This is a genomic window from Stenotrophomonas genospecies 5 (genome assembly GCF_054473825.1).
Genome location: NZ_JBTMUW010000001.1, coordinates 1,560,245 through 1,779,660, shown reverse-complemented (window position 1 = coordinate 1,779,660; position 219,416 = coordinate 1,560,245). Strand labels below are relative to the sequence as shown.

Annotated in this window: 232 protein-coding genes, 1 tRNA gene and 3 pseudogenes (2 of these 236 running past the window's edge); 168 read left to right on the top strand and 68 right to left on the bottom strand. The window is 63.7% G+C overall.

What is annotated here, in order from left to right; genetic code table 11:
• Both smc and zipA read left to right on the top strand, forming a co-directional pair.
• Nucleotides 1–2,214 carry the 3' portion of a chromosome segregation protein SMC gene (gene smc, locus ACX9OW_RS08270; protein ID WP_459062171.1) on the top strand. Its footprint begins 1,290 nt before the window's first position, so 2,214 of the gene's 3,504 nt are visible here — the last part of the coding sequence; its start codon lies beyond the left edge, outside the window; the stop codon is at nt 2,212–2,214.
• 46 nt (nt 2,215–2,260) lie between these two features.
• The gene (zipA, locus tag ACX9OW_RS08265) at nt 2,261–3,001 is read left to right on the top strand and encodes a cell division protein ZipA (RefSeq protein WP_459062170.1); all 741 of its coding nucleotides are present in this window, start codon (nt 2,261–2,263) and stop codon (nt 2,999–3,001) included.
• 76 nt (nt 3,002–3,077) lie between these two features.
• Here the strand turns inward: zipA and ACX9OW_RS08260 are convergent, their stop codons facing one another.
• Nucleotides 3,078–4,208, bottom strand: a complete 1,131-nt coding sequence (locus ACX9OW_RS08260) for a pyridoxal phosphate-dependent aminotransferase (protein ID WP_065182900.1) — start codon at nt 4,206–4,208, stop codon at nt 3,078–3,080.
• A 158-nt stretch (nt 4,209–4,366) separates the two neighbouring features.
• On the opposite strand from ACX9OW_RS08260, the gene ligA reads away from it, so the two are divergent.
• From ligA to ACX9OW_RS08220, 8 genes are all read left to right on the top strand, one after another.
• A complete protein-coding gene (ligA, locus tag ACX9OW_RS08255; protein ID WP_459062470.1) occupies nt 4,367–6,838 on the top strand; it encodes an NAD-dependent DNA ligase LigA in 2,472 nt (823 codons plus the stop codon).
• A gap of 52 nt (nt 6,839–6,890) precedes the next feature.
• A complete protein-coding gene (locus ACX9OW_RS08250; protein WP_053515463.1) occupies nt 6,891–7,376 on the top strand; it encodes a GNAT family N-acetyltransferase in 486 nt (161 codons plus the stop codon).
• A complete protein-coding gene (epmA, locus tag ACX9OW_RS08245; RefSeq protein ID WP_459062169.1) occupies nt 7,373–8,329 on the top strand; it encodes an EF-P lysine aminoacylase EpmA in 957 nt (318 codons plus the stop codon). The genes ACX9OW_RS08250 and epmA overlap by 4 nt, the downstream gene beginning before the upstream one ends.
• Nucleotides 8,330–8,468: 139 nt before the next feature.
• Nucleotides 8,469–9,197 carry a DUF3011 domain-containing protein gene (locus ACX9OW_RS08240; protein ID WP_080375199.1) on the top strand — a complete coding sequence of 243 codons (729 nt, stop codon included), beginning with the start codon at nt 8,469–8,471 and terminating at the stop codon, nt 9,195–9,197.
• A 47-nt stretch (nt 9,198–9,244) separates the two neighbouring features.
• Nucleotides 9,245–10,309: an S-methyl-5-thioribose-1-phosphate isomerase gene (gene mtnA, locus ACX9OW_RS08235; protein WP_065176042.1), complete on the top strand. Its 1,065-nt coding sequence runs from the start codon at nt 9,245–9,247 to the stop codon at nt 10,307–10,309.
• 247 nt (nt 10,310–10,556) lie between these two features.
• Nucleotides 10,557–13,271: a DNA gyrase subunit A gene (gyrA, locus tag ACX9OW_RS08230; protein ID WP_065182897.1), complete on the top strand. Its 2,715-nt coding sequence runs from the start codon at nt 10,557–10,559 to the stop codon at nt 13,269–13,271.
• Between the two features lie 132 nt (nt 13,272–13,403).
• A complete protein-coding gene (locus tag ACX9OW_RS08225; RefSeq protein ID WP_459062168.1) occupies nt 13,404–15,929 on the top strand; it encodes a membrane-bound PQQ-dependent dehydrogenase, glucose/quinate/shikimate family in 2,526 nt (841 codons plus the stop codon).
• A gap of 112 nt (nt 15,930–16,041) precedes the next feature.
• Entirely contained in the window at nt 16,042–16,512 is a 471-nt protein-coding gene (locus ACX9OW_RS08220; RefSeq protein WP_459062167.1) for an REP-associated tyrosine transposase, read from the top strand.
• A gap of 15 nt (nt 16,513–16,527) precedes the next feature.
• On the opposite strand, the gene ACX9OW_RS08215 is transcribed toward ACX9OW_RS08220, so the two are convergent.
• Together ACX9OW_RS08215 and ACX9OW_RS08210 are read right to left on the bottom strand one after the other, a co-directional pair.
• Complete coding sequence (locus tag ACX9OW_RS08215; RefSeq protein WP_053515475.1) at nt 16,528–16,920, bottom strand: DUF3037 domain-containing protein; 393 nt, start codon at nt 16,918–16,920, stop codon at nt 16,528–16,530.
• Nucleotides 16,898–17,674, bottom strand: coding sequence for a HipA family kinase (locus tag ACX9OW_RS08210; protein ID WP_053515477.1), 777 nt, complete (start codon nt 17,672–17,674; stop codon nt 16,898–16,900). Before ACX9OW_RS08210 ends, ACX9OW_RS08215 begins: the two co-directional genes overlap by 23 nt.
• A gap of 221 nt (nt 17,675–17,895) precedes the next feature.
• Between ACX9OW_RS08210 and ACX9OW_RS08205 the strand changes: the two genes are divergently transcribed.
• From ACX9OW_RS08205 to ACX9OW_RS08195, 3 genes are all read left to right on the top strand, one after another.
• Nucleotides 17,896–18,225: a hypothetical protein gene (locus tag ACX9OW_RS08205; RefSeq protein WP_053515479.1), complete on the top strand. Its 330-nt coding sequence runs from the start codon at nt 17,896–17,898 to the stop codon at nt 18,223–18,225.
• A 125-nt stretch (nt 18,226–18,350) separates the two neighbouring features.
• On the top strand, nt 18,351–20,813 hold the full coding sequence (locus ACX9OW_RS08200) for a S9 family peptidase (protein WP_459062166.1): 2,463 nt from the start codon (nt 18,351–18,353) through the stop codon (nt 20,811–20,813).
• A gap of 102 nt (nt 20,814–20,915) precedes the next feature.
• A complete protein-coding gene (locus ACX9OW_RS08195) occupies nt 20,916–21,671 on the top strand; it encodes a hypothetical protein (protein WP_459062165.1) in 756 nt (251 codons plus the stop codon).
• Nucleotides 21,672–21,794: 123 nt separating this feature from the next.
• On the opposite strand, the gene ACX9OW_RS08190 is transcribed toward ACX9OW_RS08195, so the two are convergent.
• On the bottom strand, nt 21,795–22,778 hold the full coding sequence (locus ACX9OW_RS08190; protein ID WP_459062164.1) for a hypothetical protein: 984 nt from the start codon (nt 22,776–22,778) through the stop codon (nt 21,795–21,797).
• A gap of 138 nt (nt 22,779–22,916) precedes the next feature.
• Between ACX9OW_RS08190 and ACX9OW_RS08185 the strand changes: the two genes are divergently transcribed.
• A complete protein-coding gene (locus tag ACX9OW_RS08185; protein ID WP_459062163.1) occupies nt 22,917–23,879 on the top strand; it encodes a DUF2268 domain-containing putative Zn-dependent protease in 963 nt (320 codons plus the stop codon).
• A gap of 30 nt (nt 23,880–23,909) precedes the next feature.
• Nucleotides 23,910–24,701 (top strand): SGNH/GDSL hydrolase family protein, encoded by a 792-nt coding sequence (locus ACX9OW_RS08180; protein ID WP_459062162.1) that lies wholly within the window; start codon nt 23,910–23,912, stop codon nt 24,699–24,701.
• Nucleotides 24,702–24,746: 45 nt separating this feature from the next.
• Here ACX9OW_RS08180 and ACX9OW_RS08175 read toward each other — a convergent pair whose 3' ends face one another.
• Nucleotides 24,747–25,292 (bottom strand): thioesterase family protein, encoded by a 546-nt coding sequence (locus tag ACX9OW_RS08175; RefSeq protein WP_065176034.1) that lies wholly within the window; start codon nt 25,290–25,292, stop codon nt 24,747–24,749.
• A 68-nt stretch (nt 25,293–25,360) separates the two neighbouring features.
• Between ACX9OW_RS08175 and ACX9OW_RS08170 the strand changes: the two genes are divergently transcribed.
• Entirely contained in the window at nt 25,361–25,942 is a 582-nt protein-coding gene (locus ACX9OW_RS08170; RefSeq protein ID WP_128987783.1) for a TetR/AcrR family transcriptional regulator, read from the top strand.
• A gap of 44 nt (nt 25,943–25,986) precedes the next feature.
• On the top strand, nt 25,987–26,367 hold the full coding sequence (locus ACX9OW_RS08165) for a VOC family protein (RefSeq protein WP_065182888.1): 381 nt from the start codon (nt 25,987–25,989) through the stop codon (nt 26,365–26,367).
• Nucleotides 26,368–26,521: 154 nt separating this feature from the next.
• Here ACX9OW_RS08165 and ACX9OW_RS08160 read toward each other — a convergent pair whose 3' ends face one another.
• The 6 genes from ACX9OW_RS08160 to hutI form a co-directional block, all read right to left on the bottom strand.
• The gene (locus ACX9OW_RS08160; RefSeq protein ID WP_459062161.1) at nt 26,522–28,630 is read right to left on the bottom strand and encodes a TonB-dependent receptor family protein; all 2,109 of its coding nucleotides are present in this window, start codon (nt 28,628–28,630) and stop codon (nt 26,522–26,524) included.
• Nucleotides 28,631–28,779: 149 nt separating this feature from the next.
• Nucleotides 28,780–30,213 (bottom strand): serine hydrolase domain-containing protein, encoded by a 1,434-nt coding sequence (locus ACX9OW_RS08155; protein WP_459062160.1) that lies wholly within the window; start codon nt 30,211–30,213, stop codon nt 28,780–28,782.
• Nucleotides 30,214–30,352: 139 nt separating this feature from the next.
• Nucleotides 30,353–32,020, bottom strand: coding sequence for a urocanate hydratase (gene hutU / locus ACX9OW_RS08150; RefSeq protein WP_065176029.1), 1,668 nt, complete (start codon nt 32,018–32,020; stop codon nt 30,353–30,355).
• A complete protein-coding gene (gene hutG, locus ACX9OW_RS08145) occupies nt 32,017–32,871 on the bottom strand; it encodes an N-formylglutamate deformylase (protein WP_459062159.1) in 855 nt (284 codons plus the stop codon). Before hutG ends, hutU begins: the two co-directional genes overlap by 4 nt.
• The gene (gene hutH, locus ACX9OW_RS08140) at nt 32,868–34,409 is read right to left on the bottom strand and encodes a histidine ammonia-lyase (protein WP_053515500.1); all 1,542 of its coding nucleotides are present in this window, start codon (nt 34,407–34,409) and stop codon (nt 32,868–32,870) included. Before hutH ends, hutG begins: the two co-directional genes overlap by 4 nt.
• Entirely contained in the window at nt 34,406–35,629 is a 1,224-nt protein-coding gene (gene hutI, locus ACX9OW_RS08135; protein ID WP_065176027.1) for an imidazolonepropionase, read from the bottom strand. Before hutI ends, hutH begins: the two co-directional genes overlap by 4 nt.
• Nucleotides 35,630–35,696: 67 nt before the next feature.
• Here hutI and ACX9OW_RS08130 point away from each other — a divergent pair, with 67 nt between their 5' ends.
• Nucleotides 35,697–37,067, top strand: coding sequence for a formimidoylglutamate deiminase (locus ACX9OW_RS08130; RefSeq protein WP_459062158.1), 1,371 nt, complete (start codon nt 35,697–35,699; stop codon nt 37,065–37,067).
• A gap of 27 nt (nt 37,068–37,094) precedes the next feature.
• Entirely contained in the window at nt 37,095–37,823 is a 729-nt protein-coding gene (gene hutC, locus ACX9OW_RS08125) for a histidine utilization repressor (RefSeq protein WP_053515504.1), read from the top strand.
• A 24-nt stretch (nt 37,824–37,847) separates the two neighbouring features.
• Here the strand turns inward: hutC and ACX9OW_RS08120 are convergent, their stop codons facing one another.
• The 3 genes from ACX9OW_RS08120 to ACX9OW_RS08110 all read right to left on the bottom strand — a co-directional run bounded on the left by ACX9OW_RS08120 (nt 37,848) and on the right by ACX9OW_RS08110 (nt 39,937).
• Nucleotides 37,848–38,852 carry a restriction endonuclease gene (locus ACX9OW_RS08120; protein ID WP_053515506.1) on the bottom strand — a complete coding sequence of 335 codons (1,005 nt, stop codon included), beginning with the start codon at nt 38,850–38,852 and terminating at the stop codon, nt 37,848–37,850.
• A gap of 237 nt (nt 38,853–39,089) precedes the next feature.
• Nucleotides 39,090–39,581 carry a phasin family protein gene (locus ACX9OW_RS08115; RefSeq protein ID WP_180876863.1) on the bottom strand — a complete coding sequence of 164 codons (492 nt, stop codon included), beginning with the start codon at nt 39,579–39,581 and terminating at the stop codon, nt 39,090–39,092.
• Nucleotides 39,582–39,661: 80 nt separating this feature from the next.
• On the bottom strand, nt 39,662–39,937 hold the full coding sequence (locus ACX9OW_RS08110) for a polyhydroxyalkanoic acid system family protein (protein ID WP_053515509.1): 276 nt from the start codon (nt 39,935–39,937) through the stop codon (nt 39,662–39,664).
• Between the two features lie 124 nt (nt 39,938–40,061).
• On the opposite strand from ACX9OW_RS08110, the gene ACX9OW_RS08105 reads away from it, so the two are divergent.
• The 4 genes from ACX9OW_RS08105 to aroA all read left to right on the top strand — a co-directional run bounded on the left by ACX9OW_RS08105 (nt 40,062) and on the right by aroA (nt 44,745).
• On the top strand, nt 40,062–40,865 hold the full coding sequence (locus ACX9OW_RS08105; protein ID WP_065176024.1) for an FHA domain-containing protein: 804 nt from the start codon (nt 40,062–40,064) through the stop codon (nt 40,863–40,865).
• 162 nt (nt 40,866–41,027) lie between these two features.
• Nucleotides 41,028–42,113 carry a 3-phosphoserine/phosphohydroxythreonine transaminase gene (gene serC, locus ACX9OW_RS08100; RefSeq protein ID WP_065176023.1) on the top strand — a complete coding sequence of 362 codons (1,086 nt, stop codon included), beginning with the start codon at nt 41,028–41,030 and terminating at the stop codon, nt 42,111–42,113.
• Nucleotides 42,114–42,165: 52 nt separating this feature from the next.
• Complete coding sequence (gene pheA / locus ACX9OW_RS08095; RefSeq protein WP_053515513.1) at nt 42,166–43,362, top strand: prephenate dehydratase; 1,197 nt, start codon at nt 42,166–42,168, stop codon at nt 43,360–43,362.
• Between the two features lie 75 nt (nt 43,363–43,437).
• Nucleotides 43,438–44,745, top strand: a complete 1,308-nt coding sequence (aroA, locus tag ACX9OW_RS08090; RefSeq protein ID WP_459062157.1) for a 3-phosphoshikimate 1-carboxyvinyltransferase — start codon at nt 43,438–43,440, stop codon at nt 44,743–44,745.
• Nucleotides 44,746–44,880: 135 nt separating this feature from the next.
• Here aroA and ACX9OW_RS08085 read toward each other — a convergent pair whose 3' ends face one another.
• Nucleotides 44,881–45,450, bottom strand: a complete 570-nt coding sequence (locus ACX9OW_RS08085) for an energy transducer TonB (protein WP_197571562.1) — start codon at nt 45,448–45,450, stop codon at nt 44,881–44,883.
• A gap of 119 nt (nt 45,451–45,569) precedes the next feature.
• Entirely contained in the window at nt 45,570–46,208 is a 639-nt protein-coding gene (locus ACX9OW_RS08080) for an energy transducer TonB (RefSeq protein ID WP_180876858.1), read from the bottom strand.
• 113 nt (nt 46,209–46,321) lie between these two features.
• Here ACX9OW_RS08080 and serS point away from each other — a divergent pair, with 113 nt between their 5' ends.
• Nucleotides 46,322–47,602: a serine--tRNA ligase gene (serS, locus tag ACX9OW_RS08075; protein WP_346475633.1), complete on the top strand. Its 1,281-nt coding sequence runs from the start codon at nt 46,322–46,324 to the stop codon at nt 47,600–47,602.
• Nucleotides 47,603–47,705: 103 nt separating this feature from the next.
• On the opposite strand, the pseudogene ACX9OW_RS08070 reads toward serS, so the two are convergent.
• A pseudogene (locus ACX9OW_RS08070) lies at nt 47,706–48,056 on the bottom strand (ligand-binding protein SH3).
• Nucleotides 48,057–48,264: 208 nt separating this feature from the next.
• Nucleotides 48,265–48,852 carry an FMN-dependent NADH-azoreductase gene (locus tag ACX9OW_RS08065; protein ID WP_074899233.1) on the bottom strand — a complete coding sequence of 196 codons (588 nt, stop codon included), beginning with the start codon at nt 48,850–48,852 and terminating at the stop codon, nt 48,265–48,267.
• Nucleotides 48,853–48,978: 126 nt separating this feature from the next.
• On the opposite strand from ACX9OW_RS08065, the gene ACX9OW_RS08060 reads away from it, so the two are divergent.
• The 3 genes from ACX9OW_RS08060 (at nt 48,979) to ACX9OW_RS08050 (ending at nt 51,265) form a co-directional block, all read left to right on the top strand.
• A complete protein-coding gene (locus tag ACX9OW_RS08060) occupies nt 48,979–49,971 on the top strand; it encodes a LysR family transcriptional regulator (protein WP_053520355.1) in 993 nt (330 codons plus the stop codon).
• 105 nt (nt 49,972–50,076) lie between these two features.
• Nucleotides 50,077–50,166 (top strand) — tRNA-Ser (locus ACX9OW_RS08055).
• A 565-nt stretch (nt 50,167–50,731) separates the two neighbouring features.
• A complete protein-coding gene (locus ACX9OW_RS08050; RefSeq protein ID WP_459062156.1) occupies nt 50,732–51,265 on the top strand; it encodes a hypothetical protein in 534 nt (177 codons plus the stop codon).
• A gap of 132 nt (nt 51,266–51,397) precedes the next feature.
• Here the strand turns inward: ACX9OW_RS08050 and ACX9OW_RS08045 are convergent, their stop codons facing one another.
• Both ACX9OW_RS08045 and ACX9OW_RS08040 read right to left on the bottom strand, forming a co-directional pair.
• Nucleotides 51,398–52,252 (bottom strand): DUF4435 domain-containing protein, encoded by an 855-nt coding sequence (locus ACX9OW_RS08045; RefSeq protein ID WP_329859301.1) that lies wholly within the window; start codon nt 52,250–52,252, stop codon nt 51,398–51,400.
• Nucleotides 52,249–53,583 (bottom strand): AAA family ATPase, encoded by a 1,335-nt coding sequence (locus tag ACX9OW_RS08040; protein ID WP_329859302.1) that lies wholly within the window; start codon nt 53,581–53,583, stop codon nt 52,249–52,251. Before ACX9OW_RS08040 ends, ACX9OW_RS08045 begins: the two co-directional genes overlap by 4 nt.
• Before the next feature lie 144 nt (nt 53,584–53,727).
• On the opposite strand from ACX9OW_RS08040, the gene ACX9OW_RS08035 reads away from it, so the two are divergent.
• Nucleotides 53,728–54,282: a recombinase family protein gene (locus tag ACX9OW_RS08035; RefSeq protein WP_329859303.1), complete on the top strand. Its 555-nt coding sequence runs from the start codon at nt 53,728–53,730 to the stop codon at nt 54,280–54,282.
• Here the strand turns inward: ACX9OW_RS08035 and ACX9OW_RS08030 are convergent.
• Both ACX9OW_RS08030 and ACX9OW_RS08025 read right to left on the bottom strand, forming a co-directional pair.
• Nucleotides 54,279–54,848, bottom strand: coding sequence for a hypothetical protein (locus ACX9OW_RS08030; protein WP_459062155.1), 570 nt, complete (start codon nt 54,846–54,848; stop codon nt 54,279–54,281). The genes ACX9OW_RS08035 and ACX9OW_RS08030 overlap by 4 nt on opposite strands.
• A 3-nt stretch (nt 54,849–54,851) precedes the next feature.
• A complete protein-coding gene (locus ACX9OW_RS08025) occupies nt 54,852–55,175 on the bottom strand; it encodes a helix-turn-helix domain-containing protein (protein WP_050563267.1) in 324 nt (107 codons plus the stop codon).
• A 272-nt stretch (nt 55,176–55,447) separates the two neighbouring features.
• Here ACX9OW_RS08025 and ACX9OW_RS08020 point away from each other — a divergent pair, with 272 nt between their 5' ends.
• The 4 genes from ACX9OW_RS08020 to ACX9OW_RS08005 are packed head-to-tail and all read left to right on the top strand — an operon-like array spanning nt 55,448 to nt 57,325.
• Nucleotides 55,448–55,798, top strand: coding sequence for a hypothetical protein (locus tag ACX9OW_RS08020; RefSeq protein WP_329859305.1), 351 nt, complete (start codon nt 55,448–55,450; stop codon nt 55,796–55,798).
• A gap of 50 nt (nt 55,799–55,848) precedes the next feature.
• Entirely contained in the window at nt 55,849–56,283 is a 435-nt protein-coding gene (locus tag ACX9OW_RS08015; protein WP_329859306.1) for a hypothetical protein, read from the top strand.
• Between the two features lie 30 nt (nt 56,284–56,313).
• A complete protein-coding gene (locus ACX9OW_RS08010) occupies nt 56,314–56,475 on the top strand; it encodes a hypothetical protein (RefSeq protein ID WP_019660311.1) in 162 nt (53 codons plus the stop codon).
• A gap of 19 nt (nt 56,476–56,494) precedes the next feature.
• The gene (locus ACX9OW_RS08005; protein ID WP_329859307.1) at nt 56,495–57,325 is read left to right on the top strand and encodes a hypothetical protein; all 831 of its coding nucleotides are present in this window, start codon (nt 56,495–56,497) and stop codon (nt 57,323–57,325) included.
• 77 nt (nt 57,326–57,402) lie between these two features.
• Here the strand turns inward: ACX9OW_RS08005 and ACX9OW_RS08000 are convergent, their stop codons facing one another.
• Nucleotides 57,403–58,587 carry a tyrosine-type recombinase/integrase gene (locus tag ACX9OW_RS08000; protein WP_329859308.1) on the bottom strand — a complete coding sequence of 395 codons (1,185 nt, stop codon included), beginning with the start codon at nt 58,585–58,587 and terminating at the stop codon, nt 57,403–57,405.
• Nucleotides 58,588–58,839: 252 nt separating this feature from the next.
• Here ACX9OW_RS08000 and ACX9OW_RS07995 point away from each other — a divergent pair, with 252 nt between their 5' ends.
• The 10 genes from ACX9OW_RS07995 (at nt 58,840) to ACX9OW_RS07950 (ending at nt 66,948) form a co-directional block, all read left to right on the top strand.
• Complete coding sequence (locus tag ACX9OW_RS07995; RefSeq protein WP_012480713.1) at nt 58,840–60,363, top strand: site-specific integrase; 1,524 nt, start codon at nt 58,840–58,842, stop codon at nt 60,361–60,363.
• Entirely contained in the window at nt 60,363–61,094 is a 732-nt protein-coding gene (locus tag ACX9OW_RS07990; protein WP_006375976.1) for a hypothetical protein, read from the top strand. The genes ACX9OW_RS07995 and ACX9OW_RS07990 overlap by 1 nt, the downstream gene beginning before the upstream one ends.
• Before the next feature lie 105 nt (nt 61,095–61,199).
• The gene (locus ACX9OW_RS07985) at nt 61,200–61,553 is read left to right on the top strand and encodes a hypothetical protein (protein ID WP_459062154.1); all 354 of its coding nucleotides are present in this window, start codon (nt 61,200–61,202) and stop codon (nt 61,551–61,553) included.
• Between the two features lie 107 nt (nt 61,554–61,660).
• Nucleotides 61,661–62,317 carry a DNA N-6-adenine-methyltransferase gene (locus tag ACX9OW_RS07980; protein ID WP_049400621.1) on the top strand — a complete coding sequence of 219 codons (657 nt, stop codon included), beginning with the start codon at nt 61,661–61,663 and terminating at the stop codon, nt 62,315–62,317.
• Nucleotides 62,310–62,561, top strand: a complete 252-nt coding sequence (locus ACX9OW_RS07975) for a hypothetical protein (protein ID WP_006375905.1) — start codon at nt 62,310–62,312, stop codon at nt 62,559–62,561. The genes ACX9OW_RS07980 and ACX9OW_RS07975 overlap by 8 nt, the downstream gene beginning before the upstream one ends.
• A gap of 9 nt (nt 62,562–62,570) precedes the next feature.
• A complete protein-coding gene (locus tag ACX9OW_RS07970) occupies nt 62,571–62,834 on the top strand; it encodes a hypothetical protein (protein ID WP_006375902.1) in 264 nt (87 codons plus the stop codon).
• A gap of 502 nt (nt 62,835–63,336) precedes the next feature.
• A complete protein-coding gene (locus tag ACX9OW_RS07965) occupies nt 63,337–63,519 on the top strand; it encodes a ribbon-helix-helix protein, CopG family (RefSeq protein WP_141098938.1) in 183 nt (60 codons plus the stop codon).
• A 69-nt stretch (nt 63,520–63,588) separates the two neighbouring features.
• Entirely contained in the window at nt 63,589–65,520 is a 1,932-nt protein-coding gene (locus tag ACX9OW_RS07960; RefSeq protein WP_061478955.1) for a DNA primase family protein, read from the top strand.
• 118 nt (nt 65,521–65,638) lie between these two features.
• The gene (locus tag ACX9OW_RS07955) at nt 65,639–65,854 is read left to right on the top strand and encodes a hypothetical protein (protein WP_024956732.1); all 216 of its coding nucleotides are present in this window, start codon (nt 65,639–65,641) and stop codon (nt 65,852–65,854) included.
• A gap of 68 nt (nt 65,855–65,922) precedes the next feature.
• A complete protein-coding gene (locus tag ACX9OW_RS07950; protein ID WP_006375900.1) occupies nt 65,923–66,948 on the top strand; it encodes an ArdC family protein in 1,026 nt (341 codons plus the stop codon).
• 77 nt (nt 66,949–67,025) lie between these two features.
• Here the strand turns inward: ACX9OW_RS07950 and ACX9OW_RS07945 are convergent, their stop codons facing one another.
• Both ACX9OW_RS07945 and ACX9OW_RS07940 read right to left on the bottom strand, forming a co-directional pair.
• Nucleotides 67,026–67,745, bottom strand: a complete 720-nt coding sequence (locus tag ACX9OW_RS07945) for a hypothetical protein (protein WP_024956731.1) — start codon at nt 67,743–67,745, stop codon at nt 67,026–67,028.
• A gap of 419 nt (nt 67,746–68,164) precedes the next feature.
• Nucleotides 68,165–68,443 (bottom strand): hypothetical protein, encoded by a 279-nt coding sequence (locus ACX9OW_RS07940; RefSeq protein ID WP_006375898.1) that lies wholly within the window; start codon nt 68,441–68,443, stop codon nt 68,165–68,167.
• 203 nt (nt 68,444–68,646) lie between these two features.
• On the opposite strand from ACX9OW_RS07940, the gene ACX9OW_RS07935 reads away from it, so the two are divergent.
• From ACX9OW_RS07935 to ACX9OW_RS07920, 4 genes are all read left to right on the top strand, one after another.
• A complete protein-coding gene (locus ACX9OW_RS07935; RefSeq protein WP_061478954.1) occupies nt 68,647–69,219 on the top strand; it encodes an outer membrane lipoprotein in 573 nt (190 codons plus the stop codon).
• A gap of 379 nt (nt 69,220–69,598) precedes the next feature.
• Complete coding sequence (locus ACX9OW_RS07930) at nt 69,599–69,937, top strand: hypothetical protein (RefSeq protein WP_032971199.1); 339 nt, start codon at nt 69,599–69,601, stop codon at nt 69,935–69,937.
• Entirely contained in the window at nt 69,934–70,413 is a 480-nt protein-coding gene (locus tag ACX9OW_RS07925) for a hypothetical protein (protein ID WP_459062153.1), read from the top strand. The genes ACX9OW_RS07930 and ACX9OW_RS07925 overlap by 4 nt, the downstream gene beginning before the upstream one ends.
• A 119-nt stretch (nt 70,414–70,532) precedes the next feature.
• Nucleotides 70,533–70,889, top strand: coding sequence for a hypothetical protein (locus tag ACX9OW_RS07920; protein WP_006375896.1), 357 nt, complete (start codon nt 70,533–70,535; stop codon nt 70,887–70,889).
• Nucleotides 70,890–71,099: 210 nt separating this feature from the next.
• Here ACX9OW_RS07920 and ACX9OW_RS07915 read toward each other — a convergent pair whose 3' ends face one another.
• Complete coding sequence (locus ACX9OW_RS07915; protein WP_006375894.1) at nt 71,100–72,074, bottom strand: hypothetical protein; 975 nt, start codon at nt 72,072–72,074, stop codon at nt 71,100–71,102.
• A gap of 84 nt (nt 72,075–72,158) precedes the next feature.
• Between ACX9OW_RS07915 and ACX9OW_RS07910 the strand changes: the two are divergent.
• The 9 genes and pseudogenes from ACX9OW_RS07910 to ACX9OW_RS07870 form a co-directional block, all read left to right on the top strand.
• Nucleotides 72,159–72,380, top strand: a pseudogene (locus tag ACX9OW_RS07910) (transposase); the annotation flags it as partial.
• Nucleotides 72,381–72,608: 228 nt separating this feature from the next.
• Nucleotides 72,609–73,040 carry a hypothetical protein gene (locus tag ACX9OW_RS07905; protein ID WP_125892011.1) on the top strand — a complete coding sequence of 144 codons (432 nt, stop codon included), beginning with the start codon at nt 72,609–72,611 and terminating at the stop codon, nt 73,038–73,040.
• A 66-nt stretch (nt 73,041–73,106) separates the two neighbouring features.
• On the top strand, nt 73,107–74,309 hold the full coding sequence (locus ACX9OW_RS07900; protein ID WP_075677511.1) for an ankyrin repeat domain-containing protein: 1,203 nt from the start codon (nt 73,107–73,109) through the stop codon (nt 74,307–74,309).
• A gap of 216 nt (nt 74,310–74,525) precedes the next feature.
• Nucleotides 74,526–75,005 (top strand): JAB domain-containing protein, encoded by a 480-nt coding sequence (locus ACX9OW_RS07895; protein ID WP_061478952.1) that lies wholly within the window; start codon nt 74,526–74,528, stop codon nt 75,003–75,005.
• Between the two features lie 259 nt (nt 75,006–75,264).
• Nucleotides 75,265–75,561 carry a hypothetical protein gene (locus ACX9OW_RS07890; RefSeq protein WP_049403041.1) on the top strand — a complete coding sequence of 99 codons (297 nt, stop codon included), beginning with the start codon at nt 75,265–75,267 and terminating at the stop codon, nt 75,559–75,561.
• Nucleotides 75,554–76,009, top strand: a complete 456-nt coding sequence (locus ACX9OW_RS07885) for a hypothetical protein (RefSeq protein WP_125892007.1) — start codon at nt 75,554–75,556, stop codon at nt 76,007–76,009. Before ACX9OW_RS07890 ends, ACX9OW_RS07885 begins: the two co-directional genes overlap by 8 nt.
• 113 nt (nt 76,010–76,122) lie before the next feature.
• The gene (locus tag ACX9OW_RS07880; RefSeq protein ID WP_061478951.1) at nt 76,123–76,623 is read left to right on the top strand and encodes a Csu type fimbrial protein; all 501 of its coding nucleotides are present in this window, start codon (nt 76,123–76,125) and stop codon (nt 76,621–76,623) included.
• Nucleotides 76,624–76,753: 130 nt separating this feature from the next.
• The gene (locus ACX9OW_RS07875; RefSeq protein WP_061478950.1) at nt 76,754–77,413 is read left to right on the top strand and encodes a fimbrial biogenesis chaperone; all 660 of its coding nucleotides are present in this window, start codon (nt 76,754–76,756) and stop codon (nt 77,411–77,413) included.
• A gap of 3 nt (nt 77,414–77,416) precedes the next feature.
• Complete coding sequence (locus tag ACX9OW_RS07870) at nt 77,417–79,612, top strand: fimbria/pilus outer membrane usher protein (protein ID WP_061478949.1); 2,196 nt, start codon at nt 77,417–77,419, stop codon at nt 79,610–79,612.
• Between the two features lie 7 nt (nt 79,613–79,619).
• On the opposite strand, the gene ACX9OW_RS07865 is transcribed toward ACX9OW_RS07870, so the two are convergent.
• Nucleotides 79,620–80,339 carry a hypothetical protein gene (locus tag ACX9OW_RS07865; protein WP_049430732.1) on the bottom strand — a complete coding sequence of 240 codons (720 nt, stop codon included), beginning with the start codon at nt 80,337–80,339 and terminating at the stop codon, nt 79,620–79,622.
• A gap of 663 nt (nt 80,340–81,002) precedes the next feature.
• On the opposite strand from ACX9OW_RS07865, the gene ACX9OW_RS07860 reads away from it, so the two are divergent.
• Both ACX9OW_RS07860 and ACX9OW_RS07855 read left to right on the top strand, forming a co-directional pair.
• On the top strand, nt 81,003–82,772 hold the full coding sequence (locus tag ACX9OW_RS07860) for an ATP-dependent nuclease (RefSeq protein ID WP_082783310.1): 1,770 nt from the start codon (nt 81,003–81,005) through the stop codon (nt 82,770–82,772).
• Nucleotides 82,769–83,560: a hypothetical protein gene (locus ACX9OW_RS07855; RefSeq protein WP_046272134.1), complete on the top strand. Its 792-nt coding sequence runs from the start codon at nt 82,769–82,771 to the stop codon at nt 83,558–83,560. Before ACX9OW_RS07860 ends, ACX9OW_RS07855 begins: the two co-directional genes overlap by 4 nt.
• Nucleotides 83,561–83,698: 138 nt before the next feature.
• On the opposite strand, the gene ACX9OW_RS07850 is transcribed toward ACX9OW_RS07855, so the two are convergent.
• On the bottom strand, nt 83,699–84,037 hold the full coding sequence (locus tag ACX9OW_RS07850) for a nucleotidyltransferase domain-containing protein (RefSeq protein WP_046272133.1): 339 nt from the start codon (nt 84,035–84,037) through the stop codon (nt 83,699–83,701).
• A 93-nt stretch (nt 84,038–84,130) separates the two neighbouring features.
• The gene (locus tag ACX9OW_RS07845) at nt 84,131–84,679 is read right to left on the bottom strand and encodes a hypothetical protein (RefSeq protein ID WP_061478947.1); all 549 of its coding nucleotides are present in this window, start codon (nt 84,677–84,679) and stop codon (nt 84,131–84,133) included.
• A gap of 156 nt (nt 84,680–84,835) precedes the next feature.
• Here ACX9OW_RS07845 and ACX9OW_RS07840 point away from each other — a divergent pair, with 156 nt between their 5' ends.
• From ACX9OW_RS07840 to ACX9OW_RS07820, 5 genes are all read left to right on the top strand, one after another.
• On the top strand, nt 84,836–85,378 hold the full coding sequence (locus ACX9OW_RS07840) for a hypothetical protein (protein ID WP_061478946.1): 543 nt from the start codon (nt 84,836–84,838) through the stop codon (nt 85,376–85,378).
• Nucleotides 85,375–85,935 (top strand): hypothetical protein, encoded by a 561-nt coding sequence (locus tag ACX9OW_RS07835; protein ID WP_061478945.1) that lies wholly within the window; start codon nt 85,375–85,377, stop codon nt 85,933–85,935. Before ACX9OW_RS07840 ends, ACX9OW_RS07835 begins: the two co-directional genes overlap by 4 nt.
• Nucleotides 85,936–86,133: 198 nt before the next feature.
• The gene (locus tag ACX9OW_RS07830) at nt 86,134–86,832 is read left to right on the top strand and encodes an ankyrin repeat domain-containing protein (protein ID WP_157805965.1); all 699 of its coding nucleotides are present in this window, start codon (nt 86,134–86,136) and stop codon (nt 86,830–86,832) included.
• Between the two features lie 10 nt (nt 86,833–86,842).
• On the top strand, nt 86,843–87,457 hold the full coding sequence (locus ACX9OW_RS07825) for a relaxase domain-containing protein (RefSeq protein WP_157805966.1): 615 nt from the start codon (nt 86,843–86,845) through the stop codon (nt 87,455–87,457).
• 97 nt (nt 87,458–87,554) lie between these two features.
• On the top strand, nt 87,555–87,767 hold the full coding sequence (locus tag ACX9OW_RS07820; RefSeq protein WP_049462733.1) for a ribbon-helix-helix protein, CopG family: 213 nt from the start codon (nt 87,555–87,557) through the stop codon (nt 87,765–87,767).
• On the opposite strand, the gene ACX9OW_RS07815 is transcribed toward ACX9OW_RS07820, so the two are convergent.
• Entirely contained in the window at nt 87,733–88,107 is a 375-nt protein-coding gene (locus tag ACX9OW_RS07815; RefSeq protein ID WP_082783308.1) for an HNH endonuclease, read from the bottom strand. The genes ACX9OW_RS07820 and ACX9OW_RS07815 overlap by 35 nt on opposite strands.
• Nucleotides 88,108–88,850: 743 nt before the next feature.
• Between ACX9OW_RS07815 and ACX9OW_RS07810 the strand changes: the two genes are divergently transcribed.
• The 7 genes and pseudogenes from ACX9OW_RS07810 to ACX9OW_RS07780 all read left to right on the top strand — a co-directional run bounded on the left by ACX9OW_RS07810 (nt 88,851) and on the right by ACX9OW_RS07780 (nt 95,515).
• A complete protein-coding gene (locus tag ACX9OW_RS07810) occupies nt 88,851–89,258 on the top strand; it encodes a hypothetical protein (RefSeq protein ID WP_061478942.1) in 408 nt (135 codons plus the stop codon).
• Nucleotides 89,259–91,094: 1,836 nt separating this feature from the next.
• The gene (locus ACX9OW_RS07805; RefSeq protein ID WP_006375649.1) at nt 91,095–91,529 is read left to right on the top strand and encodes a BLUF domain-containing protein; all 435 of its coding nucleotides are present in this window, start codon (nt 91,095–91,097) and stop codon (nt 91,527–91,529) included.
• A gap of 93 nt (nt 91,530–91,622) precedes the next feature.
• Nucleotides 91,623–91,898, top strand: coding sequence for a hypothetical protein (locus ACX9OW_RS07800; protein ID WP_049452609.1), 276 nt, complete (start codon nt 91,623–91,625; stop codon nt 91,896–91,898).
• A gap of 61 nt (nt 91,899–91,959) precedes the next feature.
• Complete coding sequence (locus ACX9OW_RS07795) at nt 91,960–92,388, top strand: BLUF domain-containing protein (RefSeq protein WP_061478940.1); 429 nt, start codon at nt 91,960–91,962, stop codon at nt 92,386–92,388.
• Between the two features lie 60 nt (nt 92,389–92,448).
• Entirely contained in the window at nt 92,449–92,832 is a 384-nt protein-coding gene (locus ACX9OW_RS07790; RefSeq protein WP_046429004.1) for a response regulator, read from the top strand.
• A gap of 114 nt (nt 92,833–92,946) precedes the next feature.
• Complete coding sequence (locus ACX9OW_RS07785) at nt 92,947–93,288, top strand: hypothetical protein (RefSeq protein ID WP_125892003.1); 342 nt, start codon at nt 92,947–92,949, stop codon at nt 93,286–93,288.
• Nucleotides 93,288–95,515 (top strand): annotated as a pseudogene (locus tag ACX9OW_RS07780) (methyl-accepting chemotaxis protein). Before ACX9OW_RS07785 ends, ACX9OW_RS07780 begins: the two are co-directional and overlap by 1 nt.
• Before the next feature lie 212 nt (nt 95,516–95,727).
• Here ACX9OW_RS07780 and ACX9OW_RS07775 read toward each other — a convergent pair.
• From ACX9OW_RS07775 to ACX9OW_RS07760, 4 genes are all read right to left on the bottom strand, one after another.
• A complete protein-coding gene (locus ACX9OW_RS07775) occupies nt 95,728–96,006 on the bottom strand; it encodes a hypothetical protein (protein ID WP_125892001.1) in 279 nt (92 codons plus the stop codon).
• 39 nt (nt 96,007–96,045) lie between these two features.
• A complete protein-coding gene (locus tag ACX9OW_RS07770; protein WP_125892000.1) occupies nt 96,046–96,279 on the bottom strand; it encodes a hypothetical protein in 234 nt (77 codons plus the stop codon).
• A gap of 117 nt (nt 96,280–96,396) precedes the next feature.
• Complete coding sequence (locus ACX9OW_RS07765) at nt 96,397–96,873, bottom strand: chemotaxis protein CheW (RefSeq protein WP_046272126.1); 477 nt, start codon at nt 96,871–96,873, stop codon at nt 96,397–96,399.
• 567 nt (nt 96,874–97,440) lie between these two features.
• Nucleotides 97,441–97,935: an EAL domain-containing protein gene (locus ACX9OW_RS07760; RefSeq protein ID WP_459062152.1), complete on the bottom strand. Its 495-nt coding sequence runs from the start codon at nt 97,933–97,935 to the stop codon at nt 97,441–97,443.
• Between the two features lie 74 nt (nt 97,936–98,009).
• Between ACX9OW_RS07760 and ACX9OW_RS07755 the strand changes: the two genes are divergently transcribed.
• Both ACX9OW_RS07755 and ACX9OW_RS07750 read left to right on the top strand, forming a co-directional pair.
• Nucleotides 98,010–99,020, top strand: coding sequence for a sensor histidine kinase (locus ACX9OW_RS07755; RefSeq protein ID WP_082783306.1), 1,011 nt, complete (start codon nt 98,010–98,012; stop codon nt 99,018–99,020).
• A gap of 15 nt (nt 99,021–99,035) precedes the next feature.
• On the top strand, nt 99,036–99,464 hold the full coding sequence (locus ACX9OW_RS07750; protein ID WP_065427813.1) for a response regulator: 429 nt from the start codon (nt 99,036–99,038) through the stop codon (nt 99,462–99,464).
• Here the strand turns inward: ACX9OW_RS07750 and ACX9OW_RS07745 are convergent.
• A complete protein-coding gene (locus tag ACX9OW_RS07745; RefSeq protein WP_061478936.1) occupies nt 99,428–99,949 on the bottom strand; it encodes a response regulator in 522 nt (173 codons plus the stop codon). The genes ACX9OW_RS07750 and ACX9OW_RS07745 overlap by 37 nt on opposite strands.
• 1,050 nt (nt 99,950–100,999) lie before the next feature.
• Here ACX9OW_RS07745 and ACX9OW_RS07740 point away from each other — a divergent pair.
• The 3 genes from ACX9OW_RS07740 to ACX9OW_RS07730 all read left to right on the top strand — a co-directional run bounded on the left by ACX9OW_RS07740 (nt 101,000) and on the right by ACX9OW_RS07730 (nt 102,667).
• Complete coding sequence (locus ACX9OW_RS07740) at nt 101,000–101,233, top strand: hypothetical protein (protein ID WP_106468504.1); 234 nt, start codon at nt 101,000–101,002, stop codon at nt 101,231–101,233.
• A gap of 48 nt (nt 101,234–101,281) precedes the next feature.
• Nucleotides 101,282–101,896, top strand: coding sequence for a hypothetical protein (locus tag ACX9OW_RS07735; protein WP_032971128.1), 615 nt, complete (start codon nt 101,282–101,284; stop codon nt 101,894–101,896).
• Nucleotides 101,897–102,460: 564 nt separating this feature from the next.
• Nucleotides 102,461–102,667, top strand: a complete 207-nt coding sequence (locus ACX9OW_RS07730; protein ID WP_153643642.1) for a hypothetical protein — start codon at nt 102,461–102,463, stop codon at nt 102,665–102,667.
• Nucleotides 102,668–103,144: 477 nt separating this feature from the next.
• Here ACX9OW_RS07730 and ACX9OW_RS07725 read toward each other — a convergent pair whose 3' ends face one another.
• Both ACX9OW_RS07725 and ACX9OW_RS07720 read right to left on the bottom strand, forming a co-directional pair.
• The gene (locus ACX9OW_RS07725) at nt 103,145–104,590 is read right to left on the bottom strand and encodes an EAL domain-containing protein (protein ID WP_235650041.1); all 1,446 of its coding nucleotides are present in this window, start codon (nt 104,588–104,590) and stop codon (nt 103,145–103,147) included.
• A 389-nt stretch (nt 104,591–104,979) separates the two neighbouring features.
• Nucleotides 104,980–105,423, bottom strand: coding sequence for a hypothetical protein (locus tag ACX9OW_RS07720; RefSeq protein WP_061478934.1), 444 nt, complete (start codon nt 105,421–105,423; stop codon nt 104,980–104,982).
• A 347-nt stretch (nt 105,424–105,770) separates the two neighbouring features.
• Here ACX9OW_RS07720 and ACX9OW_RS07715 point away from each other — a divergent pair, with 347 nt between their 5' ends.
• Both ACX9OW_RS07715 and ACX9OW_RS07710 read left to right on the top strand, forming a co-directional pair.
• Nucleotides 105,771–105,965, top strand: coding sequence for a hypothetical protein (locus tag ACX9OW_RS07715; protein WP_061478933.1), 195 nt, complete (start codon nt 105,771–105,773; stop codon nt 105,963–105,965).
• 126 nt (nt 105,966–106,091) lie between these two features.
• Nucleotides 106,092–106,625 carry a hypothetical protein gene (locus ACX9OW_RS07710; protein ID WP_061478932.1) on the top strand — a complete coding sequence of 178 codons (534 nt, stop codon included), beginning with the start codon at nt 106,092–106,094 and terminating at the stop codon, nt 106,623–106,625.
• An 88-nt stretch (nt 106,626–106,713) separates the two neighbouring features.
• Here the strand turns inward: ACX9OW_RS07710 and ACX9OW_RS07705 are convergent, their stop codons facing one another.
• Entirely contained in the window at nt 106,714–107,013 is a 300-nt protein-coding gene (locus ACX9OW_RS07705) for a hypothetical protein (RefSeq protein WP_100443809.1), read from the bottom strand.
• 62 nt (nt 107,014–107,075) lie between these two features.
• Here ACX9OW_RS07705 and ACX9OW_RS07700 point away from each other — a divergent pair, with 62 nt between their 5' ends.
• From ACX9OW_RS07700 to ACX9OW_RS07685, 4 genes are all read left to right on the top strand, one after another.
• Complete coding sequence (locus tag ACX9OW_RS07700) at nt 107,076–107,690, top strand: apurinic/apyrimidinic endonuclease family protein (protein WP_111008259.1); 615 nt, start codon at nt 107,076–107,078, stop codon at nt 107,688–107,690.
• Between the two features lie 222 nt (nt 107,691–107,912).
• Nucleotides 107,913–108,281 (top strand): hypothetical protein, encoded by a 369-nt coding sequence (locus ACX9OW_RS07695; RefSeq protein WP_061478930.1) that lies wholly within the window; start codon nt 107,913–107,915, stop codon nt 108,279–108,281.
• Nucleotides 108,271–108,450 (top strand): hypothetical protein, encoded by a 180-nt coding sequence (locus ACX9OW_RS07690; protein ID WP_046272123.1) that lies wholly within the window; start codon nt 108,271–108,273, stop codon nt 108,448–108,450. Before ACX9OW_RS07695 ends, ACX9OW_RS07690 begins: the two co-directional genes overlap by 11 nt.
• Nucleotides 108,447–108,644 carry a hypothetical protein gene (locus ACX9OW_RS07685; RefSeq protein ID WP_046272122.1) on the top strand — a complete coding sequence of 66 codons (198 nt, stop codon included), beginning with the start codon at nt 108,447–108,449 and terminating at the stop codon, nt 108,642–108,644. The genes ACX9OW_RS07690 and ACX9OW_RS07685 overlap by 4 nt, the downstream gene beginning before the upstream one ends.
• A gap of 144 nt (nt 108,645–108,788) precedes the next feature.
• Here ACX9OW_RS07685 and ACX9OW_RS07680 read toward each other — a convergent pair whose 3' ends face one another.
• The gene (locus ACX9OW_RS07680) at nt 108,789–109,877 is read right to left on the bottom strand and encodes a hypothetical protein (protein ID WP_143568382.1); all 1,089 of its coding nucleotides are present in this window, start codon (nt 109,875–109,877) and stop codon (nt 108,789–108,791) included.
• 175 nt (nt 109,878–110,052) lie between these two features.
• On the opposite strand from ACX9OW_RS07680, the gene ACX9OW_RS07675 reads away from it, so the two are divergent.
• Both ACX9OW_RS07675 and ACX9OW_RS07670 read left to right on the top strand, forming a co-directional pair.
• Nucleotides 110,053–110,739, top strand: a complete 687-nt coding sequence (locus ACX9OW_RS07675; RefSeq protein WP_235649996.1) for a uracil-DNA glycosylase family protein — start codon at nt 110,053–110,055, stop codon at nt 110,737–110,739.
• 12 nt (nt 110,740–110,751) lie between these two features.
• Nucleotides 110,752–111,540 (top strand): DUF6988 family protein, encoded by a 789-nt coding sequence (locus ACX9OW_RS07670; protein ID WP_054172066.1) that lies wholly within the window; start codon nt 110,752–110,754, stop codon nt 111,538–111,540.
• Here the strand turns inward: ACX9OW_RS07670 and ACX9OW_RS07665 are convergent.
• Both ACX9OW_RS07665 and ACX9OW_RS07660 read right to left on the bottom strand, forming a co-directional pair.
• Nucleotides 111,537–111,833, bottom strand: coding sequence for a hypothetical protein (locus ACX9OW_RS07665; RefSeq protein WP_143568383.1), 297 nt, complete (start codon nt 111,831–111,833; stop codon nt 111,537–111,539). The two genes, ACX9OW_RS07670 and ACX9OW_RS07665, sit on opposite strands and share 4 nt — an antisense overlap.
• Before the next feature lie 96 nt (nt 111,834–111,929).
• Entirely contained in the window at nt 111,930–112,283 is a 354-nt protein-coding gene (locus ACX9OW_RS07660) for a helix-turn-helix domain-containing protein (RefSeq protein ID WP_082783312.1), read from the bottom strand.
• Nucleotides 112,284–112,711: 428 nt separating this feature from the next.
• Between ACX9OW_RS07660 and ACX9OW_RS07655 the strand changes: the two genes are divergently transcribed.
• The 12 genes from ACX9OW_RS07655 to ACX9OW_RS07600 all read left to right on the top strand — a co-directional run bounded on the left by ACX9OW_RS07655 (nt 112,712) and on the right by ACX9OW_RS07600 (nt 120,172).
• Entirely contained in the window at nt 112,712–113,311 is a 600-nt protein-coding gene (locus tag ACX9OW_RS07655) for a hypothetical protein (RefSeq protein WP_235649997.1), read from the top strand.
• Nucleotides 113,308–113,670, top strand: a complete 363-nt coding sequence (locus ACX9OW_RS07650) for a hypothetical protein (protein WP_061478925.1) — start codon at nt 113,308–113,310, stop codon at nt 113,668–113,670. The genes ACX9OW_RS07655 and ACX9OW_RS07650 overlap by 4 nt, the downstream gene beginning before the upstream one ends.
• A 58-nt stretch (nt 113,671–113,728) precedes the next feature.
• Nucleotides 113,729–114,211, top strand: coding sequence for a hypothetical protein (locus ACX9OW_RS07645; protein WP_061478924.1), 483 nt, complete (start codon nt 113,729–113,731; stop codon nt 114,209–114,211).
• A 291-nt stretch (nt 114,212–114,502) separates the two neighbouring features.
• Nucleotides 114,503–114,901 (top strand): hypothetical protein, encoded by a 399-nt coding sequence (locus tag ACX9OW_RS07640; RefSeq protein ID WP_111008242.1) that lies wholly within the window; start codon nt 114,503–114,505, stop codon nt 114,899–114,901.
• A 3-nt stretch (nt 114,902–114,904) separates the two neighbouring features.
• The gene (locus ACX9OW_RS07635; RefSeq protein ID WP_125895663.1) at nt 114,905–115,729 is read left to right on the top strand and encodes a hypothetical protein; all 825 of its coding nucleotides are present in this window, start codon (nt 114,905–114,907) and stop codon (nt 115,727–115,729) included.
• A 21-nt stretch (nt 115,730–115,750) separates the two neighbouring features.
• Nucleotides 115,751–116,110: a hypothetical protein gene (locus ACX9OW_RS07630; RefSeq protein ID WP_111008241.1), complete on the top strand. Its 360-nt coding sequence runs from the start codon at nt 115,751–115,753 to the stop codon at nt 116,108–116,110.
• Nucleotides 116,103–116,591 carry a hypothetical protein gene (locus ACX9OW_RS07625; RefSeq protein WP_125895662.1) on the top strand — a complete coding sequence of 163 codons (489 nt, stop codon included), beginning with the start codon at nt 116,103–116,105 and terminating at the stop codon, nt 116,589–116,591. The genes ACX9OW_RS07630 and ACX9OW_RS07625 overlap by 8 nt, the downstream gene beginning before the upstream one ends.
• A 359-nt stretch (nt 116,592–116,950) precedes the next feature.
• The gene (locus ACX9OW_RS07620; protein WP_061478920.1) at nt 116,951–117,205 is read left to right on the top strand and encodes a hypothetical protein; all 255 of its coding nucleotides are present in this window, start codon (nt 116,951–116,953) and stop codon (nt 117,203–117,205) included.
• A gap of 25 nt (nt 117,206–117,230) precedes the next feature.
• Nucleotides 117,231–117,704: a hypothetical protein gene (locus ACX9OW_RS07615; protein ID WP_061478919.1), complete on the top strand. Its 474-nt coding sequence runs from the start codon at nt 117,231–117,233 to the stop codon at nt 117,702–117,704.
• Nucleotides 117,705–117,967: 263 nt separating this feature from the next.
• Nucleotides 117,968–118,408, top strand: a complete 441-nt coding sequence (locus ACX9OW_RS07610; RefSeq protein WP_044570520.1) for a DUF6573 family protein — start codon at nt 117,968–117,970, stop codon at nt 118,406–118,408.
• An 88-nt stretch (nt 118,409–118,496) separates the two neighbouring features.
• A complete protein-coding gene (locus ACX9OW_RS07605) occupies nt 118,497–119,414 on the top strand; it encodes a hypothetical protein (protein WP_061478918.1) in 918 nt (305 codons plus the stop codon).
• Entirely contained in the window at nt 119,411–120,172 is a 762-nt protein-coding gene (locus ACX9OW_RS07600; protein WP_024956683.1) for an AbiU2 domain-containing protein, read from the top strand. Before ACX9OW_RS07605 ends, ACX9OW_RS07600 begins: the two co-directional genes overlap by 4 nt.
• A gap of 162 nt (nt 120,173–120,334) precedes the next feature.
• Here ACX9OW_RS07600 and ACX9OW_RS07595 read toward each other — a convergent pair whose 3' ends face one another.
• Nucleotides 120,335–122,074: a type 4 pilus major pilin gene (locus ACX9OW_RS07595; RefSeq protein ID WP_459062151.1), complete on the bottom strand. Its 1,740-nt coding sequence runs from the start codon at nt 122,072–122,074 to the stop codon at nt 120,335–120,337.
• Nucleotides 122,075–122,296: 222 nt separating this feature from the next.
• Here ACX9OW_RS07595 and ACX9OW_RS07590 point away from each other — a divergent pair, with 222 nt between their 5' ends.
• The 4 genes from ACX9OW_RS07590 to ACX9OW_RS07575 all read left to right on the top strand — a co-directional run bounded on the left by ACX9OW_RS07590 (nt 122,297) and on the right by ACX9OW_RS07575 (nt 124,241).
• The gene (locus tag ACX9OW_RS07590; RefSeq protein WP_156476632.1) at nt 122,297–122,470 is read left to right on the top strand and encodes a hypothetical protein; all 174 of its coding nucleotides are present in this window, start codon (nt 122,297–122,299) and stop codon (nt 122,468–122,470) included.
• Nucleotides 122,461–122,925 carry a hypothetical protein gene (locus ACX9OW_RS07585; RefSeq protein WP_049430686.1) on the top strand — a complete coding sequence of 155 codons (465 nt, stop codon included), beginning with the start codon at nt 122,461–122,463 and terminating at the stop codon, nt 122,923–122,925. The genes ACX9OW_RS07590 and ACX9OW_RS07585 overlap by 10 nt, the downstream gene beginning before the upstream one ends.
• Nucleotides 122,926–123,039: 114 nt before the next feature.
• Nucleotides 123,040–123,636, top strand: coding sequence for a ParA family protein (locus ACX9OW_RS07580; protein WP_061478917.1), 597 nt, complete (start codon nt 123,040–123,042; stop codon nt 123,634–123,636).
• 35 nt (nt 123,637–123,671) lie between these two features.
• Entirely contained in the window at nt 123,672–124,241 is a 570-nt protein-coding gene (locus ACX9OW_RS07575) for a hypothetical protein (RefSeq protein ID WP_235650000.1), read from the top strand.
• Nucleotides 124,242–124,465: 224 nt separating this feature from the next.
• Here ACX9OW_RS07575 and ACX9OW_RS07570 read toward each other — a convergent pair whose 3' ends face one another.
• Nucleotides 124,466–125,350, bottom strand: a complete 885-nt coding sequence (locus ACX9OW_RS07570; RefSeq protein ID WP_061478915.1) for an HNH endonuclease — start codon at nt 125,348–125,350, stop codon at nt 124,466–124,468.
• Nucleotides 125,351–125,392: 42 nt separating this feature from the next.
• Nucleotides 125,393–126,448: a hypothetical protein gene (locus ACX9OW_RS07565; RefSeq protein WP_235650001.1), complete on the bottom strand. Its 1,056-nt coding sequence runs from the start codon at nt 126,446–126,448 to the stop codon at nt 125,393–125,395.
• A 767-nt stretch (nt 126,449–127,215) separates the two neighbouring features.
• On the opposite strand from ACX9OW_RS07565, the gene ACX9OW_RS07560 reads away from it, so the two are divergent.
• The 12 genes from ACX9OW_RS07560 to mobF all read left to right on the top strand — a co-directional run bounded on the left by ACX9OW_RS07560 (nt 127,216) and on the right by mobF (nt 140,572).
• On the top strand, nt 127,216–127,617 hold the full coding sequence (locus tag ACX9OW_RS07560) for a hypothetical protein (RefSeq protein WP_012480692.1): 402 nt from the start codon (nt 127,216–127,218) through the stop codon (nt 127,615–127,617).
• A 28-nt stretch (nt 127,618–127,645) separates the two neighbouring features.
• A complete protein-coding gene (locus tag ACX9OW_RS07555) occupies nt 127,646–128,281 on the top strand; it encodes a hypothetical protein (protein ID WP_012480691.1) in 636 nt (211 codons plus the stop codon).
• 59 nt (nt 128,282–128,340) lie between these two features.
• A complete protein-coding gene (locus ACX9OW_RS07550; protein ID WP_232503858.1) occupies nt 128,341–129,405 on the top strand; it encodes a hypothetical protein in 1,065 nt (354 codons plus the stop codon).
• 65 nt (nt 129,406–129,470) lie between these two features.
• A complete protein-coding gene (locus ACX9OW_RS07545) occupies nt 129,471–129,803 on the top strand; it encodes a hypothetical protein (RefSeq protein ID WP_061478914.1) in 333 nt (110 codons plus the stop codon).
• A 23-nt stretch (nt 129,804–129,826) separates the two neighbouring features.
• A complete protein-coding gene (locus ACX9OW_RS07540) occupies nt 129,827–132,808 on the top strand; it encodes a TraM recognition domain-containing protein (protein ID WP_012480688.1) in 2,982 nt (993 codons plus the stop codon).
• Nucleotides 132,809–132,894: 86 nt separating this feature from the next.
• On the top strand, nt 132,895–133,419 hold the full coding sequence (locus ACX9OW_RS07535; protein ID WP_061478969.1) for a hypothetical protein: 525 nt from the start codon (nt 132,895–132,897) through the stop codon (nt 133,417–133,419).
• 137 nt (nt 133,420–133,556) lie between these two features.
• Nucleotides 133,557–133,760: a hypothetical protein gene (locus tag ACX9OW_RS07530; RefSeq protein ID WP_012480686.1), complete on the top strand. Its 204-nt coding sequence runs from the start codon at nt 133,557–133,559 to the stop codon at nt 133,758–133,760.
• 227 nt (nt 133,761–133,987) lie between these two features.
• Complete coding sequence (locus ACX9OW_RS07525; RefSeq protein ID WP_099475959.1) at nt 133,988–134,215, top strand: hypothetical protein; 228 nt, start codon at nt 133,988–133,990, stop codon at nt 134,213–134,215.
• A gap of 416 nt (nt 134,216–134,631) precedes the next feature.
• Nucleotides 134,632–135,078 carry an ankyrin repeat domain-containing protein gene (locus ACX9OW_RS07520; RefSeq protein WP_230548553.1) on the top strand — a complete coding sequence of 149 codons (447 nt, stop codon included), beginning with the start codon at nt 134,632–134,634 and terminating at the stop codon, nt 135,076–135,078.
• Nucleotides 135,056–136,930, top strand: a complete 1,875-nt coding sequence (locus ACX9OW_RS07515; protein ID WP_061478913.1) for a helicase HerA-like domain-containing protein — start codon at nt 135,056–135,058, stop codon at nt 136,928–136,930. The genes ACX9OW_RS07520 and ACX9OW_RS07515 overlap by 23 nt, the downstream gene beginning before the upstream one ends.
• Nucleotides 136,931–136,951: 21 nt before the next feature.
• The gene (locus ACX9OW_RS07510) at nt 136,952–137,674 is read left to right on the top strand and encodes an HIRAN domain-containing protein (protein WP_012480682.1); all 723 of its coding nucleotides are present in this window, start codon (nt 136,952–136,954) and stop codon (nt 137,672–137,674) included.
• A 63-nt stretch (nt 137,675–137,737) separates the two neighbouring features.
• Complete coding sequence (gene mobF, locus ACX9OW_RS07505; protein ID WP_257471191.1) at nt 137,738–140,572, top strand: MobF family relaxase; 2,835 nt, start codon at nt 137,738–137,740, stop codon at nt 140,570–140,572.
• Here mobF and ACX9OW_RS07500 read toward each other — a convergent pair.
• Entirely contained in the window at nt 140,562–141,017 is a 456-nt protein-coding gene (locus ACX9OW_RS07500; protein WP_257471192.1) for a GIY-YIG nuclease family protein, read from the bottom strand. The genes mobF and ACX9OW_RS07500 overlap by 11 nt on opposite strands.
• Before the next feature lie 139 nt (nt 141,018–141,156).
• Here ACX9OW_RS07500 and ACX9OW_RS07495 point away from each other — a divergent pair, with 139 nt between their 5' ends.
• Nucleotides 141,157–141,939, top strand: coding sequence for a hypothetical protein (locus tag ACX9OW_RS07495; protein WP_125893882.1), 783 nt, complete (start codon nt 141,157–141,159; stop codon nt 141,937–141,939).
• A gap of 589 nt (nt 141,940–142,528) precedes the next feature.
• Here ACX9OW_RS07495 and ACX9OW_RS07490 read toward each other — a convergent pair.
• Nucleotides 142,529–144,289 carry an adhesin gene (locus tag ACX9OW_RS07490; RefSeq protein ID WP_061478911.1) on the bottom strand — a complete coding sequence of 587 codons (1,761 nt, stop codon included), beginning with the start codon at nt 144,287–144,289 and terminating at the stop codon, nt 142,529–142,531.
• A 256-nt stretch (nt 144,290–144,545) separates the two neighbouring features.
• Here ACX9OW_RS07490 and ACX9OW_RS07485 point away from each other — a divergent pair, with 256 nt between their 5' ends.
• Both ACX9OW_RS07485 and ACX9OW_RS07480 read left to right on the top strand, forming a co-directional pair.
• Nucleotides 144,546–145,340 (top strand): M15 family metallopeptidase, encoded by a 795-nt coding sequence (locus ACX9OW_RS07485; protein ID WP_061478910.1) that lies wholly within the window; start codon nt 144,546–144,548, stop codon nt 145,338–145,340.
• Between the two features lie 333 nt (nt 145,341–145,673).
• Nucleotides 145,674–145,868, top strand: coding sequence for a DUF6538 domain-containing protein (locus ACX9OW_RS07480; RefSeq protein WP_429000975.1), 195 nt, complete (start codon nt 145,674–145,676; stop codon nt 145,866–145,868).
• Between the two features lie 356 nt (nt 145,869–146,224).
• On the opposite strand, the gene ACX9OW_RS07475 is transcribed toward ACX9OW_RS07480, so the two are convergent.
• Nucleotides 146,225–146,974 carry an abortive infection family protein gene (locus ACX9OW_RS07475; protein WP_317233204.1) on the bottom strand — a complete coding sequence of 250 codons (750 nt, stop codon included), beginning with the start codon at nt 146,972–146,974 and terminating at the stop codon, nt 146,225–146,227.
• Between the two features lie 119 nt (nt 146,975–147,093).
• Here ACX9OW_RS07475 and ACX9OW_RS07470 point away from each other — a divergent pair, with 119 nt between their 5' ends.
• On the top strand, nt 147,094–152,694 hold the full coding sequence (locus tag ACX9OW_RS07470) for a DUF3320 domain-containing protein (protein WP_459062150.1): 5,601 nt from the start codon (nt 147,094–147,096) through the stop codon (nt 152,692–152,694).
• A gap of 147 nt (nt 152,695–152,841) precedes the next feature.
• Here the strand turns inward: ACX9OW_RS07470 and ACX9OW_RS07465 are convergent, their stop codons facing one another.
• The 3 genes from ACX9OW_RS07465 to ACX9OW_RS07455 are packed head-to-tail and all read right to left on the bottom strand — an operon-like array spanning nt 152,842 to nt 155,091.
• A complete protein-coding gene (locus tag ACX9OW_RS07465) occupies nt 152,842–153,363 on the bottom strand; it encodes a hypothetical protein (RefSeq protein ID WP_459062149.1) in 522 nt (173 codons plus the stop codon).
• Between the two features lie 13 nt (nt 153,364–153,376).
• Nucleotides 153,377–153,904 (bottom strand): hypothetical protein, encoded by a 528-nt coding sequence (locus tag ACX9OW_RS07460; protein ID WP_445394330.1) that lies wholly within the window; start codon nt 153,902–153,904, stop codon nt 153,377–153,379.
• Nucleotides 153,901–155,091, bottom strand: a complete 1,191-nt coding sequence (locus ACX9OW_RS07455; RefSeq protein ID WP_322523150.1) for a PAAR domain-containing protein — start codon at nt 155,089–155,091, stop codon at nt 153,901–153,903. The genes ACX9OW_RS07460 and ACX9OW_RS07455 overlap by 4 nt, the downstream gene beginning before the upstream one ends.
• A gap of 515 nt (nt 155,092–155,606) precedes the next feature.
• Between ACX9OW_RS07455 and ACX9OW_RS07450 the strand changes: the two genes are divergently transcribed.
• Nucleotides 155,607–156,014, top strand: coding sequence for a hypothetical protein (locus tag ACX9OW_RS07450; RefSeq protein WP_053517843.1), 408 nt, complete (start codon nt 155,607–155,609; stop codon nt 156,012–156,014).
• A 109-nt stretch (nt 156,015–156,123) separates the two neighbouring features.
• Entirely contained in the window at nt 156,124–156,555 is a 432-nt protein-coding gene (locus ACX9OW_RS07445; protein ID WP_193396701.1) for a hypothetical protein, read from the top strand.
• Here ACX9OW_RS07445 and ACX9OW_RS07440 read toward each other — a convergent pair.
• Nucleotides 156,552–157,196 carry a hypothetical protein gene (locus ACX9OW_RS07440; protein ID WP_065183049.1) on the bottom strand — a complete coding sequence of 215 codons (645 nt, stop codon included), beginning with the start codon at nt 157,194–157,196 and terminating at the stop codon, nt 156,552–156,554. The two genes, ACX9OW_RS07445 and ACX9OW_RS07440, sit on opposite strands and share 4 nt — an antisense overlap.
• A gap of 169 nt (nt 157,197–157,365) precedes the next feature.
• On the opposite strand from ACX9OW_RS07440, the gene ACX9OW_RS07435 reads away from it, so the two are divergent.
• The 3 genes from ACX9OW_RS07435 to ACX9OW_RS07425 are packed head-to-tail and all read left to right on the top strand — an operon-like array spanning nt 157,366 to nt 161,446.
• Nucleotides 157,366–158,418 carry a DUF6932 family protein gene (locus ACX9OW_RS07435; RefSeq protein ID WP_197601017.1) on the top strand — a complete coding sequence of 351 codons (1,053 nt, stop codon included), beginning with the start codon at nt 157,366–157,368 and terminating at the stop codon, nt 158,416–158,418.
• Nucleotides 158,418–159,242 carry a Fic family protein gene (locus ACX9OW_RS07430; protein WP_459062148.1) on the top strand — a complete coding sequence of 275 codons (825 nt, stop codon included), beginning with the start codon at nt 158,418–158,420 and terminating at the stop codon, nt 159,240–159,242. Before ACX9OW_RS07435 ends, ACX9OW_RS07430 begins: the two co-directional genes overlap by 1 nt.
• Nucleotides 159,242–161,446 carry a peptidase domain-containing ABC transporter gene (locus ACX9OW_RS07425; RefSeq protein WP_065176244.1) on the top strand — a complete coding sequence of 735 codons (2,205 nt, stop codon included), beginning with the start codon at nt 159,242–159,244 and terminating at the stop codon, nt 161,444–161,446. The genes ACX9OW_RS07430 and ACX9OW_RS07425 overlap by 1 nt, the downstream gene beginning before the upstream one ends.
• 111 nt (nt 161,447–161,557) lie before the next feature.
• Here the strand turns inward: ACX9OW_RS07425 and ACX9OW_RS07420 are convergent, their stop codons facing one another.
• The 6 genes from ACX9OW_RS07420 to ACX9OW_RS07395 all read right to left on the bottom strand — a co-directional run bounded on the left by ACX9OW_RS07420 (nt 161,558) and on the right by ACX9OW_RS07395 (nt 168,081).
• Nucleotides 161,558–162,115 carry a hypothetical protein gene (locus tag ACX9OW_RS07420; RefSeq protein ID WP_445394334.1) on the bottom strand — a complete coding sequence of 186 codons (558 nt, stop codon included), beginning with the start codon at nt 162,113–162,115 and terminating at the stop codon, nt 161,558–161,560.
• Between the two features lie 107 nt (nt 162,116–162,222).
• Nucleotides 162,223–163,500 (bottom strand): HlyD family secretion protein, encoded by a 1,278-nt coding sequence (locus tag ACX9OW_RS07415; RefSeq protein WP_080375280.1) that lies wholly within the window; start codon nt 163,498–163,500, stop codon nt 162,223–162,225.
• Between the two features lie 48 nt (nt 163,501–163,548).
• Nucleotides 163,549–164,838 (bottom strand): retropepsin-like aspartic protease, encoded by a 1,290-nt coding sequence (locus tag ACX9OW_RS07410; RefSeq protein ID WP_459062147.1) that lies wholly within the window; start codon nt 164,836–164,838, stop codon nt 163,549–163,551.
• Nucleotides 164,839–164,906: 68 nt separating this feature from the next.
• Nucleotides 164,907–165,461, bottom strand: coding sequence for a hypothetical protein (locus ACX9OW_RS07405; protein ID WP_164972387.1), 555 nt, complete (start codon nt 165,459–165,461; stop codon nt 164,907–164,909).
• A 636-nt stretch (nt 165,462–166,097) separates the two neighbouring features.
• Entirely contained in the window at nt 166,098–167,417 is a 1,320-nt protein-coding gene (locus ACX9OW_RS07400) for a retropepsin-like aspartic protease (protein ID WP_459062146.1), read from the bottom strand.
• Nucleotides 167,418–167,466: 49 nt separating this feature from the next.
• On the bottom strand, nt 167,467–168,081 hold the full coding sequence (locus ACX9OW_RS07395) for a hypothetical protein (RefSeq protein WP_197601012.1): 615 nt from the start codon (nt 168,079–168,081) through the stop codon (nt 167,467–167,469).
• 268 nt (nt 168,082–168,349) lie between these two features.
• Between ACX9OW_RS07395 and ACX9OW_RS07390 the strand changes: the two genes are divergently transcribed.
• Both ACX9OW_RS07390 and ACX9OW_RS07385 read left to right on the top strand, forming a co-directional pair.
• On the top strand, nt 168,350–169,036 hold the full coding sequence (locus ACX9OW_RS07390) for a hypothetical protein (protein ID WP_053517858.1): 687 nt from the start codon (nt 168,350–168,352) through the stop codon (nt 169,034–169,036).
• On the top strand, nt 169,033–169,455 hold the full coding sequence (locus ACX9OW_RS07385) for a hypothetical protein (RefSeq protein ID WP_053517859.1): 423 nt from the start codon (nt 169,033–169,035) through the stop codon (nt 169,453–169,455). Before ACX9OW_RS07390 ends, ACX9OW_RS07385 begins: the two co-directional genes overlap by 4 nt.
• Nucleotides 169,456–169,509: 54 nt before the next feature.
• On the opposite strand, the gene ACX9OW_RS07380 is transcribed toward ACX9OW_RS07385, so the two are convergent.
• The 3 genes from ACX9OW_RS07380 to ACX9OW_RS07370 form a co-directional block, all read right to left on the bottom strand.
• Nucleotides 169,510–171,669 carry a TonB-dependent siderophore receptor gene (locus ACX9OW_RS07380; RefSeq protein WP_459062469.1) on the bottom strand — a complete coding sequence of 720 codons (2,160 nt, stop codon included), beginning with the start codon at nt 171,667–171,669 and terminating at the stop codon, nt 169,510–169,512.
• Between the two features lie 176 nt (nt 171,670–171,845).
• Nucleotides 171,846–172,070 carry a hypothetical protein gene (locus tag ACX9OW_RS07375; RefSeq protein ID WP_159054949.1) on the bottom strand — a complete coding sequence of 75 codons (225 nt, stop codon included), beginning with the start codon at nt 172,068–172,070 and terminating at the stop codon, nt 171,846–171,848.
• A 73-nt stretch (nt 172,071–172,143) separates the two neighbouring features.
• Nucleotides 172,144–172,566: a hypothetical protein gene (locus ACX9OW_RS07370; protein ID WP_311069171.1), complete on the bottom strand. Its 423-nt coding sequence runs from the start codon at nt 172,564–172,566 to the stop codon at nt 172,144–172,146.
• 275 nt (nt 172,567–172,841) lie between these two features.
• On the opposite strand from ACX9OW_RS07370, the gene ACX9OW_RS07365 reads away from it, so the two are divergent.
• The 42 genes from ACX9OW_RS07365 (at nt 172,842) to ACX9OW_RS07160 (ending at nt 209,484) form a co-directional block, all read left to right on the top strand.
• The gene (locus ACX9OW_RS07365; RefSeq protein WP_154263167.1) at nt 172,842–173,192 is read left to right on the top strand and encodes a helix-turn-helix domain-containing protein; all 351 of its coding nucleotides are present in this window, start codon (nt 172,842–172,844) and stop codon (nt 173,190–173,192) included.
• 65 nt (nt 173,193–173,257) lie between these two features.
• The gene (locus ACX9OW_RS07360; RefSeq protein ID WP_049436648.1) at nt 173,258–173,701 is read left to right on the top strand and encodes a hypothetical protein; all 444 of its coding nucleotides are present in this window, start codon (nt 173,258–173,260) and stop codon (nt 173,699–173,701) included.
• 14 nt (nt 173,702–173,715) lie between these two features.
• Entirely contained in the window at nt 173,716–175,692 is a 1,977-nt protein-coding gene (locus ACX9OW_RS07355) for a transposase domain-containing protein (RefSeq protein ID WP_459062145.1), read from the top strand.
• Nucleotides 175,692–176,918, top strand: a complete 1,227-nt coding sequence (locus tag ACX9OW_RS07350; protein ID WP_459062144.1) for an AAA family ATPase — start codon at nt 175,692–175,694, stop codon at nt 176,916–176,918. The genes ACX9OW_RS07355 and ACX9OW_RS07350 overlap by 1 nt, the downstream gene beginning before the upstream one ends.
• Complete coding sequence (locus tag ACX9OW_RS07345) at nt 176,915–177,148, top strand: hypothetical protein (protein ID WP_189719785.1); 234 nt, start codon at nt 176,915–176,917, stop codon at nt 177,146–177,148. The genes ACX9OW_RS07350 and ACX9OW_RS07345 overlap by 4 nt, the downstream gene beginning before the upstream one ends.
• Nucleotides 177,145–177,435: a hypothetical protein gene (locus ACX9OW_RS07340; protein ID WP_189719786.1), complete on the top strand. Its 291-nt coding sequence runs from the start codon at nt 177,145–177,147 to the stop codon at nt 177,433–177,435. The genes ACX9OW_RS07345 and ACX9OW_RS07340 overlap by 4 nt, the downstream gene beginning before the upstream one ends.
• Nucleotides 177,436–177,445: 10 nt before the next feature.
• Nucleotides 177,446–177,898 (top strand): hypothetical protein, encoded by a 453-nt coding sequence (locus ACX9OW_RS07335; RefSeq protein WP_189719787.1) that lies wholly within the window; start codon nt 177,446–177,448, stop codon nt 177,896–177,898.
• Nucleotides 177,898–178,539, top strand: a complete 642-nt coding sequence (locus ACX9OW_RS07330; protein ID WP_459062143.1) for a DUF3164 family protein — start codon at nt 177,898–177,900, stop codon at nt 178,537–178,539. Before ACX9OW_RS07335 ends, ACX9OW_RS07330 begins: the two co-directional genes overlap by 1 nt.
• Entirely contained in the window at nt 178,536–178,829 is a 294-nt protein-coding gene (locus ACX9OW_RS07325; protein WP_459062142.1) for a hypothetical protein, read from the top strand. The genes ACX9OW_RS07330 and ACX9OW_RS07325 overlap by 4 nt, the downstream gene beginning before the upstream one ends.
• Nucleotides 178,816–179,268: a hypothetical protein gene (locus tag ACX9OW_RS07320; protein WP_459062141.1), complete on the top strand. Its 453-nt coding sequence runs from the start codon at nt 178,816–178,818 to the stop codon at nt 179,266–179,268. Before ACX9OW_RS07325 ends, ACX9OW_RS07320 begins: the two co-directional genes overlap by 14 nt.
• Nucleotides 179,265–179,681 carry a gp16 family protein gene (locus ACX9OW_RS07315; RefSeq protein ID WP_459062140.1) on the top strand — a complete coding sequence of 139 codons (417 nt, stop codon included), beginning with the start codon at nt 179,265–179,267 and terminating at the stop codon, nt 179,679–179,681. The genes ACX9OW_RS07320 and ACX9OW_RS07315 overlap by 4 nt, the downstream gene beginning before the upstream one ends.
• Nucleotides 179,678–179,944, top strand: a complete 267-nt coding sequence (locus ACX9OW_RS07310; protein WP_459062139.1) for a hypothetical protein — start codon at nt 179,678–179,680, stop codon at nt 179,942–179,944. The genes ACX9OW_RS07315 and ACX9OW_RS07310 overlap by 4 nt, the downstream gene beginning before the upstream one ends.
• Before the next feature lie 92 nt (nt 179,945–180,036).
• A complete protein-coding gene (locus ACX9OW_RS07305; protein ID WP_459062138.1) occupies nt 180,037–180,531 on the top strand; it encodes a hypothetical protein in 495 nt (164 codons plus the stop codon).
• Complete coding sequence (locus ACX9OW_RS07300) at nt 180,531–180,947, top strand: Mor transcription activator family protein (RefSeq protein ID WP_459062137.1); 417 nt, start codon at nt 180,531–180,533, stop codon at nt 180,945–180,947. Before ACX9OW_RS07305 ends, ACX9OW_RS07300 begins: the two co-directional genes overlap by 1 nt.
• Before the next feature lie 9 nt (nt 180,948–180,956).
• Entirely contained in the window at nt 180,957–181,304 is a 348-nt protein-coding gene (locus ACX9OW_RS07295; protein WP_459062136.1) for a hypothetical protein, read from the top strand.
• A gap of 160 nt (nt 181,305–181,464) precedes the next feature.
• Nucleotides 181,465–181,785: a hypothetical protein gene (locus ACX9OW_RS07290; RefSeq protein WP_459062135.1), complete on the top strand. Its 321-nt coding sequence runs from the start codon at nt 181,465–181,467 to the stop codon at nt 181,783–181,785.
• Complete coding sequence (locus ACX9OW_RS07285; protein WP_459062134.1) at nt 181,782–182,471, top strand: transglycosylase SLT domain-containing protein; 690 nt, start codon at nt 181,782–181,784, stop codon at nt 182,469–182,471. The genes ACX9OW_RS07290 and ACX9OW_RS07285 overlap by 4 nt, the downstream gene beginning before the upstream one ends.
• Nucleotides 182,462–183,127: a hypothetical protein gene (locus ACX9OW_RS07280; protein ID WP_459062133.1), complete on the top strand. Its 666-nt coding sequence runs from the start codon at nt 182,462–182,464 to the stop codon at nt 183,125–183,127. The genes ACX9OW_RS07285 and ACX9OW_RS07280 overlap by 10 nt, the downstream gene beginning before the upstream one ends.
• A complete protein-coding gene (locus ACX9OW_RS07275) occupies nt 183,124–183,333 on the top strand; it encodes a hypothetical protein (protein ID WP_459062132.1) in 210 nt (69 codons plus the stop codon). Before ACX9OW_RS07280 ends, ACX9OW_RS07275 begins: the two co-directional genes overlap by 4 nt.
• A gap of 85 nt (nt 183,334–183,418) precedes the next feature.
• On the top strand, nt 183,419–183,532 hold the full coding sequence (locus tag ACX9OW_RS07270; RefSeq protein WP_133120080.1) for a TraR/DksA C4-type zinc finger protein: 114 nt from the start codon (nt 183,419–183,421) through the stop codon (nt 183,530–183,532).
• A complete protein-coding gene (locus ACX9OW_RS07265; RefSeq protein WP_459062131.1) occupies nt 183,529–183,807 on the top strand; it encodes a hypothetical protein in 279 nt (92 codons plus the stop codon). The genes ACX9OW_RS07270 and ACX9OW_RS07265 overlap by 4 nt, the downstream gene beginning before the upstream one ends.
• Nucleotides 183,807–184,112 (top strand): VpaChn25_0724 family phage protein, encoded by a 306-nt coding sequence (locus tag ACX9OW_RS07260; RefSeq protein WP_049436663.1) that lies wholly within the window; start codon nt 183,807–183,809, stop codon nt 184,110–184,112. The genes ACX9OW_RS07265 and ACX9OW_RS07260 overlap by 1 nt, the downstream gene beginning before the upstream one ends.
• A gap of 5 nt (nt 184,113–184,117) precedes the next feature.
• On the top strand, nt 184,118–184,696 hold the full coding sequence (locus ACX9OW_RS07255) for a phage protein Gp27 family protein (RefSeq protein WP_100552825.1): 579 nt from the start codon (nt 184,118–184,120) through the stop codon (nt 184,694–184,696).
• On the top strand, nt 184,693–186,261 hold the full coding sequence (locus ACX9OW_RS07250; RefSeq protein WP_459062130.1) for a hypothetical protein: 1,569 nt from the start codon (nt 184,693–184,695) through the stop codon (nt 186,259–186,261). The genes ACX9OW_RS07255 and ACX9OW_RS07250 overlap by 4 nt, the downstream gene beginning before the upstream one ends.
• Nucleotides 186,255–187,838 carry a DUF935 domain-containing protein gene (locus ACX9OW_RS07245; RefSeq protein ID WP_459062129.1) on the top strand — a complete coding sequence of 528 codons (1,584 nt, stop codon included), beginning with the start codon at nt 186,255–186,257 and terminating at the stop codon, nt 187,836–187,838. Before ACX9OW_RS07250 ends, ACX9OW_RS07245 begins: the two co-directional genes overlap by 7 nt.
• Nucleotides 187,839–187,926: 88 nt before the next feature.
• Nucleotides 187,927–189,030: a PBECR2 nuclease fold domain-containing protein gene (locus tag ACX9OW_RS07240; protein ID WP_459062128.1), complete on the top strand. Its 1,104-nt coding sequence runs from the start codon at nt 187,927–187,929 to the stop codon at nt 189,028–189,030.
• A 138-nt stretch (nt 189,031–189,168) separates the two neighbouring features.
• On the top strand, nt 189,169–189,720 hold the full coding sequence (locus ACX9OW_RS07235) for a phage virion morphogenesis protein (protein WP_459062127.1): 552 nt from the start codon (nt 189,169–189,171) through the stop codon (nt 189,718–189,720).
• A gap of 258 nt (nt 189,721–189,978) precedes the next feature.
• Complete coding sequence (locus ACX9OW_RS07230) at nt 189,979–191,106, top strand: phage protease (protein WP_459062126.1); 1,128 nt, start codon at nt 189,979–189,981, stop codon at nt 191,104–191,106.
• A gap of 32 nt (nt 191,107–191,138) precedes the next feature.
• Nucleotides 191,139–191,546: a hypothetical protein gene (locus ACX9OW_RS07225; protein WP_128987842.1), complete on the top strand. Its 408-nt coding sequence runs from the start codon at nt 191,139–191,141 to the stop codon at nt 191,544–191,546.
• Nucleotides 191,547–191,583: 37 nt separating this feature from the next.
• Nucleotides 191,584–192,477, top strand: coding sequence for a Mu-like prophage major head subunit gpT family protein (locus tag ACX9OW_RS07220; RefSeq protein ID WP_459062125.1), 894 nt, complete (start codon nt 191,584–191,586; stop codon nt 192,475–192,477).
• A 67-nt stretch (nt 192,478–192,544) separates the two neighbouring features.
• Nucleotides 192,545–192,901 carry a hypothetical protein gene (locus ACX9OW_RS07215; RefSeq protein ID WP_459062124.1) on the top strand — a complete coding sequence of 119 codons (357 nt, stop codon included), beginning with the start codon at nt 192,545–192,547 and terminating at the stop codon, nt 192,899–192,901.
• Complete coding sequence (locus ACX9OW_RS07210; RefSeq protein ID WP_128987839.1) at nt 192,901–193,407, top strand: gp436 family protein; 507 nt, start codon at nt 192,901–192,903, stop codon at nt 193,405–193,407. The genes ACX9OW_RS07215 and ACX9OW_RS07210 overlap by 1 nt, the downstream gene beginning before the upstream one ends.
• Entirely contained in the window at nt 193,404–193,856 is a 453-nt protein-coding gene (locus ACX9OW_RS07205; RefSeq protein ID WP_459062123.1) for a phage tail terminator protein, read from the top strand. Before ACX9OW_RS07210 ends, ACX9OW_RS07205 begins: the two co-directional genes overlap by 4 nt.
• Nucleotides 193,853–194,026 (top strand): hypothetical protein, encoded by a 174-nt coding sequence (locus tag ACX9OW_RS07200; protein ID WP_459062122.1) that lies wholly within the window; start codon nt 193,853–193,855, stop codon nt 194,024–194,026. The genes ACX9OW_RS07205 and ACX9OW_RS07200 overlap by 4 nt, the downstream gene beginning before the upstream one ends.
• Before the next feature lie 2 nt (nt 194,027–194,028).
• The gene (locus tag ACX9OW_RS07195) at nt 194,029–195,009 is read left to right on the top strand and encodes a hypothetical protein (protein ID WP_459062121.1); all 981 of its coding nucleotides are present in this window, start codon (nt 194,029–194,031) and stop codon (nt 195,007–195,009) included.
• Between the two features lie 156 nt (nt 195,010–195,165).
• Entirely contained in the window at nt 195,166–195,525 is a 360-nt protein-coding gene (locus ACX9OW_RS07190) for a hypothetical protein (RefSeq protein WP_459062120.1), read from the top strand.
• Between the two features lie 185 nt (nt 195,526–195,710).
• Nucleotides 195,711–195,872, top strand: a complete 162-nt coding sequence (locus ACX9OW_RS07185) for a hypothetical protein (RefSeq protein WP_311069193.1) — start codon at nt 195,711–195,713, stop codon at nt 195,870–195,872.
• Complete coding sequence (locus tag ACX9OW_RS07180) at nt 195,869–200,839, top strand: tape measure protein (RefSeq protein ID WP_459062119.1); 4,971 nt, start codon at nt 195,869–195,871, stop codon at nt 200,837–200,839. Before ACX9OW_RS07185 ends, ACX9OW_RS07180 begins: the two co-directional genes overlap by 4 nt.
• Nucleotides 200,836–206,460 carry a hypothetical protein gene (locus tag ACX9OW_RS07175; protein WP_459062118.1) on the top strand — a complete coding sequence of 1,875 codons (5,625 nt, stop codon included), beginning with the start codon at nt 200,836–200,838 and terminating at the stop codon, nt 206,458–206,460. The genes ACX9OW_RS07180 and ACX9OW_RS07175 overlap by 4 nt, the downstream gene beginning before the upstream one ends.
• 50 nt (nt 206,461–206,510) lie before the next feature.
• Nucleotides 206,511–206,702, top strand: coding sequence for a hypothetical protein (locus ACX9OW_RS07170; protein WP_459062117.1), 192 nt, complete (start codon nt 206,511–206,513; stop codon nt 206,700–206,702).
• A 6-nt stretch (nt 206,703–206,708) separates the two neighbouring features.
• Complete coding sequence (locus tag ACX9OW_RS07165) at nt 206,709–208,676, top strand: hypothetical protein (protein ID WP_459062116.1); 1,968 nt, start codon at nt 206,709–206,711, stop codon at nt 208,674–208,676.
• Nucleotides 208,677–208,686: 10 nt separating this feature from the next.
• Nucleotides 208,687–209,484, top strand: a complete 798-nt coding sequence (locus ACX9OW_RS07160) for a hypothetical protein (protein WP_459062115.1) — start codon at nt 208,687–208,689, stop codon at nt 209,482–209,484.
• A gap of 282 nt (nt 209,485–209,766) precedes the next feature.
• On the opposite strand, the gene ACX9OW_RS07155 is transcribed toward ACX9OW_RS07160, so the two are convergent.
• The 6 genes from ACX9OW_RS07155 to ACX9OW_RS07130 form a co-directional block, all read right to left on the bottom strand.
• Nucleotides 209,767–211,470 (bottom strand): ATP-binding protein, encoded by a 1,704-nt coding sequence (locus ACX9OW_RS07155; RefSeq protein ID WP_459062114.1) that lies wholly within the window; start codon nt 211,468–211,470, stop codon nt 209,767–209,769.
• A gap of 89 nt (nt 211,471–211,559) precedes the next feature.
• Entirely contained in the window at nt 211,560–211,745 is a 186-nt protein-coding gene (locus tag ACX9OW_RS07150) for a hypothetical protein (protein ID WP_111187042.1), read from the bottom strand.
• Nucleotides 211,746–211,749: 4 nt separating this feature from the next.
• Nucleotides 211,750–211,989 carry a hypothetical protein gene (locus ACX9OW_RS07145; RefSeq protein WP_053517863.1) on the bottom strand — a complete coding sequence of 80 codons (240 nt, stop codon included), beginning with the start codon at nt 211,987–211,989 and terminating at the stop codon, nt 211,750–211,752.
• A gap of 106 nt (nt 211,990–212,095) precedes the next feature.
• Nucleotides 212,096–212,350, bottom strand: a complete 255-nt coding sequence (locus ACX9OW_RS07140; RefSeq protein ID WP_053517864.1) for a hypothetical protein — start codon at nt 212,348–212,350, stop codon at nt 212,096–212,098.
• Nucleotides 212,351–212,479: 129 nt separating this feature from the next.
• Nucleotides 212,480–212,749, bottom strand: a complete 270-nt coding sequence (locus ACX9OW_RS07135) for a hypothetical protein (protein ID WP_053517866.1) — start codon at nt 212,747–212,749, stop codon at nt 212,480–212,482.
• Nucleotides 212,750–212,885: 136 nt separating this feature from the next.
• Nucleotides 212,886–214,097 (bottom strand): MFS transporter, encoded by a 1,212-nt coding sequence (locus ACX9OW_RS07130; protein WP_277380827.1) that lies wholly within the window; start codon nt 214,095–214,097, stop codon nt 212,886–212,888.
• 307 nt (nt 214,098–214,404) lie between these two features.
• On the opposite strand from ACX9OW_RS07130, the gene ACX9OW_RS07125 reads away from it, so the two are divergent.
• The gene (locus tag ACX9OW_RS07125; RefSeq protein ID WP_065175327.1) at nt 214,405–214,911 is read left to right on the top strand and encodes a GNAT family N-acetyltransferase; all 507 of its coding nucleotides are present in this window, start codon (nt 214,405–214,407) and stop codon (nt 214,909–214,911) included.
• Nucleotides 214,912–214,921: 10 nt separating this feature from the next.
• On the opposite strand, the gene ACX9OW_RS07120 is transcribed toward ACX9OW_RS07125, so the two are convergent.
• Nucleotides 214,922–215,359, bottom strand: a complete 438-nt coding sequence (locus ACX9OW_RS07120) for an acetyltransferase (RefSeq protein ID WP_253119950.1) — start codon at nt 215,357–215,359, stop codon at nt 214,922–214,924.
• Nucleotides 215,360–215,470: 111 nt separating this feature from the next.
• On the opposite strand from ACX9OW_RS07120, the gene tadA reads away from it, so the two are divergent.
• The 4 genes from tadA (at nt 215,471) to ACX9OW_RS07100 (ending at nt 218,866) form a co-directional block, all read left to right on the top strand.
• Nucleotides 215,471–215,995, top strand: a complete 525-nt coding sequence (tadA, locus tag ACX9OW_RS07115) for a tRNA adenosine(34) deaminase TadA (RefSeq protein ID WP_053517868.1) — start codon at nt 215,471–215,473, stop codon at nt 215,993–215,995.
• A 75-nt stretch (nt 215,996–216,070) separates the two neighbouring features.
• Complete coding sequence (gene orn / locus ACX9OW_RS07110; RefSeq protein ID WP_053517870.1) at nt 216,071–216,643, top strand: oligoribonuclease; 573 nt, start codon at nt 216,071–216,073, stop codon at nt 216,641–216,643.
• Between the two features lie 64 nt (nt 216,644–216,707).
• Complete coding sequence (locus tag ACX9OW_RS07105) at nt 216,708–217,580, top strand: EcsC family protein (protein ID WP_053517871.1); 873 nt, start codon at nt 216,708–216,710, stop codon at nt 217,578–217,580.
• 170 nt (nt 217,581–217,750) lie between these two features.
• Nucleotides 217,751–218,866, top strand: a complete 1,116-nt coding sequence (locus tag ACX9OW_RS07100) for an alkene reductase (protein ID WP_459062113.1) — start codon at nt 217,751–217,753, stop codon at nt 218,864–218,866.
• Nucleotides 218,867–218,971: 105 nt separating this feature from the next.
• Here ACX9OW_RS07100 and ACX9OW_RS07095 read toward each other — a convergent pair whose 3' ends face one another.
• Nucleotides 218,972–219,416, bottom strand: the end of a protein-coding gene (locus tag ACX9OW_RS07095; RefSeq protein ID WP_193396694.1) for a mechanosensitive ion channel family protein. The gene runs 449 nt beyond the window's last position; only the last 445 of its 894 coding nucleotides appear in the window; the start codon falls outside the window, past its right edge; it ends in the stop codon at nt 218,972–218,974.

Below are 219,416 nucleotides of genomic sequence, written 5' to 3'. Positions count from 1 at the left end.
GTGGACGCGCTGGAAGAAGCCTTCGAGCAACTGCACCTGCAGCACGACACGCAGAAGACTGCGCTGGACGAGCTGAGCGAACAGGTCGAGCAGCGCAAGCAGGGCGTGGCCAACGTGCAGGAACAGCAGCGCAACGGCCAGAACGAACTGGCCGAACTGCGCAAGCAGGTCAATGGCCTGCGCGGTCGCCTGGCATCGCTGGAAACCCTGCAGCAGGCCGCACTCGGCCAGGAGCAGGGCGCCGCGGTTGCCTGGTTGAAGGCGCGCGGGCTGGATTCGGCCGCGCGCGTGGGCGAGCGCCTGGATGTCGATGCCGGTTGGGAAAACGCGGTGGAAAGCGCCCTCGGCCAGCTGATCGAAGGCGTGCTGGTGGACGACCCGGCAGCTCTGGTCGATGCGCTGGGCGAACTGGGCGAAGGGCGCATCGCACTGGTGTCAGACGATGCCAGCGATCTGGACGTCGCCGCGACATCGCTGGCCGCGCGCGTGCGCGGACCGACGGCGATCCGACGCCTGCTGGCGCATCTGCATGGCGCGCGGGATCTGGACGAGGCCCGTGCCCTGCAGGCCCGGCTGCCCGCCGGTGATTCGATCATCACCCAGCGCGGCGAGCGTCTCGGCCAGGGCTGGGTGCGCGTGTCGCGCTCCGGTGCGGCCAAGCAGGGTGCGCTGCTGCGCGAGCGCGAGATCAATGAGCTGCGCGAGCAGATCGAACAGCTGCAGAACCGTGAGGTCGAGCTGGAAGATCAGCTGTCCGGCTTCCGCGAGCAGCTGCTGGCCGCCGAACAGCAACGCGAAGATGCGCAACGGGCGCTGTACCTCGCGCATCGTGCGGTATCCGAGCTGGCGGGTCAGCTTCAGGGCCAGCAGGGAAAGGTGGAGGCCGCACGCACGCGCATCGATCGCATCGAAGGCGAGCTGAGCCAACTGCTGGAGACCCTCGAGGTCAACCGCGAGCAGGCGCGCGAGGCACGTTCGCGGCTGGAGAGTGCCGTCAGCAGCATGGGCGACCTGGAATCGACCCGGCAGGCCCTGGAAAGCGAACGCCGGCAGCTGGCCGAAGCACGCGACCTCGCCCGCGAAGCCGCACGGGCGGTGCGCGAACGCGCGCATTCGCTGGCACTGACCCTGGAATCGCAGCGCGCACAGGTGGCATCGCTGAGCCAGGCGCTGGAGCGCATGAGCACCCAGCGCGGGCAGCTGGATTCGCGCCTGGGCGAACTGCATTCGCAGCTGGACGAGGGTGATTCGCCGGTCGAATCGCTGCAGGCCGAGCACCAGAATGCGCTGGAAGAGCGCGTGCGTGCCGACCGTGTCCTGGCCGAAGCGCGTACTCTGCTTGATGGCATCGACGCCGAGCTGCGCAATTTCGAACAGACCCGCCACCAGCGTGATGAGCAGGCGCTGGCGCAGCGCGAGCGTATTTCCCAGCGGAAGCTGGACCAGCAGGCCCTGGTGCTCAGTGCTGACACCCTGCAGGCTGCGGTGGAGAAGGCTGGCTTCGTGATGGCCGACCTGCTCAACGCATTGCCCGAGGACGCCCGCCTGGGGGACTGGGAGCAGGCCGTGCACCAGATCGACGGTCGCATGCGCCGGCTGGAGCCGGTCAACCTGGCGGCGATCCACGAGTATGGCGAGGCATCGCAGCGGTCGGAGTATCTCGATTCGCAGCATGTGGACCTGACCACGGCGCTGGAGACCCTGGAAGACGCCATCCGCAAGATCGACCGCGAAACCCGCGGCCGATTCAAGGATACGTTCGACCGGGTCAACGCCGGTGTGCAGGCCCTCTATCCGCGCCTGTTCGGCGGTGGCCATGCCTATCTGGAACTGACCGGTGAAGATCTGCTCGACACCGGCGTGACCATCATGGCGCGTCCGCCGGGCAAGCGCGTATCCAGCATCTCGCTGCTGTCCGGCGGCGAGAAGGCGATGACCGCGGTGGCGCTGGTGTTCGCGATCTTCCAGCTCAATCCGGCGCCGTTCTGCCTGCTGGACGAAGTGGACGCACCGCTCGACGAGGCCAACGTGGGCCGCCTGGCCAACATGGTCAAGGAAATGAGCGAGAAGGTGCAGTTCCTGTTCGTCAGCCACAACAAGGCGACGATGGAAGCTGCGCAGCAGCTGTCGGGCGTGACCATGCGCGAGCCGGGCGTCAGCCGCCTGGTCAGCGTGGACCTGGAAGAGGCCGCGCGATTGGCGGGCGCGGCCTGACGTGCCATCCTAGTTACCTGAATGAACTAGCCGGAGAACCTATCGAATGTCCGACACGGCACTGTTGCGCATCGGCATCCTGGCCGCCGGCCTGCTGTTGATCGCCGCGATCTTCCTGTTTGGCCGTCCGAAGAAGAAGCCCCAGGGCCGCCGCGTGGAAGGCACCGAACCGACCAGCAGCGAGCGCCGCGAACCGGTCCTGGGCGAGGACGGCGTACCGTTGGCCGATACCCGCCTCGATCCGGCACTGGGCGAAGAGGGTCAACAGGCCGAACTGGGCCTGGCCGACACCGACGCCGGCGCGGCCAGCGACCTGGGCAAGCGCGCCACCCAGGATTTCGACAAGATCGTCTCGCTGTTCGTGGCCGCACGGGCCGGCGAGCAGCTGCGGGGCGAGGACATCGTCGTGGCGGCCGAGAAAACCGGTCTGGTGTTCGGCCACATGAACGTGTTCCATCGTCTGGTGGAGGGCCATCCGGAACGGGGGCCGATCTTCTCGATGGCCAGCATCATGAAGCCGGGCAGTTTCGACATGGCCAACATCCGTGCCATGGGGACACCGGCCATCGCCTTCTTCCTGACCCTGCCGGCGCCGCTGACCGCGCTCGATGCCTGGGAGAAGATGCTGCCGACCGTGCAGCGCATGGCCGAGCTGCTCGATGGCGTGGTGCTGGACGACAGCCGCAACGCGCTCGGCCGCCAGCGCATCGCCCACATCCGTGACGAGCTGCGTGCCTATGACCGCCAGCACCAGGCGCCGCCCCTGACCAAGACCCCGCGCTGGTAAGCGCGGTCATCCCGGGTATGCCGACCCACGGTCGGCACCCACCACCACGGCAGATCCATCGCCTGCGTGGATGAAGTCAGGAAGGCACCCCGGCGACCTGGGCGAACGCGGCGCGGAACGCTGCCATCTCCTCCTCGGTGCCAACGGTCACACGGACGCGCTGCGGCCAGATCGGCCAGCTGCGACCGATCACCACACCCTGTGCGGCCATCGCCCTGGCAAAGGCAGCACCGTCGCGCTGGACGTCCACCACGAAACAGTTCGCTTCCGACGGCAGGCAGCTGAAGCCACGCTTGCCCAGCCAGGCGATGGTCGCCTGCCGGATCTTCGCGTTCTGCAGACGGCGCTGCGGAACCAACTGCGGATCGTGCAGGCTGGCCAGAGCGGCGGCCAGCGCCGGCACCGGCAGCGGGTTGTCGCCGAGGCTGCCCAGCTCGCGCAGGCGATCGGGATGGGCCGCTGCCGCGCCCAGGCGCAGTCCGGCCATGCCATACAGCTTGGAGAAGGTCCGCAGCACGATCAGGTCATCGCGCTCGGCCACCTGCGCGATCAGGCTCGGCTGGTCGCTGTACTGCAGGTACGCTTCGTCCACCAGCACCCGGGTTCCGGCGGGCTTGCTGGCCAGCAGCCAGGCGAGCTCGGCGGGCGGGCTGATCGAACCCGTGGGGTTGTTGGGGTTGCACACATACATAAGCCCGGTCGGGCGCGCGTGCGCGGCAGCCACCATCGCGCGCACATCGTGCGCGCCGTCGCTGCGCAGAGGCACTCGGCTGACGTGTGCGCCCCGCGCGGCGGCCACGTCGCCAATCGCCTCGAAGGTCGGATCAGCCACGACCAGGCCCTGCTGCGGGCCGGTCCAGATTGCGGCGGCGCGGTTCAGGGGCTCGCTGGAGCCCGGGTACAGGCGCAGGTGATCGGCACTGACGCCGCTGTGTTCGACGAATGCATCACGGACCTGTGCCGCCAGCTCGAAGCGGTAGCGGCCGCAGCGCGCGATGCTGTCGCGAGCGGCCGATTGCGCAGCGGCGGAAGGCCCATACGGGCATTCATTGAAGTTCAGCAGCACCGGCCCATCGGCGCGCGGCGACGCGGGAGCCGCAGCCGGGGCGGTTTGCGCGTATCCCAGGCCCGGCAGGCCACTGCCGGCGACGGCGAGGCCGGCACCGGCCAGCTGCAGGAAGCGACGACGGGAGGCAGGCAGGGTCATGGGCAGGTTTCCGGAGGGCGGCCGACGCACGCTAGCGCTGCCGGTGGAGGGCGGCAAGCCCGTCTTTCGCGGAGCGGGGCCCGGCACTGCCGGGGCGGGGACGTTACAGGGCATGACGGCCGGGCGCGGTAGAATCCCCAGCCGCCCCAGAATCACCGATCACGATGAGCCCCAGCCCCGCCGAACGCGTCGATGAACTCCGCCGGCAGATCGCCCAGGCCAACCGCGCCTATCACGAGCTGGATGCGCCGGAGATCCCCGACGTCGATTACGACCGGCTGGTGCGCGAGCTGGAAGCACTGGAACGTGCGCACCCCGAACTGGCCCGCGCGGACAGCCCGACCCAGCAGGTCGGCGCGCGTCCCTCCGGGCGTTTCGCTGAAGTCCGCCACGCGGTGCCGATGCTGTCGTTGTCCAATGCCTTCAGCGATGAGGAGGTGACCGACTTCGTGCGCCGCATCGACGAACGCCTGCGACGCGGTGCCGCGCGCTTTTCGGCGGAGCCGAAGATGGACGGGCTGGCGATCAGCCTGCGCTACGAGGATGGACATTTCGTTCTGGGTGCGACCCGCGGCGATGGCACGACCGGCGAAGACGTCACGGCCAACCTGCGCGAGATCGGCGACATCCCCCGGCGTCTGCACGGCAAGGGCTGGCCGGACGTGCTGGAAGTGCGCGGTGAGGTCTACATGGCCCGTGCCGACTTTGAAGCCTACAACGATCGCGCGCGGCTGCATGGCGGCAAGGTACTGGCCAACCCGCGCAATGCGGCGGCCGGGTCGCTGCGGCAGCTCGACCCGAAGATCAGCGCACAGCGCAAGCTCAGCTTCTTCGCCTACGGCACCGGAGAAGTGCAGGGCGGCGAACTGCCCGATACCCATTCGGGCACGCTCGCGCAGCTGGGTGCCTGGGGCTTCCCGGTCAGCGATCTGTGCAGGGTGGTGGAAGGCGCCGATGGATTGCTGGCCTACTACCGCGATATCGGCGCACGCCGCGATGGCCTGCCCTTCGACATCGATGGCGTGGTCTACAAGCTGGACGACCGCGCTGGCCAGCAGGCGATGGGTTTCGTCTCGCGCGCACCGCGCTGGGCCATCGCGCACAAGTTCCCGGCGCAGGAACAGAGCACCACGCTGGAAGCGATCGAGATCCAGATCGGCCGCACCGGCGCTGCCACTCCGGTCGCGCGCCTGGCGCCGGTCGCCGTGGCCGGCGTGATCGTCTCCAACGCAACCCTGCACAATGCGGACCAGATCGAGCGCCTGGACGTGCGGGTGGGTGACAGCGTGATCGTGCGCCGTGCCGGCGACGTGATTCCCGAAGTGGTCAGCGTCATCCTCGACCGCCGGCCGCCGGGCACCACGCCGTGGCAGATGCCCACGCGCTGCCCGGTCTGTGGCTCGGAGATCGTGCGCGAAGAGGGCGCGGCCGCGTGGCGCTGCTCCGGTGAGTTGTCGTGCCCGGCGCAGCGCAAGGAGGCCATCGCCCATTTCGCTTCACGTCGCGCGATGGATATCGATGGCCTGGGTGACAAGTACATCGAAACCCTGGTGGATGCCGGCATCGTCAAGGGCGTGGCGGACCTGTACCGGCTCACCCGCGACCAGCTGCTGCACCTGAAGCTGGTGCTCGACGCGGAAGATCCGTCCGCGCTGGCCGCCAGCCTGGCGCCGCACCTGCCGGCCGAAGGCAGCGGCACGGTGCTCAATGCCGTGCTCAGGCTCGATGGCAACGATGTGGCCTGGCGCGCGAAGGCACTGGCGCAGCCGGCCAGCTTCGAGTGGAACACGAAGAAGATCGCGACCCGCTGGGCCGACAACCTGATCGCCGCGATCGACACCAGTCGTGCCACCACGCTGGAACGGCTGTTGTTCGCGCTGGGCATCGAACATGTCGGCGAAAGCACGGCCAAGGCGTTGGCGCAGTGGTTCGGTGATCTGGCCTTGATCCGACGTCTGCCCTGGCCACTGTTCAAGCGCGTGCCGGACATCGGTGGCGAAGTGGCACGTTCGCTCGGTCACTTCTTCGAGCAGCAGGGTAACCAGCACGCCATCGACGATCTGCTGCAGGTCGGCCAGGTGCGCATCAGCGACGTGCATCCGCCCAGTGCGAAGCTGCGTGAGGGGCTGGACCTGGCTCAGCTGCTGGTGGAATCGGAGATCCCCGGCATCACCCGCCTGCGCGCGGAAAAGCTGGTGGCGGTGCTGCCCAGCGCGCAGGCCGTGCTCGATGCCGAGCATGGCCAGTTCGTCAATGCCGGATTGCCCGAGGACACCGCGCGCGGCCTTGCCCAGTGGCTGGAAGCGGACAGCCATGGCGTGATGCTGCTGGCTGCCGAGGAGGCGATGCAGCAGATCCTGGCCAAGGCGCCCGCGCTGACCGAAATCGTCGCCGGTCCGCTCGACGGGCAGACCGTGGTCCTGACCGGCACCTTGGCCCAGCTCACCCGCGATGTGGCCAAGGAGCGACTGGAGGCGCTGGGAGCCAAGGTGTCCGGCAGCGTGTCGAAGAAGACCCACTTCGTGGTGGCGGGTACCGAAGCCGGCTCCAAGCTGGACAAGGCGCTGGCCCTGGGAGTGCCGGTGTGGGACGAAGCGCGTCTGCTGGCCTTCCTCGCCGACCACGAATGATCACCCTGCCGGGCGTGACATGCGCCCGGCCCGAAACAGCAAAGGATTCCCGATGCAGACTGCCCCGCTGGACTTCCGCCTGGCCACCCGCGCCGACGAGGAACTGCTGATCTCGCTGATGCGCGCGTTCTACGCCGAGGACAGGATCGAGTTCGACGACGTGCGCGTGCGCCGCGGTGTCGATGCACTGCTGGCCGATCCGCGCAACGGCGAAGTACTGCTGTGGCTGGACGAAGCCGGTCAGGTGGTCGGCTATGCGGTGATCGCGATGGGCTTCAGCCTGGAGCAGGGCGGGCATTTCATGCTGCTTGACGAGCTCTATCTGGGGCCGCGGGCACGCGGCCGTGGCCGGGGCAAGCAGGCGCTGGCCATCTGCGAACAGCGTGCGCGCGGACGCGGGGTCAGCCGCCTGCGCCTGGAGGTGAACCACCACAACGAACTGGCGCGTCGGCTGTACCTGGCCAGTGGCTACATCGATGACACCCGCGACCTGCTGACCCTGCCGCTGGATCACCCGCGCCCGGAGGGCATCCTGTGAGCGACGCCCTGCGGCGCAAACTGCAGCAGCGTGCCGCGCTGAACGCGCTGGTGCGCCGCTTCTTCGCAGAGCGTGACGTGCTGGAGGTGGAGACACCGATCCTGTCGGTGGCCGGTAATACCGAGCCCAACATCGACAGCTTCCATACCGACTTCAGCGGCCATGTCGACGCCGGCGGCCGCCGTCGCTGGCTGCGCACCTCGCCGGAGTACCCGCTCAAGCGGCTGCTCGCTGCCGGTGTCGGCGACTGCTACGAACTGGGGCGGGTGTTCCGCAACGGCGAGGCCGGCGGGCGCCATAACCCGGAGTTCACCCTGCTGGAGTGGTACCGGGTTGGCTGGGACCATCACCGGCTGGTGCAGGAAACCGCGGAGCTGGTCCGCCTGGCTCTGGGCCTGGTCGGACGCAGCGCCAGCCTGCGTGTGCTGAGCTACCGCGAGCTGTTCCAGCAGCAGGTGGGCGTGGATCCGTTCCAGACCGATGAGGCCGGGCTGCGCGCTGCGCTGGGTGACGTGCATATCGACCCGGTCGGGCTGACCCGCGACGACTGGCTGGATCTGCTGATGACCCATCGCATCCAACCGCATTTCGATGACGCGGTCATGACCGTTGTCCACGACTGGCCGGCGAGCCAGGCAGCACTGGCCCGCATCCGCCCTGGTACGCCGCCGCTGGCCGAGCGGTTCGAGCTGTACCTGGGGGCCGTGGAGCTGGCCAACGGCTATCACGAACTGAACGATGCCGACGAACAACGGGCGCGTTTCCAGCGCGACCTGCAGCGCCGCCATGCGCGCGGGCAGGTGCAGCCGGCGCTGGACGAGGCACTGCTGGCGGCGCTGCCCGCGATGCCTGCGTGTGCGGGAGTTGCGGTCGGCATCGATCGCCTGTTGATGGCGATGAACCGCACGCCCCGCATCGCCGACGTGCTGGCCTTCGATTTCGCCGACGCCTGAGCGCACGCGGCTTTCTGAACCAGACAGACTGAACGGATTGCCGCGTCCGCGCGCTTGATTCAGCAAGCACGATGATGCTCTCATCACTCCCGATGCCAGACACTGGCATGGCAGTTCGTCCAGTCCTATGGGGAAGGCTTTGGTCAAGTGGTTTGCGGTTGTGGCGGCACCGGTCTACTCCATTGCGATGTGGGGAGTGCTGACGCCGTTGCCGGCATCGGCGCAGCAGGCCGGCTATGACGGCGAAGTCGTCACCTGCGAGTCACGCGACATGGCCTGGGTGCACTGCGATATCGATGTCAGCAACGGCGTCGATCTGGTCCGCCAGTTGTCCAGCAACAGCTGTATCCGTGGCAGCGAATGGGGCACCGACCGCAGCGGCGTGTGGGTCACGCTCGGCTGCCGTGCCGAGTTCCGGGCGCGCCCGGCGCAGGGAGTGGCTGCGGCCGAGCCAGGCAGCAAGCGCAAGGTGCGCCGCGTGGTCCGCTGTGAATCCAATGGCCGTCCGCAGAGTTGTCCGGTGCGTCTGGACGGCGCACCGGTGCGCCTGCTGCGGCAGCTGTCGGTGCTGCCATGCCGGGAAGGGCAGGGCTGGGGTTACAAGCGCAACGAGGTGTGGACCAGCCGAGGCTGCCAGGGTGATTTCGAGGTGGCCGATGAGGATGGCCGTTTCGTCGACGTGCCGCGCCGGTTGACCTGCGAATCCAAATCGAAGAAGCGCCGTTTCTGCGGCGCCAGCATCTCCGTCGGTGCCGCGGTGCGACAGCAGCTGTCCAGCACCGAGTGCGTGGAGGGCAGCACCTGGGGCTGGAGCCGCAACGGCATCTGGGTGGACGGCGGTTGCCGCGCCGAATTCTCGGTGAATTGAATCCGGCCGGGTGCCTGCGCGAGGGGGCGTGGCCCTACAATGGGCCCATGAACACTGCCACCGACCTCGATTACGCCCGCTACGACCACATCCGCCCGATCCTGTGGACCGGCGATGCCCTGCAACTGCTGGACCAGCGCAAGCTGCCGTTCGTGGTCGAGCATGTGGTATGCCGGGACAGCGATGAAGTCGCCGCGGCCATCCATGCCCTGACCGTACGTGGCGCCCCGGCCATCGGCATCGCGGCGGCCTGGGGCGTCGTGCTGGCAGCGCGTGAGGTGCAGGCGGCCGATGGCCCGCTCGCCCTGCAGCAGCTTGAGCCGGCGCTGCAGCGGCTGAACGCCTCACGCCCGACCGCCGTCAACCTGGCCTGGGCACTGGCGCGGATGCGTCGTTGCCTGGGCAGCGCCGGTGCGGACTGGAAGACGCTGCTTGAAGCGGAAGCGCGGGCCATCGCCGAGGAAGACCTGGCCGCCAACCGCCACATGGGGGCGCTCGGCGCCGGCCTGATCGATGCCGGCAGCGGCGTGCTGACCCACTGCAATACCGGCTCGCTGGCCACCGCCGGCTTCGGCACCGCGCTGGGCGTGATCCGCGCCGGCATGGCCCAGCACCGGATCGCCCGCGTGTTCGCCGGCGAGACCCGTCCGTGGCTGCAGGGCGCGCGCCTGACCGTCTGGGAACTGCAGCAGGATGGCATCGACGCCACCCTGATCGCCGATTCGGCCGCCTCGCACCTGATGAAGACCGGGGCCGTGCAGTGGGTGATCGTCGGCGCCGACCGCATCTGCGCCAATGGCGATACCGCCAACAAGATCGGCACCTACCAGCTGGCCATCGCCGCGCGCCACCATGGCGTGAAATTCATGGTCGTGGCGCCGTCCTCGACGGTCGACATGGAGACCGTCGACGGCAGCCAGATCGAGATCGAACAGCGCGATCCGGGCGAGCTGTACGGCGTGGGCGGGACGCGCACGGTGGCCGAAGGCATCGCCGCCTGGAACCCGGTGTTCGACGTCACCCCGGGCGAGCTGATCGACGCCATCGTGACCGAGCGCGGCGTGATCCTGAACCCGACCGTGGAGAACATGCGCGCCGCCTTCGGCGGTTGAGACGCACAGGCGGTCTGCGCCGCGGGAGCCGGGCGCATCTTCCGGGTTCGCCGCGGCCAGCCCCGGGCGTGGCCCGATGGGCCACGTCCTGCCCCTAAGTTCCTGATTTGTGCCGGTAAAACCCCTGTAAACACAGGCGGGGAATGGTCCGATGTGGTAGTATCCACAGGTTGAATCGAGGTTCCGGCATGGTCACCCCCGCAGGTGTCCGCGCCGGACTGGACCGCTACCAGACAACGGAACCCGAATGGCAGAAACCGCCAAGGAAATCATCCAGGTCAACCTGGAAGACGAGATGCGCAAGAGCTACCTCGATTACGCCATGAGCGTGATCGTGGGCCGCGCGCTCCCGGATGCGCGCGATGGCCTCAAGCCGGTGCATCGCCGCGTGCTGTACGCGATGAACGAGCTCAACGCGCACAGCAACAAGCCCTACTTCAAGTCGGCGCGTATCGTCGGTGACGTCATCGGTAAGTACCATCCGCATGGCGATCAGTCGGTGTACGACACGCTGGTGCGCCTGGCCCAGCCGTTCTCGCTGCGTTACATGCTGGTCGACGGCCAGGGTAACTTCGGTTCGATCGACGGTGACTCCGCCGCGGCGATGCGATACACCGAAGCGCGCATGTCGCGCCTCGCGCATGAGCTGATGGCCGACATCGACAAGGAAACCGTCGATTTCCAGCCCAACTACGACGAGAAGGAACTGGAGCCGACGGTCATGCCGACCCGGTTCCCGAACCTGCTGGTCAACGGTTCGGCCGGTATCGCGGTGGGCATGGCGACCAACATCCCGCCGCACAACCTGAGCGAATCGATCAATGCTTGCATCGCGCTGATCGACAACCCGGAAATCGACGTCGACGGCCTGATGGAGTACATCCCGGGCCCGGATTTCCCGACTGCGGGCATCATCAACGGCACCGCCGGCATCGTCGCCGGCTACCGTACCGGCCGTGGCCGCGTGCGCATCCGCGCCAAGGCGGATATCGAAGTGGCCGACAACGGCCGCGAATCGATCATCGTCACTGAAATTCCTTACCAGGTGAACAAGGCGCGTCTGATCGAGAAGATCGCCGAGCTGGTCAAGGAAAAGAAGATCGAAGGCATCAGCGAGCTGCGCGATGAGTCCGACAAGGACGGCATGCGCATCTACATCGAGATCAAGCGCGGTGAATCTGCCGAGGTTGTGCTGAACAACCTGTACCAGCAGACGCAGATGGAATCGGTGTTCGGCATCAACATGGTGGCGCTGGTCGACGGCCGCCCGCAGTTGATGAACCTCAAGCAGATGCTGGAGGCATTCGTCCGCCACCGTCGCGAGGTGGTCACCCGCCGCACCGTGTTCGAGCTGCGCAAGGCGCGTGCCCGTGCCCACGTGCTGGAAGGCCTGACCGTCGCGCTGGCCAACATCGACGAGATGATCGAGCTGATCAAGACCTCGCCCAATCCCAACGAGGCGCGCGAACGCATGCTCGCCCGCCTGTGGGAGCCGGGCCTGGTCGGGGCCATGCTGGGTGCTGCCGGTGCCGAGGCCTCGCGCCCGGAGGACCTGCCCAAGGGCGTGGGCCTGATCGAGGGCGGCTACCAGCTGACCGAGATCCAGGCCACCCAGATCCTGGAAATGCGCCTGCACCGCCTGACCGGGCTGGAGCAGGATCGCCTGACCGACGAGTACAAGCAGCTGCTGGAAGTGATCGCCGGTCTGATCCACATCCTGGAAGATCCCGATCGCCTGCTGCAGGTGATCCGCGAGGAGCTGGTCAGCGTCAAGGCCGAGTTCGGCGACGAGCGTCGCACCGAGATCCGCCACAGCGAAGAAGACCTGGACATCCTCGACCTGATCGCCCCGGAAGACGTGGTGGTCACCCTGTCGCACGCCGGCTACGTCAAGCGCCAGCCGGTCAGCGCCTACCGCGCCCAGCGTCGTGGCGGCCGTGGCCGCAGCGCGGCGGCGACCAAGGAAGAGGATTTCATTGAACAGCTGTGGCTGGTCAACACGCACGACACCCTGTTGACCTTCACCAGTTCAGGCAAGGTGTTCTGGCTGCCGGTGTACCAGCTGCCCGAAGCGGGCTCCAACGCACGCGGCCGGCCGATCATCAACTGGATTCCGCTGGAACCGGGTGAGCGCGTACAGGCCGTGTTGCCGGTGCGCGAATACGCCGATGGCCAGTTCGTGTTCTTCGCCACGAAGAACGGCACGGTCAAGAAGACCCCGCTGGGCGAATTCGCCTTCCGTCTGGCCCGCGGCAAGATCGCGATCAACCTTGACGAGGGCGATGCGCTGGTTGGCGTCGGCCTGACCGATGGCGAGCGTGACATCCTGCTGTTCGCCTCCAACGGCAAGACCGTGCGTTTCGGCGAGGACAAGGTCCGCTCGATGGGCCGTACCGCCACCGGCGTGCGCGGCATCAGGATGCCGCCCGGCGAGGAAGTGGTCAGCCTGATCGTGGCCGAGAGTGCCGGTGGTGCCGAGGACGAGAACGAGGACGACAACGGTATCGAGGAAGCGGTCGCCAATGGCGATGCGGTGATCGACGGTGCCGACGACGCCAACCTGCAGTACATCCTCACCGCCACCGAGAATGGTTACGGCAAGCGCACCCCGCTGCCGGACTATCCGCGCAAGGGGCGTGGTACCCAGGGCGTGATCGGCATCCAGACCACCGAGCGCAACGGCAAGCTGGTCGCCGCGGTGCTGATGGGCTCCAGCGATGAAGTGCTGCTGATCTCCGATGGCGGCACGCTGGTGCGCACGCGCGGTTCGGAGATCAGCCGCGTGGGCCGCAACACCCAGGGCGTCACCCTGATCCGCCTGTCCAAGGACGAGAAGCTGCAGGCGGTGGAGCGCATGGATGCCTCGATCGACGAGGACGAGGACGAGGTGGCCGCGGTCGCCCCGGCCACGGCCGAAGGCGCCCCGGCTGCCACCGGCAGCGAGGATGCCGCGCAGGAGTGATCCGGTCGCGCTGACGAGGTACCCGACGACGCCGGCCCCGTGCCGGCGTCGTCGTATGCGGGAGCATGGAATACGCACGCGCTTCACAGCGGCGGTGGGATAAGGGCAGCATGCTGCTCCCGGAGATCGCCGATGTCCGCCACGCCGCAGTCCGTGCCGGCGCCTGTGCGCCGCCACCCCCTGGTCACGGTCCTGTCGCTGCTGCTGGTCATCCTGGGTCTGGTGATTGGGGGGCTGGGCGCATGGCTGCTCCAGCTCGGTGGCTCGGCCTATTACCTCATCGCCGGCTGTGGCCTGCTGGCCAGCGGCATTCTGCTGTGGCTCAACCGGCGCAGCGGTGCGCTGCTGTACGCGCTGGTGTTCGTCGGCACGCTGCTGTGGACGGGGTGGGAATCGGGCGGCGATTACTGGCGCTGGGTGCCACGGCTGGGGCTGGTCACCGCGCTGGGCATCGTTCTGGCGCTGCTGACGCCGACGTTGCGCGCGCCGCTGTCCAAACGGCTGTCGTGCAGCATCGCCGCCGTGTTGCTGCTGGTGTTCGTCGGCGCGTTTGCCCTGGCGTTCAGTCCGCACGGCAGCGTGGACGGCCATGCGCCGTTCCCGGAAGCAGCCTTCAGCGCGGGCCTGGAGCCGACCCGCGACACCACCGGCCTGCAGCCGGCCGACCAGCCCGCCGAGGGTGACTGGCCCGCCTGGGGCCGCAGCAACGCCGCCACCCGCTTCTCGCCGCTGCAGCAGATCACGCCCGCCAACGTGGCTACCCTGCAACTGGCCTGGCAGTTCCGCACCGGCGACCTGCCGAAGAAGCGCTGGGGGGCCGAGACCACGCCGTTGAAGATCGGCGACCGGCTGTACCTGTGCACGGCACGCAACCGCCTGATCGCCCTCGATGCCAGCACTGGCAAGGCGCTTTGGCGGTTCGATCCAAAGGTGAAGGACGCCTCCATTCCGTACACCGCCGCCTGCCGTGGGGTGTCCTACTACGAGCAGCCCGCCGTGCCGGTATTCGCCGATGCGGCATTGGCGGATGTGGCTGCCGATCTTGCCTTGCCCCTGCCACCTCCCAGCGTTCGACCGGGCGCGGCGGCGGGCGCGCGGCCTGCCTGCTGGGCGCGCGTCATCGAAGGCACGCTGGACGGACGCATCATCGCAGTGGATGCCGACAGCGGTCGGCCGTGCGTCAATTTCGGCAACAACGGCCAGATCGACATCACCCTCGACATGGGCGAGGTGCCGCCGGGCTATGTCTCGATCACCTCGCCGCCGGCCATCGTGCGCGGCGTGATCGTCACCGGCCACCAGGTGCTGGACCGGCAGCGCCGTGACGCGCCTTCCGGCGTGATCCAGGCCTATGACGCGATCACCGGCAAGCTGCGCTGGGCGTGGGACATGGAGCGGCCCGAGCGCACCGGTCCGCCGCCCCGCGAGCAGGTCTATACCCGGGGTACGCCGAACATGTGGACCACCGCCACCGGCGATGAACAACTGGGCCTGGTCTACCTGCCGTTGGGCAATGCCGCCGGCGACTACTGGAGCGGCTCGCGCAGCGAGCAACAGAACCGCTATGCCACCTCGCTGGTGGCACTCGACGTGGCCACCGGCAAGCCGGTCTGGCATTTCCAGGCCGTACGCAAGGATGTCTGGGACTACGACCTCGGTTCGCAGGCCAGCCTGATCGATTTTCCGACTGCGGCAGGCAAGGTGCCCGCGATCCTGCTGCCGACCAAGCAGGGTGACCTGTACATCCTCGACCGGCGCAACGGCCGGCTGCTGACACCCGCGGAAGAGCGCAGGGTTCCCCAGGGCGGCGTGGAACCGGAGCAGCGCTCGCCAACGCAGCTGTTCTCGCTCTATCACACCCTGCGGCGCGAGCAGCCGCTGACCGAGCGTGACATGTGGGGCATCACGCCGATCGATCAGCTGGTCTGCCGCATCCAGTTCCGCAGGGCGCACTACCAGGGCTTCTACACGCCGCCCACCAGTGATCGCCATTCCATCGAGTATCCCGGTTACAACGGTGGCTCGGACTGGGGTGGCGTGGCCATCGATACCCGCCGGGGTGTGATCGTGGCCAACTACAACGACATGCCCAACTACAACCGGCTGGTACCGCGTGCCGAGGCCGACCGACGGGGATGGCTGCCGCGTGAGCAGATCCGCGCCGACCGCGGCGCTGGCGAAGGGGCAGGCGACCCGCAGGTGGGTACGCCGTATGCCATCGACGTCAATGCAGGATGGCGGCTGCCATTGACCGGCCTGTCGTGCAAACAGCCGCCGTATGGCGGCATCCGCGCGATCGATCTGCGCACGGGCACGCTGCTGTGGGACCGGCCGTTCGGAAGCGCGCGCGGCAACGGCCCGTTCGGCATCCGCTCCGGCCTGCCGATCGAGATCGGAACGCCCAACAATGGCGGTGCGGTGATCACTGCCAGCGGCCTGGTGTTCATCGCCGCCGCGACCGACGATCTGCTGCGCGCCATCGATCTGAAGACGGGCCGGGAACTGTGGCATGCCAGGCTGCCTGCCGGGGGCCAGGCCACCCCGATGATCTACGAGCAGGGGGGACGCCAGTACGTGGTGATCGTCGCGGCAGGCCATCACTTCATGGAAACGCGTCCCGGCGATTACGTGATGGCGTTTGCCCTGCCCGAACATTGAGCATCGTTCGCGGCGGGGCCTGTCCGCCGATTCCCGGAAGCGGCGATTTCCCACCCGATGACGTGGTGTCCACCGATGCAGTAGCAGTGTGCCGGCGGGCACGCTGTTGCGCATGCCCAGCCTGTCGAACCCTGTCAGCCGCGAGCCCATCATGGGCAATGTCCATCTGCTTACCTTGACCTGCTGCAATCGGCAGCGCCTGTTCGAGAACGCGGCGCATGCGGATGTCGCGATGCAGCTGTTGGCTGCGATGGACCGCGAGGGGCTGACCACCTCGCTGGCCTGGCTTGTCATGCCCGACCACGTGCGATGGCTGGCGCAGCTGCGTGGCTATCCACCCGGATACTGCGTACAGCGCTTCAAGGCGCGCAGCAGCTTCCTGATCAACCGCCATCGCGGCCGCAACGGAGCGGTCTGGCAGGCCGGCTATTTCGATCAGGTGATCGACAATGATGCTTCGTTGCCTGTGCGGGCCCGGCAGGTGCTCGCTCACCCGGTTAGTGCGGGGCTGGCCAGGCAGGTGGGCGAGTATCCCCATGGCTGGTGTCGCTGGCCGCTGCAGGACGCCGCGATTGCGCGGTAGTGGCGGGCTGCCGTGTTACTGCGGCACCCGTACCATCTTCGTCATCAAGTGTTCGACCACACCCGCCGGGTTGGCTGTGCGGCCCACATGCGTGCTGGACATCTGCACGATCGAGCTGCGTTTGGCGGTGAGGAAATGGAAGCGTGCGCGTGCCGGAAGCTGCGCGATGGGGCCGGCGGTGGCATCGCCGCGGCAGATGGCCACGATGGCATCCAGCCACGGTTGCAGCGCCTGCTGGTCCAGCGCCGGTGCGAACGCCTGCAGGCGTGCCGGGTCGATCTCGATGGCCGCTTCCAGATGACGCGCGCCGGGACAGGACACGATCACCCCGACGTTGATGAATTCCTCGCGCTCCACCCGCGGTACAACGCGGATGACCGCATAGTCATACGTGTGCAGCGTGGGCACGGATGGCCTCCTGCACGAATACCGCACGCACCTTCAGGCGATGCTTGAGATAGTCGATGTAGCCCTGGCGGTAGGCCTGCGGGCTGTCGAACGCCGGCTCGTTGACCAGCCAGCTGTCTGGCACGAGGCCGACGATCCGCTCGATCTCGGCATCGGTCAAGCGAGCCGCCAGCTCGGCATCCACCTCGGCGATGCGGCTGGCGAACGACAGCAGCACGTGGTCGCGGATCAGCACGAACGGCCTTTCGCACGCATCGCCGGCGTTGGCCCAGTCGTGGTGGAAATACATCGCTGCACCGTGGTCGATCAGGTACAGCTGGCGGTGCCACACCATCAGGTTCGGGTTGCGCGTGGTGCGATCGACATTGCTGGTGAATGCATCGAACCAGACGATGCGCGACGCCAGGTCGGCGTCCACCGGCATGGCCGCCGGGTCGTAGTTGATCGCGCCGGGCAGGTAATCCAGGCCCAGGTTCAGGCCCTCGCTGGCGCGGATCAGTTCCTGGATCTCCGGATCCGGTTCGGTACGCGCGAACTCGCTGTCCAGTTCGACGAACAGCAGTTCGGGAATCGGCAGGCCCAGGGTACGGGCCATTTCACCTGCGATCAGTTCGGCGATCAGGGCCTTGGGCCCCTGGCCCGCACCCCGGAACTTGAGTACGGCCATGCCGTCGTCGTCGGTCTCGACCACGGCCGGCAGGGAGCCGCCCTCCCGCAGGGGCGTAATGTAACGAAGAGCATTCACGGTGCGCATGCACGCATTCTAGCGTGGCACGCGGTGCTGCATTGCATGCGCCGCAGAGCACACGCCGCGCATGCCGACGCAACGCAGGCAATGCTGAATGCACGCTGCGCAATGTGCCGCGCTTCACACGATCCTCCGGACGGCGCGGGCAACATGCTGTCCATGGCGTTCGCGGAAACGCCGCGCGGATCCTGCTCCACGATGTCTCCACCAGATGCGGAGGTACAGGGATGAGCGACCAACTGAATGCGGCACTGCCGCCTCTGGATGATGCCAAGGCCGAAGAAATGATCGGCAAGGTGGTGCTGGTGGGCGTCACCCGTTACGGCGGTGACGGGCAGGTTCAAGGGCTGGAGCAGTATGCCGGCACGGTGCTGCGCATCAGCGCGTTCGAAGGCGTGGTGCTTGCCGACGAAAACGATGGGCACGAGCGCTACCTGCCGCCCATGCTCGACCAGTACCTGCCAGCCCAGCCGGGCGAGTACTGCATGCGCTCCACCGGGATGATCGTGGTGGACCCGGACTATCTGGCCACCTGGGACCTGCACGCCCGGCAGTAGTGACCCGGCCTGCGCTTTGCCTTATCCGGTGACTAGCCCATCCGGCCCATTGAACGCGGGCCGGGCGGTGCTAGATTCGGCGCATGCCCGCTTCGCGGGCAGCCCGACACTACCAGGGGATAAGGATGCTCATCCGTCGTACCTCTCTGGCGGCTGCCATTGCCGTCGTTGCCGTCACGCTGTTGTCTGCAGGCCCGGCATGGGCCGACTATGCCAAGCCGCCGGAGCATCTGCTGAAGGTGCTGAAGGCACCGCCGCCGCCAATGCCGAACGTGGACCCCAGTGGCCAGCGTCTGTTGCTGACCACCGCGCAGACCTATCCGTCGATCAGCCGGGTGGCGCAGCCCTACCTGAAACTGGCCGGCGTGCGCCTGGAGCCGACGAACCGCAGCCGTCATGACACGCCCGGAGGCTATGGCATACCGGCCTGCGTGGCCGACTTCACCCTGGTCGAGATCGGCAGCGGCAAGGAGACCAAGGTCAACCTGCCGCAGGGCTGCGCCGGTGGCGCGCTGTGGTCGGCCGACGGCAGCCACTTCGCGTTCCAGAATGCAGTCGAGACCAGCGTGCAGCTGTGGGTGGGCGATGCCGCCACCGGTCGGGTCAAGCAGGTACCGAACGTCCAGCTGAACCCGATTTTCGGCAGCACCGTGCAGTGGCTGGGTGGCAGCCAGGCACTGCTGGTGAAGCTGGTACCGGCCAACCAGGGGCCGGCGCCGTCCAATGGCGGCGTGCCGACCGGACCCGATGCACAGGAGTCGCTCGGCAGCAGTGGCGAGAGCAGCACCTACGAGGCACGCGACACGCTGACCAGCGTGCATGATGAAGCGTTGTTCGCCTACTACGGGGCCTCGCAGCTGGCGGTGGTGGATACCGCGGCGGGCACCGTGCGAACGGTCGGCCAGCCGGCCATCTACAACGATGTCAGTGCGGCGCCAGACGGCGTGCATGTGCTGACCGAGTCGATCAAGCCACCGTTCTCGCATGCGGTTACCTACCAGCGTTTCGCCAACGACGTCGCGGTACTGGATGTCAGCAGTGGGCGCACGACCACCATCGCCCGCCTACCGTTGGCCGACCGCGTGCCGGTGCACGGCGTGCCGGAGGGGCCGCGCGGTTTCGACTGGCGCTCCACCGATCCGGCGACGCTGGTGTATGCCGAAGCACTGGACAAGGGCGACTGGAAAGTGAGTGTGCCGCACCGTGACCGCGTGCTCATGCTCAAGGCGCCGTTCACCGGCAAGCCGGTGGAGATCGCGCGTACCGCGCAGCGCTTCGAAGGCATTGCCTGGACGGCGGACCCGGCCGTGTCGTTCCAGTTCGAGAATGACGAGAACCGGCACTGGGTGCAGACCCGCATCGTCGATGTGGACAAGCCCCGGCAGGAGGGCCGCCTGTTGTGGGACATGTCCAGCGACGAGCTGTACGGCGATCCGGGCAACCTGGTGTTCAAGCGCCTGCCCAATGGCGCACCGGTGGTGCGGCAGGAAGGGACGTACGTGTTCCTGCGCGGGCAGGGCGCTTCGCCGCAGGGGGATCGCCCGTTCCTGGACCGTCTGGACCTGGCCACACTGAAGAGTGAGCGCCTGTTCCGCAGCGATGCCGATGCCTACGAGCAGTTCCTGGGCTTCAGCAATACGCCCGGCCGCTACCTGACGTGGCACCAGTCGGTGATGGACCCGCCGAACGCCTTCCTGCGCCAGCAGGGCGATGCTGTGGCGGACGCCAAGCAGGGCGAGGCGCAGTACACCTCCACCGCGACGGCCCTGACGAAGCTGGTCGACCCCACGCCTGAAGTGCGGCAGATCAAGAAGCAGCTGGTGACCTACAAGCGCGCCGACGGCGTGGACCTGTCGTTCACCCTGTACACGCCGCCCGGCTACCGGGAAGGCCAGCGCCTGCCGGCCATCCTCTACGCCTATCCGGCAGACTTCGCCAATGCCGCGCAGGCCGGGCAGGTCTCCGGTTCGCAGCAGACGTTCACCCGCCTGCAGCCGTACCGCCTGATGCTGCTGGCCGGCTACGCGATCATCGACAATGCCTCGTTCCCGATTGTCGGTGATCCCAGGAACGCCTACGACACCTACCTGGAGCAGTTGGAAGCCGATGCCAAGGCGGCCGTGGACAAGGCCGTCGACATGGGCGTGGTGGATCGCAACCGGATCGGCGTGACCGGCCACAGCCACGGCGGCCTGATGACCGCGAACCTGATCGCGCATACCACCCTGTTCAAGGCGGGCGTGGCGACCAGCGGCTCCTACAACAAGACCTTCACTCCGTTCGGATTCCAGAACGAGCGGCGTTCGGTCTGGCAGGCACAGGGTGTCTACCTGAAGGCATCGCCGTTCTTCTACGCCGACAAGATCAAGCTGCCGCTGCTGCTGGTGCATGGCGAGGACGATGCCAATCCGGGTACCGAGCCGTTCCAGTCGCGCAAGCTGTACCAGGCGATCCGTGGCAACGGCGGCACCACCCGCCTGGTGATGCTGCCGAACGAGCCGCACTGGTATACGGCGCTGGAGTCGAACGAGCAGCTGGTGGCGGAGATGCTCAACTGGTTCGACACCTACGTGAAGAACGCCAAGTGAGGAATGGAAAGGCCGCCCTCGGGCGGCCTTCCTGCATCCTGTGGAGCCGAGCCATGGTCGGCTGCTGTGGTACAGAGCCGGGGAAGTCACATGAAGGCATGGATGTTGGCGCTCGCTCCGCTGTTGGTTTCTCCTGTGGCCATGGCGGTCCAGCGGCCGATGAGCGTGCACGTCACGTACGACTGGTCTGGCTGGGGTTCCGTATCTGAGCGCTGGGTCATCCGGCGCGATGCCTACGGCGTGACCACCCGTGTACAGGTGGTTGACGCGCCCGACGTGCAACTGCGGGTGCCGGAGCTGCTGCCGTTCGGCGCGATGTCAGCGTTCGAGGCTGCGCTGCAGGCAGCGCCGTTGACCCGCGACGCCACGGTGGATCTGATCGCTTCGCGGCTGGACCGGTCCACCATGCTGACGCTGGATCCACAGCTGCGCAGCACGCCGCCGGCCAGATGCTCGTTCGCCCAGCAGCAGGCCTGGGCACGCCGGGCGGTGGCCGGGCAAGGTCTGCAGGAGCGCGTTGCAGCGCATTTCCGCGGCCTCTGGACTGACGACCATCCCAGCATGACCGTGGTCGTAAGCCGTCCGGGCCGCCCGGAAACCGTGCTGGTGTCCACATCCCAGTACGCGATGATGCTGCCATGGAAGCGCGTGTCATCGACGAACTTCGACCAGCACGTTCTGGCAGGCGCGCAGGAGCAGTGGCGTCCGGCGTTGAGCGATGCACTGATGGCGCTGCTGCCTGCGGGGGAACCCAGCCGCGAACGTTTCAGGATCAGCTGGTTGCAGAACAGATTACGAGACGACATTGCCCAGGAGGCGCTGCGTTGCGGGGCGCTGCGCAAGGAAACCGCAGATTGATCATCCACGGATGCTCTGCGATCAGCGGTGCAGACTCGACAGCGACAGGTCGATCGCGGTGCGGCCGGACAGGCGCCCCAGCAGGGAAGTTGTCCGTGGAGAGCGCTGCCTGGGCATCCGCGCTCACGCCAGTGGCAGGCGGTCCTGCGCGTGCGAAAGGCGATCATGCAGGTCGCGCACATGCTCGGCCCTGGCATGTACCCGGGTGGTGTCACCGAAGCTGCGCAGATAGGCGCAGGCAGCGAAGCCGTCACTCTTGCTTTCATACTCCGTAATCCAGGCCAGTCGGTCCGGATTGTCGGCCTGCTCGGCCGACCACGCGGCGGTGGGCGGGCGGATGCGGTACTTCAGGCCGACACGCCATGGTTTCGGTGTCAGCCGGGCCCGGAAGCAGTGCTGCAGCCGGCACATGCGCGCGTACAGCGTGTCGGCGCCCAGTGCGTTGAAGAACGCCTGCAGCGCCTCGTCGCCGGGGGAGAACGTGGCATGCATGGCCAGTATCCGCAGCCCGGCCGGCGTCCGGTACGCGCGCAGATGCCAGTCCGGGTGCTGCCTGCTGAAGTCCGCAACCCGCTGCAGGGCCACGCCCTCGGCGCCACCGGCAGCGGCCAGGCGACGCCTGCGTTGCATCAGCATCGCGGTATTCACCAGAGCCACGGCTGCCACGCCCAGTACCAGCCCCACCAGCCAGTGCCAGAGCAGGGTGCCGATGAGGGCAACGGCGGGCAGCAGGGCCGCCGCGATGATGGCGGGCATCACACATCCTGCCGGTGGTTGCGGGTGGTCAATGTCGGCGAACAGGACGTCCGGAGTGTTCAGGCACAGAGCACCGTAGCTGTTGCGGGTGATCACCACGCCGCCATCGCGCTGCACGATCTGCTCGCGGATCGGCACGCCTTCCACGCCGTAGTTGCTGCGGACCTCGCGGCGCGGCAGTGCCTGCCCGGCGAGGATGGCATTGAGCGCTTCGTTGGCCCGGCGCTCGGCGTGTGCCTGAGCGTCGGCAGGGCTTGTGTCGGACCATCCGAAGCGACGCACGACCACCGGCCGGCCGCGGAAACGGGCGTGCAGGCGGGCTTCGGCCCAGTACGCGGGAACGATCATCATCGTGCGGTGCGCCATCATCCATGGCAGATGCCGAGGTGAGTCTGGCACAGGGGCGTAACGGCCGCACCCGCCTGCTGCGGCGAAGGGGGCGCAGTGATAGATTGCCTGCCTGGCATTGTCTCCACCAAGGACGGATCGATGTTCGTTTCCCTGCGTGGCCTGCTTGCCCTGGCGCTGGCCGGGACGGCCGGCGTGGCCCATGGTGCAGCGCCCGGGCCCGAGATCCTGATTTCCGACGCCAGCCGCTTCTATGCCCTTTACGACACAACCGATGGCCAGCCCAGCGTCGCCCAGTTGGCGCAGTACCTGGCCGAAGGGACGCCCAGCCTGGGCGAGTTCGCGAGCCGGCGACGGGTCACCGCCGAGCGCATCGCCGACGCCATGCGTCGCGACCCGGCGATGTACGCCAACGGCCGGACCTGCCTGGTTGAACTGCCTGCGGTACGCCAGCGGCTGGTGCAGGTGTTTGCCAATCTGCAGGCGATCTATCCGCAGGCGAGGTTTCCACCGGTCGCGATCATGGTCGGGCGCGGCCGCCCGGTCGGCCTGACCCATCCAGGGGGCGTGCTGATCGGGCTGGAAGCCCTTTGCGCGGCTGACTTCATGAACCCCAATGTGCAGGACCGCTTCGTGCATGTGATCGCGCACGAGTACGTGCACATCCAGCAGACCGGTGCGATCGATTTCGAGCAGGGCGATCCGCGTGCGACGGTGCTGCGCCTGTCACTGGCCGAAGGCGTGGCCGAGTTCATCACCGAACTGGTTTCCGGCAACGTCGGCAACGGACGCCAGGCGGCATGGACGCGGGGCAGGGAAGTGCATATCGAAAGTGCATTCGCGCTGGACCTGGACAGTACCGATCTGTCGCCCTGGCTGTACAACTACACGCCCGGTTCCGACGCGCCCTACGATCTGGGCTACTGGGTGGGCTACCGCATCGCCAAGGCGTACTACCTGCAGGCCAGGGACAAGCGCGAAGCGGTACGCGCCCTGATCGAACAGGACGATCCGAAGGCGATCTTGGCGGCCAGTGGCTGGACGCCGGGCATGTGGATGCCGGCGAAGGTGACTGGCGTGGCCGCGCGCGCTGCGGCACGCTGAGTGCGGAACAGAACGCTACGGGAGATCGGCATGCGCATTCCTGCTTTGACGGCCGGCGCCATCGCGCTGGCATTGGCGATGACCGGCGGCGTGAACGCGGCCGAGGCACCCGCCATCAACCCGCTGCTGACACGGCCAGTGGAGCAGCTGCGGCCGGACGAAGTCCGTTTCATGCAGCAGCGTCTGGCGGATTGGCCACAGCTGCAGCGCTATCGTGACGCCAACGCAGCACTGCCTGCTGCCCGGCCCGGAAAGCCACGCGTGGTGTTCTACGGCGACTCGATCACCGAGGGCTGGGGGGCTGAGGGCAGTGCCGCCTTCTTCCCCGGCAAGGGGTATCTCAATCGTGGCATCGGGGGCCAGACCACGGCGCAGATGCTGGTTCGCTTCCCGCAGGATGTGCTTGCGCTGCATCCCCAGGTGGTGGTGATCCTGGCCGGCACCAACGATATCGCCGGCAATACCGGCCAGGCCACGCAGGCGATGATTGAGGACAACGTGCAGGCGATGGTGGCGCTGGCGAAAGCGCAGGGCATCAGCGTGGTGCTGGCCTCGGTGCTGCCGGTCAGCGAGTACCCCTGGATGCCTGGTATCGAGCCCGCCGCGAAGGTGCGTGCATTGAACCGTGCACTGAAACGCCATGCCGACGAACAACAGCTGGTCTACCTGGACTACCACACGCCGTTGGCCAACGCGCAGGGCGGTCTGGATGCCGACCTGGCCGGCGACGGCGTGCATCCCACCACGAAAGGCTACGCGGTGATGGCACCGCTGGCCGAGGCTGCGATCAACCAGGCACTGGCGAGGCGCGCCGCCCGGTGATGGTCGGCAGGACCATGCCGCAGGTCGGGCTGTGCTGGTGGGAACTCAGTCGTCGTCGCGCTTCAGCGCAGCGTCGGCAGCCAGCAGAGCTTCGGCGGCGGCGCTGAGTGCGGGGGAGGGTGGCAGCGGCGAACCGATGGCGTCCATCATCTGCTGCATGCCCACGAATGCACGCGCGCGGCGATCATAGATGCCGGTGACCAGCAGGGCGCGCGTGGCGATCTTCTGGCCGTCGCCGACCAGCACGCGCTGCTCCATGATCACGCGCGTGCCGACCCAGCCGGCCAGGCGTGTTTCCAGGGTGAAGCGCTGGAATGGCCGGAGCTCGCGGCGGAACTGGATGGTGCCGGCGCCGACGATCGGCGCCCATTTCTCGCGCAGCGCCACCTTGCCCAGGCCCATGCGCAGGATCAGGTCCAACCGGCCCAGATCGAAGATGTTCCAGTAGCGGCCGTTGGTCATGTGCAGGTTGCTGTCCAGATCGTTGGGCAGCACCCGGAACTGCAGCCGCGACACGCCGAAAGGCGCCTCCAGCCTGGGCCGGAACAGACTGCACAGCAGCAGATGGAGCAGGCGGAACCAGAGATTCATGATTATTACGGGTGTTATAGAATCGACGGTACGCTAGTCTATGACGACTGTCTTAGCAAGGCGCAGCCATGAGTCCGCGAACGTCCGACGCTCCCCAGCGCGTGATCGATGCCGCCGCGCAGATGCTGGCTCGGGTCGGGCTGAACGCAACCAGCATCCGTGAAGTGACCAAGCTGGCCGACGCGCCGCTGGGTTCCACCTACCATCACTTTCCCGGCGGCAAGCAGGAGCTGCTGGCGCGCGCCACGCTTATGGCCGGCGACAAGGTGGAAGCGCTGCTGGTGGCGCTGCTGAAGGGCGGCGCAGTGCAGGGCCTGCAGCAGTTCCTGGCGATGTGGCGCGAGCGCCTGCTGCGCTCCGGGTTCCGCGCGGGTTGCCCGGTGCTGGCCGCTGCCGTTGAGGAGCCGATGGACGCAGTGCCGAGCCAGCCCCGCGCGGCAGCTGCCGAGGTGTTCGTGCGCTGGCACGATCATCTCGCCACGGCGCTCGTCGCCGAAGGACATGCGCCAGCCGCTGCGGGTGAGCTGGCCAGCCTGGTGATTGCCAGCGTGGAAGGCGCGGTGGCGATGTGCCGCGCGCTGCAGGATATCGCTCCGTTTGACCAGGTCGCCGCGCAGCTGCTCAGGGCTGTCGCGCCACCTGCGCGCTAGAATCAACGCGAACGCGCTGCTGCGTGCCCGGCAAGGACGTCCCCATGTTGCACCACCTCTCCCTCGGCGTCCGTGACCTCGATGCCGCAGGCCGCTTTTACGATGCCGCACTCGCCACGCTTGGGTTTCGTCGGGTCTTCGAGGACGAGACCGCGATCGGTTATGGGGTGGTCGATGATGAGGATGCGCTGTGCCTGAAGCTGCGTGATGACGCCGCAGCGCCGGGTCCCGGTTTCCACGTAGCGTTTGCCGCGGACTCGGCAGCGGCCGTGGATGCCTTCCACGCAGCCGCCGTGGCCAACGGGGGCGCTGACAACGGTGCGCCCGGGCCGCGCCCCGATTACGGAGACTTCTACTACGCGGCGTTCGTGGTCGACCCCGATGGCCATCGCATCGAAGCGGTGACCAAGGCGCGGCCGGAGTGACGCAGCCAGGTCTTTCGGCGCCCGCACGCTGACAAGCACAAGCGCACGCAGCAGCTCACGCCAGCGATGGTTCGCGCGGTGGGACGCTGCCGGGTACGTCGTCGAAGTGGCTGAAACGACGACGCCGGATCACACCCGGCGCCGCCCGGGGCGATCAATCGAAACGCCAGCGCACGCCTGCATAGATGCCCCGGCCTTCGCCAGGCGTGGAGCGGGCGACATCCTTGCCGGCGTCGTCGTAGCCCGGCGTGACCGTGGCCGCGTAGTGGCGGTTACCGAGGTTGCGCATCTCCGCCCACGCCTGCCAGCGCCCACCGGGTGCGTCGTAGCCGATGCGGCTGCCGAAGATCACGTGGCTGTCGGCCCAGTAGCTGTTGGCGTAGTCCACCGCGATGCGCGAGGCGTATTCGGTGTTCAGCGCGGCGTACAGGCCGGAGGCATGATCGAAGCGCAGCTCGGCCTGGTAGCTGTGGCGCGGCAGGCCCGGCAGGCGGTTGCTGCCGAAGCGCGCGTCGTGGCGGTAACGGAAATCACTGAAGGTGTACGCTTGGCGCAACGACAGACGCCCCGGCGCGGCCTGCCACAGCGTGCTGTCCAAACCGGCTTCGATGCCGCGGTGAACGGTGGGGCTGGCGTTGTTTTCTGCGATGAACAGGTTCGGCACCGGTTGCAACTCCACGCTCAGCAGCTCGTGGTTCACGTGCGCGTAGTAGCCGGTCAGTTCCCAGCGACCCAGCGCCGCGTTACCGCGCGCGCCCAGTTCCAGCGTGGTGGCGGTCTGGTTCTGCATCGGCACCGGCGCGCGCTGGCGCCCGCTGGACGGTCCGTTGCCCGGCCCGAAGTATTGGTTCGAGCCCCAGATCATCGACCATGGATGCGGCGCTTCCACCGAGCGGCTGAGGTTGCCGAACCACTGGGTCTGCGCGCTGTGCTGCCAGGTCAAGCCCAGTCGCGGTGCGTAGTCCCAGTCGTGGTCGCGCAGGCGGCCGCCACTGCTCGGCCAGGTCACCTGCACATCGCGGCGGGTGTTGATCAACGCCAGCCCGGTCTGCATGCGCAGGCGGTCATTGAAGGCGAGGGTATTGCTGACGTGCAGTGTGCTGTCGGTGCCGTGGTGGCGGAAGTCACGCGTGCGCGTACCGGCGGCATAGCCGTTGCTGGCAAAGCGCAGCGACTCGCGCACATCGGCGTCCAGATCGTGGGTGACGCGCAGACCGATCGTGGTTTGGCTGTCCAGGCCGAACAGCCGGTGGCGGTGGTGGTAGTCCAGCGTGGCGTTGAGGTTGGCGTAATCCAGCTGCTGGCGGTACAGGCTCTCGTTCAAGTCCATCGGATACGTGTGATAGACCAGCCCGGCCTGCAGCGAAGAATCCTCGTCGATCTGCAGCGTGGTGACATTACCGACCCAGGTACTGCCCGGCTGCGGGCGGCGCGCACCGATGGCCAGGTTGGCCCCGTTCGCCGCATGCGGATCGTTGCGGATCTGATCGCGGGTCAAGCGACCGGGCGTTTCGTGATTGGTTTCGCGGTAGCGAACGAAGAAACGCGTCTGCAGGTCGGGCGTGATCTGCCAGCCGAGGTTGGCCATCGCGCCCTTGCCGTCACCGCGCGCATGGCGCTGATAACCATCGAACTCGGTATCGGTGTAGGCCAGGAAGTAATCGAGATCTCCGTTGACACCGCCCCAGCTGATGCCGCGTTTCTGGTAGCCACGGCTGCCCGCTTCGTAGTGCAGCTGCACGCCGGCCGAATCACGGCCGCTGCGGCTTACATAGTCGATGGCACCGCCCAGCGCCAGCGCGCCGCGCTCGAAGCCGTTGGCGCCGCGCAGGACTTCCACGCGCGACAGCCAGAGGGGTTCCAGCAGTTCGTAAGGCGTGCCACCCGGGCCGGTCAGTGGCAGGCCGTCGATCGACACCGCAATGCCTGAGGCATGCGCGCCGGGGCCCCGGTTGATGCCCGAGCCCCGGATCGAGATCTTGGTGCCCTCATTGCCCGGCGACTGCGCGCTGATGCCCGGTTGGTAGGCCAGCACATCGGCATTGCTGGACAGCCGGCTGTCGGCCTTGGCCACGTCGATGACGTTGCCGGCGCCGGGTACGCGCTTCAGCGCTTCGCGTGCCTGTGCGCTGGCATCGGCCGCAGTGACCTGCACGGCATCAAGGGTGGTGGCCTGCGGGGCGGCCTGGGCGGTCGAGGCCAGGCCAAACGAGACGGCCAGGAACAGCAGCGACGGGGTAGGGCAGTAAGGCGCGAGCGACATGCGGAAATGCTGTAAACCACGAAAGTGGCGCGCAAGTTAACAGGTCGACGGCGCCACGTCACCCATCACCGGCGTATGGGGCTGGTGCACCTGTAGAGCCGAGCCCATGCTCGGCTGCTTTTTTTACGGAGCCGAGCATCGGCTCGGCTCTACAAAGACGGTTTCGCCAGCGCCTTCGACTTCGCATACAGCCGCTCTGCGACATCCTTCTCACCCAATGCCGCATGACACTCGGCCAGGCTGTCCCACACATTGGCCGAATCCGGATACAGCTCGGTGTTGAGGGCGAATACCTTCAACGCGCTGCGCGCACCGAGGTTCGCGAAGATGGCGTAGCCATCGCTGTTGATCGCACGTTCCAGCTCGCTGCCAGTGACGCCGTGGTCGTCGCGCAGCCAGGCCCGCATTGCCTGTGCAGCCCCTGCGTCATCGTCCAACGCATAGGCAATCAGGCGTTCGGACAGCGCAGCGTGCGGAAACACCTTGGGTGCGGCGACGGCCATCGTGCTCTCCACCAGGGTGCTCGACCAGACGTTGCGGGCGCTGCCGTTGGTGAGATACACGAACAGCCAGTAGCCGCTGGCCAGGGTGCCCTTGTACGCCAGCCGCGCGCGCACGCGGGTGCCACCATCATGACCGACCTGGGTGTAGCCATCGCTGCGCGTGGTATCCCAGCCGGTGGAGAAGAAATTGCTGCGGCCCTCGGTCAGCCTCTGCGGCTGCCAGAGCTTTTCCAGTGTTGCCGTACGCAGCAGCTTGCCGGTGGCCAGCGCCTGCAGGAAACGGTTCATGTCGCCCACGCTGGTCTGCAGGTCGGCATGGCCCCAGCCGTAGTCCGGCCACGGATCTTCGTTGGCCGGCTGCAGCTGCCCATCCTTGCCGATGTACGGCACGGCCGCGCGCAGGGCTGGCACGCTGGCGACACCCCACGAGGTGCTGGCCATCTTCAACGGCTGCAGGATGCGTTCGCGGGCGATCGCCGGGTAGGGCCTGCCGTAATGCGTTTGCAGCAATGCGGTCAGCACCAGATAGTTGGCCTGCGTGTACTGCACGCGGCTTCCGGTGGCGAACTGCATCGGTGCCGCGCCGGCCACCTTCAGTGCAGCGGCAAGATCTGGCGCCACACCGGTGTAGCCCTTGCTCACCCAGCGGTTGTCCACCCGCTCGTAGTACTCGCCGATACCAGAGCTGTGGTTGAGGAAATCACGCACACGGATCGCCTGCCATGCTGCGGGCAAGTCCGGCACGTAGCGGCTGGCGGGTGCATCCAGATCCACCTTGCCCTCATCGACCAGCTGCATCACCAGCGTGCTGGTCAGCAGCTTGGCCATAGACTGCGCGGCGAAGATGGTATCGACGGTGGCCGGTGAATGGGTAGCGGGATCACGTTCACCGCTGGCGCCCTGGTACAGCACCTGGCCGTTGTGTGCGACCAGTACCGCCTGGCCGGCGATGCCATAGCGTTCGCGGTTGGCCTGCAACTGCGCATCCATCCGGGTCGGCAGATCGTTGCGAACATCCCCCGCCAGAGCAGGCAGGGCAACGGTCAAGGCACAGAAGAGCGCGGCAAGGGCGCGGTACATCGCGATGATCCGTCAGTGGCGATGGCGCATCTTGGTCAGCGGCGGGGGCGGGGTCAAGCGCATGGCGCCGGACCATGCCCGGCGTCGCAGGTACCGTGCAGGTAGCGCCGGGCCATGCCCGGCGACACCCGGGTCACGATCAGCTCAGAATGCCCGGCAGGTCCAGCCCCTTTTCCTTCGCGCACTCCAGGGCAATCTCATAGCCGGCATCGGCGTGGCGCATCACGCCGGTGGCCGGGTCGTTCCACAGCACACGACCGATGCGCTTGGCGGCCGCCTCGGTGCCATCGCAGACGATGACCATGCCGGCGTGCTGCGAGAAGCCCATGCCGACGCCGCCGCCGTGGTGCAGCGATACCCAGGTCGCACCGCTCGCGGTGTTGAGCAGCGCGTTCAGCAGCGGCCAGTCGGAGACTGCGTCGGAGCCGTCGGCCATGGCTTCGGTTTCGCGGTTCGGCGAAGCGACGCTGCCGCTGTCCAGGTGGTCGCGGCCGATCACCACCGGCGCCTTCAGCTCACCGTTGGCGACCATTTCGTTGAAGGCCAGCCCCAGCCGATCGCGGTCACCCAGGCCCACCCAGCAGATGCGCGCCGGCAGACCCTGGAACTTGATCTTCTCGGCGGCCATGTCCAGCCAGCGGTGCAGGTGCGGGTTGTCCGGAATCAGCTCCTTCACCTTGGCATCGGTCTTGGCGATGTCTTCCGGATCGCCACTCAGCGCGGCCCAGCGGAACGGGCCGATGCCGCGGCAGAACAGCGGACGGATGTAGGCCGGGACGAAGCCGGGGAAATCGAAGGCATTGGCCACGCCTTCTTCCAGCGCCATCTGCCGCAGGTTATTGCCGTAATCGACGGTCGGCACGCCCAGTGCGTGGAAGCCGAGCATGGCGCGGATATGGTTGGCCATCGAGGCGCGCGCGGCCTTTTCCACTTCCTTCGGTGCGGAAACCCGCTTCTCGTCCCATTGTTCGACGGTCCAGCCCTGCGGCAGGTAGCCGTTCACCGGGTCGTGCGCGGAGGTCTGGTCGGTCAGCAGGTCCGGCTTCACGCCGCGCTTGAGCAGTTCGGCCAGCACATCGGCAACGTTGCCGAGCAGGCCCACCGATTTCGGCGTGCCCGCCTTGCAGGCTTCATCGATCAGGCGCAGGGCTTCGTCCAGGTTGTCGGTCCAGGTGTCCAGGTAGCCGGTGCGCAGGCGCATGTCGATGCTGCTCCTGCGGCACTCGACCGCCAGGCAGGAGGCACCCGCCATCACTGCCGCCAGCGGCTGCGCGCCGCCCATGCCGCCCAGGCCGCCGGTGAACAACCACTTGCCGGTGAGATCGCCGCCGAAGTGCTGGCGGCCCATTTCCACGAACGTCTCGTAGGTGCCCTGCACGATGCCCTGGGCGCCGATGTAGATCCAGCTGCCGGCGGTCATCTGGCCGTACATGGCCAGGCCCTTCTTATCCAGCTCGTTGAAGTGGTCCCAGTTGGCCCAGCGCGGCACCAGGTTGGAGTTGGCGATCAGCACGCGCGGCGCATCGGCATGCGTGCGGAACACGCCCACCGGCTTGCCCGACTGCACCAGCAGGGTCTGGTCATCGTCCAGGCGCTTGAGCGTTTCGACGATGGCATCGAAGCTCTCCCAGTCGCGCGCGGCGCGGCCGATGCCGCCGTACACCACCAGTTCCTGCGGCCGTTCGGCCACGTCCGGATGCAGGTTGTTCATCAGCATGCGCAGCGGTGCTTCGGTCAGCCAGCTCTTGGCGTTGAGCGTGGTGCCGGTCGGTGCGGCAAGGGTGCGGGACGGGTCGTTGCGGGTCATGCGGCGCTCCGGTTCGTAGCAAATTCAAGGCAGGCATTGAGCACCTGCGCCAGGGTGTGGCGCAGCGGTGCGGCGTGGTCGGGATCGAGCGGGGTGGGCCAGCTGTGCTCGTCCACCTGGTCCGGCAGGGGTTCGTGCATGTAGCCGCGGCAGGCCAGCTCCATCTGCAGGCTGTGCACGCCGCCGGCCACGTTGCTGTAGTGGCGGGTGATCCAGCCGCCCTTGAAGCGGCCGTTGCGCACCTGGCTCATGCCGCTGATCTTCAGCAGGTTCTCCACCACGTCGCTCAGTGCGTTGTCGCAGGAGGTATCCGGTGCGCCGGACGGACCGGCGGTGCCGAGATTGAACTGCGGCAGTTCACCGTCGAACAGGTGTGGAATGTGCGAGCGGATCGAGTGCGCGTCATACACCACCACGGTGCCGTGACGTGCGCGCAGCCGCGCGATCTGCGCGGCCAGCGCGTCATGGTAAGGCGCGAAATAGGTGTCCCGACGGCGCGCGATCTCCGCTTCGTCCGGCTCGCGCCCGGCCTGGTACAGCGGCTGGTTGTCGAAGGTGGTCAGCGGGCACAGGCCGGTGGTGTTCTGGCCCGGGTACAGCGATACCCCGCTGGGATCGCGGTTGAGATCGATCACCGAACGCGAGATCGCCGACCGCACGGTGGTCGCGCCCATGCCGCGTGCGAAGTCGTACAGTTCGTGCACCCACCAGTCGGCGTCGCGACGCGCCAGCCACGGCGAGTGATAGTCGCCGATCAGATCGTGCGGCAGCTCGCTGCCGGTATGCGGGAAGCTGACGATCAGCGGGGCATCGCCCTCGTGCACCGTCAGCCATTCGGGGTGGGCATTCATGCCTGCGGCTCCACGGTCGGAAGGACAGCTTCCAGGCCCCGTGCCAGCGCGCCGCTGCGCACGAGCGAGGTGGCAACCACCATGTCCGGGTGGAAGTAGCGGTCGTCCTGCAGGGTCGGCACCTGCGCGCGCAGGGTGGCGCGTACGTTCTCCAGTGCAGCGCTGGAGCGCAGCGGCGCATGGAAGTCACAGCCCTGTGCGGCGGCGAGCAGTTCGATGCCGATCACATTGGCCGCGTTCTCGGCCATCTGCATCAGCCGGCGCGCACCGTGCGCGGCCATGGACACGTGGTCTTCCTGGTTGGCCGAGGTCGGGATCGAATCCACACTGGCCGGATAGGCCCGCTGCTTGTTCTCGGACACCAGCGCGGCGGCGGTCACCTGCGGAATCATGAAGCCGGAATTCAGGCCGGGGCGCGGGGTCAGGAAAGCCGGCAGGCCGGACAGTGCCGGATCCACCAGCATGGCCAGGCGGCGTTCGCTGATCGAACCGATCTCGCACACCGCCATCGCCAGCATGTCGGCCGCGAAGGCCACCGGCTCGGCGTGGAAGTTGCCGCCGGACAGCGCCTCGCCGGTGTCGGTGAACACCAGCGGATTGTCGGACACGCCGTTGGCTTCGATTTCCAGCGTGGTGGCGGCCTGGCGCAGGATGTCCAGTGCCGCACCCATCACCTGCGGCTGGCAGCGCAGGCAATACGGATCCTGCACCCGCACGTCGTTGTCGCGATGCGATTCACGGATGCCCGAGTCCTGCATCAGCGTGCGCAGCGTGGCGGCCGTGGCGATCTGTCCGCGCTGGCCACGAATGGCATGGATGCGCGGATCGAACGGTGTATCCGATCCCTTTGCCGCTTCCACCGACAGTGCGCCGGTGACCAGCGCGGCCTGGAACACGGTCTCGATTTCGAACAGGCCGGCCAGTGCATAGGCGGTGGAGAACTGGGTGCCATTGAGCAGGGCCAGGCCTTCCTTTGCGCCCAGTTCAACCGGCTGCAGGCCGGCCCGCGCCAGTGCGTCCCGGGCCGGCAGCCGCTCATCGCCGATGAAGGCTTCGCCCACGCCCAGCATCACGCTGGCCAGGTGCGAAAGCGGTGCGAGGTCACCCGATGCGCCGACCGAGCCCTGCGCCGGCACCACCGGCAACACGCCCTTGACCAGCATCGCCTCCAGCAGCAGCAGCGTCTCCTCGCGCACACCGGAAGCCCCCTGGGCCAGGCTGACCAGCTTCAGCGCCATCATCAGCCGCACCACGCTGGCGGGCATCGGCTCACCCACGCCTGCGGCGTGCGAAAGAACAATGTTCCGCTGCAGCGTGGCCAGGTCTTCGCGCTCGATGCGCACGCTGGCCAGCTTGCCGAAGCCGGTATTGATGCCGTACACCGGCGCACCCTTGGCGACGATGGCCGCCACGGCGGCGGCACTGGCGCGTACCACCGGCAGCGCCGCCGGATCCAGCGCAAGCGGCGCACCGCGATAGACCTGTCGCCACTGGGCGAGGGTGACATGGCCGGGGCGAAGAACCAGGGTGTTGCTCATGTGTTGCTCCAGGAGGCAGGCAGGTCGGGCTGACCGCGCACCACGCGCGCGTGCAGCGGGTTGAATCCAATGCGGTAGACCAGGTCGGCGGGCGCGTCGATGTCCCAGATCGCCAGGTCGCAGTCCATGCCCACGGCCAGGCGCCCGATGCGGTCGCCATGGCCCAGCGCACGCGCTGCTTCGCGGGTGAAGCCGGCGATGCACTCGTCCACCGTCAGGCGGAACAGGGTCGCGCCCATGTTCATCGCCAGCAGCGGGCTGGTCAGCGGCGAGGTGCCCGGGTTGCTGTCGGTGGCCAGTGCCAGCGGCACACCCGCTGCACGCAGCGCGGCAATCGGCGGCGGGGTGGTATCGCGGGTGAAATAGAACGCGCCCGGCAGCAGCACGGCAACGGTGCCGGCCGCCGCCATCGCGGCGATGCCGGCGTCATCCAGATGTTCGATGTGATCGGCCGACAGCGCGCCGAAGCCGGCGGCAAGCTCTGCGCCGTGCTGGTTGCTCAACTGCTCGGCATGGATCTTCACCGCCAGTCCGTTCGCGCGTGCGGCGTCGAACACCTGCCGCGCCTGCGCAGGGGAGAATGCGATGTTCTCGCAGAACACGTCCACGGCTTCGGCCAGGCTCTCGGCCGCGATGGCCGGAATCATCACGTCGCAGACCTCGTCGATGTACTCCTGCGCCTGGCGGCCCGGGGGAACCGCATGGGCGCCCAGGAAGGTCGGCACCACATTCACCCGGCATTCCTCGCCCAGCGCGCGTGCGACCTGCAGCTGCTTGCGCTCGTCGTCCAGGGTCAGGCCGTAGCCGGACTTGATCTCGATCGTGGTCACGCCCTCGGCGCGCATCGCCAGCAGGCGAGGACGGCTCTCGGCGGCAAGCTGGGCTGGCGTTGCGGCGCGGGTGGCGCGCACGGTGGAGACAATGCCGCCGCCCGCGCGGGCGATGTCGGCATAGCTCACACCCTGCAGGCGCTGCTCGAATTCGTTGGCGCGGTTGCCGGCGTAGACCAGGTGGGTGTGGCAGTCGATCAGGCCGGGCGAGACCCAGCGGCCTTCGCCGTCGATGCGGGTGGTCGGCTGCAGATGGGCATCGCTGCCGGCTGGGCCGACGTGGACGATGCGGCCGCCCGCGCAGGCCAGCACGCCGTCACGGAGGACACCCAGGCCCTCACCGTCGAGGGTGATCAGATGGACGTTGGACCAGAGGATATCGACATGCATGGCATCCACACTGCGGCTGTGCTTATATGTCTATACAATATAGGTGTCCATTTCGGGTTGTCCAGCCATGTCCGATTCGCGTTCCCCGTCCTGTTTCCATGCCGCGCACGCGCTGCTCGCCGATGGCTGGGCCCGCGATGTCCGCCTGCAGGTGCAGGCGGGGCGCATCGCCGCGATCGACGTGGGGCAGCCCGCGCAGGATGGGGATGCCCGGGTCGGCATCCTGGTGCCGGGCCTGCCGAACCTGCACAGCCATGCGTTCCAGCGCGGCATGGCCGGCCTGACCGAGATCGGGGGCGGCGACGGCGACAGCTTCTGGAGCTGGCGCGAACTGATGTACCGCTTCCTTGCCCGCCTGCGCCCGGACGCAGTGCAGGCCATCGCTGCCCAGGCATACATGGAGATGCTGGAAAGCGGCTTCACCCGTGTCGGCGAGTTCCATTACCTGCACCACGATGCGGAGGGGCGGCCCTACGCCGACCGGGCCGAGATGAGTGCACGTATTGCCGCAGCCGCGGCACAGACCGGCATCGGCCTGACCCTGCTGCCGGTGTTCTATGCCCACGCCGATTTCGGTGGTGCAGCGCCGAACCCGGCCCAGCGTCGGCTGATTCACGACGTGGACGGTTTTGCGCGGCTGCTGGAGGGTGCCCGTGCTGCGCTGGCTGCGTTGCCCGATGCGGTGCTGGGCATCGCCCCGCACAGTCTGCGGGCCGTCACCGGCGATGAACTGGCAGCACTGCTGCCGTTGAGCGAGGGCCCGGTGCACATCCACATCGCCGAGCAGGTGCGCGAAGTCGACGCCTGCCTGGCGTGGAGTGGACAGCGTCCCGTGCAGTGGCTGTACGCGCACGCCGAGGTGGACGCGCGCTGGTGCCTGGTGCACGCCACCCACATATCCGATGACGAGCGCGCCTCCATCGTCGCCAGCCGGGCCGTCGCCGGCCTGTGCCCGATCACCGAAGCCAATCTGGGCGATGGCCTGTTCCCGATGCAGGCGTTCGCACGCGAAGGCGGGCGCTTCGGCGTGGGGTCCGATTCCAACGTGCTGATCGATGCGGCCGAGGAACTGCGCCTGCTCGAATACGGCCAACGCCTGGCGCTGCGCGGGCGCAACGTGCTGGCTGCCGATGCCAGCCGCAGCAGCGGCAGATTCCTGTTCGAGGGCGCGCTGCACGGCGGCGCACAGGCGTTGGGCGTGGCCGCAGGTCTGCAGGTCGGGGCCAGTGCCGACCTGCTCGAACTGGACGCCGCACACCCCGCGCTGCAGGCGCGACGGGATGACGCATGGCTTGACAGCTGGGTGTTCGCCGCACGTAATGGCGCGCTGCGATCGGTCTGGCGCAATGGCCGCCAATGCGTGGCCGAAGGCCGCCACCTCCAGCGCGAGGCGATCACCACCGCCTTCGCTACCGCCCTGCGCGGCGTGCTGGGCTGATCGCTTCCCGCCATCGAGACCTGTCACGTGAAGGCCAGCAAGTCCGCCACGCTCAACCAGCGCATCCGCAGCGACCTGGAAAGCCGCATTCTCAGCGGAGAGTGGGCGCCGGGTTTCCGCATCCCCTATGAGCACGAACTGATGGAGCAGTACGGCTGCTCGCGGATGACCGTCAACAAGGTGCTGACCGCGCTGGCCGAGAGCGGCATGATCGAGCGTCGCCGCCGGGCCGGTTCGTTCGTCGCCCGGCAGCCACCGCATCTGGAACAGGTGGCGCTGGAGATTCCGGACATCGCGATGGAGGTCGGCTCGCGTGGCCACCAGTACGGGTACCGGCTGCTGCAGCGCGAGCTGCGCCTGGCCGACGCCGGCAATGCCGGTGAAGTGGAGCTGGCCGGCAGTGAAATGCTGCTGGCGATGCGCTGCCTGCATCTTGCCGACGGCCGCCCGCTGGCGCTGGAGCACCGGTTGATCAGCCCGGTGGGTGTACCGGAGGTGCTGGAGGTGGACTTCAGCACCACCGCGCCGGGCAGCTGGCTGCTGCAGAACGTGTCCTGGACCCGGGCGCAGCACCGCATCAGCGCGTGGGGTGCGGACACGGCGTCTGCCCGCCTGCTGGACGTGAAGCCGGGCACCGCCTGCCTGGTGATCGAACGCCTGACCTGGCGGGGCGAACAGCCCATCACCCGCGTGCGCCAGGTGTTCCTCGGCGATGCCTGGGATCTGGTGGCCCGCTTCGCGCCCGGCGCGCGCTAGCGCGCACGCTTCCGCGCGTTCAGATCAATACGTCGCGCACTGCCGCCAGCGCACCGGCTCATCCACGCCGGGGCGGGCATTGAGCTGCACGCGCACCGTGCGCAGCGCGGGGTAGCGCAGGACCTGTGTGCAGACGCGCGGCCACACATCGTCAAGTTCGCCGGTGCGGTTGATCGCCAGGGTCTGCCGGGTCAGCCAGACGCCGCTGGCAATGCCGGGCTGGCCAGCCAGCGCCCGGGCCAGATCCGCCTGGTAACGGTCAAGGGTCGCCATATCCGGGTTGGGGTCGCTGTGGCCATCGTCTGCCGGCGTGGAAACGGCAGCAGCAGGCGCTGCCGCTGCCGGTGCGGGCGCCTGGGAGACAGCGGCAGGCGCCGCGGCGGCGATGTCGGCGGAGGCAGGGGCGGTCACCGCCTGCGGCGCCGGTGACGCCAGGTGCAGGCCCTGCAGGCCGAGGCCGACCAGCAGGCCGACGGTTACCGAGGCCAACGCGGCAATGGCGATGCGACGCAGGGCCTCGTGGCGTGCAGTGGCGCGCACGCGCGCATCGATGTCGGCCGGCAGATAGGGCTGCAGCAATGGCCACAGGCGCGGGCCGTCCAGCACCTCCACGGCCTGCAGCTCGGCGGCACTACGGCCATCGCGCTGGATCCGGCCTTCGGTGATCAGCACGCCGCCCTTGGCCCCGGCCAGCCGCGCTGCCGCGCCCAGTTCGTTCACCGCAGCGGTACCGATGCGATAGGCCAGGCCATGCTTGCAGGACACCCGCCAGGTATTGGGGCCATCGCTGAGCAGGAAATCGCTGCTGGGCTCGCGGGCATCCTCGGCAGGAACCTCCAGTTCGCGCAGGCCGCGCTGCTCGCGCAGCATCCGCTTGACCAGCGCGGAGAACTCCCGCCAGTGCATGCCGGCCAAGGCCTGCAGGCCCAGTTGCATCTCCTTCTGCCGCCGCTTGATCCACCACAGGTGAACGACGGCCAGGGAACAGATAAGCAGGGCCGACAGCAGGGCCAGAATCCAGGGAAGCATGCAGGGAGAGCGCGGAAGGGGCGAAAACGGAAGCAGACAGTGTAAAGCGCGCACTGCCTGGCAGGGTCAGGACGTTCCCCACAGCAAGCGTGATGGAACGCTCAGATCGGCGTTCCGCAGGCACGAAAAACCCGCCAATCCTGAAGCCGTGAGGGGAGGGAACAAACGGCAGGCGAAGCGATTGGCGGGTTGCTCGCGATTGTCAGGCAAATTTTATTGCATTGCAACAATCCATCGTCAGGGCACGCTGCCCGGCGACTGGTGGCTGCCCGGGGCCGGCGCATCGCTGCCCGAGGCCGCCCGCGTCTCCAGCTTGGCCAGGCGCGCATGCAGGGCGTCCAGGCGTGCCTCCAGCGCGGTGAGCTCGTCGGCGGTGGGCACATGCAGGCGCCTGAGCACGCCCTGCACCTGGTCGTCGAAGGCCTTTTCGACCTTGTTCCAGGTGCCCGAGGCCTTCTCGCGCGCCTCATCCAGCGAGGACTCGACGTTGTCGCGCCATCCCGGGCCCTGCTCGCTGGCGCGCTCACGGCGGCGGGCCTCCCAGGCCTCGCCTTCCTTCACCAGTCCATCGAAGAAACGGCTGCCTTCGGCCTGTGCCCGGCCCAGCGCCCCCAGTCCGGCCAGCCAGACCTGCTGGGCCGAATCGCTCAGCTTGCGTGAGAAGCGTCCGGCCTGTTCACCAAAGGTGGCGTCGTCGTCGCGGCGGTCGTCGTTTTCGTAGCGGTTCATCGCACTTCCCGTGGGAGTTGGACCTGCCCCGAGAGTAGCGCGCGCCGCCGTTGCAGGGCCGTGACGGCCGCTGTCGTGGTTCAGCCCAGCTTTTCCTTCAGCACGCGCTGGATTTCGCTTTCGACCATGCCTTTCATTGCCGACAGCAGGAAGCCGAGCTTGGCGGTCACCCGCACGGCGCCCGGTTGCAGCTCGATCGCGCCGTCCACGCCGCTGCCGGAGAAATTCAGCACATCGGCGCTCCACGAGGACTTCAGGCCAAAGCGCTCGGCCAGCTTGGCGGCAACCTGTTCGATCGCCTCGCGCGCCTGTGCGTCGGGCAGGGCGTGGGCGTGGCGGACATCGATGGTGGACATGCAGGCTCCTGGCGCAGGGCGGGGTGATCAGAGAGGGCGAGCATTGTGCGCATCGATCGCGTCCGCGCCAAGCGCTCATCCGGGGTTCTTCTTCGATGCCGGCCAACCTGCTAGGCTGCGCCGCGTGCAGAACCTGCTTGTTCACTTCAGTCAACAACAACAGCCCGACCAGCCGCTGCGGCCCGGGGTGCAACGCATCGTGCGCCATGCCAACGGCAGCGTGCGGCTGGGCGAAGCAGGCAACGGCGCGTTGCTGCTGGCGCAGTTCTGCATGGATGATCGCGGCCTCTGGCTCCAGGTCGGCAACGGCATCCGCGGCATCCATGTCAACGGCCGTCCGGTACGGCGCATGGCGCTGCTGCGCGCCGGCGATGCGGTGTATGTCGATGGCGTGGAAATGGTCCTGCGGGGCGAAGCCGAGAGCCTGCTGCAGGCGCCGTCACCGGACGGCGAAGATGCCGGCGACGAGCAGCGCCTGCTGCGGGGCGTCGGTGGCCTGCACCATGGCCGCAGTTTCACCTTGTCGCGCGCCCGCGTGATCGGCCGCGGCACCGAGGCCGACATCGCCATCGACGATCCGGCGTTCGCCGAACAGCACGCGCGCGTGGAAGTGCACGGCGATCGCGTCCTGCTGCGTGACCTGGGCAGCGCCGATGGCACCTGCGTCAACGGCGTGGCCGTGCGCCACTGCTGGCTGCAGCCGGGCGACCAGGTGGTATTCGATGGCCAGCACCGTTTCGTGCTGGAAGTGCCGCGTGATCCGCGCCGGCGGCCGCTGGCGGCCGAGGATGAGTCCAGCCACGAGGCCGAACGGGCGCCCGCCGAGCCCCTTCCTCCGCGCCGGGTCCGCCGCTGGCCGTGGCTGCTGGTCAGCGCACTGCTGCTGGCTGCGCTGCTCAGCCTGCTGCTCTGGTTCGGCGCGCGCTGAGCCTGTCGTCTCCGTGCTTCGGGCAGGCGCCGGCCCAGGTCGGCGACTGCCGGTGCAGTGCCGCGGGCGATGGATTCCGATGAAACCAAATTTCCCTTGCCGCGCAAGGCCGCAAGGCTGGTGCACTGCGGCATACTAGGGATCTTGCCCCACAGGTGTGACATGACGCGCGCGTTCAACTTCAGTGCCGGCCCTGCAACCTTGCCGGAATCGGTCCTGCGCCAGGCGCAGGCGGAAATGCTGGACTGGCACGGTACCGGCGCCTCGATCGTGGAAATGAGCCATCGCGGTGCGGAATTCATGTCCGTCGCCGCCGAGGCCGAGGCGGACCTGCGCCGCCTGCTCGACATTCCCGAGGACTACGCCGTGCTGTTCCTGTCCGGCGGCGCCACCACCCAGCAGGCGTTGATCCCGCTGAATTTCGCAAGCCCCGGCCAGCGTGCCGACTACGTGGTCAGCGGCCACTGGGGCAGGACGGCGGTCAAGCAGGCCGGCCCCTATGTGGACGTCAACATCGCTGCCAGCAGCGAGGACGGGGGCTACCGCGAGCTGCCCGCGCGCAGCAGCTGGCAGCTTTCGCCCGATGCGGCCTATGTGCACATCACCGCCAACGAGACCATCCACGGCGTCGAGTTCCGTGACGTGCCCGATACCGGCGATGTGCCGCTGGTGGCCGATTTCAGTTCGTCCATCGCCAGCGAACCGCTGGATGTGCGCCGCTACGGCGTCATCTACGCGGGCGCGCAGAAGAACCTGGGCCCGGTCGGCATCGCGGTGATGATCATCCGTCGCGACCTGCTGGAGCGCAGTGGCCAGCCGCGCGCGGACATCTTCGACTACCGCTCGCACGTGGCGCGCGACTCGATGCTCAACACCCCGCCCACCTGGAACTGGTACCTGGCGGGGCTGGTGTTCAAGTGGATGCTGGCTGAAGGCGGCGTGGCCGAGTTCGCCCGGCGCAATGCGGCCAAGGCCGCGCTGGTGTACGGCGCCATCGATGCGTCCGGCGGCTTCTACCGCAATGAAGTCGCGCACGCGGCGCGCTCGCGGATGAACATTCCGTTCTTCCTGCCCAACGCCGACCTCGATGCGCGTTTCGTCGCCGAGGCCAAGGCCGCCGGCCTGCTGGCGCTGAAGGGTCACAAGGTGGTCGGCGGCATCCGTGCTTCGCTGTACAACGCCATGCCGCTGGCGGGTGCGGAGGCGCTGGTCGCCTTCATGGCCGACTTCCAGCAGCGCTACGGCTGAGCAATGAACGGCGCGCACCGTCGGGTGCGTGCCCACGCAACAGGGAATTCCGATGGCAAGCAAATCCAGCAAGAAGGCGCCGAAGCAGGCTGCACCGGCCAAGGACAGCGCTGCGTCCAAGGGCACGTCCAAGGCCAGGGCTGCATCGACGCCGGCACCCACCCAGGCGCCGCTGGCACTGGCCGACGTGCGTTCGAAGATCGACCAGATCGACCGCGACATCCAGCGCCTGATCGCCGAGCGCGCGCAGTTCGCCCACCAGGTCGGCAAGGCCAAGGGCAAGCTTGCCGCCGCCGTCGATTACTACCGCCCCGAGCGTGAAGCACAGGTGCTGCGCATGGTGGTGGACCGCAACGAAGGCCCGCTCAGCGATGAAGTGCTGGTGCACGTCTATCGCGAGATCATGTCGGCCTGCCTGGCCCAGCAGGAGCCATTGAAGATCGGCTACCTCGGCCCGGAAGGCACCTTCAGCCAGCAGGCCGTGCTCAAGCATTTCGGTCGCTCGGCGCTGGGCCTGCCGTTGGCCAGCATCGAAGAAGTCTTCCAGGAAGTGGAAGCGGGCAACGCCGATTTCGGCGTGGTGCCGGTGGAGAACTCGGGGCAGGGCACCATCCAGATCACCCTGGACATGTTCCTGACCTCCAACCTGAAGATCTGCGGCGAAGTGGAACTGCGCGTGCAGCAGTACCTGATGTCGCGCAGCGGCCGCATCGAGGACATCGAACGCGTCTACGGCCACCCGCAGTCGTTCATGCAGACCTCGGCGTGGATGCGCGCCAATCTGCCCAAGGCCGAGAAGATTCCGGTCTCCAGCAACGCCGAAGGCGCACGCCGCGCGCGCAACGCCGACGATGCGGCGGCCATCGGTGGCGAAAGTGCCGGCCACGTGTACGGCCTGAAGAAGGTGGTGACCAAGCCGATCCAGAACGATGCCGACAACACCACCCGTTTCCTGGTGGTGGGCCGCAACATCTTCCCGACCTCCGGCCATGACCGCACCTCGGTGCTGGTCTTCATCCATGACAAGCCGGGTGCGCTGTTCGACGTGCTCAGTCCGTTCGCACGCCACGGCATCAGCATGAACCGCATCGAGTCGCGGCCTTCGCACCACGGCAAGTGGGAGTACGGCTTCTTCATCGACCTGGCCGGCCACATCGACGACGCGCCGATGCAGGCCGCGCTGGCCGAGCTGGAAGCACACTCGGCGCAGATCAAGGTCCTCGGCTCCTATCCGGTGGCCGTGCCCTGATGCCTGCCGCGGTGGCCGCGGCCACCGCCCCTTGATGCACCGCCGGCCCACCGGCGTCTACGGAATGATCGAACGATGAGCAACGCGCAACACTGGATCGCCCGCAAGGGCCAGCCGCTGCAGGGCAGCCTCACCATTCCCGGCGACAAGTCGGTTTCGCACCGTTCGGTGATGTTTGCCGCGCTGGCTGACGGCACCTCTCACATCGAGGGTTTCCTGGAAGGCGAAGACACCCGCGCCACCGCGCGCATCTTCAGCCAGCTGGGCGTGCGCATCGAAACCCCCAGCCCGTCGCAGCGCATCGTCCACGGCGTCGGCATCGATGGCCTGCAGGCGCCCAGCGCAGCGCTGGACTGCGGCAACGCCGGCACCGGCATGCGCCTGCTGGCGGGCCTGCTGGCCGGGCAGTCGTTCGACTGCACCCTGATCGGCGACGAATCGCTGTCCGGCCGGCCGATGCGCCGTGTCACCGGCCCGCTGTCGCAGATGGGGGCGAAGATCGATACCCAGGACGATGGCACGCCGCCGCTGCACGTGCATGGTGGCCAGGCACTGCACGGCATCGCGTTCACCTCGCCGGTGGCCAGCGCGCAGATCAAGTCGGCCGTGCTGCTGGCAGGCCTGTACGCACAGGGCGAAACCAGCGTCGTCGAACCGCACCCCACCCGCGACTACACCGAGCGCATGCTGTCCGCGTTCGGCGTGCAGATCGAGTTCTCGCCGGGCAAGGCGCGCCTGCACGGTGGCCAGCGCCTGCGTGCCACCAACATCGCGGTGCCTGCCGATTTTTCCTCGGCAGCGTTCTTCCTGGTGGCCGCCAGCATCATTCCCGGCTCCGAGCTGCGCCTGAAGCAGGTGGGCCTGAACCCGCGTCGCACCGGCCTGCTGCATGCACTGCGGCTGATGGGGGCGGACATCACCGAAGAAAATCCAGCCGAGCAGGGCGGCGAGCCGGTCGCTGACCTGGTGGTGCGCTACGCGCCGCTGAAGGGCGCGCGCATTCCCGAAGCGCTGGTGCCGGACATGATCGATGAATTTCCGGCCCTGTTCGTCGCCGCCGCCGCTGCCGAAGGCAAGACCGTGGTGAGCGGCGCAGCAGAGCTGCGGGTGAAGGAGTCGGATCGCCTGGCAGCGATGGCCACCGGCCTGCGCGCGCTGGGCATGCAGGTGGATGAAACCGAAGACGGCGCGACCCTGCATGGCGGCACGCGTCTGGGCAGCGGCACCATCGAAAGCCACGGCGACCATCGCATCGCCATGGCCTTTGCCATTGCCGGCCAGATCAGCGACGGCGAAGTGCGGATCAACGACATCGCCAACGTGGCCACCTCGTTCCCCGACTTCGACGGCCTGGCACGCAGCGCCGGACTCAACCTGGCCTGACCTGCACCGCAACCGCCGGGCCACGCCCGGCGGATCGCATTGCGCGGTAGGTGCCAACCTTGGTTGGCACGCTTTTCCGCATAAAATGACGGAGGCCGAAGCCTCCGTCGAACATCACGAACCCCTCGTCCGCGATCAACGCTGCTCGGTACGGAAATCCACTGGGACCCGCACCACACTGGCCACGGCACGGCCATCCTGCATGGCCGGCTGGAACTTCCAGTTCTGGACCGTGCGCAGGACCGCACGATCCAGGTCACGGCTGCGTTCGCCACTGCGCGACACGATCGCGGCATTGGTGACGTTGCCGCGGGTATCCACATCAAGGCTGGCGATCACGCTGCCCTGCACACCGTTACGAAGCGCTGCTGCCGGATAGTCCGGCTTGCTGTTGCTGGCGAGCGGGCGCGCCTCGCGGTTGCGCACCGCCGGCACTGTCTTGCGCTCGCTCGTGGCCGGCGTGGCCTGTCGTGCGGCAGGCGGTGCCGTTTCGGCAACAGGCGTCTGTTCGGTGGCTGGCAGCATGCGCTCGCCGACCGGTGCAGGCGCCACCTCATCCGGTCCGGAATAGCGCAGCCAGAGCAGCGCGGCCGCGAACATCGCCACGATCAGCGCGACCCACAGCCAGGGCGATGTGGCCCGGCGCGGCGTACCGTCCTGCTGCATCTGCGGCGAATGAAGGTCTTCATGGGTGGTGACAGTCATCGCAAACTCCTTACGTCGGTTGACGACGTGCCGAGTGTTGCCCGAGGCCACGAAGAAAAGTGTCAGTGTTGCGTCAACGCAACCGGGAGGGTTCAGTTTGCCTTCCGGTATGCGTTCAGTTACTGCGTCTTGAAGTCGAACGGCACTTCAATGGTGCCCGGCACCGCCTGCCCGTTGCTCTGCGCCGGGGTGAAGCGCCAGCGGCGCACCGCGTCGGTCGCTGCGCGGTCCAGGTCACGCGAGCCGCTGCGCTGGATGACGGTGACGTTGTTCGGATAGCCCGTAGCGTCCACCTCTACCCGCACCACCACACTGCCGGTTTCGCCGGCACGCAGTGCGGCGGCTGGATAGGCCGGCGGCGGCGATTGGCCCGCGATCGGCATGGGCTGGCTGCCGCCACCGGCGGCCGGCACGGTGCCGGGCGCAGCGGGTGCCGGTTCAGCCATTGCAGGCGGCGGGGGCGGAGCGGTTTCCACCAGCTTCGGGGCGTCTTCCGGTGCCGGCGCCGGCTTGGCGTCGGGCATGTCGCTGGACCCGGCTGCCGCCGGCAGGGGTTCCGGCAGAGGCTCCACCTGGGCGGTTTCCTGCGGCGTCTGTGCCGCAGGGTCGGCGCGGAAGAATTCCTTGTCGCGGCCGGTCAGCCAGACCACCACGAACAGCAGCACTCCCACGCCGAAAGCGATGCCGGCGATCTTCAGGGCGTTGCGCGGAATATGCACAGTGAACGACTTGGCAGACGACGAGCGGGGTGCAGACATGGACCGGACCAGTACGGAATAGCCCGATTCTGCCACGGCCCGAATGAACCGGGCGGCAGAAATCCGCATAACAGGCGATAATCCCGGTCCTGACACCCACCACGACACCTGCCATGCTTGATCCAGCCCTGCTCCGCCACCAGCCCGCCGACCTCGCCGAACGCCTGCGCACCAGCCGCGGCTTCGAGCTCGACGTGTCTGCCCTGGAGTCCCTGGAGGCCGATCGCAAGCGCATCCAGGTGCGGACCCAGGAGCTGCAGAGCCTGCGCAACAGCCGCTCCAAGGCCATCGGCCAGGCCAAGGCCAAGGGCGAGGACGTCTCGGCCATCATGGCCGAGGTCGCCGCCTTCGCCGACGAACTGAAGGCCTCGGAAGTGGCGCTGGACGAGCTGCGCGAGAAGATCGAAGCAATCTCCCTGGGTATTCCGAACCTTCCGGCCGACGACGTACCGGCCGGTGCCGACGAGAACGACAACGTCGAGCAGGCGCGCTGGGGTACCCCGCGCCAGTTCGATTTCAAGGTGCTGGACCACGTCGAACTGGGCGCCCGCAACGGCTGGCTGGATGGCGAAACCGCCGCCAAGCTGTCCGGTTCGCGCTTCACCGTGCTGCGCGGCCCGATCGCGCGCCTGCACCGTGCGCTGGCCCAGTTCATGGTCGATCTGCACACGGGCGAACACGGCTACGAGGAAACCAACGTACCGCTGCTGGTCAACGCCGAATCGCTGCGCGGCACCAGCCAGCTGCCGAAGTTCGAGGATGACCTGTTCAAGACGGCCGTCGGCGAGTCCACGCGCTACCTGATCCCCACCTCGGAAGTGCCGCTGACCAACATCGTGCGCGACGAGATCATCGACGCCGAGCGCCTGCCGCTGCGCATGACCGCGCATTCGATGTGCTTCCGTGCCGAGGCGGGCAGCGGCGGCCGCGACGTGCGCGGCATGATCCGCCAGCATCAGTTCGAGAAGGTCGAGCTGGTCTCGATCTGCCAGCCGGAAGACAGCGAGGCCGAGCACCAGCGCATGACCCGCTGTGCGGAAGTCGTGCTGGAAAAGCTGGGCCTGCCGTACCGCAAGGTGCTGCTGTGCACCGGCGACATGGGCTTCGCGGCGGTGAAAACCTACGATCTGGAAGTCTGGCTGCCGTCGCAGGAAACCTACCGCGAGATCTCTTCGTGCTCGAACTGTGGTGACTTCCAGGCCCGCCGCATGCAGGCGCGCTGGCGCAATCCGGCCACCGGCAAGCCCGAGCTGGTGCACACCCTGAACGGCTCGGGCGTAGCGGTCGGCCGCGCGATGATCGCGGTGATGGAGAACTACCAGAACGCCGACGGCAGCATCACCGTGCCGGAAGCGCTGCGCCCGTACATGGGTGGGCTGGAAACCATCGCCTGACAACCGGCTCAGGTGGGTGCCATGCTTGCATGGCACCGAATCCACGCATGGCGTGGATCTGCAATGCGGCTACATCCACGCCCTGCGTGGATGAACCCCGCGATCACTCCACAACCCGCACCTTCTCCAACGGCACCCATCCCGCTTCGCCCGCCTCGGGCATGCACCACGCCCAACCATTCAGTGTGCGCAGCCCGCGCAGCCTCTGCCCCGGATTCACATCCAGCTCCCGCGCGCAGTAATCCGCGGTGGCAAACGCGTCACCCTGCGTATCGCGACCGATCACCGGTGCCGGCACGAATCCAGGCTGCTGCCCCTCGGCCTGGCACAGGAACCCGTCCTCTCAGCCCTCCGGGCCTTCATAGCGCTCGCCTACCACCAGCGCCTGGCCGCGGAGCAGGGTGATCGGGTGTGGGAATTCGCTGCGGTGCGTGGTCGTCACGATGTAGTTCATGGCCCACTGTACCGTCTCCGCCGGGCATGGCCCGGCGCTACCCGATCGGTGTGGTAGCGCCGGGCCATGCCCGGCGGGCGGGAACCGGGCCACAAAAAAACGGCCCCGCATTGCGGGGCCGTCGGGGTGGGCCGGGAGGGGGGAGGGGAATCCCGGCCCGCGTTCAACGCCCAGACGAGGAGAGAGGGGCGCTGAACGCTGGAACGCGTCACGCCGCTGCCGCTTCCGCCGCCTCATGCGAGGGCAGTGCAGCCAGTGCACCGGCAATGGCGTCTTCGCGGTGCTGCGGCGAGTAGGCGATGCCCTCGGCACGCACGAACTCGACCTCATTGATGCCCATGAAGGCGAACACCTGGCGCAGGAACGGCTCCTGGAAGTCGGCCGGCGAATCGGTGTAGATGCCGCCACGGCTGCTGGCGATGATCACCCGCTTGCCACCGGCCAGACCCACCGGGCCATTCTCGGTGTACTTGAAGGTGCGGCCGGCCACGGCCACGCGGTCGATCCAGGCCTTCAGGGTGGAGGGGATGCTGAAGTTGTACATCGGCGCGCCGATCACCACCACGTCGGCATCGAGGAACTGCTGCATCACCTGTTCAGCGTCGGTCGCCTCGGCCGCATCGGTCTTGGCCAGCGAGCTGCTGCGCAGATGCGGTACCGGATTGGCGTCAAGATCGCGATAATCGACCTGCAGGCCGTCGATCTGGTCCTTGAACCGGGCCACCACCGCCGCCGACAGCTGGCGGGAGACGGAGTTGTCGCCAAGCACGCTGGCGTCGAGATGCAGAAGCTTCATGGCAGTCACCTATGTTCTGGAGGGAGGGGCGGGTAGTCCCCGCCGACGGAGAGAACGATAGGTTGTTGCAAAGGCGGAATAAAGGTGGTTGAATGCCACGTATTGTTCTAGATATGGAACTCGGGTATGCATGACCTGAATGATCTGTACTACTTCGCGATGGTGGTCGACCACGGCGGGTTCGCCGCGGCCGAGCGCGCCCTGGGCATCCCCAAGTCACGCCTGAGCCGCCGCATCAGCCAGCTGGAGACCGACCTGGGCGTGCGCCTGCTGCAGCGCTCCACGCGCCGCTTCGCGGTCACCGATGTCGGCACCAGCGTGCACCGTCACGCCCAGACCATGCTGGCCGAAGCACAGGCCGCACGCGAAGTGGTGGACCGCCTCAGTGCGGAGCCGCGCGGCGTGGTCCGCGCCAGCGTGCCGGTGTCGTTGGCGCAGATGCAGCTGCCCAAGCTGCTGCCCAAGTTCCTCGAGCAGTACCCGAAGGTGCGGCTGCAGCTGAACATCAGCAACCGCCGCGTGGACATCATCAACGAAGGCTACGACGTGGCCCTGCGCGTGCGTTCGCGCCTGGACGACGACGGCAGCCTGGTGATGCGCAGCTTCGGCCAGGTGCAGGAACTGCTGGTAGCCAGCCCGAAGTACCTGGACCGCGCCGGCCGCCCGAAGGAGCCCGAAGAGCTGACCCAGCACGTCACCCTCAGCATCAGCGAGGACGAAGCGCGCCAGCGCTGGGAACTGCATGGCCCGGAAGGCGAAGTGCGGCGGGTGGACCTGCAGCCGCGCGTGGCCGGCTTCGACTTCCCGCTGCTGCAGAGCATGGTCAAGGACGGTTTCGGCATCACCATGCTGCCGGAAACCGTGTGCGCCGATGCCGTACGCAATGGCGAGCTGGAAGTGGTGCTGCCGGACTGGTCGCTGCCACAGGGCGTGTGCCACGCCGTGTTTGCCTCGCGTCGCGGCCTGCTGCCGGCGGTGCGCGTGTTCATCGATTTCCTGGCCGAGCACCTGCCGCCGCAGCTGGAGGCCTCGCGCCTGCATTGCGATGGCGCCTGCGAGAAGGCCAAGGAGCGCATCAAGGCCAGCGCGCTGGGTGCGCTGGCGGTGGATGCGGGCTGAGCCTGGAGCGGTAACGCCGGGCCAGACCCGGCCGCGACGACGGTCTTGGGCAAATCGCCCGGCCGTGCGAGAATGCGTGGCCGGCCAGCAGTGCCGGGCCGATACGGAGAGATGGCCGAGCGGTTTAAGGCACCGGTCTTGAAAACCGGCGAAGGGTTAAACCTTCCGTGGGTTCGAATCCCACTCTCTCCGCCAGCATCGTGCGCAACTATTTGATACTTATAAGGTTGCGATTGCACGAGATAGTTGTTCCCTTCTTTGTTCCCCGCGTGCTGGAACGCAACCCATTTGTTGGCTTGGCGTGGAGTTTGGCTGCCGCAGACAAAGTCCTGTTGGGACGTCGTGCGGCCTTAGCCGCTTGTCTGGAGGACTTACAGGCCCTCCGCTACGGGCGCTTCTTGGCGTGAGTGGGGGTGTTCAGTCCCAGGTGGCGAAACACCCGACGAACTTGGGTTGCGGTCCAGAGAGAGCCCCGTCGCGTTGGCCACCCTTCAGCGTTGAGCCATTCAGCGTACTGCGTATCGGTCATCTGTGACTGCTGATTTGATGCCTCCCAGAGCTTCTGAGCGGTACTCATGGCGTATTCACGGGCTAGCGTTCTCCGCTTCGTATTGGCCCGCCTCGTGTCTGCGTTGCGGACTGTCTTCAAATTTGGGTTGCCGCCGGGTCTTGCCATACGCACTCCTAATTGCGAAATGTAAAAGCCAAAGTACAAATACCTCACGAGAGCACAGAAACGCAATGCTCCGCGAGGAACGCAATGGAAGATACGGAATACGAAGGGCGACAAACTGAGCTGCAGAAGGGACTCGCGGGACATTTCCTGCAAGACGACTACAACGCATTCATCACCTTGACCTTCAGGTCTGAAGGCTCGGTCGCCTATGACTACGCCGAGAAGGCCTTCGGCCGTTTCCTCCATGCGCTCCGGTGCACCCTGTTCAAGGAAAAATGCACGTACAGGATGCCCTTGGTTCCGGTCGTTGAAAGTTATCCGGGGAGGCCGTTGTGCAGCGGCGTTCCTAATGACTCTACCGAGCGGACTCATATCCATTGCTGCATCAAGCTTCCTGGAAATCCCCTGAGCCACAAGGAATTGGTTCGGGAGAAGTGGCTTGCTGCGGGCGGAGTATGCGGTGACCCGCTTGTCCACGACCGTGATGGCGACAAGTGGTTCATCGAAATCGCGACTCCTGCCCAAATGAGGAAGTACGTCAACTACTCATTGAAGCAATGCTGCACCGATACCCAGCCTGTGCTCTGGAACTTTGCGCGCAAAATTCGGACTGCTTGATTAGCGGCTAGACCGCTTCCCTGCAGGGCGTCCAAGGACTAGCTGTAAAACTGGAACCTAGCGGAGTCAGGGCCGAAGGCCTCGGCCCTTGACTCATTATTGCTAATTTACGGCGTGAGGCACCCAGGTTGACTAGTCGACTGCAAAGTTAACGGCCAAAGCGATTTCGTCAATCGGCGCATATCGAGATAGACGCATCGTTATCGACTTGTCAGACGTTCTACTCTTGGTAACCCATTTCAGCCGCCGAATCAGTAGGGGTAGGCCATATCCCTTTCCTGATGGTATCGACAAGTGGGGGTACTGCAGCATGCCTGCTCTTGTTTCGAGTTCTTGCATTTTGGCATCGAATTGGCCTATCCCCAATCTCGCATCTGCGACGGCGCGTATCTCGGAAATCACTGCATCAATGGCCGCGTCATTGAGACGGCCATCACCGCCTTGGTAGAACCGCTCAATTGGGCGAGAGCAGGTTTTAACGCCAAGCTCAAAGTGTTCGCTGCAAGCGTATGCCAATGAAAGGCGGAGCAACTGGGAAGACGAATCCAGAAGCCACTGGTCAAACTCAGCTTGCCTGAGCAGTTCAGTTGGACTGCGCAGTCCATCTTCGTCATGAGCGACCTCTGAAAAGGCCGTTTTGTCGAGGAGATAGTTCTCGATGCAATATCGGGATAGTCTGAATATCCCTGGAGGAACGTCATGATGGCAAAGCTCCCCAATAAGGCAGGAAAAGTCACCGTCTATGACATAGAGCCTCTTCCGGCCATTGTTCGTATCACGATTGAATCGCTTGATGACCTCGTGACGTCCTCCTAGTCCAAACACTGTGTCAATGCGGAGGTGCTCTAGCGCCCGTTGGAACAGGGTTGTGAAGATTCGAACAGTAGTCGCATCTGTGTCCTCAACATAGATGTCTATGTCGTTGAACTCTTCAAAGAAAATGGAGCGTGCATGCAAGGCGCTCGAACTCCACTCAAGCTCCGTCATACGCTTGCTCTCACAGTGATGCACTTTTCCCGATACTCACCCACAATCTCCGGTGAGTGGGTCGCAAGGATGAGCTGATTGTTCTTCTGCGCTTCCATAGCCTTGTCAACGAAAATCTTCTGCCACCTGATATGGAGTGAAAGTTCGGGCTCATCGATGATGAACACCTTTCTGTCGCGCCTGAAAAACAACTGTCCCAGCATCAGTATTACTTGGCGCTCACCGGAGGAGAGTGCTGATACAGGAACAACTTGTTTGTCGATGCCTTCAACGCTCAATTGACCCACTTCATCAATAACAACTCGTTTTCTAGAGTCTGCATAGAAGGAGTTCACGGATGCCAAGAAGCGCGTCGTGCTTGAGAAGAGACGGTCGACGGAGGCACGATGACCGTCAATGACCTCGAGAAGCGTCGTGATTCGTTCAATCTGCGCCTTATTCATTAGCCACTCGATGTTGAAGGTAGGCTCGCTAGCCTTGTGGCTCCTCTCCATCTGGTCATAGAGTGTGTTGATCTTTCGAAAGAAGTTATCAACCTCCCTTAGGACGTCTGCACTCTCAGCATCAACGCTTTGCAAGGCGTTCCGAATTTCTGACTGGCGGGCAAGCAGCTGCTGGTGCTGCGTCTGAAGGGACTCTCTCCCCATTGCATGGATGTCTCGCTCGGACAACTCCGAGTACTTGAATGCGGAAAGAATCACGGCCTTTCTCAGACTTCTAGCGTGACCTTCCTGGATGGCCCGTAGACGCCGATACTCGTTCGATAGCAGCGATTGAACTTCGGTCATGCCATCCCTAGGTGGATTCGCTGCATGCCGCAGTCGTCCATCTTCGCCCCGATAGTGGCGAAGCATACTCACTTCCTCGTCCACAAGTCCGCCGCGCCTGTCGATTCCAAGGAAGAGTGGAGACCCCAGCTCCTTTAGGTAGCGCCAAGTGGCGTTGTTCGCACAATGGGGTGCCAGGAAGCTCTCCAGCGAAGAGTCGCCGCTTGATTTGCGAATTAATCGCCGCATGTCGGGGCTATCCATCATCGGCAAAATGAGCGCCTCGCTCACCTTGTCGACGGAGATTCTGAGGCTCTCTCTGTCTCGGAAGGCCTCGATGTGCGCTGTTCCGCGTTTGGGAAGCTCGATGCTTAGCTGAAGCATCTCGAAGGGGATTTGATACAGCTCCTCGATTGAGGCGCTCACCAATCCATGAATTAGCCGAAGAGCGGTCGTTTTGCCACTACCGTTCGCGCCGACGAGTATGTTGAGGTCTGGATTGAACCGAAGGTTCAGAGAGAACTGGCCGTATATTCCTTTCGCTCGAAAAGCAAGTAGCTTCATCAATCGTCCCCTGAGTGCCTAGCAAGTTTGCCACAGGCGTCTAACGTTCGAAATGTATACATCTTGGGATGCCTGTCAGCATGTTCCAAATCTCATTTCAAAATGGTATTCTCAAAACATCTAGAGCTTTGGAGACTCATTGAAATGGAAATCATTGGCTACGCACGTGTCAGCTCGGCTGGTCAATCTCTGGATGTCCAACTGAACAAGCTCACCAAAGCGGGCTGCGGGAAGGTCTACCAAGAGAAGCGCTCTGGCCGTCAGGCAGAGAATCGTCCTGAGCTTCAAGCAGCTCTTGAGTACGTGCGGGATGGCGACGTGCTTGTGGTCTCCCGTCTAGACCGTATCGCTAGGTCCGTCCTGGACTTGGCCAAGATTGCAGACAGGCTTAAGCGCAAGAACGTCAGTCTTCGCGTCTTGGACCAGGGTTTGGACACCACGACATCAGAGGGGAAGCTGATGTTCAACCTACTGGGGGCTTTCGCTGAGTTCGAGGCGGATATTCGGGCTGAGCGCCAGCGTGATGGGATTGCGCTTGCTCAGCAGAAGGGAACCAAATTTGGCCGGAAAAAGGCTTTGACAGAGGTGCAGGAGGAGCGTATCCGCAGGATGCGCGCTGAAGACGGCTTTAGCATCGAGCAGCTGGCCGAACGCTTCTCCATAAGTCGCAGTAGCGTATATCGCGCACTGCAGACCTAGCGGATGATTTTGGCCTCACGCACGAACTCAGCCATCTCCACCATCTGCCTGAACTCATCATCTATCCCGCAGTCCACCTCTCCGGTGAGCTCCCCGCTTAACATCTCAACCAGATGCTGCACCTCGGCAACCGCTGCTTCCCGCCATCGGGTGTTGGCCACGGTGTTGTCATATCGCGCGACTTGTTCTTCGCCCCCCAAGCCAGGGAAGAACGTCTCCCACATGTCGAGGGAATACCTGAGATTGACAGATAGCTGGTCAAAGCGAGCGGAGAGGGCATTGTAGGGCTCTCTATTGTCCGAGTAGTCAGCCCTGTCGGCGAGGGAGCGAATGCCGTGGCGGAGTCCTCGGACCTCTCGATACAGCGCCAGCGGCTCGGTCTGACTCTTTCCTAGGAAGATGTGCGCCTTGAGAACGCACTCAGCAGCTAACAGCACGTCCACGAAATTCTTCACCCGGCCGGATTTGGTGAAATCCTCTGGCCGCAGTAGTCCATAGCGGCGAAGGAACTCCCGAGCATCATTGTGGTAGTGCCATGCCAAGCTCTGTCTAATGTGGTGGACCACTGGTCACTCGCGTTTAGGTCTAATGGGACTGCGCACGGCGTCGGCAGACAGCTCTGACGCTAGTTTTCGCTGCTCGGATGGTGATAGGGAGGCTGCGCTCAGAATAATCTGGGCCATTGCGTCATTGTCAGCCACCAGATAGGCCAACGGAACGCCAAGCTCCTTGGCGAGCCTATCTGCCGTGGCGAAGTCGGGTTCCGAAGTTCCCAACTCGTACCTAGTCACCCTGCTGGACACGACTTCCTCCGAGAGGCCAATTCGCCTTCCAAGCTCTCGTTGAGAGATGCCCATAGCCAAGCGCGCCTCTTTCAGGCGCTTGGTGAACATGCTGCGGAGTTTGGGAAGCGCCATGAGCCGTGAAAGAAACAGTCCTGTAGCGTCCTACAGGATGGCTTTCCCGACACCCTTCGTATGCTACATTATTTGTAGCGTGGTGCTCTCGCGGTCTTATTTGTTTCCGTGAGAACGGGTGGTGCCGCTTCGTCCGAAACCATTGCCTAGCAATGGTTTGAGGGTGATGGTCGGCTCCTAAGGTGCAAGTGATTTAGTCAACTACGCCTACAGCGCGCTGCATGGAATTGCCAACCACAGGGGGATAGATGAGTCAGCATATGGGACCCGGCGGAACTCCCGCTCAGCAGGGAGTCCTGCCCGAGCACATCCGGCAGAACCTCAAGAAGTATCGTCAGCACGCCGAGCGCATCACATGCCTCGAATGCGGCTATGTAGGTCCGATGGGCATCAAGGCGCGCATCAAGCCTTGGTATGCCACGTGGTGGGGCAGCATTCTGCTGGCCGCGATAGCGGCGAGCATTGCCTCTGTTCTGTTTGGTGGTATCGGGACGATGGTCGCTGTCATCGTGGGCGGCCTGGCAAGCGCTCTGGGGCTCTCGGGCGGCCGGGACATTCACTCCTGCCCCAACTGCGAAGCCGACCTGCACCGGCGCTGAGTGGTGCTGGCGACGGCAATTTTCCTAACCAATCTTCAATGAGGAGTCTTATGAGCGCTTTCCGCTCGCTTTGCATTGCCATCGTTCTGTTCTTGCCAGCTGGATGCGACAAGCTCGCGTCTAAGGCCGGTCCCGGCGAGCTGGTTTCATTCGGCTATGTTCGGCCGGTGTCATGCGAGCGGCGCGGCCCCATCAGCTACAACTGCGTAATGAGGAATCACCTTAACGGGTTGCGTGAAGTGAACATGGAGTGTGCTGGCTTTGATGCAGAGGGCCGAATGGTGGGCCGCTCCAAGAGCGTACACGCGCTGACGCACGTCACGATGCAACCGCACGAAGAGCGAGTAGCAACGTTCTTCTATGAAAAGGGTGTGGCAACGATAGTCTGCGCCGATGTGGGAGATAGCATCCCGCCGTACGACCGCATGCGTGAACTGCTTTCCGACTCGAGGGCAAAGGACATCACGTCCGTTCTGCCCCTTTGACAACTCCAACAAGGATGAAGGCGAACCACAATGGCAGCATATGAAGTGAAGATGGGCCGCCCTGGAGGCGGCAGTGGCACGTTCGTGGTGACAGTCCACGCCAGCACCCCGGACCAAGCGCGACGTACCGCCGAAGCCCAGAATCCCGGTTACAAGGCGCAGTCTGTCTATCGCCTGCCGTACTCGAATTGACCTGACACAAGGACGAAGAATGTATAAGCCAATTGTGTTGATGACGGCTTTGGCGCTGTACCCGCTGACGCCGCAGGCTCAAGTCACCCCGCTGGTAGTCAGTGGTCAATGGGAGTACCAAGACGCATCGCAGAAGGAGACAGATGAAGGGATGAGCCTTTGCTTCCGACTGCGGGCTGTATCGATTGCACAGAGCCCCGAGCTACGCCATTTCGGCGGTGCTCTCTGCGTGTCCAATCCTGCCGAAGGTTCGAAGCTCCTGGGTGTTGCTCAGCGGCCACGGCGGGCCGGGTGCGGCTACGGAGCCGATGGTGACGCGACAGTGGTCCTGTCGGGCTTGCGGGTACTGCCCGAGGACGAAATGTACGATGAGCGACTGGAGGCCCGTCTGGTCGACGTTAAAGCCAGGCGAATCGCCGCTCCGTTGACTTCGGATTGCGGCAACAACGAGTCGTCGGCCTTCGGGGGATTTAAGGGCATCTACGACGCCATCGCGGCCCTCAAGGCGCATTCGGACTACGCCACTCTTGCGATATCGAACTTTGTGCGCGTGGATGCTGCCAGCGGTCTTGCCGAGCTGGATGCAAGCACGCAATTGTTCTTGCCGCCTGGTTCTACCGATACGCTTGTCATCTACACCGAGAACAACGCTGGCACACCCTTCCTAACCGTGGAGCGTTTCGACGGTCGGCAATGGCGGGATGTCAATGCCGCGACGTTGCCTGGATACTTCAGCAGGAATGGCAGCAACTACTACCTCGATTGGAGTGGCGGCGTAGTCAAGGTCCGAGACCTTCCGGGGAGGAAGGCTTGGAGCTACGAGAATGGACGATTTCTCAACGAGGGCTAGCGCTTCGGGGCAACAAGTTCGACATTCTTTCGACTTAGGCGCTTAGGTACTTGCTGTGGCACAGGGGCATGGTGCTTTCAGTCGCCAGTGATTCCGAGGCAGTAATTTCCCCAGTCCGCCATGAGCGCTGCCCGCTTTTCAAGCATCTTGGTTCGCAGATAAGCGGCTTCAACTTTCCCTGCCACCTTGTGTGCAAGGGACATCTCGATGATGTCCCTTTCATGATTTGTCTTGTCAGCAGCCCAGTCTCGGAACGAACTGCGAAACCCGTGACAAGTGGCTTCTTCGGCACCAGGAATTCCCCGCAGAACCTTCAAGGAAGCCGCGGTAACTATTGGCCTGTTCGCCCTGCCGGGGAAGATGTGGGGCTTCCCGCAATTGGGCACCCTTTTCAGAAGGGCAATGGCTTCTTCGCTTAACGGAACTTCGTGCGCTTTCTTGCTCTTTGTTCGGCTGGACGGCACTGTCCACAGCTTCGCCTGCCAATCAATTTCTTCCCATTTTGCGCCTGTTGCTTCACCAGGCCGGGTGGCTGTCAGTACCTGAAGCTGTAGCGCGAGGGCTGACAGCTCTCTTCGCTGCTCGAGCTTCTTCATGAATCCAGGCACCTCTGAGTACGGTAGGGCAGGGCGGTGCTCGACATTCTTGAGTGGCTCGGGTGCAGGTAAGAGGTGCTGCAGATTGCCTTTCCATCTCGCCGGGTTGTCGCCTGAACGAAGCTTGTTCACGCTAGCCCAATCCAGAACTCGCTCAATGCGCCCACGCAATCTCGTCGCTGTCTCTGTCTTTCTTTCCCAGATTTCATAAAGAGCACGATAGACATGGTTGGTATCGACTTCGGACACGGGAAGCTTAAGAATTGCGCTGCAGTAAGTCTCAATGGTCGACTGCCACTGGTCTGCGTGCTTTGCGTTTCGCCATGAGGGCTTGTTGGCGGCAATGAATCGTGTGGCGCACTCACCAAAGGTCATCATTCTTCCTTGCTCAGCCTTCGCTCGCTCTCGGGCGTCCCTCTTGAAGGCAATAGGGTCGATGTCCTGCCGGAGTTGTGAACGACAGTTGGCGGCAAGTTCCCGGGCCTCAGCAAGCTTGACATCCGGGTAAGGGCCTAGTCCTTTGTCGCGTTGCTTCCCCGTTGTTCTGTCTCGATAACGGAACACCCAAGTCTTCCGCCCATCCAACTTCACAAGCAGATAGAGTCCCCCTCCATCACCGTGTCTGCCCGGGGTTGCCTTGCCGATGAACGGGACCGTGAGCTTCATGTGTGTTCCCTACTTTGTTCCCAACATTGTAGGGACATCTTGATTTGCTGGCCAGCGAAGGCGGACCAATTTATTTGAAATAAGACATTGAATTTACGTGTTTTTTCTGAAGGGGTGAGCTGCGCAGACTTTAAACATAAATTTTGTTCGTCTGCCACTCTCTCCGCCAATCCTTAGTAAGTGTTTGTTTTTAAACGACATTTTTTAAGGTCTTGAAGGGCGGCTTGGGGCACAAATCGGGGCACAACTCCGATGCGATTACCAAGCTATCTCACTCGCTCTTCCACAGGTCGTTACCAGTTTCGCATGCGCGTTCCGACGGACATGCGCGGTATCGTCGGCAAACCTTTCGTCAAGCATCCCTTGGGCATCCAACTGCATAGCGCAAGAGTGGCTGCCTTGGCCATCGCGCAGCGTTATGCTCAAGCATTCGATGCCATCAGGGATGGGTGCATGACCAAGAAGGGACTCACGGTTGAGGATGTTCTGCGCAGCGTCGCGGAGAACGGCTCCCGGCGTTATGAAATTGACTTGCCGGGCTTCCGTCTTCGGACCACGGATGCGGCCGACCATGCTCGAGCAATGGAGGCGCTGGAAGAAATCGGCAAGTTCCACTTCCGTGATGCGGGTGCAGTTCCGGCGGCGGCTGGGCCAAACCCGTTGGAATCAGCGGCGGCGCAGCCCCTGCCATCTGAGACCATCAGCCTGATCGATGCGAAGCGAATCTGGCAGGATAAAGTCGCCGCCGAGGACATCGAGGTCAAAACGGTCGGCATCAAACTGCTTCCCGTGACAGAGCTGATCGAGTTCTTGGGCGCCGAGCGCGAGCTGCACACCATCACGCGGCCTGAGATGGCCCGCTTCTACGACCATTTGGCCAAGCGCGGGTTAACGCGTTCTACGCTCAACAATCGCCAGAGCTACCTCGCAGGAAAGAGAGGATTCTTCACTTGGGCAATGGCTTCAGGCTACGTGCTCAAGGGAGACAATGTCGCCGCAGGTCACGTCAGCGTTTCGATGGCGGAGAAGCGCAAGCGCAGAAAATTTGGCTTCCAGGCCTTTACCTTGGATCAGGTTCATCAACTCTTCGCGCCTGATAGCTTCAAGCAGCTTTCAACGGGAGCGCGCTGGGCGGCTTTGTTGGGCCTGTATACGGGCGCCCGGGCAGGTGAGGTGGGGCAGCTGTTTACCCTCGACGTCAAGGAAGAGGAGGGAATCCCGTGCATACGGTTTACCGATGAGGGGGAGGATCAGCGATTGAAGACCGATGTTTCCAATCGGGTCGTCCCGTTGCATCCCGACCTGATCAAGCTTGGTTTCTTGGACTACGTCGCCGAACGAAGGGAGAGCGGGGACTGGCGATTGTTTCCGCAGGCTGACAGTAAGGCGAAGAATGGTGCGGGGAACTGGATATCGAAGGCGTTCAGCTACTACCTCCAAAAGCACAGTGGTGGGTGGTCGAAAGCGAAACGTGGTTTCCATAGTCTCCGAAAGACCGTGATTCAGGAGATGCAGGGCAGCGGTGTGGCCTCTGAGATGCGAGCCCAAATCGTCGGCCACGAATTGGACGACGAACACCACGCGACTTACAGCAGGCCCTTTACGGTGAGTGAGAAGCTCAACGGTGCCGGAGGAACGCCAGCTTTGGGTGTCCTAGATTACGGAATCGACCTGGAGGCGCTGCGCACCCTGCCGGCGCGCAAGGTCGGGCGGCGAAGCAGCAATGCTGCCGCGCGCTCTTCAAAGGTCGGCCGTAAGGGGAGCGAGCCGAACTAATGGCCCTTACTGCTGCTGATGCTTACCGCCGCGCCATCGATCGCTTTCTCGGCAAGCTCTCTGGCACCGAAAACGTGGGCCAGATGGAGAAGAAGATCGCAGACCATTTGCGCCTAGCGAAACAGCGGCCCAAGGTGGACGTGGCGTTGAGCTTCAATGAGGCCGCTGGGGTGTTGGCGATCAGCACGGCCCAATTGCAACACCTCTTGAAGGAACACTCCCCAAAAGGGACGCTGTTCACGGTGAAGGGAACTCGCAAGCGCTCGACCACCCTTGTTCCGTTGATGGCCTGGGCAGCCGAGCTCAAGGCTAAGGGCCTGTGGAAGCCGTTGAGCGAACGGGGCGTTGCGATCGACACCCTCCTAACTGCAGAACTGCCGTTTCTGGTGGCCAAAGGGTCCAAGGCTAAGCAGTTCTTCCTGGAGCCACTGACTGACCAACCCATCAGCGATGCGTTAATTCGCCAGCTCCAAGCATTGGGCGTGCAAATCGGGCTTGGGATTCGGGTCTGCACGCTGACCGAGGCCTTCGCCCAGCCTTGGCAAAACCCTGACGTCAAGCGCCAGTGGGTGGACGCATTCAACAACGCAGCCCAAGCCCAGGCCAGCCGTCTGCGGGACCTGGCTCAGCAGCTCGACGCCTCGCGAGCTGGGGTGATCGAACAAGCGCTGCACGAACGCCTGCAGCCGGCGCCTCCAAAGATGCCCGACAAGCGCAATGGGCGAATGTAACGGCTGCTAACGGATATTGGAGGCCTCCAATATCCGTATCGATGGAGGCTCTCAGTTCGGATGATTACTCCAACGCCTCGGTGGTCGGGGCGATGGAGCAAGCCGATGGGCCTCGATATGTATGCGGTCAAGACCCGCACTGATGTGCGAGATCGCACTCAAGAACTATTTTTCTACTGGCGAAAGCATCCGAACCTTCATGGTTGGATGTTCAAGTTGCACAGTGCTAGGACGGGGCAGGTTGATCCCTTCGATTTCAACCAAGTTCCCGTATTCCTTGGATTGGACGATCTTGATGCGTTGGAACAGGCTGTGCTGAACGATGATTTGCCTTATAGCCAAGGCTTCTTCTTCGGTGAATCGGATCCCGATCGAGCTGAAGAAGATCTGGACTTCATTGCGCAGGCCCGCGCATTGATCAACGACGGTTGGGACGTGTTCTACAACTCTTGGTGGTAACCCGCCGCCAGCAGCGCCTCTCGGGCTGGTTCAAGCCCAACTCCCAAAACCCATTCTTCAACGCGGCAACGCAGCCGTGCTGACGGAGCCTTGCCTGGAGAATCCTCATGCAGCCCAAGTCCAACGTTCTGCCGTTCAACGCAGCAACCCGCTCCAAGCGCCTCGTAGCGGCTAAACCCACCCGGCTCACCTCCGTTTGCTACAAGGCAAGCGACAAGGCCCACACGAGCGTCGATTGGTATACCCCGCCTGCCATCGTCAGGGCGCTGGGGGGAAGGCGCGGCTTTGACCTCGATCCTTGCACGCCCGAAGACCCGTCGCGGCTGCCCGCACCCACGGCCAGCCGGATGATCCCGCCGAGCCAGGACGGCTTGGCTACGCCGTGGCCCAAGCAGGCATTCGTGTGGATGAATCCGCCTTACGGAAAAGGGATTGAGAAGTGGTTGAGCAAGCTGGCCAACCACCCCGGCGGCGGTATCGCCCTGGTGCCGGTCAACATGGAGACGGGATGGATGCACGACTGCGTGCTTTCCCACCCCAACGCGACGGCGATCCTGTTCACCCGTGGGAGGCTGAGGTTTGTGCGTCCCGACGGAACCACCGGCACGGCAGCGCCGTCGGGATCGTTGGTGGTGACTTACGGCAAGCGCGCCGCCGATCACCTTCAGCAAGCGCAGGCGAGCGGTGCGTTGCACGGGAAGTTCTTTGCCATCCAGCGGGTAGGGCAGGTGGCCACGGCGAACCAGGAGAGCTCCAATGGCTGATCGCTGGAACGTTGTTGTCTTGGGCCGCGCGACGGCCGAATTGGAAATCCGAATCGACGCGGACTCAGAGGCGGCAGCCTTGGAGATTCTGAACTCGATGGGAGTGGCTGACATTCATGCCGGTGGCTGGCGTACCGAGTTGGAGGAGATCTACGGCTTTGTGGAGGTCATCAGCCCCGATGGTTCCGAACGCGAAGATCTCAACTGGCCTTGTCCAACCATGCGCCACCACCTCAACTATTAGGAGGAGCCGATGGGAACTTACGAATTCGTCGTCCGGGGTGACTACTTGGTGAGCAAGGTGATTGAGGTCTTTGCCCAGACCCAGTCCGAGGCAATGGAGGCATTCGCGCGACTGTCCTTGGCGGAGTTGGATGCCATCGATTGGCACCATGGCGCCCTTACGATTGAAGAACACGTGGTGGTGACGGAGGTGGAAAGCGGGAGGGAGTTTCAGCATCCGTTCTTGACCGATCGCAAGCGCGAGCAACTGGAGTGTTTGGCCGAAAATGAGTAGGAACTTCCGGCTGCTGGTCTTCCACTAGCCAGCAGCGATCGAAGGCCAGCAGGAAGACCAGTAGTGCAAGGTCGTTGAATCCCAAGGGATTTCTGCGACTAAAAGTGCGCTGCTGGCTTGCTGGCTTTCGATTCAACTCCCCTGTGCAAATGCGTCCAAATCGCATGGAAAGTGTTGGTATCTCAAATTTCAAAACCGATTCTTTTTTGACCCAGCAGACCAGCGGAACGGTTTTCTATGAATGCAAAGCTTTTGGAATCAAGGGTTTGTAGCTGCTGGTCTTCCTGCTGGTCTTCCTGCTGGTCTTCTCTTTCTGCTGGCTAATGGAAGACCAGCAGGGAAGGGAAAGCCAGCAGAACAGGGCTTCCGGAAAAAGTGCGAGAGATTCCGCAGTTTTCGTGTTTAGTCAAAAACCGTGGGTTGCGGAAAGCTCCTGGAGTGGTTGAGTGGAAGTGTCCCCCATGTGGGACACACCAAACCTTTCACCTTCGGAGTTGCCACCGTGAACGCCGCCACCCATCCCTCGTCGCCGCCGACTTACAGCATCCGCGCCAGCGTGAAAAAGCACGTTCGGATCAAACGCCCCTTGGCCGAACGCCTTCGTCTCGCCGCGGCCGAAAACGAGATGACAGAGAGCGAGTTCATTCGCCGCGCCTTGGAAACCGCTCTCCCGCGCGCTGCCTGAGCAAGCCTGTCCCCCCACAACGACAAACCCCCACCGGCCAGGGCGAGGGTTTGAGAGGAGCCAACAACAATGTCTACAACCAATGTGTCCCCAAAAGGGAAGGCTGTCAACCCGACGACGGAAGAGCCAAGCAACATCGTGCCATTCGAAGCGTCGCGCTTCCTGGGTGCGGAAGCCTCCGCCCGCAAGGTCAACCTGGAGGCAGAGGAGCACAAGCAGCTCTACCGCCACTCGGTTGATCGAGAGGGCCAGCGCAAGCCACCGTCGCTCCCCATCCTGTTTGCCCGCCGCACCACCGAATGCGTCGATCGCTTGTGGGCGTGCCAAGCCACCAGCGGCACCGGCGAGATCGTACACCATTGGAACGGTACCTACTGGCAAGCGATCAGCGACGCGGAAGGTGTGGGTGTGGCATCCGATTGGATCGACCGCAACGCCGATTTCGCGGGCAGCCCCAAGCTCGCCAAGGACTGCTGGGACATGGCTTCCCTTCGGCTGCGCCAGAAAAACCCCATGCCAGCCCAAGCCAAGCGGGCCATCGTGCCGGTGGCAGACGGCTACGTGGAAATCCTTCCCGGCGGTTTCCATGTGCTCGCTCCTGATCCCGCCTTGGGCATGACCCACGCGGTCAGGGTGGCCTGTGGTGGCAGGCAGGGCCATGCATACAAGCCCCAGCCTTTGCCGGCTGACTCGCGATTCGCCAAGTTCCTCCGCCAAGCCCACGACGACCCGCGCGTCATCGACCTGCTCCAGGAGCAGTGCGGCATGACCCTGTTGCCGGGTGTCTACAGCCAGGCCGCCTGGTGGCACGGCGTCGCAGGTTCTGGCAAATCCACCCTGGCGGAAATCGTGGAAGCGATGCACCGTCAGGTGGCCCGCTGCAACCTTGAAACTTTGGGCGACCGCTTCAGCCTGGAACCCATGATTGGCGCCAGCCTGATCCTGGTGGACGAAGTGGAGTGCGAGAAGTGGGCCGAAGGTCGGTTCAAGACGATGGTCTCTGGCAATGGCATTGGCATCGACCGGAAGAACCAGAAGCAGCTGGCGAGCTACCATTCCACGGCCAAGTGGATCATCACGTCCAATTCGGCCCCCTTCATCCGCGACAAGAGCAACGGGGTGTGGCGCCGCCTCACCGTCGTGCACTGGAAGAAGGCGGTACCGGTCAACCAGCACGACCCTGATCTGGTCAAGAACATCCTGGCAGAGGAAGGCCAGCTTGTGCTGGACTGGATGCTCGAAGGCGCCCGACGCATCGTGGCCCGTGGTAGGGCGTTGTCCGACACCGACGCCGACATGCCCGAAGCCGTGCGCGCAGCGAAGCTGGCCGCCCGCCATGGCAGCGACCAGGTCATGGCTTGGGCTCAAGCCGAGCGCGTGGTGCGCATTGAGACGGATGAGTGCACGCTTTCCATGCGGCAGGTCTACGAGAACTACAAAAACTGGGGCTACCGACAAGGGCTGGCGGACATCGATCTCCTCACCGGTCGCCAGTTCTGGCGAGGCTTGAAAGAGATGGGCCTGGACGACGGCGCCCGCTCGAACCGTCGCATCAATGGCAAACAGGAAGAATGCGTGCGCCTGCGAATCAACGGAGCAGCCACCGTCGGCGAGGCCTGTGGCGATCTGCCGTTGAGATCATCGGCGACCGTGACAGCACTGCGCGTGGCGCAGGAGCGCTCTCAGTCTTTGGAGCCTTGGGAAACCGATGTGACGCCCACCCTCGAACAGCAAGGGGCTCGGCAGGAAGAGATAGAGCGTCGATTCGACCGCTTGAGCGCTCAGCAGCAGGCGGCTGAGATGGGAGCTCTCCATGCCGATGCGTTGAGGGAGGAGGCAGGGCGCACCAGAGCCAAGGCAATCCAACTCCAGCTGCAGGAACGTATCAATGAACTGGAGATTCGTGCGCTGTTCGGTGAGCCGTTGGCGGGCCGAGAAAGCAGCGAAACCCAAGGTGGCGGAAAGGTGGGAGATGGGGATGCGCGCCAACGGCGGTCGTAAAGGCGGGGCCAAATCCGTGTTCCCATCTTCCGTATCAGCTCTAGCCAATGGATTGGTCGGTGACGCTAACGGTCCAGCCCGGACTTGCCAAATCCGTATCCTGTCGCATGCTGAAACCATGACCCCTTCCGATGCCTTTGTAGACGACAGCATGGACCGCCAGGACTCCCTGGCGGCGTCCCCCCGTTTCACCGTGCAACGAACCCCCGAGGGCATCCGCGTGCAGCTCCAGGAGGGCGACGGGGGCCCCGGCACCGCTTTGACCATCGAACGGGCCTTGGCTTTGCTGGAGAACCTGTTGGAGCAGGGACGCGCCGTCACCATTCACGATTGAAGTTTCCAGCCTAACCCCCTTGGCGTTGCCGACAGGCGCCTTTCCTTGCCTTCCAGGAGAGCCTGCCCGTGTCCGATGCCACCCCCAACGAAAGCTTCCTTCAGCGCCATTCCCGCGACGTCGTCGAGCGCTTGATCCGCCAGATGGAGGAGGGCACCGGTCCCTTTCTCAAACCCTGGGACGCCCGCGTGGACCTCGGGTTGCCCATGAACCCCACGACTGGCAAGAGCTACCGGGGCGGAAACCTGCTCCACCTGTGGGCCCTTCAGAGCGCCTGGGACACCCAGGACAACCGGTGGATGACTTACAAGCAAGCCGCGGCCGTGGGCGCTCAGGTGCGCAAGGGCGAGAAGGCCAGCGTGATTGAGTATTGGGATTGGTCGCGGGTGGAGGAGGCCAAGAAGAGCGGGGACCCCGACCTCATCGCCAAGGCCCACCCCAAGGTCTTCTTCCCACGCGTGTTCAACGCGATGCAGATCGATGGGTTGCCGGCACTGGTCCTGCCAGCCGCGCGCCCAGAGCCCGACATTCACCAGGCCTGCGAAGCGGTGCTGAGAGACAGCGGAGCCGAGATCCACCACGACGGGGGCAACCAAGCGTTCTACCGTCCGATGACCGACAGCATCCACTTGCCCCAGCGCAACACCTTTCACTCGGCCAGCGGCTACTACGCCACCGCGTTGCACGAACTGGGCCACTGGACCGGCTTTCCCACCCGCCTCAACCGCGATCAGAAAGGGGCTTTTGGGAGCATCGACTACGCCAAGGAAGAACTGGTCGCGGAGGTGTCATCCATGCTGATGGGCGAACGCCTGGGCATTGGCCACGATCCCACCCAGCACGCGGCTTACGTGAAGTCGTGGATCCAAATCCTCCGGGACGATCCCCGGGAGCTCTTCCGAGCCGCGGCGGCGGCCGAGCGGGTGGTGGAGTTCCTGAAGGTGCCCGAGTTGGTTCGAGAGCCGCTCCAGAAGGTTGAGCAGCAGCGGCAGTCCGTGGCGGCCAATCTGCATGAGATCGAAAAACATGCCGCCAACGACCGGTCTCGATCGCGCTTCAAGGCAAGAGGGGCGCGCCTGAACTTGGCAGTTTGATTCGTGAACAAGCGACTGAACGCGCACCCGCCTGTCGGGAGGCAGCAGGGTGCGCGACAGTGGCTGACAAATTCTGGTTATTTATTCTTCGACAGCACGTCCATGCGCAGGAGCATCTGCTTGAGAACGTCGATGACGGAAACCTCGTCAGCATCCTTGGCCGGAGCCAGGGCAAGTGCCCAGTTGCGGACCGATGGGCTCAAGTCCTCTCCCAGTTCCACCACCAAGTCCTGAAGGTCGTCTAACGGCAGATAGGCCGTCGCAGCCAAGATATCATCGAGCTTTCCCGACAGGTCTTCTTCGTGTGCCTTCCGAAGTTCTCTCGCGGTGGCTCCGCGCTTTCTAAGCTCGGCGGCGTGCTCCACCTTGATCTCTTCAATCTTTGCTTTCGCTGATTTGCTCTTCTTGCGAACGGCGCCGCGAACAATGTCACGCACCAGCTTGGCGTCGTGCGTGTCTGTAAGGCTGGCAATGAGTGTGTCACTTTTAACGCGTGCCGGTCGGTAGACGCGGACCTTGCTGACCTCATCCCCCAGCACTCGCTGCGTCCACTTTTCCATCGTCTCCTTTGCCTTCTTTTGACCGGTTAGAGGCGACGGAACGTTCTTGAGGCGTGGTTTACCTTCGAAGTCCACCAGCAGGCCATAAGTCTTGAGGATGCGGTGGCTGTAGGTTGTGTCGGACATCCAATTTCCCCCTGTGAGTGATCCTGCAATTTTGCCAGTTCCGTAGACGGTTTGGCAGGTTGAGGGAGAGCGTTCCCACATCATCACAGGTTGAATGTCGATCAGGAACATTGCACGACAGGAGAGCTTGCCGGTTTCAGATTCCTTGCCAGACGCGGAGGGGCGAGAGAGAAAGGGGAAGAAATGGCCAGTCTGATCTACGTGCAGTAACAGAAATTCCGATCCGTGTGCTATCGAGCATGCGCGAACCCATCGTGCATCCCAACGTGTAGGCGCGGACTGCACCGCACTCCGCCGGCTGCTAGCCCTGCATGAACGGCCTCAGTGCGCTCGGGTTTGAGCGTCACGCCGCACTCTGGCTGCGCCAGCGGGGCATTGAGGTCAACGTGGCCTTTTGGTCCAAGGGCTTGAGCCACAAGTTGGTAAGAGCGGCCACCAAGGTTGCTAGCTTGGATGGCCACTTGCAGACATTGACGAAGCCTGCGCGACGTAGAGGGAAACCGCTTGTGGCAGTGGGCCAGGCAGAGCGGTTACTTCTTGGATGCCATGCGCTGGTAGAGCTTGTAGACGCCGAACATCGCCGCACCACCCGCAATTGGTGCAGCCGCGACCACCCCCAGTCCAGCAAGCATGCCACCGCCCACAACGCTCCCGACGGTTGCCAAGCCGGAGGTCACGGCGGCTGCACCGGCGGTCCCGGCCGCTGCACCACTGGTTACGCCGAGGATCGCAGAAGTTGCGCCAGCGACGGCTCCGCCGCCGGTCGAAATCGCGGCACCTGCGGCCGATGAACTCTTCTTCCTTGCCATACATTTCCCTGTTGGTTTTGAGTTGTGGGCAGAATCATCGCCTGAGCATCAATCTCTGTCCATATGCTTCATTTTGTCGCTTTTCCGTCAATTTAATGACGCGGACTGCAGTCTGTGTAACCGCGCTCCGAAGCCCCCCCCCTTGCGCATTCCCAGAATCGATCTATGCATAGGTGAACCTACTCACGAAATGGAGGTGCACCTTGAAACCCATCGTTCTGGCCCTTGCATTGGCGTTGTCTGCTCCGGCCGCCTTTGCCGCCGATTCCACCTCCGCTCGCCGTTACGGTTCGTCCGAGGCCCTATCCGTCCAGGACGCCCGACTGGGCGAGGTCCTGATGGTTCGCACGGTTCAACTGACGTCCGACCAGCGTCTGAACGCCGGCTCCGCCATCGGGTCGGCCGTTGGTTATGGGGCTGCTAACCAGGTCAAGAACCGGGAATACCGCAATGCAGCCCGGGTGACCGGTGGCGTCATCGGTGCGGCTGCCGGAACCGCGGTTCAAAAGGGCCTCAGCGGCCGGCGTGCGGTGGAGATCTACGTGCGCGATCTGTCCGATCGCCGCCAGCGCGTCCTCGCGGTGGTCCAAGACGCCGATGTGGATGTGCGCGAAGGTGATCGGGTCTTCTTGGTGGGGAAGGGTAAGAAGACCCGGGTGGTGCCGCTTGATGCTTCGCCGGTGCGCATTGGCGATTATTCGTGCGGAAGCCCTTGTGCCATTGGCATCAATGCCCGGTCGGACAACAACAGCGCTCGCGTGCGCGTGGGGCCGTAAGGATGCACAAAAGCGAACGCGTTGGTGGAGGCGTGTATTGCGAAGGCACGGCTTGCGGGCTTCTGGTTGAGCTCATGAAGCGGCCATCCGTTGCCCACCGCCGCTCCGAAGTCGCCCGGATGGTCCGAGAGGGACACGGCCGCGCCGCCATCGCCCAAGCCCTGGGCGTTCCATCGCCCGTGGTGAGCGCCGATCTGGCCCACCTGGGGTTGCGTCAAAAGCCCCGGCGCCCACTGGCTGACCAACACGCTCTGGTGGTGCGCCTCCTGGAGCAGGGGAACAACGGCCCTGCAATTGCCAAGCGCCTGGGCGTGACCCGACAGGCAGTCCACGCTTACCTGCAGGCCCATGGCCTGCTCCCAACCCAGAGGAGGATCCCATGACCGTTATTCTGGTGGTCGTGCTGTTTGAGCTCGCCATGTTTGCGATCACCTTCGGAATCGCGTGGCTGTGCGCGTCCAAAGCCCGCAGCGCACGCAGGGGCTGGGAGGCGTTCCAAGCCGGCCAAGAGGACGCCCCATCCGTGGTTGCGTTGATGTGGCATTTGGCCGTGTTCTACGCGTGCTTGGCACTGCTGGCTTACCAGCTACAGCACGTGGTGAGCCAAGTCTGGTTGGATCCTTCCAACCTATACCTGTCATCCACGCTGGCTCTTGTCGTTTATTCGATCGCATGCGGGCTGCTTCACGGCAGCGGGCTGGCGCGGAGGCGGGCATGAGAACGAGTCACGGTCGGTTGCGCCCAGACCCCGTCGACGCCCGCCCACGCCAGGATGGGCTGTTCCAAGGCGAAGACACAGGCGAAGAGATTCACGAAGAGCGTGACCCGTTGCTTCAAGCGCTTTACACCGAATCGCTCCATGCCCGCGGGGACGTGGACGCTGTCGATCGCTTGCTGGATGCCCACCGAGAGGCGCTTGGGGAGCCCGAGCAAGTCGCCTATGCCCGTCAGCAAGACGAACGCCATGATCGGACGTTGCCATTGCCGAGCGGTGGCCTGCCGTTGAGGCCGTCCACGGAGCGCTACCTAGAGGAGCATCGGTCATGGAACCCGCCGACCGCCAAAGAGGCCGCCATCGCACGTTCCAGGGGTCCCACCATGGTGCTCGAAGGGAAGGCATGGCGCGCTGAAGACGACGTTGCCGAGGTTACGGTGGAGGCTCCCAAGGACGACCCGTGGCAGCGGATGCGTTGAGTTCGTGTCTCAGCTGGAGAGACAGTTGGGCACCATCATTGCTGCTAGGAACACGGTGTTCCCTTCGGCTATCCTGCCCAGGGTATCCATCACTGGTATTGCTAACAACAGGGGGCGTTATGGCAAGCGTGACAGTAAGGACGCGGGATGAGCTGGAAGCGGCCAAGAATGCAAAGGCGCAGCAGATTGTGGTTGTGGGCAAGTTGGCAGACGACCTGAAGAAGACGCGCAAGTTCGCCAAGCTTGGTGCCGTCGGTGTTGCAGCAATCGTTGCTGCAGTTGGGCTCGCTCCAGTAACGGCTGGGCTCAGCACGCTCAGCCTGGGGGCGGTCGCGACAGTCACTGGAGTCGAGATCATCGGCATCATCACCGCCGCAAGCCTTGGTCTCTCTTTGATCCTCGCAATCTACAAAGGCTACGATGTGGAATACGAGGCTGGCGGAAAGGTCATTTTCAAGCGCAAGGAAGGAAAGTGATGCCCGGCTTCGTTCCAGGGGCGCCTTACCTTTTTGTTTGCGAGAAGTGCAGTCATCACTTTCAGCGGAAGATCAACTTGGGGCTCTTCTGTCCGGCATGCAAGTCGCTGTCCGTGAAGCCTCGTTTGGTCTGTAAGTAGTGCTCGTTGGCCGCCAGAAAGTTGGCGGCCACTTCCAATGACCGGTCGAATCGGGTTTAACATCGCGGTCTCAGGTGCCCCGTAACCCTTTTGCTTCAAAGCGCTCCAGTATCGCCGTCACGGCTTCTGCGGCACGGTCCGGTGACGCATCTATGCGTTCCAAGCCCGTCATGGCGACGGGCAACGGCGCATTCGGATCGGTCGTGGCCACCACGGCCAGGACTCTTCCTCGGATGGTGTCTTCCACCGTGGTCCATTCGTCGGCGAGACGCTGGGGTTTATCGGTGAGAAGGACCACCATGACGGGGCCGGGTGTCAGCAGGCGGTTGGAGCGTCCCCGAAGTGCTGCGCTGTTGTGGACATGGATGGCCCGGCGGTGCCCATCTTCGGTCAGTTGGACCAGGACGCTGTGGCAGCTCGGCGCGCCCATCTCGTTGCAAACGATGTGGATGCGACCCTTGGCCCATTCCTGAAAGCCCACTGAGGAGGGCGCCAACTCATCGCTGGTAAAACAAGCCTCCACGAACCGTCGGCCTGCGAGGCTCAGTCCTTTCTCTTCGATCAGGCCCCAGCGTTCAAAGGTCTGGCGATTGATGCTGCTTTTCGACTGCAGTCCAAGGAATTCTTTTGGGTCCAGGTTACCCCCGCCGGTGCCAGGAAACACGTGGTGACGCTCGGTGATTAAAGCGCGTCGCAGAAGATCGACCTGGCCAAACGACAGGTCGCTCAGCGCCTTAATGAAGTGGCGCTTGAGATGGCCTGCGGTTTTGCCGGTAGCGATTGAACAGGCAAGGCGGCCATAGACGGTGGCCTTCTCGGCCTCGATGTCCATCTCCAATGCCCGCAGCATGGCCAGAAAATCTTCCGAGGTCATGGCCTCCGCGTTCTCGGGGAACACCTGACCCTCAAGCGCGGCACGGGTGAACTCCCGGTAGCGCTCCTCAGTGCGCTTGGCAAGCCAGGCGGCGATGAATTTTGGGCCCTTCGAAAGAAGGGCGAACGGACCGGAGATTTCCTCCAGGGGGGCAAGGTCAGGGTAGTCCATCGGGGTCTCGTGACGGTTTGCGGGTCCAGGTAGCTCATCCTCAAGCCTTCAAGCCCGTTCTTCAATCCTCCGGTTGAATTCCCCATTGGCAACGCGCGTGAGCTCGAACAGGTTGAGCGCTGGGAGCGCTGCAAGGCTAGTCTGCGCGCGAAGGTCGAGCATCCGTTCCGGGTGATCAAGCGGCAGTTCGGCTACACCAAGGTGCGCTATCTCGGCTTGATCAAGAACACGGCACAGGTGCTCACCCTGTTCGCGCTGTCCAACCTGTGGATGGTGCGCCGGAAGCTGTTGGCGGCACAGGGGTAACTCCGTCTTGAGGTGCCCGCAAGGGCACTTCGAGAGCGGAAAACATGGCAGTCCGCCGCGTCTGAAGGCCCAGGATGACTCCGGCGCTGAAAACCCACGACTCAGTGTGAATTGATCAGACCATCCCTATTTCTACTTTTGGCCGCTGCTAAAAATGGGGGGATTACCCGACGAGCTCCGCCAGGCCGCTTTTGACGAGCATTGGGACGACGAGACAAATTAAGATGAGTGGAAGGAGGACGCCCGCATCGACAGCGGCAAGACTACGAGGCCTTCCTGACGGCCGCGACCGAGTATCCGCTCCACTTCGCTGTTGCATGCGGCGATGCAGAATGGGCCGGTGACCTGCTCAAGGCTGGACGCACGCCTCAGGATCCCGATTTAGAAGGAACAACGCCCACGGATCTTCTGGGGCGGCCAGGTAATGATCAATCCGATCAGGTCATTCGTGCCCACAACCGATCCAAGCTTTTTGACGAGCTCCTTCCCGCTGCCAATGCTTGGAAGCCACCGGAAGGCGGATTTGGGGCCGACGCCAAACGTCAAGTCGGTGCGGCCATGAAAGCCCAGGGTGAGGAAAGGGAAGCCAGAAGCCTCGAATCCGACAACGGTTTTGACATGGAAAAAGAAAGGCGGCAAGAGCCGTCTTCTTCTATTTAATTCCCTTGCGAGGTTCTGATTTTCTGCTAATGGTGGGAGGTCAAAATACTATTGTGGAGGTGTGGGTTGAATATTTCGAATCTCAAAGACGTTCTTCTGAAGCAAATCGGGCTTACCAAAATCCCCGCTGATGTGAACGCAAGGGATGAAGATTGGCTGGATCAAACGCCACTTCATGATGCGCATCACCCGCGCGAAGTTCGGAGGCTGTTGGATGCTGGGGCTGACATCGAAGCGAGGGATGGCCTTGGAAATACGCCGCTTCATTCTGTGACAAGCGAGGGAGCCGTGATTGAACTGATCAAGGCCGGGGCAGACATCAATGCGCAGAATAACCAAGGGGAAACACCGCTTTTTAACGCGAGAGGGCAAGGGGATGCCAGGGCGTTGATTGCGGCCGGGGCAGACATTCATGCGCGCGATAACCGAGGGAAAACGCCCCTTTTCGGAGCGAGCGAAGGGGCTTTAAGGGAGCTCGTGAAGGCTGGCGCTGACATCAACGCTCGCGACACCCAAGGGAACACCCCGTTGTTTGGCGCACACAACGACAGTCTCAAAGCGTTGCTGAAGGCGGGAGCGGATGTCAGCGCGAGGAATAATGAAGGGCAAACCCCTCTCTTCCGAGCAACCGGGCAGACGGAGGCCCGCGCCTTGATTGCGGCCGGGGCAGACATCCTAGCCCGGGATAACCGAGGGCGAACCCCTCTCTTCGAGGCGAACACGGGCGCGCTTAAGGAACTTCTGAAAGCAGGCCTTGATCCCGCGGCGAGCGATGACCAGGGGAATCAACCGCTGCATATAGCCAGGGACCCCGAGGCGGTGGCCTTGCTCACCCGTGCAGGCGCAGACGTCATTGCACGGCGAATGGACGGCCAGGCGCCGATCCACCGTGCGATTTTTCCAGAGACGATTGAAGCGCTCGCCAAGGCAGGGGCGGATATGAACGCCCAAGACAACAACGGGAATACCTCTCTTCATGCGGGCCGCGATGCCACTGTCTGGAGTGCGCTGATTGAGGCGGGCGCAGATCCCCACATCCAAAACCAAAAGGGCGAAGCGCCGATCAACAGCGGCAAGCCATTTTTCAACGACTTGCGGGCTCAAGAGAGGGCCAAGCTCCTGGTCAGCCTGCTCCCGCCCGCCAACGCTTGGAAGCCACCGGAAGGCGGGTTTGGGGCCGATGCCAAACGCCAGGTTGGTGCGGCCATGAAGGCCCACGGGCAGGACAGCCAAACCCAGGAAGCCCCTCGCTTGCGAGCGCGCTTCTAAGCCCAAGGGAAAGGCGGCGAAAGCCGCCTTTTTCTTTTCTAGATCCCGTTGCGCAAACCAAACCTTTTGTTATGGGTAGTGCAACCCATTCATGAAAGGAGGCCTCATGCGCGTCTTGGTTCTTTCTCTGGCCCTTGTCGGCCTGCTCCCACTGACCGCCTCCGCCGCAGACACCACGCCCGCCCGTCGCTAATCCCGCGCCGGTGGAGAAAGCAAGTGAAGCGAGCCAACGACATTCGGGCCCAATACCAGCTGGCCATGGACGATGAGGGCATCCTCTTGGCCGCCTCGCACATCTTGGAGCGTCGCCTGCAGCGCCACGAGGCCATCACCGACCCCTCCAGTGCCAGCAACTACCTCACTGCCCGCTGCGCGCACCTGGATCACGAAGTGTTTGGCACGGTGTTCCTGGACGCCCGCCACCGCATCCTTGCCACCGAGCACCTCTTTCAAGGCACCATCGATGGGTGCGAAGTCCATCCCCGCATCGTCGCCAAGAAGGCGTTGGACCACAACGCCGCCGCGGTCATCTTCTTTCACAACCACCCCAGCGGAAACCCCGAGCCCAGCGCTGCCGACCGCGCCATCACCGACCGCCTCAAGCAGGCCCTTGCCCTTTTCGACATTCGAGTGCTGGATCACCTTGTGATCGCGGGCACCTCGCACGTGTCGATGGCTTCACGAGGGTGGGTGTGACCACCCCCTTTAAAGCAAAGACCTGCGGCGGAAGCCGCCGGCGGCCGCTGCGCGCCGGCATCTGAAAAAGCATCCGCATGGATGGAAAGCACCAACGCCTTCGGCGCGATAAGTGATGTTAGGAAAAACTGCGGCCTTAGCGCCGCATTTTTTGCTTTTAGTCAAGATTTTGTCCACTAAGGCCGTGGACAAATTTCCAGGGCGATCTACCTTGAATTAAGGGGTAGGCAATGCCGCCGACCAAGCCAAGAGGTGTCACATGAGCGCAACCGTCACAACCAACGAAACCAAGATGATCGCGTTGGGATTGAATCCCGGCTTGATTGAAAATTATGCAGCGGTCTCCTTGGAGCCCGTCAGCTTTGAAGAGGACGACAGCCTGGGCTGGGCGACCACTTGGACCGCGGTTCATGCCGTCGAGCTCCACAACGGCGGGAAGGTCAACACTTACGGACGATCCTTCCACGTCCCCCAAGCCAAGCCCGGTTACAAACACCTGCTCAAGTGCTGGCGAGAAGAGCAGGGGCGGCGCGCAGAACTGGCTAATGATGGGTGACGTGACTCCTCCGATGAACGGTTATTGGGGAGACGGAGAGCTCGGAAAGAGTGAGAGGGCATCCGTGCTTCACGGCATCCATTTCGTCAGTCCCTCGGTGGGTGGCCCGCTCTTCAATACGGTGTGGCTTCCCACGCTTGCCGACTTGCGGGCGCTGCTCACTGACGCCGACCTTTGCAAAGCAGCCGAAACCGAGGTGAGGGCGTTCATTGACACGTTCGTGGACCCGTTGCCCCCTGAGCTCGACGAGGTCATTCACCAGCCATCGATAAAACAGATTTCCAGCTTGCCGGATGATTGCGGGATCGGCGTGGGCGTTTTTGTGACTGACGCGTTTGCGTTCGTCCTTCAGCGGATGATTCAGGAGGCAATGGCTCAGCACCGTGCGCGTGAGCTGGATGGGTTATGGAGACAGTCAGCGGCCGGTGGCAAACGAGCCAGGCTCTGACCGCTGGCTCAATGCCCACCCTTGCGCGTTTTCAGATTCGAGGTATCGGTAAGGGGATGGCCCATTCTGGGGCTACTCATCCCCACTCAATCCCTCTCAAGGAGACGATACCCATGACACGCAAGACCTTCCTTCGCGCCCTTCTGCCCATCGCCCTGGCTTCGCTTGCAGTGCCCGCGTTCGCCGCCGACACCACCGCGGACCTGACGATTCAGGGCACCTTGACCAACACCTGCCAGCTGTCCGTGACCTCCATCGAAGGCATGGACTGGTCGGGCATCTCCGAAGCTGCCGCCCGCACCTCCGGGCTGAGCATCGTGTGCAACGCGGGCACGACTTACTCCATTTCGCCGGGCCAGGGGCAGAACTTCGGCCTGCTGTCCGGGTATGGGACCTATCGGGCTGTGACCAACGGCGCCGGGGCTTACATCCCCTACGGTTTCTTCAAGGACCCGCAGGGAAGCCAAGTATGGGGGGATGACACCGACGCGTTCACCGGCGTTGGCGACGGCACCGTCCAGAGCTACAACTACGCGGTGCGCTTCCTGGCCCTCAAGCAGGCCGTGGGCGGCAACTACACCGACACGGTCACCGTCACCGCCACTTACAACTGATCCCCATCGGTTGTCCCGACGCCCCCGGCTTGCCCCGGGGGCTTTTTGTTGCCGAAAAGATGAGTAGGTATGGGTTGACGGAATGGTATTCCGATCTAGTTTGAATGGAGACGCCCCTAAAGGAGACCCCATGACCCATTCCCAACGTTTTTTGGCCGTGGCCGCCGCGTCCTTGCTGTCCTTTTCGGCGTCCGCCGGTTCCATCTCCGTCGGCCCCACCACCCTGATGGCCGATACCTCGGCCAAGCACGTCGCCGTGACCCTGCACAACAGCGGCGACGCGTCGGTGCGTTACCAGGTGAAAGCCGTGGGGTGGGATCAGGCCACAGGGCAGAACGTGTTTTCACCCACCACGGATATCGTGGGGGCGCCCACCTTCGTGGACGTCCCGCCCCAATCCAAGCGCACCGCCCGGTTGATGAGGGTGGGCGCGCTGGGCGAGCGGCGCTACTACCGCGTCCTGCTAATGCAGCTCAGGGCTCCCAACGTCCAAGGCGTCCAGTTGCTGGTCAACCAGGACTTGCCCGTGGCCTTTGAGGTCGCCAACGCGCCTGTCCCCCAGGTGACCGTCCAGGCGGTGCCCAAGGGCTACCGGCTGACCAACCACGGCCAGACCGCCGCCCGCGTGTCGTCCATCGGCCCGGCTGGTGGCAAGCCGTGGCGCGAGGGTGCGTTGGGTTGGACCCTGCCGGGGGCCTCAATGACCTACGAGGCCCAGCCCGGGCAGCGCGCTGAAAACCTTTCAATCACCGTCAACGGCCAGCCCGTCACCGTCCCTGTGGGGCGGTGATCCATGCGTGGCCACGCCTTGGCGTTGTTGTTGCTGGCTGCATCGTCGGCCAGCGCAGCGGTGCCCGAAGGCGTGGCACCCGCGTTCCTGGTGCCGGTGATCGGCGGCAAGGCCAAGGCGGATCCGCTCACGTTCTGGCAGCAAGGCGGTCAGTGGTTCGCCGAGCCGGCCACGTGGCGCGAGGTCGGACTCCAGCTTCCACCGGGTCAAACGGATCCGATGAGCGCCCAGGCGCTGGGCGTGGGCTTTGCCGTGGACGAGGCCAGCGCCACGGTCGCTCTGGACTTGCCGGCAGACCGGCTCAAAGCCCAGCGCGTGGCCCGTGTCCGCGCCGAGCGCGGCCCCATCGCGCCGCCCGCTCCCGGGGTGCTGGTGAACTACAGCGTGGCGGGCATGGTGTCCGAGCAACAGCAGGCGCTCTCCTTGGGGCACGAAGTCCGCAAGGCGGGCCGTTGGGGCGTTGTCAGCACCAGCGGGCAGGTCAACACCGACGCGTCGGGCACCGGCTACGTTCGCGGCGTGACGCGCTGGCAGAAAGACGATCCCAACCGCTTGGTGACTTACCAGGCCGGCGATGTGTTCGCTGGTCCGTCGTCCTCTCCGGTCAACCTGGCTGGGATGCGCGTGGCCAAGGACCCGCGGGCGTTGGACCCGTTGACGCCCACCTATCCCGTCCCGATGCTCGGTGGCGTGGCGCTCGATCCGGCCACGGTGGAAGTCCTGGCCAACCGCGCCCGTGTGCTGCAGGGCCAGGTGGGGAAGGGGCCGTTCACGGCCGATGGCAGCGCCTTGGGCACCGGTGCGCAGCAAACCCGAGTGGTGGTGCGAGACCCTTACGGCCGCGAAACCGTGGTGAGCGATCAGCGTTTCTACGTCGCCCCCACGTTGCTCCGCAAAGGGCTCACCACCTGGGAAGTCGCCGCCGGCCGTGTGCGCCAAGGGGAGAGCGATTATGGAGCGTTGGGCGCGACCGGGGCGGTGGCTTGGGGCCTCAATGACCGGTGGAGCCTGCGCGGCACCGCCCAAACCTCATCGAACGGTAAGGCCAACGTGGCGTTGGGGGCCACCACGGTGCTTGGCACCTACGGCACGCTGGATCTGGAAGTGGGCACGTCAACCCAAGGCGGCCAACGGCAGGCCATGGCTTACGACTACCGCGGCCCGGGGTTTGGCGTGCGCCTGGAGCACGAGCGCCAACAGGACTACTGGCGCCTGCGCGCCTCCAATGCGGTGGAGGTGGAGCAGCGCACCCGAGGCTCGGTCTTCTGGCGGCCCACGCCCCAGTGGTCCCTTCGGGCCAGCTATTCGGACGTGCGCACGCCACGCTTTCGCACCGCTTACGCCGACGCCGGGCTGACTTGGCGTGGCTACGGGCACACCGTGGCCGTCTCCGCGTTGCGCGATCTGGAGCGCAAGGAAACCCGGGTGGAGGTGGGCTACAGCTACGATTTCGGCCGGGGCAAGGGCGTGAGCGTTAGGGCCCGGCAAGCCCCCGATGCCACCGCTTGGGCCGTCCAAGGACGCGCCCGTCCCACGGTGTTGGGAACCCCTGTCGGCTTGTCTGCTTCGGTGGACGAGGGAGCGGCTGGCCAGACCGCCCGGGCCAACGCCAACTGGACCACCCGGGCAGGGTGGGCCCAGATCAACGCCGAGCACGGGCCCAGCGGCACCTGGGCTTCCGGTTCGATGGCCGGTGCCGTCCACCTGGACCGCCAGGGCGTGACGTTCCTAGGTCCGGCCGAATCCTTCGCCGTGGTGGACGTGCCCGGCCAAGCCGGGGTGCCGGTGAGGGTGGGCGGCAGATTGGTGGGGAAGACCAACGCCCAAGGCCGCCTGGTGGTGGGCGAGGTGACCCCGATGGTGCCCACGGAGGTCCGCGTAGACGATCGGGCGCTGCCACTGGGCACCCAATTGGCCGAGATCGAGCAAGCCGCCACCGCTGGCCGCCAAGCCGGCATGCACCTTACCTTCCCGGTCCTGACCGAGGCCGCGCGCACCTTCCGCCTCACTGGCTCGGCCATCGAAGCGGGCACGGTGGCCAAGACGGCGACCGAGACCACCCAGGTGGGCTATGACGGGGTGCTCTACCTGAAGCAGCCGCGCCCCGGCCAGACGGTGGAGGTGGAAGGGGTCTGCAAGGCCACGTTGCCCAGCAACTTGGGCAACGCGACGGTCGCTCTCGATCTGGATTGCAAGTAGAAATTTGTCAGGACGGCGTGCTAGCACTCCAGCGGTGATCGTTTCGGACCCCATCGGGCAATGGCCGAATCGATGGTGTGTATTTTCCAGACACGGCCGTTGCTTTGAGGGAATCGGACCAGCGCCACAGATCAATGAGGTCGCCGACGGTGCGCTCGGAAATGTCAGCGTCCGTTTCCCCCATTTCCTCTGAGTGCTTGTCCAGTCGTGACTGGATTCGTTTGAGGATCTCCAGCGCGTCTGCATACAGAACACTGCCTTGATAGCCCACGGAGTTGAAGGCCGTCTGGAGCTGGTGCAGCCGGCGATTGATCTTGTGGCCCTCTTCCTCAAGCTTTGCTAAGCAAGAGGCGGCGGCGACCCGTCCATCCTTTGGAGCTGGCTTGGTGAGTCTATGCTCCTGAAGAAGCCGTTCGTAATTTGCGTAACCGTTGATGGCGCCTTCAATGGCTTGGGTGATCTCACCCAAGATAGGCGCGATGAAGACTTTGGCTTCGGTGCGCTTTCGGCGCTCCTGCCAATTCGCGAGCCATGCACCAGCTCCAACTGCAAGGAACGAACCTACGGCCGGGCCGACAATGACGTTGGCAAGCTCTGGAACCTTGCTGTGTTGTGCTCCCATGAGAATACCTGCAATCAATGCAGTGACGACCAAGACGATCGCCCAAGGATTGATGGACAGCCATTCGGGCAAGCTGATCTTCTGCGAGTCTGTGTCATGAGCCATGCGGTTCCCCTTAATTTCCGTTTGAGAGCCTGCGCGTTGTCATCCCCTGCGCAGTTTTTACTACTCTAACCTCACTCGACCCCAAGCCGGGCGAGAGGCAGGTGCTCCAAGAGGTGTCGAGACAGGGGGGGGGGGCAAGGCGAGGCCACTGTCTCAGGGGCTGAGAGGGGGCTCATATGCTGCTTATGAACAATGCTTGGGCCAACAAGCCGTGTCCTCTGGTGGTTTGGAGGTCGTGCGTAGCGATTGCCTGGTTCGCATGACGGCTCATCTACCGTGTGACTGCCGCAAGGAGGCTCATCACCTCCGGAGCACTACTGTCCCTGGTCCATGGATCTGAATCTGAAGGCTGGAAAGGGTAGTATCGCCGAAAGTATTGTTGTGATAAATGATTGATATGCTGGGCAACGGTAGACCTTCGGGGCTAACCAGGCTTCGTCGCTCGTCTTGCTGAAGGGCTCCTGCTGGTGGTGGACTACAACGGCGGGGACTGATCTACGGCTGGCCGGAAAATGGGAGGGCGCCTGGTCGGACAGTTGTGGGCCGAGCGCAGCGACGGGCGGGCCGTCTGCCTCATCGCGCAGTTGAGGGATGAAAACAACAGCAGCCTTACCGATCAGCTGCAGCGATCGGTAAGTAATCAGGATAACAGGGGGCAATGGAATGGCTGTCTACATCTCAAGTTTGGATGTTCTGAATTTTAGATCATGTGTTTCCACAAGCTTGCAGCTGACCAGCTTTACACCGCTGGTTGGGTTGAATAATTGCGGGAAGAGCAATTGTCTTACCGCGCTCCAATGGCTCGTGCGTAAGGCAAAGCTTGGTGTGGAAGATTTCCACGAGCCGACCCTGCCGGTGCAAGTGATGGGAACACTGCGTGGGATCACCGAGGCTGATCTGGCGGTCCTGGAGCAAAAGCACCGAAAGAAGATTGAAGGACACGTTCGGGACGGGGCGCTGATGGTTCGTCGCGAACAGCAGGTGCCTGGGGGCGACACCGAACTGACCGTGATGAATCCCGACACAGGCGACTGGGAGCCGAACCCTACGGGCATCGATAACGCCATCTCAGCACTCTTTCCAGATCCTATTCGCATCGGAGCAATGGAGAATGCTGAGGAGGACGCCAGTAAGGCCAAGACGACGACCACGATCGGCAAGCTGCTGGCCTCGATGCTTGCCGCTATCCAAGAGCAGCACGAGGAGGCCTTGACCCCGCACTTGGCAGCCATCCTAGGAATGATCTCTGCAGAAGGTGGGGATCGTTTTAAAGAGTTGGGTCGCATCGACGATTCAATCAATCGTAAGATTTCGGATCTTTTTCCTGGTATCCACATCAAGCTGGATTTCCCAGTGCCGGTCTTCAATGACCTCATTAAGGCGGGAACTGTCAAAGTTTACGAAGGGGAGGGGCGTGGACGTGCCTTCGGGTCATACGGCCATGGCGCGCAGCGCGCCATCCAGATGGCCATGGTCCGGCATCTGGCGGATCTCAAGCGTGGAGCAGCGGCTGCGGGCGGAGTAACGCTACTGCTGGTGGACGAGCCGGAACTCTTCATGCACCCCTTTGCAGTGGAGCAGGTGCGTGAAGCCTTGCGTGCGTTGTCAGAGGCTGGATATCAGGTCGTGTTCTCAACCCACTCTGCTCAGATGATCTTGGCCAAGGACGCGAAGAACGCTCTGCTAATGACGAAAAAGCATCCGGAGGGAACCAAAGCCCGTCCGCGCATGCAATCCGTCGTAGAACAATTGGTGGACAATCCCACGCATCAACTCCAGCAGCTATTCAGCCTGACAAATTCGTCTCAGATATTGTTTGCCGACAAAGTCGTGCTCACAGAAGGGAAGACCGAACTCCGGCTGTTGCCATCCATCTTCCAGTTGGTGGCGGGCAAAACCATGGGGCAGTCATCGTTGGCAATTGTTGCGATGAGTGGGGTCTCGGATACTCGTAAGTCAATGGAAGTTTTGTCTGCCCTAGGGTTGCCTGCGTGTGCCATCGTGGACTTGGATTTCGCTTTCCGCCAAGCAACAAAGCATGGTTTCCTGCAGGCGGATGATCCCGATGTTGCTGCGTGCAAGAACGTTCTCGCGAGGATGGCAGGCGCGGGCGTCGTGACTTTAGACGGAGCGTTGCCTTGCAAGGGGATTCAAGGGCCGGCTTCGAAGGCATTCGAGTTGCTTGCGGCCGATGACCAAGCAAAGCCCCACATCGCTGCTTTAATACAGAAACTGCGTGCTCAAGGCCTTTGGTTGTGGGGCGCTGGTGCCATTGAGCCTCACCTTGGGATTTCGGAGAAGTCGGAACACGCCTGGCTATCTCTCCAAGTCCGATTGGAGAGCGAGCCACTGGAAGATTGCTGCTCGGACGCAGATGGCATTCGATCCTTGATCGAATGGCTGGATGCCCCGCCTGCGGTTCAGCCGGCATGAGCGGCCGCGAGTGGAGCGCCTATCAGCTGGTGGATTCCGAACGGGAGCTCCGCGTCTCGGAGCATCGGTTCTACGTTGAGCAGGCCAAGACCCGCCTTCTGTCTCAGTTCGCCAACATTGAGGCGGAGGCCGATCAAGCGGAATCCGAGCACTGGGAGCGCAGCGGTCAGTCCTTCGACCCTGACTGGCACGACCCTGGCGATCTAGCGGACGCTGCGCGCGATCACGGCGTCGAGTTCTACCAGCTTCTAAGTGAGATGCATGATCGAACCCGCCTCAGTGTGGTGGCTGGCATGTATCACCATTGGGACAAGACATTTCGACGCTTCCTCGTTCGTGAGTTTAGGTGGCCCAAGTTGGTGATCGGCGACAACACGCGGCGCGCTCTTTGGAAGCTGGATAGCGCGAAGCTGGAGAGGTTGCTTGAAGCCATCGGCTTGGACCTTTCTGCTCTCGCCTGTTACCCACGCATTGATGCCATGCGGTTGGTCGTCAATGTGTTCAAGCACGGGGAGGGGAAGTCATTGGACGATCTCCAGCTGCGCTACCCGGAGTTCTTGCGAGCAAGTTCTCACGGATGGAACTTGTTCGACGACACCGACATGGAGGTGTCGGATGTTCACGTCGATGACTTTGCTGCGTCTATTGAACTGTTCTGGCGTGAATTGCCGGCTACCGTAAAGTTCGACGAGGCAAACCTAGATGTTCCAGACGATTTTGCAAAGGCCTGGAACAAAGACCTTGAGGCGCAGAAGGTATCTCGCTTTGTCAAACAGCACGACATTTAACCGGTGTTGTCTCTTTGAGTAGCCCGGGTGAGCGCTTGGTTCCATCGAAATAGTGAAATGGTGGAATCGAAGCGCTCGTGGCTCAGGGCGGAAGTCGGGGCTGGGGCGGCGGCGTTAGGTGCTCCGGAGCGCGATGTTCTAACGAAACTTTTCGTAGATGAGCTTTCCCGACCGTTCGAGCCCCGCATGGAGGATCGGGGTTTCCTCGGGGCCATGGTAGAACTCCAAGTCAACCGGGATGGGCAGTCGTTGCGCTAGTTCGGCCTCCCAGTGCTCGGAGTATCGGCTGAAGGTCGCGAACCCATCGCTAAAGTCGACTCCTGGTGCCGCTGAAAGATCAAGCTCCACCGCGATGTCAATGTCGCTGTCGGGGCGATGATCGCCTCTTAGCCGGCTCCCGAACAAGTGGATCTTCGCGATGATAGGTTCTTGGCGAGCCCATTTCAGCAGCACTGCTTCGATCACTTCTAGGTCCATTGCAACTCCAATGTCAGATCAGCTGTCCAGCTGGGGCGGACTTTATCATCCTATGATGCGTGCTCTTGGATCTGCTGCCGCGCGCACAGCAGCTTACCGGTCGGCCGGTGTCTGCCGGCGACAAGCTATTCGGTCTTCAGGTAAAGCATGGGCGTCCCATCTCCCCCACGGGCCTACCCCCGATCTAAGCGTGCCATAGTTCAGCAGGTGAAGCGGGCACTCGGCCACGTCCAGTGCGGCGGCGGCCCACTCGTCATCATCGCCCAAATGCGGCTCCTCCTTGCCCCCGTGGAAGAGGTTGTTGCGCACGCGGCGTGCCGCTTCGATCAAAGCGCGGGCATTGGATTGATGAAGGGGCAGGCGCTGGAAGACAGCGTGGTTGAGGCCGTTGATCACCGCCACCTCCTGGACCATCGGGCGATCACGTGGAGGTGTGAGGATTTGCTCGCGCGTGCTGTCCGACACCCGATCGAAGAAGAGTGGATCGTCCAGCCGTGACACCGCCTCATCCACCGCAGGCCAGTTCACCTGGGCCATTCGGTAGGGACCGGCCCGAAGAAAGCCTGGGTCGCTCTTGAGGCGAAACTCCAACTGCGCGAACGCCCGCAGCAGGTCGAACGCGAGGGGATCAGAGACGGGCATGGGTGCCTTCAAGGTCGGTGGAGGATGCGGGCTTCTGAATCTGTCGGCCAGAGGCCGCACATTCTGAGTTTAGCCGTCCCGAAGCCCTGGACACCGCGCCGCTCTCTGTTTGCATGGGGGAGAAGGAATACAAACGTATTCCAGAAAGGAGGGTGCATGAAGGGTTGGGACCGGGCGTGGGACATCCTGAGCGAGGTTGGTAAGTTCACCCTGGGGATGTCGGCGCTTTTTTGCGTCCTCTTCACCATCGCCGTTTTGACGGAGAAGCTGGAAAAGAAGGATGCGGTAACCAAGAGGGCGCAGGCGATCGAGGAGGCGATGCCCATGGCTGCCGAGATCATTGCCGTGGCCGACGAGGGCGTTCCCAAAGAATGCTCCGATGGAACGTGGGAAAAAGATGGGCTGACTTGCAGGCTGAACGAGGCGCGTGTGGCGGCAGCCGACAATTTTAAGGTGCTCTACCGGATGAACGTGCCGGGCACTGAGAAGATAGAGGCTTACAAGCTCTTCCAGAGGGGAGAGGATGAGGTTAAGCGCTACCAATGGGCGGTTTGCCTGAAAGGCGACAACAAGGAGTTGGTGGATTGGGAGGCCGACTACGCGCTTGGCGCTTATGAGTTTTCGAAGAACATTCTGGAACGTCCTTGCAGCCATTCCAGCCAATACCCTGAGGCGTGCAAGAAGGAAGGCCTCTGGTGATTGATCTCTCGTGCCTCTGTCGCCAGGACATCATCGCCCACGGCATTTCTTTCAGTGCGCTGTTGGGGACACCTTTGGACAGGCTTCGCTGGGGCGGTTCGTGCCTGTCTGTGTTGAAGTTGCGCGGACAGGTGACCGAGCAAGCCATGCGGCGCTTCGCGTTGGGCCAGGACTTCGATGGGATTCAGCAATTGTGGGAGGGCGCCGCTCATTACGAAAGTGCAGCGGGCTACCGGGTGGGGTTTCGCCTGCCGGAGGGATTTATCGATGAGTTGGCGATGGCTGACGCGGAACAACGCGACCTGCTGCGGTTCGCCCACCTTCGAGCCGTTGGACGTGCGTTGTTGTCGCTGGCATGCCAACGGGATCACCAGGTGCTGTTTGTCGCGTCCGATCGCTTGGGGGGCGACTGGACGCATCACTGGCTGTTCGCCACCGCCTGCGCCCCCGACGGAACCTGGGAGCGCCTGACTGAGGCCTTGCGCGTTGGGTTGGGCCCCGCGCCCGATCGCCAGGGCCACCTGGGCGGGGTTGCGCTGTTGAATTGCAGCGAGTAAGTCGGTGTTGGCCATGCGTCCTCCTGACCCACTGATTTTCCGCTGTAGCGGAAACGCGCAAGGGGAGGGTGACAGTTTGGCAAACTGTCGTGCAACCCCAGCGTTTTTCCGCTTTAGTCAGTAAAGCCCTCTGGACAGGATGTCCCTTTCTGCTTGCATGGATCTGAAGGGATACAAATGTATTCCATGGGGGCTGACATGAATTTCGTGGCAAGTATAAAAAAGGGTGTGCGGGGATGGTTAAAGGATTTGCGTAACCCACCAAATCTATTTCAAGAGCCGATCTGGAAGGTTCGCGTGGAGTTCCTTGTATTGACGCTGCTGTCTCCAATCCTGATCCCCCGCTATGTCATTGAGAAACGCATGGGTAAATGGAGAAGGCATCGCCGGATGCCACCCATCTTTCAGCTATTCGACCGCGAAGGAGGGTTCCAGCTGAGGGAGCTTGAGCAGTTGATTGCAGATGGCGCTGATGTGAACGCTCGGGAGCGAAAAGATGGAAAAACGCCACTTATTCTTGCTGTTATGCAGGACAGTCCATGGGAAGAAAATGGGCGAAGGTGGCTCGAGGTTTGTCGCGTGCTGCTCGAAGCTGGCGCAGATCCGGACGCGGATTACGACTGTGGCGAGATAAGGCGGTCACCTATCTATTTCGCCTATCTGGCGGGCAACGTGGAGCTGCTCGACCTGTTGTTGCAGGCAGGGGCCAATCCGCGTTCGAAGGCTTGGTTGCAGTTTGTCAATGCAGAGCCACGTCCCGATGCGTGGCTCGAACAGCAACGTCCGGAAATACGCGATCGCCTATGCAGATGGGAAACGGAACAAGAGGCCCTGCGTTTGGATGCGACTCTCCCTGGCGCAACGAAAGCCGTTCCTAATAGTAGGGCACGGCTATGAGGGTGATCCCATGAACCTGCAACTCACCTGCCTCTGCCGGGAGGACGTGTTCGCCGATGGGTTCGCCTTCGCAGAACTGCTGGAGGCGCCCTTGGCCGCGTTGCGCTGGGGTGGTGCGTGGTTGACCCAGTTGAAGCCCGGTGGGCCAGTGACCGAGGAGGCCATGCGGCGCTTCGCTATGGGCCAGGATTTCGATGGGCAGCAGCGGTTGTGCGAAGGCGAGGGCCACCACGCCCGGGCGGCGGGCTACCGCGTTTCGTTGCGCCTGCCCAAAGGGTTCGCGGCGTTACTGGACACCGACGGCGAGGAGAGGGCACGGCTACAGGCTGCCCACCGCCATGCGGTTGACCAGGCGCTGTCGTTCCTGCCGTTCCAGCGTGATCACCGGGTGCTCTTCGTTGCATCCGATCGGTTGGAGGATGACTGGACGCACCACTGGTTGTTCGCCATCGCATGCGCACCGAACGGAAAGTGGGAACGGCTTGCGCTGAGCTTGCGGTTGGCGGCCAGCGAGGACGCTTATACCCACGCCATGGGGGCCTTCATGGAAGCGTTGCTGGAGACCAAACGATTGGAGCGCTTCTTCCGCCCAGCCCCCGTGGGCCGACTGAGGCAGAGGCTGTGACGCTGACGTCCAAGCCTCCCTTGACGGCCGTGCTGCCGAAAGTGTCCCTTTCTTCAACCTTGCGCCAGGCATTGGCCGCACGCGCTAGAGCAGCCGGGTGAGCGAGAGCGAAGCCGTGCGCCAATGGCTCACCGCCTACCTGGCGCGCCCCCAACTGCTGCGCTCTCCCGTTGCCGGCCCCAGGGACGACCGCTTGCCGCCTATCCGGGCTTCCCGAGACCTGGCCGACCGCGTCCGCCGCGAGGCGCAGCGGCAGCACGTGAGCGTGGCGGAACTCATCCGTCGGGTGGTTGCGTTCCACGCGTTTTGAGGCGCAACTTGGCCACGCTCGGCGGGTGCCACTTGCCCTTCGCCAAGCGTTTCTGCACGAACGCGCGGTAAGCCTCGGGGGAGGGCGGCGACTTGCGTTTGTGCCGGCGCATGTTGCAGAGCCAGCAGGCGGCAGCGATGTTGCCTACCACGTCCTTGCCGCCCTCTTGCTGGGCCACCAGGTGCTCAGCGGTGCAACGGAGCGGCGTGGCCGTTTTGGCGCTCAGGCCGAACGGCCTTAGTTCATCGGGAGAGGCGTTCCACATCGGCAGGCTGCAATAGCAGCACCGGCCCTTCTGGGCGAGGAAAGCCTCGGTTCTCAACCGTTGGAGTTTGGGCATGCTTAGATCTCAAAAAACAGGAAAAACCATCCCGTCGTCGCTTGTGCGATCGAATCGGGAACCTGTTGCCTTGAGCTAAGCAGGCAATACGCCGGGGGCATTTCCCCTCGCGGCAAGGGAGTTATCGCGCCCCAGGGTGGTGGGTGTCAAGATGGGGCCCGTTCGGGTGGCCATGCTAGGAACGATGGGCTATAACCGTTGGATTCCCTACCGGAGCGCTCCTTTGGCCCTGACCACCCTGAAATCCCTCAACGCCGAAATCAAACAGCTCTAAGCCCAGAAGAAACTGGTGGAGAAGCGCGACGGCGAGGTGCCCAAAGCCCTGGCGGTCCTGCAGAAGTATGCGAAGGTCCTCAGTCCGGCCCAGCGGCGGCAGGTGGCCAAGCTCATCGGAGAAACGATCGACGCCAAGCCGGCGCACGCCGCCAATGCTGCCCCGGGACCCCGAAAGGGCCGCAAGCTGGGCAAGGTCGCGCCGAAGTATCGCCTCCCAACCGGTGAGACGTGGGCAGGTCGGGATTTGGCCCCCAAGGCCTTCACCGCGTGGGCCAAGTCCGCCGAGGGCAAGGCGTGGGCTCAGGCCAACCCCGGAGCGAAGTTCCCCCGGCCCATGGCGCATCGAAGAAGGCACCGGGCAAGGTGGTCAAGAAGGCGGGCAAGCCGGTGAAGAAGGCCGCCCAGAAGGCCGTCAAGAAACTTGCGAAGAAAGCCGTCGCCAAGAAGGCCGGCAAGAAGGCCTGATCATGCGCGGCCTGTGCCCCAAGAAGAAGAGCCGGCTCTCGCCGCAAGGCAAAGCCATCGCGGCCGCCCACGTGCTGCTGGACAGTGCCGAGGGCCGATTGGACGAGAAGGCCGCCGGCAGGCGCTTGCGCGAGGAAGTGGGCCTCCAATGGTCCTACCTGACTTGCATCCAATACCTGTCAGGGCAAGAAGCCTTGGCGGCCATTGAATCGCTGCCCAAAGGGTGGGAGGAAAACGGGCGCACCCAGGGGCACCTGTTTGGGGCTGCAGTCATGGCTGCGCACACGGTGGCCAACCTGCGTTCGGACGGCAGCTCGTTGTGCGCCAGCTACTTGGCCCAAGAGCTCAAAGGGAAAACCGTGGAGCAGTGGCTGGCCGAGAAATTCGACGTGTTCCGGGAAGAAGTCTGACACCGGATGCCCATGGGCCCCTGATGGTGGCCCGAAGAGCTTTGGTTACCGTGGGTGTGCCGTCGAGGCCATCTCACCCGGCAACGGGGGACGGGGGCGAGAATCCCCATTCAAGCGCAGATCACCGCGGTCACACGCGAAGGGCCTTGGTTCGTCTGGCTTGCTGTTGCATCTGGTCCTGCATGCGATCAAATCAGGATGCAGCGGTAAAGGCCTAAGTCTTGATATCGAAACTGATGGGTGAGGGTGTGGTGCGGCAGAGGGAATTGAAGCTAGCTGCTGCCTGCCATTGGCCTCAGCGGCTAAAGCTGATCGGGCGTAGATGTCCGCCGGAGGCTTTTTCTTGGCGCCTCATCCGCGATCGATTGCGCACCAGCGCCGCATCTACTCGGTTGATTTTAGAAGCGGCGGGGAAACTGTGTCGAACGGTCAACGTGCGGGAGTTGACCCATCGGTAACGTAGCGGCCAGTGTCGGATGATTCTTCCGAAAGATTGGCAAGGCTAACTGATGGAAATAGGCACATTGCCTGAACCGTTCAATCAACTCGACTTGGCTGGGGTAGAGCGCCGATGCAGGGGTACCTTTGGGTGGATTCATAGGCAAACGATCGGCAGATGACTTTCACGCCGATGTCACGCGGTTGCGGCGATCTTCACCCCCAAGCGGACAGGGGGCCGCTGAGCGCCAATGGCCCGGGCGCTATGACTTGCTGCCAACCCGTGGGACTGTAGGACCCCATCATGGAACTACTTTTGTCTCTTGCTATGGTTATCTTGGCTTCCGCAACTGGTCTGGCGCTGCTCCAGCTTGTAATCGCGCTCTTCAAGGCGCCGTCCTGCCGGGAATGGTTGCGCCGCAGGAGAGCGAGATGATGCGTTCGTTTCACTACGCCTACCAGAAGGCTCGCGCTTGGCACAGCTCCGTAGCGACATCGATTTGGGCCGGAGTCCGCTATTCGTTGACGGGCGACACCGGCTATTTCAAGTCGCACGGTGGCTGGCGTCTGTCTCGCGTGCACCGGGGGTCTGAATCGGCGGAGCAATGATCGCTTCGGCTGAGCCTGTCGGGCCGCCAAAGGATTTAAGCCCTACACAGCCCGCTCGGTTTGTTTCGCTTACAGATCGGCCGTTTGTGGTGCGTGGAGCCCATCTACCCGGACGGCCAGAATGACGGGCGGCGCGCAGGCGTTGCTCTCACCGCTGCCGCTGTCGGATACTGATCCTGTCCATCGTTCGTAGCTCGCAATTCGCGCCGCCCACGGAGCCACAAGAGGGACGAATCGATCAATCAGGCCAACAACGAGCAGCCCGATGATACGTAGCAAGCTTGCTCACAGGCGCGTTCTCGCCGAGGGCGGACCGATTCTGGTGTGGTTGACCTCGTTTAAAAATCATTACGTATTTACCGCCAGTGGCATCGGATTGTCTGGAAAATACGGTGTGGAGCTACGGCAGGACACGAAAGCAAGTCGGAGAGCCCTCCAAGCGCGCTTTGCGGGGTCGAAGTTTCACGAAGTGTTCGTGAGCGATGTGCCAGCTTCGGTGATCAGTGTCAACCGGTCTCTGACGTCGGCTGGGCCGCGAGACGGGATATTCTTCCTCTGCAACACAGAGGTCGTCCAAGCCGCGGTTCTCGCGCACCTCGGGGCCGTGATCCCTAGCGAGGTCATCGCTCTTGCAGCCAACTTGAGTCGGGGACGGGGCTAGCCATGGTGCACTCTTAAAGGTTCAGGAATAGCGCAACTGAAAACTGAAATTCAAGCTGGCCTGCGTTTTGTACACAGCTGATCCACGTTGGCCGGCTTGCACTGGTGCCGAGTGAAAGGTAGCCCGTAATGTCTAAGTGTGCGGTGGTGTTCGTAAGCGCGGCTGTGGAAGAGATCGGTGAGGAGCGCTTGCCCGAAGTCATGCGTGCAGGCCGAGAGTTCAATGCCAAGTGCGGCTCGCGTGCAGTTGTATGCTTCGACGGCAGCAGGTTTTTAACGTATTTGGAAGGCACAGCGAGTGCGGTGGCTGCGAGCTCCGTTTACACCCAGTCCTTCACCCTGCATACCGAAATCGTTGAGCTGGCGCGGGGATCCATCCAGCAGTTGCGGTTCCCTGCGCATGCATTGCTCTTCCTGCGGATTTCAGAAGCCGAGCTCAAAGCACTGATGAGGTCGAACTGGGTGAATTTCTCCCAACGCTTCGGAGGGAAATTCATCCCAGAAACGGGGATGGAGCGGCTTGCCGCATTGGTCGGCAATCGTCTCGATGACGTTCCGCAGTGATGGGTAACGGATTTCCTCTGTAGGCCGCCCGATTCACGTTGCACAGTGGAAGCAGGGGAGTCATGAATTTGAGGCATTCGACAGGGGCATGCCATGCGGTTGGAATTTACTCACAGCCACATCTACCCAGGGGCCACCGCGTCCCTGACAGGCGAGCAGGCTGAACTGGGCGAGAGAACCACCTGCTTGGTCGAGCTCAGTGACGGCGTGGTCCTCTCGACCAGCTGTCTGATTCAAGGGGGGGAGATCATGCTATTCATGCCGGACTACCTGACCGCCCGTGGGGCAAAGATTCCGGCGAAGGACTGGGTGCTGCGGAAGGATCTGGAAACAGGCGCCTGGAAGGCAAAATCAAAGGTTGCCGTGTAGCACTTGCTGCTCTTCCCGACCCGTCAGGTTGTTGGGTCTGAAGCAATCTTAGGAGCGTGTCATGCCAAACCGTGCGGTGGTTTTTGTGAGTGAGGCCAGCCCCTACCTTAGCCTTGGGCGGCTGGTTGAGTTGATAGCCGACGCGGAGCGGTTCAACAGACAGGCCGGCGTGACCGGGGTGACCTTGTGCGACGGGGCCCGGTTCCTGTCCTACCTGGAGGGTCCACCGGATGGCCTTCGCGTTGCCTACGCCAGGGCATCCGAAGTGCGCAGCCACCTGAACTTCATCGAGTTGGCACGCGGGCGTGTCTCGCAACGTCGGCTGCCGCGGTGGCCTATGCGGCTGTTTTTGGCCAAGGAGGGCCAGCTGCAGAGCATCGCGATGGCAGACTGGGCCAGCTTCTCTCAGCGGGGCGATGCGGACGCAATGAATTCAACGGCGATGGATCTCCTTGTGCGCTTTGCCGAAAGCAGAAGTCGTCCCAACTAGCTTGAACCAGCTGCTGACCGTGTGGAAAATTTGACCCGACCTTGTGGAACGGCAATCCACATGAACGTTCTCTTCGTGGACATTGAAACCTCCATCTGTGAGTTGGTTGGAGTCGAACTAAGAGAGCTCGGCTATGACGTCGAATGCTTGGAATTCAGCTCAGGAGCCTTGCGCGCAGCGCAAGCGGGGCACGTCGACGTCGTCATTCTGGATGTGCCCGCCAGCCCTGACGCCCGGCGCAGTGCATACAAGTTGGCAGACGAACTTCGGCGCGATGGCATCGCTTTCTTCTTTACCTCCACGCTTCATCCGAACGATGTGATCAGCCGGCACCGGGATCGGGGTGTTTTGTCCAAGCCCTACGGCGTCAAACAGATCGATTCCTGGATCGAGGCGCTTGGCAAAGATTGCAGAGGCGAACCGGCAGGCGCGCACGTGCGCTAGCTGACTGGCAACATGCATCCGCCCTTTGGAGTGCATTGGACCGCAAGCCTTCCTCTTTACAGTGGATACGCTGGAAGCGAACGTCGCTGCTGCCCATCAATGCGCGCTACTTGCATGATCAGAAGCACTGTCGTTCAGCACCGTCACTTTCAAGACGGCGACCAGATCGTTGTCCTGCAGACAGCGTTCAAGAACTGGCTCCTGAATACGTCGTTCGCCATTGGATTTCCCGACTCCAGCAATCGGCCGCTTTCTGATCGAGCGGAGCAGGCCAAGCGCGCGCTGTTGGCCACGGCGAGCGAGATCAAAGGCCACAGTTACCAGGAGGCCTTCGTCAGGTCTCCTTTCGCCGCGCTTATCTCCATTCATAGCGCGTTGAGTGCTTCAAGCCACGGCGACGCCGTGTTCTTCCTGTGCGCCGACGAAGCCACGTCGGAAGCATCTCCAAAAAACTGATGCTGGCATTCGCCATAACGACCAGCATGACCTTGGCGTTGGGCATCTTCACTATTGTCCGCGCGTCACATTCGAAGCAGGAGTTGTCCAGGATTGAGTCCGTCTGGGCGCCTGGCAGCTATGCCATCGGAGAGATGCGTGCGCAGTTCGGCGATCTCCGCATCTACGAAACCTCCCAGGTCAGCGAAGCCACTTCCGCTGAGGCCGTCAAGCAATACGAACAGCGGATCGTGGCGGGCAAGGCCAAGATCAACGAGCTGGTGAAGCAATACCTGCGGTCCTTCGCCGATGGCGAAGATGCCGCGTTGTTCAAGCCGGTCAGCGCTGCGTTGAGCGATTACTTTGTCATCCACGATCAGCTTCACGCTGCGCTCCTCGCTGGCGATGCCGAGGCCGCGCAGACGATCTCGGTGACAGAATCCAGGGCAAAGCGCGTGGCGCTATTCGACGCCATGGATAAAGTCAGCGAATACAGCCTTCGCGGCATGAAGGCTGAACTCGCAACCAACGCAGCAAGCCTCAACAACCTGATGTCGATCACAGGCTTGGTCTTGGCGGTGCTGTACTTGGTCGCAAGCGTGCTGGGGTGGGCGATCAGCCGTTCGGTCACCCGGCCCATTGGTGAGGCGTTGCCCGCTATCCGCAGCGTGGCCAATGGCGACCTCAACGTGCGAACCGACTACCAGAGCCGCGATGAGGCGGGCCAGATGCTGCTCTCCCTCCGTCAAATGGTTGCCACCTTGGAGCGTTTTTCGAACGACACCAAGGTCATGGTCAAGCTTCACGAGGCCGAAGACATCTCGCACCGGATTCCGGAGGACCTGCCCGGTGTCTACGGCGAGCTGGCCAAGGGCATGAACACAATGGTGTTCGAGCACCTTGAGGCCATCCTGGATGCCATCCAAGTGCTCAACGAGTATGCGGCCGGTGACCTGCGGCGTGACGCGCGACGCCTGCCCGGCTCCCGGGCGTGCTCCACGAATCGATGGACGCTGCCAAAGCAAGTCTGCTGGCGATCAACACGGAGATCAAGCGGTTGGCAGTGTCGGCTGCCGACGGCGACTTCTCCGCCCGCGGTAACACGTCTGCGTTCCAGCACGACTTTGAATTGATGGTTTCGGACCTCAACCGTCTGATGGAGACAGCTGACCACAGCCTCAGCGCCGTCTCCACCTTGCTTCAGGCCATTGCCTCTGGCGACTTGACCCACCGCATGGAAGGCGACTTCCGCGGCGTCTTTGCGACGATGAGCGAAGACGCTAACGCGACCGTGGCTCAGCTGACCGATATCGTCTCCCGCATCCAGCAGGCATCCACGGCAATCAATACCGCGTCGACGGAAATTGCCGCGGGCAATGGCGACTTGTCGCGACGCACCGAACAACAAGCGGCCAACTTGGAAGAGACGGCGGCGTCCATGGAGGAGCTTACCTCCACCGTGCACCAAAACGCTGAGCATGCACGCCAGGCCAGCGAGTTGGCCAGTGGGGCCTCGCGCGTGGCCGGGCAGGGCGGTGGAGTGGTCGGGAAAGTAGTGGAGACGATGGGGGGTATCGAAGCCTCGTCGCGCCGCATCGGGGACATCATCTCCGTGATCGATGGCATTGCTTTCCAGACCAACATCCTCGCACTCAATGCGGCCGTGGAGGCGGCTCGAGCCGGGGACCAGGGTCGAGGGTTCGCCGTGGTGGCCTCCGAGGTGCGCACGTTGGCACAGTGCTCTGCCTCTGCAGCCAAGGAGATCAAGGGGCTAATCGAGGACTCTGTGGCCAAGGTCGCTCAAGGATCGGCGCTGGTTGACCAGGCTGGCCAGACGATGTCTGAGATTGTCAGCTCGGTTGAGCGCGTGTCCAACGTCATTGGTGAGATATCTGCCGCCTCTCAGGAGCAGGCGTCGGGCATCGAGCAAGTGAACCAGGCTGTTTCTCAGATGGACGAAACGACCCAGCAGAACGCCGCGTTGGTGGAAGAAGCGACCGCCGCTGCCCGATCCATGGAAGACCAGTCGGTACAGCTGGCAACCGCCGGCGCGGTCTTCAAGGTGAATGAACGCGCGCAGGGAAAGACGCCAGCCACGGCCAGTGCAAGCTTGGCCAAGCCAGGTGCTGTGGACGGCTCCCGCCTTTCTCAAACCGCCTACGCGGGCAAGCCAACCCCGCCGAAGGCATTGCCAGCTCGTCCCGCACGGCAGGTATCTGCGGACGCAGCGCACTGGCAGGAGTTCTAACCGCCCTTCCAAGGCCAGTGCGAACGCATGGTCGCTCGCAGGGCATGGTTGACCGAAGTTGCCGCTGAAGTCACCGTGGGTGAGGCCGCCTGGATGGCGGCCTCAGACCCGCAAGCGCGCCGAAAGCTCGGCGCCTTGCGCCGTGAGGCGGCGAGGCGGCAATGGCATTGGCCGAGGTTACGGCCGCCCGATGGCCGCTCCGCTTTGGCAGTTCAGCGGCTCGGAGACGGGGGAATGCCAGCCAATGGTTCCCTCAGGATGCCCAGCCATGGCTCGACGATCTCCTCGAACGCGAAGACATGGTCCCGGTGCTGGTCCATCCCTTGGAGGTAGTGCCGAATGCTGCGCTCAAACTCGTCTGCGACGTTGGCGTTGCCGGCGTTCGTGCGAAGCAGGAGCACTGTGGCGGCTTCCAGCGCCGCAACACGTATATGCATGCGATTCATTGCTTCTTGAAGACGCAAAAATGCGTCCCTGACCTCGTCGTTCACCAAGCCCTCCGCGAGCAGGCACATCAACACAGAAGAGGATCAGTGGCTGCTGCTTGAGCCCGGGATCGTCAGGCGAGCACGGTTGGCGGCGATCAGAAGGGCATTGCCAATTCGCTCCGCTTGCGTCGGAGTCATCGTCGAGCCGCACATGGTCGAGTCACCGGCCGCGTTGCGAACTTGGTAAAGCCCGAGTGCAACCACTGCTGTTTCGGCGTCAATGCCGACTTCAAACCTGTCCAGTGGGAACCACGTTGCTCCGTCGAATTTCTCCATCGAGCGCCCCATGCACGGAATCGCGTTGTCAGCCAGAGATTACCGCAAAGCGTGGAACTTGGAACGCGCGCGAATCGGTTGCAACTGAAAGCGGCAGCACCGTGCAGCATTGGGCAATCAACCTGAATCGATCTCCAGCCGTTGCTGAATGGATAGGGCACGACCAGGGTCAATGACGGCGACGCGTTTGCCGTTCCCCAGCTGCACGCCCTGCGGGCAGAGCTCAGCGAATCGGTCGCTGTGAGCGGCAGGCTCGGCACGCCAGGCAGACAGGCTCTCGATGACCAAGACTTCGTCCACTGCAAGGGCGAACAGCTGAACCGCGGATTGAACCAACAGCATTGCTGGACAACCCGTCCCGACTGCATCGCCTCCGGTGATCAAGCCCAGATCAACCACAGGGACGTCTTGCCCTCTGATCGAGACTACAAACTGGCGGTCCCGGGTTCGGGTCAGCGTCTCTGGTCCGCGTATTTCCACGGCCGACTCGACATCCACACCGAACAAATCGCAGCCCACACGCACAATCACCAGCTCCAGCAATGGCTCTGATGAGGCCTGCAGAAATGGATCATAAGGCAGGGGAACGGTCATGGTTTCTGTGGGCAAAGACCAAAGGGCGATCGCATCATGCCCTTAATGTGTCCACCGTGGCAATTCATGCCCTAGGAAATCCGAGGCGTTCAGATTGGCAGGCCAAGGGCCTCACTCTGACAAGACCTGCCCGTCGTCCGAAGACGATGGGTTAGCGGTGGCTGTAGCGTTCGTGCCGGCCATTCGCTTCATGAACTCTTCCAACCTCATCCGGCTCACCGCTTGGTGGTTCTGGCAGTGTGGGCACACCATCACACCGGCGCCTTCCAAGTCCGTCAGGCCCTCGCCCGGTGCTAGCAGCGAGGTGAGACCACAGCTGCTACAAGTGGCCTCAACAGCATGCAGACGCGCCAGAGCGCCGTCGGAGGTCAGTTCTCCATTGACAAAGCGAAGCAAAAAAAAACCGGTTTAGCCACGGGTAGGGTCCTGAAATAGGCCAGAGGCAGTCAGCGGCCTCAGCGATCTCGCAGACTTCCTGAAAGCGATACGCACGCTGCAGGATCCTTCCGCGTGCTTCCATCCGGGACGGTTCGTCGGCTGGAAGACCGAGTATCAAACTCCCTCGGGTCAGGGCGCAAGGAGCTCGGCCAACTCAATGGCGCTGATGGGTCTGGAAAGCGCGAAACCTTGAATTTCGTCACACCCAAGGCCTTGGAGCTTGGCGACCTGACCGTTCGTCTCGGCTCCTTCAGCGACGGTCGAGTAGCCCAGATCATGGGCCAGACCGACGATCGCTTGGACCTTGAGCAACGCGCGTTGGTCTTCGGAAATATCGTCTATCAGCGACTTGTCGAGCTTGAGCGTGTGAATGGGCAACTCGGTCAGGTATCCGAAATTGCTGTAGCCGCTGCCGAAGTCATCCACCGCGAGCCGAATGCCTGACGAGGCCATCCGCTTGAGTTGCTCGCCCGGCAGCGAGTTGACCCGCAGCCATTCTCCCTCGGTGATCTCGACCTCCACGTCCTGGCAATCCAACCCCTGCGCGTGGATTTTGGCCACGAGTTCATCGGCCATTCCTTGCCGCGCGACATTCCGAGCGGAGAGGTTGATGGAAAGGCTCAACGCAAGGCCAGCACGCTTCCATTGCGCCAATTGTGCCAATCCTAGGCGCAAGCGAGCGGCCCCTGGGGGCACTGGTGGCCGCGGCCACCCAGTCGCGTTACTCAATCTCCCCCGATTGGCAGCAGGAGCAGATTTATCGCCAAGGGGACATGGCCGAGCTCAAGGCCACTGGGGGCAACTGGCGTCAACAGCTGATCCACCCCGAGGACAGGCCCGCGGTGGAATTGGCCATTGCTCATGCCCCGGAGTTGGCGTCGCCGTTGGAGGTAGAACACCGCGCCTTGTTGCCAGACGGCTCCGTCCGCTGGATACAGTTGCGGGCAGTCCCGTTGATGGACAGCGAAGGCAACGTGAGCGAGTGGTTCGGTGCAGCCTCCGGCATCACCGATCGCCGCGTGGCTCAAGAGCGTTTGCAGCAGTTGACCGCAACGCTTGAAGAGCGGGTGCAGGCCGGCACTGACGAACTGATGGCGATGGAGGAACGGCTGAGACAGGGCCAGAAGATGGAGTCCCCCGGCCAACTGGCCAGCGGCATTGCCCACGACTTCAACAACATGCTCACCGGGGTCTCCATGGGCTTGGAGCTGTTGGAGATGCGCGTTGGCCAAGGCCGTTTGGAGGACCTGGGTCGCTACGTGGAGATGGCTCGAACGGGGGCCGACCGAGCTGCAGCGTTAACCCAACGACTGTTGGCGTTCTTTCGCCGGCGGACGTTGGCACCGTCGGCCATCCACGTGTCGGCCATGGTGAACAGGACGCTCCACATCCTGGCCCGCTCCATCGGGCCCTCCATTGAGATCGAGACGCGGTCGGATCAAGTGGAGGACGTCGTGCGGGTGGATGCTCCGCAGCTGGAAAACGCCCTTCTCAACCTGTGCATCAACGAGCGCGATGCGACGCCGGATGGAGGGCGCATCTCGATTGAGGCCGAGCTCTCACACGTCGATGGCGGACTGGCGGAGCGTTTGGTGCTGACGCCTGGACCCTATGTTCGCTTGTCGGTCCGAGACACGGGAACCGGCATGGACGCGAGCGTTGTTGAAAAGGTGTTCGAGCCCTTCTTCACGACCAAGCCGATCGGGTAGGGCACGGGGTGGGGCTTGCCGATCTACGTATTCACGCGCCAATCCGGCGGTCAGGTGGCGGTTGACTCCATCCCTGGGGTGGGAACCACGATGCACCTTTATTTGCCGCAAAGCACGGCTGATACCGATGACCGAATCCAGGAAACGCCCGCGCTTCCCCCAGCCACGTCGCCTGGTCGCTCGGTCCTTCTGGTAGAAGACGAGACCGCCATGCGCACGCTGGTGAAAGAGGTGCTGAGCAGTTTGGGCCACCGCGTGAAGGCGGCTGCAAACGGCAGCGACGCCCTCACTGTGCATGCCAGCGAAAAGCACTTTGATTTGCTGATTACGGACGTGGGCCTGACGGGCTCGCTCAATGGGCGGCAGGTGGCGGACGCGGGCCGGCAGCGCCGTCCGACACGCCGGTGTTATTCATCACCGGCTATGCAGCAAGCGTCGCGGTAGGAGCCGGCCAGCTTGAGTCTGGCATGGAGATACTCACCAAGCCGTTCGCCGCGGGGGAGTTGGAAAGAAGAGTGACCGAGTTGTTGCTGGAAGCCGTCAAAGCGTCGAACGAACCGTTCCCAGCAACTCCAGCAGCGTGAAAGCTTCTTGAGCAGCATAACGTCGTTTTCGAGGAAGTGTGGGTCTGCGCCGGAAACGCCCCCGTGACCGGTGACCAGCAGGACCGTCACGGAAGGGTGGCGTGCCATGGCGTGCTTGGCGAGATCGTGCCCGTTCATCCCCGGCAGGCCCACGTCGGAGATGAGGAGATCGAAGGCGGGTTGCTGTGCCAAGCGCTCCACAGCCGCTTCAGCGTCTCCGACCGCAGTGATGTCATAGCCGCTGTCTTTGAGAACGTCCTGCATCGATTCGCGGATGGCGACGTCGTGCTCTACAAGAAGGATGCGAGGGTACGAGAGGCAGTCATAGCAAACCTGGTTGATCAAAAATTCGAGGAATCATGCAGGACGGGGAGTAAAGCGCTGGTGCATCCCTGTGATGACGGCAATCACGGGAAGGCGAGGGCGCCGTCGCGCCTTGACGCGGTTTTGCCGCGAGGGCTGGATACTCAATCCCCACCCCCTCCCGCCTGGACACTCCCACTATGGCCCGATCCGCCCCCGATTTGCCGGCAGCGTCGCCCCACGCCCTTCGCGTCGAAATCATGCCGCTGGAGTGCGGTGATACCGCGGTGATCGTCGAATTTGAATCCGAACCGCCCGCGTCGTGGCGAGCTCTTCTGACGAAGAAGTTGGCAGACGTGGAGGGGCTTGAGCTGGCATCCGCCCAGTTTGAGGGGCGGGTTCTCTACGTGCTGGGTGCGGAGGGGGGTAGGGGAGGAAGCGTCCACAGGGTGAGTCAATTGTTGCGGTCTCTTCCCGGACGTCCTGGGGGCTCAAACCTGCTGGATGAGCCTGTGAGCCGGGGCGTCCCGGGGCCGGAGCAGGCTCTAGCGACGCACGCCTGAGCGCGTTGTTCAAAAGACGAGTTAAACGCCCGGCCGGAAGATAGGCCGAGCTCGGTTCGATGGCGCTAGCATCGCAGATTGATCACGCAAGGCAGCTATGTACGTTGAGGTATACCACCGGGTGGGATTTTGGGCCCGGATCACCGGGGCGGAAGGTTGGCGCTGGCGGCTGGTGGCGCCACGCGGGCATGTTTTGATGGCTCCCCGGGAGACGTTCGCCAGTCGGCAGGCGTGCTTGGCGGCCTTGGCTCTGCTGCAGATCGGGCCCATTTCAGCGGTGGAGTCGGCCGGAGATGCCCCGAACGCGGTGGGCGCGGCCCCCTCACTATGTCCCGCCCTTTCAACGCCATGACGGCCACCCCAGGTTGGGCAGGTCACGGTCACATCGCCGGCATCCAATGAGGACTGGGTCTGATCCATCGGGGGGCATTTCGCTTGAGTGTGACTCCCCGCGTCGCAGGAAGGCGATCAGTTGAGGCCAGCGGCGTTCGCGTGCACACTGCTTTTGAACAGTCAGGGTTCGAGGGCCATGGGTACTTCCAAGCCGGGCAAAGATTTAGAACGGGTCACCTTGTCGGTGGGAGAGCACGTTTACACCTCCGAGATCTGGCGGCTCAGTGAAAGCCGTTGGGTTCTTCTCGCTGTCGAGGTCCATGGCGTGGGAGGGCGCTCGGATTTGAGCATCAAAGCGTCGTCGTGCCTCCATGCGTTGGACGCGGGAGAGCGGATTGCGTCTGAGATTCTCAACAACCCCTATGGCTGAATTGGCGTTGGAAGGTTCAATCGACTGAATGGATCCCAAGGACGGCAGATGAGCATTTTGAACGTGTTGCTGAGTGCCGATCACTTGGCTGTGACCGTCGATACCCTTGCGCAAGATGCTCAAACCGGGGCGCACTCAGAGGGCGCCAAGTTGCTTCTGCTGCCTCAGCACAACGCCGTCTTGGCCACGCGTGGGTCGGCCCAGTTCTTCCTAAGAATCTACGAGCTCTGTCTCCAAGCCAGTTTTCGAGCAGACTTCACGATAGAGCGGCTGTCCGGCGAGCTTGGCGGCGTGATTGATCGCCTCTGGCCAAACTACGTGAGCGCGGCGGCAGCCGCTGGCATACCCATCAGCGCTATGCACACCGAGTTGGTTTTGGGCGGCTGGTCGGCGCACGCCCAGCGCATGGTTGCCACCGCTTATGCAAAGTCCGAAGATGGCCGTCCCGCCGTGGTCCAAGCGCTGGTGGGAGGCTTGGCGTCGCCAGGAGAGCCCTTGCGGAATCAGCCAGCAGGCATGGGACGGGCGGAGTTGATGGCAGCAGGACGCTTGCAAGCCGCTTACCTCAACGGCGACAGCGAGCGGCCATTAGCGGGCGGTCGTCTGTTGGCAGCAATTCTCTCAAAGGGCCAAGCAACCGTTCTCGATCTGGGAGGTCTCTAGGGGGCAGGGCAAAGCGTCGATTTGCTCGGCCACGGACCTCAGTCCATGACGCAAGCCAAGCAGAAAGTCTGCATTGGAGCGTTGGCTGGGGAGGCACATGGATGTCGACGATCATGGGCATCAGGTGGGCCCATGCAAGGCGCACCGCGGTGGGATTGGCAGAACTGGCCACCAAAGCCCTGACCGCATACTCCAAGGCATTGGTTTCGCCCTCAGCGTTGGGCAGGCGCCTCTCGCACTCGCTCAGGCGGAGCTCCAACTTGACCAACGCCTCCGTCTCAGCCTTGTGCATACCCCTCCTCCATTGGCTGGCCACCGAATCGCGGTCTGGCAGCAGGGTGGCCCCAAGCTCAAGCGTTGGAAACCGGTGAGCGTTCCGCTTGACTGCACCGTCAATCGGCCCTTTCGGGCCAGCACACAGCGGTCCACTCTTCAATCAAGACTCGCCATGCGCGGGTGGTTAGGTTGGGGGCAAAGCTTTTCCAACCTCGCGCGTGCCACCGCCTAGCGGTTGTCACAGAGCGGGCAAGTGAGCACGGCGGCGCCGTCCAAGTCCAGCAGGCCATGCCCTGGAACCAATCGCAGTTGGCGGCCGCATTCCAGACAAGCGCAACTGATCCGCGTGACCTGCAAGAGCGAGCCGTCGGCCCGCCGCACACCCTCAACCTGATCGATGAAGAAACGTCCAATGTTGGGCATGAAGATGAACAAAAAGCTGAACAGAGCGGAATGCATATGATGCACCGCGACAACCCCACCGGAACCAGATGAGACAATTGGATTCTGAAGAATTCATCTACGGGGTCGTCCGCGCAGTCCGCACGCCAGATACCGCTGTCCGATCCCTCTATTGCCGTCGCAGGAGCATGATAAAGAGGCGGGCTGCACGGCGACAGCCTTAGGCACAGGGAAGTAACCGAGCGGCGCTGTTGGAAAGCGCTGAGCCAGTTCGTTAACCAGCAAAAGGCCAGACCGGCGGCCAGTCGGTTGCGACCACTGCTGAGGGTGTGTGTCGCGCGTTGCCCTAAAGAGGCCGCCTGCTAGGGGTGCCGATCACGACGATGCCCTGAACTGCCGGGGCGTCACCTAGGGGAGGGGGAGTCACCCCTTTGGGTTCGGCGGCGCCAACTGGGGTCAGCGCCATAGCGGAGATTTTCACGATTGTCGCGTCCATCGGACGCACGGACATCTTGCTAGGGCGAACGTCAAGCGCCAGTGAACGCGCTCGGGTCGACCCGTGCGCGAGGGCTACCCAACTTGGATGGCGGCAAGCGCGTCTTTGGTTGAGAGAGGGCAGCCATAGTGCCACCCTTGGCCAATAGCCTCTGGAGCAATCCGGTAGAGCAGCAAATCTTGCGCCTCTGATTCGACGCCTTCTGCGATGACATCCAGCCCAAGCTCACGTGCGATGCGATACATCCCTGGCAAAACGGGCCGCAGGGGGGAGTCCTCGTTGATAGCGGCCACGAACATGCGATCGATCTTGATTCCTCGAAACGGCGATTGGGCGAGGCGGGAGAAGTTGGCGCTGCCGGTCCCGAAGTCGTCGATCAAGAACCGGTATCCCAGAACAGAGAGGGCCTGCATGTTGCTCTTTGCGGCAGCGGACACGAGTTCTTCCCGCTCGGTGATCTCGATGCGAATTTGCTCTGGCAACACGCCAAAATCGTTGGTGACGCTGCCGATGTAGCGAACGACGCACTCTTGGGCCATGTCCACGGGCTCGGCATTGATGCTTACGTAGAGGTTCCTATGCTCCCTCAGCGCGGGGGCGAGATCATTCATGGCACGGGCCAGCACGTATCGAAAAAGATCAGGACTCAGGCCGAATCGGTGGGCGATGGGCACGAAGATGGCCGGCGGGATTTCATCGTCTCCCGGCGGGCGCCAGCGGCTGAGCGCTTCAAATCCCACGAGCTCCCGCGTGCCAATTCGACGCAGTGGCTGGTAGGCCAGTTCGATCTCGCTGCGCTTCAGTGCAAGCACCAACCGTTGCTGGATGGTTTGCCGAGCCGTGATTTGGTGTTTGATCAGCAAGAACGCGAGCAAAAGCCCTACCGAGGCACCCGCTGCCAGGATGGTGGTGAGCAACGCCGAGGGCAGTTCGGACACCACGTGCCTAGGGCTGGTAACGAACGCGCAAACGTCGGCCACCCGGCTGCAATGTTGAGCTTGGACGAGAGACGGGCTGCCGACGCGGCTGGTCGGGGACAAGGTGCGGAATGTAAACGATCGGTCCTTCGTTTCGATGCTGATGGAGCTGCTGCGCGCAGGGTCCAAGCTCTCGAAGGCAGACGGGGAGGACACGGTGAACGTGTCGCCTTGGGCGATCAGATTGGACCCGGTGTAGGGGGAGCCAACGAGATCCGACGCGTGCCAAAGCCGGACAGCGCCGCTGGAGAAGCGTGGGGCGGGGAGGGTGTAGGGGCGCGAGCGCCCCCAGAGAGCGCTGCAGACAAGGCGTCCGTCTCGGATGCGACCGATGTCGCTCATGTAGATGGAGCGGAACGCGATCTCCTTTAGTGAGTCGATGTCGGTGTCGGAGCAAGGCGGCTGTCCGATGCGAGAGGCTTGTTCGGCCGCTACGCGCCGGTCACGAGATATGGCCTCCGCGCGCGTCACCGCGGCTTCCGCCACTGCCTCCGCCCCTTCCTTGTCACGCACGTAGAGGATGGCTTGGGCGACCGCGAGCATCGCCAAGAGGCACACCGCCGTGGCTCCTATTACGGTCGAGACGTAGCGACGCCGATTTTCTCGAACGCTCAAAGCAACCCCCGATCTGAAACGCGCCATCGCTTCGCTTGGCTTCTCGCCTCATTTACCTTGTTACAGGTTTATCGGCAAGCTTTCCATGAACTTCAGCCCCAGCTCCACTGGCTTGCAAGCCTCGATCGAACAACCATGCATCTGCGTCTGAACTGTACAGCAATAGGCCGTGAGCCCGGCGATCGCCAGCATTGACACCTGCGGCGTCTGTTACGAAGATCAATACGGTTGCACGGATGGCGCAAGCGGGCACTTGGTAGCGCCTAGGCTTGCGAGAGCACGCCTGCGCTCTCCGTCAGACACGCCATGCCCTTGTGCTATGGTGCAAGGTGCGGACGGGACGGCTGTCGGCAGCGTCGGGTGGGCGATGGCGCTTTCTGTGCGGTCATGGGCGCGCTAGGTTGCTCTTTGATCAGCCAAGCGAGGAAGGCAAGGCGGTCCGGGAGAATTTCAGGTCGAACGCCCAAGCGCAAATTGCACTCGAATTCGTCGAAGTAAGCCATTCCAGCCGAGAACTCCGCGTTGTTCGGTCGCATCGATTTGGCACTGGCGATTGGATCATCCACGGTCCCGCAGCAACACGCCTTCAGCATCTCCATCAGCTGGGACTTACCCAGCTTGGTGAGTCCAAACTGGGCTGGCTTGCCCGGCTGGAACCAGACCAGGTCTTGATCACACAACGCCGTCAGCCTCGCTGGCGAGGGACGAAACCCCTGGGCAGCCATGCACAGGTCTGCGAACTGATCAAGATGAACGGTCATAGCAGTGGTCGTCTTTGCTCATGAAAGGCCTTTTTTCACTGTGATCCCCTGCGATCGAAGGCGCAAGCCTCTATGCGTTCAGCGTTGGCCGAGGCTTCGACCGTCTTTAGGGGCGGCGGCGGCCCTCAAACCGCTCGAGCGCTCCCTTGCTGGCGCACCCGTCCAGGGAGCCCCGAGGTGGGACCGGGAAGCCCATTGGCCGATGATCGCCAAGGTTCGGCCGGCAGGTTCATGCTCAACGCCCTGCCAGTCAACGGGGTGGTCGCGCTCCGCCTCCCGGAGCCCAAAGACGCCTGAACCCCACGGGGCCCTTCGGGGTCCCTTTCATTTCCTAAGAGAGAACGCCCGTGACGACCATCAACGCCCAGTGGTGCACCGCCTTCAACGCCGCTCTGCAAGCGCACTTCGCCCTCCCCATCCAGAACGCGGGGCTCACCGACACCGAGTTGTCCCGCTACAGCGACCTGCAGCCCAAAGAGGCTGCCCTCACCTTTGGCGAAGACCACGATCTGGAGCGCGTGGATCGCGGGTGGTTTGGCTAGCCGCTTTGGCTGCCATGCCATGCCAGACAAACGCCACTGGGACCAACTCGGCTCGGGCAGACTGTGAGGGGTGTCACGCAATCGGTAAACTGTGCCCGCGCCAAGGTAGGCGCTATCAGGGGCACCATGAAAAAGTTCGTTCTTCCTCTCGGCATCTTGCTGCTGTCAGGCTGCGCCACGTTTGCGCCAGCGCCGCCGCGGCAGGTGGCTTTGACCACCACTTTCGATCCCAGCGAAGTTGCTTGGTTCTCTGAGAAAGGCACTGGCGCCATCAACGGCCAAGCCTTCTTCCAAACCCGGGGTGGTCAGCCCAGAACCTGCGCGGGGTTGGAAGTCTCCTTGCAGCCCAAGTCCGGCTATGGTCGCGAGCGCCTGCTCGCGCTTTACGGCAGTGCCGAGAGCGGGTATACCACCGTGGGTTCGGCCAACGTGCAGTTCATCCCTGACAGCGCCGATTACAAGCAGGCGCGTAAGACATCGGTTTGCGACGCCCAAGGCAATTTCAGTTTTACTGGGCTGCCTGCAGGAGAATATTTCCTGACCACCGGCATCATGTGGTCCGTTCCCGGTCAAGAGTTCATGCCTCCGCAGGGTGGGCTTTTGATGCAAAGCGTCAAGCTCTCGGATGGGGAATCCACGCGAGTCATCATGACCCGTTGAGGTTGGCCGCCGCAAAAACACCACGCCTTCAGCCGGCAGGTGAGTGAAGTGGACTGAGTGGGGGGGCATTGCGTGCCCCCCGAGTCAGTCAGCCAAGAAAGTTGGATGCTCGGTCGCGCCCTTGCCCAAGGGCATTGAATTGTTGAGTCAACGCCTGCAGCCCCTGCTGCAAGGTCGTGTTGTAGGTGAGCGTCTGGTGGCCGGCATGGGCGTCGGCCATTCCCGCGAGAGCCATGTTCCAAGCGACAGGCAGTAGTTGGGGGCTCGGGTGGCTGGCAATGATCGTTCGCAGCCCATACTCCAACGCCTTGAGATATCCGCGATGGGCTTCCAGATCGACTTCGCAGGCATCCAATCGCGCTGCCAGGTCTTCTAGGGTTTGGGCCATGATCGGGCTCGACAGGGGGGAGATGAGGCCCGATAGTGGCAGAAAGCCGCCAGACTTTTGCGATGAGCATCCTCAACGTTCTGCTGAGTGCCAACCAGCTGGTTGTGACCGTGGACACATGGGCCGAAAACGCGCACAGCGGACAAGCTTCGGCGGGAGCCAAACTGCTCCTCATTCCCCAGCACCAACTGTTGCTGGCGACCCGTGGGTCAGCCCAGTTCTTCCTTCGCATCTACCAACTGTGCCTGGAGGCAAGTTTTCGGGCCGATTTCACGATGGAGCAACTGAGTGCTGAGCTCGGGCTCGTGATCGATCAGCTTTGGCCCAACTACATGAAGGCCGTTGCCGAGGCTGGGTTGCCGGCGGAACACTGCACCACGGAGTTGGTCTTGGGTGGTTGGTCGCCCAAGAACGGCCGGATGATGGCCACGGCCTATGCCAAGCACGACTTGACCGTTCCAGCGGTTGTCCAGCCCATAGGAGGACAGCTGGCGTCGCCCGGCGATCCGCTCAGGGAGCGGCCGCCCAGCATGGCCACCCAGGAGCTGCTGGTGGCAGCGCAGCTCCAGGCTCGATACCTCAACGCCAGCATGAGGCGGACCGTCGCCGGCGGACGGTTGCTATTGGGCTTTTTGAAGCCTGGCCAGGCGGTGGTCAAAGACTTGGGCCCGATTTAGCCCTGCCAATTTCGTCAGTCGAACCGTTCAAAGCAATGCCCCAGTCGAGCGCCGGCTGACGGGCAAGTGCAGCCGCGCCTGCAGCGTGATCGGGCTTTTCTCCCAATTTTTAGCTTTAGTCAAAATAACCCCCTTGTGGGTTTCGCGTGTCGGTGTATCCCAAACGTATGACGTTCGCGATGCGTGCGTCTGACACCGACCAACGAAACGAAAGGGGGGAACATGTTCATTGGATTCAGACTGACGAAGCGGCTTGTCGTCAACGCCGTGGTTGTCCTGGTGCTGGCGCGATTGCTGTTTATGGGCATGGACGGCTTGGACCGGTTTTCCGACACGTGGAACCGCACCTTTGGGGCGAGCATGCCCAACGCCAGCGGGTTGCGCGGCGCCGTCAACGGCGCACGCCAGGTTTTCCCGTCTGGGTTGGACGAGTATGCGCGCCAGGCCGAACGGGACGCGGCCCAAAGCACCTCGCTGTTGGACGTGTTTGCCAGCGTGTTCGGACGCGTGAAAAACGAGGAGGTCATGTTGCCCTCCACCATCAATTCCGCTGGAGGGGAGGGCTCGATCTATGACCGCTATGACCATTGATTTTGAGTGGCTGTCCATCCTCTCCGGGTGGTCCTTGCTCAACGACAGCGCGGCGCTGCTGCGCACCCCCGGCCAACGCTGGGCGGGCTTGGAGGGATTGCTCATCGGCTACGGCCTCATCGCTGGACAGTGGTTCGTCCTGGCCACCATGGCAGGGGCGCTGGCATGACCACCGTGGGCGCGGTGTTGGCCGCCGTCCTGGCTGCAGCGTTCCTGGCCACCGTGTTGGGCCTGGCTGGCATCTTCTGGGTCAATGCACGGCACGCCAGCGGGGCGCTTCGTGTGCGTTACCGCTTGCGTGCCCAAATCCTGGCTGGGCTAGTGCTGGCGTGGGTGCTCACCCTGGCGAGGCTGTCCACGTGAGCCGGCCACCTTACGTGCAGATGGCCGTCCGCGTGCCACAGGAGCTGAAAGACCGGCTGGAACAGGCGGCAGCCCGGGAGGGGCTGCATGTCAGCGAGATGGTTCGCTTGTTGCTTTGCGAGGGATTGGCGCGCCGTGCGGCGATCAACGGGCAGGGGTCTTCACGATCCGGTGGTTTCGCAGCGGCCGAATAAAGTTGGCCGGTGTGGACTTGTCCAACGGTTGGGCGCGCACTTGGTATTGCCCGCTCTCGCACAAGCGCAACAGCTCAGCTTCGTCGTGGATCTCGCGCTGGCCATCCTTGGTGTTGCCCATTTTGGCCACCCGGAACGCCACGTTTCCCGTGTCTCGGTCCCTCATCCGCACCGCGACGATCACCCTTCCATCGTGGCGAACCAGGTGGAAGGCTCGGGCAAAACGGTCGCCGTTGGACGCCCTAGCTGGTGAAATCGGGTCAGGCGGCGTGGCACGCTGGATCGGTGCCGGTGCCGGGCGAGGCGGAGCTGAAAGGGGCTGCGCTGGGGCCTTGTGACCCAACGCTTGGCGCGCCAGCTGCTTCTTGCGGCCCGGTTCGGTGGCGGTGTCACCGTCGATCCAGGCTTGAAAGGTCCCGTTGGCCGGGCTGGGGTGCGACGCAAACACCCATGTCCGGCCTTGGGCGCTGAAGGCTACCTCGTTGATTTCTTGGAAGTCGTTGAATTGCTGGCGCATGAGCGCCTTGACCCCCTTCATGTAGGCATCGGTGGTCCCCAACAAGACCACGCGCTCCACACTGTCAGGCAACGGGTCCAGGTGGCGTGCCACGCATGTTTTCATGGCTTCCAAAGGCAACGACGAACGCATGGCCTTGGGCATGATGGTGCCACTGCTGACCAGCTTGCCGTTGTCCATCACCGACAACCCGCAGCGCACCAAGGAGGCGGCGCCCATGTGGCGGCTTTCGGCGGTCAGGGCGTCGTTGATCGTTTGCCCACCCAGATCGATCCCAAGCTCGTGCAATACAGCTGCGAGGCGAGGGCGCATAGCACCCGCGAAGGCGACCCCATCGAAGCTCCCGTGTTGGGCGGCGGCAATTTGGGTGGCCCCCTTGGAAAACCCCAGGACCAAGGTTTTAGGGACGCTGGTTCCCCAGTAGCCGGGATTGGCACGGAGGTGCCAGCCTCCCTCCACACGCACATCAAGTCCTGGTGCATGGCATGCGCGGCACGCCTGCCAGCCATGGTGAGTTGTCATGGGGCCTCCGCAGGATCCTTGAAGGCCCATACAGTTAAAGCACGTGCGAGCGGTATGCAAGAGCTTTTTGTCGGCTAAATGTGGCGGAAAAATGGGATGGCATGGGATGGCGTGCAATAGCTGCGTGGCAGCACGGTGTGGAGTAGCCTGACACCATCATACGAAGGTCAATGGCATGGATGATCCGGCTGAGTTGAACATGGAAGCGTGGCCGGCTGAGGTGGCCTTCGTGCCCTACGTCGGCCGCGGCTACTGGAAGGGAGTTGAAGGGCGCCGCGTCTTGCTACTGGGCGAGTCCCACTACCGGGAGGCTGGGTGGACCGACGACCCCGTTATCACTCGTCCATTCACCCGCGAGACGTTCGGCGACATGGAGACTTGCAAGAGGACAGGTGGTGGCAAGTTCTTTGATGAGCTGGATCGCCTGCTGACTGGTCAAAGCAGCCCAAATGTTGTGGATGCCGCCCACGCCTGGCAGCACGTCGCATTTTGCAACTTGTCCCAGCGCTTTGCCGGCAAGAGAGCTGGACACCGTCCGTCAGGAACCGACTTCAGTCAAGGCGGGAAGTTGTTGGTAGAGGTGATCCTCCCTCTGCTCCGGCCAGAGGTGATTCTGGTGCTCGGCCGCACCGCTTGGCGAATGTTCGATCACGGGAAGCGGTCGGACCAGCCTACCTTCCAGGCTCGCCATGCCAACTCCGAGGGCAGGAGGCGGCGCTATCTGGAGGAGCGCCACGTATGGTCTCTCGATTATGGCAACGGGGGGGGCGTGGATGACTTGGGTCTACCATCCATCTTGGAACGTAGATTGCTGGGAAGATCGTGCCGCAGCTCTGAGGCATCTTTTGAAATACGCGAATGAAGGGCAAAGGATATGACGCACAATTCGTTGAAGGATGCGATCCGCGATGCGCTGGAGCCGCGTGCTGCCACGCGGCAGCCCACGGCGTTGGACATCGCACAGGAGGCCAGAGAGGCCAAGGCCAGCCTGGAATCGAACATGTCCTGCATGGCCCGCATCACTGTTCCCGCCGGCAGCGAGCGTCACCGGGCGGCTTTCCAACTGTTGAGGGCCTCGATGGACTACGGGCGTGCGTTGCTGTTCCTGTTGGAAACCCATCCCATCGATCTTCCAGCGGTGGCCTTGGCAATGCACCGCTCCCAGATTGAGCAATTCCTGCGGGCGGTGTTTGTCCAGTTCCTTGCCGACGACGAACAGCTGGCGGACTTTCTCCAGGAAGATCGGGGCCCTCGAAGGAAAAACGAGAAAGGAAAGTGGGTGGCTATTGCCCTCAAAGACCTGGCCGCGGACGTGGAGCAGGCCATTGCACGCATCGGGCAGGACGATGAGCCTCAGAAGCTGGCTCGGACGGTGACCAATTCGTGGGACCCTCTTTGCGGGCTGGTCCATGGCGGGAAGGCCATTCGGGTGATGTATCAAGATCCCAATGGACAGATCGGGGCGCACGTGCCGGCAGCCATTCTGTTTCAGACCACCGTCAACGCGGTGGCCACCACCAACTTGTGCGTCATTGCAGCACTGACGGCGGTTGGGGTTGGGGCCTTTGAGGAAAGCCCCGTTGTTGAGCAGTGCGCCAGCGGGATGTTGCACTACATGCAACGGAGGAAAGCCCGCATGGAAGAGCTGGCCTGGCCGCCTTAAAGGACCGGACGCGTATTGTCGTGCCGCTCTGTATCCCCACCAACGATCGCTGGCGGGGAGAGTTGCAATCGGAGGTCTGCGAATCCTCGGTTTAGGCGGCGTGCCTTCTGGCCAAGGGATTCCCAGGTTGAGTCTGCGGCGTCGGATGGAGGCTTTTCGTTGAGGATCAGCTGGGCCGATGCCTTGAATCTCTCAAGAAGTGCTGCTTCATGCCCCGGTGGGTCCAGTTCAACGCGGTTGCGGGCCTCCGCTGCGTTGAGCTCCAGCATGTTCAGTTCGATCAGTGTGGCCATGGCAATGGCGGACCGGGTGGGCTCCGTCCTATTGCGGCGGCAGAGGTGGGTGATCCATGTCCACATGGGGTCGATTCGTCCTTGTTCGCCGATGCCCTAATCCTTGACGGGCGGTAACAGTTGCTCGATGAGTGCGTTGCGCTTCTTCGCCGGCAGCTCACCCAAAACGCCCAGCAGTTCGGCAAAACGTTCCTGCTGGGCCACGCTCTGCTCGCCCAAAGCCAAGATCGCATCGGCCATCGCTGGGCTGGTCGCCAAGAGATAGGCCGGGGGCACCTCCAAGGCCTGGGCCAGCTCGAAGAGGGCTTCCAGGCTGATCGACATGCCCTCGGATTCATACCGAGAGATGCGGGCCGACGCAGCGTCCTTGTCCATCCCCATCCGCACTCCGACCTCGCGTTGGCTAAAGCCCCGCAGGACGCGGGCTTGGCGCAAACGCGCGGCAACCACGGCTCGGGGAGCGGGCGGGGCGGCAGTCACGGGCTGAACGGATGCAATGCAGGCATGCGGACAGGATGACCCAGAGGCTACGCCCCGGGTAGACTCTACGTGCCACGTAAGTTGGCCGCAAGATCCCAAATCTATTGGTGGGAACAGGGGGTTCCATGAAGAGGGTCAGAAGAACCGTGCTGATCGGGGCGTTTGCCCTGACTGCAGCGGCTGGAGCGCAGGCACAATCGAGGGCCGGATCGGACCTGCTTCGCCACATCGGCCGAGCCATCCAAGGCACGCCGAAGGTGGTCAGCGATAGGTCGCGGAGCCCTTACCTTGAGCCGCCTGGGACCTACTGGGACCTGGATCAGGAAGGCTTGGAAGGGGTTCAACACCTGCGGGCCGGAGTGACGGCTGTCGGAGGCGGGGGCGTGGACACCTGCGACATGCAGCTGCTGGCAATGGCCCATTCGGCCTATCGGATCGACGCCGACAAGCGCCAGTGGTGCCTGAGGCAATGGTGGCTGATGGACACGAAGGCCCACGGCGCCAACGGTGTCTCGGGCAATGATCCGGCTGCCATCGAGCGCCGTTATGGCCCGGCCTTCGACGCGCGCCTGCAGCGCTTCAAGGCCATCCGACGGTTTGCGATTCGTCCCACGTTCCAAGCGCTGGGCGATGTCGCCTATCGGGCCGACCGTGGCGTGCTGGAAGGATTCATCCCGATGCCTCAGGTGTCCGCGGCGGGACAAAGCGTCACCGGCAAGGGCTTTGTGCCGTGGGTTCACCGCACCTCCACGGGGGTGTCCAGCCCACCCAACGCCGGCCGCTTCCATCTGCTCATCCGAATGGACGCCCAAGAGGCCGCGAACTTGGCGCGACAAGGTCGCAGCTACCGCGACGATTTGGTGGTGTTCTCCGTCAACCGGGTCTGGGTGGAGGGAACGGTGCCAAAGATGGACGTGACGATAGAGAGGGTTCGGCTCGGATACCGCGATGAAACGATCGACGTTGATTTGACCCATACGCAAGGAGCTCCGGCATGAAAGCAACCCTCGTTTCCCTCGGCCTGATCACCGCAGGGTTGGCTGCCTGCAGCAGCAAAGCTGATCTTCCCACCATCGAACAAGTCGCCCACGCTTACGAGGCGCATGCCAATGCCAACCTCTCCAGTGAAATGGGCCAACGAATCGAGGTCCGGGGTTGGAAAGACCTCACCGCGGATTGCACCTCAACTGGTCCCCAGCGTGCCACGTGCGTGACCGGTGGAACGTTGGACGTGGTCGGGTTCCAGGGCGGGCAGCAGTTGAAGCCCGATCCCGTCCCCGTGCCGCCGGCTTACGACTTCGTCTTTGAGAAGCAGCCCACCGGCTGGGTGCCGGCCGGAGCCCAGAAGAAGGGCTGACCTTGCCAAGGACCGGAATCGCGGTATGCATTGAGGAACACCACTTTAAGGAGGTCCCATGTCTTACAACGCTCACCACACCCCCGGCGGTCACATGCAGTGGGGCTTGTTGGCCCCCGCCACTGTGATCCTTGGGGGAGCGGGCTTGCTGTTTCTTGCCGGGGCCCAAGAGATCGGCCAGAACGAGGGCTACGGCTGGCAGGCCGGCCTGGCAGCCGCTGGTGGGGCAGCCGTGCTGCTCTTGCTGGCGATTCTCTACGTGTTGAACTGGCGAGCGGCCCGCGTGCGCGCGGCAAGGGCCAGCGGGCTCCCGGTTTCGCCGCCCAAAGGTGGCTTTGGAAAGGGCGCCCTGGTGGGCTTGCTCGTCGTCGTTGCCCTGCAGCTGGCCAGCGTTGCTGTGGGCCTGCTCTACCCGGGGTTGGAGGAGAGCGAGCGAAACTTCTTCACCTCCGTGCCCCCGATGGCTCTGACGGCGCTCATGCCGGTGGCCCTCATCGTCGGTGGCATCGCAGGCAAGCTTTGGCGCTCCACCAGCCTGTAAGATCAATCCATGTCCTTTGGGGCCCCCGCGAGGGGGCCTTTTTTTGTGCCAAGAAAAGCTCAGTGCCGCCACCGGTCGCTTCGCGCCGGCTTCTGTAAAAGCGGGGGTAGGAAAAGAGCGGATGACGCCTTCGGCGCGATAAGTGATGTTAGGAAAAGCTGCGGCCTTAGCTCCGCAGTTTTTGATTTTAGTCAATATTTTGTCCACCAGAACCGTGGACAAATTTTCAGGGCGATCTACCTTGGATACATGGGAAGGCAATAGTGCCAACCGACAAACAAGGATCTCGCCATGAACCACACGATGCTCATCACAAACGACACCATCACCGTCAAGGAAGCTCACGAAGCTGCGCATGCCGCTGCCAGCACTTTGTTTGACCAGTTGTCTGGGTATACCTATTCGACCGGCGCGGCGGGCTATCCCGCGTTCCAGTCTTCCGCTGAAGACGCATTGCTGGCTTTCCTGCTGAACCGCAATTGGGCAGAGCTGGGACGCGAAGACGACGAGCTGCTGGCTGAGCAAACCGTCTCTGTCAATGTGCAGCGTCAAGAGGACGGGGAGCTCCTCTATGAAGTGGGGCTCGACATCGAAGGGTCGGATTACGGCACCAATTGCAAGGTCAAAGACCTGGCGACGCTGAACGAATGGTTCGATGAAGAATGGATCGACGTGGAGTGCGCGGAGTGAGACGTGCTGACAAAAGAATACTCGCGTAAGAACAACCAATGTCCTTTAAGGCCCCCGCCAGGGGGCTTTTTTTTTGAAAAAAACAAAGCCCAGAGCCACTGCCGGTCGCTTCGCGCCGGCTTCTGTAAAAGCGGGGGTGGGAAAGGAGCAGGTGACGCCTTCGGCGCGAGAAGTGATGTTAGGAAAAAGTGCGGCCTCAGTGTCGCAGTTTTTGCTTTTAGTCAAGATTTTGTCCGCTACAGTCGTGGACAAAACTCCAGTGCGATCTACCTTGAATTTGTGGATGGGCAATCGCGCCTTCCGAAAACCACCAAGGAAATCGACATGAAAATTCATCACCTCGTCAGCGACGGAAACCAAGCGGTCGCCATCACGCAATCGGCATCGAGTGGTGGTGGTTACGCGCACCCGGTGAAGCTCTCCGCCATTCGCTTCAACGTGCAAGACGCTGAAGCGGCGCTTGGCGAGCTCAACAAGTCTGGCCACCGTCACGAGAAGGCGTTCGAAGTGATCGAGCGTTGGGACGTCGATGCTCGCAACCAAGGGCCAAAGTCAAAGTTCGGTCGAACCCTTGCCGCCCTTGTGGACGAAGCGCAGGGCCACTTGAAGGGGCCGGTGATCTACGAAGCCAAAAGCATGCAGGAGGACACCGCGCGTGCGCTCAACGCCGCAGCGAAGCAAGCCAGGCTTTCGCAGGTCCTTCCTGCTACAGGTGGCCCGAGCATGATCATCGGTGGGGAAGTGTGGAACCCGCGCCAAGAGGCCCAGAGCCAAGCGCCAGCTCCGGCGGCGGCCCTGGAACCTCCCCGTCAGCGCGTGCGTCTGTGACCGCCGTCCAAGGAAAGAGAAGTGCTTAAACCCGTCCGTTCCCCAGACTTGGCCACCCTTCCGTCCTCCCGGGGCTACTCCCGTGATCTGGAGCGCTTGCAGGCGGCCGCCGCGCGCGTGCAGGTCACGCGAAACGAAGCCGTGCGCCAAGTGCTCGCCATGTATGCCGCCAAACCTTACCCACTGAGCAAGCGTCGGCTGGGTGGGGAACGGGACGTGCGGCTGGCCTACCTTCCGCTGCAGCGCAGCGTCTTGGAGGCGGTGGAGCAGGGCGCGGTGAACGCTGGGATTTCCACCGCAGAAGCGGTGCGCCAGATCATCCGAGACTACGTCCAAGGACATCTCATTCGGAACCAGGTTCGGGGCAGCCGCCATGGCTGACCGCCACCCACCACCGCCAGGAAGTCCGAGCGCTGAGCTGATTCACGCGTGCGTCGAGGGAAGCCTTTTCGGCGCTCTACAGGCCCTGCGGCAGGGCGCCAACCCCAACGCGTGGCGCCTCAACGAAGGTCCCGCGCTCCATTCCGCACTTGCCTGGCCCCGCATCGTCGAAGCCCTCCTGCAAGCTGGTGCGCACCCTCAAGAGAGGAACCACTGGTGCGAGCGCCCGCTGGAAAAGCTGGCGGCGGACTACCAGCTGAGCGACGACGCCGACGAGCGCAGCCGACTTGAACAGACGGCGTTGCTGCTGTTGCGGCTGGGCGGCAACCCTCACCGGGGCAGCCCGTTCTGGAACACGCCATCGCTGAAGGCGGCGATGCCGCACGTGGTGGCCACGGTGGAAGCCGAACAACGTGCTGTCCACCTGCAGCATGCATGGGCAGCCCGGGGAAGTGTCAGTGCAAAGCGGGCAAGGCTGTAGAGCCAACGGCCCAACGCCGCCACCGGTCGCTGCGCGCCGGCATCTGTAGAAGCAGCGGTGGAAAAGAGCAGGTGACGCCTTCGGCGCGAGAAGGGATGTTAGGAATAACTGCGGCCTTAGCTCCGCAGTTTTTACTTTTTGTCAAGATTCTGTCCACTACAACCGTGGACAAATTTCCAGGGCGGTCTACGTTGGGATCAGGAAGAACGCAACGCTCTACCCACCGACTGGAACCGCCGACATGACCCTTTCTCTTCTCGCCATCGCTGCCCCCATCGCCCTTCCTTTCAGCGTTAGGTTGGCCCAGCGCCTTGAACGCTGCATCGATCGTGCCCTTTGGGCGCACTGAGGGAAACGCCATGACCACGCGTGCCGCCCGCCACCGCTATTACGCATACGAGCGCCGCGATGGTTCTGTGTGTTACCTGCCAAAACTGTTGCACGAGGGGATTCAGCGCTACCCACGAACGATTGCGCACTACCACCTGGTGCAGTGGCTGGGAGTGTCCAAGTTGCTCAGCAAAGACGAATACAAGCAAATGGCGTGGCTGGGTTCACAGCGGGGCACGCTCCGAAACACCCATGATTCAGCGCAGGCTCGTCTCACCGGCTGACACCCAGGCAGGGCAAAATGGCTCCATGACCCACGCTGCCCCTCCATCCACCCTTCAGGCTCCGGCCTACGGCCTGCTGCTCGGCCACACCGAGTGCCATTTCTGCCACGCCCCGACCCCCACCGCCGCGATCTGGGTGCCCTCGCTCGAGGAGCACGACGACGAGGGTCTGGTGGATCAGGGGGAGGGTGCCGTGTTGCGCTACATCGAGCGTTTGGACGAGGACACTGTCGCTTTCGTGGCGGGCCACGCGCCCTGGCTTCGTTTCGCCACTACTCGAACGTCAGGGCAAACCTACCTGGCCCATCACTGCACCACCTGTGGGGCCCTTCAAGGGGACCACTTCGTGTTCTCGCCGGATGGTCCTTACTGGCCCCAGAGCGACGTCGAGCTTGCACGCCTGACGTTTGTCCAGGGCCTTGGCCCGCTCACCGCCCAAGCATCGGCAGGGCAGAGCACCTGGATGGACCGGGTCCCTCTGGCCTGCGCCCAGGCCTGACGGTATTCCCAAGTTCAACGCCGAATCGGTGTGCCGCCCGCGGCACCTCATTCAAGCCCTGTGCGCTGCGCGCGGCCCCAACGCCCGGCTTCTCCGGTCAAGGGCCATTCCAGGGCCCGTGTCCTCGCTTCGCTGCGGGCCGCGCCAGCCCTTCCATTTCCTCCCTTGACCGCGCCGAGCGGTGGGGCGGTGGGTTTCCCATTCCAAGACATCCGCACCGGATGCCCTGGACCGGGCCATTACTCACCAAGCGAGGAAACAACATGTTCGAGCCTTCCGACCTCATCCATTCCTACACCCGCGCCCAGGCGATCGAGGACGGCGTCTTAGTGGACGTGTCCGACGTGGCCAAAGAAGCCGGTTTCAAGTTGCCCGTGGCCATCACCCGCGCTGCGTGGGCACGCTACGTGGAAGTGCCCGCGGGACTGGAGGTGCGCGGCCAGTCGGTGGACGGCCGGCTCTGGGATGTGCTTTTTATGCTCCACGTCGCCATCAAGCGGCATCAGGGCAACGGTTCGGAGATCCACTACCAGCTCCACGTGGCTCTGTCCGACGCCGGCGACTGGTTGTCAAACGAAGCCCACCCGGAGGCCGGGTCTGGCCTGACGCGGTCGACCCATCGCCTTGTCACCTTGAAAGCACTGTGTGGGCCCGGGGACGCCCTGGAGCCGGTGGTCACCATCATGCTGCCCAACGAGGATTGAGAAGGGAGGGGGCAGGACATCGGCCCCCATCGTTTTCCCGTGCTGGTCCCGCCGCTACCATGGCGAGACGACAAGGGAGGAGTAGAGGATGGAAAAGTTCGATTGGTCGAAGGTGGAGTTTGCACGCACACCCTGGCGGAGCCGGGTTATCCCGGACGCGCTGCCCATCCTCATCCGGTGGGCGCAGGAGGGTGAAGCTCATTCCTACAGCGACCTGGCCCAAGAGCTGCACGACACCTTCGGACACGAGATCAAACCCCGCAAAGACCTCTACGGCACCGTCGCCGGGGGAGTGGCCCAGGCCCTGCAGTGGCTCAGCGAGCAGTGGAAGGAACCCATCCCGCCCCTCCACGCAATCGTCGTCAACAAGAACACGAAACACCCTGGCGAGGGGGCGATCACCATCTCGCCAGCTTACTTCGCGGGGAAGAAGCTGGACACCGAGGAAGAGCGCCGTGCGCACTTGCGAGAGGCGATGGAAGACGTTTTCACCTATCCCAATTGGGACCGGGTCGCCCGCGCTCTGGGAGCCACCATGCTGACCCCGTCCGCCGGGGCGGTTGAAGAGGTGGCAGCGGATGCGCCTCTTCCCCTTCCTAAAGTCCAGGAGGGGGGGCGGCCAGAGAGCGACGAGCACAAAGCGTTGAAGGCGTGGGTGGCCAGCCATCCCGAAGAGTTCGTGGACTTTGGGTACTTCCCCATGGGGAGCAACGAGAAGTTGTTGAGCTCGGGTGACCGACTGGACGCGCATTTCGATAACGGAAGACATCGCCTGGCGGTGGAAGTTAAAACCAGCAAGTGCTCGGAGGACGAACTCCAGCGAGGCGTCTATCAAGCGGTGAAATACCGCGCCGTTCTCCGGGCCGAGCAGAAGGCCATCCGCCACGTGCCCAACGGGGAGGCGGTGCTGGTGTCCACGCGCGCTCCGAACGCGGAAACCCGTGCGCTCATCAAGCGGCTGCAGGTGCGTTTCCAGCAGGTGCCGCTGGAGGCGGAGCAAGAATGAAGCCTGAGGAACTGGAACAACGTATTCGCCAAATCGATGGATTCGTTCGGGTGCTCACGCAGGAGTGCCACATCCTCGACGAGCGCCGGCACATTTTGTCCCCACTCATTCAAGACCCCGCGATCCAGGCAGGGCTCAAAGCCAAATTGGATAAGACCCCCGGCGCCAATGCGTGGAACCACTTGGCTCCGCTTCTTGGGCAAGACCTGGTGCGCGATCAGTCACGGCTTTTTCTGGACAACGATCTCAGGTCGGGTAGCCTGACCAACCTGTGGAGAAAGCTGCAAGCAGATCCAGCCATCAAGGAGCACTACCGGGAGCGCTACGGGCGCATGTTCGATCACTTCCACGACGAACCGATCAGTGACCTGCCGCCCGAAAGCTCGGCTGTTTTCCAGGAGAAGTTCAGACAGAGCGATCGGGACGAAAATTACTCGCGCTTCGATAATGGCTGGGAAAAGGTCTCCAATGAAATGGTGATCCTTTCGGCTGATCCCGTGGCAGCGAAAATCAAGACCCTACGGGACAAGCACCACGCCCACCTGGAAATGCGCAAGCTGGACGAGGAGCCTGGCGCGTTTGACATCAACACGCTTGGGTTGACCTTCAATGAGGTCTTGGCTTTTGGCGATCGCTGTCAGGCCATCGTGGCAGAGCTGGGGCTGCTGCTGACCGGGACCAGCTGGGATCCACAGCAATACGCATCGGTTCACGAAGCCCAGGGCAAGGCGATGTGGAAAACCCTGGCTGGGGTTTGACTTCGAGGCACAACAGCGAAGAGCCCAGAAGCCGCCGCAGGTGGCCAAGCCACCTGCCTTCTGAAAAGCACGCTTGGTGCGAGGGCATTGCCTCCGGTCGGTTTTGGAGATCCGAAGCTTTGCCACTTCGAACGTGAGGGATGCCCCCCGCCTTCTTTGCCGTCAGGGGCATTTGAATTCAAAGCCCACCCAGTCGCTCGCTCCCAGGTCTTGCCAGTAGAACCGCGCGCCTGGACCCACGACGCTGCACGAGCAAGCCGCCGGCCAAACCGCGGTGCCTGGGTGGTTGACGAAGCCGTAACCTGGCATCGGAGTTAAGTTGGCGCGCAGCGCGTAGACACAGGCTTCCAAAGCCGGTGTTGGGCGGGTCACGCCAGGTGGCTCTGGCGTAAACGTGGGGGTGTCGTTCGTTTCGTATTGCCAGGTGCATGCCAACGAGGTGGCTTGAAGCTCGGCCAGGGTCCGGGGAGCGTTGCAGAAGATCGCCCAGCCGTAGTGCCCTCCGTCTCCCCACGAATGCCAAGATCGCCCGGTGTATTCGGGAAACGTCGGGGGTGGTGCGTTGGGTGTGCATGTATTGGCCTCGTTGCGACGAACCCCCGTCTCCGCCCAATTTGTCCAAGTGGTGAACGTCGGGCTGGGCAGCGACCACGTGGTGGCCGGGCAGTTGTAAGACCCCATCCTGGTCCGCCGCTGCTCGGCCTGCCACGTGTGCGATCCACTTTGGCCTGCCGGGCAAGCGGCACTCGCGGCGACCCACTGGGTTTCGGCTTGTGGGAAAGGTGCTGGGCAAGCCGCGCAGGTGGTGTTGGTTTGCGTCCAAGCGTCCCACGAACCGGTGCCCGTGCATGAGAAGGTCCGCCGCTGGCCGATCGAGCCAAACTGACCTGCAGGGCATCCCACGTTGCGGGTCTCGGGAGCAGGGCACGGAGTGCAGGTGCTGCTGGTCGTGGTCCAACTGCCGGCCGTCGTGGACCCAGCCCACGCCTCGTAAACACTCGGGTCGGTTCCGCAGTGGTGACGGCGGTGTTGGAACACCTGGCCCACCTGGCCCACCTGGCCCACTGGGCAGTTGATCGTTCGGTTCTCGCTCCACTCTCGGCACGGCATCGTGGTGCTGATCGGCGGCGGCGTGACCGGCGGTGAAGTGGGCGGAGCCGGAGGCGTCACGCTCACCGGGGGAGCGGGCGGCGTGACCGGTGGGGGCGTCGTGGGCGGAACGCTTGGTGGCGGGGCGGTTGGGGGCGACACCGGCGTGGAAGGTGGCACCGGCCCCACGGGCCCCACCGGGAATCCCACGGGCGGAGAACCGGGTGGAGTGGCCGGAGGTGTTGCTGGCGGCAATACTAGAGGCGATCCGGTCCACTCGCCTCCCAACAATCCGCTGTGGTAGACGAAGACCACGCGCGATTTGTCCGCACACGTGCGGCTCAGCAATCCGACGTCGAGTTGGCCGCCGGTGTTTCGAATCACCGACACGTCCGACACCTGCGCGTCCCACACCCCGCCCGCGTTGGCCGCGACCAGGGCCACGCACGCTTGACGAGGAAGGCCGGCGTAGCTCACGGAGAACGAATCGCCGAAGCGATCCACGGTGTAAGGCTGGACGTCCACCGCGCCGCCCCACGCGTTGGTCAAAACGTTTTCCCCGGCGCCGAGCTGGGATTCAGGGGCCAATCCATCGACCACCACGGCCGTGGTGCTCACCCCGCGGAACGTCCCCACCACCCCAAAGCTGCTTTCAAGACGACGGGACAGCTCGCGCAGGTTGCGCGTCTCGCTGGCCACCTTGGACTTTGCATCGACCTGGCCAAAGAACAGGAACATCGCGCCCGTGGCGGCGGTCACGGCCCCGAGCGCAAGCAAGGCCTCGGTGAGGGTGAAGCCCAGCGCGCTGCGCACGCCCTTGGAAACGTGGGTGAGAGTGGGCGAACAACGGGGGCGGGTTGTGTGCGTCATGCACTCAGCATGCGATGCACCTGGGATTCCGCAAGCCCCTGTTTTTAGTCAAAAAAAGGTCGATTTTTCATCTTGACATTGCTCGGCGATCTGGTTGCATGAGGTCAAGTGAGTGGGTCGACCTACGCACGAACGTAGCTCCAAACAACCCAAGAGACCGCCACCATGATTGAAAGCCCCGCCAACTTGTCCCGCCTTATTGCTGGCCTTCCTTTCGCGCACATCCCTCCCACGGTTCCCGCGTTCCTGCCCGAAGGCAAACTTCGCCGGCAAGCCCGCCTGGCGCGCGAGCAACGCCACTTCGAGCGCCAGCTGCGCAAGGAGCTGAAATGGAAATGACCACAGACCGGCGTGCTCAACGGCTTCTGGATGCCATCGAGCACCGCAACCCACAGGCTTTGAAGAGAACCATTGCGGCCATCCGCGAGGCACGTCTGAAGGCGTGGAGGGGCCTGACGGCTTTCCCGTCCTTGGACCACCCGGTGGGGCCCAACGGAATCACCGCTTTCCACGTCGCTTGCATGGCGTGGCACGTGAACCAGGATGACCCGGCCAAGCGACAGTGCTACGACAAGATGGCTGGAATGCTGGCTGAAGCCGGAGCGGACGTGTTCGCGGAGTTCGGTCCGGCAAAACAACGCTGGACGATCATCGAAGCACTGCATGGCGCTGCGCCACCGTCTGTCAAAGCATGGATGGCCTCTCAGCCGTTCGATCTGCATTGCTCGGCGTCAAACACCGCCCACACGCTGCGGTGGGACTGCCGTCGTCCAGCCGCCTTGTCGGAAGGATAGAAAATAATCCAAGGGCTGAACGGCCCGAAAGGGTTGCAAAAACATGCACTTGCGCTATGGCAGCGTCGGGGTAGATTCGAGAGAAACCCCTATCTACTCACGAAAGGATGTCCTATGCGACTGTGCAACTTCTCACTCAAGGGTGGCGTCGGCCGCACGACGCTGGCCCTGAATCTAGCCGGGTGCTATGCCCGTGACCCCAGCCTGCGTGTGCTGGTCAATGACCGGGACCCCCAAGGCGGGGCCTGCGCGTTTGCCTCACTGTCGGACGAAACACCGTTCAGTGTCGGGCGATCGCGCTCCCCTGGCTTCGACGTGGAGATCACCGACACCCCGCCGCGTCTGCCGGACAACGAGGTGATTCCCGAGGCGGACCTCTACCTGGTGCCGACGTTGCTCGACGGGGCCAGCTTCCTCATCTTCCTGCGAACCGTGGATGTTCTTGAAAAGAAGGGAAAGCGTTTCCTGCCCATCGCCAACCGGGCCAACGAGAGGCGGGCAGCCCATCGACGTCGCCTGGAGCACCCCAAGATGTCGGGCGCCATGCTGGTGCGGGATCGTGCGTTGTTTGCGGACTGCTACGAGGAGGGAAAGACCGTGTTCGACGCCAACGGCCGCTGGGCCCGGGTGGCCCAGGAGGAGATCCACGCCTTGGCGGTCCGGGTGCGCGACATCCTGGCTGCTGGTGCAGGCCGGAGGGCTGCGGCATGATGGAGCTTCCCTTGGTTTCCCTCCCAGACCTACCCATGGCCACTCGCAAAGCTCCTGCCAAGAAGGCTGCCACGAAGAAGGCCGTCAAGCGCACCTTGGATGACGTCAAGGACGTGACCCATGCCAAGCCCCGCCGGGCCAGCAAATCGGCAAGCGTTCCGATTGCCCGCATCCCGGAGCACCTGTTGCTGGGGCCAGGCGACTACCCGGAGCGCAAGTCCTACTTTGACTACGACGACAGCCAGAAGGCGGGAAGCGTGGGAGGCAAGCGGGTTCACATGGTCATGCCCCGATCGGTCACCCTGCACGACTACCGCCGTCGGGAGGACGGGCTGCGCCACCACCGGGCCATGGTGACGATCCCGCCAAAGCTCCGCGAGAACATCGCCAAGCTGTTCGGCTTTGACGATTCGGAGGACGCCGGGAGTGAAGTCGCGTTGACCACCGCCATGGTGGCGCTGGCAGACTACGCGGCCGCGTCGCTCATCCAAGACAACACGCTGTTGATCGTGAGCTCGCCGGTGGACGAGCACGCGGAGGACCGCAAAGCCGCCAGGGTAGCGGTGCGGAACTTGGGGATGAGCAAGAACGGAAAGATCTACTGACCCTCACAATCAGGGGGACGAAGAAAGCGGCTATGGCCGCTTTTCTGTGTCTGTGGATCATCCCGTGGGCAGAGCAAAAGCAGCTGAAAAAGCGTCCCCTGGCGGGAGCTGGCATACGCCTACGGCGCGAAGAACCGTTGATTGAACTTCCGGATCCACGCGGAGGGCGTTCCTATCATGAGCAATGATTCGATTTGTCCGATCAGCCGGAGCTTTGGGGCGGCTCATTGGGGAAGGCTAGCAACCTCCAGTTCGGACGATTCATTGCCCGCCAGTCGCCGCCGCAGGGCCTCTTTGGACATCTTGGGCGGAGTGTCCAGCGAGAGCTTCTTTCCGTCCAACGAACGGTAGAACGGATCGTCCACCCCCGCGCTGACGTAGACGACCAGGTCCGGCCCGATCGTTAACAGGCCTGCATCGAACAACGCGTGGATGTCCTTCCGTAGCAGTAAGCCATTGCTCAAAGCATTGGTGGCTGCCCCGTTGTAGGGGACGATGTGAGCGGCGTCGATGACGCTTGCCAAGGCGGTCCCGGTGACCATGCACACGGCTCCGTAGTGAGCGACTAGGCGTTTACGAAACTCCGCTTGGCCCTCTCGGATCACCCGAAGGACTTGTTCCACCCGCTTGCCCTCGGCAACGACGGCTTCCGCCGCTGGGGGCAGTGCCTGTTCCACTGCCAACCGCCCGCTCTCCTCAAGGACGCCCTGGAGGGCTTGGATGGCGTCGTATCCAAGCAGCTCTGCTGCCGGGCGCAGCTTTGGGTCAATGCCGGATCGGTGTCGGATATGGGCCAACAGGAGGGCGGCGTCTTCGAGGTAAGTGAGCTTCTCTCGGCGCATGCTCCAGAGCTGATTCAGCTCTTCTAGGTTCCAGGTGCGCAATGCTAGCCCAAGCTCATTGGTGGACATGCGTCGGGTGAGCTGGCCCTTCCCCAAGTGTTTGCGAACCAGGTGCTCTTCGAACTCCTTTACATCTGCAGCGTCCTTGTCCGTCAAGGTGAAATGACTGATGTAGGACCTGCTGTTTTGCTCGTCCCACTTTCTCTCTCGCCGCATCTGCTTCGTCAGACGCCAATTTGCAATCCGTTCCTTGTCTGTGTCGTCCATGGTGGCTAGCTGGTCGTTTGAGGCTTGAACAATGGTAGTGGATCACGGCCGCTGAGAGCGGCCTTCCGCTTTCCGCTGGCGGGCTTTCAACCACGCAGCCGCCAGATCGTCCACGTCGGCCTGCAGCGCGGCCCGTTCCCCAGGGAGCCATGGCCTCAACGTCCCACTGGCCACCCCAGCGTCCCGGTCCGCTAAACGGCGCCGGGCATTGAGCCACTGTGCCTTGGTTTCCTCCTGACGAGTGGCTTGGCGCTGTGTCCGCATGCGAACCGCGTTGGGCTTGTCGCTGTAAGTCCGGGCATGGTCTTTGCCTTGGCTAGGCCAGGGTGTTTCGTGCGCGCCCTGTCGCCGCCGGCGGATCTGGCTCAGGCTTGGATACCGGGCCATCCACCGATTCTCAAACGTTCGATCGGGAGGGGGTGCTTCTTCTTGGGCCAGGGGGATGACCAAGGCGTGGAGGGCGATCAGTTGCCACACCGCTGATTGAAAAACATCCTCGGTCAACCGGAAGGCCACCACCTCGGGGTGTTCCAGCCATTCGCCTTGGTGCACGTTGCGCAAGAGCGCCGCCAAGTCGTTTCGCGTCAGATGGGCACGGTGGGCCAGTGGCCACCCCAGCATCCAGGTGTCCGAATGCCGTTCGGCATGAACGACGAATCGGGGGTGTTTCCAGCGCTCTTGAAGCTGGGCAAGGACGGTGGCTGGCTTGGCAAAGCGCCCTACCTCGACCAGGTGGTTATCGGAGCGCTGCAGGACAAACAGTCGGTCGGCCAGCAGGGCGTCCAGGGGTTCTGGTGGCAGCCGCTGGCTCAACTCGGGCCAGGCCAACAGGTCACGGGTGCCCCGCTCGGTGATGCAGCGCTTGCAAGCCATGCGCAGGTTCTCGGCGTCCCTTGGGCCGGCTAGGCTCAACGGAACGAGCGGTGAGAGCCCCCAGGCGTGGCGACGATCCAAGTCCAGGGGGGCGGTGCAGAAAGCGCACACAGGGCGTTCGGAACGGCGGGCCACGTCCAGCGTCCAACGGGGAGTGGCAGGCGCACGGGCGCCATGGAAGGCCAGCACGCGACGGGCAAACGCGCCCAGGTCAGCGGTGGTCATGGGAGCGCTCCTGAAACGAAAGCCGGCAAATCACCGATGGGCCAATGGCGGTGAATGGAGGTCATGGGGCGCACCCTCGCTTGACTAAAACGAAATGCGGCGAGGGCTCCGCGCTTCCCTTCCAGGGGTTCTTTGGCTCCCCACTTGTGATTCGGAAAACACGGTGGCGGTGTATCCATGGGCACTGCACACGTTTGACTAAAACCAATGTGGCTTGGGTGTCGTGGGTCGGTGCTGCGGGTGGGTGAGGGCAACCTGTCCTGGGGATCCGGGGCAATGCGAAACGGTGGGCTGAAAAACTCCACACGGACTCCTGGGGTGGGGCATCGGTGGGCGTGAGGGGTGGAAGAGCGGGAGCGTTGCGTGGGCATGGCGTGGGCGGTGGTCCTGTGGGGGCGAGGGGGCGTAGACCACCAATAGCGCAGTTGGGGCAACACGCAAGGGGCCGCCGAAAAGCAACTGCAAGAGCCCAACGTGGGTGGAAGCAGTGTCGGCAGGGGCAGAGAAGCAGGAGCCCGGACGGTTCCCCAGAGTCGTCATACACATGACGCACTGAAGTGGGAGTGCGCTTTTCGCCCAAAAATCGGCCTCACATCTGCCGGAACCTCAATGCAATCAAGGCCTGACCCTGTCACCACTGAATGGAGACAGTGTCAGTGCTTGTTAGCTCGTTTGGCCCATGTTTTTCAGGCTCCTGACGTGGGGCCTTGCCAACTCCGAGATTCGCGGTATCGGTGGAGTAGTCCAGAAACGGAGTTACTCGACCAATGGCGTTGGTTCGTCAAAACGTAAACCTCGACCGTGGGCAACTGAAACTTGCTCAGCGGCTTGCCCGTGAATCGGGCAGTGGGTTTAGCGCCTACGTGCGAGAGGCGCTGGAGCGACACAACACTTCCATGTCTGTGGCGAGTGTGCTGGAGAACTCTAACGCTCACTTGGAACAGCTCATCGACGAGTTGCGGGAAGAGAACGCGTTGTTCCGGAGTGCGCTCCAGGAAGACCTGCGGCGGCTGCGAGACGAAACGAAGGCGGAACAGGACAGCGCCATCCAGCGCTACGAAGAAGCGCTTCGCAAGGTGGTGACGGCGGCCCTCTCGCAACCCTCTCCCAAAGGTTCTGGTGCGGCCAAGGTGCCCGCAGCCGGTCCCATGACTGCTCCACGCACCTAACTTTCCCCCACAGCAGGAGATCCAACCCATGAAACGTTTTTCCCTTTCTCTCACTCTCTGCCTGGCGGCGTTCATGCCGCTTCACGTTTCCGCCCAGGCCGCCGCTGATGCGGTCCATGCCGCAGAGGACGATGGCAAGCCCAAGGCCGATAAGAGGCGCCTGTTCAAGGCCGGAGGCATCGGTTGCGTGGCCGGCGGAGCCATCGCCTTGCTCACGGGCAAGAAAGACAAGGCCTTGGGCGCTTGCGCCGCGGGTGCTGCAGTGGGTGCTTCCGCGTCCTACGTGAAGCAGCAGCGGGAACACGCCGAGCAGGCCGCCGACGCTGCCCGTGCGGCTGGCATGAAGGCCGAAGTGGTCACCAAGACCGAAACCGTGGAGGGCAAGCAGGAAGCCGTCCTGGATTCGTTGCGCTTGAACTACAACCCCACCGACATGAAGCGGTTGAACAGCGACACCCGGGCCTTCCTCGACAAGTTCGCAGGTCTGTTGAACAAGTCCAGCAACGGGTTGACGGTGGTGTTCCAAGGAGCCGACAAGGCCGCCTGCCAAGTGCCCATCGTTGAGCTGGCCAAGCGTGGCGCGCTGTCCAAGGTCACGGTGGACGACCGCTGCGGCAGCGGTGAGCCCGTGATCGTCGTTACCCCGGTGCCTGACGTCCGGTGATCTCAGTGCCCGGGTGTCGCTCGATGCTCGGGCTTCCTTCCCCCTTCCGAGGAGCCCACATGACCCCAGAAGAAAAGAACCAGAGAATCCTGAAGCGCAAGCGCGAAGAATTGCTGAAGCGTGCCAACGCAACCCCGACCGCATCGCCCACGCAAGAAGAGCGGCTGGTTTCCGACGGCATGAAAGAAAACCTGAAAGCGGCCAGTCACTGGGCTGGAGTGATCAGCAAGCGCACTGCCGAGTTGACCCAGAAGGGCGTTGCTGCCGCTGCAGAGAAGGCAAAGGAAGCCAAGGCACAGCTGGACGCGAAGCGCGCCCGGGAAGCCCAGGAACATCGTGCTGTCGAAGAGAAGCCTCAAGACGCTCCGCTCACCTTGGAGGAGGAAATGTTGGTTAGGCAACTGACGTCCGATGCAGCTGCACCGGTTCTCGTAGGAGCGGGTGATAAGGGAATGTGCACCGTTTGGGAGCTGGTTGATGAATTTGGAGAGCCCGGCGCACAGGTTGCAGATGGATTGGGTGGCCCTTCGGTGGACGCCAAGGCGTTGAGCAATGAAGATACGGCAGCCTTGGTCAAGCTGTCTCAGCAGGACGCGGTGGAAGTCCTGTCCGTTTCCGCGGGGCCTGAAGGGTCCAACCGGCCCCCGGAGGCCGCGTCACCAGAGCAGCCAGTAACTCCAATCCAACCCAGCCCCCGCTCTCGTTTGCCTTGGGTCTTGACCGGTGTGGTGGCGGTGGCATTGGTCGTGGGGGCGATCTACTTCTTGCTTGGGAAGAACAACCAAGTGCCTCCAAGCACACCGGCTCCCATGGCACCGGTTGCCACTCCAGCCGCTCCCGAGCAGTTGCCCGAGGTGGTGGAAGTCCCCGTGGTTGCGCCTGCTCCAGCAGTGCTTTCAGAACAGGCCAAGCCAGAAGCCACGATCGAGAAACCCGCACCTGTCGCCGCTCCCCCGGTATCGACGACAGCGCCAATTGCGCCCCAGCCAATGCCTTCGCCGAAACGTGCAACCGCCCCATTGCCGAGGAAGCCCCCCGCACCCGCCGCCGAACCGCGGAACGACTGGCAGCAAAAAGCCAATGCAGACCTAGACGCTTGGGCGAAGAAGTCGGGGATCGACTGATCCCCCTTGCGCATCCGCGGATTCGATCTAGAAAGAAGTGACCTACTCACGAATAAGGGGGAAGCATGTTCAAGTGGCTGTTCACGCAATACCGGGAGCCCGGAAAACTTCATTTCGGCTCAAAGTGGCTGAACGTGCACGGGCGCTTGTTCCTCGGCAGCCCTGAATCGTTTGGCATGGGCCACCTGAGCGAAGGCGTCCGCCGCACTTTCTACTACTTGCGCGCCGATCGCAGGCCTCCGGTCAGAGACGACGCCGCGTATGACGCATGGACCAAGGATCGGCTCTACGCGAGCAAGGTTGAGCAGGTCGCAGAGCGCTGGGTGGCCAAAGCGGGCTTTCTGGCGTGCGCGCCGCTTTGCTTGGTGCTTGCCGTCTTGGCGCATTGGCTTCGTTGAATTGACAGGGGAGGGAGACAGAGATGGCAGCAATCAGTTTGTTCAACGTGCTTGACTGGACGAGCGGCCTGGGGCGCAAGTTCCGCCGGAAGAGCGGCGAGCCTTGGAACGTGAAGGAAGAAATCATCGTCAGATCCGCCGAGGAGTATGAAAACCTGGTGGGGCGCTTTGACGTGACCGATCGCGTTCGCAGTCGAGAGCTCGATGTGCCAGAGGCTGACCGGGATTTCGCGCTGGAGTGCGGCGCCGTCTGGGACGAGAACGCCCAGGGGTTCAAGGTGCCCGACGGACGCAGTGAGGACGAATTCCAGGAGTGGTGGCCGAAGGTTTCGGAAGATTTGCGCGACACCCAATCGCGGATCATCACGACGAAGCTTGGACGGCGTGCCGAGGGCTTCTTGCAGGGCAACGACATGGGGCAGGGCGGCGACAGCCTGGCCACTCCCTTGATGTATCTCGCCTTCCCCGTGATCGGCGTTCTGGCGACCTTCCTAGTGAGCCTCATCGGCTGGGCAGGCTGGGCCGCGCTGCTGCTGACCATTCCATACTTCATCGCCCTCAAGCAAGGCGAGGGCATGAAGGAGGCCCTGAAAGCCCTGGTGCTGCTGCAATGGGTTCCGATGGCGCTTCAGTTCATGGTCGGCGGCAGCAAGGGCGGCACCGAGGTGGCAATGCAAGCCGGCGGCATGGCTGTGTATGCCCAGATGGCCAAGACCTACCTGTGGTGGGCCTTTGGCTTGGTCGGCATCCTGTTTGTGGTTTGCTTTGTGGCGGCGGCCTCGCACCCGCACCGGGGCGTCATTGGCGGGACAGCCGCGCGCTTCATTCAAGCGATGAAGTGGGTGGGGCTCATCTTTGCCACACTGGTGGTCGCCAAGGTCCTGCCGTTTGGCTTGGGCGAGGCGGCGCCTTACGTGCTGGCATGCATGTATGCGATGCAATACGCCGAAGGCAACTTTGTCCAAAACGCCGCCCGGCTTTACCTGCAGAACAACGACAACAACCTGGCCACCCAGGGGGCGCTGATCAACGCGCACGTCAAGGCGCGTGAACAGCAAGCTGAGGCGGCACTGCGGGACAAGACCCCGCTGATCACCATTGGGCGCGCCACGGGACACCTTTCCGACAAGGGCTATGGCTACTCGCCCGACCTGGGCACCGTGATGATGTTCTCGTGGAGGGATTGTCAGCAGGGCCTGCTCGTGTTCGGAGCCATCGGATCTGGCAAATCCTTCGCCGCGCTCAGACCCATCGCTCGTCGGTTCCGTAGAGCCGCTTTGGCGATGGCATGTGTGGCGCCAGGCCACGCAGATGCAAGGGAGCGCTTGAAGCAGCAGAAGCTTGCCGGCGGTGGCGCGCTCATCGCCGACGGCAAAGACGGGGCGATCATCTCGGACTTGGAAGGTTTGTTCGATATCGTCGTCAAACCCGGGATGCGGGTGGCGCCATACGAGGGGTTGGCGCCCGATCAGGTCGTCCGGGCATTGCGCGGTGCAGCCGGTGGGCGAGTGGACGAGAAATCCAAGCTTTGGACGGACGGCGGTGACGCGTTTCTCTACCACACCGGCATCATCCTTCGTGCGCTCGTGGATCACGAGATGGCTTACAGGTCTTGGTGTTCGGCCAAGCTGGAAGGGCTGGAGCGTGCACAGTTGGACGCGGAGTTTGAGCTGGTCAAACAGCGCAAGCTGGACGAGGACGTGGCCGAGACTGAGGCATTGCTCGAGCGCATCGCCGAGCAGATCGCCATCCATCGAATCCCTGTGAGCGACGACAGACAATGGCAATACACGCCATTCCACCACGCCAAGTTGTTGTCCATTGTGGAACGCGTGATTCCCGCCAGCCCCGCGCCTCGTGCCAATGCAAAGCTGATGGAGGTGGTGAAATACTTGGGCTTGGAAGAGGCGGACACGAGCCATGACGAAGAAGGGCGGCTGGCCTACGCGGCCTACCTGCAACAGCACCGCCTTCGTCAAGAGAGCGCTCCGCAGACCATCCACCCGGATCTCTTCCGTCCCATGTCTCAGCTGCAGAGCTCGCTGGAATGGGCGTTCCTTGAGATTCCCGCGATGCATCCGGAACAGAGGCAATCGTTCACGCTCAACTCACGAGGGCTGCTGGAGAAGCTCTTGCGAGGCGAAAAGCTGCGTGACAGCAGAACGGACATGCCATGGCACTCGATCGAGAAGGGCGAGGTGGACGTGTCCGATGCGCTCTACGGAGCCATGGTAGGCCTCTTCTTGCCCCCGACCCAATTCGGTGAAGCGGGTGAAATGATGATGCGCCTGCTCAAACAGCGGGTCATGAATGGAATCAAAGCGCGTGGTGCATTCGGCGACAAGTGGCGCGAAGTGTTGCCTGGGCAAATTGAAGTGATGTTGATGATGGACGAGGCCCACCTGCTGTTGACGGCCGATGACATCAACCTGTTCTCCGTTTCGCGCTCGCTGGGGTTGATGCCCGTGCTTGCAACGCAAGGGTTTGAGAGCTTGGTCAACGCCTTTGGGTCGGTCAACGAGGCGGAGCTGATGGCCAACACGATGCAGTCGGTGATCGCGCTAAAGTGCTCGCACAACACCCACGAATACCTGGAAAAGCGGTTCGGGCAGGCCACATTGACCACCTTCAAGCAGCGCACCCGGGGCATCGACTACCAAGGCGGTATGAACAACTGGCGCCACTCTGTGCTCAACGACCCAGATCATGCATACGCGTCCGCCTACGACAAGATGCGCATGGAAGGGGCGGGGCGGTTGACGGCTTCGCGCATCGACGCCGTGACGGGTCGCCGCTGGCGGATTGGATCGGAGGACACGCTGGGCCAAGACGAGATCGCGCGCGACATCGACATGCCCACCGGGGGCAAGCGCGAGGTGCAGCCGCTCTTCCTGCAGGAAGAATACTCCGCTCTTCTTGAGCCCCGCGGTCACGCCATCGTGGCGCTGAGCCGTGCCGGCATCAAGCGCTTCGACCTGGCGGAGCTGCTGCCCGACGCGGATTGATGCGGATAGGCGAGGGGGTTTGCCCCCTTGCCAAACCTGCGGATTGATCAACGATGAGCCTATTCACCCCAGCGGAGGAAACAAACATGAGCAACACCCTCTCCCAACCCATCGAAGAAATGACCGAGCTGCGAGCACTCCAGGCGCAGCGCAACGAGCGGCTTCTGGGCGATCGCCCACCGCCCCAGAAGGACAGCGCGGCGCGGGCAGACTTCGAGCAGAACGTGGCCCAAGACCAAGCCGCCATCGAGCAACGCCGACAGCGTGTTCTGGATTGGGCAGAGAAGGCCTCGCCCGATCAGATCGCTGCGCTCCAGGCAAAGATCCAGGAGGCCGACAAAGCCGTTCGTGATGCAAAGCCGGACGACAAGCGCGAGCAGGTGGTTCATGCGACCGTTGCGCAGTGGCGGCAGCAACGCGGGGCCCAGCGGGAGGAGAGTCCTCCCATGTTGACCCGTGAGCAGCGGATGGAGAACGGACCTGGGCGCCTGGGATACGCCGATTACGCCCGCAGTTCGTTGAAGGAGGCGGCTTTCATGAAGGACTACGCTGCAAATTACGATTGGGAGAAGCACCAAAAGCAGGCCCAGCCGAACGTCTTCCGACAGTAATCTTTACCGATGTTCAGATCTGCCCGGTTCTTCGCAGAATCGGGCATTTTTGCGTCTTGACGTCCAGTTTTATGGTGCTTTACTGGTTAAGTAACGAGTAGGTAGACCTACTCATACAAACCCCAGGGAGAGCCACCATGTCCACGTTGTTCAATGCCCTCAAAGACTTCGCTTTCGAGAACGCGGTCCCACTGCTGACCGGCTTGTTCCTGCTGATCGCGGCCTTCGCAACGGCTGTCCTCGCCTACCCTCCGGCCGTTCCGGTTCTGCTCAAGGTAATGGCCATAGCGGCGGTGGGCTTTGTGACCATCGGGGTGGTGGTCCAGAGTTCCTTCCGGTGAGCAGGCGGCGCTGGCTCAAGCTGCGCGCGCGGTGCAGGAAGCGTTGGCGCCGGTTTGACTGGGAGGGGTTTGATCTCTGGTTCTATCCCGCGCTGATTTTCTACATGTTGGGTTGGGTCGTCTTTGGCCCGCCCGACAGCGTTTAACCCGTTAGCCCACTAATTCACCAGCGATCGAGCTGGACCTTTCCGATGAGGCACATCGGCTTACCACTGCAGGAGGACCCGATGAATATCAACAACACCAACTTCCACCGTTTTCCCGACGTTGCTCCCGAGCATTTGAGTTCTTTCGCCTTGGTCGGCGGGTATGTGGATTCCCAGGTTCTGGCTGGAAGGAGCTTGGACGGTGTGCTTCAGGAACTGGACAGCAGTAGCCCAGGGCAGAAGCTCTGGCATGACACAGAGATTCTTCGGCATTTCAGTGTTGCGGTGGCTACTCGCCTCAACAGCTAACACGTTCTCTTGACGGTCGCGGATTCGGCTTTACAACAATGGAGATGGACATCCAAGAATCTCTGTTGCGCCTCTTGCGTCCCCTGGGCCTCCAACGAGCGGAGGCCTTGGCGGGCGCGCTCGCGCGCGAAGCCGGCGCGTCCAAAGGCCTTCACGATTCGCAAGTGTTGGCGCGTGCCCACGCCCTGAGCGTTGCCCCTGTCGAGGGTCGATTGGGCGATCTGGTTTGGCAGGTGCGCCAGCGGGAGCACGATGGGGCACCGCAAGTGGACCTGCGTTGGGGCTTGCATCGGCTGGGGTTGGACGCACCCTCACGGGCCTCCACCCGGGACCTGGTGCGTGCTTACGAGAGGCGCTTGGCAGACCGTAACGAACCGATGGTTTACAGCACCCTGGCAGAGAGGGTGGCTGGGTCCATGGCTGAGCACACCTCGCTCTTCCAAGGCATGGCGATGGCGGTAGAGGAGGCGCGGGCTCGGCGGTCGGACGCAAACCGGTTGCGGGAGAACGCACCGTGGCAGGGCTGGCTCGTGGGGGCGTCCCGGGCGGGCCACGAAGCAGCACTGCTGGCCTGCATCGGCATGGGCGCAGACGCCCGGCTGCCCGATGCCAGCGGCAACACACCACTGCATCATGCGGCCCGGTTTGGTCACTTCTCGCTGGTCACGCCTCTGGTCGAAGCCGGCGCCGACGTGGCGGCCCTCAACGCCCACGGGTGGGCGCCGCTCCACCTTGCCGCCCTCCACAAGCACGCCCGGGCCTGCCTCCACCTGATGGCCCACGGCGCCAATCCTGAGCAGCCAGGGTGGCGGGGGCGGACCCCAACGCGCATGCACCGACATGAGCAAACCCAAGCCCTTTGACGCGCTGGGCGACGTGCCCGGCAGCGTTGCGCCTTCCCAGCCGGTCCGATACTGGCACCGCGCCGTTCTTGCCGGTGCATTCGTTTTTGGCTTGGCCTACGTGGGGAGCATGGGCGTTGCCTGGCTCATCCCGAATCCCGATGGCTCGCTCATCCGCTTCGCCGATGCTTTGAAAGGCGGTCTGGTGACCGCCTACCACTTCCTGACCGTCGGCATCTCGGCTCGCGCCCCGGCACGGGAGTTCATCGAACTGGTGTCCTACCATCACCCAGTGGCGACGTGGTCCCGGATCGGGGTGTCGCTTCTGCTGGCGGCGGGCCTCGGTCTGCGGGTGTTCCTCAAGGCGACCGAGCCGGTGAGCAACACCTGGCACCTGTCCGGACCGCGGTTGTTGGAAGGAAAGGAGGCCGTGGACGAAGCCCGGCACCGCTCGGTAACCCCTAAAGACGCCGAGGCGGATCCCTTCGCCCTGTCCCTCCACCCCGATCTGTTGCTGTCTAAAAAGCATTGGGCGCGCCACGTCCTGATCACCGGCTCGGTGGGGTCGGGCAAGAGCGTCATCCTCAAGCACATCCTGGAACAACTGACGCGAAAGAGGGACGCAAAGCTGTTCCTTTACGACATCAAGGGTGATTTCACGTCGATTTTCAAAAGGCCCATCATCGTGTCGCCCTTCGATGCGCGCTCCCACGTGTGGGACGTCGCCGCCGACGTGCGGACCCCGACCCAAGCGGCGGCGTTCGCCGCCTCTCTCATCCCAGAGGGCGACGGGAACGCCAAATTTTGGAGCATGGCCGCCCAGGACTTGTTGATTGGGTGCGTGCGCGAGCTCCAAAACACCCGGCCTGGCGAGTGGGAATGGCCCGATCTGGCGGCCTTGGTGCGCCGCCCGGCCGCGGAGATGGCCGCAGGCATGCGCCCGCATTACCCCCGCGGTGCCGCACTGGTGCGTGACCCGGAGAGCCAAACCACGTCCAGCGTGCTGTCTTCCCTGGGGGGCTTCACCCGCCTTATCGACGATCTGGCCACCGCATGGCCCAAGGTTGGCAAGCGCCGTTTCTCGATGACCGAGTGGATACGGGACGACTACAACGGGCGCAAGCAGGTCATTGTTCAATCCGGACCGGACCCAACCCTGACGAAGGCCTACATCGCCGCCATGATCAACGTGGCCGTCCCGGATCTCATTGGGCCGGGCTTGCCGGACGACGAGGGCGGGCGTGGGCTCTACTTCGTGTTCGACGAGCTGACCAGCGCCGGGCGCTTGAACATCGATCCCTTGCTGGCGTTGGGGCGCAGCAAAGGCGTGGTGGCCATCATGGCGGTCCAGGATCACTCCCAGGTTGAGCTGGTCTACGGGGACAAGACCGCGCAGGCCCTCTCGTCCCTGGTGGGCACCCACGTGGTGTGCCAAGTGCAGATGGGAGCCACCAGGGACAAGCTGGCCAGCCAGCTCGGCAAGCGGAAAATCGCGTGGCGCGGGCACGAGAACAAGGCCCAGGTCCACGAAGAAAGCCGCGCGTTGGTTTCCAGCGGTGAGCTCACCGACCGGCTGGGTTTCCGCAAAGGCAATCGCTACGGTCCCGAGAAGTGGGGCATCGAGGCGATCGTGCAGATGGGCGGGGACGTGCTGTTGCTGACATGGCCCGGGAAGAGCCATCCAACGGTTCGCGAGGGGCAGGTGGCCGCTGCGTGGACCACCAAGCCAGCCGGACCTGAAGGGCCGTCGCCGGCAACGTCCCCTTCAAACGCTGGCGCGTCGGCCTTCCCAACCACCGCCGAAGGCATCGATGCGGTGCAGCGGGTGTTGACCATGACACCCGAGGAAGTCGACGCGCTATTCTCCCGTTGAACACCATGTAGGGAAGCAAGTATGGCAACGATCACCGTGCCGATTTGGAAGCCAGTCGCCAAATACGCTGTGAAGGCAGCCTTGACCTCGCGTTTTCGGGAGGAGCTGGACGAGGTGGCCAACAATCGAAAGGGCTCCACCAGTCGGATTTTTACTTTGGTCGTCCTGTATCCCGATAACACCAACACGGCGGACCAAAACGCGGTGGCCGTCATGACACAACAGGCGCCACCCAGGATGCTTGGGTATTTGCCACGGGAGGTGGCCGCAGAATATCGGCAGCGCATGGCTCAGGCCGGCTACGAACACATGGTGTCTGCGTGTGAGGCGGTTCTGTCCGGCGGGCTGGTGACCACGGACAAGGTTTACGACTACATCTTGGAAGTGGACCTGGACATGTCCATCGACCCGCATCCGGATCACCTCGTCACTCATCCCGAGATGGTCCGCCATACCGCTGACCCGGAGTTCAAGAAGGACACCGATGGGGCATATCGCTTCAAGTGCTGGATCCCGCACGATGCGGTGGGCCACCTCCATCCGAAACAGCGCACCAAGGGTTGGACCACGGACTCCTGGACCACGGTCAACTACTACCTTAGCAACGCGCAGAGCATCGGCTTGGGTTTCAAGGTGCTTTCGGTGCCCAAGTCCAAGCACGCGGGAGTCTTCGGCGAAGAGCCAGTAACCGCCGTCGTGGAGGAGATAAAACGCCGTTGGGTCACGCTGCGCCTGGAGAAGTAAACCCCCCTTGCGCATTGGTGGTTTTCTGGGACCTTGGTTCAATCAACGTTCCAGGAGGTCCCTGTGATCAATTGCACCCGCATCGATGCCTGCGGCCACAACAAGCGCAACGGCAACATGTTCGACTACATGCTGGCCACCGAGCGCCTATCCATCGACAGCGCCGTGGCTTACTACGCGGGCAGCGGTCCTGATCCGAGGCAGACGCTCAATTGGGGCGGCAGCCTTGCCGCCGAGCTCTGCCTGGAAGGGCAGCCGGTCACCCGCGAGGTGATGGAAAAGCTGGGGAAGGGCTTTTCACCCACCGGAAGGCCGTTGTGCAAAAACGCGGGCAAGGAGGCCCGATTGGTCATCAAGACGGATCGCTGGGGAAACGTGCGGTTGGACGACGACGGCAAGCCGATGGAGAAGTGGGAGGGCGGCCACCGGGTGGGGTTCGATCTGACCATTTCCGCCCCCGGGGACGTGAGCGTGGCGTTTGCCCTTGCGGATGAACGCGAGAAGCTGGCCATCTTGGAAGCGCACCGCCAGGCCTGCGCCGTGGCGATGCGCTACATCGAGAGCAAGGTAGAGACCCGGCGCGGAAGAGCGGGGAAAGACGTTATAGACACCCAGGGGTTGGTGTGGGCAGCCGCCGATCACACAAGCAACCGGAACGTGCAGTGCGATTTGCACACCCACCATCTTGTCTTTGGTGTTTCGAAGGGGGAGGACGGCCGTTGGGGCACGTTTGATGCCATCGAGATCTACCGCCACCGCCATGCGGCCGATCACCTCTACAAGGCCGAGCTCTACAGCGCGATGAAAGCGCTGGGCTATGGGATTCAGCGGGAGCGCGAGGTGGACGTGATAGGGCGCGAGACGGGCCAGATTCTCACCACGATTGCCGGCATCGACCGTGAGCTGGTGCTTCAGACGAAGACCCGCCGCCAGGAAATCCTGGACTACGTCAAAGAACACCCCAACGCCAGCCACGACGAGGCCTGCAAGGCCACCCGCAAAAAGAAGGAAGAACCGCCCTTCGAGCAGGTGGTCAAGGACTGGCAGCAAACCTTCGCCAACATTGCCCGAGAAAGGCCAGACCTGGTTCCCACCACCCAGTCGCTCAAGCAGACCCAAGGCCAGCACCTGGACCCGCATACCTTTGACGAGGTCTTGCAGCGCATGCACGAGAACGAGGCGATGTTCTGCGAGCATGACCTGGTCCGGGAGCTGGGGATGGAGTTCGCCGGGCAAAAGAACGCGGAGGAGATCCTCAAAATGGTGAAGGAGTTCACCGAACAGGACGACCTGGTGCGCGTTAAAGCCGAACACCTCCACAAAGACGACCGTGGCACTCGTTTGGCACGCAAGCACCGGGAGGATCGCTTCTGCGCCACCTGGATGGTCGAATGGGAAGCCGAGATCATCCGTCGTTCGAAGGAGCGGGAGAACGAGACGGACCTGAAGCTGTTCCGCTCCACCGTAGACCGGGAAATCGCCGCCTATGAGAAGCGAAAGGGGTTCACCCTTACCGAAGAGCAGAAGGCTGCCATTGGTCATTTGACCCATGGAACGGCAGGTGTCGGCGTTATGTCAGGGTTGGCCGGGACCGGCAAGACCACCGTGGCCGAGGTCTACAAGCAGTGCTTCGAAGCCGAAGGAAAGCAGTTGATGGGCTTGGCCGTGTCGGGTAAAGCCGCGGCTAAGCTGGAAGAAGAGTCCGGCATGCTCTGCATGTCGGTTGCAAAGTTCTTTTCCCAGCTCCGGCAGGGCAAGGTTGCTCTGACGAAGAATGTTGTGGTGGTGCTCGATGAAGCCGGCATGGTGGCTACCGATGACACCTTGAAGCTCATGACCTACTGCCAGGGGGTCGGTGCCAAGCTTGTCATGCAGGGAGACAGTGACCAGCTTCAGCCCATCGCTGCGGGCAACGGCTTTGAGCTGGCGAAGATTGCCTTGGGCGACACGAAGCTGACCGAAATCCGCCGGCAGAAGAACGCCGGTGACCTGATCACTGCCAACAGCTTCTACGAGCGGGACCACCAGGGGAAGGTCAAGGACATGCGCCGCGGGCACCGCAGCCGCCAAGGCACCCTCGATATGGGTGCGCAGACCCTTCGCAATCTCAAGGAGAGAAATTGCATCGACGACTTCGGCACGGAAAAGCAGGCCATCAAGGCGTTGGTGGACGACTACCTGAAAGACCCCACCCCGATGGACGAGAAGTTGGTTCTGGCCCACACGCGCTCTGAAGTCAAAGCCCTCACCACGGGCATCCGAAAGGGGCTCCAGGAGCAAGGCGTGCTGGACAAAGAGGAGTTCACCTTCCGCTCGATCGTAAAAGGGCAGTGGGAGGACCTGACGCTCTCCCGCCGCGACCGTGTGATGTTCACGGCGACCAACAACGACTTGGGCGTCATCAACGGCACCGAGGGCACGGTTGAGAGCATTCGGAAGGACAAATCCGGTGGCTACGACCTGGTGGTGCGCATCGACTCTTCGAACCCGAAAGAGGACGGGCGCATCTTGAAGTTCAACACCAGCGAGCACAACGCCTTGGCCCACCGGTATGCCATGACCGTTCACAAGGCGCAGGGGCAGGGGAAATCCGAGGTTTACCACCTGGCCACGAACATGGGCATGCTCGACCAGCAGTCGGCCTTGGTGGCGTTCACCCGCCTCACCAAGGGCAGCTACCGCATGTATACGACCGACGAGATGATGGAGCGCATGGCCGAACGGCTGGGAACCGAACGGCACAAGGAAATGGCGCTGAGCGTCGGCTTGTCCGAGACCCAGGCTGCTCCGGTGCGCAACCTGGTCCAGGACGTGGAAGAGCTGTTGGCAGGATTGAAACCGCAAACCCAGGTGCCAATCACAAACGCGGAACGGCGCGAGATGAGGCTTACCCGGTGACGCATCGGGCCAGTGTCAATACGCTGATCACCACCACTACCCACGGCCACCACCCCACGCGTTCGGAAGTCGCTTTGACCGGTGTTCCCAGCTGCCACCGCCGTTGGTGGGCCAACCCGCGCACGTGGGCCGTGGCCCGCCGGTGGGGGTTGACCACGATCCCCGGTGGCTTGGCGTAGATGCGCCATCCCTCCCGGGAGGCCTTCACCCGCCACGCCTGCTCATACGCCTCGGTTTCCGCCCGGGTGGCTGTCACCACCTCCAGCGCATGGAACCGGAAGGGACGGTGCCAGCCGCCTTTGGGGGAGCGGTGCTGCTTCTCCCGCTGCTGGGGGTTTGAGCTTTGGCCGATGTAACAGCCCCCGTCGTCGAACAGCAGGGCGTAAAGGGTGCGGGGCAGGGCGTGATACTTCTCGCTGCGTCCCAGGTTGTGGCGGTGGGTCATGGTCTCTCCGTGAGTAAAACGACCCACTCACGAATAGATCAGAATTTGAAGTTGGCAAGCCTGCTGCGAAGGACGTGAGAGGCCACACGTCGCTTGCGTGTAATCTCTTCGCAGTTCATGGCGAGCATGGGGCGGGCGAGTGACCTTTAAGTTCCCGGTTGGACCTTCCAAGGGGCGTTGCAACATATGCGGGCAGGAAACCGACCTGACCGAAAACCACGTGCCACCCAAGGCGTGGGCTCAAGGCATCGCTCTGAGGGTGTCCAGCGTCGCCGACGCAATCAGTGGAGAGAAGAAGCCGCGGTCCCACAAGATGCCCAATGGTGTTTGCTTCAGGAGCATCTGCAGGACCTGCAACGGCTCGGTGCTTTCTCGATACGACAAGGCACTTGTATCGATGAGCCGGCAGGTGACGGAGATCTTGCGTGATCGAAGCAAGGTCACCTACAACCAGAGCATCCGCATCCAGCCGCAGCTTGTGGCAAGGGGAGTTCTGGGCCACTTGTCATCGGTGGGCTTGAATCGCTACGACGAACGCCACAGCCAGCACCTGTTCGATGACCGGTCAGATCTTCTACGCCAGGTTCGGCTTCACTACTGGGTGTATCCCTACAGTGGTCGAACGGTTCTTCGCGACTTCGGGCTGGGCATCTTGGGCGGGAAAGGCAGTTCGGCGATCTATGTCCTGAAGGCCTATCCGCTGGCCTTTGCAATGGTCTGGAACAGGGACTTTCAGTTCGAGGACTGGCAGCCGCAGAGCTTTGACCCGTTCGCTGGGTTCGAGCCAGACCAAGAGGCGAACCTCCCGCTGGAGTTCGTGGGCCTGCCGGGACAGGTTTGGCCAGAGCACGTCCAGGGGAACACGTTCGCGCTCCTTCATTCCGATGGTGCGTTCGTGGCAACGGAGAAAGGACGGGGCTAGGTTTGGGCGGTTTCGGCTCTTCCGGAGCGGAGGCGCTGCGGATAGCAGCAGCGTTCCAAAGAAAAAGCCCGGGCTGGGCCCGGGCTTTTCATATCGGTCAACGGGGAGCATGGCTCACCGCGCGTTGACCTGTGTAATGTAAGGAGCGCGCTTGCTCCTACAGCAATTGTCGTGTCGTAAATCACCTTGAAGCCCACGCCAAGGGCTCTGCAAAGCGGGTGTTTCTTGAAGCGTGTTGCGAGCGTGTTGCTGTTAGTTGTTTCTTTATTCATTGAAGTGTTCCTGTAATTGTTAGTGCTGCATGTGTCATCTTCCTTTGCGTCGTGGTTGGTCAACCATTCCCTGACGGCTTCTAGGGCAATGGCAAGCATTGGCGTGAGTAGTGCTACGACAGCGGTAATCACTGCAGGCGGGATTGTCAGTCCGGCTCCTACACTGCTTAGCGGTGCAGATGCTACCAGCTTCCAATGCCTTGGTAAATCGTAAGTTATTGTATATAGATACAATTTCAATAAATTGACGCCACGAACAAGGGCCCCGAAGGGCCCTTGCCGAGACACGATCACCTCCTTTTCGCTGCTGATATTCGTTACCAACCGATGGCCCAGGCTGCGCCCACGGCCGTGTCCTGCCCGCTGCGGGAAACCCCGATCGAGAAGGCCGATGGGGATCCGCGTGGGGTGGTCACGTCGCGGGTGTAGCCGATGGAAATGGCGGCTTGGCCGCTGCAGCCACCTACGCCTACGGCCAAGCGGTTGCGGTTCTCCCCATGGATGGCCGACGTCGAGGTGGCCATCTGGGCGTTGGCTTGGGCCATGGCGCAGATACCGCTCACCCGCTTGTCGAGCTGGCGGAAACGGCGGTCCGTCAGGTTCCAGCGGTCGTCTTGCTGCCGCTGGTAATCCCACAATTGGCCACCGTTGATCGCGTCCGAGGACCCTGCGGCGATCGCCCCCGCTGCCACCCCGGTTACCCGCTGGTTGCCGGCGTTGATCCCGGATCTGGTGACCGATGGACCGCCCTGGACAGTGAAGCCGTCGCTGTTGTGGATGGCCTTGGCCACCTGGACCGAGCCCTTTTCGGACAGTCCAACGTTGTCTTTCAAGCCAACGGTTTGGGTGCCGTCCCCGTTGTCAGTGACCTCGATGTTGGCCCCGGCCACCGTGGTGCTGCTTCCTCCGTCCTTACCGTCCTTGCCTGCTGGGCCTTGCGGACCGGTGGGGCCCTGTGGACCGGGGGTGCCACCACCGCCGCCAGGGTTTTGTTCCAGCTGGTGAACGCGCCCATCGAGATCGTAGATGGCACCGGCCACGGTGGTGTAGTTGTTACCGCTGCTCAGCTGGTAGTTCGGCGCCACGATCAAGCCGTTCACCATGGAGGCGCCAGCGCCCAAGGTTTCCACGGCGGTCCGCAGTTGGCTGACGGCCACGGCGTCGTCGTCCGCTTTGCCCAAGGCAACTTGGGTCAAGCGGCGGTTGCCAAAGGCTGCAGTGTCTTCTTCATCGCACGTGGTGTTGGCGCCCACGGCCACGCATCCCCATGCGTTGGCCACGGCACGGGGCCCCAATGCCACACTTTCTGTGGCGTTGGCCGTGGCAGACGCGCCGAAGGCGGCAGAGTAGGGCGCAAACGCCTGTGCCCATGGACCCACGGCGGTGCCGGCCTCGCCGGCAACGCCAGCGCTGTAACCGTAGGCGCCGGCAAAGTCGGCGGTTGCGTTGGCACCGGGCCCCACGGCGGATGCACCTTCGCCCTCGGTCTGGGATGCGGCGCCCAACGCGAGGTTGCGATCGCCTTGAGCATTCGCCCCGGCCCCGAAAGCCGCCGCGCCGTTTCCATCGGCTCTTGCGGTTGAGCCTACAGCGGTCCCGCCATCCCCGAGCGCGCGGGCACTAGAGCCGATGGCCACACCGGTGATCCCGCTGGCCAGGCTGTGCCCGCCAATGGCCACCGCGGAATCGCCGGTGGCTTGGGCTTGGGCTCCGACGGCGACGGCGTAAACCGCAAATGCCTGTGCGCGAGAGCCAATGGCGAGCGCATTTGAGCCCTGCGCTTCGCTCGAGAACCCCAGAGCGGTTGTATGGCATCCGCGAGCGGTGGCGCGATTGCCCACCGCAGTGGCCCCCAGGCACTCACCCGGAACGCCATTTTCATCCACCATTATCCCGCCGTCGGCGAGGGCGTCCGCCCCGATGGTCGTGGCCCCAACGGTCAACGATTGGGCGCGGTCGCCTACCGCAGTGGTCTCGGGTTTGGTGGCAACGGCACCGTTGCCCACTTGAACCTGGGCTTGCGCCGTGCCAGCAACAAGGCCTGCCAGCAAAGCGCAGTGGATGAGGGAGCGTTTCATGGGGTGGCCTCCTGGGTCTGAAATGAGTGAGCGTGTGCACTCACGAATAGATCAGATCCTGGAATGCGCAAGCCCCCCCCCAACGAAACTTCCCGGCGCAACGGCAGGAGGGGCCGTTGCGCCAGGAAGCGGTGGGGCCGACTTTTCCCCACCCCTGTTCTTCTACGACAGGGAAAAAATTCCGCAAGCCCCCTTGCGCGTTTTCGATTCTCCGCTTGCATGGGTGTATCGCTCATGTGAGTAAGGAGGCCTACTCATGTTTCAACGCTTGTTGCTCGCGCTCGCACTGGCCAGCGCACCCGTCTTGGTCCACGCGCACGCGGCAGCCACCGATTCCGTTGAGGTCCACGGGAAGAAGCCTGGGTTTTTCAAACGCCTGTTCCACCGCCACAAAGACGCCCCGCAGTGGGACGGTGTCCAGCCCGAGCTTCGCTCAGCGCTGGAACGCATCGCCTTGCAGATGAAGGACGAGGGCTACGACCTGCGGCTGATGGAGGGCTACCGTTCTAAACAGCGCCAGGCCGAGCTGCTCGCCAGCCAAAAGGGCGTGACCCAGGTGGGGCCAGGCAGCAGCTGCCACAACCACGGTTGGGCCGCGGACATGGTCATCTACAAGCGCGGGCGCCCTTCTTGGGACCTGAAGGACGAGCAGGTGCGGCAGGGCTACCAACGCTTCGGTGAGCTCGCCCAGCAGGCGGGATTGAGGTGGGGCGGGGCTTGGAAGAGCTTCAAGGACATGCCCCACGTCGAGATGCGCAGCGAGTGCCTGGTAGCCATTCGTGGCGGATCTGCCCCCCGCCGATCGCTGCAAACAGTGATTGCCAAGGCCGAGTCAGTGTCTGACGCACCGAAAGCACCCCGTTGGGCCTGGAGCGTCGATTCCGAGCTGGCGCCGGACTGGGCGTGCGAATCCGTGCTTTGCAGTGTGTCGTGGGCGACGGTGAGCCGGCCATGGAGCTATGGCGTAAGGCCGCCGTTGAAAGGACTCCGTCCAGAACCGTTTGCTGAGGCGTCCTGTCCCATGGCCCCAATTGCCCTGAGGCACACATGAGGAAGCGGTCCACCGGATTGCTTCCCTTTTCGGCGGAGAGTGGGGGCGAACGGGTCATCTGCCCTGATCGCGCCGGTTTGGAGAAGATCGAGATTGGCGATCCCAAGGGCGGCAAAAACGGCTGGATCCGTTGCACCGCAAGGGGTATGCTCATCGCGGGCACATTCAAGGGCACCTCCCAGATTCGTGAAACCCAAGCCGTCCAAGGGGTGAGGGCACTTCTCAAGGAAGTCCCACTCTCTCCGCCATGCATCATATAAATCAATTGCTTGCATTTGATTTTGATGAGGAATTAAGGTTTGGGGCAGAAGACGAATCGGGACACATCTCCCGGTGCGCATTCCTCATCATCTCGTCCGATCCTCCGCCGGTCATTGGTCCTTCCGCCAGCGCGTTCCTATTGAGTTGCAATCGGTCTTGGGACGGCAGGTAGTGAAGCACCCTCTTCATACAAAAGAACTGCCGTACGAACTCGACGACTTGAAGCGCTGGGATGTGATCCTGGATATCGCGCATCGTTCGGTCTAGCGATGTGGCTTTTGCGCTGCAAGCGAGTCACCATCGACCGGCCAAAGATAATCCTCGCAACTTCTATGCTCGTCTAGCCTTCTCGCTCTTCAGACAGAACGGTAGGGCCAGCCGCCGCAGGACTGGCTGAATATCTCTTGGCGATGGTCGGGGTGCAGCTGTGACTGATCCGCCAAGCTGCGTGCCGACTTTCAGACTCAGCGGACCTACGCGTTAGGGGATCTTCAACAGCCTTGGTGGAATGATCGCTATCCCCGAACTTTGTGCCGTCCAGGCAGGCTCCGCAATCAGGCACGAAAGATCTCAGCGAGGGGCGGAGCGAGAACTGGTTGCCAGCAGTCTAGCGAGGTTGTTCGTTAGCGAAACTTGCTGTCCAAATACTGAAAAACGGTCCTTGCCGAATTGATCGTCAGCACTGCCTCATCCTTGCCTAAGAGCTCCTCATTGGCATGTGCCAAACTCCCGTGGTTTCGGGCTGGATTAAGACAGTCGATGACATTACTCAACGACCTCAAAACATTCGTCATTGTGTCTGACTGGCTTCCCAAGTCTCGCAGGTTTGGGTGCTCTGTCCGAAGAAGCTTGAATAAGTTGGTGATCGTAGCGCTTGGTGGTGCTTCCAGACCTTGTGCCTGACAGACTGCTTTGAGGTAAGCATGGAGTGCCGTGTGGATGCGATCGATCGCGTGAGTTGGGCCCGCACTTTGGATGAGCGTATCGGCGTCAGCAAGAGCTCGTGCCAAGACATCGCTGGTGATGGCTGGGCTGCTGGCTTGCACGGAAAGCCCATTGGCGCACCGCTTGGCCAGCTCTAGAAGCTTTCGATAGGACTGTGGCGTCCGGAAGTGCTCCCCACCTTGCGGATACTTTTTGGCAATGCCTCGAAGAATGGCTGCTTGTTGGTGTCCTTCAACGCCACTCAGGATGGCCATAAATCGCTCGCGCGTGGTGTTACCGCCGAAGGAGTCGGGATCTAAATCCAGGTCGCAGAAAGCTGAATAGAATTCGCGGTGGGTGCGGTAGGAGAAGTCGCCCAAGTAGCCACCCTCCACGCCGATGTACTGGTGGACCACCCAGTGGATCTCACTGCTTCGCAACTCGCCCACAGACCCCCCTAGTCAGCTGGAACACGCGTCACTTTGGGGGCATTATAGGAGACGCTTTGGGGCCGCGGGGGGGGGGGGCATTCGACCTCCGACCAAGCCCCGTCACAGGGGAAAAGTCGATGGATCAGACGGCACTGGCAGAGGCAGGTGAAGAGTCTTCTTCGCTCCGGGGAGCAGGTGGCCTCAAGGAAAAGGTCGAAAAGGCCCGCTTGGAGCTTTTGGATCTGTCCACGCGCAATCGACTTCTTCATACCCCCAGAGGAGGGCGCGCAAAGACCATCGAGGTTGTCCATGAGTTGGCCAAGGCGATGTATCAGACCCTGGTCATCGACGGCAAACGCTTCACCTTCGTGGCGGGCAAAGAAGACCCGAAGCAAGGCGGATCACTGCCTGAGCTTGATGACGATGATGAAGCGGTCCTGCTGGATGAGGCTCCGGAAGACCTTGAACTGATCGCACAGCCCGATTTCGAACTGGATGAGAACGGGCGTGTTAAAGCGCACTGGGATGCGCATCTGACTACCCGTCTGACCCCCACAGGCCTTCAAAAGCGGCTGCTGGATCTTTATACCGATGCCCGCACTCTCCAAGAAGAGCAGGGCGTCAATGTTCTTTATTTGGCGGTTGGCTACTTGCGCTGGCGGGCCACGTCCACCCCGCAAACTGACCGCTTTGCGCCGTTGGTGCTAATTCCCGTTCAATTGGAGCGCAGCACAGCAGGCGAGAAGTTCCATCTAAGATGGACGGGCGACGACATTCAGGCCAACTTGTCATTGCAGCTTTTCTTGCAGCGTGAGTTTGGGCTTCGCTTGCCCAGCATCGATGAGTTCGAAACGCTCGATATCAATGCGTATTTAGCGGCGGTTGAAGCCATGCTCGAAGGGAGAGCGACTTGGGGCGTGCTTCGCGATGACGCCATCCTTGGCTTGTTCTCTTTTGCCAAGTTCATGATGTATCGGGACTTGGACCCGCAAAGTTGGGAAGCGCTTGGCGGATTGGAGGCAATCCCCATGCTGCGCGGGGTCGTTCAAGACGGATTCCCTGGCGCCAGGCTGACTGATGAAGCTAGCAATCTTGATCGCATCATTCCTCCCGAAAAGATGTGCCATGTTGTCGATTGCGACTCGTCCCAAGCCTTGGTGGTGCACGATGTGCTCCAAGGCAACAACATCTTGGTGCAGGGCCCGCCTGGCACTGGCAAGTCCCAAACCATCGCCAACATCATTTCCGCAGCCGTGGCTGAGGGAAAGCGCGTTTTGTTTGTGGCTGAAAAGATGGCCGCACTTGAAGTCGTGAAGCGTCGGCTGGACCATGTTGGTGTAGGTGTCGCGTGTCTGGAGCTTCATAGCAACAAGGCCAACAAGCGCTCATTGCTGGAAGAACTCCGGAAAACTCTCAATTTGGGTGACCCCCAACGAAGCAGCACCGCGCCCATCATCGAGCAGCTGACCGAGCGGCGCGACACGCTTAATGCGCATGTGGCGCGTCTTCATGAGCCACATGTCCCCTCGGCACTAACTGCATACCAAGTCTTTGGGCAGCTGGTTCGCCTGCGGCGCCTAGGCTATACGACTCAGAGTTTGCCCTTGGAAGTCCCGACCAGTTGGGCACCCCATGAGAAGGAGGCGCGCGAAGCACTGCTCCGGGAGATGATCGAGCGTGTTGAAGAGATCGGCGTGCCGAGTCAACACGCTTGGAGCGGTGTCCAGAACGATGGGCTGCTGCCGAACGAGCGCGACCGCCTCTTGACCTTGGTTGACGGGCTCGCTGGTCGATTAGGTGATTGGGAATCATCGGCTGCCGAGCTTCATGCCACGCTGGATCTTCCGCCTCCATCTCGCTTTGATGACGCTGGTCTTGCCGTCCATCGGGTCAAAGCGCTATTTGAAGCACCCAACATTGGCTCGGACGCGCTTCAAAGCGTTGTCTGGGAGGATTCGGGTCGTGCTTCGGCAGTTATCGGAGCGTTAGAAAACGCTCAGAACACCAAAGCTGCGCTTAAAGATAAGATAAGAATGGAGGCGTTGGCGCAAGATTGGCAAGCTTCCAAGCTCACCTTGAGCGCTTTGCCAAGCACCTTCGTTTTGGGGAAAGAGCTTGCGACGCTGGGTTCTGCACACAGTGCCTTGGTCCGGCTCCTGCCTGACCTCACCCGGTTGACGCAGCTTCTAGGTGAGAAGTCACCGCTGACACTGGATCTGGCCCTTCGACTGGTTGCCATTGCTGAGCGTGCGACGAGCATTCCGGAACTCGACCGCGATGCACTTGTGGCTCACATTTGGGAGCGGGGCGTCGATGCAGTAGAAGAGATCGTGGTAGCTGTTGAAACGGTCCAGCACGCCAAGTCAAACCTGTCCTCGGTCTTCCGAGACGCAGCTTGGAGCAAAGACAGCTCGGAGCTTGAAGCGGCGCGTGGGCAGTTGGCTATGCGCGGCACGAGTTTTTTCCGCTTTTTCAGTGGCGACTGGCGTCGTGCGAATAAGACAGTCCGCACGTTGCTCTCTGACCCTAAGCTCCAGGCTCTGGACATGCTTGGGTCGCTCGATGTGCTCCTGGATGCCAAGAGTGCTCAGAAGAAGATCGTCGAGCACGATGCCCAAGGACAAGAAGCATTTGGCTCAAATTGGCAGCGAGAGCGCTCAAACCCCTCATTCCTGAGAGGCGTAGTGGCCTGGATGCGCAACCTTCGTCCCTTGGGAAGCGGGGTGCGCGAGCGTTTGGCCGACATTGGTGATCGCCAATTGGCAACCGACATCGCCAAGCGAGTGAAACCAGTTCTGGAAGAGCTGGGTCGCGGCCTTTCGCCCGTGCACGAAGCGCTGTTGGCTGCTGAGCTCAATCCGTGGGGTGAAGAAACTGTCTTGAAACGCGTGGTCCTGTCGGATCTGATAGACAGGTCTGCCGTTTGGCAGGCGGCGATAGAACAAACGGCGCTCTTGCTCAACGCGGGGGAACTCGCGGTTGAGCAGGCGCTTGCTGTGATTGAAGAAGTACAGATAGCGCAAGCCGCCACCGTCGCTTACGACGCTTTGGCCGGCGACGGGGCCTCAGCTTTTGGGCCGTTGTGGTTGGCGCTTGATAGCAAGTCGAGTGAGCTTCGCCAGGTCGTGGTTTGGATTGAGCGCAACCCAGAGCTTCGCCTATTGGCAACTCGCATAGAGGATCCCCAGCCGTTTTTAGACCAGGCCGAGCGTGCGTCGTCGGCTGCTGGCATCCTGGCAGGGGAAATCATGAATCTCTTGGTTGGCCTGCAGTTCGAGGGCAATGCCGAGATCACGCAAGATTCGAGCCAAGCTCCTCTGGCGACGCTCAAAGCCCAGTTGGCAAGCTGGCAGGCTGACCCGGAAGGGCTTAGGAGTTGGGTGGCGTATTTGGCCATCGCCAAGGAAGCCAAGCGCAAAGGCCTTGGTGCGGTGGTGGATGCACTTGCTGAGGGCAACCTGGCAGTTGCTGATGCTCTGGCTGTGTTCCAACTGTCTTACTACGAAGCCGTGCTTCAAGCGCTGGTGCAGCGCGATCGAGCCCTGGCAAGCTTTGACGGGCAGCGTCAATCGCAAGTGGTGGCAAGCTTTGCAAACCTCGACCAAGAGCGCATGCAGCTCGCACGCTACGAGGTCGTTAAGGCGCATCACAGCAAGATCCCGCGTCAAGGTGGCGCGACTGGGCCGACCGCTGTCTTGATTGGAGAGATGGCGAAGAAGAAGGGGCATCTGCCGATCCGGCAACTGATGCAACGGTGTGCCCCCGCGATCCAGGCGATTAAACCTGTCTTCATGATGAGTCCGCTATCGGTGGCGCAATTCCTGCCGGCAGGGGCGCTAGACTTTGACATGCTGGTCATTGACGAAGCAAGTCAGGTCCAGCCCATCGATGCACTTGGTGCGATTGCGCGTGCCAAGCAGTTGGTGGTCGTTGGTGACGAGCGACAATTGCCGCCAACGCGCTTTTTCTCCAAGGCACTTGGCGATGGGGGGGATCGGGAAGACGATGAGGGCGGGGCGCAGGCGTCAGATGTTGAAAGCATCTTGGGCCTTTGCCGCGCCAGAGGGTTGCCTGAGCGAATGCTCCGGTGGCACTACCGAAGCCGTCATCAGTCTCTCATAGCTGTTTCCAATCATCAGTTCTATGAAGGTAAGCTCTTCATCGTTCCAAGTCCTTATACCAGTGAGGCAGGCGTTGGCTTGCGACTGCATCATCTGCCAGAGGCCATCTACGACCGGGGCAACACGCGCACAAATCCCAAAGAAGCCAAAGCAGTGGCGTTGGCGGTGCTAGCGCATGCCCAGAGCACACCTCAGCTCACGCTAGGTGTGGCGACTTTCTCTACGGCACAGCGCCGCGCCATTCTTGACGAGCTGGAACTTCTACGCCGCCAGCACCCGGAAACAGAGGGGTTCTTCGCGGATCATCCGGCAGAGCCCTTTTTCGTGAAGAGTTTGGAGAACATCCAGGGTGACGAGCGTGACGTCATCTATATCTCAGTTGGCTATGGCCGTGATGCTCAGCGTCACATGACGATGAATTTTGGTCCCGTGAGCAGTGACGGCGGCGAGCGCCGCTTGAATGTGCTCATCAGCCGTGCCAAGTCGCGGTGCGAAATATTCACCTCGATCACCGATGAGGACATTGACACCGATCGAGCCAAGGGCAAGGGCACCTTTGCTTTAAAGCTATTTTTGAACTATGCCAGGACTGGTCGTCTTACACTCGCCACGGAGGAGCGCGGCGCCGGGCAAAGCGTGTTTGAGCAAGAGGTCGCCCAAGCTCTTCGCGCGCGCGGCTACGATCTGCACACGGATGTCGGCTTGGCAGGCTTCTTTGTGGACATCGCCATTTCCAACCCTGATCAGCCAGGGCGCTACATCTTGGGAATCGAGTGTGACGGGCAATCGTATCGGGATGCTCGAAGCGCGCGTGACCGGGATCGTTTGCGTGAGAGTGTGCTGCGTGACAAGGGCTGGCAGATATACCGCATTTGGAGTTCGGACTGGTTCCACCGTCCTGAAGCGGAGCTTGAAAAGCTTGTTACGGCCATCGAACTCGCGAAATCGCATTCAGACGCCTTGGAATCCAAGGCCAAGGCCTCGCATCGCGCGGTGCCCGTTGAGATTCTGACTGTAGATCGCGGTGAAGTGGCGGAGATGGGACTCATCGAGGCACGAAGTCCGCCCGACACTGAGTCTTACATCGAGGCGTTCTTTGCCGTGCCAAGTAATCAGTTCGAATTGCATCTGGCTCCAATAGGGCAACTCGCGACAATCGTGCGCCAGATTGTTGAGGTAGAAAGCCCTATTCATCGCAGCGAGGTCGTTACGCGCGTTCGGACGCTTTGGGGCTTGCAGCGTGCTGGCTCGCGCATTCAACAGGCAGTTGAAGAGGCGATTGGGTCGGTAGTGTCACTGGGTGGGGTGCAGGTCGTCGACAAGGACTTCTTGGTCATTCCGGGGAAGGAGGTCCGCGTGCGGGACCGCTCGATGGTTGAATCATTGACACTGCGCCGTCCAGAATTCTTGCCTCCTTCCGAAATCGATTCGGCTCTGATCAAGGTCGTGCAGGACAATCTGGGCGCAAAGGCGGAGGAGTTGGTGACGATGGTATCGCGGCAGCTCGGCTACAAAAGCACGAGCCCACAGCTTCGCCGGGTCATTCTTGATCGCTGTGAGGCCCTCGTCGGGGCGGGGAAATTGGTGTCAAAGGGAGATCTTTTGGTTGTGCCCTGATTTGCCACTGAGGTTTTCGCGCTTGCTGCAGGCGATCCGGTTACCGATCACCGTCGGACGCTGTAGGCATGAAAGCCAGGCATCACTGCCGGTGGATCCTGGGAAAGGCAGTTCCTGCTGGCGCGAATCGACGTTCAGCCGGTTCTGCTACGTGCCGTCTTCTCGCGCCGATGGCGGCCCAGCCGAGACCACGGTCGCGCAGTCCGAAATGACGGGTTTCATGCCATTACCGGCCACGTTCACCATATGAAAGCAGGCACTGAACACACGCGCCTGTGCTTCACCCTTCCTGCCCGGCTTGCCGGGTGTGCGCCCCCATATTTCCACATGGTAGCGCTTGCCCGGCCGCAGCGCGGGAGCGGACGCCGCGCCCTTGCCGTAGGTAAGGCACTGGCTGGGGGGCAGCGCGGGTTCGGTTGTCCCTTCGCGCAGAAAATCGTGTTCCCACAGCGGGATGCCACCGGTGCCCACTTCCATCACTGACACGCCGGTGACAAGGGGAGCATTGGCGCGCGTTTCATGGGTATCGGGTACGCCGAAGCAGGGCACGCCGTTACGGTCCTGTATCGTCGCCTGCTGGTAGCGGCCGGCTGGCGATGAGCCGCTGGCCATCACGGGTAGCAACAGGCCCAGCAAGGTCAGCGGCAGTCTCGTCATGGCGTCGTCCACGAAGAGGCATCCGCTACTTGCCGGCTGGCTGCGCAGATCGTAGTGCGGAAGAGGACGCCGTTGCGCAGTCCGAAACGACGGGCTTCACCGCGCCTTTGCCAGCGACGTCCTCAACATGGAAGCAGGCGTTGAAGACTCGCTTCTGCGCCTCGCCCTCCCTGCCTGGCGCGCCGGGTGTGTAGCCCGAGAGAACCACCTGGTAATACTTGCCCGCCCCCAGTGCCGGGGCGGCTGTCTTGCCTGCGCCATACGTCAAGCACTGGTCTGGAGGCATCGCAGGTTCGGGAGCCCCTTCGCGCAGGAAAATGCGCTGCCATACAGGCTGATTTCCTTTACCCACTTCCGTTACTGTCACGCCGGCGATGAGCGGGGGAGCGTCACGCGTTTCACGCGTGTCGGGCACACCAAAACAGAGTGTGCCTTCTCTCTCCTGGATCGTTGCGCGCTGATAGGTTCCTCGCGGCTGCGAGCAACTGGCCATCATCGGCAGCAGCAGACCCAGCAGACCAAACAGGGCTACCGGCAATCGCACGCGCATCATCGGGTCGTCCTCGGCAGGTTGTCCTTGCTGCTGCGGTCGGCAAGGAACTGGGAGAGGGCGCGTTCCAGCTGCGCGCCGATGTCAGCTGTCGCGCGGTAACGGACATTGTTCATGCGCCACTGGGAGTCACGGAAGGTGACCAGGAAGTAATCTGCCAACATATTGCCCTGTGCCTCCATGTTGTACTCATGGAACAGGCGCGTTTCGTCGAGCAGATAGTCGTAGCTCATGTTCGGCCGGGGCGCCCGCACCAGTTTGACGTTGTAGCCGAGCTGATACTGCCAGACGTGGGTCATCTCGTGGATGAAGAACTGCTGGAAATCGATGTCGTCGGCGGAGTAATCCTCCCGATAGATACCCTTCGGGAAATACATCTGCCCGTTGGGCGTCACGGCGGTGTCCTTGTCCTGGAAGCCGAAGAACATCCAGTAGCCGTGGTTATGGACCTTCACGGTGCTGTAGTCGACTGCATCGCCGAACACCAGGCGTGCCATCTCGATCTCGCCGGCGGTCATGGCGCGTTCGTGGCCAGGCGCGCTTACCGGTACCACGGAGGTGCCCATGCCCTCGGCGGTGGTCACCACACCGTCCACATCGAACACTTCCGCTTCGTCGGTGCTGGCCGGTGCCGTGCGCGCACAGCAGCCGGTCGGCTGTGTCGGCGGGCGCAGTTCGGCACGCACGATGGCCTGGCTCTGCGCGGTCGATACCCGCGCCGTCTCGCCCTGCGCATTGGTGGTGCCGGAAAGGGTCTGCCCATCGGCCAGATGCAGCGTGTACGGCACCTCGGCCAACGGTGCGCCCTGCAGGCCGAGAAAACGGATGGCCTGATCGAACGCGGTGGGCAGTGCGCGCGCCAGCTGTGCGGCCGTGCTGGCGACCGCGGCCGCCTTGCCGGCACCGCCTGCGGCCCCGCCGCCGCCACCACCCCCTCCGCCCCCCGTGACATGCACCACGGCCTGCTGGCTGGACAACACCCGGCAGCCGCAGGCCAGCGCGCTGCCGTGCAACGCCACCGGCTGGCCGTCCACCATCAAGGTGGCATCGCCTTCAACAATTGGAAAGACGCCTTTATGCAGGGTAGGGCAGGTCGCCTTGTCGCTGACCCGCGCGACGCCGATGCCGTCGATGTCGGTTTCACTTGAGGCCGTGATGACCCGTCCGCCGCTGGAGGTCGGGTCCCCCATCACAATCCAGTTCCGTCCCATGGTTCGCTTCCATTGCAGACCAGGGCTCCATGATGCGCCGGTTCACGTCGGGTTGGCTGAATAGGCGGCGAGGCGGATGGCAGGCCGCACTGTGTCGCGACCCGCCGTGGTGCTGCGGGTTCTGGATCAACGCAGGCGTGCCTCGGTCAGCGGCGTCGAGTGAAGGCGGTCACAAGTTGATGTTTCACTCGCGGCGCTCTGTCGCGTGCTGCGCCAAATGCCGCATCTGCCTCTTTTCCAGAGGCCGCGCAGGGCAAACGATGGCCGCGCCAAGGCACCCGCCCTGGCCGGGATTGGCGTCCCGAACATACGTTGTCCGTCGAGTCGCGGTTGCACCTCCCATTGCAATCACGACAATGCACCGTCTGCCAGTTCATGGCGGACGGTGTGTGGGGATCTTTTGATCCGCCGGCATTGGACAATGTATCCGGCACGCCAACCCGCACCGTCCGCCACCTTGCCTTTGCGGGTGGCCCACCTGTGAGGTTGCCGCCATGCCTGATCTGCGCCCCGACTATCCCCGCCTGCACGCCCTGCTCGGCGATGCGCTGCGTGATCTTCCCGACGCCCTTGCTGAAAAGATGGAAGATGCCCTCAGCGATGCCGCCGCGTCCTCGCCACCGTCCGCGTTCTTCACCCATCTGCTGGGCCATGGCAGGAACCTGCGCGCGGATGGCCAGCCCTGGACCGAAACCCGCCTCAGCCCGGGGCGTGCGTTCGATCTGGCCCTGGCGACCCGATGCGCATCCGGTATCACCGCGCTGACGGCAGTGCTGCAGGCATCCCACGTGGCCCGGGAAAACGACGATCCCGACTGTTATCCCTCGGCGGCGCTGGTCCATGGCATGTTCGACGCCTGCCATGCGCTGTCGATGCAGATCGAGCGCTGCCTCGTTCCCTGAGCCGCCTGTTGTCCCTCACGCCTCGTTTGCATTTCCGCCGTCCGCCATTGCTAAGGTCGCTGCGCACCCCGAACAGGAACCTGCAATGACCCGGATGTCCTCGCTCACGCTGCTCGCACTCTGCCTCGCCCCCACGCTGGCCTTCGCCCAGTCCGATCGCGAGGTGGCCGAACACATGGTCACCCGCGCCGCCAATGTCTGCCCCGGCCACAGCGCCGAGCGCACCACGCCCACGGTGAAGAAGGTCCCGGTCGGCGCGCTGCGGGTGATGCTGGATCGTGGCCTGGTGATGTGCCCGGACCGGCGCCTGGACGCCAGCGCGCCGGCCGTGTTCTACGGCCGGGTAGGTGTGTTCGGCTGGAACCCGGACGTTCCAGCGGCAGCGACCGTGGTCATCGGCCAGATCGACGCGATGACGCGCAAGGACGAGTACCCGGTGGAAACCCTGGTGTGGGATGCCCAGGGCAGGGCGCTGAGCCAGCAGACCGTGCCGGCCTTCGAGCCGCGCCCTGGCGCCGCGGTGCTGTACAAGGTCCGCTAGGGCGCCATCGGAGGCGCGGTGTCCGGCACCAGCGTGAACCGGTAGCGGTTCTCGTAAAGCTTCACTTCCAGCTGTGTCCGGCCGCGCCGTTCGAGGGTGTACAGCTTGCCGGCCCAGGGGCTGCCCAGGGCCGTGATCGGATTGATGTTGCCCAGCCGGCTGGCGTCCAGATGCACCACGACGCGGTCGTCCAGGTACGCCACCTTCACCGTGCTGAAGAACGTGGCGTACTGGCCGCTGGTCATCGCGGCATAGCCGGACAGCTCCGGGTGCGCCACCAGGAAGGCGAACTGCGTGCTGAAGTCGATACCGGAAAGATCCGGCGCGCGGTACTGCGATTGCCGGGCCCACGCAGCGTCGGTGCTGTCCAGCGCATCGGCGGAGGTGATGGGGAAGAACTGGAGGTCCATGTAACCGGGGCCATTGCCATCGACGCGGGCCTGCCCGCCTTCCACCGAGGCCGACGAGACCAGATTCGGGTAGGCCAGCGCCGGCAGCCCGCTGACGCGGAACTCGCTGTGCGCCTGCACCTCCTGCGGCGGGTTGAAGAACTCGCCGACCTTCTCGCTCTGGCACGCCGAGAGCAGGGCCAGCAGGGCCAGCGGCAACGCGCGTCCGAGCGCGGAACGGGGGTGGATCATGCGATGTGCCTCATCCTTGGGGGACGACAGTAGACCACGCTCTGCGGCAGCGGTACTGGTCCGACGCATTGCGCTGCCTGTTCAGGCATGTATTTGCGGGGCTGCGTGCACAAGCCCGACGCGTGGATATGCTAGCGTTGAGACGTTCCACCGTTGGCCTGGATGCCTGATGAACTACGCTGAATGGATTCGCGAACAGCACGCGCGCAGTGTGGCGGCCGAGCAGATCGCCGAGGCCGCGCTGGATGGGCCGGCACTGTGTGCCGGCGACACCGAAAGCCTTGCGCCGCTGCTGCGGGGAGTGAGCCAGCTGCTGGCGGTGCCGGTGGCCGATGTGCAGATTGTCGGCTCGGCCCGCTTCGGCTTTTCGCTGCGCGATGGCGCGGCTTTCGATCCCGCGTTTTCCGATCTGGATCTGGCCATCGTCAACGCCGGGTTGTATCAGCGGTGCTCGGCGCCGACGGCGGCGTCGGCCGATGCTGCCCGCTTCCCGGAGCGTGATTTCCCCGCCGACGAGCGCATCGCAGTGCGCAAGGCATTCGATGCGCTTTCACTTTCAGTGGCCGACCGCTTCGCCTACGTCTCGGTCGCGGTGTTCCCGGACCAGGCCGCGCTGGTGCGCGCACAGGCAGGGCGCATCCGTGCCTACCTGGGCGTTGCGGGCCCGGCGCCCGCTGCCCGACCGGCCGGTGCCGCGCCCGCCGGCGCCGTGGAAACCCCCTTCCAGCACATCGTGGATGCGGGCCTGCCGCAGTACCTGCTGCCCATCGCTGCCAGTACACCGGGCAATGCCTCGCCCTGGCTGGCCGACCGTGCGGCCTTCGAGCGCGCGTTCGGCGGCAGCAGCCTGCGCCGGGTGCGGCTGGCGGCGCTGGGGCGCGCACTCGCCGACCTGGCGCAGGTGGTGCAGGTGCACTGCTGTCTGGTGGGCGGCAGCTTCGTGGACGTCTCCAATGCCGTGCCGAACGATCTGGACATCGTGGTGTTCTACAGTGCGCGGGCAGACGTCCGCTTCGAGCCGGGGCGTGCGCTGCAGCGGCTGACCCGCAAGTTCCTGCTTGAACACATCGACATGCGTTTCGTGCCGTGCGACGCCGAGCCGTGGCTGATGGTCAAGCTGACCTCGTACTTCACCCAGTTGTATCAGTCGCGCCGGCCGGGCACGGACGCGCGCGAACATGGCCTGGTGCTGTTGCTGCCGGGTACCGGGACGGGGCAGTGATGACCGCACGCTTGGCCACCACACCCACAGGTGCCCCCGTCGCCACCGAACGGGCGCTGATGCCGCTGCCGCCGCCGCAGCCGTCCCCGGCGCTGGCAGAGCGGCTGCAGGCGTGCAACCTCAGGCTGCCCGCACTGCTGCCCTGTGCGCAGCCCTGCGAAACGCTGTGGTCCCATCGCGGGCATCCGCGGCTGCGGGCGGCGGTGCAGCAGCTGCGCCATCCGCTGTCGGCGCACATGCAGATGCCGGCGTTCGATCTGGCCGCGCTGGCTGCGGCGGAGGCTGCCGAGGCCGACGTCTATCGGCAGTGGCACCGCACCGTGCAGGGGCCGCTGTCGATGGCCGATGTACAGCGCTTCGTCTCGCTCAGCACCGGCGGTGACGGCGCGCTGCGCAGCGGGCCGGTATGGATCCGCGCCCATGATGGGCGCGCGCAGCTGCCGATGGTGCCGGCCCTGCAGGGGGCCGCGCGTTGGGACGAGCTGCTGCGGCAACGGGCCGCGCCCGATCCGGCTGAGGGCCTGCGGTCTGCGGTGCAGCTGCTGGCGCTGGCCAACAATGCGCATGCCTTTGCCGACGGCAATGGCCGGCTGGGGCGCGCGCTGTTCAATTTCTGCCTGCACCGCGCCGGGCTTCCGCAGGCCTGCTTCATCCCGCTGAAGGTGCTGACGGTGCTGTCCCGTGGCGGCTACGAAGTGCGCCTGCGCGAGGCGGAACTGTACGGTCGCTGGGAAGGGCTGTACGCCTGGCACTGCACGGCAATCGAGTTGTATGCATGGCTGGGACAGCAGCCGGCCATGCCCGACCGGAACGAGGATGTCTGATGTTCAACAAGCGCTATTGGCGGGTGCAGTCTGAAGTGAGCGAGTGCGGGCTGGCATGCCTGGCGATCTGCTCGTCCATGCTGGGCGCGGATCTGGAAATGAGCGAGCTGCGGCGCAAGTACCACAACTCCCAGCGCGGTGTGGACCTGAACCAGCTGATCGCGCTGGCCAGCGCGCTGGACATGCAGTGCCGGCCGGTGCGCTGCGAGCCCAGCGATCTGCAGCATCTGGGCACGCCGGCCATCCTGCACTGGAAGCTCAATCATTTCGTGGTGCTGGAGAAGGTCTCGCGCGGCCGCTACCACATCATCGACCCGGCCCATGGCTCGCTGTCCTTCAGCGAAGCGGAGCTTTCCCAGGCCTTCACCGGCATCGCGGTGGAGGTCAGTTCCTCGCCCAGCTTCCGGCCGCGCAAGCAGCGTTCGCCGCTCAACATCTGGTCGATGATCCGCTTCAAGGGCGGCGTCGGCACCGCGCTGTTCCATACGCTGGTCTATACGCTGCTGCTGCAGGGCTTCGTGCTGTTGTCACCGTTCTTCATGCAGCTGGCGGTGGACGAGGGTGTGCTGCGCGGCGACCGCGGCTTCCTGATGGCGCTCGCGCTGGGGTTCGGTGCGGTGGCCGTGTTCAACAGCCTGGCCGAGGCGCTGCGCGGGGTCACGCTGCAGCGGGCGTCGGCGTTGATGGGCTGGGACATGAGCCGGCGCCTGTTCCATCATCTGGTCAGCCTGCCGCTGACCTGGTTCCATCGACGCCGTCTGGCCGATGCGCTGTCGCGGATGGAGTCGATCGACCCGATCCGCCAGCTGATCGCCAACGGGCTCATCGGCGCACTGCTGGATGGTGTGCTGGCGCTGGGCATCATCGTGCTGATGTTCGTCTACTCGCCGCTGATGAGTCTGGTCGCACTGACTGCGCTGGGGCTGTACGTACTGATGCGGGTGGCCGCCATCCCGATGTCGATGAAGATGGGCATGGCCAGTCTGCAGGCGAACATCGCCGAGCGCGGGACGCGCATCGAAACGCTGCGCGCGATGCAGTCGATCAAGACCATGGGCGGCGAGTTCTCGCGCGAATCGATCTGGGCCAACAAGTACGCCGATCTGGTGCGTGCTTCGTTGAACAGCGCCAACCTGCAGATTGGCATCGGCGCGGGGCGCACCCTGCTTGATGGCCTCAGCCTGGTGGCCATCGTCTACATCGGCGCCCAGGCGGTACTGGCCAACACGCTGACAGTAGGCGCGCTGTATGCCTTCGTGGCCTACCGGCAGCAGCTGAGCAACCGGCTGACCACGCTGGTGGACCAGTGCATCGCCTGGCGCCTGACCGAGCTGCATTCGGACCGCATTGCCGATATTGCCCTCAGTCCCAGCGAAGAAGGCTTCAGCAAGGATCCTTCGGCGTCGGACAGCATGGAGGGGCACATCCAGCTGCGTTCGGTGTACTTCCAGTACTCGGCACAGGAAGCGCCGGCGCTGAAGGACATCAACCTGGCCATTGCGCCGGGCGAGTTCGTGGCCATCACCGGCCCGTCCGGCTGTGGCAAGAGCACGCTGGTGAAAGTGCTGACCGGGCTGTACCCGCCCAGCGCCGGCGAGCTGCTCTATGACGGGCTGAACATCGCCAGCTGGGGGCCGCGCGTGGTCCGTCAGCGGATGGGCGTGGTGATGCAGGATGATGAGCTGCTGACCGGTTCGATCGTGGAGAACGTGACCTTCTTCGCCGAGCGCCCGGACATCGCGCTGGTCTGGCAGTGCCTGGAAATGGCGGCAGTGAAGGAGGATGTGCAGCGCATGCCGATGCAGCTGGAAACGCTGGTGGGCGACATGGGCTCGACCCTCTCCGGTGGCCAGAAGCAGCGCCTGCTGCTGGCCCGCGCGCTGTACCGCAAGCCCAGCATCCTGGTGCTGGATGAGGCCACCGCGAACCTGGACGTAGCGCGCGAGAGCCGCATCTACCAGGCGCTGGCGCAGCTGGATATCACCCGCATCCTGATCACCCACCGCCCCGACACCATGCGCCTGGCCGACCGTCTGGTGCGCATCGACCAGGGCAGGGTGGTGGGCGATACCCGCAAGCCCACCGCAGCGGCGCCCACAGCAGCGCCGACCGTCAACCTCATTCCTGCCGTCGTTTCGCCGCCAGCAGTGGCTCCAGCAGCCAGTCCAGCAGCGAACGCTTCTCCAGAACCAGACAGGCTTTGAGGCGTGCTACAGCCAGGAATGAAACCACGCCGATGCGGGCATCCAACCAGAATTACCGGGCGCCCAGCGCCCGACAATCGCCATCCTTCACTGCACGGTGGGGCGCATATCCTAGCGTGCGGCGCGATAGAAGCTGAGCAGGCACTCGTCGCGGGATCCATCGGTAGTGAAGTGCAGGACAGTCCCATTGGAACGAAGCTCGTAAGCAGATTCCCTGCTCACTCGTTCAGCGGCTGCATTGTGCGGGTTCGGCGGATACATGAACTGCTCAAGCGCGTATTTTTCCTTCAAGGACGCAGCGGGATAGCAATGACCCTGTTCCAGCTTGGCATAGAAGAAACTGATTCCCTGCACCAGGCGCGGATGGATCCTGAATTCGGTATAGGCGATCCGGTAACCATCGCGGGTCTCGATCGGGCTTGACCTGAAAACGACGGGGTCGGTATTGCTGTTGCCCTGCTGCATGAATTCACGTGCGCCCATGCTTCGGAAGAAATCGAAGCCCAGCGGCCAAGGGGCATCGGCAAGCTTCTGAATCACGTCTTCAAGTGAATTCTCGTTGCTGTCCTTTCCTCGGGCGCCGTCTTCAGCAGATGCCTGGAATGCGAGTGACAGGGTCAAAGACAACAGAGGCAGCAGGAGATGCTTCCGGGAGAGATTGAGGTTCATCGTTCCTGTTCCTGGAAATGGCCGCCCAGTCGCCACATGGAAGCCACCTCATCGCCAGGCCTGCGCGGAGCGTGGGCATTGCAGTTCCGCGGCGCCGACCGTCAACCTCATTCCTGCCGTCGTTTCGCCGCCAGCAGCGGTTCCAGCAGCCAGTCCAGCAGCGAACGTTTCTCCAGAACCAGATCGGCTTTGAGGCGCATGCCCGGGGTCAGTGCCAGCGCCTTGCCATAGGCCTGCATCTGCTGGTCGTCCAGCGCGGCCAGCAGGCGGTACTGGCTTTCCACGGCCTGCAGGTCGGCGGGCAGTTCCTCTGGTGATGTCGGTGAGCGCGCGATCTTGACGATCCGGGCGCGGCCGACGCCGAACTTCTGGTAGGGGAAGGCGTCGTACATCAGCCGCACGTCGGTGCCGACATTGACGAAGGCGATGGCCGAGGAGGGCACCCACAGCTCGGCGAACAGCTGCGAGCCTTCCGGCATCATCACCCCGAGCGTGCGCCCGGCGGTGACCGTGGCGCCCGGCTTGGCCTGCAGCCAGGTGACCTGCCCGGCGGACTGCGCCACCAGATTGAACTGCGTGCCCAGCTTGTAGTTGATCGCCTTCTCGCGTGCGCCCAGCAGTTCGGACAGCGCGGTGGCGCGGTTGGCGTCACGCTCGGCCTTGAGGCGGCCCAGCTCGTGCCGCATCTGCTCGTGCTCCTGTTCCAGCTGGGCAATGCGCGTCTGCACTTCGGCCACCGATTGGCGCACGTTCAGTACCCGCACCTCCGCGTCGCGGTACTGCAGTTCGGATACCAGCTTGTCCGCGCGCAGGCGGCCCAGGTCGTGCACGGTCTTCTCGGCGATGGCCTGCTGTTGCTGGTACAGCGTGACGTTGTCACGCAGTACCGAAAGCTGGCGGGTGGTGCCCAGCATGCGCTCGCGGATGCCGGCCTCCTGGCTTTCCAGGGATGCTTCGGTGGCGCGTTCGCGATCGACCGACGCCTGGGTGAGGCGCTCGGCCATGCCGGACAGGGTGGCACCGGTGCTTTCGCCGGTGTCGATCACCGAATCCACCGAGACGCTGACGATGGGGTCGCCCTGGCGGACCTTCGCGCCTTCCTCCACATGCACGTTGCTGACGATGCCCGAGCGCTGGCTGATGATCGGCAACAGGCCGCGCGAGGGGACCAGCGCACCGGATACGGTTTCCTTGCGCGGGAACGAGGTGGTCACCAGGAACAGTACCGCCAGGCCCAGCAGCGCAACCACGAAGCCGGTGGCCAGCCACATGCCGACACCCGGTGCCTGCACCGGTGAGCCGAAGCGCTGCGTGGCGGCCTCGATCGCTTCGTTGCGGAACAGCGGAATCACATCCGCCGTCTCATCCTTTCTGGCTGGTTCCATGTGGCCTGCGGTGCCGCGTCGTTGCGGAGAGTGGGATGGGTAGGGACATCATCGCGCGGTTCGGGGCGCAAGGCAGCCACGGCCACCGGCCACGTCCACGTAGTAGTCGTAATCGTCGCGCAGGCCGAAGCCCACCCGCCAGGAGATCGGGAACACGTTGGCGGGCTGGTCGGAGACCTGGGTCTGCAGGGTGACCGTGCGGCCATTGAACGTGACCGGGGCGGTGGCCTCGGCGTAGCGGACCGGTTGCAGGCCGTGCATCGTCCAGCGGCGTCGCTGCACCAGGCTGGCCTGTGGGTAGGTGGACAGGTCCACGCCGGAGGCTTCCAGTGCGACATCGGTGCCGGTGTCGAGCAGGACGAGCTCGTCGCGCTTGCCGATGCGCATCGGCAGGCGCAGCGAGTACTGGCCGCCCCACAGTGCAGAGGTGGTTGCCAGGGGTTGCCGGCAGGTACCGGCAGGCAGTGCCTTCAACAGCTCCAGCTCGGTGGGCCGCAGCACCAGCGGACCCAGCCGATACAGCAGGTCCAGGCCGATGATGTTGAACTCGATCTGGTCGGTGACCGTAAAGGCGACGTTGCTGAAGTGCAGATCGCCCAGCTGCACATCGACCGGAGCGGCCAGGCCGATCGCCACGGTCTGCCCGGGCCGCGAATTGTCGGTGGCGAAGTTGTCGGTCACCGCCAGGCCCATCGCCTGTGCGGCCTTGCGGCTGATATGCGAACGGGTGGCGCCGGTGTCGATGATGAAATCGGAGTCGATGTCGCGCTGCTTTCCATCCTGGCCGCCCCGGATCTTGCCGCGGATGACAGGGACACCGGCCTTGGCCGACAGCGGCAGGCGGGTTCCGGCAGGCGGCGGTGCGGCCAGCGTGGCCGATCGCGGCCATTGGCTGAAGGACTCGAACGCGGGGGCGGTGATGCCGCTTACTTCCTCGCCTGCACGCAGCGACGGCGCGACATGCTGTTGATAGAGCGCGCGGACCTTCTGCATGTCGGCGGCCCAGCCGGCGATGTCGCCTTCCAGCAGACGGTTGCCGGCACGCAGACTCCGGCACAGGTACATGACCCCCTGGCTCTTTTCGGCCACCACGGCAGCGTCGGCGATACAGGTGTCGGCCCAGCGATTGGACTGGGCGATTTCGCCACGCGTGCGGTGGTAGCCGGCACGTGCGGCCAGCCGTGCCGTGGTATTGGATTTGCCGATCCGCTCCAGGGCCGCGCTGTTGCCCTGCATCACCGCTACGGTGATGCCATGGCTGTCTTCAGCGACCACATCGCGGGCCCCGGCGGGGGCGGCCACGCCCAGTGCGATCACTGCGGACATCAGGAATTTCATTGCCTCAGCTCCTCTGTGACACGTATCGGCCGCCCGGTCTCCCGGGCGGCCGATGTTCCGGTGCAGCGTCAGAACCCGCTGATGACCAGGTTGAACTGGCCGGTGAACGAGTTGGTGTTCGGATCGAACGTCAGGCCGATGTTGAACGACACACCGTTACCGAAGTCCTGGTTGAAGCTGGCGTTGTAGTTGCTCACATTGAAGTGATCGGTGGTCAGGCCCAGGGTGTAGGTCTGACCTGCATACTGGAAGCTGCCGTTACCGGCCAGGCCCCAGTTGCCATTGGTCAGATTCAGGTTCTCGGTCAGGTTGAAGGTCAGGTTGTAGTCCTGCAAGACCCATGTCTGGGTCGCGCTGGCTACACCGTTGCCATCAATGCTGGCGTTGGAACTGAAGGTGGTCTCGCCACCGCCGTCGCCACCACCACCGCCGCCACCACCACCGCCACCGCCGCCATCGCCCGGATCCCACGGATCGGTCCAGTCCGGCGGATCCGGGTTGGGACCCCAGTCGTCCGGCGGGGTCACATCGACCGGCGGCAGATCGGTGGTGTCCACCTGTGCGCCACCGGAGACCAGTGCACGTTCTTCGGGGGAGAGATCACGAATTCCACTTGCAGACATCTCACAACTCCTTGTTTGTCCGATGCTGAGTACGGATGCGTCGTTGCCGCCTTCATGCGGCGCTCCGACATTTATCACACGAAGTGGACAGTGCTCTGTCAGAAAAATCTGATTCGGACAGAAGGGTGATAAACGACAAAAATGAACGCGCCTTGCGCTTGCTTTCGTTCAGCGGCCGCTTGCTGCGACACGCTAGCCCCCACCGCAGGCACTCAGGCAGCGGTCGCGTATTTCCCCGCACTTGATGTCCGGAAGGCGATTCCGGCAGAAATCCACGCTCGCCTGGCATGATCGACGAAGATCCCTGTCCTGGATTTCTTCGCAGTTGCCACCCCATTGGGATGCCGAGCCCAGGCAGCCGCTACTGCTTCCGGCGGAATGACAGCTGGCATAGTGGTCCCGACACTGGTCCATGCATTGGCGTGCAGCCGTGGTTTCACGAACGCCCTGCGCCAGATAGGCGTCGCCATGGCTGCTGCAGGATGCCATTGCAACGACAGCCACGAATACGAGTAGTTTGCTCTGCACTGCAGCAGACCCTTTCAATTGATCGTATCAGGCTCCTCATCATCAGCCGGCCGATTCCATTTGGCCTGAGTGGCTGTGCTGATGCGGAGATTCAAACAGGATGCGATATCAGTGTGCCGACTGGGTAGCCCCCAAAGACATCAGGCAGGCCTTGTTTGTGATGAAATCCAGATAGATGGAGACCTTGCGCAGGCTGCCGCCGCCCAGCACATAGCGCGTCTTGCTTGGATGGTTTCCAGTGGATGTGCTGATCTGCAATTCTGCAGAGCCGTCCAAGGTCTGCACAACGGCTTCGCGCGCGACCGATGCTCTTCGCTGCTGTCCTTGTACGCCTTGAACAACACTGTGTTGAACTGAACCTGGTGGCAGAGCCACACCGATTGGCAGGGCTTCCATCAACTCGCCACTGTTACCAGTATCCAGCATTGCTTCCTGGCGCTTGCCGTCAACAGTAATGAACAACCTTGGGACGGTCTGCGTGCCGTTCAGGTCTGCCGCCGAGAACATCGGGGCGTCGCAGGCCGGAGCGGCAGATCCCTCCGCGAGCACCTGCAGGCCATCCTTGCCGATCAGGACTCGGCCGAGACGAGATAGAACATCGAGGCCAAGAAGGTTCGCAGGAATGCGTTCGCTGACGGATACCAATGGCTGCGAGATGATCAACGGACCAAACTGGAGGGTCTGTGGCTGGGCGATCCTGCTGCGCTGTTGTGAGTCGCCCAGCACGCCGGAAAGCGTGAATCCCTCCATGAGCGGGGGCGCAGTTATCGCCGCGGGATGCACTATGGTCAGTGCCGAGCCTGTGTCGACCAAGACCTCAAGAGTCTTTCCGTCAATCTGCAGTTGCGCCATGTTGGGATAAGCGACACGGCCGCCGTCGTGATCCTGGCTGGACGCTACCGTAACCGTTCCTGTGTGCAGGGCGATACGTCCTTGGCCAGATGAATCGACTTTGGGAGCGGGCCGACCGGCCATCGCGGCGTAGTCTGGAATGCGGGTGAATACATCGACATTTCCCAATGTTTTGCCCCGCTTCTCCGCAGCGGCCCGAACGCGCTCCCGCGCCTGCATCGACAGGCGTGCCCATGCAGGCAGGTCACCCGCTACCACCTCGACGCCAGCTCGCAGTGCTCCGCAGACAGTCAGCCCGGCCAGATGCGTAGTCTGCTGCGCCATCTGGATACATTCATCTGACGCTTCGCGGGCTCCAGGAACGTCCAGCAGAACGCGGCGTTCGGCGGCCCTGGCCATCTTCTTTACGACGGTATTGGTTGCATTGACCTGCAGCTGCCGTAGTGCAGCGACATCACCTTGAGCCAGCGCTTGGCTGACCGGCGTGGGGTCGTTGAATATCTGCGTGACGCGGGTTGTCTCAGCGGCACCAGCACAGGATGAAACGAGCAGCAATGCAAGTAAAAGGGGACGCATGGGACTCCAGATGGATGCCGCGTCCGCGAACGCGGCATCCCAAGAGGGATCAAGGACTCTTGTTGTAGAGGAACTGGGCTTCGCCCTTTATGTCGTTGTCCGCTGAGTTGTAGATCAGGTTGATCTGAAAGCCGAAGCCTGCGCCGATATCCCAGTAGTAACCACCATTGACGGTGGAGGTCCAGGAACCTTCGTTCAGCTGCCACTTGAGAAGACTGCCATCGTTGCCGACGAAATCCAATGTGCCCTTGCCGTCCTTGAAGGTGCCGTCGGTGTTGAACTTCAGCTCGGTGCTGACCGTCCACTGGCCGAATTCATTGGGAATCGGGTAGGTCAACACCGCTTTGTTGAAGCCCGGCTCGCCATTCTCGCCCGGCGTGTAGGTCAGCTTGCTTTCAAAAGGCTTGACATCGATGAAGGTGAAGTCCGGCTGTCCGTCACCGTCACCACCGCCGTCGCCACCACCACCACCACCGCCGCCACCGCCGCCGCCGCCATCGCCCGGATCCCACGGATCAGGCCAGTCCGGCGGATCCGGGTTGGGACCCCAGTCGTCCGGTGGGGTCACATCGACCGGCGGCAGATCGGTGGTGTCCACCTGCGCGCCACCGGAGACCAGTGCGCGTTCTTCGGGGGAGAGATCACGAACTCCACTTGCAGACATCTCACAACTCCTTGTTTGTCCGATGCAGATTACGGATGCGTCGTTGCCGCCTTCATGCGGCCCTCGGACATTTATCACACGAAGTGGACAGTGCTCTGTCAGAAAAATCTGATTCGGACGGAAGGGTGATAGACGATAAAAATGAACGCGCATCGCACTTGCGCAACGACGATTCTTCATCTTGACGTAATGCGAATGTGCTATTTGACCTTCACGCAGTTGCTGCGCTAAACACCACACCTCACGCTCGAAGCAAGGAGTTGCACGCATGCAGGAAAATGGAATTCGCGAGCTGTCGCTGGAAGAGCTCGCACTGGTCTCTGGCGGTGCGCAGATGGACACCACCGATCTGCCGCCGGTGGATGCGTTGCCGCCGGATGACGGCGGCTGGCCGGATATCGATCCGCCAGACTGGACCGATCCGTGGGACCCGGGCGATGGCGGTGGTGGCGGCGGTGGCGGTGGCGAAGCGCCGCCGAGCGCGTATGAGCAGGTCGATGGACAGGCTGACACCGTCGCGCGTGAGGTGGAGGCACTGATCAAGGCCGATCCGGGTTATCAGAGCCAGGAGCTGGGCACGGTGATCTACCGCGACGCAGTGACCGGTGAAATCAAGACCAGCCCACTGGCGCGCGGTGATGCCAGCAATCCCGGGGCCATCAGCTATCCGCTGCTGGAGTGGGGCATCTCGCCGGGCCAGGTGGTGGGCATCATCCATTCCCATCCGGCCGGGGTCTTCCCGTCGGAGACGCATGAGGTCAACAAGTACCCGTCCGACAACCGCACCGTTGGCGGCGTGGCCTATGAGGGCGGGGACTGGGGTGTGGCCGATCTGCTGCGCGACAACGGCATGAATGCCGAAGAGTTCCGCTACTACATCATCGGGCCCGACGGTGTGACCCGTGAGTATGATTTCAACGACCGCGATGCGGAAACGCTGGGTACGACGCTATGAAGATAGAGGCCGCATGGGCGGTGGCCGTTCTGGCCGTGGGCGCAGCAGCCTGTGCGCCGGTGGCGCGTGCCGATTCGCCAGGGCTGGCGGTGCTGCGCAGCGAAGATGGACTGCCTGCGAACCGCTACACCTCGCAACACCAGATGAGTTGTGGCAGCCGCGTGTTCGAGCTCGTGGTGGAATCGCCGGGTCCGGTCAGGTTGACTGGCCTGAAGGTGGATGGCGTCGCGGTTCCTGCCGCGCAGCTGCAGGCCATCAATGCACAGGTACCGGAGCGCTCCTGGTTCCAGGGCATCGCCTCGTCCTGCACGTCGGCCCGCCAGTCGCTGACCCTTCAGCTGTCATCGCCGCAGGGGGCAGTGACCATCCCGCTTTCGTTCAAGGATGGCGTGCTGGTGCCGGCGGCACCCGCCAGGTAACGCAGGTGCTGCAGGCTGCCGGCCCCTGCGCGGGGCCGGCAGCGTGACCGCCCGTCAGAAGCGGTAGGCCGCCTGCACGTACACCCGGCGCGGTTCCCCGGGGAAGTGCCCGTTGCGCGCGATGAAGCCACTGGCCGCATACACCTTGTCGAACAGGTTCTTGACGTTGGCCTGGAACTGCCACTGCTTCCACGTGGTCTTCCAGCTCATGTCGAACACGGTGTAGGCCTTCACGCTCTGCCCGTCCAGGCTGATGCGCTCGCCGACATGGTCGGCACCGAAACCAATGGCCGAGTTCAGCGCAGGCAGGTCGTAACGCGTCCACAGGCCGAGCGTGTTGCGCGGTGCATTGGCGAAGCGGTCTCCGGAGGCGTTGGTGATGCCGTTCGGGCCCGCATCCTTCACCCGTGCGTCGTTGTACGCGTAGGTGAGGTTCACCACCCAGCGATCGGTCACATCGGCCAGCAGATCGAGTTCCATGCCGGTGCTGCGCACCAGGCCCAGCGCGGCGAGCTGGTTCACGCCTGCGGTCACTTCGCCGGTGGCCTGCACGATGTTGCTGCGGTCGATGCGGTAGGCCGCCATGTTCAGGGTCACACGCTCGGCCAGCAGCGACTTCATGCCTATCTCCCACTGTTTGCTGCGTTCAGCGTCGAACGGGCCGCCGGCAGCACGGTCCTGGTTGGCCGCGCTCTGTGGCACGAATCCGCTGGCCACGTTCGCGTACAGGTTCAGCCCCTCGCGCACGGTGAAAGTGCTGCCCAGCCGCCAGCTGAGGTCGTGCCCATCCACGCTGCTGCCGCCGAGGCGATCCTCGTCCTTGAAGCCATCCCAGCGCAGGCCGGCCAGCACATGCCAGCGCGTGCCCAGCGCAAGTTCGTCCTGCAGGTAGCCGCCGTAGCGGGTGCTGCGCGTGGAGGTGCTGCGCCAGGGCAGGGTAGTCAGAGCGTAGTCGTGCCAGGTGCTGGCGCCATACACTGGATTGAACAGGTCGATGCCACGCACCGGTCCCGCACCGCGCGCGAGGTCGGCACTGTTGGCGGTCTGCGCGGTGAAGTCGGCATCGAGCTGGTACACGTCAGCGCCGAACAGCACTTTATGCTCGATGCGGCCGGTACTGACCCGCCACACGGCATTGCCGTTGACAGTAAACGCCTCGTTGTCGCGGATCTGGTTGCGCAGCTGGCGCGTCATCCACTCGGCCACGCCATCGCGATCGCGGTCGATCAGCCCCATCGGCTCGTGATACATCTGGTGCTCGTTGTTGGTGAACCATCGCGCGGCGAAATCCACATCCACATTCGAGGCCGGCGCGAAGCGATACTGCGCCAGGGCGACCTTCGCGCGCATGTCGAGGAAGTCGCTGGCCTCGTTGTGGTTCCAGCGGCGATCGGTCAGGAACGTACCTGCGTCATTCACCGGTACACCCCGCAGGCGGTTGCCGCCCAGGTTCTGGGTGATGTCGGTGAACTGCAGGGTCAGCTCGCCGGTATCGCCCACATCGAAGGCCAACGATGCATCGCCGATCACGCTTTCGCTGTCGGTGTTCCAGCGCACACCCTGCTCGGTGTCGCCGTACAGACCGGCGCGGTAGCGCACGCGGCCGGCCGCATCCAGGGGGCCGGTGGCCTCGACCGAGCCGGCGCGGAAATCCTCGTTGCCCAGCTGGACTTCGATGCGGCGCTCAGCCGTGGCCCGGGGTTTGCGGGTCACATAATTGATGACGCCGCCGGCATCACCACCGCCATACAGTGCGCCGGCCGGACCCTTCAGCACCTCCACCCGCTCGATGTTGAACAGCTGGGGCACCGCGAAGCCCGCATACGGGTCGCCGCGCAGGCCGTCATAGAGCACGTTTTCCTGCCGGAAGCCACGCAGGGTCACGCCCGCATAGCTGAAGAAGCTGATGCCGCTGATGCTGCGGTACAGGTCGGTCACCTGGCGCGCAGCCTGGTCGTCGATCAACTCGCGCGGCACCACCTGCACCGATTGCGGCACCAGCTCCAGCGGGGTATCGGTGCGGGTGCCAACTGCGGCGTCGTCAACCCGGTACAGCGTCTGAGCACGGCCACGCACTTCGACCTTGTCGAGCTCGGTGGTTGCGGTGGTGGGTGGTGCAGCGGCCTGTGCCAGGGGTGCCAGGGGCAGGGCGAGGGCCGCGCACAGCGCGCGTGTTGGGGGACTTAGAGATTGAGAACGGGGAAAAAACGGGATGAAACGGGATGAAATGGGACGAAAGCCCCGCCCTGCAAGCGTTTCGCCCGTCGCGTGACATCTATTGATAGATAGAGCTCGGTTTGCGAAACCAGCCCTATCTGACCCGATTGGACACCAGAAATGCAAAACGGCCGCCATCGCTGGCGGCCGTTTGATTTGTGTTTAAAGGGACTTCAACGAGCTGGCGGTCCATCGGGTGGATCGCAGATGTTCTGCAGACAGTCCTCCAGGCCCTTGAGCCTGACCAGCACCTGGTCGAGCTGCTCCTGGCTCAGATATTTGAGGGAAGGAACGCCGAGGCGGAACAGATCCCGTTCAACTTCCCGCTGCCAGCCATAGCGGGCGGCGAGATCCTGGATCTCATAGCGCGCGCGAGCGCGACGCAGATGCACCGGCATTGCCAGCACTGGGTCCGAAAGCCTTGTCTCCCAATGATTCCGAGGGACCGCGTCCCGCAGAATCGCCCTCAATCTACCTACCAGTTGCCGCTGTTCCTGCATCCTTTGCCCCTGTAACGATCATCCCGACTGTCTGCCGGGCAAACGGCCTTACGTCCGCTTCCGGCAGTCCCTTTTCCAGCAGCTGAGCCAGCAGAACAAGCGCCTCGCCATACTGGGCCGGGGCCAGTACAGCATCCGCGTCATCAAGCGCCTCCTGGAGCAGTTGCGCGGCGATCTTCACAGACGACTGGCTCACTACCTGAGACTGCCGCAAGTCATTGTTTTGACGCGGAATCGTGCCGGAATCCAGGCGTTCATCGCCCGAGCCTGTCAGCAGCCAATTGGCGTTCCAGCCCTGCTGCACCAGCGCAGCCAAGCACTCCGCCCCAATCTCTCTCAGGCCGCGCTCAAAGCGCCCATAGGTGTTCTTTGACACCCCGATGAGGGTGGCCATCTCCCCTTGCGTCCTCGACCCCCGAACGGTGGTCAATCGCGCACCAATCGACACCCATTCGGGTTTCGCTCTTTCCTCGCCGGAAGTGCGAATCAAGTTCTCTGCGTGATTCATCGTTTCGCACTTCCCGTAAGTATTTGTTTCATAAAGACAGAATCCCGAAAACACCCATTTGTGTCGTCGCCGACCAAGTGCGAAACACATTTGGGTGTTGACAAGCACCCAAATGGGTTTAGCATCTGCCCCGTAGTCATCGCTCAAATGACAGGTACGAAATGTCAGCAACGAATACCCCGAGAAAAGCCAGTCCCGCTAAGGACTGGCATGCCGCCGACATCGTAGCGGCGCTGCATCGCAAGGAAATCTCTCTGCGGCAGATCGCGCTACTGAATGGCTACACCAACGGGGCGAGCCTGAATCCCGCTCTCCGTCGGCCGTACCCCCAAGCCGAGGCCCTGATTGCAGAGGCGCTCGGAATGGAACCCCAGGCCATCTGGCCCAGCCGGTACGGCGCCGACGGTAAGCCGAACCGTGGCCCAGGGGGCCGCAAACCGCTGCTGCCCCCTGACGCAAAGCCTAGCAGCCTGCGGACAGGCCGCAATCCACAAATTGGCGCCCCGCAATGAACAGCGCCTCTATCTACCGCTTCCCCCCGGCGCACAGGCGCCCCCACCGAGCAGGAGACGCAAGGATGAATCGTCAGCCCAGCCAGCCCTATGACTTCTTCTTGACCCCACGCCCCTCGGCGCCGGTCAACGGCACCATGGATTACCGCAAGTCCGTCAGCATGCTGGTCGGCCAGATGCTGGAGGCCGCGCACGCTGCAGGCCTGGACCGGCACGAAGTAGCCGCACGCGCCAGTCGCCTGACTGGCCAGAACGTATCCAAGGCGATGCTCGACGGCTACACCGCGCCCAGCCGCGAAACTTTCAACATTCCGCTGTGGGTTGCCCCCGTGCTGGAAGTGATCTGCGGCGGGACGTTGCTCGCTGAGTGGCAGGCCCAGGTCATCGGTGGCCAGCTGCTGCTGGGTGCCGAAACCCTGGACGTTGAAATCGGCCGCGCCCACCGTGAGCGTGTCGTCGCAAGCCAGCGCCTGCGCCAGCTGCACCGTCTGAGCGTGAGGGCATCCTAATGGCGGACGGCACCATGTCCCCCCGTTCGATGCTGGACCTGGCCACCTTGGCCAGCAGCCTGGGCAAGACCAAGCGAGCCGTCGAGATCCGCGCCAAGCGCGAGGGCTGGGCGTTTGTGGAAAAGGCTACTCGCGGTGGCCGTCGCCGACTGTATGCCGTTGATGCGCTACCGCCAGACGTACAGGCCGCAGCTGTCATCGCGGGGCAGGTCAGCGAGACGCCGCAGCGGGCCGTGGCGGTTCGCCAGGCCAACGTCGATTCCATCGCGTCCGCGTGGAAGCGCTACGAGGCCGTCCCGCAGCATTTGAAGGACGAAGCCGCACGCCGCCTGCGCGCCCTGCAGGCCGTTGAGGCGCTGCAGGCTGCCGGCCATCCTCTGATGGCAGCGCGTCAGATCGTCGCCAGCCAGATGCAGCGCGACCAGGGAGGCGGCGTCAGCGTGGCCAGCCTGGGCCGCTGGGCCGCGCTGGTGGCCAAGGCCGAGAAGCAGCACCGCCTGGCTCTGTTGGTGCCGGCATACGCCGCGACCAAGGCCAAGGCCGAGATTCACGCCGAGGCATGGGATCTGTTCAAGGCCGACTATCTGCGGGTCGAGGCCCCGAGTGCGCAAAGCTGCTATGACCGGCTGCAGCGCATCGCCGCCACCAAGGACTGGCCCGCACTTCCGTGCGCCAAGACGTTCATCCGCCGTGTTGAGGCAGAATTGCCGCGCGCCGTCCTGGTGATGGCCCGCGAAGGCCAGGAGCGATTCAATCAGACGTTCCCGGCCCAGGAGCGCGACCGCAGCGTGTTCCACGCGCTGGAGGCAGTGAACAGCGACGGCCACAAGTTCGACGTGTTCGCACGTTGGCCGGACGGCACGGTTGCACGCCCCATCATGGTGGGTGTCCAGGATCTCTACAGCGGCAAACTGCTGGGCTACCGCATCGCCGAAACCGAGTCGTCGGACCTCGCGCGCTTCGCGTTCCGTGACGTGATCGAGCGCTATGGCATTCCCGGCAAGGTCTGGCTGGACAACGGTCGCGGCTTCGCATCCAAGATGCTGACCGGCGGCACGGCGAATCGCTTCCGATTCAAGGTGAAAGAAGACGATCCGACCGGTCTCCTGACGGCAATGGGCTGCGAGATCCACTGGGCGACGCCGTATCACGGACAGGCCAAGCCCATCGAGCGCGCCTGGCGTGACCTGTGCGACCGCGTTGCCAAGCACCCGGCATTCGCTGGCGCCTACACGGGTAACAAGCCCGACGCAAAGCCCGAGAACTACGGCAGCAAGGCCATTCCGCTGGATGAGTTCGTGCGTGTCCTGAATGAGGAAATCGCGGCCCACAACGCTCGCGAAGGCCGGCGCACGCGTACCGCTGCAGGCCGGAGCTTTGATTCCGCGTTTGAGTCCAGCTATGCGCAGTCCACGATCCGCAAGGCATCGCCTGAGCAGTTGCGGGAAATGCTCCTGTCCACGGACGTGGTCACCTGCGACCGCCGTGATAGCAGCGTTCGCCTGTCCGGCAATCGGTACTGGAGCGACGCCATCGCCCCGTTTGCAGGTCAGAAGGTGATGCTTCGCTTTGATCCCGAGCATCTGCACCAGGCTGTGCATGCGTACACCTTGGCCAACGTCTACATCGGCCAGCTGGACTGCATCGCCGCCGTTGGCTTCGCCGATACCGGCGCCGCCCGCGAACACGCCAGGGCAAAGAAGCAATACCGCCAGGCAACACGTAAGCAGCTGGACGCGGAGCGACGAATGGAAGCGGCCAGCGTGGCCAACCAGCTGCCGTCGCCGATGCCCGAATCGCTGCCGCCTGCAGGCGTGATCGCGCCGCTGTTCGGTCGTCGGCAGCCGCCGCGCGCACAGGAAGTCGAGCCCGCCGAACGGCTGCGCACCGGCACCGACGACAACGAAAGCGCGTTCGTGTCGCTGATGGACCGCATGCAGGCCCAGCAGCGCCGGAACAGCCTGTGGACCACGCCTGACGGAGATGCCTGATGCAAAGCAACCCCGCCACCGGCTACCAGCGTCGGCAGGCCTACCTCCAGCGCATCCGCAATGAAGGTTCGCACCCACTTCGCCACCAGGCACAAGCCCGTTTCAGATCCGGCGTAGACACCCGGACCAACCCGAAAGCGACAGCAGCAGGCGGTGGCATCGCCCGCCGCAGATCCAAGCTCGCCGCCCTCAAACGTCCGCCCCTTCCACCCGTTGCCCCGCTGCACCCGCACCAATCCAAGGAACCCAGCACGATGAATCTGGCCGTCACCCCGATCACCCCCGAAGAACTGTCACCGGAGCAGCTCGCCGATCTGCGCGACCGTCTCCGTATCACCCTGGAGGAAGACAAGAACCTGAGCCAGGCCCGTTTGGCAAAGGAATCGGACATCAGCAGCGCCACGCTGTCGCAGTTCTTGGGCGGCACCTACGCGGGCAACCAGCAAAACGTGGCTCGCAAGCTGGCCGGTTGGCTCAATGTCCGCGATGAGCGCATCAGCAACGGCAAGCTGCCCGAAGGCCCGGAGTTCGTCACCACGCCGACCAGCGAGAAGCTACGCGCCGTCCTGCAGTACGCCCACATGGCTGGCGACATTGCAGTGATCGCTGGCGGCGCGGGCCTGGGCAAGACCGTCACGAATAAGCGCTATGCGGCCGTGAGCCCGAACGTCTGGCACGTCGAATTGACCCCGGCCACGGGTGGCGTCCTCACCTGCCTGCAGGAGATTGCCGCAGTCATGGGCCTGCGCGACCTGGTCAACTCCGCCGCGTACATCCAGCGGGCCATCTTCCAGAAGGTGCGCAATACCAGCGGCCTGCTGATCCTGGATGAAGCACAGCACCTGACCGTGCAGGCGCTGGATATGGTTCGCGCCATCAACGACCAGACCAGCATCGGCCTTGTGCTGTGTGGCAATGACCGTGTCATCACGCAGATGACGGGCGGCAATCGCGCTCCGTTCCTTGACCGCCTGTATAGCCGGGTTGGTAAGCGCCTGGTCATTCACAAGGTGGTCAAGGGTGACGCCGACGCGATCATTGACGCCTGGAACATCGCCGATGCCGGTTGCCGCGATCAGATCCGGCAGATCGCCGACCTTCCGGGCGCACTTCGCGTCCTGAACAAGGTGCTGCGCCTTGCCTCGATCTACTCCCAAGCCAAGAACGAGCGGATCTGCTGCGAGTCCATCCGCTACGCAGCCAAAGAACTGGGCGTGATGGTGTGACCACGTCCATTTCCCACCTCACGGCCGACCTGGTGTCGGCTGTGGGCGGCATCGCCAGGCTGGCATCACCGGATGCACTGCCGGCGCGCTGCCTGATCGTCCAGCGCTGCTATGCGCTGGCCACCCCATTCGATTCGCTGACCATCGGCCAGTTGCTGCAGTGGAGCAATGAAGCCATCGCAAGCGCCGCACAAACGGCCCAAATCGACAACCAGGAGCGTCTCCCGTGAACACCACCGACAAGAATCGCACCGCCATCCAGCACCAGCTGACCGCCGCGCTGGAGGCCATCAATGCCCTGGCCGACAAGGGCCTCACGGCTCGCTCCGTCTCGATCACGGGCGCCCGGCCCGTCATCGTGATTGACCGGCCGCGTGGGGATTCGCTGGTCGGCGCCCAGCACATCCGCGAGCGCAAGGGCGAGCTGGTGACCCGCACGAAGATGGCGACCCCATTCCACGGTTGCCAGGTGGAATGGGACGTGTGCCAGTCCACGCCCACCAGTGGGCTGCACTGAGCAATACGCCATGAAGAAGCATGTTCCGTTCCCCAAGTCGCTGCAGCAGCTGCTGCAGCGAATCCTGGAGGCAATCGACCAGGCAGGTGGCTGCATGACGCGCGTCCAGCTGGCCACCACCCTGCACGATGCGCGCCCCCTGGACATCGACGACACCCTGGAGGAGCTGATCGACCGCAACCAGGTCGAACGCCAGGGGAGCGATCCCCAGATGCTCTGGCTGGTCCGTGGCTCCGCTGGCACCCAGCTCCCAGTCCTGCCGGAGCCCGCGCCCCCCGAGTGCGAGCGCCCGCCACACACAGTGCGAGCGCTGGACGTGGAACGACGCCTGGAAGCCATTGCCCAGGATGTCCTGGACGCCGCACTGGATGCCCGCGCTGCCGGGCTGCCAGCGCCGCTGGTGCGACTGCTGATGCAGTGCGATGGCGCCCTCGCCGAAGCCCGCAACCACCTCACCCCCTGATGAACAAGGAAACCCCAACCATGCAAGCAAACGCGATTCCCGAAGGCTACCGACAGGACGCCAAGGGGCACCTGGTCCCGGAGCAGCACATCAAGGAAATCGACAAGCTGCGCGATGAGCTGGTGCAGGAGCTCGCTGATCGCGCTCAGGATCTGCACAAGCGCATGGCAGAATTCAAGCGCCATGCATTCGACAGCATTGCCGCGTTCGTGTCCCTGAGCGCAGAGCAGTACCGCGTCCACATCGGCGGCAAGAAAGGCAACGTCACGCTGGTGGCCTACGATGGCCGATACAAGGTGATCCGCCAGTTCCAGGAGACGATCAAGTTTGACGAACGGCTGCTGGCTGCTAAGTCGCTCATCGACCAATGTCTGGCCGAATGGACCGAGGGCGCTCGCTCCGAGATTCGCACCATCATCAACGATGCGTTCCGTGTCGATCAGCAGGGCAACATCCGCACCGGGCAGGTGCTGCAGCTTAAGCGCCTGGAGATTGCCGATGCCCGCTGGAAGGAAGCCATGCGCGCCATTGGTGAAGCCGTCCAGGTCATGGGCAGCAAGTCCTATGTGCGCGTGTACCAGCGGGACAAGGATGGCGCCTATCAGCCCATCACCCTGGACCTGTCGGCGGTGGCCCTGTGACCGCGCGCATTCCTGCCGACCTCGCCGAACTGGCACTGGCCGTGGCCGATGCGGCCGTGCGCACCGACATCGAGGTATTCGCTCGCCAGCAGAACATCGAAGGACGGACGTTCTATGACCTGAGCTGTGCCGATGACCAGCGTTCGCCGGAGGCCATGGGGTACATCCAACGGGCGACTGCCTACATCGAGGCACGTGGCGACGTGTTCCCCTGGCGCCTGGAGCGTCACGTCAGCGCCCCGAGCCTCGTTTGCTTCCGCGATAAGGAGCCTCGCGATGTCGGCGCATAAGAAATCACCGCTGAGCAAAGAACAGTGGGCAGAAGTCGAAAAAGCACTTGCGACGCCCTACGGCGGTGACGTGGAGCTGATCGCTGATGAACACCGGCTGGTGATCCAGGTACAGAAGATCAAGACGCTGCGATATGCGGTCGTCGTTTTCGTTGATGGGAAGATAAAGCAGGAGTACATGCAGGAGAGCAGCCCCATAGGCGCCAAGTTCTACCGCCCCTCTAAAATCTGCCTCTATAGCAGGGCTCAGCAAGCGCGGATGGTCAAGAGCCTGGGCAAGCGTCGCACTGCCGCTATGGTCAAGCAGGGAACCGGAACAATCTACGATCCCGCCTGGCCTTCGGCAGCTGCTCTGCGCCGTCACCTCACCCGCACTTGCACGAGTATCGAGCTGATCCGCGCCGGATGGTCGGCAAGGGTTCCGGAGGGCCAACTATGAAGCCGGCAACAGACCCGCTGCGCCGCGCACAGATCGCCAAGATCAAGGTTGCGCAGAAGGAGCTCGGCATGGATGAGGCGGGCTATCGCGCGCTCTTGCAGCGTGTGACAGGCAAGCAGTCATCCACGCAGATGTCGCCGAGCGAGCGCGACGCGGTGCTGGCTGAGCTGACCCGCCTTGGCTGGAAGGCCAGGCCGGGCAAGCCTCACCCGGACCGCCCGAAGAACACTGACCAGGTGCCGATGCTGCGAAAGGTGGAGGCGCTGCTGGCCAGCGCCAAACGTCCCTGGAGCTACGCGCACGCAATGTCAGTGCGCATGTTCCAGGTGGACCGCCTGGAGTTTCTCAAGCATGACCAGCTGCACAGCCTGATCGCTGCGCTACAGATCGACTGCAACCGGAGGGAAGAATGAGCAATACCGTAAGCGACGCCGAGCGGGAACAAGAGCGGCAGAAGGCGACTGGCGAAGCCCTGCGCGTAACCTTTGAGCGTATCAAGACGCTCCCACCGCCGCAGGTGATTCAGTATCTGACCAGCGTTGTGCTGGTCGGGATCGAACTGCTGCGCGCCAATGGACGAGAGGATGCGTATGTAAGGGAATTTCTGGAGGGAGCCCTGGGTAGCTTGGATGCCCCGCCCATCTTCACGTTGAAGGATCAGCGGGCGCACCAATGAGAGCCACATGTCCCGATTGTGGCTGCCAGGGTCACATCAATGCGTTTCTCCTGGAGGAGGAAGGCAAGCGCCTGGCGGTTACCGTGGCAGCAATGCCGCCCGAGCTTGGCCGAGCGGTGCTGGCCTACCTGGGCCTGTTCAAACCGGCCAAACAGGGCCTGCGAATGGGTCGCGCGGTGAAGCTCGCCCAGGAAGTGGCTGACCTGGTCGCCTCTGGCACGGTCTGCAAGGACGAACGCGGCGGTATCCGCCGCCCCGCGCAGGTTCGTCACTGGGTGGCAGGTATCGATCAGATGCTGGTGGCTCGGCCGAACCTAACCCTCCCTCTGGAGTCGCACGGCTACCTGCGCGCGGTTGTGTTCGGCCTGGCCGACCAGGCCGATGCGGCCGCTGAGCGCGAACGAGAACAACACGCCCGCGCAGGCCGGCACCTCGGCACCACGGCACGCGTCAATCCCGGTGCTGGCGAATCCAGGCTGGATCAGCGCTTGGCCTGGATTAGCCAGATGGTGTCGCTGGGCCAGATGTCCGACGACGATGCCGAGCGCGAGCGCGCAGAGGCACGCGAGAAGTACGGAGAGCATTGATGATCGAGCAACGCGATTGGGTCGGAACACCGGACGCCGATGCAGCCGCCGAGCTGATCGCGGCCGCGCCGTTGGATCTGACCGAGAAGCAATGGGAGGGCACCCTGGTCGCGTTGGTCGCGGTCATGGAGGCTGCGTTCCGTCGCGCCGGCCTTGATGAAGAACAGGCCACCAGGCTGGCCCTTGCCGGCATGCTGGCGCAGGCCGAGTATGCTGGCGGCCGTCAGATTTACATCCCGCAGGGCATGCGCCTGCGAAATGCTCTGCGGGATGCGGAAATCTACCGCAAGGCCAAGCGCGGTAACATTGCGCAGCTGGTGACCGAGTATGGCCTTACTGAGGTTCGGGTCTACGAGATCATTCGTCAGCAACGCCAGCTGCACCTTGCCAGAGTGCAGCGTAATTTTGAGTTCTAGGGAGAGATGATGAGTCGGCCGGTGCTGGGCAAAGTTGAGTGGACCGTGGTGGCAGTGATTGCGGCGGTGGTGCTGGGGTGCCTCGTTTGGTCCGTATGGGGTTACTCAAGTTGGAAGATCGCCTCTGCCAAGAGTGCGATCATGGAGAAGGCGGGCGTAACCGTCGCGGCATTCACTGATGTCCGCCTCGGGGTGGACAAGCGCACGGTCTGTGGGCGGGTGTCGTTCGGCCCAGATGGCTATCGCCGATTCATGGTCGATCCTGTCGCTGCGGTCATTGATCCGGGCCAGGACGATGGAAGTGTGGATGCCATACTCTGGCGCGACTACCCAAGGGCGTGTGCGCGACACGATTAGACCTGCCAGTATCCCTACAAAAGCCCCGCCTCTGCGGGGCTTTTTCATTGAAGCACTTTAGTCCCCGTCCACTTTCGCGCGCGCGGAAGCTGTGCGTACCGGGGGACGGTCAACGTGCGCAGCACGGACGCACCCCGCTTACCCAAACAGCGGAGTGCACATGGAACCCAACAATCGCCGTACCCGAGCCATCGCCTACCTCGGCTCGCTGTTCGACCGCATCGGCTACATCTGGCTGTGGCTGGCGCTGAGCCTGCTCCTGCTGGCCAGCGTGGCCATCCTCAATCCCATCCTGGTGGCGTCCTACGCCTGGGCGGCCGCCAAGCTGACGATGGCGGCGGTAATCGGCCACGGCGTTGACCTGACCCTGTTCCGTGGCGCTGATCCCAGGTATCTCGATGGCATCGAGAAGTCGATGGCGCAAACCCGCCGCGTGACGCTGATCGCTGCGGCCATGATTGCGGCAGGGTTGATCGGATGACCCGGCACGGCCGCCCCGATCCCGGCCTGCGCTTGGCCATCGCGGTCTGCCTGGTGCTTGTGGCCGTCGTAACGTGGGCCATCTGCGGCAAGGCCGAAGCCGCACCCACCCGCGCCACCGTCAAGATTGCCCCCGCATCTGCCTTGTATCGACATCGCGTGGAACAGGCAGCATCCCGCGCTTGGGGCGTCAACGCGAGCTCGGCGCGCCTGGCTGCACAGCTGCACCAAGAGTCCGCATTTCGGGCCGATGCGCGCTCACCTGTGGGCGCCCAGGGAATCGCCCAGTTCATGCCGTCCACGGCGCGCTGGATCGCCACGATCTATCCGACCGACCTGGCCGGATTCGATCCTTGGAACCCGCAGCAGGCCATCCTGGCTGCCGCCCTGTATGACCGTTGGCTATTCGACCGGGTCGCCGAGTACAGCCAGGGGCGTATGAGCAGCTGCAGCCGGTGGGCCTTTACTTTCCGCGCCTACAACGGCGGTGAAAAGGCGCTCAACCGCGAGCGGGCACTGGCGTACACCAGCGGTGCGGATGCAAACGACTGGCGGGCTGTCGAGCCGTACCGCGCCCGAGCAGAGTGGGCGCACAGAGAGAACACCGGCTATCCGAAACGCATCCTGCTGACACTGGAGCCGGCATATCTCGCAGCCGGTTGGACGGGGGTGGCCACATGCCCCTGATCGCAGACCCGACCCGCCCCTATCGCTTCCTCTCGTTGCTGTTGGTGCTGTGCCTGACCGTTGCCGCGTTGCTCGGCATCGGGTTTGCGACGGGGCATCGCTGGGCAGCCGGATCGGCGGCCATCGAGCAGCGCGAGGGCCTGGAGCTGCAGCTGCGCCAACTGCAGCAGTCGGCCAAGACGCTGCAGACCCAATCGGCCCAGGCAACCGCCAATTACTACCGCGCAACCCAGCGCCTCAACCACATTGCCGAGCTCCAGGAGCTGGACCGTGAGAACCAACGTCAATTCAACCTGCAGCAGCAAGAGGCGCTCGCTTCGCTCCTGCGTAATCGCCCTGATCTGCGCACTGGTCGCGCCGGGGCTGATGTCCTGCAGCACTGGAACCGCAGTAACGCAGGCGCCGCTCCCCCAGCCGCCCGCGCCACCGATGCCGGCAGCGCTCAAGGCCGAGTGCCCGGAGCTGCCAGCAGCCAAGGACGATCTCTGGGAAACCCTGCTGGGGAATCACGACCAGGTCGCGGCGCTGTACCACGACTGCCGCAACCAGCAGCGAAGGCTGACGCAGGCAGTGTCGGACTGGGAAGCGACCGCCTGGGGCTGGTACTGCACAGCGGTCACCCAGCTGCAGCTGCCCGTGGAGGCCTGTGCCCGTGAAGGCGGAACCCACGATCAAGGTCGCTGACCTGACCCGCTTGCGGAACGAGTACGAGCAGATGGTTCGCGATGCCGAAAGCGGCAGCAAGCAACCAGGCAACGCAGGGCTCATCAACCGAGGGCGCGTGGCCACGCTTCGCGCCGTGGCGGTGGACCTGACTGAAATCATTCAAGGCAAGAGGCACCCGAGTGGCAGACGACGCTGACCAGGCCGACGTAGTAACCGAACGCGCCTGGGATCGATTCAGGCACAGCCGCCCGCAGTTCAACCCTCAACCAGTGCCCAAGCCAATGTGCGATGCCGAATGCGAAGAGTGTGGCGCCATCGTCCCAGTCGGTCGCCTGCAGGCAGTGCCAGGCACCCGCCACTGCACCGCCTGCGCAGGCGCAGGGTTCCGCCCATGATCGCCGCCGCCGCATGGGATGCGTCCATCGTCATTGGGATGTTGGTCCTGGTTGCTGGACTGGTCGCGCTCAACCTCCTGGTCGGCGTGGTGCTTTGGTGGCGCCACTCCGGCCTGGCTGATCGAGTCACGAAACTGGAGGTTCAGCACGCACACCACCTGACCCACAAGGAAACCGGCGAACTGTTTGACCGAATTGCCCGGTTGGAGGGCATGGCAGCCGCCACCAATCGCATGCTCGAAACCGTCCAAGAACACCTCATGGAGAAAGACTGATGTCCCACAAGACCTTTGCGGAGCGCCACCGCGAGGACCGCCGCCTGGTGTTGCTGCGGCTGCTCTCGGAACAGAACGGCTACCGCGCCAACAGTTCGGTGCTGCATGCCGGCCTCAACGTCCTGGCCGTGGCCGCCAGCCGCGATGACGTGCTGACCGACCTGACCTGGCTGAGCGAGCAATCGCTGGTGCGCGTTGATGAGCCCGTGCCGGGCGTGATGGTTGCTGAGCTGAGCGCTCGCGGTCACGACGTTTCGCGTGGCATGGCCAGTGTGCCCGGTGTCAGCCGCCCCAGCCCCCGGTAACGACGATGAGCACCACACCACGCCGTCGCGGCAAGTCCAGCATTCAGCGCCTGCCCGCAGAACAACGCACGTTCATCGAGAAGCTGTTGCGAGAAGATCGCCTCACGCTGGCCGAGATGATCGAGGCACTGCAACAGCAGTTCCCAGGACAGCCTGCGGCCGACATCTCGCGCTCCGCCCTGCATCGCTATGGTGCGGGGTTTGCTGAGCTGACGGCTCGCATGCGGGAGATTGAGGCAGTGTCCCAGGCTGTGGTGGGCGAGCTGGGCGAAGGTGTGGGCGAGAAGGCCGGCGCGCTCCTCGGCCAAGCCATCACCACCCTGGCCACCAATGCGGCGCTGCGGGCTCACGAAAAGGAGGACGTGAGCATTGATGAGATCCGCAAACTGGCCCGCGCTGCCAAGGACGCGATGGACACCCAGCGCGTGAGCGTCAATGTGCGGCGCGCCATCATGCAGGAAGCGCGCGATGCCATGGTGCGCGAGCAGGCCGCCAAGCTGGAGAAGGTCGTCAAGAGCGGCGGCCTGTCCGCCGCTGCCGCCGCCGACATTCGCTCTCAGATCCTGGGAATCCGCACCGAATGACTGAGAACGCCCGCCAGCTTGTTCCGAACACCGCCGCCGCCGACGTGCCTGCGGCACTGATGCCGTATCAGCAGCGCTGGATCGCTGACACCGCCAACCTCAAGGTTATGGAGAAGGGACGCCGTACCGGCATCACCTGGGCGGAGGCTGCCGACGACGTGCTGATTGCCGCCAGTGCAAAGGGCGCGGGCGGTCAGAACGTGTACTACCTCGGCACCGACAAGGAAATGACCGAGGAATACATCCAGGCCTGCGCCATGTGGGCCAAGGCCTTCAACTATGCGGCCGGGCTGGTGGAGGAAGGCTTTTGGGATGAGGAGGAGGATGACAAGCACATCAAGACCTTCACCATTCGTTTTCCGGAGAGTGGATTCAAGATCACGGCACTGGCCAGTCGGCCGCGCAAGTTGCGTGGTCGCCAGGGCGTGCTGGTGGGCGACGAAGCCGCATTCGTCGATGATCTGCAGGAGCTGCTCAAGGCCGCAGTTGCGTTCCTGGTGTGGGGCGGAAAAGTTCGCCTCATCTCCACCCATGACGGCCATGACAACGCATTCAATGAGCTGATCGAGGAGATCCGCGCGGGTGGTCGTCGCGGATCGATCCACCGTGTGCCTTTCCGTGAGGCCGTCGAAGAAGGCCTTTACCGGCGTGTCTGCATGCGCCTGGGCAAGACCTGGTCACAGGAAGCCGAGGAGGAGTTTATCGCCGAGGTGTACGGCACCTATGGCGATGCCGCCGCCGAGGAGCTGGACTGCATCCCGTCGCAGGGCAGTGGCGCATGGCTCAGTGCCGCGTTGATCGAGGCGCGCATGACCGATGCCCCGGTGTTGCGCTACACCTGTCCGAAGGGCTTTGAACAGGAAAGCGACCACGTCCGATGGGAGGCCGTGCAGACGTGGTTGAATGACGAAGTCGGACCGCACCTGGACAAGCTGGACCCTGATCTACAGAGCGTCTATGGCCAGGACTTCGGCCGGACAGGTGACTTGTCGGTGATGGTGCCGGCGCAGATCACCCAGACGCTCAAGCGCAAAGCGCCTTTCATCCTGGAGCTGCGGAACATGCCGCACCGCCAGCAGGAACAAGTAGCCAAGTTCGTTATCCACCGCTTGCCTCGGTTCGTGAAAGCCGCAGTGGATGCGCGCGGCAATGGCCACGCACTCGCAGAGTTTCTCGCCCAGGAGTTCGGCTATAGCCGTGTCGAGTTGGTCATGGCCACCGAGGGCTGGTATCGAGAGCACATGCCGCCAGTCAAGAAGGCATTTGAGGACGACACCATTTCCCTGCCGCGTGACAAGGACACGATGGCGGACCTTCGCGTGGTGCGAGTCATCAAGGGCGTGGCCAGGGTGCCCGAGCGGACCACTGGGCGCGATGGTGGCCAGCGCCATGGCGACTCGGCTATCGCAGTTGCCCTCATGTACTACGCCAGCCGCCATCCAGGAGCAGAGATGGACTGGACCCCTGTGCCGCGCTCAGTGCGCGGCTTTGATTCCGTGGCCAACCACGGGCACGAGCGTCCAGAGGACGACGAATTCAATCTGCCGGAACCGCAAGCATGGTGACCCAAACCCGCATTCTCGGCCCCGATGGCCAACCCTTTACCGTGGCCGATCTGGCACAGCCTCAGACCGCGCACGCGAATTCGCTGCAGCGCGAGTTTCAGGGACATCCCTCGCGCGGCCTCACGCCCAGCCGTCTGGCCTCGATTCTCCTGGCGGCCGAACAAGGCGATTTGATCCGCCAATACGAGCTGTTTGAAGACATCGAGGAGCGCGACGCCCACGTTTTCTCGGAGATGTCCAAGCGCCGCCGTGCCGTCTCCGGATTGCCGTTCAAGATCAGCGCACCGCCCAACCCCAGTGCAGCCGAGAAGAACGCCGCCGAGCAGCTGCAGGCGATGGTGCTGGCTATCGATGACTTCGATGGGGTGGTGTTCGATACCACCGACGCCATCGGCAAGGGTTTCGCCAACCTCGAAATCGAATGGGATCGCAGCGCCCAGGAGTGGCTGCCGAAGTCCATCACCCATCGGCCGCAGTCCTGGTTCCAGTTGCATCGCGGCTATCGTCAGGAGATCCGACTGCGCAACGGTACTGGCGAAGGCGAAGCCTTGCGCCCGTTCGGTTGGATTACCCACACCCACAAGGCCAAGAGCGGCTATCTGGAGCGCGCTGCGCTGTTCCGCGTGCTGGTGTGGCCGTACCTGTTCAAGAACTACGCGGTCGGCGACCTGGCGGAGTTCCTGGAGGTCTACGGCATCCCGATGCGAATCGGCAAGTATCCGCCAGGCGCATCCGACCGCGAGAAAATGTCACTGCTGCGCGCGTTGATGGAAATCGGCCACAACGCGGCCGGCATCATCCCCGAGGGGATGAGCATGGAGTTCCCCGCCGTTGCTGAGGGTGATCCCCAAGCTTTTGAGCTGATGATGAACTGGTGCGAGCGCAGCCAGAGCAAGGCCATCCTGGGCGGCACGCTGACCAGCCAGGCCGATGGCAAGACCAGCACCAATGCGCTGGGTACGGTGCACAACGAAGTGCGCAAGGAAATCAAGGATGCCGATGCTGGGCAGCTGGCCAGCACGCTGTCGCGTGACCTGATCTACCCACTGGCAGTGCTCAACGGGTTGGTGCGACCCGGTGATTACCGCCGTTGCCCGCGCCTGGTGTTCGACCTGGCCGAGATCAAGGACATCGGCACCTACGCCACGGCACTGCCCCCACTGGTCGCCATGGGTATGAAGATCCCATGTGCTTGGGCGCATACCGAGCTGGGAATCCCCGAGGCCAGCGAAGATGAGCCGATGCTGGGGCAGGCTCCCGCAATAACGGATCGAGTGGCGTTGAGCAGTGCCCGGACTGCGGCGGCTGCCGCTCAGCCCGTCTCGGTGTCGTCGCGTGACCGCGAGGACCAGTTGGCGCGACTGGTGGCCACCGAGCTCGACCCCGTGGTGGCCGAATGGGTGGGCTCGATTCGCGAGCTGGTGGATCGCGCCCAGGATCTGGAGCAGATCCGCGATGGCCTGCTGGCCCTGCTGCCCAACCTGAGCGTGGCGCAGTTCGGCCAGGCCATGCAGCATGCCCTGGCTATTGCCGGTGCAGCGGGCATGCTCGATGCCCTGGACGAAAGCCGTGGCTGAGATCCGGGGCAACTTCGGGAGCATGCCCGAAGCGGAGCGATACTTTCGCGGGAAGGTGAACCTTCCGACGCGACGGTGGGATGACCTGATGCACGGGCAGCACGCGCGGGCGTTTGTAGTTGCCGGCGCCACCCGCGATGCGCTGTTGACCGATCTGCGCGAAGCGGTGGATGCAGCCATTACGCAGGGCGAAACGCTGGAGGATTTCCGCGCTCGCTTCCAGGACATCGTCCAGCGCAACGGATGGCATGGTTGGACCGGCGAAGGCAGCCCAGGCGGGCAAGCCTGGCGCACGGCGACCATCTACCACACCAACCTGCGAACGGCATACCAGGCCGGCCGCTGGGAGACGCTCAAGAACTTCCCGTTCCTGCGTTACAAGCACAACACCGTGCGCAACCCGCGCGAGCAGCACAAGGCGTGGGATGGCGTCATCCTGCCGTCCGACCATCCCTGGTGGGACACCCACTACACGCCCAACGGCTGGGGCTGTCGCTGCACGGTGCTGGGCGTATCGGCCGCCAAGATGAAGGCCATGGGCTGGAAGGTCAGCGAGCCGCCAGCGCCCATCCAGGGCGACCCGCCACCGGAGTGGGCCTATCACGTCGGCCACGCCGCCAGCGGCCGCCACATCGCCGACAGCACGCTTGCCAAGGATGCAGCGGCCAAGTGGTCGGAGGTGCCAGGGCGAAGCGCCGAGGACTACGGGCGTCCCGCTCAGGTTCCGCTCGACGCTGCGATTGCGCGGCCGCTGCCCACGGGTATTCGTGATCCTCAACAGGTGCGCCAGGCCTGGCAGGAACTGTACGGCCGCACCGCCACGCTCACCGATCCATCCGGGGCCGAGGTGTTTCTTACCGACCAGGTTATTGAGCACTGGCTGGAGAAGCCGTCACGGCTGGATGGTCGGGAGAAGTATCTGCCGCTGCTGGCCGAGACGATCCAGAGCCCGTTTGAGGTGTGGGCCAACTTCGCCCGCAACGAGGCTGGCCAGCTCGGCCTGCGCCGCTACTACGTCAAGCGGATCGAAGTCACCGAATCCGATGGCGGCGCGCAGAAGCGCTACGCCCTGACAGTGATTGCCGAGGTGCTGCCAGGCGGGGTGTGGGGATCGTTCGACTTCTTCCGTGGCAGCAAGGCTCAGCCGCGTTCGCGACAGGGGTTGCTGGTATGGGGACGGCCGGAGGAATGAGCCTTTGCCTACAGACGCGCCAGTCCGCTCTGCGGCGCTTCCTGCAGGGCCTCGGGGGCTGGCCCACCCTGTGGAAGGATTGCGGCGGAGCCGCTACGCCGGGGGCGGCTTGGCCCCGGCCCGTTTGCGGAGAATACCATGGCCAATGACCCTCTGATTCTCACTATCGATTCGCGGCAGGCCGAACAGTGGTTTGCCCGTCTCCTGGAGCGCAGCGTCAACCTGTCGGGCCTGATGGCCCAGGTTGGCGAGGATCTGACTGAAAGCACACAGGCCCGATTCGATACCGGCATTGGGCCGGACGGCGTTGCCTGGCAGCCGCTGGCCGATGGATCGGGCCGGACCCCGCTCAACGATACCCGCCGCACCCGTGACGGCATCCACCCGTTGTCGGGCCCTGATTGGGTGGAGATCCGCGCCGATTCCAAGCAGGCGCGCTGGCACCAGGAAGGCACCAGGCCATACGAGATCCGAGCAAAGAACGGAAAGGCGCTTTACTGGCCCGGCATGCAGGCGCGCTCAGGAAAGGATGGCAAGGACGGACCCGCGTTCGTGGCCAAGGTGAATCATCCTGGGTTGCCGGCCCGTCCCTTCATGGGCTTGAGCGCCGAGGATGAGCAGAGCATCGAACGCCTGGCCGTCGCGTGGTTGGAACTGGATGCCGACCCCGCTGGATCGCCCCCCGCCTAAAACGGCCTGTACGGCCCGTGGAGGCCCCCTGGGCGCGGCCACCGTCCATGGTCCACCCCCAACGGGCAGCGGCGGTCGATTTAAACGCCTTTCAAACGCCCTTGAAGGCGACTGTTCAAGTGACCACCCCGGCGCGGGACAAAAATCGCCCGGTCCGGTGTAGAGTCCCTGCCGACATCCCGCCCATCGGGTCGCACCCGAAAAGCAGTGAAGGGCTTTAGTCCCGCCGCCTGATCGAGGGCGGCGAATCTGGCGGGGATGAATCAGCCCGCCCGCCGCCTCCATACCGCCGTTGCCCTGGCTGCCTGCAGCTTCCAGCTGCAGGCCGACGCCGTGGGCGATGACCGCATCATCTCCATCCAGCTGACCCCTGCCGGTCACTTCAAGCCCAGTGACGGGCGAAAGATGGATGTCCCCGCCTGGTACATCGACGCCTCGGTGGCGGCTCGCGTGATCGAGCGTTTCAACGCTCGCGTCAACCCGGCAGTGGTCGATTACGAGCACCAGACCCTGCACAAAGAAACCAACGGGCAGCCCGCGCCGGCCGCTGCCTGGATGCGTGCGCTGCAATGGCGCGAGGGATCTGGCCTCTGGGCCACCACCGAGCTGACTCCCCAGGCTGCGGAGCAGATCCGAACCGGCGCCTATCGCTATGTCTCTCCGGTGTTCCTCTACGACAAGACCACCGGCGAGGTGCTGGCCATGCAGATGGCCGCCTTCACCAATGACCCCGCCATCGACGGCATGCAGGCCATGGAGCTGCGCGCAGCGGCTTGCTTTGCCCACGACATCGATCCTGACAAGGAAACCTCCATGAACCCGTTGCTCAAAGCCTTCCTGGCTGCCCTGGGCCTGCCCGAAACCACCTCCGAAGCGGACGCCATCGCTGCCTGCAGTTCCCTGACCACCAGCTTGGGCGTGCTGCGCCGACTGCAGGCCGAGCTGGGCGCCGAGGGCGAGCCGGCCGTTGCGGCCTGCAGTGCCCTCAAGACCAAGGCCACCGCCACCCCGGACCCGACCAAGTTCGTGCCCATCGCCGCACTGGAAGAAGTGCGCGGCCAGGTCGCCGCTCTGTCGGCCGAGCGCACCGCTGACAAGGTCAGCGCTCTGGTCGAGGATGGCCTGGCTGATGGCCGCCTGCTGCCGAGCATGAAGGACTGGGCCACCGACCTGGGCAACAAAGACCTGGCGGCGCTGTCGTCCTTCCTGGACAAGGCCGGTCCGATCGCTGCCCTGACCAGCACGCAGACCGGCGGCCGGAAGCCGGCCGGCGCGACCAACGAGCATGGCCTGGACGCGGCTGAAATGGCCGTATGCAGCGCTACCGGCGTCACCCCCGAAGCCTTCGCGAAATCCAAGAAGGACGCCGCCCAGGCGCAGGCCTGAGCACTACCCCCCACCTCTCACCGGAGTCCGCTATGAGCGCAGCCACCCAGGCTCGCAACACCCCGCGCCGGGACGCACATCGTGTCGGCCACCCCTCCAACCCCGGCACCGCGCTCCATGCGGGCACGCTGATTGCGCTGCTGGCGTCCAACGGCAACGCGGTGCCGGCAGGCACTGCCGGTTCCGGGGACGCAGTCGGTGTCGCACTCCGCTCCGTCACCGGCACTGCCGCAGGCGAGACCGTCGAATGCGAGCGCGGCACTGGCTTCCGTTTTGACAACAGTGCTGGCGCTGATGCCATCACCCGCGCCGACATCGGCGCAACTGCCTACATCGCCGATGACCAGACCGTGGCCAAGACCGACAACAGCGGCGCCCGCAAGCGCGCTGGTGTCGTCCTGGACGTGGATGCGGCCGGCGTGTGGATCGTGGTCGGCTGAGCCGGCCCATCCGTTCACCTATCACCAGGACAATCCCATGATCGTCAATCGCGGCAATCTCTCCACGCTGTACGTCGCCTTCAACGCAGCATTCAACGCCGGCCTCGGCCAGGCACCGTCCCAGTACCAGCGCATTGCCACCGTGGTGCCGTCCACCACCAAGTCCAACGAGTACGGCTGGCTGGGCAAGCTGCCCAGCTTGCGCGAATGGGTCGGCGAACGTGTGGTGCATGGTCTGCAGAACCACGGCTACACCATCAAGAACAAGCCGTATGAGCTGACTGTCGGCGTGGACAAGGATGACATCGAGGATGACAACCTCGGCATCTACAGCCCGCTCATGCAGAGCATGGGCGAGTCAGTCGGCGCACAGCCGGACGAGCTGACGTTCGCGCTTTTGAAGAACGGCATCTCCACCGCCTGTTACGACGGCCAGAACTTCTTCGACACCGATCACCCGGTGCTGGACCAGGAAGGCAAGGAAACGGTCCAGAGCAACGTGGATTCGGGCGGCAGTGGTGCCTACTGGTATCTGCTGTGCACCAAGCGCGCGCTCAAGCCGATCATCTTCCAGAACCGCAAGCCGCCGCAGTTCGTTTCCATGGACACCGATACCGATGAGGGCGTGTTCAACAAGAAGGAATTCCGCTACGGCGTCGATTGCCGCCGCAATGTCGGTTTCGGTTTCTGGCAGATGGCCTACGCCAGCAACAAGCCGCTGACCGAGGAGAACCTGCAGGCGGCCTACACCGCCTTCACTTCCCGCAGGGGCGACCACGGCCGTCCGTTGGGCCTGGTGCCGGATCTGCTGGTGTGCGTGCCGAACGACAAGTTCAAGGCCGCCAAGATCCTGACCGCCAACCAGATCGCCGGCACCGACAACGTGATGAAGGGCGTTGTTGAGGTGATGGACAGCGCCTGGTTGCTCTGACCCTCGACCGCTGACCGGCACCACAGGGTGCCGGTCGTAACTTCCCCGATTACAGAAGGAGCGGCCCATGGCCGAACAGATCCTGGTAAAGGCCCGCCTGGAGCGTGGCCGCTGGCGTGCCGGCATGCACTTCACCCGGCAGGGCCGGACGGTGCATGTCGATGACCTGGACAAGAAGCAGCTCGACGCGATCAACAACGACTCCGAACTGATCGTGACGGAGGTGCCCGCCTCGGACGATCCCAACGAACTGGCACTGGCTCGCGAACGCAAGGCAACCAAGTCCGGCAACGCCAAGCGTAAGTGGGCAGAAGCGGAGGCCCGCGCACGCGCCGCCGCTGGCCTGGCCGAGGAGGCCTGGGCGACCCAGCCGGCAGCAGATCGGGTGGGCTTGATCGAGGCAGCGCTGGAGGCCGGCGCGTAATGGCCTACGTCACCCTCACGCAACTGGCCGAGCTCCCAGGGGCGCTGGAACTGTCCCAGGTGGCGGGTGGGCGCGATGAGCGCCCGGTTGCCACCGAGCTGATGGATGCCACGTTGCGTGGGGGTGACCGCAGCGCCTTTCCGCCAAGCGAAGTGGCCAAGGCCGATGCGGCCCTGGAGCGCATCCAGGAGGCCACCCGTCAGGCAGACGCGATCATCGACGGCTACCTGGCAAGGCGCTACAGACTGCCGCTGGCCAAGGTCGTGCCGCTGCTGGCCGTTTGGTCGCGCAGCATCACGCGCTACCTGCTGCACCCTGATCGCCAGACGGACGAGCGCACCGATCCCATCGTGCGTGATTACCGTGACGCGATTCGCCTGCTGCAGGAGACGGCACAGGAAAAGTTCCACCTGGGCATCGAAGATCCGACCACGTCCAGCGGCTCTGCAGGGGAATTCATCTTCCATGCCGGCAACAAGGTGTTCGGGCGCGAGGGCCGACCGTGACAGTGGGGCCGTTCCCGATCTCGCCCGTCCTGGAGCGTCTGCGGAATCACGTCCAGGCACTGCTCCTGGTCGGTGACGCCGCCGACCTGGATACCGCCCTGGACCAGCAGCCGGCAAAGGACTGCGCCGCGTATGTGACGGCCGCCGAGGTGGGTGGCCGCCCGAAGTACACGGGCGATCAGCACATCCAGAACGTGGATGTCACGTTGCGCGTGGTCCTGATGGTGCGCAACTTCAGCGGCCAGGCCAGTGGCAGTGGCGCGCGCCGCCAGATGGATGAGCAAGTCATTCCAGGCGTCCGCATGGCGCTGGCCGGCTGGACCCCAGTCGATGCGTTCGATGCGCTCAGCTTCCAGGCTGGCCGTGATGAGAAGTTCCGCGCCGGCTGGCTGGTCAGCCAGCAGGTATTCGTCACCAACTACCGCATGCAACACACACCGCCCCCATGACTACCAAGCACACCCCTACCAGCGGCGGTGCCTGGCGCGTGATCGATGGCCAGCTCGTGGATGAGTCCGTACTGCCCGCCGAACCCGCTCCAGCACCCGAGCCGCCGCCACCGCCGGCATCGAGCCAGAACCGCTCGCGCCGCTCCTCTGCAACCTCACCCGAGAACTGACCATGGCCCAGCCCAACCTGGAATCCTTCAAGCGTCGCGGCCTGGCCCTGGCGCTGCGCGCATCGGCCTCGGTGCCGACTGTCCCCACCGCCAGCGCCGATGGCGTGTTGCTGTTCAACGGCAGCAGCGGCACCGAGTTCGACAAGATCGAACGCCCGGTGGATCGTCCGTTTCTGACTGGCCAGCCCTTCGCAGTCGGTGCCAAGCGCGCCTTCATTGAGGGCGAGTTTGAGCTGTTCCCGCCGACCAAGCCGGGTGCAGCGGCTGACTCCGATGCCGTCTGCGCGCCGCTGTTGCTGCCCGCTGGCATGACCGCCGTCAAGGATGCTGTTGCGAAAACCACGCGCTACAACCCGATCAGCGCGAACATCCCGATCTCTGATGCCAAGTTCTGGCATGCCGGCACGGTCAAGCAGATCGGCGCCGCACGTCACAACCTCACCAACCTGGCACTGGCCGTTGGCGAGCGCTTCAAGGGCAACATCCGCATCCAGGGCGACTACGACACCATCGCCGAGGACGCTCTGCCCAACATCACCACCACCGCCGTGGTGCCCACCGTCGCGCGCGCGGACAACACCCGCACCACGATCACGGTTGATGGCGGAGCGGGCCTGGTCGTGTGGGCCAAGTCCCTCTCGGTGGACGTGGGCAACACGATCACGTCGAAGGAGTACACCAGCCACAAGGAAAGCGGCATCAGCGACCGCGCCCCGACCTGGACGCTTCGCCTGGCCAAGACGGCCCTGGCTGACTTCAATCCGTGGGCAGTGCGCGACTCGGCCGGCGTCCTGGAGGTTGCGCTGCGCCTGACCGAAAAGAGCAAGCTCTACAGCGAGCTGGGCATTCGCGGCCAGATCGAGAACATCAACGAAGTCGAGATTGATGGCGATTACGGCTGGGAGCTCACTGGTCCCTGCGTGGCCAGCGATGCTGGCGGCGATGAGCTGTATATCGAGTTCGGCGATAGCACGCCACCGTAATTCGCAGGTACTGCGCTACACTCCCAACGGCCCCGCCACTGTGCGGGGCCTTTCTTTTTCAGTGAAGCGCTTTAGTCCCGAACGGCAGCCGCGCCTGGGCAAAGTGGACCTGTCCCCGATCAAGGGGCTGTTAAACCACTTCCCAAGGACTTTCCCATGCTCCGTCTCGCCCGAACCAACACCGTGCACCTGCCGGTGGAACTGCGCATCCCCACCGACCAGCCCAACGTTTTCGTCACCGGCGCCATCCAGTGCCAGGTCAAGATCCTGGGGCGCGAAGAAATCAAAGCCATCCAGGACAACCCCGTTGAGGACGAGGAGTACCTGCGCAAGATCCTGGTCAGCGTCGCTGGTCTGGGTGATGCAGACGGCAAGCCCATCGAGGGCGAAGCCGCGATCAAGGAAGTTTTCGATGGCCCGTTCTACGCCTTCCTGCAGCCGGCCATCATCGGCGCCTACTTCGACCAGTTCGGCCGGGCGCACGTAAAAAACTCGAAGCCGTCGCGCGGGCGCTGATTGGGAAGGGTCCACGCACTGACGGCGCTGACAGGAACCATGAACCTGACGGCGTCGTCAGCGCGGCGGACTTTCTGCGCGACGGGGGCGGCGGCGAGGAGCCGCCGAGCGTTATCCCGGTCCTGGATGAGAACTGGGAAGTCGTCCAACTGTTCGTGCGCTGCAAGGCCCGCTGGATCACCGGCATGCACGCCCCGGTTTACGACGGCATTGAAGCCCGCGAGATCCAAGCCGCTGCCTGCCTCCAGGGCATTGCCCCGCACCTATTGCCAGACCTGATGCCATCGCTGGACGTGCTGATTGGCACCACGGCAATGGCCCATCGCGAAGCCTCGGATAGCCCGTGAACCCAACCGTCACCCTCCGCCTCGATGCCGACAACAGCCGCCTGGTGCCAGCCGTTCGGGCATCGGATGCGGAGCTCAAGCGACTGGGCGCGACGGCGGGCACAACCGGCGACCAGGCACGGCGTGGTGCTGCCGGCATTTCCAGCATCGGCACGGCGGCGGATTCCACTGCTCGCCGTGTCTCTGCTGTGTCCAGCGCACTGGCATCGGCGCGGGCGACGGTGGCCACCTACATTGGCGCGCAGACGGCCGGTGCCCTCATTTCCGTTGCGGACAACTACGCCAACATTTCAGCGCGGCTCAAGCTGGCAACAGATGGACACAAGGCCTATGCCACCGCATCGGCCCAGGTGTTCAACATCTCCCAGCGCACCGCCACCGCGCTCGACAGTACCGCCACCCTCTACGCGCGCTTGTCGCAGTCCACCGCCGAGTATGGGATCACCCAGCAACGGCAGCTGGCGCTCACCGAGTCCATCAACAAGACGTTCGCTATCTCAGGCGCCAGCAACGTCGCCACCGCCAACACCATTGTCCAGCTCAGCCAGGCCCTGGCTGGGGGCGTGCTGCGCGCAGAGGAATTCAACTCTGTCGTGGAAAACTCGCCGCGTCTGGCCAAAGCGCTGGCCGACGGAATGGGCCTGTCGATGGGCGAGCTGCGCAAGCACGTCAACGACGGCAAGGTGACCGTCGATCAGATGGTGGCCGCACTTGAGAACCAGTCCTCCGTCATCGCCGCCGAGTTTGAGCAGATCCCGCTCACGGTCGGGCGCGCCATGGAGCTGCTGCGCAACAGCGTCACCAAGTTTGTCGGCGAGTCCTCCCAGGAGCTGGGCGCCAGCGGCGGAATCGCCCAGGGCATCGCGTTCCTGGCCAACAACATGCAGCACCTGGACCAGATAGCCGGTGTCCTGGCCGTCGCCCTGGGAAGTCGCCTGGTCGTCAGCCTGGCCAGGGCTACCGCCGAGAAGATCACGGCCGCCGCCGCATCGCGAACGCTGGCCCGCGAGGAGCTGGCTGCAGCCCGTATTGCCGAGCAGCAGGCGGCAGGCCGTCTGTCGGCCGCTCGCGCCGGCATGAGCGTGGCAGGTGGCGTAGCCGCGGCTGAGCAGGCGCTGGCCGCCGCCCAGCTGCGCACCGCCGCTGCTGCCCAGGCCGCATCCGTTGCGCTCAGCGCAAAGGCTGCCGCAATGCGAGGCCTCAACGTGGCAATGGGTGCGTTTGGTGGCCCTGCAGGCCTTGCGATCACCGCGCTGTCGCTATTCGTCGCTTGGGCGATGAACAGCAACCAGAAGGCACAGGAGCTGTCCAAGACCGTCACGGCCGGTTTCCAGCCAGCCATGCGGGTCCTGCAGGAGTTCAATCAGCAGACTGCGAACACGTCATTCGCAGAGCTTTCAAACACCGTTGAAACCATTGAAGCCGCGCGCCAGGAGATCAAGAACCTGGGCGATGAGTACGAGCGCCTTGCGGCAACGCGCCGTTCGTTCCAGGCCCGTGACCGTGCTCTGCCGTTCGGGTTCGACAAGGAACTGGAGGGTGCATCGGCGGCCATCGAGTCTGCGCGCCTCCGCCTGGACAACCTGACCAAGGGCTATGACAGGGCAATCTCTGTATCGGCCGGCCTGGTACTGCGCACCGCCAACGTAACCGACGCCACGGACGCCCAACGCCGCTCTCTGGAGGAGTTGCTCAAGCGCCAGGCCAACCAAGGCCAGACGCTGGAGCAAACCCGGCCACTGCTGGAGCAGTGGGCGAAAGATCAGCTCGGCGTGGACAACGCCAACCGTATCGCGGCGGCGAGCTTCGATACCGTGGCGTCAGCTGCACGCAACTCTGGCGCTGCCATCAAGGCTGCCCTCCAGTCGGTCAACGAAGGCCTGGACAAGCAGATTCAGAGTGTCCAGCTGGACCTGATCGAGAAGACGCAGGGCAAGGCAGCCCGCATGCGTGCGCAGTTCATCACGGAAAGCGCGCAGAAGGGTCTGGACCCGACCAGCTCCGACTATCAGCTCGCGCGGGCCAAGAACGAACAGCTCATCCAGCTCACAATGACGCTGGACAAGCAGAATGCGGCCACCCGTGATCTGACGCGCACCCAGACCGAGGCCAAGCGCTCCGGCGAGCAGGCTGCGCGTCTGGCAGAGCAGCAGGCCGACTCCCAGGCCAAGTACACCCGCCAAGCGGCATTGGCTGCTGCCGAGCTTTCCGGCCCGATGGCGGCTGCCCAAGAGCAGCACAAGCAGCGTATTGCCGAGCTCGACCGCGAACTGGCCAAGCACCTCATCACCCAGGAGGCCTACGCCAGCCTGGTGAAGTCGTCAGCGGCCGAGTTGGCCAAGAATGCCGCCGAGGTCACCAAGCAGCAGCAGGCGCCCAGGGCATTGCTCGATACGCTGAGCGGCGAGGTGCAACTGCTGGGCGTGGTCGGGATCGAGCGCGAGCGCCGCGCCCGCCAGCTGCGCAACGAGCAGGACATGCTCCAGGCGATCAACGAGGCCAACAAGGCCGGTGCCGGCATCAACGCAGAGGCAACAGCAGGCCTGATGGCCCAGGCACGGGCGTGGGCCAATGCCTCCATTCGCATCGAACAGCAGACCGCCGACCTGGAGGAATGGGCCAACGTCGGAACGCGCGGTGTCGCGGATGTCGCCGATATGCTGGCCGATATGTTCAGCGGCGGGCTGGACAAGTCTGAGAGCTTCTTTAGCCGCCTCAAGGACATCTTCAAGCGTGGTTGGCGCGACATCGTGCGCACCATGCTTGAGCAGAACCTGGTGCGCCCGTTCCAGGATGCGCTCACCAACGCCATGAATGGCGCGCTCGCTGGCGTGTCGCGCGGCCAAGCTGACGGCAACTGGTTGTCGAAGATCGCCGGCATGTTCGGTGGCGGCAACCAGGGCGGCGCGGGCTCGGGCTGGATGAGCAGCCTGGCCAACATGATCGGTGGCGGCCGCAACCTCACTGGCACCAACGCCATGCTGGCCGGTGGCGGCTGGCGTGCCGGTGCGGCCGCGCCAGGCTCGATGATGGGCTTTGGCAACAACGTCGGCGGGTTCATTGGCACCGGGGCTGCCGGTGGCGCGGCGTCCGCATCGATGGCTGTGCCGATCATCGGCTGGGTGGTCGCGGCCATGATGAAGAATGCCGAGCTGTTCGATCAGGGCTGGGACATTGCCAATGGCGAGAGCTGGGGCGGCAAGATCGCAACCCTCGGGGCCGTGGGTCACGTCGATAAGATGGCGCGCAAGCTCGGCCTCAACGCCAAAGCAGCCTCCATTCTGTCTGGCTCCTCGATCCATGCTGCCCTGTTCGGTCGCAAGAAGCCGCAGATCCAGGCGCAGGGCCTGACCGGCTCGTATGGCTTCGACGGGTTCGCTGGCCAGTCCTACGCCGACATCAAGGCCAAGGGCGGCTTGTTCCGCAGCGACAAGAAGTGGACCGAGTATGGCCAGGTCGATACCACGATCACCGACGCTTTCAGCCAGGCCACTGGCCGCGCGCGTGCAGGCGTCATCAGCCTGGCCGAGCAGCTGGGCGTGGACATCAACAGCCAGCTGTCCTCCGTCCGCGTAGACCTCGGCAAGGTTCAGCTCGATGCGGACCCGGACAAGGCCCAGGCGCAACTGGAGCAACTGATTTCCGGCGCGGCCAAGAACCTGACCGGGCGTGGCGTGTCGATCCTCGGATTCGGCGACTTCCTCAACAAGGGGTTTGAAGCCGGCGACGTGATGAACAGCCTGGCGGCGTCCATCGAGCTGATGACCGGCAACGCCCAGGAGCTGGGTCGCGCGCTCAATGCCCAGGAAATCGACCTGGTCAAGCGCACGACAACCATGTTCCAGCAGATGGCCAAGGCTGCCGGCACCACCATGGAGGAACAGGTCAAGGCAATCACTACTGCCGCGTCCTCCTACGGCAGCGTAGTGGGCAACGCGCAGCAGGAGATCGCGACGGATGGATTCAGTGGCTTCGCCAAGTCGCTCCTGGCAGTGCGCCAGGAGGAGCAGGAGCGCATCCGCACGCTGCAGCAGCAGGCCAAAGCCCTGGGCGGTCTGGCCGCACGCGAGCAGGATCTGGCCACCGTTCGGCAGGCCGCCCAGCTCAAGGCCGACGCGCTGGCCAAGTCGCTGGAGTCGGAGCTGGTAGGCCTGGCGCTCAACCGCGTCAACGATGAAATCGAACGCCTGGGCGGTTCCATCGACGGGACCAGCAGCAAGCTGCAGGACTTCATCAACTCGCTCAAGCTGAGCAGCACCCTGTCGCCGGACACCGACACGCAGAAGCGCTCCACGGCATCTGATCTGATGCAGAGCGCAGCCAGCGCCGGCAACCTGGAGAGCTTCACCCAATACGCCCAGCAGTTCCTGGAAGTCAGCCGCAAACTCAATGCCAGCGGTCAGGGCTATCAGGTGGACTATGCCCAGGTGCTGGAGCTCGCCAAGCGCTTTGGCGGTGATGGCACCGCCGCGTCGCTGCAGCAGCTGTACGCGCAAAAGGCTGCCCTGGAACAACAACAGGAAGCCGCCGCCCGCCTGGAGCGCGCTCAGCGCATCGCCCAGGGCGTGGCCGATCTGGCTGGCGCCCGTGGCGGCGATCCGCTGGAGATCCTGCGCAACGTCACTGGCATCAGCGCTGAGGCGCTGGCCAAGGATCTGGGCCTGACCACGGACGAGCTGGCCAAGTACCTGCAGAACCAGCAGACCGACATCACCGACCTGGCAGAGATCCTGTTCGATCTGCCCAAGCGCATCGCCCAGGAGATGGTCACGGTGCTGACCGACAGCCGCGTTCCAGTCCCGGCGTCTGCCGCGCCAGGCGGTGGCAACACGCCTGCAGCACCAGCTGCGCCAGTCGCACCGGGGCGTGGCTACGTCGATCCCTCTTACGAGGTGCTGCTGCAGGTCCGCGACGGCATCCAGTCCCTGGCACGCCAGGGTGAACACAACGCTTTGATGGCGCTATGAACCGGAAAGTATTGCTCGTTGAAATCGGAGGCCAGGGCCTGCCTGCCGTCACGCCCGTGACCCGGCAGCCCTCCAACTGGGTGGCGTCGGCCAAGCCTGCTGTGGTGGTTCCTCCGGCCGAAGGTGTGGAGACCAAGCCGGCAGCAGATAGCGTGACCATTACCTGGAACGCTTCGCCGCTGGCTGGCGCTGTCTATGTGCTCTGGCGCGCGGCGGATGCGGGCGGAAAGCCGGGCGAATGGAAGTACGTCACCAAAACCTCAGACACGCGCTACACCTACACCGAGGCCAGCGGTGTTGTGAGCTGGTGGAAGGTCACTGTCCAGGTCAACGGCGTGTCGTCTGCAGACTCCACGCCCAAGGCTCAGGCCCCCGTGGTGCCGCCGACTACGGCGGAGCTGGTCCAGCTGCAGGGCAAGGTGGACCAAGGCCTGCGTGACCTGGCACTGGCAGATGCTGCCGAGGCACAGCAGCGTTTGGCAGACTTCCAGGCTGCGCAGGCACAGATCCTGGCAGAGAGTCAGAAGAGTGCGGCCGCAGTGGGCGAAGTGGCCAAGCGCGCCGAGGATCTGGCCACCAACCTGGCCAACGAAGAGCGCGCCCGTATTCAAAGCGTGCTGAACGAGAAGACCGAGCGCACCGCCGACATCAGCGCGGTCAACACGAAAGTCCAGAACGGCCTGGATTCGATGGCCCGCTCTTTGGCCGAGGTGGCCGCAGGCAGCGGCACGCAGTTTGACTCTGCCGGCATCTGGCACTTCAACGCCGGGCTGGAAGGCTGGACGGGTGTGTATGGCACGCCGACTATCGCAGACGGCATGCTGCGGCCGATCAACACCACCAACAACTCCGGCATCCAGTCCCAGGCGCCGCTCAACATCGACGGCGCCGCCTATCGCTTCATCAAGCTGCGCATGCGCAAGGTGGGCAATCCCGCCTGGATGGGGTTGATCCGTTGGATCACTGAGGCCGACCGGGAGTGGAACGACGCCAAGTCGATTTCCATCCCTGCGCCCGCATTCGACGCCAACGGCGTCGCCGTGCTGGACGTTGACCGCCTGCCTTGGAATGGCCCCTCGCCACTGCGCGCCATCCGCCTGGCACTGACGGGTGCGCAGACAGCAGGCGCCTACATTGAGTACGACTGGATTGCCGTGGGCCGCCCGTCGCCTGGCGCATCCGTCGCGATGGTGCAGCAGGAAAGCGAGGCGCGCACCGCCGCCCTGGCGGCTGAGGCCGGCCAGCGCAACACGCTGGCCGTGCAGCTGCGCGGCGACTACACCGGAAACGATCCGGCGAAGCTGACGGGCGGCCTGGCCTACAACGAAATGAGGGCGCGTGTCGGCGCGGACGAAGCGCTTAGCCAGCGCCAGTCCGCCGTGGAGGTTCGTCTGCCTGCAGGAACAGGTGCGCTCGCATCGGAGGCCAAGGTCAACTCCGTCGAGCAGGCGAGCGTCACCCGCGACGAAGCTATCGGCCAGCGCATCGACCAGGTCAACGCGACTCTTCCTGCCATGATTGTGCAGGGCAGCAACATGATCCTCAATGGCGGCTGGGACCAGGGCAGCGCTGTGGGTTGGACGTACAGCCACATGGGCGGCGTCACCATTGCTTCCGAAGGCCGGACAGGCAACTGCTTGAAGGTCACCGCACCCGCAGGTAGCCGCAGCATGACTGCCAATGGTGCAACGGATCGCAACATCCCCGTCGTCATTGGCAAAAAGTACCGTGTCAGCGCGTACTACCGAACTGATGCGGCCTATAACGGCACCAACGCCAACGGCAAGCTCAGAATTGCCGACCAGGCAGATGCACTGATAGCCGGCCTGGGGTTCTTGGCAGATCGGACCGAATGGACGCGACTGGAAACAGTTGTGGCAGTGACATCAACAGGCGCGCTGCGCGTGTACGTCAACACGAACCACACCGCAGGTACGTTGTGGGTCGATGATGTCGTGGTCGAGGAAGTGACCGAGGTTCTGGCGGTCGCCGATGGCCTCAGCTCGCTGAGCGGGACCGTCACCCAGCAGGCTGGTCTCATCAATGCACAGTCGGGCCTCATCAGCGCCCTTCGCACCGACGTGGACGGCAAGGCCACTAACAGCGCGCTGCAGGCCCTGCAGTCCCAGGTGACGCTCCAAGGGAACACGATTACCAGCCAGGGCGGTGCGCTCACCAGCGTCCAGGCCGCCATCAAAAACCTGGGCGGTGACAATCGCCTGCGCAACAGCAGCTTTGAAGTCCTGCTTCCCAGCGGCGTCCCTCAGTATTGGGCGCCCTCATCGTCATCCACCGACGCGGCGACCAGGATCACGCGCAAGCTGGTGGACTCTGCGCTGCCGGGCAGCACCAAGGCCTGGCGTTGGGACATGGCGAGCATTCCCGCCAGCGCCTATGCAGAGTGCTACTCATCGGTGTACCGCATCGATCCCCAGCAGCCCGTCACCGTGTCCTGCAGCGTACGCGGGAAGCCGGGGGCGCGCTTCTTCTTCCAGCTCGGGCTGAAAGATGAGGCTGGTGCGTCTGTCGGTTGGGTCGGCGGGCCTGGGGCCAGCGAGGGCATGGTCGTCACGGAAGCATGGGACAGGAAGGTCTACACGTTCTCGGCGTCGCCGATTCTCGCCAGCGCCGTCTCCGCATCGCTCTACCTCCGTGTGTACGGCAACGGCTCGGCGGATCAGTGGGTGGAGATCGACAATGCGCAGTTGCAGACCGGAGCAGCTGCCACGGGCTATGCGCCGTCCATGGAGGAGACAGCCGCGCAGTCCAATGCAAATGCGGAGGCGAACAACGCTCTCAATGTGCGTGTTACCAACGCTGAGGGGCAGCTGCTGTCCCAGGGAACCGCTTTGACTGCGGTTCGTGCAGGCATCGGAAACGCGACTGTCTATGACATCACGGCCAATGCGGCGACTTCCAGCCAGCCGACTGGCGGGCCACGGTCCTCTGGCACAAGGAACGCGTCGGGTGCAGCCGTGGGTGGTGCGGCGCGCGGCATTAACGTGCTGGTGGTCGCTGCCGACAGCACCTTGGGCGAACGGAGGACGTTCGACACCTATGGGAATGGCCCGGCAGCCTGCGCCAGCTTCAATGATTGGTACGACAACGGCCTGGCGGACAATCAGTATTTTATTCTGTTCACCAGCGACCACACTGGGACATTGAGCAACGGCGTCGGTGCCGACATCGCGGGCACCAGGGATCGCCTCGTTGATGCAGGCGCTTCCCGGCGCAATGTGGAGGCGCTGGCAGGTACGCGCATGTTCATCCTGATTGGGCGCAAACGCATCGGTGAGGGCGCAGGTATTCAGCGAATGTCGCCGCCGCAGTCCACTGGACGCGCCGACCTCTGGACTGAGCTCATCGTGGAGTTCGTCAACGGCCGCCCCCAGGGGAGTCTAGACGTTTCGGCGCTGGAGAAGGCAACACAGGCCAATTCGGCCGCAACCTCCAGCTTGGAGGCGCGCACCCTGGCGAATGAGAACAGCGTCGTTTCGCTGGGTCAGTCGCTCACCAGCGTCAATGCCAAGATCGATAGTATCGGCGGCGACAATCTGCTGCCGAACAGCAGCTATGAAGCCTCTCCAAGCGATACGTCAGACCCCACTGGCTGGCAGCGCGAGGGGAACATGGCGAACGTTGTGCTCAAGTACGTTCCATCACCTTTGTCTGGTGGTGGTCGCGCGATCCGCCTGGAGGCGAATGCCACGGCAGTGGGTCAGTACCTCGGCCTCGCTACCCGTAACGACAATGGGTGGGTTCCAGTTCGTCCCCGGACCCAGTACGTCCTCAGCAGCTACGTGCGCGCCACTGCAGGGACCGGGCTGCGCATGTACGTCCAGTGGCGAAACGCCGCAGGTGTCATTAAGGCAACGAGCACAATGCCCAACGTTGTTGCCACTGCTCAATGGCAACGCCTGGTTTTCCAGGCCGACACCACCGCTGACGATGTCGTGGAAGCTCGGCTGTTCGTAGGCCGAATGCACGCGACGGCAGTCCAGGGCGTTGCCATTGAGCTGGATAACGCGTTGTTCCAGGAAGGCACAGCGGCCACCGGCTGGGTGCCCAGCGGCAAGGAAACAGCAGCAGCAGCGGCGGCAAACTCTGCGGCAACGGCTGGCCTCACTTCGACCGTGACCCAGCAGGGGCAGCAGCTGACCGCGCTGGGCCAGTCCGTTACAGGCGTCCAGGCCGAGATTGCAGGAAAGGCCAGCTCCTCCGCCGTCCAGACGCTTGAGGCGAAGGTCAAGAACCAGAATGGCGCCGGAAACCTACTTGGGAACACCCAGTTCACTGGTGGGCCTGGCACGGTGGGCTGGCCCAACATGTGGTCGCCCGATGGGGCAACTGGCACACAGAAGTATTTCGCTCCGGGTGCCGGGATTTCCGGCGGTGTTGACCCTGGTGTCCCCTACGGCATGAGGGCGCTGATCGTAGCGGGCACCACCGCCGCCAGCGGCGCAGTGTTCGTTTGGCCCGCGAGTGATGCCCCCGTCGAGGCGGGCAAGACCTACGCGCTTTCCGTCTATGCGTCGGGACAGCGTGGGCGGCTCATTCTTGAATTCTTGGATGCCAACGGCGTCCAGGTTGGCTCTGCGGGCTCGCCTGCCACCGACTTGGCCGGAGGTGGGAATACCATCTCCTTGTATAGCCGCCTTTGGGTGAAGGCGGTTGCGCCGGCCAACGCAGTAAGGGCCCGCTGCATTCTCGTAAGTCATCACGTCAGCAATGCGCATTGGTTCGTCCGATGGCTGCGGCCAATGCTATCGATGGTGGACAAGGATGCGACCGAGCCACCGGAGTGGTCGGCAGGCGGCGCGGAGAGTAGTGCCAGGTTTGGTATCGCGCTCGATGTGGACGGCAACTTGGCCGGCTTGGAAATGGAGGCTAACGGTGACCGCAGCGAGATGCGCATTCTTTCCAAGATCCTGCGCATCATCAGCCCCGGCGCCCCCGACGGCATGGAGCTACAGGACGGCTACCTGCGCGTGTGGCGCGGCAACGTTCAGCGCATCATCGGCAACGGTTTCGGGCCCGATGGATTGATTGACTACTTTGGCCCGAACGTCGGTGCAGCCGGTGCCACCAAGCAGAATGCGACGGTGTGGATGGATGTCAACGGGGGCGCCTACTGGGGAGGAGCCATTGCCGCAGGCATCCGCCGCAATGCAGCTCAATCCACCACGACGCAGACCCTCGGCGTCTCGATTGTCGTTGGCCCTTTCAGCACCAGCGGTCGCAACAAGAACGTGGTCGTCAGCTATCAGCGGACCGTGACTCGCAGGCACGGCGCTATGAATTCCACTGGATTTGTCGCGGGCGCCGGACGGAACGCCTGTGCGATCTATGTCTATCGCAAGCTCGGCAACAACGCTGAGCAGCTCTGGACCAGCTTTGAAGCCAGTGGCGGCGTGACGATTATGAACGAGCGCGATGGCCCCGACATCGCTACCTCCCGCTGGGCAGGCTCTGTAACCCTCAATGACAGCGAAGGTACGCAAGACCGCACCTACCGCGCAGAGATTGTCGGCTTCAGCGAACAAGACGTGAGCCATCAGTCCGGAAGTTTCACCGGCCTGGACACCTCCGCCAGCCTTTCACTGGTTTCAATCGAAGAGTGACCCGTTCGAGCGGCCGGGATATGCCGCTCATCCACCGAAAGGAAACACCCATGCGCTTTGATGCTCGCCTCTACCTCCGCACCGAGTCTGCCGACCAGCCCGGTGTGATGCTGCAGTTCCGCCCGGTCAATCAGCCGAACATGCCGCAGATCAACATCACAGTCGATACAGCCGACGCGTCCGCGCTGAAAGTCGGTGCGGTCTACCGCTTTGAGACCACTGAAATTCCCCAGGAGGCTTGACCCGTCGTGCGTACCTTCGGCCGTTGGGCGGCGTCTCCGCTCGGTGCTGGCCTGCTGGTAGAGGATGGCGGCTTGACCGTGGCCTCACCGGGGGCGGTTGTTCTGGCCCGCATCGCCAGGAGCACCTTTCCGCTTGCCGGCCCTGCCGGCGCTGAGTTCATGCTGTGGGGCGACGATCCTCTCACTGCGATCATCGGCCTCTGCAACGCCGCTGCGCCGCTGTCCTCCGAGTTGGGTGCGTCCAATGGAGTCGGCTGGAAGCTGCACACCGGCCAAGTGGTTCGCAACGGCGCTGTGATTGCCAGCGGCCTGCCAATCCCGCTCAAGGGTGAGGCGCTGGGGGTGCGCGTGCTGCCTGGCACGCCTGCGCAGGCCCAGTTCTATCGTGACGGCCAGCTGGTGGCCAGCGTCGATGTCTCAGCGGGTGGCCCGTACTACTTTGCTGTGTCCATCGCTGCTACCAAAGCGCGCGGCCTGCGCTGTGTCGTGAACGCTGGCCAGTGGCAAGGGCTCAGTCCGGCCGCACTCGTGGGATGGGCCCAAGCTGCCGATCCGATCCCCACGATCCGCGTCGCAAGTGAGGACTACATGAGCGCTGCCAGCGACTCGCCAGCGAACACTGCGTTCGCTGGGATCATCGCCACTGAGGGCCTGAGTACGATCAGCGCAGTTTCGTTCTGGATGTGGAGCAACGAGTCGCGTGCCGGCAGCGCTCAGGTCCGCGTGCAGGACGCCGCAGGGATGCTGGATGCCGCTGCGCTGTCCGCTATTCGTGACGTTCCAGTCACGGTGCGCCAGGTCGAGCAGGGCCAGTCGATGGCCGGTGCGGTGCCAGTCGCTCGCTATGTGCTGGATCGGATCGAGGTCGAAGACGACAGTTACAAGCGCTTGACGTTCAAGGACGCGCACAGTGACCTGGATGAGCCGCTGAGCAGGGCCGTATTTCTCCCGACCCACGGCGAGAGCATTGCCTGGCAGCCGCAGCCCGTGGTGATCGGGCTGGTGCGAAGCGTGCCGACCACGGCGGTAAACAGTGATGGTTCGCTGCAATGGATCTGCGATTCGCGCCTGCAATCAGTGATGAGTGTCCGTGACCGCGCAGTGGAGCTGGTTGCCGGCACCGCGTACAGCCTGGTTGCTGGTGGACAGCAGCTCTCCCTGCAGTCGCCACCTCTTGGGCCGCTGACAGCTGACGTCTCGACCATCGGCGCGGACCGGCCGGCAACGCTTCAACAGGCGCTGTCAGACGTGTTCGGCCGTATTGGGAAAGCCGCATGGCAGAGCGCCGACGCGGTCGCCATCGATCAGGCTACGGGCTATGCCGGAGTGGGCTACTTTGCGGACGGCAATAGCACGCCGCGCGAGGCCTTGGCCGCGATCCTGGGCAGCTACTGCGCCGACTGGTGGCAGGATGGGGATGGCGTGTTGCGCTTGGCGCGATTGATCGACCCTGAGAGCGTTGCCGATGCGAACCTGGCATTCGAGCTCGACCTGGTCGAGCTCGCCGCTCCGCTGGTTGTGATGCCGGATCTGGCCCCCGGCCTCACCCGACGCATGGGCTATCGGCCCAACGCGGTAGTCCTGGCTGACGGCGACATGGCCACTGGCCTGGATCAGGTGCCGCCCAGCATCCGCAAGGAACTGTCTGCCAGCCACCGTGGCCAGGTCTACGCCACCGGGGACCTGCCTGCCTGCTACCAGCACGCGGAGGCCGCGCCAGCGGTGGAGTCATGTTTCGATAGCCGCGCTGACGCTCAGGCGGAGATTGATCGTGTCGTGAAGCTCTATGCAGTGCCTCGCAACTTCTACGCCGGCCGGATGACCGCGCGGCCTGACCTGCAGCTGCGACCGGGCCAGGTCGGGCGCATCCGCTACCCGCGCTATGGCCTCGCAGCCGGTCGAAAGGTGATCGTCACGGCGGTGACCAGCAACCCCATCACTGGCGAACAGACCCTTAAATTCTGGGGCGCATAAGGACTGCCACATGCTTATCGGATTCTCCCCTGCAGGCGTGACCGCTGCCGTTGATGGCGCCACTGTCGCAAACCCCGTCGCCTTGGCCGATGGGCGGCCCACAAGCATTGCTCGGCTCAGCGGTGGTACGTCGCCCGTCCGCCTGCGGTTGACCTGGCCAGCGGCCGCTGGCGTCCGTGTCGTTGGCATGCTCGGCCTGTCCTGCCCGGTCGGCACCTCCCTCAAGCTCACTGGGCGCAAGGCTGGTGACGCTACGTATGGCCAAGCCCTCGGCGGCACCTCGCTCACGCAAAAGGTGATCGAACTGGTGGACGGCAGCCGCGCGGCCTGGTGGGTGCTTCCAGCGGGCACTGTGGCCCTCGTGGGTATCCAGGTGGAGATTGGGGTGGCGGGCCTGGACGTGGGCGAGCTGTTCGCCCACCAGGCTGTGGACCTACCCATTGAGCCCGGTTCAGAGACTGAACGCATCGATCCCAGCATTGTCGAGCGCACCCTGGGCGCAGGCGTCAACGTGGTGGCTCGGCGCACGTACCGGCGCCTCCGCTTTACCCCTCAGACCGACCGCCTGCAGGTCGCCCGCCAGGGCGGCCTGGGGGGCGGGATGGACTGGGAGCGACTGGCCATGGCGGCCGCAGGTGGCGCGCGGATGTCGCTGGTGCCGCGTTGGGGAAAGGATGGCGCCCTGGACACGGAGGAGCTCCATCGGACGGCACTGTATGGCACGGTGGTGGCCGGGTCCGCTGGGCACGCTGGCGGCAACCAGTTCCGCAGCGGCGGGTGGGTGGCCGATGAGCTCCCCCCGATTTGAGCCCCGCTTGAGGCGGGGTTCTAACCCTGTTTGAGGGGCTATCGAACGCTCAGGGAAAGGGGCTTACAGGGACGATCCGCCCTTGACTGGCCGGAGCTGGGGATTCTGCAAACCCCGTGTCCCGATTTCGCAGAGTGACTGTCCGCTTACAGCGCGGCGGCGGAGCGGGAATAGGGTCATGGGAGGGGATTGGCAACCGCAAATGAGAAAGATTAGCATTTGCAGTGATGCTGTGCCTATTCCCTGATGGCGCGATGGACATCTGGGCACGTGCGGAGGACGTTACGCCCGTATCGTCGCAACCTCCCTCCGGCCCGCGGCCTCGGTCATCACGACGGCGAGCTGCTTGAGCGAGTAGGGCTTGCGCAGTAGGGTGAAGCCGTGGCCGGGGTCGCGTGCCAGCAACTCGCTGTAGCCGCTGGTCAGGATGATGGGCAGATCCGGAAAGCGATCGCGCACGTGCCGGGCCAGTTCCAGGCCGTTGGTGCCGGGCATCACCACGTCGCTGAACATCACATGGAACCGCGTGGCGTCCTGTTCCAGTTCGGCAAGTGCCTCATTGGCGTTGCGGGCCAGTACCACCTCATAGTCGAGTTCGCGCAGGGCTCCGACCGCGAACTCGGCCACATCCACGTTGTCTTCCACCACCAGCACGCACAGCCCGTGCCCGTGCAGCAGGCCCGGCTGTGCCGCCGGCCGCGCCACCGTCTCGCTGGAACCGGTGAGCGGCAGATACAGCGTGAACCGGGTCCCGACGCCAGCCTCGCTCTTCACGTCCACCTCGCCTTCGGACTGCTTGACGAAACCGAATACCTGGCTGAGGCCCAGGCCGGTGCCGGCACCAATACCTTTGGTGGTGAAGAAGGGTTCGAAGATGCGATCCACCACGCCCGGGTCGATGCCGGAGCCGGTATCGGTCACGCTGATGGCGGCGAAGTCACCCTTCAGCGGTGCCGCGAAGCGGACCGAAGGCACTGCCGTAACCTGCTCGACGTCGATGGTGACCGTGCCGTGGCCGTCGATCGCATCGCGCGCGTTGACGGCGATGTTGATCAGCGCGGTGTCCAGCTGTGTGCGGTCCAGCAGCACCGGCAGCGGGCGATCAGGCAGGTTGACCGACACCTGGATGCGTGCCCCCAGTACCGTGGTGATGATGTCCGACAGGGCCTGCACGCTCTCGCACAGGTCAAAGACCTCCGGTGACAGGCTCTGCCGGCGCGAGAAGGCCAGCAGCTGCGCTGTCAGCCGTGTGGCCCGGTCCGACGCATTGCCGATTGCCTGCACGTAGCGGCGTCGCGGATCTTCCGCCGGCCAGGTATGCAGCAGCATGTCCACCGAGCCGGTGATGACCTGCAGCAGGTTGTTGAAGTCGTGCGCGACGCCTCCGGTGAGCTGGCCGATGGCTTCCAGCTTCTGCGACTGCCTGAGCTGCTCACGGGCCCGCACCAGTTCCAGGTGCGCCTCGCGCGCCTGTTCGGTGATCGCGGCCACCTGGCGGCTGTGCAGGTCGCGCTCGATCACGCGTTCGGTCTGCTCGCTGACCACGCAGATGATCCCGGCGACGGCACCGCTGGCATCGCGCAGAGGCGAATAGGAGAAGGTCCAGAAGGTCTCGCGCAGCGTGCCGTCGCGGTCCATCATCAGCGGCAGGTTCTTGAAGCTGCGGCTGCGGCCCGCGAACGCCGCATCGATGGCATGCTCCACATCGGCCCAGACGTCAGACCACACCACGTCCAGGCGGTTGCCCATGGCGCCGTGCAGCTTGTCACCCAGCATCGGCAGGTAGGCATCGTTGAAGAAGAATGCCTTTTCGCTCTGGCCCCAGGCGATCCACAGAGGTTCCGGAGAGTCGAGGATCATCGCAAGCAGCGTGCGCAGCTCGCAGGGCGCCTGTGCCGCCGCCGGCGAGCGTGCCCAGTCGCTGTCCTGCAGCAGGCGATAGGCAAGCTGGTCGGGTGCGGAGACGGGAAGGGGGAAAGGATGCATGGCCGTCGGCGCGGGAAGGTGCGGCAGCATAGCCGAACCGATGTCAGCAGGGCCTGCACATCGCCAATGGGTCGGGGCAACCGCAGCGGCTAGCCTGGCTCCTGGCCTGGTTGCCCGGCCAGGGCGTGCCGGCCTGCCGGCGTCAGGTCGATGTCCGCATCCTCGGCCTGCACCGCAAAGCCCGCATTCACTGCCCAGGTCGCAGCGTCACCGCGCACCGGCTGCGCGTCGGCGATGTCCTGCAGGATCCTGATCTGCGCTGCGGTCAGCTCCATCGCCTCATACCCCCAGCAGCGACGGGAGCTGCCACTCCGAAACACGCGCATGGCTGATCGGCTGGTGGCAGCCGCAACGCTCGCAGCGGAACAGGGCACCGCCTGGCAGCTGCAGCAATGTGTCCTCACTGGCGGAGGTGGTCTCCGCGCAATGGTGGCAGGTGACGGTGAGCGCGGTGATGCGTTCAACGCCACCGGACAGGTTGAAGACGGCTTCGAAAGCGCGGATGACAGGGTGGGACATAACCGCTCGCGAGTAGTACACGTCCGCATCCTCGCCTGCCACCCGTGACGGCGCAGTCAGCTGTGTGCATCGGCCGCATCAAGACACCCCGCCGTCAGAGCTTTCTTCAAAGCTCCTTCTTCTTGCCGCTCAGATCCAGTGGCTTGTCATCGCCCTTGCGCTCGCTGGACCAGACTTCAAGACTCTTGTTGCAGCGGCTTTCGCGTGCGGCGACCTGCGGCGGCAGGTCCTTCAGGTGCGGTGATTCCTGGCAGCCCGAATGCATGGCCGTGTCGTCATAGGTGGCGCAGGCAGCGAGCGAGGCAAGCATGACGGCATAGACCGAGGCGCGGAGCGCGGCGGGGGCGAAGCAGGTAGGCATGGACGGCATCCTGGGAAAGTGGGGGTGCCCTGATTCAATAATGTGACCCCGTGCCGACGCAATCGGTCTGCCTGCACTTGTTATTCAGTAACAAGTGTGGCGATACTCTGCGGTTGTGGCATCTGCGGGCTACGCGACGCAGATCATGAACAGTGCGGACAGCGCCAGCATCAGCATGAAGACCCGCCGGCTCAGGGCCAGGCAGGCCAGGCAGGCGGCCAGGGCCCAGGCCGCCAGCAGGACGCAGGTGAGCAGCCACAGTCCGGTGGTCATCAGTGACCCCGCAGCGATGGCCGACAGAGCGGACGCCTTGAACAGCGCGATACCCAGCACACTGCCCAGCACGCCGGCCTGCAGGGCGACCGCGTCATGGTGGGCAGGGGCACGGCGGGGAGGCATTGCGGTCCGGACGATCGACCAGGGGGTGTTGATCGAAGTCTGCCCGAACGGATATCCACGCCATGTGTAGTCCCGTCGGCCGCCGCCGCAGGCCTGCCTGCCGCGTGCGGCGCTGCGGGACGGCCGGAGGACAGTGTCAGTGACTGCGGGCGACCGTGCGTGCGCGGTTCTTTTCCAGCATCACCGCGATGCACCACAGCAGCAGGCCACCGAAGGCCGTGGCTGCGCCGACATAGCCGGTGGTGGCGGGACTGAAGCCGGCGCTGATGGCCATGCCACCCAGCCACGGTCCCAGCGCGTTGGCGGTGTTGAACGCGGCATGGTTGGAGGCCGCAGCCAGCGTCTGCGCTTCTCCCGCCACATCCATCAGGCGGGTCTGCAGCACGGCGGCGAGCGCACCCATGGTGCCCACGGTGATGATCATCGGGCCGATGGTCCACACCGACTGCGCAGCCAGCGGATACAGCAGCAGCATCACGATCGACCACGCCAGTACCAGCGCGGCGGCCTTGAAGTGGAATCTGTCCACCAGCCAGCCGCCGGCGATGTTGCCGATGATGGCGCCGATGCCGAACACACCCACGGCGAGCGGCATCCACGATTCGGCAACCCCGGTCACCTGCACCAGGGTCGGCGCAAGATAGGTGAACACACAGAACATGCCGGCGAATCCGACCGCACCGATGGCCAGTGCCAGCCATACCTGCGTGGTGTTGAAGGCGCGCAGCTCGCGCATCGGCGAGGTGCGCACCTCCTCCGGGTCGGGCAGCAGGAAGCGCGCGATCATCGCAACGGTGGCAATGGCCAGCAGGGTGACCAGCGCAAACGCCGTACGCCAGCTCAGTTGCTGGCCCAGCCAGGTGGTGAGCGGGTTGCCGATCAGGATGGCGATGGACAGGCCGAGCAGCACGCGCGACATCGCCTGGCCGCGCTGGCCGGCCGGGCTGATCGCCGCCGCTACCAGCATCGCCACGCCAAAGTAAGCGCCATGCGGAAGGCCCGCGACGAAGCGCGCGATGAGCATGGTGGCGTAGTTCGGTGCCAGCGCGCTGGCCAGATTGCCGACTGCATAGAAGCCCATCAGCGCCAGCAGCAGGCGACGGCGCGGGAAGCTGGCGCCGACGAACGCCAGGACCGGTGCACCGACCACCACGCCGATGGCGTAGGCGCTGATGAGATGGCCGACCTGTGTTTCGGTGATCGACAGGCCACGACTGATTTCCAGCATCAGGCCCATGCTGGCGAACTCGCTGGTACCGATGGCAAAGCCGCCGAGCGACAGGGCGAGGATGATCAGGGTGCGCTGGCGGGGCGTCAGCTGCGCGGCCAGGGAGGAATTGGGGCTCATGCGGGGGCGCAGGGGGCGGGGGAGCAGGCTATTGTACTGCTGCACCGCAACAGGGGTCATCGCCGGCTGCCAAGAATCAGCGTCCGGCCAGTGGTAGTGCTGCGCACCGCATGTTGACGGGATCTCCATTTCCATGAACATCTCCATAGCGGAGCAGAGCACCGTGCGGGTGCCTGCCCAGGCAGCTGCATCGCTGTCTTCCGCGAGACCTCCGCGGTTGGACAATCGCGGATGCACGGTTGTTACACCCTTCGTTCCCTGTCGCGACGGTCTCCGGGCCGGTGCGTGGCCTAGCTCAAGGTGCTCCATGACACTTTCCATCCGTACTGAAACGCCGGCCGACATCGCCGCCATCCATGCCCTGACCACCGCCGCTTTCGCCACGGCCGGACACAGCAGTCACACCGAGCAGTACATCGTTGATGCGCTGCGCGAGCGCGGCGAGCTGAGCATCTCGCTGGTGGCCGACGCGGCCGGAGAAGTCATCGGCCACGTCGCTGTTTCGCCGGTGTCCGTCAGCGACGGCAGCAGCGGCTGGTACGGCCTGGGCCCGATCTCGGTGCTGCCGGAGCGACAGGGGCAGGGCATCGGTGCCGCATTGATGCGCGCGGCCATCGAGGCCCTTCGCCAGCAGCACGCGCGAGGCTGCGTGTTGCTGGGCGAGCCGGCGTACTACGGTCGTTTCGGCTTCCGCGCCGAGCCGGGGCTGGTGCTGCCGGGCGTTCCTGCCGAGTATTTCCAGGCGCTGTGCCTGCAGCCGCCACTGGCGCAGGGAGAGGTGCGCTACTCCCGGGCGTTCGAAGCGACCGCCTGATCGCGGGCGTTCAGCCGGCGTGCCGAAGATGGATCAGCGGATACGGACGGCCCTGCGAATCCAGCGCTGAGCGGCCGGTCTCGATGAAGCCCATGCGCAGGTAGAACCCCACTGCCTGCGCATTCTGTGCATTGACGTCGGTGCTCAGCTGCGGATGCACGGCCAGTGCGTGCTGCAGCAGCTGACGGCCGATGCCGGTGCCGCGCACGTCCGGGTCGATGAACAAGGCTTCCAGATGCGTCCCGTCGATCAACATGAAGCCCAGAGGACGATCATCTGCATCCACGGCCACGGTGGTCGGCGCCTGGGGCAGGAAACCAGCCACTTCGGCATCGATGGCCAGGCGGTCTTCAGGGCTGAGGAAGTCATGGGTGGCGTCGACGGCGCGGCGCCACAGGTCGACGAGTGCGGCACCGTCATCGGCGCGCGAGGGGCGCAGGGTGGTCATGGGCGGGAACGTGAAGCGGGCAGGCAGCACAGTATGACGTCATTCTGGCATCCGCTGCGCAGCCCGGCGTTACACTGTGCGCCTGAGCTCCGCCGCCTCACGGAAACCGCCATGACCGACGCCCCGGGTGTACCGGTGCACGACGCCGACGAACAGTGGATGCGCCATGCGTTGGCGCTGGCCGAACGCGCGCAGCGCGAGTTCGACGAGATCCCGGTCGGTGCGGTGCTGGTCGGTGCCGACGGCCAGCTGCTGGGTGAGGGCTGGAACCTCAATATCGCTTCGCACGATCCCAGCGCGCACGCCGAGATCGTGGCGATGCGTGCCGGCGGCAAGGCGCTGGCCAACCATCGACTGTTGGGCAGCACGCTGTACGTGACGCTGGAGCCCTGCGCGATGTGCGCGATGGCAATCGTGCATGCGCGCGTGTCGCGGCTGGTCTACGGTGCCAGCGACCCGAAGACCGGTGCCTGTGGCAGCGTGTTCGACCTGCTGGGCGACGCGCGCCACAACCACCGCGTGGAGATCCACGGCGGGGTGCTGGCCAAGGAGGCGAGCACGCGGCTGACCAACTACTTCCGCGCCAAGCGCGGCAAGCCGCCCCTGTTGCTGGAAGGCCCGGCGGACGAGGGATGAGCAGCGAAAGGGTATGATGGGCGCCCCTTTCCTTTCCCGGCGGCCCGCGGGCCAGCCCTGCAGCGAGACGACACGATGGTGGAGAACGGCGCGGCCAACGAGCGATTGATCTGGATCGACCTGGAAATGACCGGGTTGGATACCGACAACGATTCGATCATCGAGATCGCCACCGTAGTGACCGATGCCCAGCTCAACGTGCTGGCCGAAGGCCCAGAGTTCGCCATCCATCATCCGCTGGAGACGCTGGAGGCGATGGACGAGTGGAACCGCAACCAGCATCGTCGTTCCGGCCTGTGGCAGCGCGTTCTGGACAGCAGCGTGACCCTTGCCCAGGCCGAGGCGCAGACGGTGAATTTCCTGGCGGAGTGGATTCCGGCTGGCCTGTCGCCGATGTGCGGCAATTCGATCTGCCAGGATCGCCGCTTCCTGCACCGGCAGATGCCGCGCCTGGAGAAGTACTTCCACTACCGCAACCTGGATGTGTCCACGGTGAAGGAACTGGCCAGGCGCTGGGCGCCGGGCGTGGCCGCTGGCGTCGGCAAGAACAGCAGCCATACCGCACTCAGCGACGTGCATGATTCGATCAACGAGCTGCGCCACTACCGCCGGTTCATGGGCGCGCTTTCGGGGTTGCCGACTGCCTGAACGACGACGCCGGGCATGGCCCGGCGCTACCCATCGTTCAACCGCGTGGCGCTACTATCGGCCCATGAACGAGCCGATCCTGCTGCCGCGCGATATCGCCCACGACGCCCGCGACTGGTCCGACCTGCAACGGGCGGTGGCACTGCTGGAGGCGCCGACCCTGACCGCGCGCATGGCCAACCTGGTCGGCACGCCGCTGGAGTTCGCAGTGAAGGCCCTGCCGACGTCGGTGTCCAGCCGCATCCACGGCGCGGTGCAGGCGGCGCTGTCGAAATCCGCGCAGGCGGCGCTGTGGAGCATGGACAATTCACCCGGCAAGGGCGCATCCACCCGCTGGCACAAGGTGGCTGCCGCAACGTCCGGCGCGGTCGGCGGTGCCTTCGGTTTTGCCGCGTTGTTCATCGAACTGCCGGTGTCGACCACCATCATGATGCGCGCCGTGGCCGATGTGGCGCGCAGCGAAGGCTTCGACCTGTCCGAGTTCAGCACCCGCCAGGCCTGTCTGGAGGTGTTCGCGCTGGGCGGCAATTCGCCGCGCGACGACGCCAGCGAGACGGGCTACTACCTGGCCCGCGGCTTCACCACCGATGTGATGCGCCACCTGTCGGCCGAGCTGGCCGGCCGCGTGGTGACCGGCCGCGACCTCACCCTGGGCGTGGCCCCGAAGGAGGCCGGCAAGCTGTTGGCCAAGCTGGTGGAGAAGGTCGCCGCGCGTTTCGGTGTGGTGGTGACCGAGAAGTTCGCCGCGCAGGCGGTCCCCATCGTGGGTGCTGCCGCCGGCGCCACGCTCAACACCATGTTCACCGACTACTACCAGGACATGGCACGCGGGCATTTCATCGTGCGCCGGCTGGAGCGCAAGTACGGTGAGGATGTAGTGCGCACCTGCTATGACCGCGTGGCGCATGGCGGCGCCCTGATCGAGCCGACGCTGTAACCGGTGTCGGGGTCAGATCCCTTTGCCGTGCAAAGGGATCTGACCCCGGGCGAGACCTCGGGCGAGCCTATCATTGCCCCGGCGGAACAACTGTTTTGCCAGTCCGTGCCTGTTGCCCGGCGGGCGCCATCCCCATTCTTTGCGGCACTCCCCCGCAAGAGATGGCCGACATGCTGTTCACTCCCCACCGCCTGGGCGCACTGACCCTGCCCAACCGCATCGTGATGCCGCCGATGACCCGTTCGCGTGCGGCCCATGGCAATGTTGCCACCGCCGAAATGGCGGCGTACTACGCGCAACGTGCCGGCGCCGGCCTGATCATCAGCGAAGGCACCCAGATCAGCCCGCAGGGCCAGGGCTATGCCTGGACGCCGGGCATCCACAGTCCGCAACAGGTACAGGGCTGGCGCCAGGTCACCGATGCGGTACACGCGGCGGGCGGACGCATCTATGCGCAGCTGTGGCACGTGGGCCGCGTTTCGCATGTTGCCCTGCAGCCGAACGGTGAGGCGCCGGTGTCGTCGTCGGCACTGCTGGCCGAAGGCGTGAAGGTGTTCGTTGACCCGACCGGTGCCGGCCCGGAGGCCGGCGTCGGCGAGATGATCCAGCACTCGATGCCGCGCGCCCTGCGCGAGGACAAGATTCCTGGCATCGTCGAGGACTACGCACGGGCGGCACGCAATGCACTGGCGGCGGGCTTCGACGGGGTCGAGCTGCATGGGGCCAATGGCTATCTCATCAACCAGTTCATCGATTCGCAGGCCAACCAGCGCACCGATGGCTATGGTGGCGCGCTGCAGAACCGGCTGCGCTTCCTGCGTGAGGTGACGCGGGCGGTGGTCGAGGTGGCGGGCGGCGACCGGGTGGGGGTGCGCCTGGCGCCGCTGACCACGCTGCAGGGGGCGGTGGACGATACGCCGCAGGCCACCTATCTGGCGGCCGCGCATCTGCTGGGTGGGCTGGGCGTGGGCTACCTGCACATCGCCGAAGCCGACTGGGACGACGCACCACCGATGCCGCTGGCGTTCAAGCAGGCGCTGCGCATGGTCTATCCGGGAACACTGATCTACGCCGGCAAGTACACCGCCGAGCGCGCCGAGCAGGCACTGGCCGAAGGCTGGGCCGACCTGATTGGTTTCGGCCGGCCCTTCATCGCCAACCCGGACCTGCCGGAGCGGCTGCGTCAAGGTTCGGAACTGAACCTGCCGGACCGCGCGACGTTCTTCGGAGGCGGGGTGGCGGGCTTCACCGATTACCCGACGCTGGAAGAGAGCGTCGCTGCCTGATTCCGCATCCGCCGGGCATGGCCCGGCGCTACCCGTGCCGACCGTTTGAGCAGGTAACGCCGGGCCATGCCCGGCGAGCGCGCAGCGCGGGATGAGGCGCGGCGGTCAGGGCGTGTCGCGCACCAGCGCGTCGGCCTCGACCACGCCACCGTCCTTGCCGTGCAGGTACAGATGCATGTCCTGCTGCGGGTAAGGAATGTTGATACCAGCCTTGTCGTAGCCCAGCTTGATCTGCTCGAGCAGCGTCACCTTCGTGCCGAACCAGTCGGCCGACTTCACATAGCAGCGGATGCCCAGATTGATCGCGTGCGCGCCCAGCTCGTAGACCACCACGTCCGGCACCGGCGTCTGAAGTACGCGCGGGTCGGCCTTCATCAGCGCGAGGGCGGTATCGCGCGCCAGCTGGATGTCGTCGTCGTAGCCGATGCCGATCACCAGCTCGACGCGACGGGTCGGTTCGGCCGTGAGGTTGATGATCGGCGCCGCGGTGATCAGGGTGTTCGGAATGGTGGTGTGCTGGTTGTCAGCGCCGGTGATGACGGTCTGGAAA

What these genes read in the sequence shown, in the direction of transcription:
- ACX9OW_RS07220 (WP_459062125.1), top strand. Translation starts at nt 191,584, where the DNA reads ATGATCGTCAATCGCGGCAATCTCTCCACGCTGTACGTCGCCTTCAAC.
- ACX9OW_RS07815 (WP_082783308.1), bottom strand. Translation starts at nt 88,107, where the DNA reads ATGCCCAAACTCCAACGGTTGAGAACCGAGGCTTTCCTCGCCCAGAAG.
- ACX9OW_RS07970 (WP_006375902.1), top strand. Translation starts at nt 62,571, where the DNA reads ATGGGAACTTACGAATTCGTCGTCCGGGGTGACTACTTGGTGAGCAAG.
- hutG (WP_459062159.1), bottom strand. Translation starts at nt 32,871, where the DNA reads ATGAATGCCCACCCCGAATGGCTGACGGTGCACGAGGGCGATGCCCCG.
- ACX9OW_RS08260 (WP_065182900.1), bottom strand. Translation starts at nt 4,208, where the DNA reads ATGACCCTGCCTGCCTCCCGTCGTCGCTTCCTGCAGCTGGCCGGTGCC.
- ACX9OW_RS07200 (WP_459062122.1), top strand. Translation starts at nt 193,853, where the DNA reads ATGACTACCAAGCACACCCCTACCAGCGGCGGTGCCTGGCGCGTGATC.
- ACX9OW_RS07955 (WP_024956732.1), top strand. Translation starts at nt 65,639, where the DNA reads ATGACCCCTTCCGATGCCTTTGTAGACGACAGCATGGACCGCCAGGAC.
- ACX9OW_RS07810 (WP_061478942.1), top strand. Translation starts at nt 88,851, where the DNA reads ATGCGCGGCCTGTGCCCCAAGAAGAAGAGCCGGCTCTCGCCGCAAGGC.
- ACX9OW_RS08060 (WP_053520355.1), top strand. Translation starts at nt 48,979, where the DNA reads ATGCATGACCTGAATGATCTGTACTACTTCGCGATGGTGGTCGACCAC.
- ACX9OW_RS07225 (WP_128987842.1), top strand. Translation starts at nt 191,139, where the DNA reads ATGAGCGCAGCCACCCAGGCTCGCAACACCCCGCGCCGGGACGCACAT.
- ACX9OW_RS08005 (WP_329859307.1), top strand. Translation starts at nt 56,495, where the DNA reads ATGTATAAGCCAATTGTGTTGATGACGGCTTTGGCGCTGTACCCGCTG.
- ACX9OW_RS07725 (WP_235650041.1), bottom strand. Translation starts at nt 104,590, where the DNA reads ATGCTCGCGGTCGCCCAAGCCATCCTCTACGTGCGTGACAAGGAAGGG.
- ACX9OW_RS07280 (WP_459062133.1), top strand. Translation starts at nt 182,462, where the DNA reads ATGCCCCTGATCGCAGACCCGACCCGCCCCTATCGCTTCCTCTCGTTG.
- ACX9OW_RS07600 (WP_024956683.1), top strand. Translation starts at nt 119,411, where the DNA reads ATGAAGCCTGAGGAACTGGAACAACGTATTCGCCAAATCGATGGATTC.
- ACX9OW_RS08035 (WP_329859303.1), top strand. Translation starts at nt 53,728, where the DNA reads ATGGAAATCATTGGCTACGCACGTGTCAGCTCGGCTGGTCAATCTCTG.
- ACX9OW_RS07840 (WP_061478946.1), top strand. Translation starts at nt 84,836, where the DNA reads ATGAAGGGTTGGGACCGGGCGTGGGACATCCTGAGCGAGGTTGGTAAG.
- ACX9OW_RS07615 (WP_061478919.1), top strand. Translation starts at nt 117,231, where the DNA reads ATGACCCACGCTGCCCCTCCATCCACCCTTCAGGCTCCGGCCTACGGC.
- ACX9OW_RS07705 (WP_100443809.1), bottom strand. Translation starts at nt 107,013, where the DNA reads ATGGCCCAAACCCTAGAAGACCTGGCAGCGCGATTGGATGCCTGCGAA.
- hutI (WP_065176027.1), bottom strand. Translation starts at nt 35,629, where the DNA reads ATGCATGTCGATATCCTCTGGTCCAACGTCCATCTGATCACCCTCGAC.
- ACX9OW_RS07565 (WP_235650001.1), bottom strand. Translation starts at nt 126,448, where the DNA reads ATGACCACCGCTGACCTGGGCGCGTTTGCCCGTCGCGTGCTGGCCTTC.
- ACX9OW_RS07830 (WP_157805965.1), top strand. Translation starts at nt 86,134, where the DNA reads ATGAATTTCGTGGCAAGTATAAAAAAGGGTGTGCGGGGATGGTTAAAG.
- ACX9OW_RS07300 (WP_459062137.1), top strand. Translation starts at nt 180,531, where the DNA reads ATGATCGAGCAACGCGATTGGGTCGGAACACCGGACGCCGATGCAGCC.
- ACX9OW_RS07915 (WP_006375894.1), bottom strand. Translation starts at nt 72,074, where the DNA reads ATGGACTACCCTGACCTTGCCCCCCTGGAGGAAATCTCCGGTCCGTTC.
- ACX9OW_RS07995 (WP_012480713.1), top strand. Translation starts at nt 58,840, where the DNA reads ATGCGATTACCAAGCTATCTCACTCGCTCTTCCACAGGTCGTTACCAG.
- ACX9OW_RS07665 (WP_143568383.1), bottom strand. Translation starts at nt 111,833, where the DNA reads ATGGCCACACTGATCGAACTGAACATGCTGGAGCTCAACGCAGCGGAG.
- ACX9OW_RS07875 (WP_061478950.1), top strand. Translation starts at nt 76,754, where the DNA reads ATGACCCATTCCCAACGTTTTTTGGCCGTGGCCGCCGCGTCCTTGCTG.
- ACX9OW_RS07740 (WP_106468504.1), top strand. Translation starts at nt 101,000, where the DNA reads ATGGGTACTTCCAAGCCGGGCAAAGATTTAGAACGGGTCACCTTGTCG.
- ACX9OW_RS07530 (WP_012480686.1), top strand. Translation starts at nt 133,557, where the DNA reads ATGTCCACGTTGTTCAATGCCCTCAAAGACTTCGCTTTCGAGAACGCG.
- ACX9OW_RS07440 (WP_065183049.1), bottom strand. Translation starts at nt 157,196, where the DNA reads ATGATCCACCCCCGTTCCGCGCTCGGACGCGCGTTGCCGCTGGCCCTG.
- ACX9OW_RS08000 (WP_329859308.1), bottom strand. Translation starts at nt 58,587, where the DNA reads ATGAAGCTCACGGTCCCGTTCATCGGCAAGGCAACCCCGGGCAGACAC.
- ACX9OW_RS07880 (WP_061478951.1), top strand. Translation starts at nt 76,123, where the DNA reads ATGACACGCAAGACCTTCCTTCGCGCCCTTCTGCCCATCGCCCTGGCT.
- ACX9OW_RS07120 (WP_253119950.1), bottom strand. Translation starts at nt 215,359, where the DNA reads ATGACCACCCTGCGCCCCTCGCGCGCCGATGACGGTGCCGCACTCGTC.
- ACX9OW_RS07240 (WP_459062128.1), top strand. Translation starts at nt 187,927, where the DNA reads ATGCACGGGCAGCACGCGCGGGCGTTTGTAGTTGCCGGCGCCACCCGC.
- ACX9OW_RS07130 (WP_277380827.1), bottom strand. Translation starts at nt 214,097, where the DNA reads ATGAGCCCCAATTCCTCCCTGGCCGCGCAGCTGACGCCCCGCCAGCGC.
- ACX9OW_RS07650 (WP_061478925.1), top strand. Translation starts at nt 113,308, where the DNA reads ATGAAAGCAACCCTCGTTTCCCTCGGCCTGATCACCGCAGGGTTGGCT.
- ACX9OW_RS07425 (WP_065176244.1), top strand. Translation starts at nt 159,242, where the DNA reads ATGTTCAACAAGCGCTATTGGCGGGTGCAGTCTGAAGTGAGCGAGTGC.
- ACX9OW_RS07610 (WP_044570520.1), top strand. Translation starts at nt 117,968, where the DNA reads ATGTTCGAGCCTTCCGACCTCATCCATTCCTACACCCGCGCCCAGGCG.
- ACX9OW_RS07920 (WP_006375896.1), top strand. Translation starts at nt 70,533, where the DNA reads ATGGCAAGCGTGACAGTAAGGACGCGGGATGAGCTGGAAGCGGCCAAG.
- ACX9OW_RS08185 (WP_459062163.1), top strand. Translation starts at nt 22,917, where the DNA reads ATGTTCGTTTCCCTGCGTGGCCTGCTTGCCCTGGCGCTGGCCGGGACG.
- ACX9OW_RS07260 (WP_049436663.1), top strand. Translation starts at nt 183,807, where the DNA reads ATGTCCCACAAGACCTTTGCGGAGCGCCACCGCGAGGACCGCCGCCTG.
- ACX9OW_RS07925 (WP_459062153.1), top strand. Translation starts at nt 69,934, where the DNA reads ATGAGAACGAGTCACGGTCGGTTGCGCCCAGACCCCGTCGACGCCCGC.
- orn (WP_053517870.1), top strand. Translation starts at nt 216,071, where the DNA reads ATGGTGGAGAACGGCGCGGCCAACGAGCGATTGATCTGGATCGACCTG.
- ACX9OW_RS07890 (WP_049403041.1), top strand. Translation starts at nt 75,265, where the DNA reads ATGAGCGCAACCGTCACAACCAACGAAACCAAGATGATCGCGTTGGGA.
- ACX9OW_RS07125 (WP_065175327.1), top strand. Translation starts at nt 214,405, where the DNA reads ATGACACTTTCCATCCGTACTGAAACGCCGGCCGACATCGCCGCCATC.
- ACX9OW_RS07685 (WP_046272122.1), top strand. Translation starts at nt 108,447, where the DNA reads ATGACCACCGTGGGCGCGGTGTTGGCCGCCGTCCTGGCTGCAGCGTTC.
- ACX9OW_RS07355 (WP_459062145.1), top strand. Translation starts at nt 173,716, where the DNA reads ATGTCCCCCCGTTCGATGCTGGACCTGGCCACCTTGGCCAGCAGCCTG.
- ACX9OW_RS07625 (WP_125895662.1), top strand. Translation starts at nt 116,103, where the DNA reads ATGGCTGACCGCCACCCACCACCGCCAGGAAGTCCGAGCGCTGAGCTG.
- ACX9OW_RS07785 (WP_125892003.1), top strand. Translation starts at nt 92,947, where the DNA reads ATGATCAGAAGCACTGTCGTTCAGCACCGTCACTTTCAAGACGGCGAC.
- ACX9OW_RS07765 (WP_046272126.1), bottom strand. Translation starts at nt 96,873, where the DNA reads ATGACCGTTCCCCTGCCTTATGATCCATTTCTGCAGGCCTCATCAGAG.
- ACX9OW_RS07285 (WP_459062134.1), top strand. Translation starts at nt 181,782, where the DNA reads ATGACCCGGCACGGCCGCCCCGATCCCGGCCTGCGCTTGGCCATCGCG.
- ACX9OW_RS07640 (WP_111008242.1), top strand. Translation starts at nt 114,503, where the DNA reads ATGAACCACACGATGCTCATCACAAACGACACCATCACCGTCAAGGAA.
- ACX9OW_RS07680 (WP_143568382.1), bottom strand. Translation starts at nt 109,877, where the DNA reads ATGACAACTCACCATGGCTGGCAGGCGTGCCGCGCATGCCATGCACCA.
- ACX9OW_RS07370 (WP_311069171.1), bottom strand. Translation starts at nt 172,566, where the DNA reads ATGGCCACCCTCATCGGGGTGTCAAAGAACACCTATGGGCGCTTTGAG.
- ACX9OW_RS07670 (WP_054172066.1), top strand. Translation starts at nt 110,752, where the DNA reads ATGACGCACAATTCGTTGAAGGATGCGATCCGCGATGCGCTGGAGCCG.
- ACX9OW_RS07940 (WP_006375898.1), bottom strand. Translation starts at nt 68,443, where the DNA reads ATGGCAAGGAAGAAGAGTTCATCGGCCGCAGGTGCCGCGATTTCGACC.
- ACX9OW_RS08210 (WP_053515477.1), bottom strand. Translation starts at nt 17,674, where the DNA reads ATGCGCACCGTGAATGCTCTTCGTTACATTACGCCCCTGCGGGAGGGC.
- ACX9OW_RS07265 (WP_459062131.1), top strand. Translation starts at nt 183,529, where the DNA reads ATGATCGCCGCCGCCGCATGGGATGCGTCCATCGTCATTGGGATGTTG.
- ACX9OW_RS07770 (WP_125892000.1), bottom strand. Translation starts at nt 96,279, where the DNA reads ATGGAGAAATTCGACGGAGCAACGTGGTTCCCACTGGACAGGTTTGAA.
- ACX9OW_RS07485 (WP_061478910.1), top strand. Translation starts at nt 144,546, where the DNA reads ATGTTTCAACGCTTGTTGCTCGCGCTCGCACTGGCCAGCGCACCCGTC.
- ACX9OW_RS07230 (WP_459062126.1), top strand. Translation starts at nt 189,979, where the DNA reads ATGAATCAGCCCGCCCGCCGCCTCCATACCGCCGTTGCCCTGGCTGCC.
- ACX9OW_RS07405 (WP_164972387.1), bottom strand. Translation starts at nt 165,461, where the DNA reads ATGTCTGCAAGTGGAATTCGTGATCTCTCCCCCGAAGAACGTGCACTG.
- ACX9OW_RS07105 (WP_053517871.1), top strand. Translation starts at nt 216,708, where the DNA reads ATGAACGAGCCGATCCTGCTGCCGCGCGATATCGCCCACGACGCCCGC.
- ACX9OW_RS07845 (WP_061478947.1), bottom strand. Translation starts at nt 84,679, where the DNA reads ATGCCCGTCTCTGATCCCCTCGCGTTCGACCTGCTGCGGGCGTTCGCG.
- ACX9OW_RS07135 (WP_053517866.1), bottom strand. Translation starts at nt 212,749, where the DNA reads ATGCCTCCCCGCCGTGCCCCTGCCCACCATGACGCGGTCGCCCTGCAG.
- ACX9OW_RS07790 (WP_046429004.1), top strand. Translation starts at nt 92,449, where the DNA reads ATGAACGTTCTCTTCGTGGACATTGAAACCTCCATCTGTGAGTTGGTT.
- ACX9OW_RS07675 (WP_235649996.1), top strand. Translation starts at nt 110,053, where the DNA reads ATGGATGATCCGGCTGAGTTGAACATGGAAGCGTGGCCGGCTGAGGTG.
- ACX9OW_RS07470 (WP_459062150.1), top strand. Translation starts at nt 147,094, where the DNA reads ATGGATCAGACGGCACTGGCAGAGGCAGGTGAAGAGTCTTCTTCGCTC.
- serS (WP_346475633.1), top strand. Translation starts at nt 46,322, where the DNA reads ATGCTTGATCCAGCCCTGCTCCGCCACCAGCCCGCCGACCTCGCCGAA.
- ACX9OW_RS07870 (WP_061478949.1), top strand. Translation starts at nt 77,417, where the DNA reads ATGCGTGGCCACGCCTTGGCGTTGTTGTTGCTGGCTGCATCGTCGGCC.
- ACX9OW_RS07315 (WP_459062140.1), top strand. Translation starts at nt 179,265, where the DNA reads ATGAAGCCGGCAACAGACCCGCTGCGCCGCGCACAGATCGCCAAGATC.
- ACX9OW_RS07195 (WP_459062121.1), top strand. Translation starts at nt 194,029, where the DNA reads ATGGCCCAGCCCAACCTGGAATCCTTCAAGCGTCGCGGCCTGGCCCTG.
- ACX9OW_RS07250 (WP_459062130.1), top strand. Translation starts at nt 184,693, where the DNA reads ATGACTGAGAACGCCCGCCAGCTTGTTCCGAACACCGCCGCCGCCGAC.
- ACX9OW_RS07575 (WP_235650000.1), top strand. Translation starts at nt 123,672, where the DNA reads ATGGCCACTCGCAAAGCTCCTGCCAAGAAGGCTGCCACGAAGAAGGCC.
- ACX9OW_RS07590 (WP_156476632.1), top strand. Translation starts at nt 122,297, where the DNA reads ATGATTGAAAGCCCCGCCAACTTGTCCCGCCTTATTGCTGGCCTTCCT.
- ACX9OW_RS07160 (WP_459062115.1), top strand. Translation starts at nt 208,687, where the DNA reads ATGCTTATCGGATTCTCCCCTGCAGGCGTGACCGCTGCCGTTGATGGC.
- ACX9OW_RS08155 (WP_459062160.1), bottom strand. Translation starts at nt 30,213, where the DNA reads ATGTACCGCGCCCTTGCCGCGCTCTTCTGTGCCTTGACCGTTGCCCTG.
- ACX9OW_RS07605 (WP_061478918.1), top strand. Translation starts at nt 118,497, where the DNA reads ATGGAAAAGTTCGATTGGTCGAAGGTGGAGTTTGCACGCACACCCTGG.
- tadA (WP_053517868.1), top strand. Translation starts at nt 215,471, where the DNA reads ATGACCGACGCCCCGGGTGTACCGGTGCACGACGCCGACGAACAGTGG.
- ACX9OW_RS07980 (WP_049400621.1), top strand. Translation starts at nt 61,661, where the DNA reads ATGCAGCCCAAGTCCAACGTTCTGCCGTTCAACGCAGCAACCCGCTCC.
- ACX9OW_RS08225 (WP_459062168.1), top strand. Translation starts at nt 13,404, where the DNA reads ATGTCCGCCACGCCGCAGTCCGTGCCGGCGCCTGTGCGCCGCCACCCC.
- ACX9OW_RS07885 (WP_125892007.1), top strand. Translation starts at nt 75,554, where the DNA reads ATGGGTGACGTGACTCCTCCGATGAACGGTTATTGGGGAGACGGAGAG.
- ACX9OW_RS08050 (WP_459062156.1), top strand. Translation starts at nt 50,732, where the DNA reads ATGGAAGATACGGAATACGAAGGGCGACAAACTGAGCTGCAGAAGGGA.
- ACX9OW_RS07720 (WP_061478934.1), bottom strand. Translation starts at nt 105,423, where the DNA reads ATGACCGTTCATCTTGATCAGTTCGCAGACCTGTGCATGGCTGCCCAG.
- ACX9OW_RS08045 (WP_329859301.1), bottom strand. Translation starts at nt 52,252, where the DNA reads ATGACGGAGCTTGAGTGGAGTTCGAGCGCCTTGCATGCACGCTCCATT.
- ACX9OW_RS07255 (WP_100552825.1), top strand. Translation starts at nt 184,118, where the DNA reads ATGAGCACCACACCACGCCGTCGCGGCAAGTCCAGCATTCAGCGCCTG.
- ACX9OW_RS07585 (WP_049430686.1), top strand. Translation starts at nt 122,461, where the DNA reads ATGGAAATGACCACAGACCGGCGTGCTCAACGGCTTCTGGATGCCATC.
- ACX9OW_RS07850 (WP_046272133.1), bottom strand. Translation starts at nt 84,037, where the DNA reads ATGGACCTAGAAGTGATCGAAGCAGTGCTGCTGAAATGGGCTCGCCAA.
- ACX9OW_RS08180 (WP_459062162.1), top strand. Translation starts at nt 23,910, where the DNA reads ATGCGCATTCCTGCTTTGACGGCCGGCGCCATCGCGCTGGCATTGGCG.
- ACX9OW_RS08085 (WP_197571562.1), bottom strand. Translation starts at nt 45,450, where the DNA reads ATGACTGTCACCACCCATGAAGACCTTCATTCGCCGCAGATGCAGCAG.
- ACX9OW_RS07540 (WP_012480688.1), top strand. Translation starts at nt 129,827, where the DNA reads ATGGCAGCAATCAGTTTGTTCAACGTGCTTGACTGGACGAGCGGCCTG.
- ACX9OW_RS07395 (WP_197601012.1), bottom strand. Translation starts at nt 168,081, where the DNA reads ATGTCTGCAAGTGGAGTTCGTGATCTCTCCCCCGAAGAACGCGCACTG.
- ACX9OW_RS07235 (WP_459062127.1), top strand. Translation starts at nt 189,169, where the DNA reads ATGGCCAATGACCCTCTGATTCTCACTATCGATTCGCGGCAGGCCGAA.
- ACX9OW_RS07155 (WP_459062114.1), bottom strand. Translation starts at nt 211,470, where the DNA reads ATGCATCCTTTCCCCCTTCCCGTCTCCGCACCCGACCAGCTTGCCTAT.
- ACX9OW_RS07190 (WP_459062120.1), top strand. Translation starts at nt 195,166, where the DNA reads ATGCTCCGTCTCGCCCGAACCAACACCGTGCACCTGCCGGTGGAACTG.
- ACX9OW_RS08040 (WP_329859302.1), bottom strand. Translation starts at nt 53,583, where the DNA reads ATGAAGCTACTTGCTTTTCGAGCGAAAGGAATATACGGCCAGTTCTCT.
- ACX9OW_RS07865 (WP_049430732.1), bottom strand. Translation starts at nt 80,339, where the DNA reads ATGGCTCATGACACAGACTCGCAGAAGATCAGCTTGCCCGAATGGCTG.
- ACX9OW_RS07555 (WP_012480691.1), top strand. Translation starts at nt 127,646, where the DNA reads ATGAAACGTTTTTCCCTTTCTCTCACTCTCTGCCTGGCGGCGTTCATG.
- ACX9OW_RS08200 (WP_459062166.1), top strand. Translation starts at nt 18,351, where the DNA reads ATGCTCATCCGTCGTACCTCTCTGGCGGCTGCCATTGCCGTCGTTGCC.
- ACX9OW_RS07490 (WP_061478911.1), bottom strand. Translation starts at nt 144,289, where the DNA reads ATGAAACGCTCCCTCATCCACTGCGCTTTGCTGGCAGGCCTTGTTGCT.
- ACX9OW_RS07510 (WP_012480682.1), top strand. Translation starts at nt 136,952, where the DNA reads ATGGCAACGATCACCGTGCCGATTTGGAAGCCAGTCGCCAAATACGCT.
- ACX9OW_RS07655 (WP_235649997.1), top strand. Translation starts at nt 112,712, where the DNA reads ATGCAGCTGCTGGCAATGGCCCATTCGGCCTATCGGATCGACGCCGAC.
- ACX9OW_RS07290 (WP_459062135.1), top strand. Translation starts at nt 181,465, where the DNA reads ATGGAACCCAACAATCGCCGTACCCGAGCCATCGCCTACCTCGGCTCG.
- pheA (WP_053515513.1), top strand. Translation starts at nt 42,166, where the DNA reads ATGGCAAGCAAATCCAGCAAGAAGGCGCCGAAGCAGGCTGCACCGGCC.
- ACX9OW_RS07410 (WP_459062147.1), bottom strand. Translation starts at nt 164,838, where the DNA reads ATGAAATTCCTGATGTCCGCAGTGATCGCACTGGGCGTGGCCGCCCCC.
- ACX9OW_RS07185 (WP_311069193.1), top strand. Translation starts at nt 195,711, where the DNA reads ATGCACGCCCCGGTTTACGACGGCATTGAAGCCCGCGAGATCCAAGCC.
- mtnA (WP_065176042.1), top strand. Translation starts at nt 9,245, where the DNA reads ATGAACACTGCCACCGACCTCGATTACGCCCGCTACGACCACATCCGC.
- ACX9OW_RS07985 (WP_459062154.1), top strand. Translation starts at nt 61,200, where the DNA reads ATGGGCCTCGATATGTATGCGGTCAAGACCCGCACTGATGTGCGAGAT.
- ACX9OW_RS07400 (WP_459062146.1), bottom strand. Translation starts at nt 167,417, where the DNA reads ATGCGTCCCCTTTTACTTGCATTGCTGCTCGTTTCATCCTGTGCTGGT.
- ACX9OW_RS07385 (WP_053517859.1), top strand. Translation starts at nt 169,033, where the DNA reads ATGAAGATAGAGGCCGCATGGGCGGTGGCCGTTCTGGCCGTGGGCGCA.
- hutU (WP_065176029.1), bottom strand. Translation starts at nt 32,020, where the DNA reads ATGACCCGCAACGACCCGTCCCGCACCCTTGCCGCACCGACCGGCACC.
- ACX9OW_RS07450 (WP_053517843.1), top strand. Translation starts at nt 155,607, where the DNA reads ATGCCTGATCTGCGCCCCGACTATCCCCGCCTGCACGCCCTGCTCGGC.
- ACX9OW_RS08010 (WP_019660311.1), top strand. Translation starts at nt 56,314, where the DNA reads ATGGCAGCATATGAAGTGAAGATGGGCCGCCCTGGAGGCGGCAGTGGC.
- ACX9OW_RS07855 (WP_046272134.1), top strand. Translation starts at nt 82,769, where the DNA reads ATGAGCGGCCGCGAGTGGAGCGCCTATCAGCTGGTGGATTCCGAACGG.
- ACX9OW_RS07215 (WP_459062124.1), top strand. Translation starts at nt 192,545, where the DNA reads ATGGCCGAACAGATCCTGGTAAAGGCCCGCCTGGAGCGTGGCCGCTGG.
- ACX9OW_RS07805 (WP_006375649.1), top strand. Translation starts at nt 91,095, where the DNA reads ATGTCTAAGTGTGCGGTGGTGTTCGTAAGCGCGGCTGTGGAAGAGATC.
- ACX9OW_RS08170 (WP_128987783.1), top strand. Translation starts at nt 25,361, where the DNA reads ATGAGTCCGCGAACGTCCGACGCTCCCCAGCGCGTGATCGATGCCGCC.
- ACX9OW_RS07580 (WP_061478917.1), top strand. Translation starts at nt 123,040, where the DNA reads ATGCGACTGTGCAACTTCTCACTCAAGGGTGGCGTCGGCCGCACGACG.
- ACX9OW_RS07960 (WP_061478955.1), top strand. Translation starts at nt 63,589, where the DNA reads ATGTCTACAACCAATGTGTCCCCAAAAGGGAAGGCTGTCAACCCGACG.
- ACX9OW_RS07645 (WP_061478924.1), top strand. Translation starts at nt 113,729, where the DNA reads ATGTCTTACAACGCTCACCACACCCCCGGCGGTCACATGCAGTGGGGC.
- ACX9OW_RS08175 (WP_065176034.1), bottom strand. Translation starts at nt 25,292, where the DNA reads ATGAATCTCTGGTTCCGCCTGCTCCATCTGCTGCTGTGCAGTCTGTTC.
- ACX9OW_RS08025 (WP_050563267.1), bottom strand. Translation starts at nt 55,175, where the DNA reads ATGTTCACCAAGCGCCTGAAAGAGGCGCGCTTGGCTATGGGCATCTCT.
- ACX9OW_RS07375 (WP_159054949.1), bottom strand. Translation starts at nt 172,070, where the DNA reads ATGCCGGTGCATCTGCGTCGCGCTCGCGCGCGCTATGAGATCCAGGAT.
- ACX9OW_RS07140 (WP_053517864.1), bottom strand. Translation starts at nt 212,350, where the DNA reads ATGCCTACCTGCTTCGCCCCCGCCGCGCTCCGCGCCTCGGTCTATGCC.
- ACX9OW_RS07435 (WP_197601017.1), top strand. Translation starts at nt 157,366, where the DNA reads ATGAACTACGCTGAATGGATTCGCGAACAGCACGCGCGCAGTGTGGCG.
- ACX9OW_RS07515 (WP_061478913.1), top strand. Translation starts at nt 135,056, where the DNA reads ATGAGCAAACCCAAGCCCTTTGACGCGCTGGGCGACGTGCCCGGCAGC.
- ACX9OW_RS07430 (WP_459062148.1), top strand. Translation starts at nt 158,418, where the DNA reads ATGACCGCACGCTTGGCCACCACACCCACAGGTGCCCCCGTCGCCACC.
- ACX9OW_RS07390 (WP_053517858.1), top strand. Translation starts at nt 168,350, where the DNA reads ATGCAGGAAAATGGAATTCGCGAGCTGTCGCTGGAAGAGCTCGCACTG.
- ACX9OW_RS07150 (WP_111187042.1), bottom strand. Translation starts at nt 211,745, where the DNA reads ATGGAGCTGACCGCAGCGCAGATCAGGATCCTGCAGGACATCGCCGAC.
- ACX9OW_RS07245 (WP_459062129.1), top strand. Translation starts at nt 186,255, where the DNA reads ATGGTGACCCAAACCCGCATTCTCGGCCCCGATGGCCAACCCTTTACC.
- ACX9OW_RS07535 (WP_061478969.1), top strand. Translation starts at nt 132,895, where the DNA reads ATGAGCAACACCCTCTCCCAACCCATCGAAGAAATGACCGAGCTGCGA.
- ACX9OW_RS07500 (WP_257471192.1), bottom strand. Translation starts at nt 141,017, where the DNA reads ATGACCCACCGCCACAACCTGGGACGCAGCGAGAAGTATCACGCCCTG.
- ACX9OW_RS07175 (WP_459062118.1), top strand. Translation starts at nt 200,836, where the DNA reads ATGAACCGGAAAGTATTGCTCGTTGAAATCGGAGGCCAGGGCCTGCCT.
- ACX9OW_RS08120 (WP_053515506.1), bottom strand. Translation starts at nt 38,852, where the DNA reads ATGCTTCCCTGGATTCTGGCCCTGCTGTCGGCCCTGCTTATCTGTTCC.
- ACX9OW_RS08020 (WP_329859305.1), top strand. Translation starts at nt 55,448, where the DNA reads ATGAGTCAGCATATGGGACCCGGCGGAACTCCCGCTCAGCAGGGAGTC.
- ACX9OW_RS07350 (WP_459062144.1), top strand. Translation starts at nt 175,692, where the DNA reads ATGCAAAGCAACCCCGCCACCGGCTACCAGCGTCGGCAGGCCTACCTC.
- ACX9OW_RS07170 (WP_459062117.1), top strand. Translation starts at nt 206,511, where the DNA reads ATGCGCTTTGATGCTCGCCTCTACCTCCGCACCGAGTCTGCCGACCAG.
- ACX9OW_RS08250 (WP_053515463.1), top strand. Translation starts at nt 6,891, where the DNA reads ATGCAGACTGCCCCGCTGGACTTCCGCCTGGCCACCCGCGCCGACGAG.
- ACX9OW_RS07210 (WP_128987839.1), top strand. Translation starts at nt 192,901, where the DNA reads ATGGCCTACGTCACCCTCACGCAACTGGCCGAGCTCCCAGGGGCGCTG.
- ACX9OW_RS07295 (WP_459062136.1), top strand. Translation starts at nt 180,957, where the DNA reads ATGAGTCGGCCGGTGCTGGGCAAAGTTGAGTGGACCGTGGTGGCAGTG.
- ACX9OW_RS07310 (WP_459062139.1), top strand. Translation starts at nt 179,678, where the DNA reads ATGAGCAATACCGTAAGCGACGCCGAGCGGGAACAAGAGCGGCAGAAG.
- ACX9OW_RS07620 (WP_061478920.1), top strand. Translation starts at nt 116,951, where the DNA reads ATGACCACGCGTGCCGCCCGCCACCGCTATTACGCATACGAGCGCCGC.
- ACX9OW_RS07560 (WP_012480692.1), top strand. Translation starts at nt 127,216, where the DNA reads ATGGCGTTGGTTCGTCAAAACGTAAACCTCGACCGTGGGCAACTGAAA.
- ACX9OW_RS08015 (WP_329859306.1), top strand. Translation starts at nt 55,849, where the DNA reads ATGAGCGCTTTCCGCTCGCTTTGCATTGCCATCGTTCTGTTCTTGCCA.
- ACX9OW_RS07975 (WP_006375905.1), top strand. Translation starts at nt 62,310, where the DNA reads ATGGCTGATCGCTGGAACGTTGTTGTCTTGGGCCGCGCGACGGCCGAA.
- ACX9OW_RS07990 (WP_006375976.1), top strand. Translation starts at nt 60,363, where the DNA reads ATGGCCCTTACTGCTGCTGATGCTTACCGCCGCGCCATCGATCGCTTT.
- ACX9OW_RS07945 (WP_024956731.1), bottom strand. Translation starts at nt 67,745, where the DNA reads ATGTTCCTGATCGACATTCAACCTGTGATGATGTGGGAACGCTCTCCC.
- ACX9OW_RS08065 (WP_074899233.1), bottom strand. Translation starts at nt 48,852, where the DNA reads ATGAAGCTTCTGCATCTCGACGCCAGCGTGCTTGGCGACAACTCCGTC.
- ACX9OW_RS07930 (WP_032971199.1), top strand. Translation starts at nt 69,599, where the DNA reads ATGACCGTTATTCTGGTGGTCGTGCTGTTTGAGCTCGCCATGTTTGCG.
- ACX9OW_RS07550 (WP_232503858.1), top strand. Translation starts at nt 128,341, where the DNA reads ATGACCCCAGAAGAAAAGAACCAGAGAATCCTGAAGCGCAAGCGCGAA.
- ACX9OW_RS07360 (WP_049436648.1), top strand. Translation starts at nt 173,258, where the DNA reads ATGAATCGTCAGCCCAGCCAGCCCTATGACTTCTTCTTGACCCCACGC.
- ACX9OW_RS07320 (WP_459062141.1), top strand. Translation starts at nt 178,816, where the DNA reads ATGTCGGCGCATAAGAAATCACCGCTGAGCAAAGAACAGTGGGCAGAA.
- ACX9OW_RS08160 (WP_459062161.1), bottom strand. Translation starts at nt 28,630, where the DNA reads ATGTCGCTCGCGCCTTACTGCCCTACCCCGTCGCTGCTGTTCCTGGCC.
- ACX9OW_RS07710 (WP_061478932.1), top strand. Translation starts at nt 106,092, where the DNA reads ATGAAAAAGTTCGTTCTTCCTCTCGGCATCTTGCTGCTGTCAGGCTGC.
- zipA (WP_459062170.1), top strand. Translation starts at nt 2,261, where the DNA reads ATGTCCGACACGGCACTGTTGCGCATCGGCATCCTGGCCGCCGGCCTG.
- ACX9OW_RS07730 (WP_153643642.1), top strand. Translation starts at nt 102,461, where the DNA reads ATGCCCTGGAACCAATCGCAGTTGGCGGCCGCATTCCAGACAAGCGCA.
- ACX9OW_RS08220 (WP_459062167.1), top strand. Translation starts at nt 16,042, where the DNA reads ATGCCCAGCCTGTCGAACCCTGTCAGCCGCGAGCCCATCATGGGCAAT.
- ACX9OW_RS07335 (WP_189719787.1), top strand. Translation starts at nt 177,446, where the DNA reads ATGAAGAAGCATGTTCCGTTCCCCAAGTCGCTGCAGCAGCTGCTGCAG.
- ACX9OW_RS07800 (WP_049452609.1), top strand. Translation starts at nt 91,623, where the DNA reads ATGCGGTTGGAATTTACTCACAGCCACATCTACCCAGGGGCCACCGCG.
- ACX9OW_RS08165 (WP_065182888.1), top strand. Translation starts at nt 25,987, where the DNA reads ATGTTGCACCACCTCTCCCTCGGCGTCCGTGACCTCGATGCCGCAGGC.
- ACX9OW_RS08205 (WP_053515479.1), top strand. Translation starts at nt 17,896, where the DNA reads ATGAGCGACCAACTGAATGCGGCACTGCCGCCTCTGGATGATGCCAAG.
- ACX9OW_RS08130 (WP_459062158.1), top strand. Translation starts at nt 35,697, where the DNA reads ATGTCCGATTCGCGTTCCCCGTCCTGTTTCCATGCCGCGCACGCGCTG.
- ACX9OW_RS07270 (WP_133120080.1), top strand. Translation starts at nt 183,419, where the DNA reads ATGTGCGATGCCGAATGCGAAGAGTGTGGCGCCATCGTCCCAGTCGGT.
- ACX9OW_RS08110 (WP_053515509.1), bottom strand. Translation starts at nt 39,937, where the DNA reads ATGTCCACCATCGATGTCCGCCACGCCCACGCCCTGCCCGACGCACAG.
- ACX9OW_RS07690 (WP_046272123.1), top strand. Translation starts at nt 108,271, where the DNA reads ATGACCATTGATTTTGAGTGGCTGTCCATCCTCTCCGGGTGGTCCTTG.
- ACX9OW_RS07795 (WP_061478940.1), top strand. Translation starts at nt 91,960, where the DNA reads ATGCCAAACCGTGCGGTGGTTTTTGTGAGTGAGGCCAGCCCCTACCTT.
- ACX9OW_RS07570 (WP_061478915.1), bottom strand. Translation starts at nt 125,350, where the DNA reads ATGGACGACACAGACAAGGAACGGATTGCAAATTGGCGTCTGACGAAG.
- ACX9OW_RS07305 (WP_459062138.1), top strand. Translation starts at nt 180,037, where the DNA reads ATGCCGCCCGAGCTTGGCCGAGCGGTGCTGGCCTACCTGGGCCTGTTC.
- ACX9OW_RS08080 (WP_180876858.1), bottom strand. Translation starts at nt 46,208, where the DNA reads ATGTCTGCACCCCGCTCGTCGTCTGCCAAGTCGTTCACTGTGCATATT.
- ACX9OW_RS07825 (WP_157805966.1), top strand. Translation starts at nt 86,843, where the DNA reads ATGAACCTGCAACTCACCTGCCTCTGCCGGGAGGACGTGTTCGCCGAT.
- ACX9OW_RS07860 (WP_082783310.1), top strand. Translation starts at nt 81,003, where the DNA reads ATGGCTGTCTACATCTCAAGTTTGGATGTTCTGAATTTTAGATCATGT.
- ACX9OW_RS08115 (WP_180876863.1), bottom strand. Translation starts at nt 39,581, where the DNA reads ATGAACCGCTACGAAAACGACGACCGCCGCGACGACGACGCCACCTTT.
- ACX9OW_RS08195 (WP_459062165.1), top strand. Translation starts at nt 20,916, where the DNA reads ATGTTGGCGCTCGCTCCGCTGTTGGTTTCTCCTGTGGCCATGGCGGTC.
- ACX9OW_RS07545 (WP_061478914.1), top strand. Translation starts at nt 129,471, where the DNA reads ATGTTCAAGTGGCTGTTCACGCAATACCGGGAGCCCGGAAAACTTCAT.
- ACX9OW_RS07420 (WP_445394334.1), bottom strand. Translation starts at nt 162,115, where the DNA reads ATGAACCTCAATCTCTCCCGGAAGCATCTCCTGCTGCCTCTGTTGTCT.
- ACX9OW_RS07145 (WP_053517863.1), bottom strand. Translation starts at nt 211,989, where the DNA reads ATGTCCCACCCTGTCATCCGCGCTTTCGAAGCCGTCTTCAACCTGTCC.
- ACX9OW_RS07460 (WP_445394330.1), bottom strand. Translation starts at nt 153,904, where the DNA reads ATGATGCGCGTGCGATTGCCGGTAGCCCTGTTTGGTCTGCTGGGTCTG.
- ACX9OW_RS07520 (WP_230548553.1), top strand. Translation starts at nt 134,632, where the DNA reads ATGGCTGAGCACACCTCGCTCTTCCAAGGCATGGCGATGGCGGTAGAG.
- serC (WP_065176023.1), top strand. Translation starts at nt 41,028, where the DNA reads ATGACGCGCGCGTTCAACTTCAGTGCCGGCCCTGCAACCTTGCCGGAA.
- ACX9OW_RS07700 (WP_111008259.1), top strand. Translation starts at nt 107,076, where the DNA reads ATGAGCATCCTCAACGTTCTGCTGAGTGCCAACCAGCTGGTTGTGACC.
- ACX9OW_RS08190 (WP_459062164.1), bottom strand. Translation starts at nt 22,778, where the DNA reads ATGATGATCGTTCCCGCGTACTGGGCCGAAGCCCGCCTGCACGCCCGT.
- ACX9OW_RS07330 (WP_459062143.1), top strand. Translation starts at nt 177,898, where the DNA reads ATGAACAAGGAAACCCCAACCATGCAAGCAAACGCGATTCCCGAAGGC.
- ACX9OW_RS07365 (WP_154263167.1), top strand. Translation starts at nt 172,842, where the DNA reads ATGTCAGCAACGAATACCCCGAGAAAAGCCAGTCCCGCTAAGGACTGG.
- hutH (WP_053515500.1), bottom strand. Translation starts at nt 34,409, where the DNA reads ATGAGCAACACCCTGGTTCTTCGCCCCGGCCATGTCACCCTCGCCCAG.
- ACX9OW_RS07525 (WP_099475959.1), top strand. Translation starts at nt 133,988, where the DNA reads ATGAATATCAACAACACCAACTTCCACCGTTTTCCCGACGTTGCTCCC.
- gyrA (WP_065182897.1), top strand. Translation starts at nt 10,557, where the DNA reads ATGGCAGAAACCGCCAAGGAAATCATCCAGGTCAACCTGGAAGACGAG.
- aroA (WP_459062157.1), top strand. Translation starts at nt 43,438, where the DNA reads ATGAGCAACGCGCAACACTGGATCGCCCGCAAGGGCCAGCCGCTGCAG.
- ACX9OW_RS07695 (WP_061478930.1), top strand. Translation starts at nt 107,913, where the DNA reads ATGTTCATTGGATTCAGACTGACGAAGCGGCTTGTCGTCAACGCCGTG.
- ACX9OW_RS07100 (WP_459062113.1), top strand. Translation starts at nt 217,751, where the DNA reads ATGCTGTTCACTCCCCACCGCCTGGGCGCACTGACCCTGCCCAACCGC.
- ACX9OW_RS07415 (WP_080375280.1), bottom strand. Translation starts at nt 163,500, where the DNA reads ATGGAACCAGCCAGAAAGGATGAGACGGCGGATGTGATTCCGCTGTTC.
- ACX9OW_RS07735 (WP_032971128.1), top strand. Translation starts at nt 101,282, where the DNA reads ATGAGCATTTTGAACGTGTTGCTGAGTGCCGATCACTTGGCTGTGACC.
- ACX9OW_RS07455 (WP_322523150.1), bottom strand. Translation starts at nt 155,091, where the DNA reads ATGGGGGACCCGACCTCCAGCGGCGGACGGGTCATCACGGCCTCAAGT.